Annotated in this window: 200 protein-coding genes, 1 tRNA gene and 2 riboswitches (2 of these 203 only partly in view); of the genes, 110 read left to right on the top strand and 91 right to left on the bottom strand. The window is 64.6% G+C overall.

The genetic code is table 11. The annotated features are described in order from the left end of the window. The 3 genes from U5A58_RS09700 to U5A58_RS09710 form a co-directional block, all read left to right on the top strand. A protein-coding gene (locus tag U5A58_RS09700) for a TetR/AcrR family transcriptional regulator (protein ID WP_321961280.1) crosses the window boundary here: on the top strand, nt 1-279 show its 3' portion. It extends 477 nt beyond the left edge of the window; the window shows 279 of its 756 coding nt (coding positions 478-756); its start codon lies off the left edge, out of view; the stop codon is at nt 277-279. An 89-nt stretch (nt 280-368) separates the two neighbouring features. Further along, on the top strand, nt 369-1,910 hold the full coding sequence (locus U5A58_RS09705; protein ID WP_321961516.1) for a deoxyribodipyrimidine photo-lyase: 1,542 nt from the start codon (nt 369-371) through the stop codon (nt 1,908-1,910). Between the two features lie 219 nt (nt 1,911-2,129). Beyond that, nucleotides 2,130-2,540: a response regulator gene (locus U5A58_RS09710; protein ID WP_321961281.1), complete on the top strand. Its 411-nt coding sequence runs from the start codon at nt 2,130-2,132 to the stop codon at nt 2,538-2,540. A 148-nt stretch (nt 2,541-2,688) separates the two neighbouring features. On the opposite strand, the gene U5A58_RS09715 is transcribed toward U5A58_RS09710, so the two are convergent. Both U5A58_RS09715 and U5A58_RS09720 read right to left on the bottom strand, forming a co-directional pair. Continuing rightward, nucleotides 2,689-3,315 (bottom strand): Fur family transcriptional regulator, encoded by a 627-nt coding sequence (locus tag U5A58_RS09715; RefSeq protein WP_321916884.1) that lies wholly within the window; start codon nt 3,313-3,315, stop codon nt 2,689-2,691. Nucleotides 3,316-3,372: 57 nt separating this feature from the next. Continuing rightward, on the bottom strand, nt 3,373-3,999 hold the full coding sequence (locus tag U5A58_RS09720) for a glutathione S-transferase (protein ID WP_321916886.1): 627 nt from the start codon (nt 3,997-3,999) through the stop codon (nt 3,373-3,375). Nucleotides 4,000-4,220: 221 nt separating this feature from the next. Here U5A58_RS09720 and U5A58_RS09725 point away from each other — a divergent pair, with 221 nt between their 5' ends. Then, entirely contained in the window at nt 4,221-5,897 is a 1,677-nt protein-coding gene (locus U5A58_RS09725) for an ATP-dependent helicase (RefSeq protein ID WP_321961282.1), read from the top strand. An 8-nt stretch (nt 5,898-5,905) separates the two neighbouring features. Here U5A58_RS09725 and U5A58_RS09730 read toward each other — a convergent pair whose 3' ends face one another. After that, nucleotides 5,906-6,853: a phosphoribosyltransferase gene (locus tag U5A58_RS09730; RefSeq protein ID WP_321916888.1), complete on the bottom strand. Its 948-nt coding sequence runs from the start codon at nt 6,851-6,853 to the stop codon at nt 5,906-5,908. 285 nt (nt 6,854-7,138) lie between these two features. Between U5A58_RS09730 and U5A58_RS09735 the strand changes: the two genes are divergently transcribed. After that, entirely contained in the window at nt 7,139-7,678 is a 540-nt protein-coding gene (locus tag U5A58_RS09735; RefSeq protein WP_321961283.1) for a molybdopterin-dependent oxidoreductase, read from the top strand. Nucleotides 7,679-7,688: 10 nt separating this feature from the next. Beyond that, nucleotides 7,689-9,584: a hybrid sensor histidine kinase/response regulator gene (locus U5A58_RS09740; protein ID WP_321961284.1), complete on the top strand. Its 1,896-nt coding sequence runs from the start codon at nt 7,689-7,691 to the stop codon at nt 9,582-9,584. A gap of 619 nt (nt 9,585-10,203) precedes the next feature. On the opposite strand, the gene U5A58_RS09745 is transcribed toward U5A58_RS09740, so the two are convergent. Beyond that, nucleotides 10,204-11,058 (bottom strand): helix-turn-helix domain-containing protein, encoded by an 855-nt coding sequence (locus U5A58_RS09745; RefSeq protein WP_321910432.1) that lies wholly within the window; start codon nt 11,056-11,058, stop codon nt 10,204-10,206. A gap of 307 nt (nt 11,059-11,365) precedes the next feature. Between U5A58_RS09745 and U5A58_RS09750 the strand changes: the two genes are divergently transcribed. Next, on the top strand, nt 11,366-12,007 hold the full coding sequence (locus U5A58_RS09750; RefSeq protein ID WP_321961285.1) for a C39 family peptidase: 642 nt from the start codon (nt 11,366-11,368) through the stop codon (nt 12,005-12,007). A gap of 13 nt (nt 12,008-12,020) precedes the next feature. Here the strand turns inward: U5A58_RS09750 and U5A58_RS09755 are convergent, their stop codons facing one another. After that, the gene (locus tag U5A58_RS09755; RefSeq protein ID WP_321961286.1) at nt 12,021-12,983 is read right to left on the bottom strand and encodes a LysR family transcriptional regulator; all 963 of its coding nucleotides are present in this window, start codon (nt 12,981-12,983) and stop codon (nt 12,021-12,023) included. A gap of 322 nt (nt 12,984-13,305) precedes the next feature. Continuing rightward, on the bottom strand, nt 13,306-14,358 hold the full coding sequence (locus tag U5A58_RS09760; protein WP_321910438.1) for an NAD(P)-dependent alcohol dehydrogenase: 1,053 nt from the start codon (nt 14,356-14,358) through the stop codon (nt 13,306-13,308). A 191-nt stretch (nt 14,359-14,549) separates the two neighbouring features. Between U5A58_RS09760 and U5A58_RS09765 the strand changes: the two genes are divergently transcribed. The 3 genes from U5A58_RS09765 to U5A58_RS09775 all read left to right on the top strand — a co-directional run bounded on the left by U5A58_RS09765 (nt 14,550) and on the right by U5A58_RS09775 (nt 18,792). Continuing rightward, nucleotides 14,550-15,530 carry an AraC family transcriptional regulator N-terminal domain-containing protein gene (locus U5A58_RS09765; RefSeq protein ID WP_415774198.1) on the top strand — a complete coding sequence of 327 codons (981 nt, stop codon included), beginning with the start codon at nt 14,550-14,552 and terminating at the stop codon, nt 15,528-15,530. A 67-nt stretch (nt 15,531-15,597) separates the two neighbouring features. After that, nucleotides 15,598-16,530 (top strand): 2-hydroxyacid dehydrogenase, encoded by a 933-nt coding sequence (locus U5A58_RS09770; protein WP_321961287.1) that lies wholly within the window; start codon nt 15,598-15,600, stop codon nt 16,528-16,530. 219 nt (nt 16,531-16,749) lie between these two features. After that, nucleotides 16,750-18,792 (top strand): EAL domain-containing protein, encoded by a 2,043-nt coding sequence (locus tag U5A58_RS09775; RefSeq protein WP_321961288.1) that lies wholly within the window; start codon nt 16,750-16,752, stop codon nt 18,790-18,792. Nucleotides 18,793-18,801: 9 nt separating this feature from the next. Here the strand turns inward: U5A58_RS09775 and U5A58_RS09780 are convergent, their stop codons facing one another. The 3 genes from U5A58_RS09780 to U5A58_RS09790 all read right to left on the bottom strand — a co-directional run bounded on the left by U5A58_RS09780 (nt 18,802) and on the right by U5A58_RS09790 (nt 23,190). Continuing rightward, nucleotides 18,802-20,118 (bottom strand): MFS transporter, encoded by a 1,317-nt coding sequence (locus U5A58_RS09780; RefSeq protein ID WP_321961289.1) that lies wholly within the window; start codon nt 20,116-20,118, stop codon nt 18,802-18,804. 67 nt (nt 20,119-20,185) lie between these two features. Then, nucleotides 20,186-21,418, bottom strand: a complete 1,233-nt coding sequence (locus tag U5A58_RS09785; RefSeq protein WP_321961290.1) for a CoA transferase — start codon at nt 21,416-21,418, stop codon at nt 20,186-20,188. A gap of 11 nt (nt 21,419-21,429) precedes the next feature. Beyond that, the gene (locus tag U5A58_RS09790) at nt 21,430-23,190 is read right to left on the bottom strand and encodes an acyl-CoA dehydrogenase family protein (protein WP_321961291.1); all 1,761 of its coding nucleotides are present in this window, start codon (nt 23,188-23,190) and stop codon (nt 21,430-21,432) included. 131 nt (nt 23,191-23,321) lie between these two features. Here U5A58_RS09790 and U5A58_RS09795 point away from each other — a divergent pair, with 131 nt between their 5' ends. Beyond that, nucleotides 23,322-24,233 carry a LysR family transcriptional regulator gene (locus tag U5A58_RS09795; RefSeq protein ID WP_321961292.1) on the top strand — a complete coding sequence of 304 codons (912 nt, stop codon included), beginning with the start codon at nt 23,322-23,324 and terminating at the stop codon, nt 24,231-24,233. A gap of 10 nt (nt 24,234-24,243) precedes the next feature. Here the strand turns inward: U5A58_RS09795 and U5A58_RS09800 are convergent, their stop codons facing one another. After that, nucleotides 24,244-26,796 carry an adenosylcobalamin-dependent ribonucleoside-diphosphate reductase gene (locus tag U5A58_RS09800; RefSeq protein ID WP_321961293.1) on the bottom strand — a complete coding sequence of 851 codons (2,553 nt, stop codon included), beginning with the start codon at nt 26,794-26,796 and terminating at the stop codon, nt 24,244-24,246. 245 nt (nt 26,797-27,041) lie between these two features. Between U5A58_RS09800 and U5A58_RS09805 the strand changes: the two genes are divergently transcribed. Next, nucleotides 27,042-27,542, top strand: a complete 501-nt coding sequence (locus U5A58_RS09805) for a thioesterase family protein (protein WP_321935776.1) — start codon at nt 27,042-27,044, stop codon at nt 27,540-27,542. A 25-nt stretch (nt 27,543-27,567) separates the two neighbouring features. Here U5A58_RS09805 and U5A58_RS09810 read toward each other — a convergent pair whose 3' ends face one another. After that, nucleotides 27,568-27,867, bottom strand: coding sequence for a DUF3331 domain-containing protein (locus tag U5A58_RS09810; RefSeq protein WP_158759490.1), 300 nt, complete (start codon nt 27,865-27,867; stop codon nt 27,568-27,570). A 383-nt stretch (nt 27,868-28,250) separates the two neighbouring features. On the opposite strand from U5A58_RS09810, the gene U5A58_RS09815 reads away from it, so the two are divergent. Further along, the gene (locus U5A58_RS09815; RefSeq protein WP_321961294.1) at nt 28,251-29,318 is read left to right on the top strand and encodes an AI-2E family transporter; all 1,068 of its coding nucleotides are present in this window, start codon (nt 28,251-28,253) and stop codon (nt 29,316-29,318) included. Between the two features lie 36 nt (nt 29,319-29,354). Here U5A58_RS09815 and U5A58_RS09820 read toward each other — a convergent pair whose 3' ends face one another. Beyond that, nucleotides 29,355-30,209 carry an alpha/beta hydrolase gene (locus U5A58_RS09820; RefSeq protein ID WP_321961295.1) on the bottom strand — a complete coding sequence of 285 codons (855 nt, stop codon included), beginning with the start codon at nt 30,207-30,209 and terminating at the stop codon, nt 29,355-29,357. 126 nt (nt 30,210-30,335) lie between these two features. Continuing rightward, nucleotides 30,336-31,433, bottom strand: a complete 1,098-nt coding sequence (locus tag U5A58_RS09825) for an OpgC domain-containing protein (protein ID WP_321961296.1) — start codon at nt 31,431-31,433, stop codon at nt 30,336-30,338. Between the two features lie 725 nt (nt 31,434-32,158). Here U5A58_RS09825 and U5A58_RS09830 point away from each other — a divergent pair. Beyond that, entirely contained in the window at nt 32,159-33,016 is an 858-nt protein-coding gene (locus tag U5A58_RS09830; RefSeq protein WP_415774199.1) for a peptidoglycan DD-metalloendopeptidase family protein, read from the top strand. Between the two features lie 184 nt (nt 33,017-33,200). On the opposite strand, the gene prpF is transcribed toward U5A58_RS09830, so the two are convergent. The 4 genes from prpF to prpB all read right to left on the bottom strand — a co-directional run bounded on the left by prpF (nt 33,201) and on the right by prpB (nt 39,296). Beyond that, on the bottom strand, nt 33,201-34,391 hold the full coding sequence (prpF, locus tag U5A58_RS09835; RefSeq protein WP_321961297.1) for a 2-methylaconitate cis-trans isomerase PrpF: 1,191 nt from the start codon (nt 34,389-34,391) through the stop codon (nt 33,201-33,203). Between the two features lie 69 nt (nt 34,392-34,460). Further along, a complete protein-coding gene (gene acnD / locus U5A58_RS09840; RefSeq protein ID WP_321961298.1) occupies nt 34,461-37,058 on the bottom strand; it encodes a Fe/S-dependent 2-methylisocitrate dehydratase AcnD in 2,598 nt (865 codons plus the stop codon). 138 nt (nt 37,059-37,196) lie between these two features. Beyond that, nucleotides 37,197-38,363 (bottom strand): 2-methylcitrate synthase, encoded by a 1,167-nt coding sequence (prpC, locus tag U5A58_RS09845; protein ID WP_321961299.1) that lies wholly within the window; start codon nt 38,361-38,363, stop codon nt 37,197-37,199. A gap of 42 nt (nt 38,364-38,405) precedes the next feature. Continuing rightward, entirely contained in the window at nt 38,406-39,296 is an 891-nt protein-coding gene (gene prpB / locus U5A58_RS09850; RefSeq protein ID WP_321961300.1) for a methylisocitrate lyase, read from the bottom strand. 246 nt (nt 39,297-39,542) lie between these two features. Between prpB and prpR the strand changes: the two genes are divergently transcribed. Then, on the top strand, nt 39,543-41,591 hold the full coding sequence (prpR, locus tag U5A58_RS09855; RefSeq protein WP_321961301.1) for a propionate catabolism operon regulatory protein PrpR: 2,049 nt from the start codon (nt 39,543-39,545) through the stop codon (nt 41,589-41,591). Between the two features lie 7 nt (nt 41,592-41,598). On the opposite strand, the gene U5A58_RS09860 is transcribed toward prpR, so the two are convergent. Next, nucleotides 41,599-41,991, bottom strand: coding sequence for a hypothetical protein (locus U5A58_RS09860; RefSeq protein ID WP_321910470.1), 393 nt, complete (start codon nt 41,989-41,991; stop codon nt 41,599-41,601). Between the two features lie 213 nt (nt 41,992-42,204). Between U5A58_RS09860 and U5A58_RS09865 the strand changes: the two genes are divergently transcribed. Continuing rightward, nucleotides 42,205-42,825, top strand: a complete 621-nt coding sequence (locus tag U5A58_RS09865; RefSeq protein WP_321961302.1) for a DNA-3-methyladenine glycosylase — start codon at nt 42,205-42,207, stop codon at nt 42,823-42,825. 204 nt (nt 42,826-43,029) lie between these two features. Then, a complete protein-coding gene (locus U5A58_RS09870) occupies nt 43,030-43,371 on the top strand; it encodes a DUF4148 domain-containing protein (RefSeq protein WP_321935771.1) in 342 nt (113 codons plus the stop codon). Between the two features lie 409 nt (nt 43,372-43,780). On the opposite strand, the gene U5A58_RS09875 is transcribed toward U5A58_RS09870, so the two are convergent. After that, entirely contained in the window at nt 43,781-44,224 is a 444-nt protein-coding gene (locus tag U5A58_RS09875) for a CBS domain-containing protein (protein WP_321961303.1), read from the bottom strand. A 308-nt stretch (nt 44,225-44,532) separates the two neighbouring features. Here U5A58_RS09875 and ribA point away from each other — a divergent pair, with 308 nt between their 5' ends. The 8 genes from ribA to U5A58_RS09915 all read left to right on the top strand — a co-directional run bounded on the left by ribA (nt 44,533) and on the right by U5A58_RS09915 (nt 53,195). Then, nucleotides 44,533-45,180: a GTP cyclohydrolase II gene (gene ribA, locus U5A58_RS09880; RefSeq protein WP_321910476.1), complete on the top strand. Its 648-nt coding sequence runs from the start codon at nt 44,533-44,535 to the stop codon at nt 45,178-45,180. 65 nt (nt 45,181-45,245) lie between these two features. Further along, nucleotides 45,246-46,076 (top strand): SH3 domain-containing protein, encoded by an 831-nt coding sequence (locus U5A58_RS09885; RefSeq protein ID WP_321961304.1) that lies wholly within the window; start codon nt 45,246-45,248, stop codon nt 46,074-46,076. A 754-nt stretch (nt 46,077-46,830) separates the two neighbouring features. Further along, nucleotides 46,831-47,238 (top strand): hypothetical protein, encoded by a 408-nt coding sequence (locus U5A58_RS09890; RefSeq protein WP_415774200.1) that lies wholly within the window; start codon nt 46,831-46,833, stop codon nt 47,236-47,238. A 253-nt stretch (nt 47,239-47,491) separates the two neighbouring features. Then, complete coding sequence (locus U5A58_RS09895) at nt 47,492-48,190, top strand: response regulator transcription factor (protein ID WP_201698742.1); 699 nt, start codon at nt 47,492-47,494, stop codon at nt 48,188-48,190. 14 nt (nt 48,191-48,204) lie between these two features. Then, nucleotides 48,205-49,623: a FecR domain-containing protein gene (locus tag U5A58_RS09900; RefSeq protein WP_321961306.1), complete on the top strand. Its 1,419-nt coding sequence runs from the start codon at nt 48,205-48,207 to the stop codon at nt 49,621-49,623. An 11-nt stretch (nt 49,624-49,634) separates the two neighbouring features. Further along, the gene (locus U5A58_RS09905; RefSeq protein WP_321961307.1) at nt 49,635-52,046 is read left to right on the top strand and encodes a CHASE2 domain-containing protein; all 2,412 of its coding nucleotides are present in this window, start codon (nt 49,635-49,637) and stop codon (nt 52,044-52,046) included. A 54-nt stretch (nt 52,047-52,100) separates the two neighbouring features. Further along, entirely contained in the window at nt 52,101-52,715 is a 615-nt protein-coding gene (locus U5A58_RS09910; RefSeq protein ID WP_321961308.1) for a DUF4136 domain-containing protein, read from the top strand. A gap of 99 nt (nt 52,716-52,814) precedes the next feature. After that, entirely contained in the window at nt 52,815-53,195 is a 381-nt protein-coding gene (locus U5A58_RS09915) for a VOC family protein (protein ID WP_321935766.1), read from the top strand. Between the two features lie 7 nt (nt 53,196-53,202). Here U5A58_RS09915 and bluB read toward each other — a convergent pair whose 3' ends face one another. Genes bluB through U5A58_RS09935 form a run of 4 tightly spaced genes read right to left on the bottom strand, consistent with a single transcriptional unit; the run spans nt 53,203 to nt 56,248 of the window. Further along, on the bottom strand, nt 53,203-53,907 hold the full coding sequence (gene bluB, locus U5A58_RS09920; RefSeq protein ID WP_321961309.1) for a 5,6-dimethylbenzimidazole synthase: 705 nt from the start codon (nt 53,905-53,907) through the stop codon (nt 53,203-53,205). After that, complete coding sequence (locus U5A58_RS09925; RefSeq protein WP_321961310.1) at nt 53,891-55,201, bottom strand: cobyrinate a,c-diamide synthase; 1,311 nt, start codon at nt 55,199-55,201, stop codon at nt 53,891-53,893. Before U5A58_RS09925 ends, bluB begins: the two co-directional genes overlap by 17 nt. 4 nt (nt 55,202-55,205) lie before the next feature. Then, nucleotides 55,206-55,808 carry a cob(I)yrinic acid a,c-diamide adenosyltransferase gene (gene cobO / locus U5A58_RS09930; RefSeq protein WP_028205563.1) on the bottom strand — a complete coding sequence of 201 codons (603 nt, stop codon included), beginning with the start codon at nt 55,806-55,808 and terminating at the stop codon, nt 55,206-55,208. Nucleotides 55,809-55,822: 14 nt separating this feature from the next. Beyond that, nucleotides 55,823-56,248 (bottom strand): cobalamin biosynthesis protein, encoded by a 426-nt coding sequence (locus tag U5A58_RS09935; protein WP_321961520.1) that lies wholly within the window; start codon nt 56,246-56,248, stop codon nt 55,823-55,825. Between the two features lie 166 nt (nt 56,249-56,414). Then, nucleotides 56,415-56,685: riboswitch (cobalamin riboswitch) on the top strand. 221 nt (nt 56,686-56,906) lie between these two features. Between U5A58_RS09935 and cobW the strand changes: the two genes are divergently transcribed. The 4 genes from cobW to U5A58_RS09955 all read left to right on the top strand — a co-directional run bounded on the left by cobW (nt 56,907) and on the right by U5A58_RS09955 (nt 63,525). After that, the gene (cobW, locus tag U5A58_RS09940; RefSeq protein ID WP_321961311.1) at nt 56,907-57,998 is read left to right on the top strand and encodes a cobalamin biosynthesis protein CobW; all 1,092 of its coding nucleotides are present in this window, start codon (nt 56,907-56,909) and stop codon (nt 57,996-57,998) included. A gap of 27 nt (nt 57,999-58,025) precedes the next feature. Next, nucleotides 58,026-61,820, top strand: a complete 3,795-nt coding sequence (cobN, locus tag U5A58_RS09945; protein ID WP_321961312.1) for a cobaltochelatase subunit CobN — start codon at nt 58,026-58,028, stop codon at nt 61,818-61,820. After that, nucleotides 61,817-62,860: an ATP-binding protein gene (locus tag U5A58_RS09950; protein WP_321961313.1), complete on the top strand. Its 1,044-nt coding sequence runs from the start codon at nt 61,817-61,819 to the stop codon at nt 62,858-62,860. Before cobN ends, U5A58_RS09950 begins: the two co-directional genes overlap by 4 nt. Before the next feature lie 140 nt (nt 62,861-63,000). Continuing rightward, nucleotides 63,001-63,525, top strand: a complete 525-nt coding sequence (locus tag U5A58_RS09955; protein WP_321961314.1) for a vWA domain-containing protein — start codon at nt 63,001-63,003, stop codon at nt 63,523-63,525. Between the two features lie 7 nt (nt 63,526-63,532). Here U5A58_RS09955 and U5A58_RS09960 read toward each other — a convergent pair whose 3' ends face one another. Further along, on the bottom strand, nt 63,533-64,489 hold the full coding sequence (locus U5A58_RS09960; RefSeq protein WP_321961315.1) for a flagellar brake protein: 957 nt from the start codon (nt 64,487-64,489) through the stop codon (nt 63,533-63,535). 258 nt (nt 64,490-64,747) lie between these two features. Between U5A58_RS09960 and U5A58_RS09965 the strand changes: the two genes are divergently transcribed. After that, complete coding sequence (locus U5A58_RS09965; protein WP_321961316.1) at nt 64,748-66,265, top strand: sensor domain-containing diguanylate cyclase; 1,518 nt, start codon at nt 64,748-64,750, stop codon at nt 66,263-66,265. A gap of 10 nt (nt 66,266-66,275) precedes the next feature. Here U5A58_RS09965 and cobJ read toward each other — a convergent pair whose 3' ends face one another. Genes cobJ through cobG form a run of 4 tightly spaced genes read right to left on the bottom strand, consistent with a single transcriptional unit; the run spans nt 66,276 to nt 70,724 of the window. Then, nucleotides 66,276-67,988 carry a precorrin-3B C(17)-methyltransferase gene (gene cobJ, locus U5A58_RS09970; RefSeq protein WP_321961317.1) on the bottom strand — a complete coding sequence of 571 codons (1,713 nt, stop codon included), beginning with the start codon at nt 67,986-67,988 and terminating at the stop codon, nt 66,276-66,278. Beyond that, entirely contained in the window at nt 67,976-68,707 is a 732-nt protein-coding gene (locus tag U5A58_RS09975) for a precorrin-2 C(20)-methyltransferase (protein WP_321961318.1), read from the bottom strand. Before U5A58_RS09975 ends, cobJ begins: the two co-directional genes overlap by 13 nt. Further along, nucleotides 68,708-69,334 carry a precorrin-8X methylmutase gene (locus U5A58_RS09980; protein WP_321961319.1) on the bottom strand — a complete coding sequence of 209 codons (627 nt, stop codon included), beginning with the start codon at nt 69,332-69,334 and terminating at the stop codon, nt 68,708-68,710. Beyond that, a complete protein-coding gene (gene cobG / locus U5A58_RS09985) occupies nt 69,327-70,724 on the bottom strand; it encodes a precorrin-3B synthase (RefSeq protein WP_321961320.1) in 1,398 nt (465 codons plus the stop codon). The genes U5A58_RS09980 and cobG overlap by 8 nt, the downstream gene beginning before the upstream one ends. A 95-nt stretch (nt 70,725-70,819) precedes the next feature. After that, nucleotides 70,820-71,008: riboswitch (cobalamin riboswitch) on the bottom strand. Between the two features lie 141 nt (nt 71,009-71,149). On the opposite strand from cobG, the gene cbiE reads away from it, so the two are divergent. Genes cbiE through cobM form a run of 3 tightly spaced genes read left to right on the top strand, consistent with a single transcriptional unit; the run spans nt 71,150 to nt 73,844 of the window. Further along, on the top strand, nt 71,150-72,376 hold the full coding sequence (gene cbiE, locus U5A58_RS09990) for a precorrin-6y C5,15-methyltransferase (decarboxylating) subunit CbiE (protein WP_321961321.1): 1,227 nt from the start codon (nt 71,150-71,152) through the stop codon (nt 72,374-72,376). Further along, nucleotides 72,373-73,116, top strand: coding sequence for a cobalt-precorrin-6A reductase (locus U5A58_RS09995; RefSeq protein ID WP_321961322.1), 744 nt, complete (start codon nt 72,373-72,375; stop codon nt 73,114-73,116). The genes cbiE and U5A58_RS09995 overlap by 4 nt, the downstream gene beginning before the upstream one ends. Then, the gene (gene cobM, locus U5A58_RS10000; RefSeq protein ID WP_321961323.1) at nt 73,113-73,844 is read left to right on the top strand and encodes a precorrin-4 C(11)-methyltransferase; all 732 of its coding nucleotides are present in this window, start codon (nt 73,113-73,115) and stop codon (nt 73,842-73,844) included. Before U5A58_RS09995 ends, cobM begins: the two co-directional genes overlap by 4 nt. A 2-nt stretch (nt 73,845-73,846) precedes the next feature. Here the strand turns inward: cobM and U5A58_RS10005 are convergent, their stop codons facing one another. Further along, nucleotides 73,847-74,293, bottom strand: a complete 447-nt coding sequence (locus tag U5A58_RS10005) for a MarR family transcriptional regulator (protein ID WP_321961324.1) — start codon at nt 74,291-74,293, stop codon at nt 73,847-73,849. A 115-nt stretch (nt 74,294-74,408) separates the two neighbouring features. Between U5A58_RS10005 and U5A58_RS10010 the strand changes: the two genes are divergently transcribed. Together U5A58_RS10010 and U5A58_RS10015 are read left to right on the top strand one after the other, a co-directional pair. After that, nucleotides 74,409-74,774 carry a hypothetical protein gene (locus U5A58_RS10010; RefSeq protein WP_321961325.1) on the top strand — a complete coding sequence of 122 codons (366 nt, stop codon included), beginning with the start codon at nt 74,409-74,411 and terminating at the stop codon, nt 74,772-74,774. Nucleotides 74,775-74,787: 13 nt separating this feature from the next. After that, a complete protein-coding gene (locus tag U5A58_RS10015; RefSeq protein ID WP_321910521.1) occupies nt 74,788-75,405 on the top strand; it encodes a glutathione S-transferase family protein in 618 nt (205 codons plus the stop codon). A 62-nt stretch (nt 75,406-75,467) separates the two neighbouring features. Here U5A58_RS10015 and U5A58_RS10020 read toward each other — a convergent pair whose 3' ends face one another. Beyond that, the gene (locus U5A58_RS10020; protein ID WP_321910523.1) at nt 75,468-76,943 is read right to left on the bottom strand and encodes a sodium:solute symporter; all 1,476 of its coding nucleotides are present in this window, start codon (nt 76,941-76,943) and stop codon (nt 75,468-75,470) included. After that, a complete protein-coding gene (locus U5A58_RS10025; protein WP_321961326.1) occupies nt 76,940-77,155 on the bottom strand; it encodes a DUF3311 domain-containing protein in 216 nt (71 codons plus the stop codon). The genes U5A58_RS10020 and U5A58_RS10025 overlap by 4 nt, the downstream gene beginning before the upstream one ends. Before the next feature lie 247 nt (nt 77,156-77,402). Here U5A58_RS10025 and U5A58_RS10030 point away from each other — a divergent pair, with 247 nt between their 5' ends. Next, complete coding sequence (locus tag U5A58_RS10030; protein ID WP_321910527.1) at nt 77,403-78,080, top strand: MarC family protein; 678 nt, start codon at nt 77,403-77,405, stop codon at nt 78,078-78,080. Between the two features lie 55 nt (nt 78,081-78,135). Further along, on the top strand, nt 78,136-78,969 hold the full coding sequence (locus U5A58_RS10035) for a class II glutamine amidotransferase (protein ID WP_321910529.1): 834 nt from the start codon (nt 78,136-78,138) through the stop codon (nt 78,967-78,969). A gap of 15 nt (nt 78,970-78,984) precedes the next feature. Here the strand turns inward: U5A58_RS10035 and U5A58_RS10040 are convergent, their stop codons facing one another. From U5A58_RS10040 to treF, 4 genes are all read right to left on the bottom strand, one after another. Beyond that, a complete protein-coding gene (locus tag U5A58_RS10040; protein ID WP_415774201.1) occupies nt 78,985-80,973 on the bottom strand; it encodes a PAS domain S-box protein in 1,989 nt (662 codons plus the stop codon). Nucleotides 80,974-81,044: 71 nt separating this feature from the next. Continuing rightward, nucleotides 81,045-81,959, bottom strand: coding sequence for a glycosyltransferase family 2 protein (locus tag U5A58_RS10045; protein ID WP_321961328.1), 915 nt, complete (start codon nt 81,957-81,959; stop codon nt 81,045-81,047). 242 nt (nt 81,960-82,201) lie between these two features. Next, nucleotides 82,202-82,876, bottom strand: coding sequence for an HAD family hydrolase (locus U5A58_RS10050; RefSeq protein WP_321935747.1), 675 nt, complete (start codon nt 82,874-82,876; stop codon nt 82,202-82,204). 107 nt (nt 82,877-82,983) lie between these two features. Continuing rightward, nucleotides 82,984-84,795, bottom strand: coding sequence for an alpha,alpha-trehalase TreF (gene treF, locus U5A58_RS10055; RefSeq protein ID WP_321961329.1), 1,812 nt, complete (start codon nt 84,793-84,795; stop codon nt 82,984-82,986). A 235-nt stretch (nt 84,796-85,030) separates the two neighbouring features. Between treF and U5A58_RS10060 the strand changes: the two genes are divergently transcribed. Then, nucleotides 85,031-86,203, top strand: a complete 1,173-nt coding sequence (locus U5A58_RS10060) for a 4-hydroxybenzoate 3-monooxygenase (RefSeq protein ID WP_321961330.1) — start codon at nt 85,031-85,033, stop codon at nt 86,201-86,203. Between the two features lie 86 nt (nt 86,204-86,289). Here the strand turns inward: U5A58_RS10060 and U5A58_RS10065 are convergent, their stop codons facing one another. The 4 genes from U5A58_RS10065 to U5A58_RS10080 form a co-directional block, all read right to left on the bottom strand. Then, nucleotides 86,290-87,342, bottom strand: coding sequence for an Ldh family oxidoreductase (locus U5A58_RS10065; protein ID WP_321935745.1), 1,053 nt, complete (start codon nt 87,340-87,342; stop codon nt 86,290-86,292). A gap of 40 nt (nt 87,343-87,382) precedes the next feature. Next, on the bottom strand, nt 87,383-88,879 hold the full coding sequence (locus U5A58_RS10070) for a DASS family sodium-coupled anion symporter (protein ID WP_158759538.1): 1,497 nt from the start codon (nt 88,877-88,879) through the stop codon (nt 87,383-87,385). A gap of 303 nt (nt 88,880-89,182) precedes the next feature. Next, a complete protein-coding gene (locus tag U5A58_RS10075; RefSeq protein WP_321910546.1) occupies nt 89,183-89,512 on the bottom strand; it encodes a DUF4148 domain-containing protein in 330 nt (109 codons plus the stop codon). A gap of 182 nt (nt 89,513-89,694) precedes the next feature. Continuing rightward, entirely contained in the window at nt 89,695-90,378 is a 684-nt protein-coding gene (locus U5A58_RS10080; RefSeq protein ID WP_321910547.1) for a DJ-1/PfpI family protein, read from the bottom strand. Nucleotides 90,379-90,557: 179 nt separating this feature from the next. Here U5A58_RS10080 and U5A58_RS10085 point away from each other — a divergent pair, with 179 nt between their 5' ends. After that, nucleotides 90,558-92,084 (top strand): oligopeptide:H+ symporter, encoded by a 1,527-nt coding sequence (locus tag U5A58_RS10085; RefSeq protein WP_321961331.1) that lies wholly within the window; start codon nt 90,558-90,560, stop codon nt 92,082-92,084. 69 nt (nt 92,085-92,153) lie between these two features. Here U5A58_RS10085 and U5A58_RS10090 read toward each other — a convergent pair whose 3' ends face one another. Beyond that, a complete protein-coding gene (locus U5A58_RS10090) occupies nt 92,154-92,591 on the bottom strand; it encodes a carboxymuconolactone decarboxylase family protein (protein WP_321961332.1) in 438 nt (145 codons plus the stop codon). A 166-nt stretch (nt 92,592-92,757) separates the two neighbouring features. Here U5A58_RS10090 and U5A58_RS10095 point away from each other — a divergent pair, with 166 nt between their 5' ends. From U5A58_RS10095 to U5A58_RS10130, 8 genes are all read left to right on the top strand, one after another. Continuing rightward, complete coding sequence (locus U5A58_RS10095) at nt 92,758-94,248, top strand: PLP-dependent aminotransferase family protein (RefSeq protein ID WP_321961333.1); 1,491 nt, start codon at nt 92,758-92,760, stop codon at nt 94,246-94,248. A gap of 323 nt (nt 94,249-94,571) precedes the next feature. Then, nucleotides 94,572-95,018 carry an HU family DNA-binding protein gene (locus U5A58_RS10100; RefSeq protein ID WP_321910554.1) on the top strand — a complete coding sequence of 149 codons (447 nt, stop codon included), beginning with the start codon at nt 94,572-94,574 and terminating at the stop codon, nt 95,016-95,018. Nucleotides 95,019-95,695: 677 nt separating this feature from the next. Then, nucleotides 95,696-96,145: a DoxX family protein gene (locus U5A58_RS10105; RefSeq protein ID WP_321910556.1), complete on the top strand. Its 450-nt coding sequence runs from the start codon at nt 95,696-95,698 to the stop codon at nt 96,143-96,145. 111 nt (nt 96,146-96,256) lie between these two features. Continuing rightward, entirely contained in the window at nt 96,257-96,805 is a 549-nt protein-coding gene (locus tag U5A58_RS10110) for a potassium channel family protein (RefSeq protein ID WP_321961334.1), read from the top strand. A gap of 133 nt (nt 96,806-96,938) precedes the next feature. Beyond that, the gene (locus U5A58_RS10115) at nt 96,939-97,136 is read left to right on the top strand and encodes a YtcA family lipoprotein (protein WP_321961335.1); all 198 of its coding nucleotides are present in this window, start codon (nt 96,939-96,941) and stop codon (nt 97,134-97,136) included. Nucleotides 97,137-97,158: 22 nt separating this feature from the next. Next, nucleotides 97,159-98,217, top strand: a complete 1,059-nt coding sequence (gene mdtN / locus U5A58_RS10120) for a multidrug transporter subunit MdtN (protein WP_321961336.1) — start codon at nt 97,159-97,161, stop codon at nt 98,215-98,217. Nucleotides 98,218-98,222: 5 nt separating this feature from the next. After that, entirely contained in the window at nt 98,223-100,298 is a 2,076-nt protein-coding gene (locus U5A58_RS10125; RefSeq protein WP_321961337.1) for an FUSC family protein, read from the top strand. Between the two features lie 12 nt (nt 100,299-100,310). Then, entirely contained in the window at nt 100,311-101,753 is a 1,443-nt protein-coding gene (locus tag U5A58_RS10130) for an MdtP family multidrug efflux transporter outer membrane subunit (RefSeq protein WP_321961338.1), read from the top strand. Between the two features lie 237 nt (nt 101,754-101,990). On the opposite strand, the gene U5A58_RS10135 is transcribed toward U5A58_RS10130, so the two are convergent. Both U5A58_RS10135 and U5A58_RS10140 read right to left on the bottom strand, forming a co-directional pair. Further along, the gene (locus U5A58_RS10135; protein ID WP_321961339.1) at nt 101,991-103,184 is read right to left on the bottom strand and encodes a porin; all 1,194 of its coding nucleotides are present in this window, start codon (nt 103,182-103,184) and stop codon (nt 101,991-101,993) included. Between the two features lie 220 nt (nt 103,185-103,404). Then, nucleotides 103,405-104,814, bottom strand: a complete 1,410-nt coding sequence (locus tag U5A58_RS10140; RefSeq protein WP_321961340.1) for a YihY/virulence factor BrkB family protein — start codon at nt 104,812-104,814, stop codon at nt 103,405-103,407. A 194-nt stretch (nt 104,815-105,008) separates the two neighbouring features. Between U5A58_RS10140 and fdnG the strand changes: the two genes are divergently transcribed. From fdnG to U5A58_RS10225, 17 genes are all read left to right on the top strand, one after another. Then, complete coding sequence (gene fdnG / locus U5A58_RS10145) at nt 105,009-108,080, top strand: formate dehydrogenase-N subunit alpha (protein ID WP_321961341.1); 3,072 nt, start codon at nt 105,009-105,011, stop codon at nt 108,078-108,080. Nucleotides 108,081-108,092: 12 nt separating this feature from the next. Beyond that, on the top strand, nt 108,093-109,031 hold the full coding sequence (gene fdxH, locus U5A58_RS10150; protein WP_321910571.1) for a formate dehydrogenase subunit beta: 939 nt from the start codon (nt 108,093-108,095) through the stop codon (nt 109,029-109,031). Then, nucleotides 109,018-109,644, top strand: coding sequence for a formate dehydrogenase subunit gamma (locus tag U5A58_RS10155; RefSeq protein ID WP_321910573.1), 627 nt, complete (start codon nt 109,018-109,020; stop codon nt 109,642-109,644). Before fdxH ends, U5A58_RS10155 begins: the two co-directional genes overlap by 14 nt. A gap of 117 nt (nt 109,645-109,761) precedes the next feature. After that, nucleotides 109,762-110,694 carry a formate dehydrogenase accessory protein FdhE gene (gene fdhE / locus U5A58_RS10160; RefSeq protein WP_321961342.1) on the top strand — a complete coding sequence of 311 codons (933 nt, stop codon included), beginning with the start codon at nt 109,762-109,764 and terminating at the stop codon, nt 110,692-110,694. 16 nt (nt 110,695-110,710) lie between these two features. Continuing rightward, nucleotides 110,711-112,177 carry an L-seryl-tRNA(Sec) selenium transferase gene (selA, locus tag U5A58_RS10165; protein WP_321961343.1) on the top strand — a complete coding sequence of 489 codons (1,467 nt, stop codon included), beginning with the start codon at nt 110,711-110,713 and terminating at the stop codon, nt 112,175-112,177. Further along, complete coding sequence (gene selB, locus U5A58_RS10170) at nt 112,174-114,102, top strand: selenocysteine-specific translation elongation factor (RefSeq protein WP_321961344.1); 1,929 nt, start codon at nt 112,174-112,176, stop codon at nt 114,100-114,102. Before selA ends, selB begins: the two co-directional genes overlap by 4 nt. A 54-nt stretch (nt 114,103-114,156) precedes the next feature. After that, nucleotides 114,157-114,252: transfer RNA gene (locus tag U5A58_RS10175), tRNA-Sec, on the top strand. 292 nt (nt 114,253-114,544) lie between these two features. Beyond that, on the top strand, nt 114,545-114,910 hold the full coding sequence (locus U5A58_RS10180; protein WP_321961345.1) for a hypothetical protein: 366 nt from the start codon (nt 114,545-114,547) through the stop codon (nt 114,908-114,910). Between the two features lie 128 nt (nt 114,911-115,038). Further along, nucleotides 115,039-115,173, top strand: coding sequence for an NAD(P)-binding protein (locus U5A58_RS40840; RefSeq protein ID WP_415774208.1), 135 nt, complete (start codon nt 115,039-115,041; stop codon nt 115,171-115,173). 334 nt (nt 115,174-115,507) lie between these two features. After that, nucleotides 115,508-116,035: a hypothetical protein gene (locus tag U5A58_RS10190; RefSeq protein WP_321961347.1), complete on the top strand. Its 528-nt coding sequence runs from the start codon at nt 115,508-115,510 to the stop codon at nt 116,033-116,035. 683 nt (nt 116,036-116,718) lie between these two features. Next, a complete protein-coding gene (locus U5A58_RS10195; RefSeq protein ID WP_321961348.1) occupies nt 116,719-118,092 on the top strand; it encodes an MFS transporter in 1,374 nt (457 codons plus the stop codon). A gap of 19 nt (nt 118,093-118,111) precedes the next feature. Then, the gene (locus tag U5A58_RS10200; protein ID WP_321961349.1) at nt 118,112-118,855 is read left to right on the top strand and encodes a dienelactone hydrolase family protein; all 744 of its coding nucleotides are present in this window, start codon (nt 118,112-118,114) and stop codon (nt 118,853-118,855) included. 43 nt (nt 118,856-118,898) lie between these two features. Beyond that, a complete protein-coding gene (locus U5A58_RS10205) occupies nt 118,899-120,182 on the top strand; it encodes a DUF3500 domain-containing protein (RefSeq protein ID WP_321961350.1) in 1,284 nt (427 codons plus the stop codon). Nucleotides 120,183-120,222: 40 nt separating this feature from the next. After that, complete coding sequence (locus U5A58_RS10210; protein ID WP_321961351.1) at nt 120,223-121,005, top strand: SDR family oxidoreductase; 783 nt, start codon at nt 120,223-120,225, stop codon at nt 121,003-121,005. Between the two features lie 3 nt (nt 121,006-121,008). Then, nucleotides 121,009-121,407: a nuclear transport factor 2 family protein gene (locus U5A58_RS10215; RefSeq protein WP_321961352.1), complete on the top strand. Its 399-nt coding sequence runs from the start codon at nt 121,009-121,011 to the stop codon at nt 121,405-121,407. Nucleotides 121,408-121,448: 41 nt separating this feature from the next. Then, on the top strand, nt 121,449-122,297 hold the full coding sequence (locus U5A58_RS10220; protein WP_321961353.1) for a fumarylacetoacetate hydrolase family protein: 849 nt from the start codon (nt 121,449-121,451) through the stop codon (nt 122,295-122,297). Nucleotides 122,298-122,387: 90 nt separating this feature from the next. Next, a complete protein-coding gene (locus U5A58_RS10225; RefSeq protein ID WP_321961354.1) occupies nt 122,388-123,524 on the top strand; it encodes a methyl-accepting chemotaxis protein in 1,137 nt (378 codons plus the stop codon). A 16-nt stretch (nt 123,525-123,540) separates the two neighbouring features. On the opposite strand, the gene U5A58_RS10230 is transcribed toward U5A58_RS10225, so the two are convergent. Continuing rightward, nucleotides 123,541-124,485 carry a LysR family transcriptional regulator gene (locus tag U5A58_RS10230; RefSeq protein WP_321961355.1) on the bottom strand — a complete coding sequence of 315 codons (945 nt, stop codon included), beginning with the start codon at nt 124,483-124,485 and terminating at the stop codon, nt 123,541-123,543. 463 nt (nt 124,486-124,948) lie between these two features. On the opposite strand from U5A58_RS10230, the gene U5A58_RS10235 reads away from it, so the two are divergent. The 3 genes from U5A58_RS10235 to U5A58_RS10245 all read left to right on the top strand — a co-directional run bounded on the left by U5A58_RS10235 (nt 124,949) and on the right by U5A58_RS10245 (nt 128,309). Further along, a complete protein-coding gene (locus U5A58_RS10235) occupies nt 124,949-125,872 on the top strand; it encodes a VOC family protein (RefSeq protein WP_321961356.1) in 924 nt (307 codons plus the stop codon). A 44-nt stretch (nt 125,873-125,916) separates the two neighbouring features. Then, nucleotides 125,917-127,359, top strand: coding sequence for an aldehyde dehydrogenase family protein (locus tag U5A58_RS10240; RefSeq protein WP_321961357.1), 1,443 nt, complete (start codon nt 125,917-125,919; stop codon nt 127,357-127,359). Nucleotides 127,360-127,442: 83 nt separating this feature from the next. Further along, nucleotides 127,443-128,309 carry an alpha/beta hydrolase gene (locus U5A58_RS10245; protein WP_321961358.1) on the top strand — a complete coding sequence of 289 codons (867 nt, stop codon included), beginning with the start codon at nt 127,443-127,445 and terminating at the stop codon, nt 128,307-128,309. Nucleotides 128,310-128,360: 51 nt separating this feature from the next. Here the strand turns inward: U5A58_RS10245 and U5A58_RS10250 are convergent, their stop codons facing one another. Beyond that, nucleotides 128,361-128,702: an NIPSNAP family protein gene (locus U5A58_RS10250; protein WP_321961359.1), complete on the bottom strand. Its 342-nt coding sequence runs from the start codon at nt 128,700-128,702 to the stop codon at nt 128,361-128,363. A 122-nt stretch (nt 128,703-128,824) separates the two neighbouring features. Then, complete coding sequence (locus U5A58_RS10255; protein WP_321961360.1) at nt 128,825-129,628, bottom strand: IclR family transcriptional regulator; 804 nt, start codon at nt 129,626-129,628, stop codon at nt 128,825-128,827. Between the two features lie 92 nt (nt 129,629-129,720). On the opposite strand from U5A58_RS10255, the gene U5A58_RS10260 reads away from it, so the two are divergent. The 9 genes from U5A58_RS10260 (at nt 129,721) to U5A58_RS10300 (ending at nt 140,682) form a co-directional block, all read left to right on the top strand. Continuing rightward, nucleotides 129,721-130,707: a fumarylacetoacetate hydrolase family protein gene (locus U5A58_RS10260; RefSeq protein ID WP_321961361.1), complete on the top strand. Its 987-nt coding sequence runs from the start codon at nt 129,721-129,723 to the stop codon at nt 130,705-130,707. 106 nt (nt 130,708-130,813) lie between these two features. After that, nucleotides 130,814-132,118 carry a homogentisate 1,2-dioxygenase gene (gene hmgA, locus U5A58_RS10265; protein ID WP_321961362.1) on the top strand — a complete coding sequence of 435 codons (1,305 nt, stop codon included), beginning with the start codon at nt 130,814-130,816 and terminating at the stop codon, nt 132,116-132,118. Between the two features lie 65 nt (nt 132,119-132,183). Continuing rightward, nucleotides 132,184-133,809 (top strand): bifunctional 3-(3-hydroxy-phenyl)propionate/3-hydroxycinnamic acid hydroxylase, encoded by a 1,626-nt coding sequence (locus U5A58_RS10270; RefSeq protein ID WP_321961363.1) that lies wholly within the window; start codon nt 132,184-132,186, stop codon nt 133,807-133,809. Between the two features lie 158 nt (nt 133,810-133,967). Further along, nucleotides 133,968-134,963 carry a transporter gene (locus U5A58_RS10275; protein WP_321961364.1) on the top strand — a complete coding sequence of 332 codons (996 nt, stop codon included), beginning with the start codon at nt 133,968-133,970 and terminating at the stop codon, nt 134,961-134,963. A 25-nt stretch (nt 134,964-134,988) separates the two neighbouring features. Next, a complete protein-coding gene (locus tag U5A58_RS10280) occupies nt 134,989-136,209 on the top strand; it encodes an MFS transporter (protein WP_321961365.1) in 1,221 nt (406 codons plus the stop codon). Nucleotides 136,210-136,337: 128 nt separating this feature from the next. After that, complete coding sequence (locus tag U5A58_RS10285) at nt 136,338-137,621, top strand: FAD-dependent monooxygenase (RefSeq protein ID WP_321961366.1); 1,284 nt, start codon at nt 136,338-136,340, stop codon at nt 137,619-137,621. A gap of 377 nt (nt 137,622-137,998) precedes the next feature. Further along, nucleotides 137,999-139,045 carry an aromatic ring-hydroxylating dioxygenase subunit alpha gene (locus tag U5A58_RS10290; RefSeq protein ID WP_321961367.1) on the top strand — a complete coding sequence of 349 codons (1,047 nt, stop codon included), beginning with the start codon at nt 137,999-138,001 and terminating at the stop codon, nt 139,043-139,045. Nucleotides 139,046-139,114: 69 nt separating this feature from the next. Then, nucleotides 139,115-139,432, top strand: a complete 318-nt coding sequence (locus U5A58_RS10295) for a 2Fe-2S iron-sulfur cluster-binding protein (protein ID WP_321961368.1) — start codon at nt 139,115-139,117, stop codon at nt 139,430-139,432. Nucleotides 139,433-139,461: 29 nt separating this feature from the next. After that, entirely contained in the window at nt 139,462-140,682 is a 1,221-nt protein-coding gene (locus tag U5A58_RS10300; protein ID WP_321961369.1) for an NAD(P)/FAD-dependent oxidoreductase, read from the top strand. A gap of 52 nt (nt 140,683-140,734) precedes the next feature. Here the strand turns inward: U5A58_RS10300 and U5A58_RS10305 are convergent, their stop codons facing one another. Beyond that, complete coding sequence (locus tag U5A58_RS10305) at nt 140,735-141,373, bottom strand: TetR/AcrR family transcriptional regulator (protein WP_321961370.1); 639 nt, start codon at nt 141,371-141,373, stop codon at nt 140,735-140,737. 232 nt (nt 141,374-141,605) lie between these two features. Here U5A58_RS10305 and U5A58_RS10310 point away from each other — a divergent pair, with 232 nt between their 5' ends. Next, complete coding sequence (locus U5A58_RS10310; protein ID WP_321961371.1) at nt 141,606-142,232, top strand: hypothetical protein; 627 nt, start codon at nt 141,606-141,608, stop codon at nt 142,230-142,232. A 25-nt stretch (nt 142,233-142,257) separates the two neighbouring features. Beyond that, nucleotides 142,258-144,033, top strand: coding sequence for an FAD-dependent monooxygenase (locus tag U5A58_RS10315; protein WP_321961372.1), 1,776 nt, complete (start codon nt 142,258-142,260; stop codon nt 144,031-144,033). Between the two features lie 66 nt (nt 144,034-144,099). Here the strand turns inward: U5A58_RS10315 and U5A58_RS10320 are convergent, their stop codons facing one another. The 7 genes from U5A58_RS10320 to U5A58_RS10350 all read right to left on the bottom strand — a co-directional run bounded on the left by U5A58_RS10320 (nt 144,100) and on the right by U5A58_RS10350 (nt 153,310). Next, nucleotides 144,100-144,930 carry an aldo/keto reductase gene (locus U5A58_RS10320; RefSeq protein ID WP_321961373.1) on the bottom strand — a complete coding sequence of 277 codons (831 nt, stop codon included), beginning with the start codon at nt 144,928-144,930 and terminating at the stop codon, nt 144,100-144,102. 17 nt (nt 144,931-144,947) lie between these two features. Further along, entirely contained in the window at nt 144,948-146,723 is a 1,776-nt protein-coding gene (locus U5A58_RS10325; protein WP_321961374.1) for an FAD-binding protein, read from the bottom strand. A gap of 217 nt (nt 146,724-146,940) precedes the next feature. Then, entirely contained in the window at nt 146,941-147,681 is a 741-nt protein-coding gene (locus tag U5A58_RS10330; protein ID WP_321961375.1) for an SDR family NAD(P)-dependent oxidoreductase, read from the bottom strand. Next, the gene (locus tag U5A58_RS10335) at nt 147,678-148,538 is read right to left on the bottom strand and encodes a shikimate dehydrogenase family protein (protein WP_321961376.1); all 861 of its coding nucleotides are present in this window, start codon (nt 148,536-148,538) and stop codon (nt 147,678-147,680) included. Before U5A58_RS10335 ends, U5A58_RS10330 begins: the two co-directional genes overlap by 4 nt. Beyond that, nucleotides 148,535-151,093 (bottom strand): branched-chain amino acid ABC transporter ATP-binding protein/permease, encoded by a 2,559-nt coding sequence (locus U5A58_RS10340; RefSeq protein ID WP_321961377.1) that lies wholly within the window; start codon nt 151,091-151,093, stop codon nt 148,535-148,537. Before U5A58_RS10340 ends, U5A58_RS10335 begins: the two co-directional genes overlap by 4 nt. Then, entirely contained in the window at nt 151,090-151,959 is an 870-nt protein-coding gene (locus U5A58_RS10345) for a branched-chain amino acid ABC transporter permease (protein ID WP_321961378.1), read from the bottom strand. The genes U5A58_RS10340 and U5A58_RS10345 overlap by 4 nt, the downstream gene beginning before the upstream one ends. A 43-nt stretch (nt 151,960-152,002) precedes the next feature. After that, nucleotides 152,003-153,310 carry an ABC transporter substrate-binding protein gene (locus U5A58_RS10350; RefSeq protein ID WP_321961379.1) on the bottom strand — a complete coding sequence of 436 codons (1,308 nt, stop codon included), beginning with the start codon at nt 153,308-153,310 and terminating at the stop codon, nt 152,003-152,005. 207 nt (nt 153,311-153,517) lie between these two features. Here U5A58_RS10350 and U5A58_RS10355 point away from each other — a divergent pair, with 207 nt between their 5' ends. Continuing rightward, the gene (locus U5A58_RS10355; protein ID WP_321961380.1) at nt 153,518-154,573 is read left to right on the top strand and encodes a Gfo/Idh/MocA family oxidoreductase; all 1,056 of its coding nucleotides are present in this window, start codon (nt 153,518-153,520) and stop codon (nt 154,571-154,573) included. 4 nt (nt 154,574-154,577) lie between these two features. Here U5A58_RS10355 and U5A58_RS10360 read toward each other — a convergent pair whose 3' ends face one another. Next, nucleotides 154,578-155,483 carry an NAD(P)-dependent oxidoreductase gene (locus tag U5A58_RS10360; protein WP_321961381.1) on the bottom strand — a complete coding sequence of 302 codons (906 nt, stop codon included), beginning with the start codon at nt 155,481-155,483 and terminating at the stop codon, nt 154,578-154,580. Between the two features lie 143 nt (nt 155,484-155,626). On the opposite strand from U5A58_RS10360, the gene U5A58_RS10365 reads away from it, so the two are divergent. The 6 genes from U5A58_RS10365 (at nt 155,627) to benC (ending at nt 164,667) form a co-directional block, all read left to right on the top strand. Next, nucleotides 155,627-157,399 (top strand): FAD-dependent oxidoreductase, encoded by a 1,773-nt coding sequence (locus U5A58_RS10365; RefSeq protein ID WP_321961382.1) that lies wholly within the window; start codon nt 155,627-155,629, stop codon nt 157,397-157,399. After that, nucleotides 157,386-157,997 carry an NIPSNAP family protein gene (locus U5A58_RS10370; protein WP_321961383.1) on the top strand — a complete coding sequence of 204 codons (612 nt, stop codon included), beginning with the start codon at nt 157,386-157,388 and terminating at the stop codon, nt 157,995-157,997. Before U5A58_RS10365 ends, U5A58_RS10370 begins: the two co-directional genes overlap by 14 nt. A gap of 13 nt (nt 157,998-158,010) precedes the next feature. Then, nucleotides 158,011-158,844 carry a sugar phosphate isomerase/epimerase gene (locus U5A58_RS10375; RefSeq protein ID WP_321961384.1) on the top strand — a complete coding sequence of 278 codons (834 nt, stop codon included), beginning with the start codon at nt 158,011-158,013 and terminating at the stop codon, nt 158,842-158,844. A gap of 111 nt (nt 158,845-158,955) precedes the next feature. After that, nucleotides 158,956-160,362, top strand: a complete 1,407-nt coding sequence (locus tag U5A58_RS10380; RefSeq protein WP_321961385.1) for an MFS transporter — start codon at nt 158,956-158,958, stop codon at nt 160,360-160,362. 80 nt (nt 160,363-160,442) lie between these two features. Continuing rightward, nucleotides 160,443-161,294, top strand: a complete 852-nt coding sequence (locus tag U5A58_RS10385; RefSeq protein WP_321961386.1) for an IclR family transcriptional regulator — start codon at nt 160,443-160,445, stop codon at nt 161,292-161,294. Between the two features lie 583 nt (nt 161,295-161,877). Then, entirely contained in the window at nt 161,878-164,667 is a 2,790-nt protein-coding gene (gene benC, locus U5A58_RS10390) for a benzoate 1,2-dioxygenase electron transfer component BenC (protein ID WP_321961387.1), read from the top strand. A gap of 20 nt (nt 164,668-164,687) precedes the next feature. Here the strand turns inward: benC and U5A58_RS10395 are convergent, their stop codons facing one another. Continuing rightward, a complete protein-coding gene (locus U5A58_RS10395; RefSeq protein ID WP_321961388.1) occupies nt 164,688-165,620 on the bottom strand; it encodes a helix-turn-helix domain-containing protein in 933 nt (310 codons plus the stop codon). A 123-nt stretch (nt 165,621-165,743) separates the two neighbouring features. On the opposite strand from U5A58_RS10395, the gene U5A58_RS10400 reads away from it, so the two are divergent. From U5A58_RS10400 to U5A58_RS10410, 3 genes are read left to right on the top strand one after another with little or no spacing between them, the layout of a single operon-like run. Beyond that, entirely contained in the window at nt 165,744-166,589 is an 846-nt protein-coding gene (locus U5A58_RS10400) for an SDR family oxidoreductase (protein ID WP_321961389.1), read from the top strand. 13 nt (nt 166,590-166,602) lie between these two features. Continuing rightward, entirely contained in the window at nt 166,603-168,345 is a 1,743-nt protein-coding gene (locus U5A58_RS10405) for an FAD-dependent oxidoreductase (RefSeq protein WP_321961521.1), read from the top strand. After that, nucleotides 168,342-168,689: an NIPSNAP family protein gene (locus U5A58_RS10410; RefSeq protein WP_321961390.1), complete on the top strand. Its 348-nt coding sequence runs from the start codon at nt 168,342-168,344 to the stop codon at nt 168,687-168,689. Before U5A58_RS10405 ends, U5A58_RS10410 begins: the two co-directional genes overlap by 4 nt. 40 nt (nt 168,690-168,729) lie before the next feature. On the opposite strand, the gene U5A58_RS10415 is transcribed toward U5A58_RS10410, so the two are convergent. Then, the gene (locus U5A58_RS10415) at nt 168,730-169,635 is read right to left on the bottom strand and encodes a helix-turn-helix domain-containing protein (RefSeq protein WP_321961391.1); all 906 of its coding nucleotides are present in this window, start codon (nt 169,633-169,635) and stop codon (nt 168,730-168,732) included. A gap of 465 nt (nt 169,636-170,100) precedes the next feature. Here U5A58_RS10415 and U5A58_RS10420 point away from each other — a divergent pair, with 465 nt between their 5' ends. Then, entirely contained in the window at nt 170,101-171,468 is a 1,368-nt protein-coding gene (locus tag U5A58_RS10420) for an aromatic acid/H+ symport family MFS transporter (protein WP_321961392.1), read from the top strand. Nucleotides 171,469-171,552: 84 nt separating this feature from the next. Further along, the gene (locus tag U5A58_RS10425; protein ID WP_321961393.1) at nt 171,553-172,728 is read left to right on the top strand and encodes a porin; all 1,176 of its coding nucleotides are present in this window, start codon (nt 171,553-171,555) and stop codon (nt 172,726-172,728) included. 118 nt (nt 172,729-172,846) lie between these two features. On the opposite strand, the gene U5A58_RS10430 is transcribed toward U5A58_RS10425, so the two are convergent. Further along, nucleotides 172,847-173,719, bottom strand: coding sequence for a helix-turn-helix domain-containing protein (locus tag U5A58_RS10430; protein ID WP_321961394.1), 873 nt, complete (start codon nt 173,717-173,719; stop codon nt 172,847-172,849). A 183-nt stretch (nt 173,720-173,902) separates the two neighbouring features. On the opposite strand from U5A58_RS10430, the gene pobA reads away from it, so the two are divergent. Further along, nucleotides 173,903-175,087, top strand: coding sequence for a 4-hydroxybenzoate 3-monooxygenase (pobA, locus tag U5A58_RS10435; protein WP_321961522.1), 1,185 nt, complete (start codon nt 173,903-173,905; stop codon nt 175,085-175,087). 133 nt (nt 175,088-175,220) lie between these two features. Here pobA and U5A58_RS10440 read toward each other — a convergent pair whose 3' ends face one another. From U5A58_RS10440 to U5A58_RS10480, 9 genes are all read right to left on the bottom strand, one after another. Continuing rightward, on the bottom strand, nt 175,221-175,496 hold the full coding sequence (locus U5A58_RS10440; protein ID WP_321961395.1) for a DUF3331 domain-containing protein: 276 nt from the start codon (nt 175,494-175,496) through the stop codon (nt 175,221-175,223). A 191-nt stretch (nt 175,497-175,687) separates the two neighbouring features. Beyond that, nucleotides 175,688-176,590, bottom strand: coding sequence for a catechol 1,2-dioxygenase (gene catA / locus U5A58_RS10445; protein ID WP_321961396.1), 903 nt, complete (start codon nt 176,588-176,590; stop codon nt 175,688-175,690). 45 nt (nt 176,591-176,635) lie between these two features. Continuing rightward, entirely contained in the window at nt 176,636-177,700 is a 1,065-nt protein-coding gene (locus U5A58_RS10450; RefSeq protein ID WP_321961397.1) for a phenol 2-monooxygenase domain-containing protein, read from the bottom strand. A 17-nt stretch (nt 177,701-177,717) separates the two neighbouring features. After that, nucleotides 177,718-178,080 (bottom strand): phenol hydroxylase subunit P4, encoded by a 363-nt coding sequence (locus tag U5A58_RS10455; protein ID WP_321961398.1) that lies wholly within the window; start codon nt 178,078-178,080, stop codon nt 177,718-177,720. 38 nt (nt 178,081-178,118) lie between these two features. Further along, on the bottom strand, nt 178,119-179,726 hold the full coding sequence (locus tag U5A58_RS10460; protein ID WP_321961399.1) for an aromatic/alkene/methane monooxygenase hydroxylase/oxygenase subunit alpha: 1,608 nt from the start codon (nt 179,724-179,726) through the stop codon (nt 178,119-178,121). A 24-nt stretch (nt 179,727-179,750) separates the two neighbouring features. Beyond that, complete coding sequence (locus tag U5A58_RS10465; protein ID WP_028208985.1) at nt 179,751-180,023, bottom strand: MmoB/DmpM family protein; 273 nt, start codon at nt 180,021-180,023, stop codon at nt 179,751-179,753. Continuing rightward, complete coding sequence (locus U5A58_RS10470; RefSeq protein ID WP_321961400.1) at nt 180,016-181,053, bottom strand: aromatic/alkene monooxygenase hydroxylase subunit beta; 1,038 nt, start codon at nt 181,051-181,053, stop codon at nt 180,016-180,018. Before U5A58_RS10470 ends, U5A58_RS10465 begins: the two co-directional genes overlap by 8 nt. Nucleotides 181,054-181,105: 52 nt before the next feature. Further along, nucleotides 181,106-181,390, bottom strand: coding sequence for a phenol hydroxylase subunit (locus U5A58_RS10475; RefSeq protein WP_321961401.1), 285 nt, complete (start codon nt 181,388-181,390; stop codon nt 181,106-181,108). A gap of 442 nt (nt 181,391-181,832) precedes the next feature. Then, a complete protein-coding gene (locus U5A58_RS10480; protein WP_321961402.1) occupies nt 181,833-183,656 on the bottom strand; it encodes a sigma-54-dependent Fis family transcriptional regulator in 1,824 nt (607 codons plus the stop codon). 364 nt (nt 183,657-184,020) lie between these two features. Here U5A58_RS10480 and U5A58_RS10485 point away from each other — a divergent pair, with 364 nt between their 5' ends. Further along, nucleotides 184,021-184,239 carry a hypothetical protein gene (locus U5A58_RS10485; RefSeq protein WP_321961403.1) on the top strand — a complete coding sequence of 73 codons (219 nt, stop codon included), beginning with the start codon at nt 184,021-184,023 and terminating at the stop codon, nt 184,237-184,239. 204 nt (nt 184,240-184,443) lie between these two features. Here U5A58_RS10485 and U5A58_RS10495 read toward each other — a convergent pair whose 3' ends face one another. Further along, entirely contained in the window at nt 184,444-185,088 is a 645-nt protein-coding gene (locus tag U5A58_RS10495) for a TetR/AcrR family transcriptional regulator (RefSeq protein ID WP_321961404.1), read from the bottom strand. A 276-nt stretch (nt 185,089-185,364) separates the two neighbouring features. Here U5A58_RS10495 and U5A58_RS10500 point away from each other — a divergent pair, with 276 nt between their 5' ends. Genes U5A58_RS10500 through U5A58_RS10510 form a run of 3 tightly spaced genes read left to right on the top strand, consistent with a single transcriptional unit; the run spans nt 185,365 to nt 188,944 of the window. Beyond that, nucleotides 185,365-186,975: a bifunctional 3-(3-hydroxy-phenyl)propionate/3-hydroxycinnamic acid hydroxylase gene (locus U5A58_RS10500; RefSeq protein ID WP_321961405.1), complete on the top strand. Its 1,611-nt coding sequence runs from the start codon at nt 185,365-185,367 to the stop codon at nt 186,973-186,975. Between the two features lie 13 nt (nt 186,976-186,988). After that, nucleotides 186,989-188,047: a maleylacetate reductase gene (locus U5A58_RS10505; protein ID WP_321961406.1), complete on the top strand. Its 1,059-nt coding sequence runs from the start codon at nt 186,989-186,991 to the stop codon at nt 188,045-188,047. Between the two features lie 33 nt (nt 188,048-188,080). Beyond that, a complete protein-coding gene (locus U5A58_RS10510; RefSeq protein ID WP_321961407.1) occupies nt 188,081-188,944 on the top strand; it encodes an intradiol ring-cleavage dioxygenase in 864 nt (287 codons plus the stop codon). A 308-nt stretch (nt 188,945-189,252) separates the two neighbouring features. On the opposite strand, the gene U5A58_RS10515 is transcribed toward U5A58_RS10510, so the two are convergent. The 6 genes from U5A58_RS10515 to U5A58_RS10540 all read right to left on the bottom strand — a co-directional run bounded on the left by U5A58_RS10515 (nt 189,253) and on the right by U5A58_RS10540 (nt 198,094). Then, the gene (locus tag U5A58_RS10515) at nt 189,253-189,990 is read right to left on the bottom strand and encodes an SDR family oxidoreductase (protein WP_321961408.1); all 738 of its coding nucleotides are present in this window, start codon (nt 189,988-189,990) and stop codon (nt 189,253-189,255) included. A gap of 35 nt (nt 189,991-190,025) precedes the next feature. Then, nucleotides 190,026-190,823, bottom strand: a complete 798-nt coding sequence (locus tag U5A58_RS10520; protein WP_321961409.1) for an isocitrate lyase/phosphoenolpyruvate mutase family protein — start codon at nt 190,821-190,823, stop codon at nt 190,026-190,028. Nucleotides 190,824-190,851: 28 nt separating this feature from the next. Continuing rightward, nucleotides 190,852-192,027: an MFS transporter gene (locus tag U5A58_RS10525; RefSeq protein ID WP_321910650.1), complete on the bottom strand. Its 1,176-nt coding sequence runs from the start codon at nt 192,025-192,027 to the stop codon at nt 190,852-190,854. A 126-nt stretch (nt 192,028-192,153) separates the two neighbouring features. Continuing rightward, the gene (locus U5A58_RS10530; RefSeq protein ID WP_321961410.1) at nt 192,154-193,632 is read right to left on the bottom strand and encodes an efflux transporter outer membrane subunit; all 1,479 of its coding nucleotides are present in this window, start codon (nt 193,630-193,632) and stop codon (nt 192,154-192,156) included. After that, on the bottom strand, nt 193,629-196,817 hold the full coding sequence (locus tag U5A58_RS10535; RefSeq protein WP_321961411.1) for an efflux RND transporter permease subunit: 3,189 nt from the start codon (nt 196,815-196,817) through the stop codon (nt 193,629-193,631). Before U5A58_RS10535 ends, U5A58_RS10530 begins: the two co-directional genes overlap by 4 nt. Next, complete coding sequence (locus U5A58_RS10540) at nt 196,814-198,094, bottom strand: efflux RND transporter periplasmic adaptor subunit (protein ID WP_321961412.1); 1,281 nt, start codon at nt 198,092-198,094, stop codon at nt 196,814-196,816. The genes U5A58_RS10535 and U5A58_RS10540 overlap by 4 nt, the downstream gene beginning before the upstream one ends. Before the next feature lie 246 nt (nt 198,095-198,340). Between U5A58_RS10540 and U5A58_RS10545 the strand changes: the two genes are divergently transcribed. After that, nucleotides 198,341-198,856 (top strand): helix-turn-helix domain-containing protein, encoded by a 516-nt coding sequence (locus tag U5A58_RS10545; protein WP_321910864.1) that lies wholly within the window; start codon nt 198,341-198,343, stop codon nt 198,854-198,856. A 32-nt stretch (nt 198,857-198,888) separates the two neighbouring features. Here U5A58_RS10545 and U5A58_RS10550 read toward each other — a convergent pair whose 3' ends face one another. Continuing rightward, a complete protein-coding gene (locus U5A58_RS10550) occupies nt 198,889-199,791 on the bottom strand; it encodes a LysR family transcriptional regulator (RefSeq protein ID WP_321910656.1) in 903 nt (300 codons plus the stop codon). A gap of 133 nt (nt 199,792-199,924) precedes the next feature. On the opposite strand from U5A58_RS10550, the gene U5A58_RS10555 reads away from it, so the two are divergent. After that, the gene (locus U5A58_RS10555) at nt 199,925-200,428 is read left to right on the top strand and encodes a DUF1993 domain-containing protein (RefSeq protein ID WP_321910658.1); all 504 of its coding nucleotides are present in this window, start codon (nt 199,925-199,927) and stop codon (nt 200,426-200,428) included. A gap of 104 nt (nt 200,429-200,532) precedes the next feature. On the opposite strand, the gene U5A58_RS10560 is transcribed toward U5A58_RS10555, so the two are convergent. The 5 genes from U5A58_RS10560 to U5A58_RS10580 form a co-directional block, all read right to left on the bottom strand. After that, nucleotides 200,533-201,354, bottom strand: coding sequence for an SDR family NAD(P)-dependent oxidoreductase (locus tag U5A58_RS10560; protein ID WP_321946652.1), 822 nt, complete (start codon nt 201,352-201,354; stop codon nt 200,533-200,535). Between the two features lie 28 nt (nt 201,355-201,382). Continuing rightward, on the bottom strand, nt 201,383-201,790 hold the full coding sequence (locus U5A58_RS10565) for a MaoC family dehydratase (RefSeq protein WP_321961523.1): 408 nt from the start codon (nt 201,788-201,790) through the stop codon (nt 201,383-201,385). Nucleotides 201,791-201,812: 22 nt separating this feature from the next. Continuing rightward, the gene (locus U5A58_RS10570; RefSeq protein WP_321961413.1) at nt 201,813-202,253 is read right to left on the bottom strand and encodes a MaoC family dehydratase N-terminal domain-containing protein; all 441 of its coding nucleotides are present in this window, start codon (nt 202,251-202,253) and stop codon (nt 201,813-201,815) included. Between the two features lie 28 nt (nt 202,254-202,281). Next, entirely contained in the window at nt 202,282-203,466 is a 1,185-nt protein-coding gene (locus tag U5A58_RS10575; RefSeq protein WP_321910664.1) for a lipid-transfer protein, read from the bottom strand. A 155-nt stretch (nt 203,467-203,621) separates the two neighbouring features. Beyond that, complete coding sequence (locus U5A58_RS10580; protein ID WP_321961414.1) at nt 203,622-205,535, bottom strand: feruloyl-CoA synthase; 1,914 nt, start codon at nt 205,533-205,535, stop codon at nt 203,622-203,624. A 585-nt stretch (nt 205,536-206,120) separates the two neighbouring features. On the opposite strand from U5A58_RS10580, the gene U5A58_RS10585 reads away from it, so the two are divergent. Then, complete coding sequence (locus U5A58_RS10585) at nt 206,121-207,641, top strand: DUF1254 domain-containing protein (protein WP_321961415.1); 1,521 nt, start codon at nt 206,121-206,123, stop codon at nt 207,639-207,641. Nucleotides 207,642-207,695: 54 nt separating this feature from the next. On the opposite strand, the gene U5A58_RS10590 is transcribed toward U5A58_RS10585, so the two are convergent. Then, nucleotides 207,696-208,448 (bottom strand): hypothetical protein, encoded by a 753-nt coding sequence (locus U5A58_RS10590; RefSeq protein ID WP_321961416.1) that lies wholly within the window; start codon nt 208,446-208,448, stop codon nt 207,696-207,698. Between the two features lie 18 nt (nt 208,449-208,466). Next, the gene (locus U5A58_RS10595) at nt 208,467-209,927 is read right to left on the bottom strand and encodes an amino acid permease (RefSeq protein WP_321935689.1); all 1,461 of its coding nucleotides are present in this window, start codon (nt 209,925-209,927) and stop codon (nt 208,467-208,469) included. Nucleotides 209,928-210,114: 187 nt separating this feature from the next. Between U5A58_RS10595 and U5A58_RS10600 the strand changes: the two genes are divergently transcribed. Then, nucleotides 210,115-210,471, top strand: coding sequence for a hypothetical protein (locus U5A58_RS10600; RefSeq protein WP_321910672.1), 357 nt, complete (start codon nt 210,115-210,117; stop codon nt 210,469-210,471). A 92-nt stretch (nt 210,472-210,563) separates the two neighbouring features. Here the strand turns inward: U5A58_RS10600 and U5A58_RS10605 are convergent, their stop codons facing one another. After that, on the bottom strand, nt 210,564-210,860 hold the full coding sequence (locus tag U5A58_RS10605) for a cupredoxin family copper-binding protein (RefSeq protein ID WP_321961524.1): 297 nt from the start codon (nt 210,858-210,860) through the stop codon (nt 210,564-210,566). Between the two features lie 86 nt (nt 210,861-210,946). Then, complete coding sequence (locus U5A58_RS10610) at nt 210,947-211,891, bottom strand: metallophosphoesterase family protein (RefSeq protein WP_321910867.1); 945 nt, start codon at nt 211,889-211,891, stop codon at nt 210,947-210,949. 187 nt (nt 211,892-212,078) lie between these two features. Here U5A58_RS10610 and U5A58_RS10615 point away from each other — a divergent pair, with 187 nt between their 5' ends. Together U5A58_RS10615 and U5A58_RS40845 are read left to right on the top strand one after the other, a co-directional pair. After that, a complete protein-coding gene (locus U5A58_RS10615; RefSeq protein WP_415774202.1) occupies nt 212,079-212,924 on the top strand; it encodes a hypothetical protein in 846 nt (281 codons plus the stop codon). 141 nt (nt 212,925-213,065) lie between these two features. Then, the gene (locus tag U5A58_RS40845; protein WP_415774203.1) at nt 213,066-213,305 is read left to right on the top strand and encodes a DUF2158 domain-containing protein; all 240 of its coding nucleotides are present in this window, start codon (nt 213,066-213,068) and stop codon (nt 213,303-213,305) included. A 633-nt stretch (nt 213,306-213,938) separates the two neighbouring features. On the opposite strand, the gene U5A58_RS10620 is transcribed toward U5A58_RS40845, so the two are convergent. The 3 genes from U5A58_RS10620 to U5A58_RS10630 all read right to left on the bottom strand — a co-directional run bounded on the left by U5A58_RS10620 (nt 213,939) and on the right by U5A58_RS10630 (nt 218,017). Further along, nucleotides 213,939-214,988: a dienelactone hydrolase family protein gene (locus tag U5A58_RS10620; protein WP_321961417.1), complete on the bottom strand. Its 1,050-nt coding sequence runs from the start codon at nt 214,986-214,988 to the stop codon at nt 213,939-213,941. A 4-nt stretch (nt 214,989-214,992) separates the two neighbouring features. Next, the gene (locus U5A58_RS10625) at nt 214,993-216,957 is read right to left on the bottom strand and encodes a putative bifunctional diguanylate cyclase/phosphodiesterase (protein ID WP_321961418.1); all 1,965 of its coding nucleotides are present in this window, start codon (nt 216,955-216,957) and stop codon (nt 214,993-214,995) included. Nucleotides 216,958-217,090: 133 nt separating this feature from the next. Further along, on the bottom strand, nt 217,091-218,017 hold the full coding sequence (locus U5A58_RS10630; RefSeq protein ID WP_321961419.1) for a LysR substrate-binding domain-containing protein: 927 nt from the start codon (nt 218,015-218,017) through the stop codon (nt 217,091-217,093). A 126-nt stretch (nt 218,018-218,143) separates the two neighbouring features. Here U5A58_RS10630 and U5A58_RS10635 point away from each other — a divergent pair, with 126 nt between their 5' ends. The 6 genes from U5A58_RS10635 to U5A58_RS10660 all read left to right on the top strand — a co-directional run bounded on the left by U5A58_RS10635 (nt 218,144) and on the right by U5A58_RS10660 (nt 223,242). Further along, entirely contained in the window at nt 218,144-218,803 is a 660-nt protein-coding gene (locus U5A58_RS10635) for an RraA family protein (RefSeq protein WP_321961420.1), read from the top strand. Further along, nucleotides 218,800-220,017 carry a pyridoxal phosphate-dependent aminotransferase gene (locus U5A58_RS10640; protein ID WP_321961421.1) on the top strand — a complete coding sequence of 406 codons (1,218 nt, stop codon included), beginning with the start codon at nt 218,800-218,802 and terminating at the stop codon, nt 220,015-220,017. The genes U5A58_RS10635 and U5A58_RS10640 overlap by 4 nt, the downstream gene beginning before the upstream one ends. A gap of 2 nt (nt 220,018-220,019) precedes the next feature. After that, nucleotides 220,020-220,823, top strand: a complete 804-nt coding sequence (locus U5A58_RS10645) for an alpha/beta hydrolase (RefSeq protein ID WP_321961422.1) — start codon at nt 220,020-220,022, stop codon at nt 220,821-220,823. 122 nt (nt 220,824-220,945) lie between these two features. Next, entirely contained in the window at nt 220,946-221,176 is a 231-nt protein-coding gene (locus U5A58_RS10650) for a hypothetical protein (RefSeq protein ID WP_321910686.1), read from the top strand. A gap of 108 nt (nt 221,177-221,284) precedes the next feature. After that, a complete protein-coding gene (locus U5A58_RS10655; RefSeq protein ID WP_321961423.1) occupies nt 221,285-221,692 on the top strand; it encodes a hypothetical protein in 408 nt (135 codons plus the stop codon). A 197-nt stretch (nt 221,693-221,889) separates the two neighbouring features. Next, nucleotides 221,890-223,242, top strand: coding sequence for an MFS transporter (locus U5A58_RS10660; RefSeq protein ID WP_321961424.1), 1,353 nt, complete (start codon nt 221,890-221,892; stop codon nt 223,240-223,242). A gap of 24 nt (nt 223,243-223,266) precedes the next feature. Here U5A58_RS10660 and U5A58_RS10665 read toward each other — a convergent pair whose 3' ends face one another. Together U5A58_RS10665 and U5A58_RS10670 are read right to left on the bottom strand one after the other, a co-directional pair. After that, entirely contained in the window at nt 223,267-224,436 is a 1,170-nt protein-coding gene (locus U5A58_RS10665) for a GNAT family N-acetyltransferase (protein WP_321961425.1), read from the bottom strand. A gap of 35 nt (nt 224,437-224,471) precedes the next feature. Continuing rightward, on the bottom strand, nt 224,472-225,359 hold the full coding sequence (locus tag U5A58_RS10670) for a class I SAM-dependent methyltransferase (RefSeq protein WP_321961426.1): 888 nt from the start codon (nt 225,357-225,359) through the stop codon (nt 224,472-224,474). A gap of 410 nt (nt 225,360-225,769) precedes the next feature. Here U5A58_RS10670 and U5A58_RS10675 point away from each other — a divergent pair, with 410 nt between their 5' ends. Together U5A58_RS10675 and U5A58_RS10680 are read left to right on the top strand one after the other, a co-directional pair. Beyond that, nucleotides 225,770-226,009: a hypothetical protein gene (locus U5A58_RS10675; protein ID WP_321935680.1), complete on the top strand. Its 240-nt coding sequence runs from the start codon at nt 225,770-225,772 to the stop codon at nt 226,007-226,009. A 51-nt stretch (nt 226,010-226,060) separates the two neighbouring features. Beyond that, on the top strand, nt 226,061-226,345 hold the full coding sequence (locus U5A58_RS10680) for a hypothetical protein (RefSeq protein ID WP_321961427.1): 285 nt from the start codon (nt 226,061-226,063) through the stop codon (nt 226,343-226,345). A 42-nt stretch (nt 226,346-226,387) separates the two neighbouring features. Here U5A58_RS10680 and U5A58_RS10685 read toward each other — a convergent pair whose 3' ends face one another. Further along, nucleotides 226,388-226,585: a DUF3562 domain-containing protein gene (locus U5A58_RS10685; RefSeq protein WP_321910696.1), complete on the bottom strand. Its 198-nt coding sequence runs from the start codon at nt 226,583-226,585 to the stop codon at nt 226,388-226,390. A 59-nt stretch (nt 226,586-226,644) separates the two neighbouring features. After that, entirely contained in the window at nt 226,645-227,682 is a 1,038-nt protein-coding gene (pstS, locus tag U5A58_RS10690; RefSeq protein ID WP_415774204.1) for a phosphate ABC transporter substrate-binding protein PstS, read from the bottom strand. A gap of 502 nt (nt 227,683-228,184) precedes the next feature. Here pstS and U5A58_RS10695 point away from each other — a divergent pair. Then, nucleotides 228,185-229,729: a hypothetical protein gene (locus U5A58_RS10695; RefSeq protein ID WP_321961428.1), complete on the top strand. Its 1,545-nt coding sequence runs from the start codon at nt 228,185-228,187 to the stop codon at nt 229,727-229,729. Between the two features lie 71 nt (nt 229,730-229,800). On the opposite strand, the gene U5A58_RS10700 is transcribed toward U5A58_RS10695, so the two are convergent. After that, nucleotides 229,801-230,686, bottom strand: partial view of an NAD(P)H-binding protein gene (locus U5A58_RS10700; RefSeq protein WP_321961429.1) — the 3' portion only. Its footprint extends 2 nt past the window's final position; only the last 886 of its 888 coding nucleotides appear in the window; the start codon is cut by the window's right edge — 1 of its three bases falls inside, at nt 230,686; the stop codon is at nt 229,801-229,803.

Here is a 230,686-nt window from a genome sequence, read left to right on the forward strand (position 1 = left end):
AAAGCCCACACGGCGATTGCGCGCTGGCAGCGCGAGGGCCGGCTCAACGCGGCGCTGGAGCCTTCGCTGCTGTTCCAGTCGCTGATGGGCCTCACGCTGCTGCCGCTCGCCACCAGCCAGATATGGCGCGGCGACGCGGCGCAGCCCCATGTTGGCGTCGAGACGATCGCGCGTCATGCGGTCGCGCTCATCACGCAAGGCGTGGGACCGGCCCGCGTAGACAGCCCCGCCGATACGCGCGTTGATACGGGCATTCATACGGGCATTGATACGGATTAATCGCCGCCGCGCGCCGTGGTACGCTCCGTGACCTTTGCGGCACGGCTCGTGCGCTGTGCCGCGCGAATGTTTCCCGGTCGAGGTCCGGTCTGCCTTCTTCTTCCGTTTCTTCCCGCGCTTCTTCCAGGCAAGCGCCCGCCATCGTCTGGTTTCGCGATGATCTCCGGCTTGCCGATCAGCCAGCGCTCGCGCAGGCTGCCGCGAGCGGACTTCCGCTGATCTGCGTCTGGATTCACGATCCGAATGCCTCGGGCGAACGCCCGGAGGGCGGCGCGGCGCGCTGGTGGCGTCATGAGTCGCTGCGCGCGCTCGATGCCGCGCTAACGGCGCGCGGCGGCCGCCTGCTTCTCCTGCAAGGCGACGAAGCGGCAACGCTGGACGCCCTCGTCACGGAAACCGGCGCGCAAGCCGTGTACTGGAATCGCCGTTACGGCGCGGCGCAACGCGAGGTCGACCGCGCGCTCAAAACGTCGCTGCGCGAGCGCAGCGTGCATGTCGAAAGCTTCAACGGGCAGCTCCTCAACGAGCCGTGGACGGTGCTCAATCAGTCCGGTGAGCCGTTTCGGGTGTTCAGCGCCTACTGGCGCGCTTGCCTGCGCGTGGGGGACCCGCCGCCGCCGCAAGGCGAGCCCGAACGGATGATTTTTCAATCGTTGCCAGCACGTCTTACCCAGCGCGCATCGAAACTCGACGCGCTCGGTCTCGCGCCACGCTCGCCCGACTGGTCGGGCGGCTTGCGCGCGGCCTGGCCAGCGGGTGAGGAAGCCGCACTGGAGCGCCTGCGAGCGTTCCTTGCCACCGACCTCGACGCTTACGCCGGCGAGCGCGACGAGCCCGGCGACGCCGCCACGAGCCGTCTTTCCCCGTATCTCGCCGTCGGCGCCGTTTCGCCGCGCCAGGTCTGGGCGGCGCTCAAGGCGGCGCAGCACGCGCACGGCCGCGGCTCGGCGCGGCGCGCCACGAGCGCGGAGAAGTTCGCAAGCGAATTGGGCTGGCGGGAGTTCTGCCACTACCAGCGCTTTCACTACGCCGATCTGGCGACGCGCAACCTGCGTCCCGCGTTCGACGCCATGCCGTGGCGTAAGGACGCCGCTGGCCTGAAAGCGTGGCAACGCGGGCTGACCGGCTATCCGCTCGTCGACGCCGGCATGCGCGAGCTTTGGCACACGGGGTGGATGCACAACCGAGTGCGCATGGTCGTGGCGTCGTTCCTGACCAAGCACCTGTTGATCGACTGGCGCGCGGGGGAGTCCTGGTTCTGGGACACGCTCGTGGACGCCGACCCGGCCAGCAACCCGGCCAACTGGCAGTGGGTGGCGGGCTCGGGCGTGGACGCCGCCCCGTATTTCCGCATTTTCAATCCGGTGCTCCAGGGCCAGAAGTTCGACCCGCGCGGCGCCTACGTGCGCCAGTGGGTGCCGGAGTTGGCGGCCCTGCCCGATGCGCTCGTGCACCAGCCGTGGAAGGCCGGCGCGCAGCAGCTGGAAGCGGCGGGCGTGCGCCTTGGCAAGGATTACCCGGAACCTGTTGTCGAGCACGAACTGGCGCGCCAGCGTGCACTCGAAGCCTATGCGCAAACCGGCAAAGCCAAGGGCTTCGCCGCTTCGCAAGAGGGCCGGGAGCAGGGTTAAAAGCAGGGCGGCAAAGCGTGAGCGCGGCCGTCATCGGGCTGTCTTGTGTTGCGGCTATTGTGCGCGGCGCGGATGGACGCACGCTCAGCACGCCGGAACCAGACGGCATTAAGATTGCTCTATCAGGACGGCCCGCGGTGCCGCGCGCCCAGCATCACGCCGGGCTCGCAGCCTCGCGGCAATCGGCCTGACAGACAGAAAGGCATGTAAGCAAACACAATGAACGCAGTACACAAGCTCGACCGGACGACCATTGTCCTCGTCGAAGACGACCCGCACAGCCGGGCGTCACTGACTTCGCTGCTGGAGGCGGAGGGCGCGCACGTCGTGGCGGTCGAAGACGCAGAAACGGGCGTCGAAGCGGCCCTGAGCCTGCACCCCGACGCCGTGGTCTGCGATCTCGACCTGCCGGCCATGGACGGCTTCTACCTGATCCAGCGTCTGCGCGACTACGAAATTCGCGGCGATCACGCACCGACCGTCGCGGTCGCGCTCACGGGCCATACCGACGAAAGCTGGCGTTTGCGCAGTATCGGCGAAGGATTCCAGCACTTCATGACCAAGCCGGCCCAGCCGGAGGAACTCGTGACGCTCTTGAGCGACGCAATCGACGCGCGCCAGTCGCTCTGAGGCGGCGCGCGTAGCGAAGCGGGAAACGTGCGGGTGCTGAGGGACTGAGGCGCCGCGACATGCGGCGCGGCTGGCGTATTGCTCGCGATTGTCCGCGATTGTGCGCGATCGTCCTCGATTGCCCGCGCGCAACGGCGGGCAATAACGATTAGCTAACGGACGAGGACTGCGCCGCTTCGGGCGCGGCAGCCGCGCCTGGCTGCGCGGGCTTGCCAGCCTGATTCGGCTGATTCGCCTGACTCTCCTGGCATTGCGCGCAGAGTCCCTTCAGCTCGATCCCGTCGCCGGCGAGCCGGTAACCCGCGGCCTCGATCTGCGCAACGAGCGCCTGGCGCAGCTTCGGCTCGTGCAGCTCGGTGACATTGCCGCACTGCTGGCACACCACGAGAATGCCGTGCTGGCACTGCGTGAGGTCGTGGCAAACGGCGAACGCGTTGATCGACTCGATGCGGTGAATCAGTCCAGCCGAAAGCAGGAAATCGAGCGCCCGGTAGACCGTGGGCGGCGCCGAACCCGGATGGATCTGGCGCATTTCGTCGAGCAGCGAATACGCCTTGGTGGCGCGTCCCGAGGCGAGCAGCAGTTCCAGCACCTTGCGGCGGATCGGCGTGAGCTTTTCGCCGCGCTCGCGGCAATAGGCCTCGGCCATCGCGAGCGCGGACTCAAGCGTTGCGCCTTGGGCGCCGTGCGAGTGGCCGTGATCGTGGTCGTGCGTCTCGCCGTGCGTGTGACTGTGCAAGGCGGAGGCGTCCGGGGACGGTTTTGCTGTCTTCATGCTTGCGATTATACGGGGCGCGCCGCCGGGCCGCCCGCGCCGTCCTGGATTGGCCGCTCAGGTGAGCGGCAGATCGATGTACTTGCGGAAGCCCTGGCGCTGCGCAATGCGCTGATACCAGCGTTCGAGGTTCGGCAGCGGCTCGCGCTCCACACCTTCGAGCCCGAACCAGCGCCGTGCGTACGCGCCGAGCACGATGTCCGCGAGCGAGAAGCGCTCGTTTTCGAGGAAGAAGCGGCCTTGCAGGTGGTGGTCGAGCAGCCTCCACAGCGGCGTCAGCTGATCGAGATCGGCGGCGATCTTCGCGGTGTCGCGCTTCTCCGGCGGCGTGCGCACGAGCGCGAGAAACACCGGGCGCTCGGCGGGCGCGAGCGTGCTCATCGACCAGTCGAGCCAGCGCTCGATCGAGGCGCGCACCTTCGGGTCGGTCGGGTAGAGCAGGCTCGAGGGACCGTACTCCATCGCCAGATAGCGCAGGATCGCGTTCGACTCCCACAGCACGAAATTGCCGTCCGAGATCGTCGGGATCTTGCCGTTCGGATTCATGGCGAGATAGGAAGGCTCGTTGAGATGCCCGAACGGGCCGCCCGCGTCGATGCGCTGGAACGGCAGGACGAGTTCATCGCAACACCACAGGACTTTCTGGACATTCACCGAATTGGCGCGTCCCCAGATCGTGATCATCTGGCGCGTACTCCTTGCAAGGGGAAAAAGGGTCAAGCCTGGCGCAGGCCGCCACGATACACGATTCTCGCGCGGTTTTTTGCGCCGCCATGCATTTCGTAGAATAGGCGCTGCGCAGCGCCTCGCGTTCCCCCGCCGCGCCCGATTCGTGCGGCACCGCTCCCTCGATTTCCCGCGCGGGCGTGCCGCCTCGCACCCAAACGTACGCCCGAGACCCGCTTATGGCCCGCATTGTCCCCGACGACTGGCAGCATCTCGAAGCCACCGGCGCTGCCGCGCGGGAGCGCGAAACGCTCGCCGCGCTCGCACGCGGATTGCCCAATGGCTACACCGTCTATCACGGCGTGCACTGGACGCGCCTTTCCGAAGGCTTTTCGGTCTTCGGCGAGGCCGATTTCGTGATCGTGAGCCCGGCCGGGCGCGTGATGATCGTCGAGCAGAAAACGGGCTTTCTGCGCGAAACGCCGGGCGGGCTCGTCAAGGCCTACATGCAGACCGAGCGCAACGTGGCGATCGCGCTGGCGCGCACCGTCGAAGGGCTGCACCGGCGCTTCACCGCAACGTTCGGCGCCGGCACCTACGTGCTCGAAGAGCTGTTCTACTGCCCTGACCACGTGGTGCGCGAGCCGGCGATCGCTGGGGTGAATCCCGCGCGCATCGTCGACGCCACGCGCAAGACGCAGCTCGCCGCCATCGTGCTCGAGGCCATGCCCGCCGACGAGCCGCGCCTGCCGTGCGCCGCGAAAATCCATCACTTTCTCGCCGACGAACTGTCGCTTACGCCCGACACCAGCGCACTGGTCGGCGCGGCGGGCACGCTCGTCACGCGGCTCGCGGGCGGCCTCGCCACGTGGGCGCGCCGGCTCGAATTCGCGCCGTTCCGGCTGCGTGTAATCGGCACAGCGGGCTCGGGCAAGACGCAACTGGCCGTGCAGGTCATGAAGGACGCCGTGGCGCGCGGTGCGCGCACGCTGTACGTGTGCTTCAACCGGCCGCTCGCGGATCACATCGCGCAGCTCGCGCCGCCCGAAGCGAGGGTGGCGACCTATCACCAGCTCTGCGACTGGGTCGCGCGCGACGGCGGCCACGTGCCCGATTTCGAAAGCCCCGGCGCATTCGACGAGCTCGTGCGGCGCTTCGGCGAGATGCCGGTTGCCGGGCGCTGGCAGTTCGACGTGCTGATCGTCGACGAGGGGCAGGATTTTCAGCAACCGTGGGTCGGCGCGCTCGAGCGTCTGTTGCGGCCAGACGCTGCGTGGTGGTGGCTCGAAGATCCGCTGCAGAACCTGTACGTGCGCGAGCCGCTCGCGCTGGCGGGCTGGACCGTGCTGCGCGAGAACACGAACTACCGCAGCCCGCGCGACATCCTCGCGTTCCTGCGCGACGTGGCCGGACCGACCGTGCCCGCCATCGCGCAGCTTGCGGCGGGCAGTCCGTTCGATGGCTCCGATGTGACAGTGGCGAGCTGGGACGAGCATGACACGGAACCTGGCGCCGAGCCCGGCGTGGTTCTGGCGACCAAACGTGCGATCACGCAGGCGCTCTCGCTCGGCTTTCGTAAGCAGGACATCGTTGTGCTGTCTTATCGCGGGCGTGAGCATTCGCTTTTCACGGCGCTCGACCAGCTCGGCCCGCACCGGCTGCGCAGCTTCACGGGCCAGTACGACCTGTTCGGCAATCCGCAGTACCGCGAAGGCGACGTGCTGCTCGATTCGATCTACCGCTTCAAGGGGCAGTCCGCACCGTGCGTGATCCTGACCGAGGTGGATTTCGAGGCATTCGACGAGCGCGCCGCGCGCAAGCTCTTCGTTGGCGCGACGCGCGCGGCCATGAAGCTCATCGTGGTGGCGTCGCCACGCGCCGCCCGCTTCATCGAGGGCCAGCGCGGCGGCGTGTGACGGTTTGCTCAGCTCCAGGCCGAGGCGCCGATCAGCGTGCCCGTGCGCGCGTGGGCGTTCCACCAGATCACGCGCAACAGCGGCGCGCTCTGGGCGATCAGGATGGCCTGGACCGGATCGCTCTCGATGAAGTGCGTGACGCCGCTGCGAATGGCCGCGGCGGCCTTGTGCGCGGCCACGGCTGCGGCCGTGTCGTCGTGCTCGTCCGGCCGGCGCATGATCAGTTCGAGGTGCCCAAAGCCGTGACGCTCGAGCCAGGCGAGTGTGCGCTCGCGGTCGATCTCGGGACGCCCCGTGATGATCGCGCGCGCGCGCTTCAGGTCGATGCCGGGCAGGCGCTCGAACGGCACCAGTTCATCGCGCTCGGCGAGCGCGGCGACGAGGTCTTCGTCGTAGCGCGCAACCGGAATGTCGGGGAGCAGGACGCCGTCGAGATCGATCGCGTAGACGGCGTACTCGTGGTCGTCGGCCATGCGCGTGCCCTCGCCGTCGCCGTCGCGAATCCAGTCGGCGCGGTAGCGGTCGGTGTAGGCCTGGCGCTCCCACGGGAAGAGCGCGAAATAGCCGCTTGCATCGATCGAATAATCGGGGCGCAAACGGCTGAGGTCGTCATAGGCGCCGGTGAGCGTGCGCACGACGAGCCCGTGCTCGCTCAGAAACGCGATGCAGTCCACGAGCGTATGGCCGCGCCCCGCGATGTCCTCGCACAGCAGCACTTTCGCGCCCGGCTCGGGCAGCGGCAATGTGGAGTCCCAGCGCACTTCGCGCGTGGCGCGGTCGTAGCGCAGGAACGCGACGCCCGCACCCGTTGCGTGCGAAACCATCAGCGCGAGCGGCGCGCCGCCGCGCAAAATGCCGACCACGAGGTCGAATTCCTCAGCGATCAGCGCCGGTTGCAGCGACTCGACCCAGTGATCGAGCTGTTCGTAGGTGAGCGGAACGACAGGTTTATCCATGGGTTGAAATGAGTGACGAAGCGCGTGCCAGGCAAATGTGCGGCAAATGCACAACGCGCGTTTCCGATAGCGGCGTGCGAGAAAAAGACGGCTATTGTCAGCGCAATGTTTGACGATATTATGCCTATGCTCACCAGCGCCTGCTGGCATGGCGGGTGGAGGAAGCGGGAAGCCGCGGGAAATGGCGGGACCAGCAGCAGAAAAACGCGGCGCAGCGCCGCGCAAAGACACACGACAACGACGCGAATCATCGCGCGAAAGGGCTCGGGCAAGATGTGGCATGGGATGGGATGGCCAGGCTGGCGGCGCTGGGCCGCCGTGGCGGGGTTCGCGCTCGCGGGCGCGCTGTTGCCGTTCGTGCAGTTTGCACATGCGGCGCAGGCGGCGGGTTCTGCGGGTTCGCTCTCGCTCGACGTGGACGGCGAGGTGCGCGTGACCAACAACGCGGCCCATACGGCGTATCACTTTACTGAGGCGCAGCTGCTTGCGCTGCCCGCGCATTCGATCACGACGGCCACGACCTGGACGCCGCGCTCGACCTTCACGGGCCCGCTGCTCTCGGACGTGCTCAAGACGGTGGGCGCCTACGGCAGCCAGATCGAGATCCACACGCTCGACGACTACACCTGCGTGGTGCCCGTAGCCGACGCCGCGCGCTATGGCGTGGTGGTGGCCTACGAGATGAACGGCGAGCGCCTGAAGGTGAGCAATTTCGGCCCGTTGTTCCTGATTTATCCACGCGACCAGCATCCGCTCGAGCTCGACGGCGCGGCCGGCGATGCGAAGTTCGCGTGGCAGATCAAGTCAATGACGATCAAGCGGTGACTGGCGGCTGATGCGACGACCCTTGCGACGCCTGCTGCAGGCGATCATCTGGATGGCGGCGCTTGCGCCGCCCGTGGTGGCGGTCGGCTATCTGCTTTATGCGAACCTGCTCAACCCGCAGGTCGTGCAGCGCATCACGGGCAATTACGACGGCCTGTACTGGGACGCCGCACAGCTCCAGATCGCCTACGCGCGCTTCGAGAGCCAGTTGCTGATGTTCGCGGACGGCATCGACCGCGATCTCGACAAGGTGCGGCTGCGCTATGAAGTGCTGCAGTCGAAGCTCAACGTGATGAAGGGCTCGACGCTGTCGCTCGACGCCACGCCGGGTTTGAAGCGGCGCCAGGACGCCGATCTCGCCATTCTGGCCGCGACCATTTCCCCGTTCGAGGCCGAAATCGCGACGCTCGCGGACAACCCCGAACGCGCGGTGCCGATGCTCAAGGCGCTCGACCTGCACTGGACCCAGGTGACCGACCTGGCGCTGAACCGCCGTTTCGCCGACGTGACCGAGCGCGAGGCGATCCGGCACGATTTTATCGCCAAGCGGCGCGAACTGTTTGCGTCGGGGCTCGTGCTGCTCGTGCTTTCGGCGGCGGCGGGCGTGCTGCTCGTGATGAACGGCTACCGGCGCACCCGGCTCCTCGACCAGCAGCGCGCGGCGCTCGAAGCCGAGCACCAGGCGAGCCGCGCCGCGCGCGAGGCGAGCATGGCGAAGGACGCCTTCCTTGGCATGATCAGCCACGAACTGCGCACGCCGCTGCACGCAATCGTCTCGTCGATCGAACTGCTCGGCTTCAACTCGCATTCGGAAGCCGACCGCAAGGTGATCCATCGCCTCGAAACCGCCGCACGCCAGCTCGAAGCGCAGATGAAGGATCTCACCGACTACGCGCGCCTTGGCGCGGGCAAGCTCGAATTGCGTCAGGAAGAGTTCGAGCCGCGCGAACTGCTGCAGTCGATCGTCGACGAAAACGAGCAGGCCGCGCGCTCGCGCGGGCTCGCGTTCGAGCACGCGTGGGTGGGGCCGCAGCGGCGCGTGGTGGCCGACCCGCACCGCATCCGCCAGATCGCCGGCAACCTCGTCACGAACGCGATCCGCTACACGGAGCGCGGCAAGGTGCGGCTCGAATTCTGGCTGCAGGCGCCCGCGCGGGCCGCGCGGCCCTTGAATGGCGAGGAAGGAGCCGTGCGGCTGGCAGGCGGCGACACGCTCGTGATCGTCGTTGGCGACACGGGGCCGGGTGTGGCGGCGGACCAGATACCGCTCATCTTCAAGGAGTTCACGCAGCTCGACACGTCGCGTTCGCGGCGCTACGAGGGCGCGGGCATGGGGCTCGCGATCGTGCGGGGCCTCGTCGAGCTGTTCGGCGGCACGATCGAGACGCAAAGCCGAGTGGGCAAAGGCACGACCTTCACCGTGCGCATTCCCGTCACGCCGGTCGAGCCGCCGGCGCCCGCGGCCGTGGCCGAAGCGGCGCTGCCTGTGCGGGCGCTGCCGCAGGTGCTCGTCGTGGACGACAACCCGCTCGTGCGCGATTCGCTGTGCGAGATGGTCGCGCATATGGGCTACCGCGCGCTCGCGGCCGGCGATGCAGATAGCGCGCTTGGGCTGCTTGCCCACGAGGCGTGCGATGTCGTGCTGCTCGATCTGCATATGCCGGGGCGCGACGGGTACGATTTCGTCGCGGGGCTTCTAACCGCGCAGGATGTGCTCGGGCAGCCGCGCGTGATCGCGGTGAGCGCCGATGTGGCGGGGCTTGCGGCGATTGCGGACCATGCGGGCAATGGTGCCTCGGGCGGCGAGGGCGCGCCGTTTTTCGACCGGCTCACGAAGCCGGTGCATTACGAGGTGCTGCGTGCGGCGTTGCAGCGGGCGCTGAGCGTGCCGCGGGCCGCGGCTTGAATGGTGCCTCTTGCCGCTTTGGGCTTTCCTTGTGTTCGCGTCGGTATGCCAGCGTTGCCCCTGTGCGGGGCGGCACCTACTTTTCTTTGCAGCGGCAAAGAAAAGTAGGCAAAAGAAAGCCGCTCAAACCGCTAATGCCTGCCACAGTTCATCTCGCGCCACGACAGGTGAATGGCTCCGGAGCGTCTGTCACCTCGCACCACCGAACTGAGTGACAAAGCGCTCATCCTTCCGGCGGCGCTACGCGCCCCGAAGGGCATAACCAAAAACCATTGGGGCGCGTGAGTTCTCGCAAGTGCGGACTCGTACCCTTGGTTTGCCTTGCAGACCCGGCCGCTGCGCGCGTAGCGAGCAGCGGGAACGGATGAGCCCCTTGTCACTAACGAGAATGGTGCGAGGTGGCAGACGCTCCGGAGCCATTCACCTGGGGTGGCGCGAGGTGAACTGTGGCAGGCGCTAGCGGTTTGAGCGGCTTTCTTTTGCCTACTTTTCTTTGCCGCTGCAAAGAAAAGTAGGTGCCGCCCCGCACAGGGGCAACGCTGGCATACCGCCGCGAAAACAAGGAAAGGCCAAAGCAGCGAGGAACCGCAACAAACAAAAACGCTGCGCCCAGCAGCCCTCACCCGCGATTGAGCCGCTTGGAAAGATCGGCAACGAGAATCGCCATGCGCGCTGGTTTTTCATAGCACGCCACGTTGTAGTGCCGCACGACCTGGCTGATCTCCGACTCGCTGGCCTTGCCGGTCAGCAGCTCGCCGGTCAGCACGAAAATAGGCGCATCAGGGTTCTCGGACCCGCGTATGCTGCGGATCGCCTCAGCGGCGGTCTGGCTGCCGAACAGCCAGTCGATCACCACGCCGTCGAACACATTGTTCTCGAGCGCTTCGTTGAATGCCGCGAGGCCGTAGAGCGCGAGCGCCGCGTAACCGCTGTGCTCGAGATAGTCGCGCAGGTTGTCGGCCGACGACTGGTCGTCGTCCACGACGGCAATGAGCGGCTTGTCTGACTCGGCGCGGCGCGGGTAGATCTCGATCTTGTGGACTTCGCGCGCGTTCTGGTAGAGCGCCCCGTCCGGGCGCACGACGCGCCACTGGCCCAGCTTTTCGTAGGCGACGAAGTCGGGGCGGCTGCCCGCCTCGACCGGGGCGCCAATCCACGCGGTGCACGGCAGCTCGGCCGCGCTCACGCAGAGCGTCGCCTCCTGAGCGCTCGCGCCGACCATGCCGGGGTCGAGCAACTGCGCGCCGAACAACTGGCCCGCAGGTTCGCCGAACGCTTCAGCCACTTTCTTGATCTGCGCGAGCGTCCACGGGCTGTTCCCGCGCAGCTTGCGGTGCCCTTGCGAAAAGCTCAGGTCAAGAATCCGGCACAGCTCGGTCGTTTGCTGACGCTTGCCAATGCCGTGACGGCTCATCAGCTCGCGTACGCGCTCCGCGACCGACGCCGAGTCGGTTGTGTAGGCAACGTTCGACATACTGCTCAAAAGGGGGGACTCGTAGATTCAGTTTCTGATAGATCATGCCGTGGCGCCGTGAGGCCAGTATGACTGGACCTCGCGCAAGCTGCACACGGGAGCACGCTATTCTAATCGCATCAAATACCAAAAGACGGCGCTATTTTAGCTAAATGTAAGTTGGCGCTGAATAACGGGAATGTAAGCGTATATTCGGCTCCGTTTACGCGGTGCTTACGATATTCGCGACATTGCGGGAAGATGCACGATTTTTAACGCCGCGCGTTCGCGCGCGGCCAATCAACCTTACTACATCGAGGGGTATCGTTTGAGCGAGGTGTGCAAAGGCAGGACATGGCGCCATGAAGGCGTGCCGTATTACAGCCAGTGGGGCAGCGCCGACTGGGTGGCGCCCATCGTCGAGCGCGGCGCCGACCCGTGCGAGGACCCGCACTGGCGCGCGAGCGGCTTCACGCAGGCCGATGCCTATCGCTTCTGGGCGAAGCGCCTGTGCGGCCTGACCTGCCTCGAATCGGCGCTCGACTATTGGGGCGTCGCGCATGCGCCGCGCGCGCAGCTGCTCGAAGAGGCGTTGCGGCACGGCGTCTATCGCGTGCGTGAAGATGGCGGCGTGGATGGGTTGATCTACCGTCCGTTCGCCGGATGGGTGGAAGCGGCGTTCGGCGTGCGCGTGGAAGTGATGACCGATGAGGGCATCGAGGCGAGCGCCGCGCGCATCGATGCGCAAACGCTCGCCATCGTCTCCGTGAGCCCCGAGATCCGCTACCCCGAGCGGGTCAATCCTGGCCGGGGCGGCCACCTGATCCTGCTGCACGGTCGTGGTGACGGCGGCGTCTGGTTCCACAATCCATCGGGCATCGCGCCGTATCAGGCGGATGCGTGGCTGCCCTACGAGACGGTCGCGCGCTTTCACGCGCGGCGGGGCATGGCGCTCACCCGGCCGCGCTGAACGCGCGCCTGCCTCAGGCCGGCGCCGGCTGCAGGCCGCCCAATAACTGCTGTACGCGCGAGAGATCGCGGTTGATCGCACCCGCGTCCGCGAACAGCTCCGCGAGCCAGTCGACGAACACGCGCACGCGCGGCGACAGCTGGCGCGACTTCACGAACGCCACCGAAACCGGTGTGGGCAGCGGCTTCCACTGCGGCAGCACCTCTTGCAGCGCGCCGCGATCCAGGTATGGCTGCGCCGCGAGCAGCGGCGGCTGGATCAGGCCATAGCCCTGCAGGCCGCAGGTGAGGTAGGCGAACTCGTCGGAAACATGCACGAAGCCGTCCACCTTCACCTTGGTCGGGCTGCCATCCACCTCGAAGTCGAACTCGAACGGGCGGCCCGTGAGCGGCGAAAGGAAGTTCACGACCGGATGCTGCGCGAGATCGTCGAGCGATTGTGGCGCGCCGTGCCGCTCGAGGTACGCGGGGCTCGCGCAGGTCACGTGCTCGAGCACGCCGAGGCGCCGCGCCGCGAGCCCCGAGTCGGGCAGCTCGCCCAACTGGATGCTGCAGTCCACGCCTTCGCCGACGAGGTCGACGTTACGCAGGCTCACGCCGATCACGAGGTCGATCTGCGGATGGCGCGCGTGGAAGTCGTCGAGCGCGGGCAGCACGATCGCGTTGGCGATGAGGCCCGGCATCTCCACGCGCAAGCGGCCGCCGATCGCGCCAGGCGTCTGGCGCACGCTCGCTTCGGCATCGTCGATGTCGGCGAGAATCTGCGCAGCGCGCTCGTAATACGCAGCGCCTTCGGGCGTGAGCGAAAGACGCCGCGTGGTGCGCACAAGCAACTGCGTGCCGAGCAGCGATTCGAGGTTTTGCATCAGCGTGGTGGCGCTGGCGCGCGGCATATCCAGCGACTGCGCGGCTTTGGTGAAACTATTGGTGTCGACGATGCGCACGAACGTGCGCATCGCCTGGATGCGGTCGATCACGGGCGAGCTCCTAACGATGGGCTTGAGGCTTGAACGAAATCCGCGCTGCTGCAGAAAATGGGTGAGCCGCGTAGCGATGAATACGCTTCGCGGTGCCGGCGTCTCGCGGAAAGCGACGCTCAGCGGTTAAACGGCGATGACGATTGGATGGCGGCGCACGCGGGCGCCGGCTCGACTACGGGAGGCCAAAAAGGAAGGCCTCGAAGGGGAAGGGCTGGCGGGCCATCCGGAATGGATGGCCCGGCGGGGCAGGGTGTTACGTCTGAATGCGCAGTGCGAGCGGTGCGTGTGGCCCACGCGATGCTTGCGCGCCAGTTGCGAGTTACTTGCGCAGCGAATCGAGGTCGATCACGAAGCGGTACTTCACATCGCTCTTGAGCATGCGCTCGTAGGCGTTGTTGATGTCCTGCATCTTGATCATTTCGATATCGGACGTAATGCCATGCTTGCCGCAGAAGTCCAGCATTTCCTGGGTTTCTGCAATACCGCCGATCAGCGAGCCAGCCAGACGGCGGCGCTTCATGATCAGGTTGAACACTTGCGGCGACGGGTGATCGTGCTCGGGCGCACCCACCAGCGTCATCGTGCCGTCACGGCGCAGCAGCTCGATGAACGGGTTGAGGTCGTGCTGCGCGGCCACCGTGTTCACGATCAGGTCGAAGCTGTTGGCGTGTTTAGCCATTTGCTCCGGGTCTTTCGAAATCACGACTTCGTCGGCGCCGAGACGCTTGCCGTCTTCGATCTTCGAGGGCGACGTGGTGAACAGCACCACATGCGCGCCCATGGCGTGCGCGAGCTTCACGCCCATGTGGCCAAGGCCGCCGAGACCCACGATGCCGACCTTCTTGCCGGGACCCGCGCCCCACGTGCGCAGCGGCGAGTACGTCGTAATGCCGGCGCACAGGAGCGGCGCGACGGCGGCCAGTTCGAGGTTTTCGGGCACGCGCAGCACGAAGGCTTCGTCCACCACGAGCTGCGTGGAGTAGCCGCCGTAGGTCACGTCGCCGCTCACGCGGTCGGTGCCGTTATAGGTGCCGACAAAGCCGTTCTCGCAATACTGTTCGAGGCCTTCGGCGCAGCTCGGGCAGGTGCGGCACGAGTCGACGAGACAGCCCACGCCAACGAGTTCGCCCACCTTGTACTTCGTGACGCCGTTGCCAACCTCGGCCACGCGGCCGACGATCTCGTGGCCCGGCACGACCGGGTAGATCGTGTTGCGCCATTCGTCGCGCGCCTGGTGCAGGTCGGAGTGGCACACGCCGCAGAACAGCACGTCGATACGAACGTCGAGTTCGCGCAGGTCGCGGCGCTGGAATTCGAACGGGGCGAGCGGCGACGCGGCGTCGCGGGCGGCATATCCGTAAGTTGGGTACATGGGTTTGCTCTCCTCTGGTGCGTGGGTGTTGCGGCAGGGTTCCCATCGTAAGGATCGGGGCCCACCCAGGGAATACCTGAAGCTATCGAAGACTTGCCTGATTCTCCTGGCGCGCAGCACATCCACCGGTTCGGTGATAGATTGGCAAGCCTGTTTCTCTGCCTGATTTCATCTTTTGGGGCACAACCGATATGGGCTACGTCAAAACCCTCGCGGCGGCGGCTATCGCGCCGGTGGCCGCCACGCAGGCGCGCACGGTCGACCTGCTCATGCAACTCACGCAGCGCGACGGCGTGCACGACACGCCGGTCGAAGGCGTGCGGCTTTACCGCGGCAGCGAAAGCCACCCGCGCCGGCCGGTCATGTACGAACCGAGCATCTTCATCGTCTGCCAGGGGCGCAAGCGCGGCTTTCTCGGCGACCAGGTCTTTGTCTACGACGCTCAGCAATATCTGGTCCTCTCGGTGCCGATGCCGTTCGAGTGCGAGACTGAGGCGAGCCCCGAGAAGCCGATTCTCGCGATCTCGATCCGCGTCGATCTGACGACCGTCGCCGAACTGCTCATGGCGCTCGACGACCCGCGCCGCGCCGTGTCCGAACCCTCGGGCATCTACGCCACGCCGCTCGACGCCACGCTCTCGAACGCCGTGCTGCGCTTGCTCGAAGCCCTTGCGCAGTCCCACGAGGCGCGCATTCTCGGGCCTTCGATCGTGCGCGAGATCTGCTACCGCGTGCTCATGGGCGAGCAGGGCGACGCGATTCGCGCGGCGCTCACGCACCAGCATCACTTCGGGCGCATTGCGAAGGCGCTGCGGCGCATTCACACGGACTACCGCGGCGACCTCGACGTCGAAACGCTGGCCTCCGAGGCGGGCATGAGCCTTGCCGTCTTTCATGCGCACTTCAAGGCCGTCACCTCGACTTCGCCCATGCAGTACGTGAAGACCACGCGCCTGCATCATGCGCGTCTTCTGATCACGCACGACGGCCTGACCGTGAGCGCGGCCGCCACGCGCGTGGGCTATGAAAGCGCGTCGCAGTTCAGCCGCGAATTCAAGCGCCTGTTCGGCATGAGCCCCGCCGACCAGATGCGCCGCGCGCGCGATGCCGCAGCCGCCGCGGCCGCGCCGCGCGTGGAGGTCTTGCCGCCGCGCTACGTGACGGCCGTGTGACGCCTGCGCGCGGGCGCTGCGGCACTCGATTCGCACATCGAAACAAAAACGAAAGGGTGACACAACGATGAAGCCACGCCTGTTGGTCCTGATTGTGCTGACCGATGAAGACCTCGCCGCGTTCGGCGAAACGTTCGATGTGATCTACGCGCCCGACGCCGATGCGCGCGCCAAAGCGGTTGCGGAGCACGGCAAGGACGTGCGCGTGGTGCTCACGAACGGCACGACGGGCCTCACCGCCGACGAAATCGACCGCATGCCCGCGCTCGAACTCGCGGGCGCGCTTGGCGCGGGCCACGAGAACATCGCGCTCGACCATGCGCGCGAGCGTGGCATCGCGCTGTGCAACGGCGCGGGCGTCAATGCCGACTGCGTGGCCGACCACGCGCTCGCACTGCTGCTCGCGGCCGTGCGCGCCGTGCCGCAGTTCGACGCTGCTTGCCGCGCCGGCGTCTGGCGCGACGCGCTGCCCATGCGCCCCACGGTCACGGGGCGGCGGCTTGGCATCGTCGGCTACGGGCATATCGGCGAGAAGGTCGCGCGGCGCGCGGCGGGCTTTGGCATGGCACTCGGCTATCACAACCGCAAGCCGCGTGAAGGTGCACAGGCGCATTACTTCGAGAGCGTGATGGCGCTTGCGCAATGGAGCGACTTTCTCGTGATTGCGACGCCGGGTGGCGCGCAAACGAAGCATCTGATCGACCGCGCCGTGATCGACGCGCTGGGGCCGCAAGGTTTTCTCGTCAACGTTTCGCGCGGCAGCGTGGTCGATACGGCCGCGCTCGCACTCGCGCTGAAGGCGGGCACGCTCGGCGGCGCGGGGCTCGACGTCTATGAGGGCGAGCCGCATCCACCCGCCGCGCTCATCGGGCTGGACAACATTGTGCTCACGCCGCACGTGGCCGGCACGTCGCCCGACGTGCGCAACGCCACCGTGCGCCACTTCGCCGAGAACGCGGCGCGGCACTTCGCGGGCGAGGCGCTGCTCACGCCGCTTTGACGTTTGGCGGGCGTTGGGCGCTGTTAGCGGCCCCCGTGCCTTCTGTATGCCGCCGCGCGCAGACGCTCGCGGCGCATGACGTATCATTCCTCTGTGCGAGCCAGAATCGCTGTTCGAGCGGCTGCTAGTGACCACATCGGCCATGAATCTGGCGTGACACCCTGCGCATTTTGCACATCTGGGCCGTGACGCCAGAGCGGTGATATCGAAGGCTCAAAGATGAAAACGCTGATCGGCGCGCTGCAAGAGCACGCGTCCCACGTGGTGAACCGCTTCTACGAGGAACTGGGCCGCCTGCCCAAATCCCGCCGCATCCTCGAAATGCTGTCGGGTGCGGAACTCGCACACCTGAAGGCGCGCCAGGTCCAGAATCTCCTTGCCCTTGCCAACCTCGGCCTCACCGCGCGCGAACACGAAGACATGGCGCAGCGCATTGGCCGTATTCACGCCATTGTCGGGCTCGACAAGGAAGAGCTCGTACGCAGCCGCGGCATTCTGCAGGAGTTGATCTACGCGGACGTTGGCCGCAACGTGAGCACGCAGCAGCTTTCGCTCTATGCGCGCCGGCTGACTTCCGATCTCGCGTGGCAACTGAAGGCGTATCAGGCCGTGCAGGATTCGCAGCAGGAGGCGCTGATGCGCATCACGCGTCTCGTGTGGGAAGCCGGCAGCTATACGAACTTCATCGATCAGGTGATCGCTGCACTGGCGGCGCACGACGAAGTGACAGCCTGCGCCATCGGCCGTCCCGATGAAGCGGGCATCTTTCACTTCGAGGCCGGCGCAGGCGGCAAGACTGAAGGCGGCATGCTCAATGTGCTCGCCGCGCACGACCAGGAAATCAGTGTGCGCGCCGATCATCCGCAAGGGCAGGGCGCCATTGGGCGCGCGTGGCGCAGCGGCAAGCCCGAGCGCGTGGTCAACTACCAGACCGATCCGCTCGTTGCGCCGTGGCGCGATCTCGCGGCGCGCGAAGGCGTGCGCTCTTCGGTGGCGATTCCGCTTGCCGCGCCCGGGCAGCCGCCGCTCGCCGTGCTGTGTCTGTATAGCGCGTTTCCGGGCGGTTTCGTCGGGCCCGATCAGGTGGCTTTCGTCGATTTGCTGCAAACGTTGCTCGGCGGCGCGGCAATGCGCATACCCGGCAGTGACGGCCTGAGCGCCGCGGTGCCGGTGAGCGTACGCCAGCAGTGGGCGGCGCTCGTGCGCACCGGCGCGCTGGAAATGCACTACCAGCCGCTGCTCAGCCTCGCAACGGGCAAGGCGACCAAGGTCGAAGCGCTGGCGCGCCTGCGCGACGGGGAACGCCTGCTCGTGCCGGACGTGTTTCTCTCGGCGCTCTCCTCCGACGATCTGCTCGCGCTCTTCGCGCGCGGCATCGATCAGGCGCTCGCCGACCGCGAACGCTGGTACGCCGAAGGCCGCGACCTCGATGTGTCGATCAACCTGCCGCCTGCGGCGCTCAACGACATCCGCTATTTCGAAGCGACCCGCACGGCGCTCGCCGCGCACCGTTGCCCGGCCGCACGCCTCACGCTGGAAGTTCTGGAAAACGAATCACTTTCGTTGAGCCAGGGGCAGCGCGCCATTCTCGCGAAGTTCCGTGAGCTAGGCGTGCTGCTCGCGCAGGACGATCTCGGCGCCGGGCATAGCGGTCTCACGCGTCTGCGCGAATTGCCGTTCGACTGGATCAAGCTCGACCGCGAAATGGTGCAGGTGAAGGGAGGCGACGCGCTCGATACGCTGCGCGTGATCTACCAGTTGACGCGTCTCGGGCACTCGCTGGGCAGGCTCGTGCTCGCCGAAGGCATCGACACGCTCGACCTGCTGCATGCGCTTGCCATTCTCGGCGTCGATGGCGCGCAAGGCTATGTCATCGGCAAGCCGATGGAGGGTGCGCGCCTGATCGAATGGCTCGATACGACGCCGGCCTTCACCTCGGCCTCCGAAGGCGGCGCGGGAACGGAAAGCCTGCTTGCGCGGCTGGCGCGCTTCGTGATCTGGGAAGAGCGCATGCTCATGATCGCGGCCGTGCCCGAAGCGGCGCAAAACCTGCTGCGCGCGTTGACGCGCGCAGCAGGCGAGGACGCCAACGTACCCCTCGCGCAGTCGCTCGCGGGCTTCGGCGCCATTCTGCCTGCGGGCGAGCAACGCGACGCGTTGCATCGTGAGGTGGTCGGCGCGCTGCTGACTGAAGGCCCGCACAGCGAAGCGTGGCGCGTTGCGCTGAACGGGCTGATCGAGGCCATCATCTCGGCCGCGTAGCAGAGATCGCTAATCCTGCAACGCGAGTCCCACGTCGCTTTGCGTGGCCGACGACTGCTTACGCTGCAGCACCGCGATACACACGAGCGAAATGGCAGCCAGCGCGCTGTAAAACAGCGCCAGCGGCCACCATTGCCCCGGATAGTCATGTGCGAGCAGCGTGCCGACGAGCGGCGTGAGACCGCCCGCGAGCGCCGCGCAACATTGGTAGGAGATCGAAATAGCCGAGTAGCGCACGCGCACCGGGAACGCGTTCGTCATGAAGCCCGCCATCACCGCGTACGAGCTGCTCATGCACATCACCGCAATCGCAATGCCGACCACGATCGCGACCGGCCGTCCGGTGGAGACGAGCACGAACATCGGGTAAGGCGAAATCATGGCCAGCGCCGCAGCGATGACGAGGAAGCGCCCGGCGCCCACGCGCTGCGCAAACCAGCCGGAAAAGAGCTGTGTAAAGAGCTGGATGAACGCGACGACGAACAGGCAGTCGAGAATCAGCGCGCGGTCGATCCCGAGCGTTTGCGTCGTGTAGTTCAGCATGAAGGTGTTGACGAACCACGCGCCCGCCACGCCGATCACGTTCGCGCCGAGGCACAGCAGCACCACGCGCCACGAGTCGCGCAGCACTTCGACGATCGGCATAGCCGCGGTGCGGCGCTGCGTCTTGATCGCCTCGAATTCCGGCGATTCGCCCACGCCCGATCGAATCAGCAGACCCACCACGAGCAGCACCGCGCTCGCGATGAACGGCAAACGCCAGCCCCAGGTAAAGAGCGCGTCACGGTCGAGATGCGCGACGAAGCGAAACGCCAGCAGCGCCAGAATCAGGCCTGCGGGGCTGCCGAGTTGCGCAAACGAGGCGAGAAACGTGCGCTTTTCCCTGGGTGCATGCTCGCCGGCCATGAGCACCGCGCCGCCCCATTCGCCGCCAATCGCAATGCCCTGCGCCACGCGCAGCAGCACGAGCAGCGCCGGGGCGAGCGCGCCGGCGCTCGCATAGGTCGGCAAAAAGCCGATGCCCACGGTGCCGACACCCATGATCGACAGCGTGGCGACGAGCGCCTTCTTGCGGCCGATGCGGTCGCCCAGATGCCCGAACACGAGCCCGCCGAAGGGACGCGCGAAAAAGCCCACGGCGAAGGTGCCGAACGAAGCGAGCGTGCTGTAGAACGGCTCGTGGGAAGGGAAGAACAGCTTGCCGAAGATCAGCGCCGAAGCGGTGGCGTAGATATAAAAGTCGTACCACTCGATCGTGGTGCCGACGAAGGCGGCGAGCGAGGCGCGGGCGGGCTGGCGCGCAGAATTTCCGTTGGGGCGGGTCATGCATGTCTCCTTGATCGGGGTGAGCCGGCTTGGACCGGTCTGTATTCCGTTGGGGGGCGCTGGAACGCTAGGCGCTTACGGTCGTTTCGGGTTCCTTGACAATGCCCGCTTCGAAGAGCCGTTGCTGCGTGTCGGCGTCGATGCCTAGCGCGTCCATCACGGCGCGCGTGTCGGCGCCGAGCGCGGGCGGGCGCGTGCGATAGGTCGGCGGCGTGCGCGAGAGCTTCACGGGCGCGCCCGTTCCGCGATAGCCGTCCATCTCGACGATCATGCGGCGGTGCTGCGTGTGCGGATGCGCGGCCACGGCATCGACCGTCTGCACGGGGCCGCACGGCACACCGGCCTGGATCAGGTCGCGCGCGAGCGGCTCGCAGTCGTGGGCGGCGAGGCGCGCTTCGAGCGCGGCCTTGAGTTCGGGCCGATGCGCGCAGCGGCTGCGGTTGTCGGCGAAACGCGGGTCGTTTGCGAGTTCGGGCACGCCCAGGTGCGCGCAGAGCTTCGCGAACTGGCGATCGTTGCCCACCGCGAGGAAGATGGGCGCGTTGCCCGTGGCATAGCTGTCGTAGGGCGCGATGTTCGGGTGCGCGTTGCCGCTGCGCTGCGGCGTGCGGCCATTGCCGAAATAGTTCGGCAGATGCGGATGCAGAAGCGACACGCCGCAGTCGTAAAGCGCGATATCCACCGACTGCCCGAGGCCGCTCTTTTCGCGCTCGGCCAGCGCGAGCAGAATGCCCGCGAGCGCGTTCAGGCCCGTGACCATGTCCACGATCGGCAGGCCAATGCGCAGTGCGGGGCCGTCGTGCTCGCCGTTCACGCTCATGAGGCCCGCCATTGCCTGAATCACGGCGTCGTAGCCGGGCAGGCCGCCGAGCGGGCCGTCCGGGCCGAAGCCGGAAATCGCGCAGTGAATCAGGCGGGGAAAGCGCGCGCGCAGATCGCGCTCGTAGTCCATGCCCCAGCGTGCGAGCGTGCCCGGCTTGAAGTTTTCGACCAGCACGTCTGCGCCTTCGAGCAGTTGCCAGAGAATCGCGCGACCTTCTTCGCGCGAAAGATCGACGGCGATGCCCTGCTTGTTGCGGTTCACGCCCACGTAGTACGACGCCGTATCGCCGACGAAGGGCGGGCCCCAGCCGCGCGTTTCGTCGCCGTCGGGCGGTTCGAGCTTGATGACTTCGGCGCCGTGGTCGGCGAGCGCCTGGGTGCAGTACGGACCGCCCAGCACGCGGCTCAGATCGATCACGCGCAGGCCATGCAGCGCACCGTTCACCGTAGTTGCTTCGGATTCCTTTGTGGTGTTCATCGTGCGTCGCCTCAGTGTGCCGGGAGCAGTTGCATGGCCTGATCGAGCGTCAGCGCCCGTTCGTCCACGAGTGCGCGCAGTGTGGCGGCGTTTGCGTCGCGTTCGTCGAGCGCGAGCGGGTCGCGCGGCAGCAGCTTGTGGCGCACGAGCAGATGGGCGAGCGCGAGGCGCCGGTAATCAAGGGCGTTTTGCGAAGTCTGCGCAGCTTCACAGGCCATGAGGGCCGCCGTCGTGGCGTGATAGAGCGCACTCGCGGCCTGGCGCACCGATTCGTCGCGGCCGCACTCGGCCACGCTCACGAGCGCCGCACCGGCACGGTCGAACACGTCGCGCAGGAGCGCTGCGCTGGCTTCAGGCACGCCGCTTTCGGCAAGCTCCGCATGCAAGTACTGCGTCAGCGTTTCGAGCGCGCCCTCGCGCTTCGCCGCGCGCGCTACGTCCAGCGCGACGATATTGCTCGTGCCTTCCCAGATCGAGCCGAGATGCGCATCGCGCACGAGACGCGGGTCGCTCCATTCCTCGATATAGCCCACGCCGCCGCGCACTTCCATGGCGTCGCCGGTCACGCGGCGCGCGTCGCGGCAGGCGCGGAACTTGATGAGCGGCGTGAGAATGCGCACGCATTTCGCCGCGAGTTCGTCGCCTTTGTCGGCACGCGTGAGCAGCGTGGCGATGCGCATGAACATCGAGCGCGCCTGTTCGGCAGGCAACATCATCTTGAGCAGTTGACGCTGCATCAACGGCATTTCGATGAGCTTGCGGCCGAACGCCTCGCGGTTGCGCGCCACGTGCAGCGCCTCGGTCACGGCACGGCGCATGAGGCCCGCGGCGCGCACGCCGTTCGACAGCCGCGACATGTTGATCATGTCCGCCATCTGATGAAAGCCGCGGCCCACCTCGCCGATCAGGTAGGCCTGCGCGCCTTCCAGCACGATCTCGCCGCTCGCCATCGAGCGGCTGCCGAGCTTGTCCTTCAGGCGCACGATGCGATAGGCGTTGCGCGTGCCGTCGGCGAGCGTTTTCGGCAAGAGGAACAAGGCGAGGCCCTTGATGCCGGGCGGCGCGTCGTCGGGGCGCGCGAGCACCATCGCGAGATCGGCGTCGGCGTTCGAGCAGAACCACTTGTCGCCGTAAAGACGCCATACGTCCTCGCCATTTGCGCTTCGCTCATGTGTGGCGCGCGTGGCGATGCGCGCCACGTCCGAGCCCGCTGCCTGCTCGGTCATGAACATCGCGCCCTGGTAGAGCGTGTCGAAGTCCTGCGAGGCGAGCATCGGCAAGTAGCGCGCAATGAGTTCCGGCGTGCCGAAACGGCGCAGCGTGCGCGTGAGCGAGTCGGTCATGCTCACGGGACAGCACAGGCCGAATTCGGCCTGCACGAACAAATAGGTGAGCGCATATTTCACGAGCGGCGCGGGCGCGTTCTCGCGATGGCTCATGGCCGCGAGGCCAAGCTCCGCGTAGGCGACGCGTTCGAGCGCCACGTAGTCGGGATGCTTGTCGATGCGCTGGATCGCTTCACCGCTGCGCGTGCGTTGTTCGAGCGTGGGCGGGTGCTTGTCGGCGACCAGCGCGAGCGCGTCGAGTTCGTCGGAGGCGCGTTGGCCGAGCGCGACGAGCCGCGCTTCGATCGCGCCGAATGCGGCGTCGCCGAGATAGCCACGCAAAAGGGGCGCGAAGCCGGGGTCGCTCGTGTAGAAGTTGATGCCACGGCTATCGGGAATGTTGGCCGAGCCGCTGGCCGGGGTGGCGAAAGCGGGGCGATCGCTCATCGTGTGCTGTCTCCGTGCTGTTTTGCTATGCGATTCGGCGTAGCTTAGGCGCGGCTTCGATAACGGTCCAATACAACCGATGTCATGTACGATAAGCGCCATCTATCGATGAATCGCCGGAGGAGCCCGCCATGGAACTCAAGCAACTGCGCTATTTCGTGGCTGTTGCGGAAGAGCTGCACTTCGGGCGCGCGGCGCGCCGGCTCTTTATCTCGCAGCCGGCGCTGAGCTTCGATATCCGCAAGTTCGAGGAGCAGCTAGGCGTGCAGTTGCTCGAACGCACCAACAAGGCCGTCGCGCTGACCAACGCGGGTAACGTGCTGCTCGAAGAGGCGCGCCGGCTGCTGGAGCAGGCCGAGGAAGTGCGGCGCATCGCGGCGCGCTCCGCGCACGGGCTGGCGGGGCGGCTGCGCGTCGGTTTCGTCAATTCGATGCTGTATCGCGGGTTGCCGGAGGCGGTGCGGCGTTTCGAGGCCGAACATCCCGCCGTGGAAGTGGTGCTGCGCGAGATGAACACGGCCGAGCAGGTGCAGGCGCTGCAGCGCTTGCAGATCGATCTCGGTTTCGCGCATTGGGGGCGCTTTCCGGCCGAGGTGCAGTCGGAGGTGCTGTTTTCCGAGCCGTTTCTTTGCTGCCTGCCGGAAGGGCACACGCTTGCGCGCAGGCGGCGCATCGAACTCGGCACGCTCGCGCGCGAACCGTTCATCCTGTTTCCGCGCTCGGTGTCGCCGCACTACCACGATCAGATCATCGCGACCTGTGTGGAGGCCGGTTTCAGCCCGCAGATCCGGCACGAAGCGCGGCTTTGGCAAACCGTCGTCACGATGGTGGAGTTCGGCATGGGCGTCGCGCTCGTACCCGCCGCGCTCGGGGCGACGGGCGGCGGGCGTGTGGTGTTCCGGCCGTTGGCTAGCAATCCTTACGAATCGCAGGTGCTAAGGCTCGTGCGTGGCGGAGAGGCCAATGCGCTCGCGCAGGGGTTTGCGGACTATCTTGGGGGACGAAAAGAACACAGGGCGGCCGCTGCGCCGCCCCGGGCTTGAGCGCGAAACTTCAGCCGCAAGTTCCAATCTCCCCGCACGCCGTGCAGAAGTCGCACCCATCTTTGCGGATCACCGCATTCGCTCCGCACGAACCGCACTTGCGGCCGAGCATCGCGTGGGCGAACGCGTGCTGCGCGTCGGCAGGCAACGCGTTGTCGCCATCGAGCACCTGGTCGCCGGGCTGCTCAGCACCAGCCCGCGCGTTGCCGGTGAATTGCGCGGCCAGCGCGCCGTCGCGCCGCTGCGCGAGCAGCCGTGACGGCACTTGCCGGCCTTCGGCATCGAGAAAGCCGCGCCGGTGCAGGATCTGCTGGATTGCGTAGGCAATGGCCGCGACCTCGGAGTCGTGCCACAGCGGAATACGCCGCCCGTCGAGGCGCTGCGTTTCGCCATAGCGCACCTGGCCGCGGTCCCACGAGACCTTGCGCAAATCCTGCAGGTTGCGCGCGACGAAGCCGCCGCGCGCCGCGAGCGAGAGCGAACGCATGGTGGCGGTAATCCATTGCTGCTGCTCGTCGCGCTGTCCCACGGGGATGAAGAATTCGATAGGCCGCTCGATCGTCACAGCTTCTCCGCCCACCTGTCCCGTCACTTCCAGGAAAGACACCGCGACGTAGAGCGACACCTTGCCCGTCTGCGTGATGTACTCGATTTTCTCGATCACGGCGGGCAGCTCGCCCTTGGGCCGATGGTCGATCGCAACGCGCAGCGGGTCGAGCAGGGCGTCGCCGAGCGCGTCGTCGGCGGTTGCCGCCGCTTCGGGCGGCAGCGTTTGCAGCACCGCGCCAAGCGTCTCGTTGGGCCGGTAGGTCGCGAGACCCTTGAGGCCGCGCCGCCATGCGTCGAGATAGAGGTTCTCGAAGTCCTCGAACGGATAATCCGCCGGCACGTTGACGGTCTTGGAGATCGACGTGTCGACGTACGGCTGCACGGCCGCCATCATCGCAATGTGTTCCTGCGCGCTCATTTCCAGCGCGCTCACGAAATACGCGGGCAGGGCGTTCACGTCGCCGCCCAGTTCGCGGTACACGCGCCACGCGTGGTCTTCGACGTTGAACGTTTCGCGGCTGCCGTCGGCCATGCGGCGTGTGCGCTGGTAGGTCCACGAGAACGCGGGCTCGATGCCGTTCGAGACATTGTCGGCGAACGCGAGGCTCACCGTGCCCGTGGGCGCGATGGAAAGCAGATGGCTGTTGCGGATGCCGTGCGCGCCGATCTCGGCCTTGAGGTCGTCGGGCAGGCGCGAGGCGAAAGTGCCTTCGTCGAGGTACGTCTTCGCGTCGAAAAGCGGGAAAGCGCCGCGCTCTTGCGCGAGTTCGACGGACGCGCGGTAGGCGGCGTCGCGCATCGTGCGTCCCACGCGCGCGCCGAATGCGCAGCCTTCGGGCGAGTTGTAGCGGATGCCGAGCATCACGAGCGTGTCGCCGAGCCCTGTGAAGCCCACGCCAATGCGCCGCTTGGCCGCCGCTTCGGCCTGCTGCTCTTGCAGCGGCCAGAGCGTGGCGTCGAGCACGTCGTCGAGAAAGCGCACCTGGATGCGCGTGCGTTCGGCGAGCTGATCCCAGTCGAAATCGGCCTTGCCGCCGCGCAGTTGCGCGAACGGTTCGGTCACGAAGCGCGTGAGGTCGAGCGGCCCGAGATTGCAGCAGCCATAGGCGGGCAGCGGCTGCTCGCCGCACGGGTTGGTCGCGCGGATGCTTTCGAGCGCGCGCAGATTGTTGTCCTCGTTCATGCGCGAAATGAACACCACGCCCGGCTCGGCCACGTCGTAGGTCGAGCGCATGATCTCGTCCCAGAGCGCGCGGGCGCGCGTTTCGGCGTAGACCCACAGGCCGTCGTCGCGGCGGCGCAGGTCGCCTGAAGCGCGCAGCGCGGGCGAGGGCTCGGCGCGATGCACGAGTTGCCAGGGCGCGTCGTTTTCCACGGCGCGCATGAATGCGTCGGTCACCGCGACCGAGACGTTGAAGTTGTTCCAGCGTCCCTTCGAGTGCTTGGCCTCGATGAATTCGGGCAGGTCGGGGTGATCGCAGTCGAGCACGGCCATCTGCGCGCCGCGCCGCGCGCCCGCGCTTTCCACGGTGCGGCACGAGGCGTCGAACACGTCGATGTAGCTGCACGGGCCCGATGCGCTCGATCCCGTCGACTTCACGTGTGCGCCGCGCGGCCGGATCGCCGAAAAGTTGTAGCCCACGCCGCCGCCACGCCGCATGGTTTCGGCGGCCTGCAGCAGCGCGACGTAGATGCCGGGGCGGCCTTCGTCGTCCACGCCCTGGATGCTGTCGCCCACCGGCTGCACGAAGCAGTTGATCAACGTGGCTTCAATGCCGGCGCCCGCCGCGCTCATGATGCGCCCCGCGCCGAGCGCGCCGTGGCGCAGGTTGTCGACGAAACGCGCCTCGACCTCGGCGCGCAGCGCGGGCGGCTCGACCGCCGCGACGCCGCGTGCGACGCGGCGGTAGATGTCGTCGGCGGTTTGCTCGTCGCCTTTGGCGTACTTCTCGAGCATCACGTCGAGCGAGAACTGCTGCGGGGGAAACGGAAGCGGGGGCGTGTTTTCTGCCATGGCCGGGCCTCGCAAAGCGCCGCGCGGGCGGCGCCGGTTGAAGGGCATTGGGTTTGCGTTCGGGTTGCGGCGGCTGTGCCGCGACCGTTCAACCTTACCGCAGCGGCGCGAGGCGTGCACGGCGACGCGAGCGCGCATGCGGCGGCGCCGGAGCATGCCGGCGTCGCGGCGGCGGGAGCGGTCTGCGGTTACACTGCTCCCGCCTGCACGCGGGCACCGCATGGGTAGATGGGAGAGGAGACTGGATGACGAACGAAACGGCGCTCGTGGTCTACCGCGACACGGTGCGCGCGGAGTGGGTCGATTACAACGGCCACCTGCGCGACGCGTTCTACATGCTGATCTACAGCTACGCGACCGACGCGCTGCTCGACGCCATCGGGCTCGATGCGGCTGTGCGCGATGCGCGCGGCCGGTCGATGTACACGCTGGAAGCGCACCTGAACTATTTCCGCGAGATCAAGGAGGGCACACCGGTGCGCGTCGACGTGCGGGTGATCGAGCACGACGCGAAACGCGTGCGGCTGTATCTGGAGATGTTCGCGGGGGAAATCGACGATGCGCAGGCCTCGCCCGTCTCGGCGAGCGAGCAGTTGCTCTTGCACGTGGACCGCTCGGGCCCGCGCGCGGCGGCTTTCGACGCCGATGTGCTCGCGCGGGTGGCGGCATTGTGCGCTGCATCGGCGGGCTTTGCGCCGCGCCACGCCGCTCGGGCGATTTCGCTCGCGCCTCGCGCACCACGCTGAAGGCGCTCAGGCGGCGTCGCCGCGCTTACTTCGGCAGTTCCGCGCCGATGAGGTCGCCGAACACTTCGGCAGCGATCATGACGGAGGCATTGAGCGGGGCGGGGCGTTCGGCCGGCTTGAACACGGCGTCGCCGCGGCGGATCTTGCGGCGCGACACGGCGCAGGTGCCCGAAGAATGCGCCGAGCGGCGGCGCCAGCGCTGTTCGCCATAATGGCAGCGCCCGGGTTCGACCCAGCGGATTACCAGCGCCGTATCCGTCTGCTCGAGTATCTCGATACGCTCACCGTTGGCTCCGTCAAGCGAGAGGCACGCTTTTTTCTTCATTGTCGGCTCCGTAAGTGTGGTGCCGCGAATGTATTCCTGCGCGCCGACAAGTGCCATTCTGTCGCCGTTGAAACACCATTCCATTATTAGCAACAATCGGCCTGCGACACGTTGCGATTAACGAAGGAATGGGGGTTTGCGGCAGATTAGGGTCGACATCTCGAATTTGTGCAACGCACTGTTGTACGTAACGCGACATCGAGTGGCCCGAAAACGGGCGCCTGGAGGGCGTTCCAGGTTGGGGACGGAACGGCTGGGGCGGAGATGAATCTGAGGGAAGACCGGCCCGGTTCGATTGACTTGCTGCACCGCGTTGACTTGCAATACCGCGGTTGCGCCGCCATAAAACCCGAGCACCTGTTCTTGAATTTTCACGAGGTTACATGATTCATCGTCCGCCTGCTCCGAACTCCGCAAACGAGCAGAAAATCCAGCGCGCCGCCTCGGCGGTGCTGTACGCCACGCTCGTGCTGCTGGCGCTGTGGATCGTGCGCGAGTTCGTGCCCGCCGTCGCCTGGGCGAGCGTCTTTGCCATCGTTCTGTGGCCCGCCTATCAGGCGATCGAGCGCCGCGCCTGGTTCAAGGGCCGCAAGACGCTGATCGCCACGCTGCTCACGGCCGCGATCGGCCTGCTCGTGCTCCTGCCAATCGCCGTCACGGCCATTCAGGCAGGCGGCGAGGCCCACGAACTGTACCTGTGGCTGCACGACGCCCAGGAGAACGGCGTGCCGGTGCCCGATTTCGTTGCGCATCTGCCGGTGGGCAGCCGCCAGGTGAGCGATTGGTGGCAAGCCAATCTCACCCAGCCGCTCAAGGCTTCTCCGGCCATGAAGAGCCTGCACGGCGAGACGATTGCCTCGTTCGGCCGTCACTTCGGCGCGCGCGCCGCCCACGCGACGATGACGTTCGGCTTCATGCTCGTCACGCTGTTCGTGATGTTCCGGGCGGGCCCGCGTCTTTCAGCCACGGTGATGCGCGGTGCGCGGCGCGCCTTCGGCAGCGACGGCGCGCAGCTTCTGCAGCGCATGGCCGCCGCCGTGCGCGCCACGGTCACGGGGCTCGTGGTCGTGGGGCTCGGCGAGGGCGTACTGCTGGCCGCCGCCTATATCGCGACCGGCGTGCCCCATGCGGCGCTGCTCGGCACCGTGACGGCCATCGCGGCCATGCTGCCGTTTTGCGCGCCCATCGTGTTCTGCGGCGCGGCGCTGTGGCTCGTCATTCAGGGTTCGTTGATCGCCGCAGCCGCGCTCGCGATCTGGGGATTCGTGGTGGTGTTCGTCGCCGAGCATTTCGTGCGGCCCGTGCTGATCGGCAACTCCACGCGCCTGCCGTTTCTGCTCGTGCTGTTCGGCATTCTGGGCGGCGCGACGACCTTTGGCCTGATCGGCATCTTCATCGGCCCGGCGCTTATGACCGTGCTAATGGTGCTTTGGGTGAACTGGGCGGAGTGAGGCTCGCTTCGCCACGAGGCGCCCCGCGCGCCTCGCTCAGCGGAAGCAGGCGAGCGTGTACTTGAGCGCGGCCGGCAGCAGTTCGCGCCACACCGGCCACACGTGGCCGCCGTCGACGATGCGCAGCGCCGCCGTATTGCCCGCCTCGCGCAGCCGCGTGTAGAGCAGCGACGACTCGGCCTGGATCACGAGGTCGTCGTCGCCGGCGGCGATGAAGAACGGCACGCGCCAGGGCCGCGCGAAATACGCCTTCCAGAGCGCCGGATAGTTGAGCGTGCGCCAGATCTGCACGTCGAACTGATGCTCGCCGAACACGCCCACATGACGCGCCGCCGAACTGGGCGGCGGGTCGCTCGCATAGACCGCCGGCGAAAGCAGCAGCGCGCCGCAGAACATGTCGGGGTGCTCGAGCGTGTAGCGCAGTGCGCCGAACCCGCCCATCGACACACCGCCGATCGCACGCCCCTCGCGCGTATCGTCCACGGCGAAGTGCGACTCGATCTCGGGCATCAGGTCCTGGAAGAACGCCGTCTCCATCTTTTCCTTGCGGTCGACGTACCAGTCGGTGCCGCCCTGCGGCATCACGATCACCACGGGCGGGATCTCGTGACGGGCGATCAGCGTGTCGGCGGTGGTCTGCAGCTGACCTTGCGTAACCCAGTCCATGGGCTCGCCGTTGTTGCCATGCAGGAGATAGAGGACCGGGTAGCGGCGCTGGTCGGCGCGATAGCCGTTCGGCAGATACACCACGTAGGGCCAGTCGCGCTCGAGTGCCGCCGAGTGGAACGTGCGGACCGCGATCGTGCTCGCTGCGGCGGGCGCCGCCGGTGTGACGAATGCCGCGCATGAGAGTGCGAGGGGGAGCAGCGCGGTGCGAAGGAGTCTGCGCATGGCAGGGACATCGAGGGCAGTGGCGCGCCGGCGGCGCGGGGTCATCATGCTAGCAGCCGCCCGCGCGCGCCGGAAGCCGTGATCGGCGCGCCGACGCGCAGTGCGCTGGCGGCGAGCCGTGTCGTTTCAGGCGGAGGCTTTGGCGCGCGAAGGCAGCAGACGCTTGAGCGGGTCGGACGCACGCGCAACGAGCAGCAGCGCGGTGATCGCGATTGCGTCGGCGCACAGGCCGAGCGGCACGTTCAGATAGCCATCGGTGTACCAGTAGAGCACCGAGTCGACCGTGAGCGAAATCACGGCGCCGGCCACGAACGAGAGCATCCCCTTTTGGCCGACGAGTCCCACCCACGGCAGCGCATGCGCCACGCGCTTCGCCCAGCCGAGCCGGATGACATGCGCCGTGAGCCACGCGATGCCGAGGAAGTTGAGCGCGCGGAACCACGCGAGGTTGCGCTTGAAGTCGGCGTCGAGCGCGACGTTGCCAAGCTGCAGGCGATAGATCGCGGCGCCCGCCACGACGGCAAGAGCGGCGAGCGTGACGAGCACGCCGAAACGGTGTGCGCTCACCCGCTGGAACACGGGTTGCGCCTGTGCGATCACGCCGAGCACGAACATCAGCTGCCACGCGAACGGGTTGAAGTCCCATTGCACGTCTTCGACGTGCGGCAACCACGGCGCGAGATGCGGTGCGACGCCCCAGAGCACGAGGCTCACGGCCAGCAGCAGCCACGGCCGTGTGCGCGCGAGCGGCAGCGCGAGCGGTGCGGCGAGGGCGAAGCACGCGTACATCGGCAGCACCCCGGCCAGATAGGGCTGGCGGCGCAGCAGCACGATGTCGCGCAACGCGGCGGCAGGCGCGAGCGTGAGATCGTCGAGGTCCGTGGTGGCGAGGTTGGGCGCATCCACGTTGCAGGCAACGAGAATCGCGGTGACGAGCAGCATCAAGAGCGCCGTCACGACGAACGCACGGTAGATCTCGAATGCGCGCTTGATGAAGCGCTGCCGTGCCGCGGCTTCGGTGCGGCGCGCGCAGAGTGTGGCCCACGCCGTGGCGGTGGCGAAGCCGCCGAGGAAGACGAACACCTCGGCCGCGTCGCATAGCGCGTAGGCGTGCAGCGTGACGCGCGAGACGATGCTGCCGCCGATGTGATCGACGACGATGATGAGCAGGACGAGGCCGCGGAAGAAATCGAGTTCGACTAGACGATTGGATGACTTTGACATGTTGGGGCAGCAGGCCGAACCGGCGTGGGGCGCACACGGCAGACGATGAGGCAGCCGGTGATGCAGACGGGCCGGGCGGGCAGATGCTGGAAGTACCTACCTGGAAAAATCAGGAATTCAGGAATTCGGGCGAGGTTCGCGGGGCGTCAGGCGCAGGGAACCGTGAAGCATCCACCAGGGTGGTTGCACGACAAGCGCAGGAAAAGACCAGAAGAATGCGCAAGGGTTCCCCTAAGACCAGGGTTTACGTTGACGCCGCCGATACTACCGTAATTTCAAATGCCTTTCAGCAGACGTGACCGATGCGCCGTTCAAGTTTCCAGGGCATGTGCCGATAAGGCAGGGGAAGGGGCACGACCGTGCTGATGCGGCAAACGCCGCACCGACGCCGGTGTGAGCGCTCCCTTTTGGCCCTTTGACAGTGGTTCGCGGGGCGAGAATTCGCGTATTTAAGAGTTGTTTCAAAGTGTTCTCCCTGGGCTGATTCAGGGGAGTTGCGCTTTACAATGCCGGATCGATTTTGAGATGGCACGCCCGTTCGTTAATGCGGCGATGGCGTGCGTTGAATGTTTATCGCTCGGGATGCAGTCGATTTAGACGCAGATCGCAGCGGACCGGCGCAGACGAGCCGGAACGCCAGGAATACGGGAGCGCGGCACACGCAGCAGACCGTCCCAGGCGCCACTCGCTGCATCGCACGGCGGCAGGTGCCGCAGGAGAAAACAATGTTCGAAGACGATCGTATCGGTCAACGCGGTCTCAAGGGGTTCTGGGCCGCGTTGGGACTGGCGGCCCTGCTGGGCGGCTGTGCCGACATGAACCAGCAGCAACCGCAACAGCCGCAGCCCGACACGGCGGCAGCGGCGAGCCCGGCTTCGGATGCAACGGCCGCCGGCGCTAGCGCGCAACAGGCGGCAAGTGCGCCCGTGACGCGCGTCGTCACGAAAACGACGTACGTGCGCGTGCGCCGCGGCGACACGCTTGCGCGCATCGCGCAAAAGCACAGTGTTTCAGTGAAGGATCTGACCGCCTGGAACCACCTGAAGCCGAACAGCCACTTGCGCGCGGGTCAGTCGATCAAGCTGGTGTCGAAGCAGACGATCACCGTTCAGGTGGCCGCGCCGCAGGCTGGCGGCGCAGCGGCGAATTCCACCTCGAACTCGGCCGGAAACCGCCAGGTTGCCGTGGAAGTGGCGCGCCACGCGAGCAGCGTCGCGCTCGTGTGGCCGGCGCATGGCCGCGTGGTCGAGCCGTTCGCGGCGGGCACGACGCGCGGCATCGAGATCGCGGGCAAGGCCGGCGACCCGGTGATCGCCGCCGCCGACGGCAAGGTCATGTACGCGGGCACGGGCCTCAACGAATACGGCAGCCTGATCATCGTCCAGCACAACAAGGACTTCCTCACGGCGTATTCGCATAACCGGCGTCTGCTCGTAAAGACCGGCGATACGGTCCACCAGGGCCAGCAGATTGCCGAGATGGGCAGCGAGAACAACGATCGCGTGGCGGTGCTGTTCGAAGTGCGCCGTGACGGGAAGCCCGTGGATCCGATGCCGTATTTGCCGTCGTCACCGCAGGGCTGAACGCGGCGTGGGACGCCCGGGTTTCTACTGCCCGACCATCAAACGACGCGGATTTTGATGTATCCAAGGCCGGTCCTGTCGTTAAGTTGGAAAACACTGCGCTAAAGCAAAACCGCCCTGACACCTCGCAGCGTCAGGGCGGTTTTTTCATCCCCGCAAACAGCGCGTTTCTTAATACCGCTGCTTAAAACGCGTCTCCCGGCACCCGCACCCAGCCTTCCATCAGCACGCGCGCGCTGCGGCTCATGATGGCCTTCGTGACCGTCCATTCGCCGCTCTCCTGGCGCGCTTGCGCGCCCACGCGCAGCGTGCCCGACGGGTGCCCGAAGCGCACCGCGCTGCGCTCGCCGCCGCCCGCCGCGAGATTCACCAGCGTGCCCGGAATGGCCGCAGCCGTGCCGATCGCCACGGCTGCCGTGCCCATCATGGCGTGGTGCAGCTTGCCCATCGACATGGCGCGCACCAGCAGATCGACGTCGCCGGCTTCCACGCGCTTGCCGCTCGACGCCGTGTAGCCCGTGGGCTTCGCCACGAAGGCGATTTTCGGCGTGTGCTGGCGCGTGGCGATTTCGTCGAGATGCTTGATGAGGCCCATGCGCAGCGCGCCGTGCGCGCGGATCGTTTCGAACTTCTTGAGCGCCTCTGCGTCGCTGTTGATCGCGTCCTGCAATTCCGTGCCCGTGTAGCCGATCGCTTCGGCGTTCACGAAGATCGTCGGAATGCCCGCGTTGATCATCGTGGCCTTGAGCGTGCCCACGCCCGGCACTTCGAGGTCGTCCACGAGGTTGCCGGTGGGGAACATCGAGCCGCCCGCGCCTTCTTCTTCGGCGGCCGGGTCGAGGAATTCGAGTTGCACTTCGGCGGCGGGGAAGGTCACGCCGTCCAGTTCGAAGTCGCCCGTTTCCTGCACGTGGCCGTTCGTCATCGGCACGTGCGCGATGATCGTCTTGCCGATGTTGGCCTGCCAGATGCGCACGGTCGCAACGCCGTTATCGGGCACGCGGGTCGGGTCTACGAGGCCGCCGCTGATCGCGAACGGGCCCACGGCGGCAGAGAGATTGCCGCAGTTGCCGCTCCAGTCCACAAAGGCCTTGTCGATGGCGACCTGGCCGAACAGGTAGTCCACGTCGTGGTCGGGCTTGCTGCTCTTCGCCACGATCACGGTCTTGCTCGTGCTGGAGGTGGCGCCGCCCATGCCGTCGATCTGCTTGCCGTACGGGTCGGGGCTGCCGATCACGCGCATGAGCAGCTTGTCGCGCGCAACGCCTGGCTGCTGCGCCGAAGCGGGCAGATCCTGCAGGCGGAAGAACACGCCTTTGCTGGTGCCGCCGCGGATATAGGTGGCGGGGATTTTGATCTGGGGTACGTGTGCCATGTGTTGTCCTGAAACGAAGGGCGGCACGGTGGTGCCACTGCGGTTACCACCGTGCCGCCCGTTTCCCGTTTATGCCGCTGCCTGCGACGACTCGAGGAAGTCCTGTGCGAAACGCTGCAGCACGCCGCCTGCGTCGTAGATCGACACTTCTTCGGCCGTATCGAGCCGGCAGGTGACCGGCACTTCCACGCGCTCGCCGCTCTTGCGGTGAATCACGAGTGTAAGGTCCGCGCGCGGCGTGCGCGCGCCGATCACGTCATAGGTTTCCGTGCCGTCGATACCGAGCGTCGTGCGGTTCGTGCCCGCCTTGAACTCGAGCGGCAGCACGCCCATGCCGATCAGGTTCGTGCGGTGAATGCGCTCGAAGCCTTCCGCGACGATCACTTCCACGCCCGCGAGACGTACGCCCTTGGCCGCCCAGTCGCGCGACGAACCTTGGCCGTAGTCGGCGCCTGCGATGATGATGAGCGGCTGCTTGCGCTCCATATAGGTTTCAATCGCTTCCCACATGCGCGTGACCTTGCCTTCCGGCTCGATGCGCGCGAGCGATCCCTTCTTGACCGCGCCGTCCACCACGGCCATCTCGTTGATGAGCGTGGGGTTCGCGAAGGTTGCGCGCTGCGCCGTGAGGTGGTCGCCGCGGTGCGTGGCGTACGAGTTGAAGTCCTCTTCCGGCAGGCCCATTTTCGCGAGGTATTCGCCTGCTGCGCTGTTCGCCATGATGGCGTTCGAAGGGGAGAGGTGGTCCGTCGTGATGTTGTCGCCAAGCACGGCGAGCGGGCGCAGGCCCTTCAGCTTGCGCTCGCCGGCCAGTGCGCCTTCCCAGTACGGCGGGCGGCGAATATACGTGCTTTGCGCGCGCCAGTCGTAGAGCGGGTCGGTCGTTTCACCGCTGGCCGCCGTCACCGCGAACATCGGTTCGTACACCTTGCGGAATTGCTCGGGCTTCACGCTCTTCGCGACGATGGCGTCGATCTCTTCGTCGGTCGGCCAGAGGTCCTTGAGGTACACCGGCTTGCCGTCCTTGTCGGTGCCGAGCGAATCGCGTTCGATGTCGAAGCGGATCGTGCCCGCAATCGCATACGCGACGACGAGCGGCGGCGAGGCGAGGAACGCCTGCTTCGCGTACGGGTGAATGCGCCCGTCGAAGTTGCGGTTGCCCGAGAGCACGGCGGTCGCATACAGGTCGCGGTCGATGATCTCCTGCTGGATCTTCGGGTCGAGCGCGCCCGACATGCCGTTACACGTGGTGCACGCAAACGCGACAATGCCAAAGCCCAGCTTTTCCAGATCCGGCAGCAGGTCGGCTTCTTCGAGGTAAAGCTCGACCGCCTTCGAGCCCGGCGCGAGCGAGCTCTTCACCCACGGCTTGCGCGTGAGGCCGCGCGCGTTCGCGTTGCGCGCGAGCAGGGCCGCTGCGATCACGTTGCGCGGATTGCTCGTGTTCGTGCAACTCGTAATGGCGGCGATGATGACTGCGCCGTCGGGCATCTGGCCCGGCGTTTCTTCCCACTTGCCCGCAATGCCGCGCTCCGCGAGAGCGGACGTGGGCAGGCGCTTGTGCGGATTCGACGGGCCGGCCATGTTGCGCTCCACGCTCGACAGATCGAACGTGAGCGTGCGCTCGTATTGCGAGTGAGCGAGCGTGTCGGCCCACAGGCCTGCCGTCTTCGCGTAGGTTTCGACGAGCTTGACCTGCTCTTCTTCGCGGCCCGTGAGGCGCAGATAGTCGAGCGTCTGGTTGTCGATGAAGAACATCGCCGCCGTGGCGCCGTATTCGGGCGCCATGTTGGAGATCGTGGCGCGGTCGCCGAGCGTGAGGCTCGACGCGCCTTCTCCACGGAACTCCAGGTACGCGCCCACGACCTTTTCCTTGCGCAGGAACTCGGTGAGGGCGAGCACGATGTCGGTTGCGGTGATGCCGGGCTGGCGCTTGCCCGTAAGCTCCACGCCGACGATATCGGGCAGGCGCATCCACGAGGCGCGGCCAAGCATGACGTTTTCGGCTTCGAGGCCGCCCACGCCGATGGCGATCACGCCGAGCGCGTCCACATGCGGCGTGTGGCTGTCGGTGCCCACGCAGGTGTCGGGGAACGCCACGCCGTCGCGCGCCTGGATCACGGGCGACATCTTCTCCAGATTGATCTGGTGCATGATGCCGTTGCCCGGCGGAATCACGTCGACGTTCTTGAAGGCCTTCTTCGTCCAGTTGATGAAGTCGAAGCGGTCTTCGTTGCGACGGTCTTCGATTGCGCGGTTCTTTGCGAACGCGTCCGGATCGAAGCCGCCGCATTCCACGGCGAGCGAGTGGTCGACGATCAGCTGCACCGGCACGACCGGATTCACCTTGGCAGGGTCGCCGCCCTGGTCGGCAATGGCGTCGCGCAGGCCCGCGAGATCGACGAGCGCGGTTTGCCCGAGGATGTCGTGGCAGACCACGCGCGCCGGGAACCACGGAAAGTCGAGGTCGCGCTTGCGCTCGATGAGTTGCTTGAGCGAAGCGGTGAGCGTGGCCGGGTCGCAGCGGCGCACGAGGTTTTCGGCGAGCACGCGCGAGGTGTACGGCAGCGTGTCGTAGGCGCCGGGCTGGATGGCCTCGACGGCTTCGCGCGCGTCGAAGTAATCGAGCCGGGTGCCGGGGAGGGACTTGCGGTAGGCGGTATTCACGGCTTGGGGACCAAAGATGTAGTGGGTTGGCGGCGGCTCTCGCGCGCCTCGAGCGAATCTCTTCACTCTATACGCGCGCGCCGCCGTCTCCCAGTCGTGCGGACGTCATAGTCCGTCCGGGCGACTGGTGTGCCTCATTCAGCGCTTGCTGATCGGCGTGAACTTCAGATTCTCCGGACCCGTGTAATTCGCGCTCGGGCGGATGATCTTGTTGTCGATGCGCTGCTCGATGATGTGCGCGCTCCAGCCAGCGGTGCGCGCGATCACGAAGATCGGCGTGAACATGGCCGTCGGCACGCCCATCATGTGATACGACACGGCGCTGAACCAGTCGAGGTTCGGGAACATCTTCTTGACTTCCCACATCGTCGATTCGAGGCGCTCGGCGATGTCGAACAGCTTCAGGTTCGACTGCTCCTTCGAGAGCTTCTTGGCGATTTCCTTGATGACCTTGTTGCGCGGGTCCGAGATCGTGTACACCGGGTGGCCGAAGCCGATCACGACTTCCTTCTTCTCCACGCGCGCGCGGATATCGGCTTCTGCTTCGTCGGCGTTCTCGTAGCGCGACTGGATCTCGAACGCGACTTCATTCGCGCCGCCGTGCTTCGGACCGCGCAGTGCGCCGATCGCGCCCGTGATGGCCGAATAGATGTCCGAACCCGTGCCCGCGATCACGCGGCCCGTGAACGTCGAAGCGTTGAACTCGTGCTCGGCGTACAGGTTGAGCGACACGTGCATCGCATCGACCCACGACTTCGACGGCGCGCGGCCATGCAGCAGGTGCAGGAAGTGGCCGCCGATCGAATCGTCGTCGGTTTCGACTTCGATGCGCTTGCCGTTGTGCGAAAAGTGATACCAGTACAGCAGCATCGAGCCGAGCGACGCCATCAGGCGGTCGGCGATATCGCGCGCGCCCGGCAGGTTGTGATCGTCCTTTTCGGGCAGCACGGTGCCAAGAATCGAGACGCCGGTGCGCATCACGTCCATCGGGTGAGCCGAGGCGGGCACGGCTTCCAGCGCCGTCTTCACGTTGGCCGGCAGGCCACGCATCGCCTTGAGCTTCGCCTTGTACGCGGTGAGTTCCGCGGTGTTCGGCAGCTTGCCGTGCACGAGCAGGTACGCGACTTCTTCGAATTCGCATGCGGTCGCGAGATCGAGAATGTCATAGCCGCGGTAGTGGAGGTCGTTGCCGGTGCGGCCCACGGTGCACAGCGCCGTGTTGCCCGCCGCCACGCCCGAAAGCGCAACGGACTTCTTCGGCTTGAATCCGCCGGCGGCTTGCGTGGTGTTTTCTGCTTCGCTCATGGTGTCTTCCTCTCTATGTGTCTATTGGCTGTATGGCCAGAGTTACTTCTTCGCGGCAAAGAGCGCGTCGAGCTTGTCTTCGTATGCGTGATAGCCGAGGTACTGGTAGAGGTCATCGCGCGACTGCATCGTCGAGACGGCGGCCTTTTGCGTGCCGTCGCGCTTGACGGTCTCGTAGAAGTTCAGCGCGGCGGCGTTCATCGCACGATACGCGCCGCAGCAGTAGAGCGCGATATCGACGTTCGCGCTCTTGAGTTCTTCGGTCGTGAAGAACGGCGTCGAGCCGAATTCCGTGAGGTTGGCGAGAATCGGCACCTTCACGGCGGCGCGGAAGCGGCGGTAGTCGTCGAGCGTCTTCATCGCTTCGGGGAAGATCATGTCCGCGCCCGCTTCCACGTAGGCCACCGCGCGCTCGATCGCGGCGTCGATGCCTTCCACGGCGGCGGCGTCGGTGCGGGCCATGATGACGAACTGGTCGTCGGTGCGCGCGTCCACGGCGGCCTTCACGCGGTCCACCATCTCACCGGTCGCCACGACTTCCTTGTTCGGGCGATGGCCGCAGCGCTTCTGGCCCACCTGGTCTTCCAGGTGCACGGCCGCCACGCCCGCCTTGATGAACGACTTGATCGTGCGCGCGATGTTGAAGGCGCCGCCCCAGCCGGTGTCGATGTCGACCATCAGCGGAATGTCCACGGCGTCGGTAATGCGGCGGGCGTCGATCAGCACGTCGTCCATGGTGCTGATGCCGAGGTCCGGCACGCCGAGCGAGTTGGCAGCCACGCCGCCACCCGAGAGATAGACGGCCTTGAAGCCGGTCGCCTGCGCGAGCTTGGCCGCATAAGCGGTGATGGCGCCGACGACCTGCAGCGGTTGTTCGGTGGCCACGGCTGCGCGGAATCGCGCGCCGGCGCTTGCGGGGGAAGTGTTGTTCATGCGTGATGTCTCCAATTGAATCGCCGACCTCTACTGCAGGTAGCGTGCCAGCTTTGCGAGAGAAGGCTAACGCATTGATTTTGCGTAGGATTCGCCAAGCCGTATTGCAGGCCCTGATTTCTTCGTTGAAATCGAGATTTCAAAAATGAAATCAGCGCGCGATAATGCGAAATCAGGCTGGCGGCCGGCTTTCGGCCACATCGGCCAGACGCCAGGACCGCGCCGCTGGACACATCGTTGGACATCATGAACCGCTTTCCTGCTCCCGCTTCTTCCGCGATCCGCCCGCGTGTGTGGGCCATGGGCATCAGCCGCCTGCGCGACCTCTTTCGCGACATCGCCCGCGAATACGACGAACTCGCAGACCTGCGCGTGGTGCCGCGCGGTTTCGAGGAAGCCGTGGCCGAAATCGCCGCAGCGGGGCCCAGCCAGCGGCCCGATGTGGTGGTGGCGGCGGGCTCGAACGGCACCTACCTGAAGGCGCGCATCGACGTGCCCGTGGTGCTCGTGCAGCCCACCGGCTTCGATGTGATGCAGGCGCTCGCCCGCGCGCGGCGCGAAGCCGATCTCGTCGCGCTCGTGACCTATGGCGAGACGCCCGTGGAGGTGCGCCGCTTTGCCAGCGCCTACGGCATCGACGTCGTGTTCGGCCAATACCGCACGGTCCAGGACGCCGAAGCCTGCGTACTCGACCTGCGCGACCGGGGCGTGGGCGCGGTCGTGGGGCCGGGCCTCGTCAACGATCTCGCGGCCCGGCTTGGGCTCGTGCCGTTTTTCGTCTACTCGCGGCCTTCGGTGCGCGCGGCCTTCGACACCGCGCTGGATCTCGTGCAGGCCACCTGGCGCGAGACGCAGCGTCGCCAGCGGCTCGACAGCGTGCTGCAGCATCTGCGCGATGGCGTGGTCGCGCTCGACGCGCGCGGCCGCGTGGAGGCGATCAACCAGCGCCTCGCCGCCGTGCTCGACATCGATCCGGCGGCGGCGGCGGGGCAGTCGCTCGCGGCGCTCGCGCCCGACATCGCCTTCTCACTGCCCGAAACCGATGGCGAATCGCTCGAGACCGTGCGCGGCGTGAGCTATGTCGTGCATCGCGGGCCGCTCGTCGACAACGGCGTGACGACGGGCGCCGTACTCACGTTCCAGGAGTCGCGCGCGGTGGAGCGGCTCGACCGCACGCTGCGCTCGCGTCAGCGCACGCAGCAGTTCGTCGCGCGCTATCGACTGGACGACCTGAGCGGCGCGACGCCTGGCATCGAGCGCGTGCGCCAGCTCGCGCGGCGCTATGCGAAGTCGGACGCCACCGTGCTCATACGCGGCGAGAGCGGCACCGGCAAGGAGATGATCGCGCAGGGCATTCATCGCGAGAGTCCGCGGCGCGATTTTCCATTCGTCGCGATGAATTGCGGCGCGTTTCCCGAGGCGCTGCTGGAAAGCGAGCTGTTCGGCTACGAGGAGGGCGCGTTCACGGGCGCGCGGCGCGGCGGCAAGGTGGGGCTCATCGAGGCGGCGCACCGCGGCACGCTCTTTCTCGATGAAATCGGCGAGATGCCGTTGCCGTTGCAAAGCCGCCTGCTGCGCGTGCTGCAGGAGCGCGAGGTGGTGCGCCTTGGAGCAACGGAACCCACGCGCGTAGACGTGCGCGTGGTCGCCGCCACGCATCGCGCGCTCACCGAGCAGATCGAGGCGGGCGAGTTTCGCGCGGACCTCTTCTATCGCCTGAACATTCTCAATCTCGCCATTCCGCCGCTGCGCGAGCGCAGCGCCGATATCGCGCTGCTGGCGAGCGAACTGCTGTTTCAGGCCTCGCGCCGCGAGCCGCGCGTGGCCGTGCGCATCCGCACGCCCGAAGACGCGGCGCGCACGCTCGCACGGGTGAGCGGCGCGCTCACCCAGCACACATGGCCCGGTAACGTGCGCGAGCTGCAGAACGTGGTGGAGCGGATGGTGGTGGAGCTGGCCGATTCGGAAGAAGACGTGCTGACGCCGGACGTGCTGCGCTCGATCGCGCCGGAGGTGTTCGAGTCGCGCCGCGCTGCGAATGGCGTCGCAGAGGTGGCGGCGATCGCGGCAGAGGGCGTGCTCACATTGCGCGAGCGCAGCCTCAACACCGAAGCCGACGAGATCCGCGCCGCGCTCGACGCCTGCAACGGCGACCGCGACCGCGCGTGCGAGATGCTCGGCATCAGCAAGACGACGCTCTGGCGGCGCCTTTCTGCCGCGAAGGGCAAGCGCGCGGTGACGCAGGCAACCGAGGCAGCTGCCGCAACGGCGCCTCGCAAGGCGCCGCGCGGTTGAATCGAACTCAGTTCTTCAGCGCGTTGAGCAGCGGCGCCACCGTCCCATGCAAATGCAGGATCTCGGGACTCGCCTGCAACAGCGCCTGATAGCGCTCGTAGAACTCCGCCGATTCCTCGCCGGAAAAGAGCGCGGCCACGCCTTCGGCCGCGCCGATGCGATCCTCGGGGCTCGCGTCCTTGGCGTCGAGCGTTTCGTCGACGTTGGCGATCACCGTCGAGAGCGGCATGAGCCAGCGAAAGCCCGAACCGTTGATGAGCACCTGCAGGAACGCCGCAGGCGTCACCGGGCCGAACTCGCGTTCGTACTCCTTGCGCTCGTGGTCGAGAATCGCCTTGTGCAGCGTGAGCAGCGGCTTGCGCACGGTCGAGAGAAATTGAATTGCGCTTTGTTCGTTCATCTTGCGGCTCCTTCTGTGGCGCCCGCCCGGTCGTGACGAATCGTCGAACGACGCGCGCCGGATCATGAGGTCGCGCGAACCGTTCGCGCAGAGATGCGGACGATGGTAGCGCAACGGCCGGTCGCGCGTGATCAAGCGGTAGGCGGCGCGGCGCTACACTCTGCCGGTCCGCGAAATCGCCATGCCCGTGCCGACCGACCTGAGAACGCTTCGATGACGACGACGATCCTGCCGCTGCGCCGCGGCGACCTGCCGCTCGATACCGCCGAACTGGCGCGCTTCATGGTCGGCAAATATCTCGTGCGCGACCTGGCGCGCGGGCGCATGGCCGGGCGGTTCGTCGAGGTCGAAGCGTATCCCGTGGGCGACTCCACGAGCTACGCCTATATCGGACGGCGGCCCTATAACGCCGCGATGTTTCTAGCGCGCGGTCATGCGCATGTCCGGCTCACCTACGGCAGCGCATGGATGTTCAACATGTCGAGCGAAGCCGTGGATGTGGGCGCGGGCGTCCTGTTTCGCGCGCTGGAGCCGCTCGAAGGCATCGGCGCGATGGAGGCGCTGCGACCCGGCGTCCCGCTGCGCGATCTCGCGCGCGGGCCGGGACGGCTCTCGCAGGCGTTCGGCATCGCGGCGGCCTTCGACGGCGTCGACCTGTGTCGCGGCCACGGACTCTGGATCGGCCGCGTGGAAGAACCCGAGCGGCCCGTGGGCGTGACGACGCGCATTGGGCTCTCGCGGGAGATGGACCGGCCGCTGCGCTTCTACGAACTGGGCAGCCGGTTCGTGAGCGGGCCGCGCAAGCTGCTGGATGGCAGTGCCGCCCCATTGTGAGTTGCGCAAGCGCCACTGAAAGCGCCGCGCCGCAAGCCGCTCACGGGACAACGCATGCGCGCGGCATTGTTGCTTTGGTTGAAAGTGTATTTTCTCAAATTAAGGGTTTCCCCTGGTCACTCGTCTCAATAAACTGAATTCACTGGTTTGGCGGTGCATCCAGACACCGCTGCCGGCATAAAACAAGTGATGGAGGTCATGACCATGAAGTCCCGTACCCTGATTCAAGCTGCATTCGTCGCCGCTCTCGTGGCTGCTCCGGCCCTTTCGTTTGCCCAGGTGCAAAACAACGGTCCGGTCACGCGCGCCGAAGTGAAGTCCGAATTGATCCAGCTCGAGAAGGCCGGCTATAACCCGGCTACCGCCAACGATGCGACGTATCCGGCCGACATCCAGGCCGCAGAAGCCCGCGTGAACCAGCAGGAAGGCGTGGCGCAGGCGCCGGTAGCCGAAACGAGCGGCTACGGCCCGTCGACCTCGGGTTCGGCGCAATCGGGCCAGCCGGCTACGATGCGCCCGTCGCAATCGGTGTATTTCGGCAACTAAGTGGGCAACCACGCGGGTAGTTGAGCGCATAACCGGGCAGGGCGCGCCGTCAGAGCGCGCCAAAGCCCAGGTAGAGCGCGAGCTGCAAACGGCCGTCGCTCAGACACCGGCGCGAGGCGACATCGAGCGGCCACAGGTTGGCCGCTCCCGCGCAAGCCGGCGCCCGGGCGCTTCGAGCAGGCTCAGACGCCCGCGCAAGATGACCCGGCAGCGCCCCCACCCAGCAAGGCTCCCAACCGATACCGGCGAAGCAGGACACCGTTGCGCCTGCGCCGCCCGCCGCCGCGCACACCATTCGCGCGATTTTTCATACGTGGAACCTCCGCCGCCGAAAGGTGGCTTCGCCCAACCCCGTCGGGATTGGGCGTTTTTTCACATCTGGCGGTTTGGAGACGGCCGGACCGTGGCGTCAGGCGCCCGACCCACCGGTGATGTAGTGCTCGAGCTGCTCGATCGTGAACTTCTGCTCGGCGATGATTTCCTTCACCAGGTCGCCGATCGACACCATTCCCACAAGCTTGCCGCCGTCCATGACGGGCAGGTGGCGCATGCGCCGCTCGGTCATGAGCGCCATGCAGTCGTAGGTGGTCTGGTTCGGCTCGACGAAGCGCACGTGCGCGCTCATGATGTCGCGCACGGCGGTCGTTTTCGACGATCGGTCCATCAGCACGATTTTGCGCGCGTAGTCACGCTCCGTGACGATGCCGGCGATCGTTGGACCGTCGGTCACGAGTAGCGCGCCGATCTGCTTGTCGGCCATCAGGCGGATGGCGTTATAGACGGAATCGGAGGCTTCGATCGTGTACACCACCTGTTCCGGCTTCGATTTGAGTACCTGTGCAACGCTTGTCATAGGGCGACCCCTCTTCGTCCTTCTGGTTGTCCAGTCATTGCGCGGCGCGGCAGGCCGGGCGTTTTGCCCGTCAAGCCATTGGAAAGCCATTCCAGTATAGGCTGCTGGCGTGCCGCGCGTCGTCGGGGTATGCGCGGGGTCGCACCATTTATGCCGGGGGCATGCGGCGCGGTCGAGCCGCTTTCCGGGTGGCCCCCGGAGCCGCCACCCAAGCACGGCGCGGCGGGGTGGAGCAAATGGCGGTAAACTCCGGTTCCGAACTTCAACCCGGCCCCGTGCCGGTTTTTGCCAGTTTCTTGCTCCAGATCATGCCTACGCTTCCTGAGTCGTCCTGTGCGGACGGCGACAACGCCAACGAATGCGTCGTGCTAGACGCGACTGCCACGCTGCCGACCCGCTACGGCACGTTCGAGTCCTATGTCTACCGGGTGAAGGACGGCGGGGCCGAGCATCTCGCGCTCGTCATGGGCGACGTGGGCAGCGGCGAGCCCACGCTCACGCGGCTCCACTCCGAATGCCTGACCGGCGACGTGTTCGGTTCCTACCGCTGCGACTGCGGCGAGCAGCTCGACCTCGCGCTGCGTTATATCGCGGCCGAAGGCCGCGGCGTGCTGCTCTACCTGCGTGGTCACGAAGGCCGGGGCATCGGTCTGTCGAACAAGATCCGCGCGTACCAGTTGCAGCAGCAGGGCCGCGACACCGTCGAGGCGAATCTCGATCTCGGCCTGCCCGACGACGCGCGCGAATACGATTCGGCGGCGGCGATCCTGCGCATGCTGAAAGTGTCGTCGGTGCGGCTCATGAGCAACAATCCGAAGAAGTTCGACACGCTCAGACAGCATGGCCTCCCCGTGATCGAGCGCGTGGCGCTCGCGATCCCGATGCGCGAGGAAAACGAACGGTATATCCGCACCAAGCAGGTCAAGTTCGGGCATTACTTCGAAGAGAATGAATAACCCGCTGCGAGCAGCGGGCACGAGAATTGCGCAGTGACAAATCAAATGAGCTGGAACAGGGAGAAATGATGTTCAAGCGCCTCAAGACGACGCGCGTGCGCGCGCTCGCGTCTGCGCTCGCCAGTGCGTGCCTCGTAACCGGTCTCGTGCTTGCGTCGTCCGACGCCAGCGCGCAAACCGCGGCCTACACGAGCGAACCCGTGGATCTGTATGCGGGGCCTTCCGGCGACTATCCGGTCGTTGCCGAACTGGCGCCTGGCCAGCCGGTCACCGTGATGGGCTGTGTGGGCGATTATTCGTGGTGTGACGTTACGGTGCCCGGTCTGCGCGGCTGGGTCTACGGTGGTTATCTCAGTTATCCGTACCAGGGCAGCTACGTGCCGCTCACCAATTACGGCGCGGCGATCGGCCTGCCGATCGTGACATTCTCGCTTGGCGCCTACTGGGGCAGCTTCTATCGCGACCGGCCGTGGTATGGCGAACAGCAGCGATGGGAGCACGTGCCGCCCCCCGAACGCGGCCGCCCGCCGGTAGCACAGGCGTGGCATGGCGCACCGGGCCGTCCGCCCGCCAATCAGGAAGCGCCGCGCGCACCGGGCAACATGCCGCCGCCGGGCGCGGGCCGCCCACCTGCCAACATGGAACAGCCCACGATGCGTCCGCACGAGGCGGGGCATCCGCCCGAGCAGCAGCAGTTCGGCGGCCGCCCGCCGGCTGGGGCGCCCGCGCAGCAGGGCTACGCTCGTCCGCAGCCGCCCCAGCAGCAAGGCGGCATGCGTGCGCCGGCACCCGCGCCTCAACAGGGACGGCCGCCTGCGCCGCCTCAGGGTGGCCAGGGCGGCCATGGTCCCAGCCAGGGCGGCGAACGGGGCAACGAACGGCAACCCGAGCACTAATCCATAGCGATTGTCTTCGCTGCAACGGCGGGATCTTCATGGCGGGATCTCGCCGCTGCTGTTTCCCGGCGATGACTTAGGAATGCCAGGCAGTCGACGTGTACGAACACCAGATGGCGCTGCTCAGAAACGGTGGGGCAATGCTCCCTAAGCCATGCCAACCGCCTTTCTTACACCGCCTTATCGTCGTCCTGAAGGATTTAACAATCCCTGACAGTAAATTCGTAGCACCCAGGCGAGAATACGTCGTCGCGGCAAACACAAGCACAGCCGCACAACACCAGCGTCACGCGCGCTTCGCGCACGCGCCGCTGGCAACGAATTTCTGCTACGGGGGCTGGCACGCTCGGGACTTGGCGACGCGGTCAGTAAGAGGAAGTCAGAGCGAACCCGAGTTCGCCGGATAACGCTGGGAAAACCAGTGCTTTGAGGTGGACGTGGCGATGGCGGCACGTGCCTCGTCGTGCAGGGAGGCGGCTGCGGTCCGCTGTAGAGCGTCGGGCGGTGACGCTCGCAGCGGGGCTCGCGCTGCGCATGACGATGACTGCGCTGGCGGTCCGACTCCGGGGGCGGATTCCGGAGACCACGCAGTGTTTAGCACGCGGCCGTCGCCACATTTTTTCCGCACTTCTGAACGACACGAGTTCTTTTGCCGCTTCGCGCATTGCGAGCGGCTCGACGTTGTTGCGTCCGCGAAAAAACGCCGGGCCGCTTCACTTCTGTTGCTCTGCCTGCTTCTCGTCACGGGGGCTCCATGTTTTTCCGATCCGGCCGTATGCGTTTTCCACCAGGCTCGCGCGTAGACAGCCCCGACGGTGGCCGCGAGTTCGACCGCGTCGAGCTCGACCTCGCGCGCGATCGCCACGCGCGCGCCGCGATGGAGGCCTACGCGGATTCCTGCGCGGCCGAACTCCCGTGGCTTAGCGAAGCGTTGCGTCTTTCGCGTTTCGTCGCGGCCGAGCGCCTGACACAGTGTTCGGCCACGGTGCTGCGCGTGTTTGTCATGGCGCAGTCACGCGCGGCCGTGCAACCCGACTATGCGCACGCGGCATGGGAGCACGTACGCTCCCATCTGACGGCGCTGCTTGCGGGATCGCCGTCAACCGCAGGCGGGGCGGGCAAACCCGGCTCGAACGATGGCAAATTCGACTACCATGAGTGATTAACATGAGAGCGATCTGTTCACCGAAGACGAGCGTGGCCTCGCGCTCCCATTTTTTTCGAGACGCGGCGAAAGTAGTGCGCTTTGGCGCACGGCGGGTTGCGCGTGCTGCCAGCGCCAGAGTGGGCGCGTTGCGACCTGGCGCCGGTGCGCGCAGCCGTCGTCGCGAGACGCGGGTCGCGGCTGCAGCGCGCTGCGGCAGACAGGCAGTCCATCCTGAGACGATGAAAAACAAACCTGGTTGCGGGGTGCTATGAGAATTGCAGTACTGGATGACGATGCAGCGCAGACAGAATTCGTCTGCCAGGCCTTGAGCGCGGCGGGCCACGCCTGCCACGCGTTTGCCAAGGGCAGCGAGCTCGTCAGGCAGCTTCGGCGGCAGACATTCGATCTGCTCGTGCTCGACTGGAACGTGCCCGACATGGCGGGCGACGAAGTACTGCACTGGGTGCGGCAGAGCCTCTCCACGCGCCTGCCGGTGCTCTTCATGACGAGCCGCAGCCGCGAGGTCGACATCGCGCAAATGCTCAACGCAGGCGCCGACGACTACGTCGTCAAGCCCGTCTCGGCGCCGGTGCTGATCGCCCGGGTCAATTCGCTGCTGCGCCGCGCCTATCAGCTGCACGCGCCCGCGCTCAAGGAAACCTTCGGCGAGTACGAGTTCGACCTCAAGTCGCGCCAGGCGTCGGTAAGCGGGCGCAACGTCGCGCTCACGCAGAAGGAGTTCGATCTCGCGCTGCTGCTGTTTCAGCATCTGAGCCGCCCGCTGTCGCGCGCGCATATTCTCGACGTGATCTGGAAGCAGTCCGACGACATTCCCTCGCGCACGATGGACACGCACGTTTCCATGCTGCGCTCGAAGCTCGGCCTGCGTCCCGAAAACGGCTATCGCCTTACGCCGATCTACGGCTACGGGTACCGGCTCGAGCGCATCGAGGGGGACGACGCGTGAGGGGCGCGCGTGCGGTGCGCGCCTCCGCAGCTCCGTTCTTTGCCTTCGCGCTTGCGCTGATTCCCATTCCCCGCGGCGCCGAGGCGCGCGAGAGCGCCCCGCGTGCCCCAGCGCAGTCGCCCGCGCAGTCACCCGAGACAACCACCTACGTCACGCGCCCCGGCGACTCGCTCTATGACATCGCCACGCGTTACCTGCGCAATCCCGCCGACTGGAAAAAGCTCGCGAGCCTCAATCATGTGAGCGCGCCGCGCCGCCTGCAGCCCGGCACGACGCTGCGCGTGCCGGTCGCGCTGCTGCGCCAGGACGGCCTCAGCGCAAAGGTGATCGCCGCGAACGGTCCCGTGCAGCATGCGTTCCGCGCCGGCCCGCTCCTGCCGCTCACGGTTGGCGCGAGCCTCGTTGAAGGCGATCGGGTGCAGACCGGCCACAACGGCTTCGCCACGCTCGAACTGGCCGACGGCTCGCATATCGCGCTGCCGCCCGATACCTCGCTCGACCTGGCCACGCTGCGTCAAACGGTGCTCACCGGCGCGACCGACCGCATCGTCGATCTTCATCGCGGCGAAGTGAGCAGCGAGGTCACGCATGCCACGAAGAAGGACGATCGCTTTCAGATCCGCTCGCCTTCCGTGGTGGCCGGCGTGCGCGGCACGCAGTTTCGCGTGAGCTATGACGGCGACAACGGCGCGACGGCGGTCGAAGTGCTGAACGGCGCAGTGGGCGTGGACGCCGGCTCGCCGGGCCACAACCGCCGCGGCGCCAACGTACAGCCGCCGGCACCGGGTACCCCGCTGGCCGCCTCCGAGCAGCTCGTCGCCGCGCACTACGGCAGCCTCACGCTGGCGGGCCAGCCAGCGGGCGCGCCCGTCACGCTGCTCGACGCGCCTGAACTGCTGCATCCTTCCAAAGTGCAGGACGACGACGAAGTCGCCTTCGATATCGCGCCCGCAGCGGGTGCGAGCGCCTACCGCGTGCAGATCGGCCGCGACGCGGGCCTGCTCGACATGATCCGCGACAAGCGCAGCGCCGACCCGCACGTGTCATTCGCCGACCTCGCAGACGGCACGTACTTCGTGCGCATCTCCGCAGTCGACGCGCGCGGTCTCGAAGGCATGCCGGCGTCGTATGCGTTCGAGCGCCGCCGCGTGGCGCTCGGCGCGAGCGCCGGCCCGATTGAAGGCTCGCGCGACTTTGCGTTCCGCTGGTTCATCGACCGCAACGCGCAGAACACGCGCTTTCGCTTCGTGCTCGGCACGACGTCCGATCTGCGTGTGCCGCTCATCGACCGCACCGACATCACGGCGGGCGAGGCCGTCGTGCGCGACCTGCCGAAGGGCGTCTACTACTGGACGGTGATCGCCGAGCAGTTCGACAACGGCCATTACTACCAGAAGGCGAGTCCGGTCCAGTCGTTCAGGCTCGACTGGTGACGCAGGCGCGCATGAGCGTGAGGCCGCCCGCGCGCCTTGGCCGCTCAGTCGGGCGCCGCTTCCTGTTCGAATGGGCCGGCGTGGGCTGCGCGGGTGTGGCCGTGGTCGTGTTCTGCGTGATCTGGCGGCTCACGAGCGGCGCCGACCACCTGGTTTATGACCGCTTGCTCTCCGCGCGCTCGCTGCCGGTGTCGCCCGACATCGTGCTCGTGGAGATCGACAATGCGAGCGTCACCGCGCTCGGGCGTTGGCCGTGGCCGCGCGAGGCGCATGCGCGGCTCGTCGATCAGCTCGCGAAGGCGGGCGCGGCGGCCGTCGTCTACGACGTGTTGTTCACCGAACCATCGCACGACGACGCGCAGTTTGCGCAGGCGCTGCGCGCGCGTCCGGCGTTCCTTCCCATTCTTCTTACGCCCGCCGACGACACCGGTCACCGCGACGCCGTGCTGCCGGTTAAGCCGCTCGCGCAGGCCGCCGCCGGCATGGGCCATATCAACCTCGAAGTCGATAGCGACGGCATCGTGCGCAGTGTCGCGCTCTTCGAAGGCGACGCGCAGCAGCGCTGGCCGCAACTGATGGTGCCGGTCTGGCGCGCGGTGCGCAGCGGCGCCGTGAAGCTTGCGCATGGCACGCCCGCCGCCGCGCAGCGCGATGACGTGCTGCACGCGGCGGCGCCCGGCACCGAGTCGCGTTTCCTGATTCCGTTCAGCGCGAATTCGCAGACCTACCACAAGGTCTCGTTCGCCGACGTGCTCGAAGGCCGCGTGCCCCCCGAGCAGTTGCGCGGGCACGTGGCGATCGTCGGCGTGACGGCCTCGGGGCTCTACGACCGCTTCGCCACGCCGCTCTCAGGTACGCTCGGCCCGCTGCCCGGCGTGTACGTCCACGCCATCGTGCTCGACACGCTGCTCAACGGCACTGCCATCCAGCCCGCGCCGCCCATCATGGTCGTGCTCGCCTCGCTCGCGCCGCTCGCGCTGCTGCTGGCGGGTTTCCTCGTGCTCTCGCCGCTGCGCGCGCTGCTGCTGCTTGCGCTCCTGATCGCCGTGTCGCTCGGCGCGAGCGCGGGTATGTTGCACGTCGCGCGCCTGTGGCTGCCGCCCGTGCCCGCGATCGTCGCGCTGCTTGTCGTCTATCCGGTGTGGAGCTGGCGCCGCCTCGAAATGACGATGGCCTACCTGCGCAAGGAACTGCGCCAGCTTGCGGACGAACCCTACCTGCTGCCCGAAGCGCCCACGCAGCGCCGCGAGTTCGCCGGCGACGCGCTCGCCCAGCAGATGGCGCTCATGGCGCAGGCCGCGCAGCGGCTGCAGGACATGCGCCGCTTCGTGTGGGACAGCCTCGATTCCGTGCCGGAGCCGATTCTCGTCGCCGATCTGCGCGGCGTCGTGCTGATTGCGAATCACGCTTCGCGCGCGTATCTCGCCCGCCTGAAGGTGAGCGCCGCGGAAGGGCGCTGGATGCAGGACGTGTTCGGCGACCTTTCGCTCGTCAAGCCGATCGACCCGGCGCCCGACGCGATGGCGTTCGCGCACGCGCACTGGCCCGCGCCGCTCGACCCGGCGCGCGACGAGTTCGCGGAGTTGATGGAGCGCGGCGTGGAAGTGCGCGCGCGCGACGGCAGCGACTACCTGCTGCGTTACGCGCGCTGCACGAACGCACAGGGCCAGGCGGTGGGCTGGATTGCGGGTCTTGTCGACGTGACAGCGCTGCACGACGCCGAACGCCAGCGCGAGGACGCGCTGCGCCTGCTGTCGCACGACATGCGCTCGCCGCAGGCCTCGATCGTCGCGCTCGTCGAGACGGAGCGCGAACGCGGCACGCTCGCCTCGGAGCCCGTGCGCGGCGTGATGGAGCGCATCGAGCGCTACGCACGCCGCTCGCTCAAGCTCGCCGACGACTTCGTGCAGCTCGCCCGCGCCGAGTCCCAGGTCTACGCGCTCGAGCCCACGAGCCTCGCGGAGCTGGTGATCGACGCGAGCGATGAAGTGTGGCCGCAGGCGCGCGCGAAACGCATCCAGATCGACACGGCGTTCGAAGGCGACCAGATGGGCTGGATCAACGCCGACCGCTCGCTCATGACGCGCGCGCTCGTGAACGTGCTGAACAACGCGGTGAAGTACAGTCCTGTGGATACGCGTATCGTCTGCACGGTCGGGCTGGACGACCACATTCCGCCGCGGGTGGTCTGCTCGATTCGCGATCAGGGCTACGGCATTGCGCACGAAGACCAGGCGAGGCTCTTTCAGCCGTTCCAGCGCTTTCACGCGGAGCAGCGGCCCGAGGTGAGCGGCGCGGGGCTCGGCATGGCGTTCGTGAAGACAGTCGTGACGCGCCACGGCGGCGATATCCAGCTGGAGAGCGAGCCGGGCGAGGGCACCGTTCTGACGATGTCACTGCCCGCGTTCGACGCGCCGGGTTGAGCCGGGCGGGAAGCGCCGGACCGGAAGCGCATGAATAACCCAATGGAGTGTTGTGTGAAGACCTTGCTGTCGATTTGTCTCTCGTCGATGCTCGTCGCCCTTGCCGGATGTGCGAGCGTGACGACCGACGTCGCGGCCACGGGCGCGTTGCCCGCCGCGGCGAACCAGGGCGCGAGCTACCGTTTCGCGCCCACGCCCGCCCAGGCCGACGCGGGCGAGATGCTTCCGTACCAGGCCTTGCTAAGCGATGGCCTCGCGCAGCGCGGTTTCAGCGCGGGGTCGCCCGATGCGGCGCGCTTTCTCGTCTCGGTGGCCTGGGCCACGCGTCCCGCCGACGTGAAAGTCGTCGACGGCGACTGCGGTGCCGGCTGCGTGCCAGCCGAGGGACCGTCGTTGCCGTGGTTCGGTCGGCCCTACGTGCATACGCTGACGCTGCGTTTCTTCGCGTTGCCCGATGGCGGCGAGGTCTACAAGGTCAGCGCCGTCAAGCACGATCGCAACGCCGACGCACGCGAAGCCGTGCCGTACCTCGTGGCGGGCGCGCTGGCTCGGCTGCCGTATGCGGGCGCGCCGCAATGGCGCGTCAAGCTGAAGAGTCCGCCCAACGTCGGCACGGATCAGACGCCGGGCATGCCGGAAGTGCTCTCCGTTTCGCCAGTCGACAAGTAGTTCAGGGCAACTTTCCCCAGGCCGCGCCGGCGACGAAGGCGCTATGCTGACTCCCGAATCTGGCGCAACGGTTGCGCGCAGACATCACGGGAGTCGCTCATGTTCGATCACATTGGATTGCGCGTGCAGGATCTCGCACGCAGCGTGCGTTTTTATGAGGCGCTGCTCGCGCCGTTAGGCGTCGTGGTGTGCATGCGCGATGACACCTATGCGGGACTCGGCCAGCCAGGCGAGCCGAAGCTCTGGTTGCACGCCGTCTCTGGCGACGCCGCGCTTGCGCCACGCGGCGTGCATGTGGCGTTCGCGGCGGCGAGCCGCGCGGCGGTCGTTGGCTTCTACGAAGCGGGCCTGCGCGCAGGCGCGAAAGATAATGGCGAACCCGGCGTTCGCGCAGACTACAGCCCCGACTATTACGCAGCATTCCTGATCGATCCAGACGGCAACAATGTCGAGGCCGTCTGCTACGCGCGCGAAGCGTGAGCAGGTGTCAGGCGCCGGGCGTGGCGTCCGGCGCTGCTTTGGGTAGCGCTTCGGGCGCGCCGGTGGCCTCGTCGTGCGGCCAGTGGTTTTCAAACACGCATTCGCCAAGCGGCTTGCGTTCGGCCCACTTTTCCATTTCGAGCATCGGCTGCGGGTAGAACGCGTCGACCTGACCCACGCAGAGTATGGCCACCGGCTTGGCGCCGGGCGGCATGGCGAGCAGGGCGCGCACCTCGTCGACATCGAAGATCGACACCCAGCCCATACCGAGCCCTTCGGCGCGCGCCGCGAGCCACATGTTCTGGATCGCGCAGGCCACGGAGGCGAGGTCCATCTCGGGCAGCGTGCGCCGGCCGAAGACGTGCGCTTCGCGGCGGTCCATCAGCGCGACCACGAGCACCTCGGCGCAGTCGCGCATGCCTTCGACCTTGAGCTTCATGAACTCGTCGCGGCGCTTGCCCAGCGCGTCGGCGGTCGCAATGCGTTCGCGCTCGACCGCCTCGTGAAGTTGCTCGCGCAACGTGTTGTCTGTAATGCGCACGATGCGCCACGGCTGCATGAAGCCCACGCTCGGCGCGTGATGCGCGGCGTCGAGCAGGCGTGCCAATGTCGCGGGATCGACGGGGCCCGGCGCGAAGTGCCGCATGTCGCGGCGCTCGTAAATCGCACGGTAGACCGCCGCGCGCTCGGCTTCGTCAAAGGGCTGTGCCATGGAAGAGTGCGGCCGCGAAAGCCGGGTTGGAGGGCCAGTAAGCGTGCATATAGGTGGCCGCGATCGAACCATGCCGATAAAGCGCCTCGCCGGGCCCGCCAGTTTGTGCGTGGCGTGCCGTGAGCGTGGGCGCAAGCGGCGTGGCGATGCGCGAATAGTGAAACGTGTGGCCGCGCAGCGCGCCATGTGCGCCATCGATCTGCTGCATACCGAGCGCCGCGAAGCGTTTTTGCATGACCGCCTCGCCGGGCAGCAGGCCGAGCATCGGCGTGCGCGTGCCTTCTACGTCGGTGAGTGCATCGAGCAGATAAAGCATGCCGCCACATTCGGCGACGAGCGGCTTGCCCGCAGATACATGCGCACGCAGCGAATTCGCGCTTAGCGTATTGCGCGCGAGCGCCGATGTATGCAGTTCGGGATAGCCGCCGGGTAGAAAAATCGCATCGGCGTTGACGGGCGCGGGCTCGTTCGCGAGCGGCGAAAAGTAGCTTACGCTTGCGCCGAGCGTTTCGAGCAACGCAATGTTCGCGGGATAGAGAAACGAGAATGCGGCGTCGCGCGCAACGGCGATATGGCGGCCTTCTAGCAGGCAAGGAATTGTTTCGTCGTGCGAAGAATCTGCGAATTCCACCGGAGGCGGCAATTCAGCGAGCGCGGTTTGCGCGAGCGCGTCGGCGGCGCGCTCGATGCGCGCGTCGAGGTCGTCGATCTCCGCGGCCTGATGCAGGCCGAGATGGCGATCGGGCAGCGTCATCATGGCTTCGCTCGTTACGTGCCCCAGCCAGCGCACGTCGGCGGGCAAGGCCTCCTGCAGCATCTGTGCGTGGCGCGGCGAGCCCACGCGGTTTGCCAGCACGCCATGAAACGGCACCTCGGGCCGAAAACGCGCGAGCCCGAACGCAATCGCGCCGAACGTCTGCGCCATCGACTTCGCGCTCACGACGGCGGCCACCGGCACGCCGAACGTGGTGGCGAGATCGGCGCTGCTCGGCGTGCCGTCGAACAGACCCATGACGCCTTCGATGAGGATCAGGTCGGCTTCGCGCGCGGCCTGCGCGAGCAGGGCGCGGCACGCCTGTTCGCCCACCATCCACAGGTCGAGCGAGAGCACGGGTGCGCCGCTCGCGCGCGCGAGAATCGAGGGGTCGAGAAAATCCGGCCCGGTCTTGAACACGCGTACGCGCCGGCCCGCACGGCGGTGCAGGCGCGCGAGGCCCGCCGTAAGCGTGGTTTTGCCCTGGCCCGAAGCGGGCGCGCTGATGAACAGCGCGGGGCAGGCAAGCGTTGCGCTCATGCGCTCAAAACTCCACGCCCTTTTGCGCCTTCACGCCTTGCTCGCGATACGGATGCTTCACGAGGCGCATTTCCGTGACGAGGTCGGCGGCTTCGATCAGCGCGTCGGGCGCATGGCGGCCCGTCACGACCACGTGCACGTGCGGCGCGCGCGACGCGATCACGCCGAGCACTTCGTCGAGCGGCAGGTACTCGTATTTGAGCACGGTGTTGAGCTCGTCGAGGATCACCATCGCGTACTCGCCGCTTTCGATCATGCGCTTTGCTTCGTCCCAGCCCTTGCGCGCGGTGGCGATGTCGCCGTCGCGATTCTGCGTGTTCCAGGTGTAGCCGTCGCCCATGGTCACGAAGTCGCAGTGCGCGACGCTGCCGAGAAAATCGCGTTCGGCCGTATGCAGCGCGCCCTTGATGAACTGCACGACGCCGAGCTTCATGCCGTGGCCGAGCATGCGCACGGCCATGCCGAACGCTGCCGTGCTCTTGCCCTTGCCGTTGCCAGTGTTGACGATCAGGAGGCCCTTTTCGTGCGTTGCGGCGGCCTGTTTTTTCTCGTGGCCCTCGCGGCGGCGTTGCGTCATGCGTTGGTGCGATTCGGGATCGGTTTTCATCGTCGTGAGTGGGTTTATTGCGGGGCTTTCGCTTGCGTGTTTGCCGGGTTTTGCAGCATGCCTGCGATCGCGACCGTTACGCCGTCGAGCGCCAGCTTGCCGCGCACGAGCGGACCGCCGCCCGCCGCGAGACGCGCGCAGGGCTCGCACACGCCGTCCACGCCGAATTGCGCTTGGGCAGCAGCGGAGGGCGGCGTGATCGTGGGCGTCGCGGCGATTTGCTCCCGCGTGAACGTGTACAGCGGTAGCGCATGCGCCGCACAAAACGCCTTTAGCGCGGGTTCACCGGCTTTGACGTCGAGCGTGGCCACGGAGGTTACGCTTTCGAGCGGCCACGCACCGAGCGCGGCGCGCACGGCGGCGTCGACCTGCGCAAGCGTCACGCCGCGCCGGCAGCCAATGCCGAGCGCGAGCGACGGCGCGCGCTGTGCGGGCTCCAGCGTGGTTTCGAATGTAGCTGCGCGCGTGGCGCGATTTTCGACAGGATTCACGGCGGAGGCGGAGCAAGCAAAACAGTCGTATTCCGGTCGCTGCCGGATGCGCGCTACGATAGCACACGCTTTTGCGGCTTCCCACGCCTTCCTTGACGCGCAAGCCCCCCGCGCCTACACTCGCACGCACTCTGGTGCTCGCGCGCGCGATTCATGATGCGCGCGCAGTTAAACGGGAATCAGGGAGCCATCCCGCCTCGGGCATGGCCAACCTGAACTGCACCCGCAACGGTACAACGAGCGCGGCGTTCGAACGAATGCCGCACACCGCTTCCATGCTTTACGCAGTCCAAGCCACTGTGCGAGGCGGCCGCAAGGCCACTCGCGCGGGAAGGCGAAGCGGTGTTTCGTCAGTCCGGATACCGGCCAGATACGTGGGATTCGCGCTGCGGGGATGCGGTGCCGGGTCCATGATATTCACGCGTCGGCCGGGCGAGGCCCGGGTGCGTTTCCGGTCGTTCGTCCCCTGCAGGTTTTCTGAATCGTTGCGCGTGAGTGCGTCTCCACGGATACGCGCGTGCTCGCTCGACGACACCCGACACCCGCACGAACGGCGAGCGCGACGCACCATGCCCCGCAATCCGGCCAGGCGCCGAAGGAGCACTTCATGCAAATGCGCAAGATTCCGGTCACGATCGTGACGGGTTTTCTCGGCAGCGGCAAAACCACGCTGCTGCGTCACATTCTCCAGCACGCGGGCGGTCTGCGCGTCGCGGTCATCGTCAACGAGTTCGGCGAACTCGGTATCGACGGCGAAATTCTGCGTGGCTGCGGCATTGGCTGCGACGAGAACGGCAACGAAACGGAAGGCCAGCTCTACGAACTCGCGAACGGGTGCCTGTGCTGCACCGTGCAGGAAGAGTTCTTCCCGGTGATGGAGAAACTGCTCGAACGCCGCGGCGACATCGATCATGTACTGATCGAGACCTCGGGCCTCGCGCTGCCCAAGCCGCTCGTGCAGGCGTTCAACTGGCCGTCGATTCGCAATGCGTTCACCGTCGATGCAGTCGTGACCGTGGTGGACGGCCCCGCCGCCGCGAGCGGCCAGTTCGCCGAGAACCCGCAGGCCGTGGACGCACAACGCCGCGCCGACCCGAATCTCGATCACGAATCGCCGCTGCACGAGCTGTTCGAAGACCAGCTTTCGGCCGCCGATCTCGTCATTCTCAACAAGACCGATCTGCTCGACGAAGCGGGCCAGGACGCGCTCATTGCCGAGCTGCGCGAAGAGCTGCCGCAGCAGGTGAAGATCGTGCGCGCGCAGCACGGCAAGCTCGATCTGCATACGCTGCTCGGGCTCGAAGCGGCTTCCGAAGAGAGCATTCATCTGCGGCACGACCATCACGGTTCCGCCGACGACGCCGATCATCATCATGACGAGTTCGATTCGGTCGTGGTGTCGGGCGCGGCCGCTTCGCGCGAGAGCGTGATCGAAGCGCTGCAGCAGCTCGTCGATGCACACACGATCTATCGCGTGAAGGGCTTCGCCGCGCTGCCGGGTGCACCGATGCGTCTCGTGATTCAAGGTGTAGGCCGCCGCTTCGACAGCTATTTCGACCGCCGCTGGAACGCGCAGGAAAGCGCGGCGCAGCCGCTTGCGAGCCGCTTCGTGCTGATTGGCGAAGACCTCGATGGCGCGACGCTGCAAGCGGCATTCGATACGGCGCTCGCGAACATGCAGACCGCGGGCGCGAAGTGACCGCGCTGCGCTAGACGAGGCCGCACCATGCACTTGCTGCGCACCACGCCAGGCGGTTTCGTCGACGACACGCAAGGCGTCATCCGTATCGATCAGCAGCCCGCAGAAATCGTCGTGCTCAGTTCGGCGGATACGACGCTCGCGCTGCTGGCGAGCGTCGTACCGCGCCTGCCCAAAGGTTTTCCGGGTGTGCGGCTCGCGAACGTCACGTACCTGCGCCAGAACGCATCGGTGGACTTCTACGTCGAAGACGTGTTGCAGCATGCGCGGGTGGTAGTGGTCGATCATCTGGGTGGCGAAACGTACTGGCCTTACGGCATCGAGCAGGTCGTCTCGCTCGCGCAGCGGCGCGGGCAACTGCTCGCGATGTTTTCGGGCGACTTGCAGGAAGACCCCAATCTCATCGCGAAGAGCCGCGCCGAGCCCGAGTTTTGCCGCCTGCTTTGGCGTTATCTGCGCGAAGGCGGCGCGGCGAACGCCGAATCGTTTCTGCGCGCGCTCGCGTGGCGCGCATTCGACTGGGGCAGGGAGCCTGCGCCGCCCGTCGCGCTGCCGGCCGCCGCGCTCTATTGTCCGCAGCGCGACGTCGCGACCATCGACGAATGGCGCGCGCGCTGGCAACCCGGCGCCCCGGTCGTCGCGCTGCTGTTTTACAAGGCGCATTTGCAGGCCGCGAACACGGCCGCTTTCGACGCGCTCATTACCGCGCTGCTGGCGCGCGGCATGAACCCGCTGCCGCTTGCGATCACCTCGCTCAAGGACACCTTGAGCCGCGACGTGCTCGATCAACTGGCGGCCGAGCACGATGTCTCGCTCGTGCTGAACACCACGGCGTTTGCGGCTTCGTCGCTGGACGACCCCGAACCGCTCGCGCTCGCCGGCGACGCACCCGTGCTCCAGGTGATCCTGAGCGGCGGCAACCGCGACGACTGGGTCAAGGACAATCACGGCCTGAACTCACGCGACATCGCCATGCATATCGCGCTGCCCGAGGTGGACGGCCGCGTGATCACGCGCGCGATCAGCTTCAAGGGCCTCGCGTACCACTGCAAAGAGACGCAAGTCGATGTGGTGCGCTATCAGCCCGACCTGGAACGCGTGGCTTTCGTGGCCGAACTCGCGCGCCGCTGGTGCCGTTTGCGCAGCCTGCCGAACGCGGAGAAAAAGCTCGCGCTCGTGCTCGCGAACTATCCGATGAGCGAAGGGCGCATTGGCAACGGCGTGGGGCTCGATACGCCGGCTTCGGTGGTCGGCATCCTGCGCATGCTGCGCGACGAAGGCTACCGCGTAGCCGATCTGCCCGAAGACGGCGACGCGCTCATGCGCATCCTCACACAGGGCGTAACGAACGATCCCGACACACGCGCGCTGCGCCCCGCATGGCAGAGCCTTTCGCTCGACGACTACCGCGCGCGCTTCTCGCAGTTGCCCGCCGAGGCGCAAAACGCGCTGATCGCGCGTTGGGGCGTACCGGAAGAGGACCCCACGGTGCGGCGCGGCCGCTTCATGATCGCGGGCTGGCGCTGCGGCCAGGTGTTCGTGGGCATTCAGCCTTCGCGCTCGCGCGGCGACGACACTTACGCGAACTACCACGACGCCGAACTCGTGCCGCCGCACGCGTACCTCGCGTTTTACTTCTGGCTGCGCGAGACGTTCGGCATCGACGCCATCGCGCACGTGGGCAAGCACGGTAATCTGGAGTGGCTGCCGGGCAAGAGCGTTGCGCTTGGCGACACCTGTTGGCCCGACATGGCGCTCGGGCCGCTGCCGCATCTGTATCCGTTCATCGTCAACGATCCGGGCGAGGGGAGCCAGGCGAAGCGCCGCGCCCAGGCGGTGATCGTCGATCATCTGATGCCGCCGCTCACGCGCGCTGAAAACTACGGGCCGCTGCAAGACCTCGAACGTCAGGTCGATGAGTATTACGAAGCATTGATGGTGGACCCGCGCCGCGCGAAGCTGCTGCGCAAGACCATACTTGCGACCATCATAGAGCATCGGCTGCACGAAGAATTGAGCGTCGCCGCGCCCGCGGATCAGGCTGGCGAAGACGAACTCCTCACGCGCGCCGACGCGTACCTGTGCGAGCTGAAGGAAGCGCAGATTCGCGACGGGCTGCACACGTTCGGCGAATCGCCGCAGGGCCAGCAGCGTTGCGACACGCTGCTCGCGCTAGGGCGTTACGCGTGCGGGGACGGTCAGGGTGCGAACGCGGGCTTCATCGAGGCGATCGCGCGCGACCTGCGCATCGATCACCTGGTCGATCCGGCCACGGTGGATTGGGCTGCGTCGTGGCAGGGCCCGCGTCCATCGCTGCTCGCCAGCGTAAGCGACACGCCATGGCGCCATGCGGGCGATACGCGCGAACGCCTGGAAATGCTCGCGGCCACGCTGATCGAAGGCATTTGCTCAGGCGAACGAAACGATGCGACAACACAATCGTTGCCGCACGCGGCGCAGGTGCTCGCACGCCTGCACGACGATGTGCTGCCGCGCCTCGATGCCTGCGGCCCAGAAGAAATGCGCCAGCTGCGCCGCGGTTTCGAAGGCCGTTTCGTGCCGCCGGGCCCGAGCGGTTCGCCTTCGCGCGGCCGTCCCGATGTGCTGCCCACGGGCCGCAACTTCTATTCCGTCGATACGCGCGCCATCCCCACGCAGGCCGCGTGGGTGCTCGGCATGAAATCGGCGCAGCAGCTCATCGAGCGCCATTTGCAGGAGCACGGCGATTATCCGCGCGCCGTGGGGCTTTCGGTATGGGGCACGGCCACGATGCGCACCGGCGGCGACGATATTGCCCAGGCGTTCGCGCTGATCGGCGTGCGCCCGAAGTGGGCTGCGGGCAGCCAGCGCGTGACCGACTTCGAGATCATGCCGGTCGAGGCGCTGGACCGGCCGCGTATCGACGTGACGCTGCGCGTATCGGGCTTTTTCCGCGACGCGTTTCCGAACGTGATGCATCTGTTCGACGCAGCGGTGCAGGCCGTGGCCGATCTCGACGAGCCGGAGCACCAGAACCCGTTGCGCGCACGTGTGCTGCGCGAACGCGACGCGCTGGTCGCAGGCGGCATGGCCGCCGACGAGGCGCGCCGCCGCGCGGGCTGGCGCGTGTTCAGCGCGCGTCCCGGTGCCTACGGCGCGGGCCTGCAGTCGATGATCGACCATCGCCAGTGGCAAACCGACGCCGATCTCGCGAACGCCTACCAGGCATGGGGCGGCTACGCCTACGCGCAAAAGAGCGCGGGCGACGAGGCGAGCGACGCGTTCCGCGCGCGTCTCGCAACGCTCGACGTCGTGCTGCAGAACCAGGACAACCGCGAACACGACCTGCTCGACTCGAACGACTACTACCAGTTCCAGGGCGGCATGGCCGCGGCGGCGCGGCATTTTTCGCAGGCGCAGCCCGCCCTCTATCACGCGGACCACAGCAACCCCGCGGCCCCGCGCATTCGTCCCCTGCACGAGGAGATCGCGCGCGTGATCCGCTCGCGCGTGGTGAATCCGAAGTGGATCGACGGCGTGAAGCGTCACGGCTACAAGGGCGCGGCGGAAATGGCGGCGACTGTCGACTATCTGTTCGGTTATGACGCGACCGCGCGCGTGGTGGGCGATCATCAGTACGCGCTCGTCGCGAACGCCTATGTCCACGACGACGACACGCGCGCCTTCATGCAACGCCACAATCCGCACGCGCTGCACGCCGTGTGCGAGCGGCTGCTCGAAGCGATCCAGCGCGGTCTCTGGCAGGAACCGGGCGAGCATCGCGCGCAACTCGAACACCGTCTGCTCGAAGCTGGGCAGCATCTGGAAGGATCTGGATCATGAGCGCTGCGGCCACGCGTCCCGCGTTTCCCTTTACCGCGCTGGTAGGCCAGGCGCCGTTGCAGCGCGCGTTGCTCATCGCGGCCATCGACCCCGCGATCGGCGGCGTGCTCGTGAGCGGGCCGCGCGGCACAGCGAAATCCACGGCAGCGCGTGCGCTTGCGGCGCTCCTGCCGCAAGGCGCGTTCGTCACGCTGCCGCTCGGCGCGAGTGAGGACAAGCTGATCGGCACGCTCGACCTCGAAGCGGCGTTGCGCGAGAGCGCGGTGCGCTTCGCGCCTGGCCTGCTCGCGCGCGCCCACGGCGGCGTGCTTTACGTGGACGAAGTGAACCTGCTGCCCGACGCGCTCGTCGACGTGCTGCTCGACGCGGCGGCGAGCGGCGTGAACACCGTGGAGCGCGACGGCGTCTCGCACTCGCACGACGCGCACTTCGTGCTGGTGGGCACGATGAATCCCGAAGAAGGGGAGTTGCGTCCGCAGCTGCTCGACCGCTTTGGCCTGATGGTCGAACTCGGCACGCCTTATGACGTGGAGGAGCGGCAACGCATCGTCAAGGCGCGTCTTGCGTTCGACGCCGATCCGCAGGCGTTTTGCGCGGCACGCGAGACCGAACAGCGCGCGCTTGGCGAACGCATCGCGGCGGCGCGCGAAGCGCTCGCCAGGCTCGACTGGAGCGACGCCGTGCACGAGCGCGCGGCGCAACGCTGCATCGAGGCGGCGGTGGATGGCTTGCGCGCCGACCTGGTGATGCTGCGAGCGGCGCGCGCGCTCGCCGCGTTCGAAGGCGCGGATGCCGTGACCCCGGCACATGTCGATGAAGTCGCGGATTGCGTGCTCGCGCATCGGCGGCATGCCATGCCGCAGCGCTCCGATGCGCCGTCTGCCGCTGGGCCGCAGCCGCCCCAGTCCGCATCCGCAGCCACGCGCGAACAAATGCGTACCGAAGCAACCCCGGATGCCGATTGGGGCGAATTGCCGCCCGAGCCCGTCGCCGCGAAGGCGGTGAAGGGCGTGATCCCGCTGCCCGCAAAAAAACGCTGACCCGTCGGGCACAGGCCGCCGCCTTCGCACAGGGCGGCGCTCGACGGCGAGAAGGCCCGGGGCGCGGTCCCGCGCAAGTCGCAAAGCATGGCGCGCGCATTGCCTGGCCGCCCACGCTCGCAGTCAAACGCGCAGGATCGTTGCAAGCGCAACATTTTCGCTTTGCCAAACGCAAGACGGGTTCCGGCGCGCTCCATTGTTTCGTGCTGGACTGCTCGGCCTCCATGCTCGCGCGCGGTCAACTCGCGCTTGCCAAGGGTTTGTTGATCGCACTGTTCGACCGCGCCCGCGCCGAACGGGTAGAAGTGGCGTTGATCGCTTTCGGCGGCGCGGCCGCCGAACTGCGTTTCGGGCCCGCAGTGCCGCGCTGGTGGAACGAGCGCTGGATCGAGCCGATTGGCGGGGGCGGCGGCACGCCGCTGGAAGCGGGCATTGGCCGCGCGGCGCGTGTGCTGGAGACGGCGGCACGGCGCGACCCGGCGCGCGCGCGCCATCTCTGGCTGTTCAGCGACGGTCGCACGACGCAGTGGCCCGCGCGGCCGCGTCACGCCGATCACGTCACGGTGATCGATTGCGAACGGGGCGCGCTGCGCGTGGGCCGCTGCGAGGCGCTCGCGCAGGCCTGGGCAGGCGAGTGCCTGGACGCTCAGGCGCTGCTCGTGTGAGCGAGCGTTAGCGCACGCTGCCGGTCCAGTACAGCACGTCGTCCTGACGATCGAATACGTAGACTTTCATCGCCATCTGCTCGGCGGGCGTGAGGCGGTCGAGTTCGAGACCGAGCGTCGTGTGCGCGGGGTCGCCCGTTTCCGCCTGCACGTTGCGGATGACCGCGGTGGTTTCGATCGCTGTATCGTTCTCGCCGGAGCGTAGCTGAAATGCGACGCGCAACCGCTCGCCAACCTTGCCGAGCGCCCACGCCGCGCTCACCGAAAGCCCGAGCGCGCTGATGCCGCGTGCGAGCGCCACCCCGTCATAACCCGCGCCTTCTTCGCCGATACCGTAACGCACGGGAAATTGCGCGCGCACGCGAATCGAGCGGCGCTCGCGCAGGCGGCGGATGTTGGCGGGCTTCGAAAGCACGAGATAGTCGAGCGGCGACTGGCTGAGGGCATGCACGGTGCATACGAAGCGAAAGACGGCCTGGCTCGCAATCGCGACGATCTCCACGTTTTCGCCCGGCGTGATGGCGATGGGTCGGCCATCGACATAGGGCGTCGTCACAAAGAGCGCCTCATTCGGCGCGAAGCCGATCAGGCGGCACGGGTGCATGGGCGCGCCGCTCGCGCCCATCTGCGGGCGCAAGCCCGTCAGCGCGCCGATGGTCAAATGCATGTCGCGCGTGGTGGCGGCCGGCTCGCCGGCATTGGCCGTGCCCGCCGCGCTTTGCGGTGCAACCTCGAGCCTTTCCATGTCGCCGCGATGCGGCGCGAAGTGCTGGAACAGAAAGGTGCGCTCCGCTTCGCCCACCAGCACCGCGCCGGCCTCGAGCAGCAGGGCGCCGTCGTGATCGACGACAGGCCAGGCGAGCGGCTCGCCTACCGGCATGGCGTCCGGCGTGAGCGCGGCAGCTTCGATTGCGGTGGCGGCGTCGCTGGCTTCGGCTTGAGCTTCAGGGGTCGGGTGGGTCATCGGCGCAGGGTGGTCGGTGAGCGGTTCGCGTCGCGAATTGACATCGCGGGTTCAACTGGTTTACGGCGCTGCGGTAGGGAAATTGAGTGCGTGCCGCGATTCGAAGGCAGTTTCGCGAGGCGCAGTATGATGAATCCCGAATGCAATCTGTAATCGGCCGGCAAACGTGGCAACTCTCACGAGCGGAGCAAGAGGAAGCGCCTCATGGAGTTCTGGAAACGATGTTTGCGAATCCCCAGTCGATGGAATCGGGCGCTCATGCAGTGGGTCGGGAGCCATCCGTTCATCGTCGGCACGATGGGCTCGCTCGTCGGCGCGGCCATCGTGGCGATCGTGCTGGTGGGGTTCATGCAGCAGCGCACGCAGGCCATCGTCAGCACGCAGCACAATTCGGCCGCGCTCGTTTCGCTGATGTCGAATGACCTCGAGGCGAATTCCAGCATTTACGACCTGTTGCTGCTCGACGCCGCAGATAGCGCGCGGGACCCGCGCACGCAAAGTCTCCCGCCCGACATTCGCCGCAAGCTGCTGTTCGGCCGCGTGGCGACCGGCGCTTATCTCGACGACGCGTTCTACGTCGACGAGTACGGCCATATCGTCGAATCGCAGGACGGCCGCGCGTATCCAGGCGTCAATCTCGCAGACCGGGACTATTTCACGGCGCAGCGCGAGCGCTCGGTCGGCATGTTTCTTTCGGACCCGATTCGCTCGCGGGTGCGCGACGGCCACTATTCGATTGCGCTCTCGCGCCGCGTGACTGAGCACGATGGTTCGTTTGGCGGCATCGTGATGCTCACGCTGCGGCTCGCGTACTTTCAGCAATTGTTCGACCGGATCGACGTCGACTCCAAAGGCAGTGCGTTCATCATGCTGAGCGACGGGACCATGCTTGCGCACCGCCCCTATTCGGACTACGAAGTGGGCGCGCAGGTCGGCGAGCTGGATTACATCCAGCCGATGCTGAAAACGAGCGACGGTTCGTTCATTGCCGCGGGCGAGGACGACAAGGTCCAGCGCATCTATACGTTCAAGCGCGTGCCGCACACGTCGCTCATCGCGGTCGTCGCGCCCTCCGTGGACGGCGCGCTCGCCGCATGGCATCAGCGCCTGCGCATCTATGTGCCGATGGCGTTGATCTTCGGCGCGCTCATCGCCGCTTCGTCGTGGCTGCTCGCATTGTCGATGCGCGCGCGACTCGCCACGCAAAAGGAGTTCGAGCGTCTCGCGGTCACCGACGCGCTGACGAGCCTCTACAACCGGCGCGCACTCGACCTGCGTATCGAAACCGAATGGCAGCACGCGAGACGCGCGGGCGAACCGCTCTCGGTGCTCTTCGTCGATATCGACAAGTTCAAGCTGTTCAACGACTTTTATGGGCACGCGGAGGGCGACAAGGTGCTCGCCGCCGTGGCCGGCGCGATACGCGAAGCCTGCCGCCGCGGGACGGACATGGTCGCGCGCTACGGCGGCGAGGAGTTCGCCGTGGTCCTGCCGGCCACGCCTTTCGATGGCGCCGTGAAGATTGCGGAAGGGGTGCGCCAGCAAGTGGCGGCGCTGGAAATCGTGCACGAGCACAGCGAATACGGCACGCTGACCGTGAGCATCGGCTGCGCCACCTGCGTGCCGCGCGAGCGCACGGGCGCGCAGGCGCTGCTGCGCGCCGCCGACGCCGAGCTGTACGCAGCGAAGCAGGCGGGGCGCAACCAGGTGAAGGCGCGCGAATTCGAGGGCGCGCCGCCCGACCCGCGCGACGCGCTACCCACCTTGAAGGCGTGAGCACGCCTTTTTATTCGGCATCCTCACGATACCAGCGCGGCGTATAAATCCACTCGCCGCCGTCGCCGCGCGTGAACCCGCGCGTGGCCGACGACCCGACGATCACCATCGTGCGCATATCGACGTCCGACGAACGCAGTTCGCCCAGCGTCGTCGCGCGCAGCGTTTCGCCGGGGCGGCCCACGTCGCGGCCCAGCACCACGCGCGTGTGCGGCGCGCGCACGCTGCGCACGATGTCCAGCGCGCGATCGAGTTGCCACGGCCGCGCGCGCGAGATGGGGTTGTAGAACGCCATCACGAGATCGGCCTGCGCCGCATGCAGCAGGCGCTTTTCGATCACCGCCCACGGCTTCAGGTTGTCGGAAAGCGACAGCATGCAGAAGTCGTGGCCGAGCGGCGCGCCAACCTGTGCCGCCGTGGCGAGCGCGGCGGAAACGCCTGGCACGATCGCCAGCTCGACGGCACGCCAGCGCGGGTCGTCGGCGCCTTCTAGCGCTTCGAGCACGGCGGCCGCCATGGCGAACACACCGGGGTCGCCCGACGAGACCACGGCTACGCGACGTCCCTCGCTCGCCATCTCGAACGCGTGGCGCGCGCGCTGCAGCTCTTCGCGGTTGTCGGTGGCGTGGCGCTGCTGGTCTGCACGCAACGGTCCCGCCATCTCCACATAGGTTGCGTAGCCGACGATATCGGTCGCGTCGTCCAGCGCGGCGCGCGCGGCGGGCGTAAGCAGATCGGCGCGGCCGGGCCCGAGGCCCAGCACCGTGAGCTTGCCGCGCGAGCGGCCCAGCGCGCGCGGGTCGAGCGGCGCGGCGGCGTAGGCCAGCGCGATGCTGTCTTGGTTCGGCGCGTAGCGCTCGACGTCTGCAGCAAGGTTGAGCGCGGCGAGCGTGGCTTGCGGCGTGGGCTCCGCGCTATCGACGAAGCGCAGCGGTACGCCGAGTTCCGTTGCCGCCTGCGCGAGCGATGCGTCGCACATGTGCGCAGAAGGTGCGGCAAGCGCCGCGAGCGCGAGCGGCGCGAGGCCGTGCGCATGGAGCGCGCGCCGCACGCCTTCTGCAAGCGCCTCTTGTGGCGCGCCCACGGCCGCCACGATGCTGCGCGGATGAATCACAAGGTCGTCGGGGCTGCCGTTCCAGGCGTGTGCGCTCACGCGTATGGCATGACTGGCCGCTGCGTCGCGCGGCAGATCGACGTTCTCCAGCCACGGCGCCACGCCGTCCACGCGTGTCGTTGCGCCCGCAAGCAAATCGGAGACGAAACGCTTGCCTTGCGCGAGGCTTGCGAGTGCATAGCCCGCGGGCGGATTGAGCAAACAGGTGCCGAAGCGCAGTTCGCCGCTCGTAGTGATGGCGGGCGCGACCGCGAGCGCCGCGCCAATTTCACGCGCCATGACGTTCACGCCGGTCAGTCCGCCGAGCAGCGGCACGACGGCGCTACCGTCCTCGGCGAGTGCGAGCACAGGCGGCTCCGCGCCCTTGTTGGCCAGCAGCGGCGCGAGGCACCGGATCACGATGCCCGCCGCGCACAGCGCGACGATGGGCATGCCGCGCGTATAGCATTCGCGCAAATGCGCGCCAAGCTCGCTAAACGCGACATCGCCTTCCACGCGGCCTTGCAGCGCATGGATTTGCGCGCCCGTGTAGAGCGCCTGCACGCGCCGCGCGGTGGCCAGCGCGCCGGGCCCGAGAATGACGATGGCAGGCGGTGTCACGACTGCCATTTCACCCCCGGCACGACGAGCAGCGAGAAGTAGGGCGAAGCCATCGGATCGACGTCGTCGAGCGGGACGATGCGCTGGTTCGCCATCGTTGCGCGCTCGACATACAGCGCGCGATGCGCGAGACCCAGTTCGCCCAGCACGCGGCGAACCTTGTCGAAGTTGCGGCCCAGTTTCATGATGACGGCGGCGTCCGCGCCGGCCAGCCGCCGGCGCAACTCGTCCTCGGGCAGCACGCCCGACAGCACGGCGAGGCTCTGGTTACGGTAGACGAGCGGCACGCCCAGCACAGCCGCGCCGCCCAGCATCGAGCACACGCCAGGCACGACTTCGGCCTCGTAGCGCGCGGCGAGCCGGTCGTGCAGATACATATACGAGCCGTAGAAGAACGGATCGCCTTCGCAGATCACGGCCACGTCACGGCCGGCGTCGAGATGGCGCGACAGCATTTGCGCGGCGCCGTCGTAGAAGTCGGCGATGATCGCCTCATACGAGAGCGGCGGTTCGAGCGCCTCGGTCGTCACGGGGTACACGAGCGGCAGGCGTTCCTGCTCCGCTTCGAGATGGGCTTCGACAATGCCGAACGCATTGCCTTTCTTCCCCTTCGCGACAAAATACGCGACGACGGGTGCGGCCTTGAGCAGGCGCACGGCCTTGAGCGTGAGCAGTTCGGGGTCGCCGGGGCCGACGCCGATGCCGTGCAGACGTCCTTTACGGGTCATTTATTCGGTCTCCGAAGCGAGTGCGTTGACGGCGGCGGCGGCCATCGCGCTGCCGCCACGGCGGCCGTGCACGACGACGAAGGGCACGCCGTGATTTTCGGCGGCGAGCTGCGCCTTGGACTCGGCCGCGCCGACGAAGCCCACGGGGAAGCCGAGGATGAGCGCGGGCAGCGGCGCGCCGGCCGCGATCATGTCGAGCAGGTGAAAGAGCGCGGTGGGCGCATTGCCGATCGCCACGACGCTGCCTGCAAGATGCGGCCGCCAAAGTTCGAGCGCGGCGGCCGACCGCGTATTGCCAAACTCGCGTGCGAGCGTGGGCACAGCGGGGTCGTCGAGCGTGCAGATGACGGTGTTGTTCGCGGGCAGGCGTGCGCGCGTCACGCCGTACGCGACCATTTTCGCGTCGCAGAGAATGGGCGCGCCACCTGCGAGCGCGTTGCGGCCCGCCGTGCCCGCGCCTGCGGAAAACGCGAGGTCGGCGGCGACGTCCACCATGCCGCAGGCGTGGATCACGCGTACGGCGAGTTTTTCCAGGTCGGCGGGAATGCGCGAGAGGTCGGCTTCGGCGCGGATCGTCGCGAACGATTCGCGATAGATCGCCTGGCCGTCGCGGATGTAATCAGACATCTTGGGTACTCCGGGGCCGCTGCGCGAGTGCGAGCGCAGCAGCTTCGATCGTCAGGTTGCGCGCGACGAGCTGGCCAAAGCGCTGGCCGAAGCCGCCTTGGGTGTCGTCGCGCTGGTACAGGTCGTAATGGTCCGGTTCGCTGGCGAGCAACGTGAACGGCGCACAATGCGCGGCCGCGCAGGAGCGTTCACAGCCGCTCAGGTGCGCTTGCGCGCCGGGCGGCAGCAGGGCGGCGAGACGCTGTGCGTCGGCTTTGGTGTCGGCGCGGCTTTTGGCGCATCCCGCCGAGCCCGTGCAGGCGATCAGGCGCGCGAGCGGATCGGCGCGCGAGACGATGAGGCCGAGCGCGTGCAGCCGTTCGAGCGCGCCGGTCATGGCGCGCGCGGGCACGTTAGGCAGCAGCAGGCCTTGCCATGGCGTCACCCGCAGCGTCGCATCGCCCGAGTCTTGCGCGAGCGCGGCGAGCGCGCGCAGCGTATGCGCGTCGATGCGGCCGAGCGCGGGCTGCGCGCCCACGTAGCCACTGCTGTCGACGCGCAGCGCGTGCGCGCCCAGTCGCAAGCTAGCAGGACTCGGCTCGCGACGCCACGCGTGCAGCGCGGCGTCGTCACGCATCAGCGCGAAGCCGCCATGATCGCGCGCGCGTTGCAGCAACGCATCGAGGGAGTGTGCGGCGAGCACATCGCGCATGCGCGTTGCGTCTGCGCCAGCGAGATCGAGGAACGCGTGGAGCAGCGCGCGTATCGATGCGCAAATATCTTCGGTTGCGAGCGTGCCGACTGGCTGCGCCGTGGGGCACCCTGCGAGGCCCAGCGCAAAGCGCACGGTCGCGCCGTGCGGCAGCGCGGCGAGCCAGATGTCGTGCGGATGCCCGAGCATCGCCATGCGCTCGCCGCCGTCCAGTTGCAGCGCGAACTTGGGCGAGAGCGCGGCGAAACGCGCCTCGCGCTGCATCATGTCGATGAGCGCGGCGGCGAGTACCGTTGTGTCGCACAAAGCCGCAGGATCAACGCCCGCGAGCGGGCTCAGCATCACGTTGCGCAATTCGTCGGCGGCGCACGCGTGCTCGACCGGGCTCGCGGCGTCGATGCCAGCGGGCCCGAGGCCCGCACCGATCAGCGCGGCGCTCAACGCGGCCTCCTCGCCGGCGCGTACGCCGCGAATCTGCACGTTCGCGCGATTGGTCAGTTCGAGCACGCCGCCGGCATGCGCCAACGCGGCGTCGGCGAGGGCGCGCGCCCGCGTGGCGCTCAGCACGCCGCCGGGCAGGCGGATGCGGCACAGGCCGCCGTCGCGCGCCGCGACCACGCGCACGAGCCCCGGGCACGCCGAGGGGCGGAGCACGGCCAATGCAGCAGCGGGCGAGACGGGCTTCGTTTCGTGTTTCAAGGGAATACCGGGTAAGCATCGCGCGGGAGCGGCGCGCTGCCCGCACGTGAGGCGGGAAACGGCAGCGGTATCGGTACACCCCGCCCGATATGGGTTCGCACGAACAGTCGGCCGGCAGGTCTCCTGGCTCGCAGGTCGTGGACCGCATCGGCCTTCCCGGTAAAACCAGTGGCTCGGGTGGATGCGGTCTCGCTGCTTACAGTCGCGGGGGCGGCCACAGCTTGCTGTGTTCCCTGTTTGCGATCCGGAGTTAGCGCTTCAGCGCTGACTCCGGCCTCATACAAAGTGCCTGAAAGGCGCCGGCGGACACGGTATTATGCCCGTTTTCGCGCGCGCTCCGCCCGGCAATCGGGGTGCGGGCCGCCGGTGGCGCAGGGAAACAGGCGACAAACCAGGCAACAAAGCAAGCAAAAGCGGGAGAACGAATGCAGGGCACGCAGGCATGGCTGACGGTGGTGGGCATAGGCGACGATGGCTATGCGGGGCTCGGGCGCGACGCGCGGCGCGCGCTGTTCGACGCGGCCGTCGTGACGGGCGGCGAGCGCCATCTTGCGATGCTGCCCTCGCGCGTGCGCGCGCGCCGCGAAGCGTGGCCGCAGCCGTTCAGCGTCGAGGCGCTGCTCGCGCATCGCGAGTCGAATGCGCCCGTATGTGTGCTCGCGAGCGGCGACCCCATGCTGTTCGGTGTGGGCGCGACGCTCGCGCGCCGTGTGGCGCCCGGTGAAATGCGCGTGCTGCCCGCGCCTTCGTCGCTCTCGTTGGCGGCGGCGCGCATGGGCTGGGCGTTGCAGGGTACGGCGATGGTCTCGCTCGTCGGCCGTCCGCTCGATGCGCTGCGCCGCCATCTCTACGCGCGCTCGCGCGTGCTCGCGTTGAGCGCCGATGGGCGCACGCCCGCGGCGCTTGCTGCGCTGCTCGCGCAAGCGGGCTTCGGCGCCAGCCGTCTTGCGGTGTTCGAGCATTTGGGCGGCCCGCTCGAGCGCCGCATCGAAGGCCGCGCCAATGCGTGGCACGTCGGCGAAACCGCGGCGCTCAACCTCGTCGCGTTCGAATGCGAAAGCGATGTTGCGAATGCGCCTGCGCACGGCTGGACGCTCACGCCCGGCCTTCCCGACGACGCTTACCGCCACGACGGCCAGCTCACGAAGCGCGACGTGCGCGCGCTCACGCTCGCGCGCCTCGCGCCGACGCCCGGCGCGTTGCTCTGGGACGTGGGGGCGGGCAGCGGCTCGATCGGCATCGAGTGGATGCGCTCGCATGCCGCTTGCCGCTCGATCGCGATCGAGGCGCATGCCGAGCGTCAACGCTTCATCGAACACAATCGCGCCGCGCTGGGCGTGCCGGGTCTGCAGCTCGTCGCGGGCCGCGCGCCCGAAGCGCTCGCGGGACTCGCCACGCCCGACGCCGTCTTCATCGGCGGCGGCGTGACCGTTCCCGGCGTGCTGGACGCGTGCTGGGCGGCGCTCGCGAGCGGCGGCCGGCTCGTCGCGAACGCGGTGACGCTGCAAAGCGAAGCGGCGCTCGTGACATGGCGCGCGCAGCATGGCGGCACGCTCACGCGTATCGGCATTGGCGAGGCGCAGCCGCTTGGCGGCTTCGATACCTGGCGTCAGGCGTTGCCCGTCACGCTCTACGAGGCCGTCAAGCCATGACCGCGCGCATCCTGCTGCTGGGTGGCACAGGCGATGCGCTGGCGATCGCGCGCACGCTTGGGCACCAGCACGTGTACTCGCTCGCGGGCCTTGGCCGCGTGCCTGCCGATCTCGGCTGTGCGGTGCGTGTGGGGGGCTTCGGCGGGGCAGAAGGGCTCGCGCGTTTTCTCGCCGACGAAGACATCGCGCTCGTTGTCGATGCCACGCATCCTTACGCCGCGCAGATCAGCGCCAACGCGGCGCGCGCCTGCCTTGCAACACAGGTGCCGTACTGGGCGCTGCGGCGCGCGCCTTGGCAGGCGCAGGCGGGCGACGACTGGCGCATGGTGAGCGGCTGGGCTGGCGTAGTCGAAGCGCTTGCGCCATTTGCGCGGCCGCTCTTCACGCTCGGGCGCGAACCGCTCGCGCATCTGCACGAAGTGCCGGAGCAGCAGCACTGGACGGTCCGTTGCCTCGAAGCGCATGCCGGCCACGCCCGCGCTCGCATCATCGACGCTCGTGGGCCGTTCACCGCAGAAGGCGAGCGCGCCCTGTTCACCGAAGCGCATATCGATGTGGTGGTCAGCAAGAACAGCGGCGGCGCGGCGACCGAAGCGAAGCTCGCCGTCGCGCGGGAATTGGGCCTGCCCGTGGTGTTGATGCAGCGGCCGCCGCTGCCGGATGCGCAGCGCGAATTCACGTCGGCGCAAGAGTCGATCGACGCGCTCGACGACTACATTAAGCGGAGTTTGAACGCATGACCGTTTTCTTCATTGGCGCGGGGCCGGGCGATCCTGAACTGATCACCGTGAAGGGCCAGCGCCTCGTGCGCAGTTGCCCCGTGATTCTCTATGCCGGCTCGCTCGTGCCGCCCGCCGTGCTGGAAGGCCACAGCGCGCACAAGGTGGTCGATACCGCACCGCTCACGCTGGACGAGATCATCGCGCTGCTCGAAAACGCGCACGCCCAGGGCTTCGACGTGGCACGCGTGCATTCGGGTGACCCGTCGCTCTATGGCGCAATCGGCGAGCAGATCCGGCGCTTGCGTGTGCTTGGCATTCCTTATGAAGTCGTACCCGGCGTGACCGCGACCGCCGCATGCGCGGCGGCGCTCGGCAGCGAACTCACGCTGCCCGGTATTTCGCAAACGCTCATCCTCACGCGCTACGCCACGAAAACGTCGATGCCCGAAGGCGAGCAGCTGGGCGACCTCGCGCGCCACAAGGCGACGCTCGCGATCCACCTTGGCGTGCGCCATATCGCGCGCATCGTCGAGGAATTGCTTCCGCACTATGGCGAGGACTGCCCCGTGGCGGTGATCTATCGCGCGAGCTGGCCCGACGAGGAACGCGTGACAGGCACGCTCGCGGATATCGCCGAAAAGGTGCATGCCACGGATATCGAGCGTACAGCGCTCATTCTCGTGGGGCGTGTGCTCGCGGCAGAGGGATTCGCGGATTCGACCTTGTATGGGGCGTCGAAGCGCTAGGGCTACGAAAGCGCTCGCAAATGCTCGCGCAGTTTGTCGACCTCGCCCAAGGCGAAGTCCTTTTCGATTGCCTCATGCGTTTGCTGCCATATCGGAAATGCAGCGTTGAGTAGTCGATGCCCCTCGTCAGTGAGACTCAGTAAACGGCTGCGCTTGTCTTCCGGGTCCTGCTCGATAACCACGAGGCCGCGCCGCTCCAGCGGCTTGAGCGCGGCCGTGAGCGTGGTGCGGTCCATGGCCAGCAGCGACGCCACGTCTTTCATGCCGGGCGGATGCGGCCGGTTCAGCGACATCAGCAGCGAAAACTGGCCGTTCGTGAGATCGAGCGGGCGCAGCACGTCGTCGAAAATGCGCGCGAGATTGCGCGCCGCCCGCTGCATATGCAGACACAGGCAGCAATCGCGCACCAATAGCGTGGTTTCGAAGGGAAGTTTCTTTGCGCGTGCCATGTTGAAATTATGTTGATATCAACCTATGCTGTCAAGGCCGGACGGGCGTCACGCCGTTGCACCCGATTTCAGACCCGTAGCCGGATCATTCACCAGACCAGCAGTTGGAGGACACATGAGCGATCAGAAACTGTTTCTCGCGGTTTTTCTCGGCACCAAAGACAACGCGCGCATGAAAGGGTGGGCGGCGCTTTCCGAAACGGAGCGGCACGCAAAGGAAAAAGAGGGCATCGCGGCCTGGCATGCGTGGGTCGAAAAGCACAAGGCGTCGATCGTCGATATGGGTGGCCCGCTCGGCAAGACCAAGTCGATTGGCGAGCATGGCATTGCGGACACGTCTAACGCGCTAACCGGCTATACCGTTCTGCGTGCCGCATCGCACGAAGAGGCGGCGAGGCTATTCGAAGGGCACCCGCATTTTTCGATTTTTCCTGGCGAGGCCGTCGAAGTGATGCCCGTTCTGCCAATTCCCGGTGCCTGAACGGAGGTTCGTCATGAAACTCTACGGTTTCGCCGGCACCCGTTCGCAGCGTGCGCTATGGGGCCTCAAGGAAGTCGACGCCGATTTCGAATTCATTTCGGTCAATCTGCTCGAAGGCGAGCACAGGCGGCCCGAATACCTGCGCATCAATCCCGCGGGCAAGGTTCCGGTGCTGATCGACGGCGACCGCGTGATACCCGAGTCGGCCGCAATCGTGCTGTATCTGGCGGACAAATATCCGGAGAAAGCGCTATTGCCCAAGGATCTCGACGAGCGGGCGCAGGCGTATCGCTGGACCCTGTTCGCCGTCACCGAACTGGAACAGCCGCTTTGGCGAATCACGCGGCACTCGTTCCTTTATCCGCCGGACAAGCGCAGTCCCGCCGATATCGAACTCGCGCGCGAGGACTTCAAGACCATGGCCGCCGTACTCGAGAAACACCTCGAAGGGCGCGAGTTCATTGTCGGCAACCAGCTCTCGGTTGCCGACTGCGTGACGGTTTATCTGATGGACTGGGCCAACGAAGTGCAACTGCTGGAGGGCTTCCCGCGCTTGCAGGCGTATCTCGAACGCCTCTATGCACGGCCCGAGGCGCCGCAGCGCATCGCCGAGGCGCGCAAGGCAGCATAAAAAGAAAAGCGGCCCAACCGGATCACGCCGGTTGGGCCGCCTTGTTTTCGCGTCAGGTCAGGTCAATGCGCCCGCGCATGCTCATGATCGATATGCGTGCGCGGCTGCGTCACCGTGCTCACCACGGCCAGCACGATCACGTTCACGAACAGCGCAAGGAAGCCGATGTTGACGTCCTTGAGCGCATCGGGCGCGAACGGAATCAGCTGCGCCACGCTCACATGCGTGAGCGTCGTGACGATCACCACGAGCACGCCCGCCACGATGCCGCAGAACGCGCCTTGCTTCGTCACGCGATTGCGCGTGGAGAGGCTGCACACCATTGCCGGGAAGAGCTGCGTGACGAAGTTGTAGCCCATCAGCAGCAGCGCGACGATGGTGTCGCCGCCGTTGAGCGTGAAGCCTACCGCCACCAGTGCGACCACCGGCACGAAAATGCGTGCGAGCTTCGCGACTTGGGCGTCGTCCGCGCTCTTCGCGACGCCGCCGCGATAGATGTCGTTGGCGAGCAGCGTCGAAGCCGTGGTGAGGATCATCGAGCCCGGCACGAGCGCGGTCAGCACGCCCGCCGCGCCGATCACGCCCACGAACCACGGATCGAACGTTTGCAGCGCGAGACGGAAGAGCGAGAGGTCGATGTCGCCGCCCTTCAGGCCCGGCACCTTGAGCACGGCCGCGAAGCCGCAAAAGAACACGAACAGCAGGATGAGCTGATAGAGCGGCAGGATCATCGCGTTGCGGCGGAAGATACGGTCGTTCTTCGCGGTGTAGACCGACATGAACGTGTGCGGCCACATGAAGAAGCCCAGCGCCGTGAGCAGCACGGTGGACTGGAACCACGTCACGCTCTGGCCGCGCGCCGGGAAGGTGAGGAAGCCGGGCTTGGCCGCGTCGATGGCGCGGAACATCTCGCTCAGGCTGCCGTAGTGATGAATCGGCAGGTAAATGCCAAGGAACACGGCGATCGCGAGAATCATCGTGTCTTTCACGACCGAATTCCACGCGCAGCCGCGCACGCCTGACACGATCACGTAAGTCGTGACCACGGCCGCGCCGATCCAGATCGCCGCCGTGGAGGAAATCGCGCCATAGGAGGCCGTCGTCACGATGATGCCGAGCCCCTTCAGTTGCAGCACGAGATACGGCACGAGCGCGAGCACGCCCACGCATGCCACCAGCACGCCGAGCGCCGGGCTCTGATACTTGCGCGCGAAGAAGTGCGGCTGCGAGACGAGCCGGTGCTGCTTGGCGAAGCGCCACACGGGCGGCAGCATCCAGTACGAGATGATGTATGCAAGCGTGCCGTAAGCCAGAATGTAGTAAACGGGCGCGCCCTTGCCATAGGCGAAGCCGCTGCCGCCGAGGAACGTGAAGGTCGTGTAGATCTCGCCCGCCATCAGCAGGAACACGAACGCGGTGCCGAAGCTGCGGCCGCCCACGGCCCACTGCTCGAGGTCCATGTCGTGCCCTCTGCGGGCGCGCATGCCGAGATAGAGTGCGATGAAGGCCATCGCCGCGATGATGACGAGGGCACTCATGCTTGTCCCTCCGCATCGGCTTCGAGAGGCAGGCGGTTGGCCGGATCAAGCCGGTAGACGATCCCCATGATCACTGCGGCCAGCACGACCCACATGACGATCCAGGCCAGCACGAGCGGCATGCCGAGCACGAGCGGCTCGGTGCGATTGACGAACGGCACCCCTAACAGGATGCCGATAAAGGGCAAGGCAGCGAGCAACCGCAGTGACATGGCAACTCCTCTTTGATATGAGAAGAAAAGAAACGTCGCGCCGGGGTGCGAGGCAAACCACTCTATGCTTGTGAACGCGCCCCGTAAAGCTGCCAAAAATACTGAAGCGCTTGCGGTAAATATTGGTGCGGCGCGCCATTTTTTCGGACGCACGGCGACATCGATCAGGCACGCCAAACGCCGATCCGGCTACACTTCTCGCAGCCCGGCGCGCTGCTTGCGTGCATGCCCTTACCGGATCGACTTCATGATCGAGAGCCTGATTTCAGACATCCTGTTCGGTTTTACCGGACTCATCAGCATCATCAATCCCTTGAGTGGGGCTTTTGTTTTTCTCGATCGCACCGTAACGCTTACCGACGAAGAGCGGCGCCTGCTAGCCAAACGCGTGGCGATCAACGCGTTCTTCGTGCTGGTCGGGGCGTTTTTCGTCGGCACGCCCATCCTGCATTTCTTTGGCATTTCCATGGAAGCGTTGCGTATTGGCGGCGGTCTCGCCGTGGCCGTGGCCGGCTGGCAAATGCTCAATGCGCCCGAGCCGGAGCCGCCCGCGGTCGATCATCCGGTCAAGCCCGTGAGCCCGAGTTCGGCTGCGGGCAAGGCCTTTTTCCCGCTGACCATTCCGCTCACCACCGGCCCCGGCTCCATCGCCACGGCCATTGCGCTGAACGCCAACCGCACGCACAAGCTTTCGGCGTGGCTGCTTTCGAGCTGCGCGTCGATCGTGATCTCCGCGCTCGTCATGCTCGTGATCTATTACGTGTATAGCCGCGCTGCGCGGCTTTCGCAGTACCTGGGTGTGGAGGGCACGCGCGTGGCCATGCGCGTGTCGTCGTTTCTGCTCCTGTGCATCGGGGTGCAGATCATACTGACTGGCCTGACCGGCTTTCTCACGCCGATCGCCGACCTGCGCGCCGTGAAGTAGCGGCGCTTTCGAGGCGGCCGGCGTACACGAGCGTCCTTACACGAAGGAGACCATCATGTGCCGCTGGCTCGCTTATAGCGGGAACCCCGTACAGCTCGAAACCGTACTGTTTCACGCACGCCACTCGCTGATCGACCAAAGCCTGCATTCGACCAAAGGCGCGACGACCACGAATGGCGACGGTTTCGGAATGGGCTGGTTCCAGGACCCGGACGACATTCCTTATCGCTACCGCAGCGTGCATCCGGCCTGGAACGACCGCAACCTGCGCGAACTCGCGCGTGCGGTGCGCGCGCCCATGTTCATTGCGCATATTCGCGCGGCCACCGACACGCCGGTGCAGGAAACGAACTGCCATCCGTTTCGCCACCGGCGCTGGATCTTTGCGCACAACGGGCTGATTCGCAGCTATCCGCTCATGCGGCGCGACCTGCTCGTCGCGATCGATCCCGACCGCTTCAACGCGCTCGAAGGCTCGACGGATTCCGAAACGATGTTCTATCTGGCCATGACGTTCGGCCTCGAAATCGACCCTGTCGCCGCGCTTGAACGCATGGCGGGGTTTGTGGAAGCCACGGCGAAGAAACATGGCGTCGAACCGGCGCTCAATATGACCGTGTGCGCTTGCGACGGCGAGCAGATCGTCGCCGCGCGTTATTCGAGCGAACGCAATTCGCGCTCGCTTTTTCACACCACCGCGTTCCGGCATCTGCGCGAACTGTATCCCGACGACCCGCGCATCGTGGCGGCAGGCGACGACGCGTATCTGCTCGTTTCGGAGCCGTTGGGCGACAGGCCCGAGGTGTGGGCCGAAGTGCCGGAATCGACGGCCATTGTCGTGCGCGGGCCCAAGGTCGAGTACCGGCCGTTCGTGCCGGTCGCGCCTTAAAACAGCATCAGGCGCTCAGGCGTTGCGGCGCCGTTGCCGTGTCGCCGCGAGCGCGAGCACCTCGTCGAACAGCGTGACGTCCACGGGCTTCACGAGGTGCATTTCGAAGCCCGCTTCGCGCGTGAGTTCGATGTCGGCGGCCTGGCCGAAACCGGTCATCGCCGCGAACAGGGTGTGCTCGAGCGGCGGCAGCGCGCGCAGGGCGCGCAGCGTCGCATAGCCGTCGATCTCGGGCATGGCGATGTCGATGAGCGCGGCATCGGGCGTGAAGCCGTCCACTTCCTCGCGCGCGTGGGCGGCGCTGTAGGCCACGCGCACCTCATGGCCTTTGAGTTCGAGCAGCATGGCGAGGCTGTCGGCCGAGTCGCGGTTGTCGTCGACCACGAGCACGCGCAGCGGCGGCACGCCGGCCTCGGCGAGCGCGGCAAGCTCAGCCGCGTCCGGGGTGAGCTGCGGCGGCTGCATAGCGTGCACGGTTTCGCGCGCGAACGGCAGGCGGATCGTGAACGTGCTGCCTTTGCCCGGCCCCTGGCTCGTGGCGGAGATCGTGCCGCCATGCAGTTCGACGAGCGAGCGGCACAGCATGAGGCCGATGCCCAGCCCGTTTTCCGCGGGCCCCGGAACCGAGCGGTCCTGGCTGAACAGGCCGAAGATCGACTCGTGGGTGCCGGGCCGCAGCCCACGGCCTTCGTCGCGCACCTGGATCTGCACCGCGCGCGCAGCGGCACGCACGTCCACGACGATGCGGCTGCCGTCGGGCGAGAACTTCGAGGCGTTGTGCAGCAGGTTTTGCAGCACCTGCACGAGGCGCGTGTGGTCGCCCGTCATGGTGAGCGTCGCGTCGGGCATCTGCACTTCCACGTGCTGGCCGCGCGCCGCGGTAAAGGGCTGCGCCGCGTCGATGGCGTGCGCGACCACTTCGCACAGGTCGAGCGGCGCTTCGCGCAACTCGATCTTGCCCGACGTGATGCGCCCGACGTCGAGCAGGTCGTCCACGAGCCGCGTGAGGTGCACGATCTGGCGGTCGATCATTTCGCGCGCGCGCTCGATTTCGGGGCTCGGCGCATCCATGAGGCGCATGGTGGCCACAGCGTTGCGCACCGGCGCGAGCGGGTTGCGCAGCTCGTGCGCGAGCATGGCGAGGAACTGCTTCATCTGCTCGCTCGAATGCTCGAGTTCGTCGGTGCGGCGGCTCTCGGTCATGTCGCGCGTGACCTTCGCGAATCCCGTGAGCCGGCCATGGCCGTCGTGCACCGCGGTGATCGTGACGTTGGCCCAGAACATCGAGCCGTCCTTGCGCACGCGCCAGCCTTCGGTCGCGACGCGCCCAAAGTCCTTCGCGCGGCGCAGCTCGCGCTCGGGCAGGCCGGCGGCGATCTCGTCGGGCGGATAAAACACGGAGAAGTGCTGGCCGACGATCTCGGCCGGGCGGTAGCCCTTCAGGTTGGTCGCGCCGGTGTTCCAGCTGATCACGTGGCCTTGCGGGTCCAGCATGAAGATCGCGTAGTCGCTCACGCTTTCCACGAGCAGGCGAAAGCGCTCTTCGGAAAGGCGCAGCGCCTCGACCTGGAGGCGTTCGGCGGTGAGGTCGCGCGTGACCTTGGCGAAACCCGAGAGCGAGCCGTCGCGCTCGCGCAGCGCGGTGATGACGACGTTGGCCCAGAACATCGTGCCGTCCTTGCGCACGCGCCAGCCTTCGTCGTTGAAGCGTCCGTGCAGCGCGGCTTGTTCCAGTTCGTGATCGGGCCAGCGGCGCGCGTTGGCTTCGTCGGTGTAAAAGCGCGAGAAGTGCTGGCCGATGATCTCGTGCGCTTCATAGCCCTTGATGCGGGCCGCGCCGCGATTCCAGCTCACGATGTAGCCGCGCGTGTCGAGCAGGAAGATCGCGTAATCCTCGATCGGCTCCACGAGCGCCTCGAAGCGGCGTTCGGTGTGGCTTTCGGCGGCGACGTTGTGCGGGGCGATGCCGGGGTCGGGCGTCGTCATGGTCCTCGGGTCTGTCATAGGGCCTGGTCAGAAGTTTGACAGGCTCTGGCCTCTTGAATGGACGGCCCGCGTGCAGCAGGCGCCGCAGCTTACCACGCGCGCTGCCCAGAGCGGTCGTACTTTTCGGCCATTGCCGGAATGCCTGCGCGCACGTGGCGTTCCGCGCGGCGCACCTGGCGGGTGAGCAGCACGACGTGGGGCGGCACCACGCGGCGCGCGCGCAACGTCCAGAACGCGCCGCGCAGCAGCGCGACGCCCGCGGGGCCGAGCGAGCGCTGGCGGGCGAACACCGCGAGCGCGCGGCCGGTTGCTGCGAGCGCGTCGCGTGCAGGCAGGCGCATCCACGCCACCCAGGCCGTGTTGCGCGCGAGCGCGCAATGCTGCGCGCGCGTGAACCAGCGATACAGCGGTTCGCGGTGCGCGAGCGCCTGTTCGCAATAGACGATCTGGTGTCCGGCAGAAAGCATGTCGAGCGCGGCAAGCTCCTCGGCCCCGCCGTGCGAAAGCCGCTCCTCGTAGCCGCCGAGCGAGCGGAACACGGCCGCGCGGAAAATGCACGCGCCGGCCATGAAGTTAGCAAGCACAGGGCCCGCCAGGCCTTCGGCGCCCGGCGACGTGGCGGCGAGCATCAGACAGGCGGGGTGAATTTCGCGCTCGTCGCCGCTCACTACGCGCGCGTTGAGCACGGCGACTTGCGCGTGCGCGTCGAACAGATGTGCCGCACGCGCGAGCGCGCCGGGTGCGAACCAGGTGCTGTCGTCGCAGCACGCAACGTAATCGGTGCGCGCGAGCAGCACGGCGCGATTGAAGCCGGCCATGCCGCGGTCGCCGAGCGTCTGGACGATGCGCACTTGTGGAAAGAGCGACGCCAGCAGGGAGACGGTGGAATCGGTGGAGCCGTTGTCGGCCACGATGACGTCGGGGTGCTCGGGAAGCGCGGTAAGGCGCGCGATGGTATCGATGGTTTGGCGCACGTGATTGCGCGTGAGGACGACCACCGTCACGCGTGGCGCGCTGGGAGTTCCGGGGGCGTGGGCAGAGTCGTTCATCGCAGCAGGCGGCGGAAGCCGGCCGGTGAGTTATCGAATTGACCTCTGTCAGCATACGCCGATGGCGCGCGACATGCAGTACACGCGATGTGCTAAAGGCATGGCGGCGCGGCCGCGGTGCTGCACTGCACAGCCGTCAAACGCGCAATTTTCGCGCCATGGCCGGCGGTGCCCGGTTTGCTCCGTAGTGAGCCAACTCAGTCGCGGGCGCAGACTTCGTCGAGGTGGCCAAGCAAATCGGCGGGATCTTCGTACACGCGCAGCGCCCCTGCGCATTGCAGTTCTTCGGTGCCGTAGCCGCCCGACTGCAGGCCGATGCCGAGCGCCCGGCAGCGCTGGGCCGCCAGCATGTCCCAGACGCTGTCGCCCACCACGAGGCAGCGTTCGATTGGCACATTCAGCCGCAACGCCGCGGCGACGAAAAGATCGGGGTCCGGCTTGGCGTGGCGCACTTCGTCACGCGTGACCACGGTCGTGACAGCCGGGTCCACGCCGAGCGCCTGCAAGTTCACGGAAGCCGTGGCGAGCCGCCCGCTCGTGGCGATCGCCCAGGGCACCTGGGCGGCGGTCAGTGCGTCGAGCAGCGCCCGCGCGCCGGGCAGCGGGCGCACCTGGTCGGCGTGGCGGCGGTAGGCGTCGGCGTGGAGTTTTTGCAGGCGCGCGATGCGCTCGGGCGAGATGGCCTCGTGCGTCTCGCGCAGCAGCTGGTTCATGAAGAGCCCGCCGCTCATGCCGATACGCCGGTGAATGCGCCACACCGAAAGCTCGATGCCGTCCGCATCGAGCGCCTCCTTCCACGCGAGCACGTGCTGATAGACGCTGTCGACGAGCGTGCCGTCGAGGTCGAACAAAAAGGCCGATTCGCTGCGCATGGGTAGCTCCTGAAGCAACACGACGATTTCGCTTTAGCGGCGCAAAAAGTGTACGCCGCGCGCCCACGGCCTGCGCCGCGGGCGTTGCGGATGTTGCGGATGTTGCCTTAGGGCGCGCTTGCCGCCGCGGCGCCTTGTGCGGCACCGGCTTGCGGATACATCTGCAGCAGCGCGCGCAGCACGCCGTTGGTCCACCCGAAGCCATCCTGCAGCGGATATTCGCCGCCGCCCGCCGCCGACGCCTGGGTGGCCGACGCGCTCACGTCGTACTTCTCGACGAGTTTGTGCGTGCGCGCGTAGTAAGCGAGATTCGTCGCGATCCAGCGCGAGGCGATTTCCTGCGCGAGGTCCGCCTCGCCGTAGCGGCGCAGCCCCACGACCGCGAGATATTGCAAAGGCGCCCAGCCGTTCGGCTCGTCCCATTGCTGGCCCGTCGCGACCTGGGTGGTGGCGAGGCCGCCCGGGCGCAGCAGGCCGGCGCGTACGGCGGCGGCCACGTCCTGCGCCTCGCCTTTCGTCGCGACGCCCGCATAGAGCGGGTAGACCGTCGCCGCCGTGAGCCGGTGCGTGAGCGTGCGGTGCGCGAAATCGTAGTCGCTGTACGCATGCAATTGCGGGTCCCAGAGCACGCGGTCGATGGCTTTGGCGCGTTGCTGTGCGCGCTTCGTCATCCATGCGGCCTCGCGCGCGTCGCCCTTCAGGCCGTAGGCCTTCGCGAGCGTGCGCTCGAGGATCGCCATCAGCGAATTGAGGTCCACCGGCGCGAGCGAGGTCACGTCGATGGTCGAGAGTGTGTGCCCGTCGGCGAGCCAGCGCGAACTGTAGTCCCAGCCCGTTTCCGCGCCCGCGCGCAGGTTGCGCCAGAGGTCCGAAGCGTCGCGTTGCGGCGTGGCCCGCGCGGTGAAGATGTCCTCGCGGTACGACTCGTCGCGCGGCCGGTTGCGTGCGTCCCAGTAGCGGTTGAGCAGCGTGCCGTCGGGCAGGCGCACGAGGTGCCGCGCGGCGTGGCCGGGCTTGAGCGTTTGTTCGCCGGCCATCCAGTAGTCGTATTCCTTGCGCAGTTGCGGCAGGTAATGGAGGTACACGGCGTCGCCGTCTTTCTCGGCGACGAGCCTCACCATCTGCGCGAAAAACGGCGGCTGCGAGCGGCTCAGGTAGTACGTGCGATTGCCGTTCGGGATGTGCCCGTAGCGGTCGATCAGCGCGGCGAAATTGTTCAGCTCGTCGAGCGCAAGGTCGTGGCGGCCGCTCGCTTCCAGACCGAGCATGATGAAGTACGAGTCCCAGTAGTAGATCTCGTTGAAGCGGCCCCCCGGCACGACGTACGCATAGGGCAGCGGCAGCAGCGACGAATACGGATTCGGTTTCGCGTCGGGGCGTCGGCTCAGCACGTTCCAGAGCGTGTCGATGTGGCCGACTACGTCCTGGTTCGGGTCGGAAACGTAGTGGTCCCCGGTTTGCGCCGGGGCCGTGAAGGACTGGTTCACGAACTGCGCGAGCGCGGCCTTGCGCGCGGCGTCGTCGTGCTCATCCGCGTGCTGCTGGCGCCACCGCTCGTAGGCCGCCGTGATCTGGGCGGGGCGCTCGTTCGGCAGCATGTCGGCAAACGTCTTGCTGTCGGGGAAGATCTGCGCGAGCTGCACGTCGTGATAGAGGCGGCCGTAGAGGTCGGCGGGCGTGGCGGGCGGGTTCTCTTTTGCCGTGTCGTGTTGCGCTGGCGAACGAACCGGATTTTGTAATTCCTGCGCGCTGGCGCGGGCGGCTGCGTCAGCCCGGGCGTCGGCGGCACAGGCGGGTTGGGCGAGCGGCCATGCGAGACATAGCGCGGCGGCTAGCGTGGCGGCAAGCGGTGTACGGCGGGGCGTGCGGCGGGGTTTCGTGGTGGATTCGGGCGTGCGGGAGCGGCGTGGCAAAGGCATGGGCTTGATGTTCTTGGTGGGCGAGGAGCGCGCCGGCGGGCAAACCTGAAGCGCAGGCGAAGCGTGCCAACGAGCAATTTCCGTTCCGCACAACGGTTAGCGAACCGGCAGGCGGTTGCGGCGCTATTCGAAATCTAGATAGTGCATATTCTCCATATCGCGTTGCGCGATAACGGGTGCAGCGGTGAAACTTGCGAAAAATCAATTCAAGCAACGCCGCATCAGGAGACATCTCATGCGCACTCAGGTTGGCATCATCGGCGCCGGGCCCGCGGGCCTGCTTCTTTCCCATCTTCTGCATTTGCGTGGCATCGACTCGGTCGTGCTGGAACTGCGTGGCCGCGAGCAGATCGAATCGACCATTCGCGCCGGCGTGCTCGAGCAAGGCACGATGGACCTGCTCACCGAAGCGGGCGTCGGCGCGCGCATGAAGGCTGAAGGTGCGCTGCATCATGGCTTCGAACTCGCGTTCGAAGGCAAGCGCCGCCGCATCGATCTCACTGGCCTCACAGGCAAAGCCATCACCGTCTATGCGCAGCATGAAGTGCTCAAGGACCTCGTGGCCGCGCGCGTGGCCGCCGACGGCAAGCTCTTCTTCAACGTGTCGAACACCTCGATTCACGGCGTGGAAACCAGCACGCCGTCGATCCGCTTCCACCACGAAGGCGAGGAGCACGAGCTGCATTGCGATTACGTGATCGGCTGCGACGGCTTTCACGGCGTGTCGCGCGCCACGATTCCGGCGGCGCTGCGCCAGGACTACGAGCGCGTGTTCCCGTTCGGCTGGTTCGGCATTCTCGTCGAAGCGCCGCCCACTTCCGACGAGCTGATCTACGCGCGCCACGATCGCGGCTTCGCGCTCATCAGCACGCGCTCGCCGAATGTGCAGCGCATGTACTTCCAGTGCGACCCGCACGACAAGGTCGAGAACTGGTCCGACGACCGCATCTGGGCCGAGTTGCACGCACGCGTCGATTCGCTTGAAGGCCACCAGGTGGTGGAAGGCAAGATCTTCCAGAAGAACATCGTGGGCATGCGCAGCTTCGTCACGACCACGATGCAGCATGGCCGCCTGTTTCTCGCGGGCGACGCGGCGCATATCGTGCCGCCTACCGGCGCGAAGGGCCTCAATCTCGCGGTGGCGGACGTGCGCGTGCTGAGCGCGGCGCTCGTGGCGTTCTACAAGGAAGGCCGCAACGATCTGCTCGACGCGTATAGCGAAACGGCGCTGCGCCGCATCTGGCGCGCGGAGCATTTCTCGTACTGGATGACGCGCATGATGCACCGTCTCGACGACGCCACGCCGTTCGAGCAGCGCCTGCAGGTAGCCGAGCTGGAGCACGTCACCACGTCGCGCGCCGCCGCGACGGCGATGGCCGAGAACTACGTCGGCGCGGTCGCGGTGTGACGTAAGCGCAGCGCATCGAAACGGCCGCGCGAGTCCCGAGGGGCTCGCGCGGCCGTTATGCGTTTACGGCCTCGTGCTGGGCGGGCTCAAATCGCCGTGAGCGGCGCAATGCCCAGTTCGTTCGCGATATCGGCGAAGGGCTTTTTCACGGAGTCGGGCAGCGTGATCGTCTGCATGTGGCGCGCGCGATTTTCCGCTTCGTACTGGCCAGGATACTGCACCGGTTGCGAGGGGTCCTGGGGCGGGCAACTGAGCAGATAGTCGAGGAACGATTCGACCTCCTGCGAGCGCCACGTCGTATTGAAATCGACTTGCGGATCGAGCACGAGCGCGAACAGATTATTGGTGGCGACGCCATTGCGCGGATTGTCCGGATGGATCGTGCCGCCACCCGAGAGCACGCCCGCGAGCAATTCCGCCACGAGCCCGAGCGCATAGCCCTTGTGCAGGCCGAACGGCAACAGCGCGCCTGGCGGGTCGGCGAACAGCACGTTCGGGTCGCTCGTCGGTTGGCCGTTCGCGTCGATCACGGAGCCATCGGGCGCCGGCAGCCCGTTTTCCGCGAGCACGCGCGCCTTGTTCACGGCAATGGCGCTCGTGGCGATATCCACGACGAAGGGCGGCCGCCCGCCCGGCAGCGGGCCCGCGAAGCACAGCGGGTTGGTCGTGAGCCGCGGCTCGCGGCCGCCGAACGGCGCAACGGTCGGCGAGCGGTTCACCACGTTGGTGAACGCGAGCAGCACATAGCCTTGCGCTGCGACCATTTCGCCGTAATGGCCCATGCGCCCCAGGTGATGGCTATGGCGCAGCGTCACGATGCATTGCCCATGTTCGCGCGTGCGAGCGATCGCGTCTTCCATCACGACCTTGCCCACGTGCTGGCCGAAGCCGCTGTGGCCGTCGTAGCCGATCAGGCTGCCGCGGTCGACCACGCGCTCGGCGCGGCCGTCGGCGGCGACGAAACCCGCGGCCAGCACGCGCTTGTAGTTCGGCAGGATCGACAGGCCGTGGCTCGCGTAGCCCACGCGGTCGGATTCGATCAGATGGTCGGCTACATCGGCGGCGATGTCTTCGGGCACCGCGACGTTCGTGAGCACGGCCGTGGCGAAGCGGCGTGCGTCGTCGATATTGACTTCCATGAGCGGCTCCTCGCAACAGTGCGGTGTTCGGGTGCAGCGTTCAGATCCAGCCCAGCCAGCGCCACCACGTCGCGGCGAACAGCAGCAACAGCAGGTAGCCGACAATCGTCAACACGATGCCCACGCGCGCGAACTGCTTCGCCGTGAACGTTTCCGTGGCGAGACACACCATGTTTTGCGGCGCGTTGATCGGCAGGACGAAGCCGAAGCTCACGACGAAGCCAAGCAGCATCGTGAGCCCGAGCCGATTGAAGTCGCCCTGCATCGACTGCAGCACCGACACGAGAATCGGCAGCATCGCGGAAGTGAGCGCCGTTGCGCTCGCAAAACCGAGGTGGATGAGGATGAGGAAGGCCGAGAGAATCGCGAAGGCAATGAATGGGCCTGCGGTGTCGAGCCCCGTGTGATGCGCGACGAGATCGCCGAGCCATTGGCCCGCCTTCGTCGTGAGCAGGGCGGTGCCGAGGCTGATGCCCACGCCGAATACGATCACCGTGCCCCACGGAATGCGGCTCTGCACGGTCTTCCAGTCCATCACGCCGAAACGCGGCAATAACAGCAGCACGAGGCCCACGTACGTGACCGAGGTGGTGTCGAACGGGTGCAGCTTGCCTTCGGTCGCCCAGAAGCACAGCAGGCCGATGGAGACGCCCAGCAGCCGTTTTTGCGGCCCGGTCATGGGGCCCAGTTCGCGCAGCGAGGCTTCGACGGCTTCCTTGCCGCCCGCAATGGCATCGGCTTCGGGCGGCAACATCTTGAGCACGATGAACAGCAGCACGGCCGACATCACGATCGCCCAGGGCGCGCCGGCCACGAGCCAGTCGAGCCACGTGACGCGTGCGCCGAGCATCTTGTCCATGAAGCCCACGGTCAGCAGGTTCTGCGCTGCGGCGGTCTGGATGCCGACGTTCCAGATGCTGGTGGCGTTGGCCACCACGATCATGATGCCCGCCGCGATGTTGGAGCGCTTGTCCACGCCGAACGCGGAGATCACGCCCACCATGATCGGCACGACGCAGGCGCTGCGCGCGGTGGCGCTCGGCACCACGAGCGAGAGCACGATGGTCACGGCGACCGCGCCGATCAGGATGCGCCGCGTGGTGGTGCCGATGAGCGAGAGCGTGACGAGCGCAATGCGCCGGTCGAGACCGGTGACGGTCATCGCGGCCGAGATGAAGAGGGCGCCGGCCACGAGCGCGAGCGCGGAATTGGAGAAGCCCGCGAGCGCCATGCTGATGGCTTTGTTGGTGCCGTAGTCGACCGCGGGGTTTTCGATGGTGGGCGCGGTGCCCACGAGAAACGCCATGAGCGAGGTGATGATGATGGCGCTCGCTTCGTACGACACGGCTTCGGTAAGCCACACGACCACGGCGAATGCGAGGATGGCGAGCATGCGCTGGCCGGCGGGCGGGAGGCTATCGGGCAAGGGCAGAAGCAGCACGACGACGAGCGCAATCACGCCCGCGATCAGGCCCACAGGGATGCCCTTTTTCTGCGGCGCGGCGCTTGCGTTGGCGGCTGGCTGGGGTGCGTTCATGGCGATGACTCCATGTTGGGCATGCACGCGGCATGGCTCGCGATGGCATCGGAGTGGCATCCGGGCGAGCGCGTGCTGCGTCGAAAAGCGACGGTGTTGCGGCTTGCGAACGAGTCAGCGCATTCGCTTCGCGGATGGTACTGCCATTCGACTGATGAAGCGTCTAGTGTGTACGGCGGGAGCGGGCGGGCGCGAAAACGGGGGACGTGCAGCGTTCAAACGTGCTGCGGGTGCGGCGGGCAAATGGACGGTGGAAGCGTTTTAACCGGCAACGCAGCCGGTTAAAACGGCTGATCACGCGAATTACTGGGCGGCGCCAGCGGCGTTAGCTTTCTTCTGGGCGTCCTGCAGGTTCTGCGGATAGTTCGGATCGTTCAGCGCCGGCTTGTAGCCCGCGTCTTCCAGCTTCTTCAACTCAGCATTGTTCTTCGCGCGGGCTTCCTTGCGTTCGGCCTTGCGCTGCGCCTTGGCCTGAGCCTTGGCTTGTGCTTTCTGTTCCTTGGTGAGCGGTTGCGTGGCCTGATTGGCGGCAGGAGCGCTGGCTTCCGTTTGCGCGAATGCCGGCGCGGCGACGCCGATCAGGAATGCGGCGGTAGCTGCGGCGAGAGTCAGCTTGCTGGTGGTGGAGCGCATTGATTCCCCTAATGATTGATTTGAACGGCTTACCCAGGGCTGGGACGACGGGCGCAAACGGCGGCGGTGCGCCCGTCACTCAATGTAATCGATCCACAACAAAGGCGGTAGCAGGCGCTGACCCTGGCTACCACGTCACCTCAAGGCAACGGCGAGGCAACCGCGCCGGCCTCACCGGGCGCTCAGGCGGCGAGTTTCGCGGCTGCCGCGGCGACCACGCGCGCGCGTTCGGCGAGCGACGCAGCTGTCTGCGCGCGCAACCTTTCCACGATCGCAGGCGGCGCGCTGGCGGGGTCGCCAGCAGCGAACGGCGGCGCGGGCGCGTACTCGAGTTCGAGCTGCAACGCCTGGGCGGCCTCGTCGCCAATCAGTTCGGCGGCGAGCGTCAATGCGAAATCGATACCCGCAGTGATGCCGCCGCCGGTCAGCACGTTGCCGTCGCGCACCACGCGCGCTTTCACGGGCAGCGCGCCGAGCGGCTCCAGCAGTTCGTGGAAGGCCCAGTGCGTGGTCGCGCGGCGTCCGCGCAGCAGCCCGGCTGCGCCGAGCACGAGCGCGCCCGTGCAAACCGAGGTCACGTAGCGCGCCGTGCCCGCCTGGCGGCGCAGGAACGCGAGTGTCTCGTCGTCGGGAATCAGCTGCGAAACGCCGCTGCCGCCCGGCACGCAGATCACATCGAGCGGCGGGCAGTCGTCGAAAGTCGTGTCGGGCGTGAGCATGAGTCCGGTGCTCGAGCGAACCGGATCGAGCGTCTTCCAGATGAGCCGCGCCTGGGTGTCCGGCATCGAGGCGAGCACGTCGTATGGGCCGGTCAAGTCGAGCTGTTGAACGCTGGGAAAGACGAGAAAGCCGATTTGCAGTGCCATGGTGTGTTTCCAGTCAAGGGTTGGGCTGCCGAAAAGGGCAGGCGGTGGGCCGATGAATCGGGAATCACTGTAATCTCGCCACGATACGTAGCCATGCCAAAAACCGCGCAAAAACTGCCAGCGCCGCCCGCGCGAGTACAATCGCGCGCCGTGCACTACCGCAACAGGAAATACGCAACATGAATACGCCAGCCACCGCCCCGACCACCGCAAGCAGGACCCGTTCGTTCACGACGGTCTTCCTGATAGAGATGTGGGAGCGCTTCGGCTACTACGGCATGGCGGCGCTTCTGGTGCTGTTCATGGTCGAGCAGGTCGGCTTCAGCGACCGCGAGGCGAACCTCACGTGGGGCGCTTTTGTCGCGCTCGTCTTCGCGGCCCCGGCCATCGGCGGATGGATCGGCGACCAGATTCTCGGCGCACGGCGCTCCATGGCGGCAGGCGCCGTGATTCTCGCCGCAGGCTACTTCATGCTCGCGCTGCCCAACGACAGTCTGAGCCACATGTACGCTTCGCTAGGCGTGATCGTGGTCGGCAACGGTCTCTTCAAGTCGAACGCAGCGAACCTCGTGAGGCGCATTTACGAGGGCGACGACGCGCAGCTCGACAGCGCGTTCACCATTTACTACATGGCGGTGAACATCGGCTCGACCGTTTCGATGCTCGCCACGCCGTGGATCAAGGAGCATTGGGGCTGGCATGCCGCGTTCGGCGTGTGCTGCGCGGGCATGGCGCTCGGCATCCTCAACTTCCTTTTGATGCGCCGCACGCTCGCGCGCATTGGCTCGGCCCCCGACGACCAGCCGCTGCACCTGGGCCGCGCCGCGCTCGTGGCAGTGGGCGCCGTGGCGCTCGGCGCGGCGACGATGTTCGTGCTTCAGCATGAAACGATCGCGCGCGACTGCGTGTACGCCGCGGCGGCCGCCATTCTCGCGATATTCGGCTGGATGCTCGTGCGTTGCGAGCATGCCGAACGCGCCGGGCTGATCGCTGCGCTCATCCTCACGTGCCAGGTGATCCTGTTCTTCGTGTTCTATCAGCAGATGTCGACGTCGCTCACGCTGTTCGCGCTGCGCAACGTCGATCCGCAGTTCTCGCTGTTCGGTATGGCGCTGTTCCGATGGAGCCCGGCGCAATTCCAGGCGCTCAATCCGATCTGGATCATGGTGCTTTCGCCGGTGCTCGCCGTGCTTTACACGTCGCTTGCGCGCCGGGGCCGCGACGTGCCGGTGGCGGTGAAGTACGCACTCGGCTTCGCCGTGGTCGCCGCCGGCTTTTTCGTGTTCGCGGCGAGCGGGCGTTATGCGGTAGAAGGGCGCGTGTCGTCGTGGTTCATGGTGGCCGGCTACGGGCTGTATTCGCTCGGCGAACTGCTCGTGAGCGGCCTCGGGCTCGCGATGATCGCGCGCTATGTGCCCGCGCGCATGAGCGGCTTCATGATGGGCGCGTACTTCGTCGCGACCGGCGTTTCGCAATATCTGGGCAGCGTGGTGGCGAATTTCGCGCAGATGCCCTCGGGCACGCTCGACCCGCTTACCTCGTTGCCGCTTTATACGCGGCTCTTCACCGGACTTGGCTGGCTCGCGTCGTTGGGCGTGCTGGTCGCCGTGCTGCTGTTGCCGATCATGAGCCGCCTCTCGCGCGAGCATCACGCAAAAAGCGGCGCGCAAGCCGCGCGCGAGCCGCAATCGGAAAGCATCGAGTGATCGATACACGCGCCGCGTTCAGCCGCCGCTTAATTTGCTGCGGCGGGAGCGGCGCGCTTTATTGCATGCTCAGGCCGGCAACTTGCGGAACGTCACCGCAATACGGTTCCAGCCATTGATCGCGATGATCAAGAGCGTGAGGTCGGCGATCTCCTGATCGCTGAAATGCGGCTTCACGCGCTCCCATACCTCGTCGGGCACATGTGTTTGTGCGAGCAGCGTGACCGATTCGGTCCACTCGAGCGCCGCGCGTTCGCGTTCAGTGAAGAAAGGCGTTTCACGCCACACCGAGACCGTGGCGAGCCGGCGATCGGTTTCGCCGCCCTTGCGCGCGTCCGTGGTGTGCATGTCCACGCAGAACGCGCAGCCGTTGATCTGCGAGGCACGCAGGCGCACCAGTTCCGCGAGCGGCTTTTCGATCGAACTTTTGCTCGCGCGCTCTTCGAGCGCGATCATGGCCTTCGTGCCTTCCGGGCTGGCCTTGTAGAAATCCATACGTGCCTGCATGAGCGTTCACCTTTCGAGTTGACTGGCTTGCGTTGATCGGTTGGACCTGCGAATTGCGTAACCACAGGTGCACTTTAGGCGCTGCGCTGGCGCGTTCACATAGCCATTCTGGCAATATTTCGGGTGACCACTTTCGCTCCCGCAGCACGCTATCTGCAGCGTCATCATGGAACTCCACGTCACCGTTTCGGGCCGTCGCGACCTCGCAGGCCAGATTTATCGTCAACTGCGCGACAGCATTGTCGACGGCCGCCTTGCAGGCGGCACGCGCCTGCCGTCCACACGCGATCTCGCATTGCAGCTCGGCGTTTCGCGCAAGACCACGCTCGACGTATTCGAGCGGCTGCTCGCCGAGGGCTACCTGAACTCGCGGCGCGGCTCAGGCACATTCGTCGCCGATACGCTCGAACGCCTGCCTGCGCGCGGGCGCGGTCATCCGAATCCGCAGATTCGTGCAGCCACCGCGGCTTCCAGCGCCGTAGCCGCTTCGGTGCGCAAAGCGCAGGCCACGCCGTGGTGGCAGGCGCAAGCCGAGGCGCTGCACGGCTCGCTGCCGCGCCTTGACGCGCGGCTCGCCTGCGACTTCGCGGGCGGCATTACCGACAAGTCGCGCTTTCCCTTCGACATCTGGCGGCGCTGCATCAACGACGCGTTGCGCGTGCAGGCGCGCGGGCACGGCATGTATCGCGATCCAGCGGGCGAAGAGAAGCTGCGCCTTGCGGTGTCGCGCTATCTCGCCTTCAATCGTGCGGTACAGAGCAACTGGCAGGACGTGATCGTCACGCAGGGCGCGCAGCAGGCGCTCGATCTGCTCGCACGCGTGACGCTCGCGCCGGGCGACGTGGTCGCCGTGGAAGACCCGGGCTATCCCCCCGCGCGCGATATTTTCGCGGCATTAGGCGCGAAGGTCGTGCCCGTGCCCGTGGATCGCGAGGGGCTCGTGGTCGCGCGTCTGCCGAAAGCGGCGCGGCTCGTGTACGTGACGCCCTCGCACCAGTTCCCGCTCGGCATGCCGATGAGTCTCGAGCGGCGCGTTGCGCTGCTCGAATGGGCGCAGGCGCGCGGCGCACTCGTGATCGAAGACGACTACGACTGTGAATACCGCTTCGAGGGCCGCTCGATGGAGCCGCTCAAGAGCCTCGACAACGCCGGTCTCGTCGCCTACGTCGGCACGTTTTCGAAGACCATGTTTCCGGAGCTGCGCGTGGGCTACGCGGTGCCGCCCGCCGCGCTGGCTGCGCCGCTCGCCCGCGCACGGCAGATTGGCGACGCGCACGGCTGCGTGCTCACGCAGACGGCGCTCGCCGATTTCATGCTCAACGGCCATTTCGCGCGTCATTTGCGGCGCATGCATCAGACGTATTCGCAGCGCCGCGACGTGCTGCTCACGCATCTGCGCGGACCGCTTGCGCCGTGGCTCGAACCCGTCACGCCGAACACGGCGGGGTTGCACCTGGCGGCGCGGCTCGCCGCGCCGCTCGACGCCGCGGCGGTGGCACAGGCTGCACGCGGTGCGTCGATCGGCCTGCATCCGCTCTTGCCGTTTCACATGGAAGCGCCTGCGCAGAGTGGTTTTCTGTTCGGTTACGGCGGGGTCGACACCGAGCGTATCGACGCCGCGCTGACGTCGCTCGCCACGCTGCTGCGCACACTGTGACTGCGCGTTGCCGTCGCGCGGGCACCGGCATGGCAGCCGAAATCACGCAAAAACGCCATACGTATAGCGCTTTCCTGACAAGCGCGCCAGGCGCCGCACCGGGCGAAGCGTGTCGTCCGGCATGGCTTCGGGCACGCAAGGTGCACGTTTACCCCTGTAAACAGGCGTCAAAATGTGTTCGAGAGTCAGCGCCACGCAACAAAATCGTAACGACAACGCAAAAGCTTCACGCAAAACGCTTGCGCGTATGTAGAATCCGCCGTTGAAGCACATGCATTCCGCAGTGCTTCTTCGATTCACTGACCAACACTGGTAGGAGAAACATGCCGACTTCCGCAAAGAAAGTGGCCAAAAAGGCAGCTGCCCCGGCCAAGAAGGTTGTTGCAAAGAAAGCGCCCGCCACCAAGACGGCCGCAGCTAAGAAGGTCGCCGTGAAGGCGTCCGGCGCACCGACGCCGATCAAGGACACCTTCACGAAGGCCTCGCTGGCTACCCATGTCGCTGAGCGCGCAGGCGTCGAGCCGAAGGCTGCCAAGGCTGTGCTCGCAGCGCTGGAAGACACGATCCTCGGTTCGGTCCACAAGAAGGGCGCCGGCGAATTCACGCTGTCGGGCCTTCTGAAGATCGTCGTGCAGGCCGTGCCGGCGAAGAAGAAGCGCTTCGGCAAGGATCCGTTCACGGGTGAAGAGCGCTGGTTCCCGGCCAAGCCCGCATCGGTCCGCATCAAGGCGCGCGCCCTGAAGAAGCTGAAGGACGCAGCAGCCGCCTGATCGCGCTGTAGCCGCGCCCTTCGGGTGTCGGCGATTCGTCAGTACCCAAAGATCCCCGTCGGCGTAGACGCCCGCGGGGATTTTTTATGTCTGGCCGACTTCTGCCTTGTGCGTTGCCGGCGGCACTACGGCCTGCCATCGCAGGTCCCTTGAAAGCAGGGAAGTGTCCACGCCGGCCGGGATGAATGCATGCCGCCGCCTGGGCGCTGTCACGTTCACCGCAAAGTCCGGGGGAGCGTGATTGAACGTCCACGTGCAGCCGGTGGCGACGCACAGAACGTAGTCCATTGCTTCCTTGCGCAACGGTGACTACGCCGGACCACTCGCCTGCGCGGCTTGATTCCCTGGCCCTGTGCCAGCTTCGGCTATCTCTGGCGTTCCGCGCTCGCGGCCCCAGCCAAACGCCTTCACTTTGCGCAAATGCGGCGTTCACGGGTCACAACCCCATGAGCGTTGATTGTCCGTGAGCCGCTACTCGGTAGCCGCGTTGTTCTCCCGGCGCGACTTGCCGACGGACGTCTCCGCGCGCCACACAATTTTAAGAATTCTCCTATTAGAAATGGCGTGGAATTTGGATAACTTGTCAGCCGCCGATTCAATCGTTTGCTGCAGCTAATCTCGGGCCTGGTTTTGGGCCTCGCGAAACCCATCTTTTTCTTCAGCGGATCAAATCGTTCATGGACCGAAATTGCGGAAAGTTGGAAAAGTGTGTTGCAAGTGCATCCGTGCGTACCCGGAGTGAGGAAATTGTCGCTTTGATAGGACGCGTCCTGATCGCCTTGTTTTTCCTCCCCGCCGGACTGGCGAAGCTCTTCGACTTTTCCGGTACGGTCAATGAGGTCGCCGCCGGTGGTCTGCCCTTGCCTGTCTTCTGCGCGGCGGCGACGATCGCCCTGGAAATCGGCGGCGGGTTGGCTCTGCTGTTGGGCTACAAGACGCGTGTTGCCGCGACTCTGCTCATGCTGTTCACTGTCGCGGCTTCGGTTCTCTATCATCCTTTCTGGGCGATATCGGGCGCGCGGAGAATGCAGGAAGTCATCATGTTTGCCCAGAACATTGCAGTCGCGGGCGGCCTGCTGGTTCTCGCAGGTCAAGGTGGCGGCCGTCTGAGTATTGATAAAGATTAAGAGTCTTAAGTGTTGTCAGGTCAGTTTATTTCAGTGTTTCCAGGTTGCATGGCGAGCGTTTCATTGCCAATGCGAAAGCCGGAGGCGAACATTCACACCGGAGAAGCGTGATTGAATGATTCGCCAGTTTCAGGCGGGCGGTGGTCATTCCGGGCGGTTCGCGAGATCGCGAAGGATCTCTTCGTCGCAGGCAGGCCCGTGGGAATCACCTACCTCTCGGCTTTGTTTGTGATTGCCATTGCGCCGGACAAGGATAGTCACCACGGGTGGTCCGTGGTGGCGATGTCGATTGCGCTGGCGTTGATGATATTGACCTATCCACTGGGACTTCGGCTTTTGCGCCGCTGGTTTGTCCATCTCGGCGCGAAGGGTGGATACGTCTCGTTATGGGTGTCCTATCTCGTCACTACGTTGTTGTTTCAGCAGCCGCTCTGGTTGATCTGCCAGAAGTTCGCGTTGATCGATAGTCCCAATGCGCTGGACAACGCGTATTTCACCCTGGTGACCTTCCTGACGATCGGGTACGGCGACATGGTGCCGCATAGCGGCCCCGGCCGCGCCTTTGCCATGGTAGTCGGCATCCTGGGCGCAGCACACAACATTTGCTTTATTTCCTATCTGCTCACCATGGGGCAGTCGGCAAAGGGAATAGAAACCTGATGGGCTTATGCAGGCCCGGAGATTGGAAAGTCGAGCCCTGACGAAATCTATGCGAAAAGAAACATCAATCGAATTGCTCATATTCCGATGTGGGGTTGCGTTGCTCCTCGCCGCATCGCTGGCAGGGTGCTCGTTGCCACCTTCCATTCCGGTTCTGGGTGCCTATTTCCCCGGTTGGCTCTTTTGCCTCGTGGGGGCGCTCGTGCTCACGGTCATGATGCGCGCGCTGCTGATGCGCCTGAATCTGGAGCGGCTCGTTGGGTCGCCAGTCGTCCTGTATTCCGCATTGTATGGCTTGTTTTCCCTGCTCCTGTGGGTGTCGTTTTTTTAGTATCTCTTAAAGGAATACGGTTATGGCCGGTTCATCCAATGAAAAGCAGAACAGGAAGTGGCCAGCCCTCGCTCTTGCTCTCCTGGCGCTGCTCCTTGGCATTTACGTGATATTTCGCCTGGATACGGCTCCGCGCACGGACGACGCCTATGTGTCGGCCGATACGATCGACGTAGCCCCCGAGGTGAGTGGCCGTATTGTCGAGCTCGCCGTCAAGGACAATCAACGGGTTAAAAAGGGCGATGTGCTGTTTCGCATCGATCCTCGTACCTTCGAGAATGATCTGGCGCGATCCAACGCTTCGCTGGTTGCGCTCGACAAGCAAATCGAAACGGCCCGCAGAACGGTGAAGTCTCAGGAATACGCAGCCGAATCCGCGCGCGCCAAGGTGGAAAGCGCGCGAGCAACCGCCGCCAAGGCCGCGCAGACGTTCAAGCGTACCGAGCCGTTGCTGGCGCCCGGCTATGTGTCCAGCGAAGACCTGGACCAGGCGCGCACCGCAACGCGTACGGCCCAGGCCGATCTGGCGTCGGCCGAACAGCAGGCGCGCGAGGCTGAGGCCGCGGTGACGAGCGTCGAGGCCCTCGTGGCCCAGCGTGACGTCGTTCAGACCGAAATTGCCCTCGCGCAACTGCATCTGGATCAGGCGACGGTGCGCGCACCGTTCGACGGCCGGGTCGTGTCGCTGAAGACCGCCGTTGGGGAGTTCGCCTCGGCGCAGAAGGCCATCTTCACGCTCATCGACACGGGACACTGGTACGTGATGGCGAATTTTCGCGAAACAGAGCTGAAAGGCATTCGTCCCGGCATGGCGGCGACCGTCTATTTGATGAACGATTCGACCAGGCGTTTTCACGGCAAGGTCGACTCGGTTGGCTACGGTGTACTCCCCGACGACGGCGGAAGTGTGGTGGATGGCTTGCCCAAGGTGCAGCGCACGATCAACTGGGTGCGGGTTGCGCAGCGTTTTCCCGTCAAGATCCGCGTCGACAATGCCGATCCGGAGGCGTTTCGCATAGGCGCGTCGGCGGTCGCTCTGCTCGAGCACGCGCAAAGCGCCGGGACGAAGAAGGGGAGTTAGTTGCCATGACGACAACCGGGCCTTTCTCCGGAGAGTTATCGACGATCACGCGCTTTTTCAAGCTGGAGCTGGCCGACTATCCCGGTCGCATGGCGTGGACATTGCGTCTGCTGCTTATCGGCTTGCTTCTCGTTCTGATCTCGATGACATTGGGTGTGCCCTATCTGGTCTTGTCGATTGGGGCTGTCGCTTTCAACGTGGTGCAGCCCAACGTCGTGCTGACGCGGCTTGTCGGCATGACGTTCGTGATATCGACGTTTGTTGTCGTCGCGACCATTCTTCTGGTGCTCAAATTTGCATACGGATATCCGATGGTGCGCATTGTCGTGTCGTCGCTCATCTTTCTGGCATGCATGTACCTGATGCGCGTTCACAAGCTGGGGATTGTGTTTTTTGCGGTCGCGGTGGCCGTGCTCATCGGCCAGACCACTCCAGACTCGCTCGATTATCCGGAGATCGCCGTTCGCAGCTCAATGTGGATGGGCATGTCGTTTCTCTATCCGGTGATCGTCATCTGGATTGTCTATGGCTGGTTTTTTCCCGCGGAGCCCCTGCGCCAATTGCAGGAGGAGGTTGGTCGGCAGGTATCGGATATCGCCGCACGCCTTGAGCGGGGCGCAACCCCGGAGGGCGGCACGACCGCGCTGACTCAAGGCAATCTGGACGCGGCAGCCGGGAGGTTGCAGAAACTGCATGGGTTTGCCGCCATGCGCAGTGCCCGCTATCGGTCGGCGCAAGCTTACTGGAAAGTCTGCATTGATGCGGTGTCCTACATGCATGGCGTGGTATGCAGTGCTTCCGGAGTGAATGAACTGGGTTCCAGCGATCACGCACGCCGTTTGCTGGCCGGTTTGCGAGATCAGGTCGAGGCCTTGAACCGATCCTTTATCGACCTGACGCCGTATCGGTCCGACTGGAAGCCGACGGCAGAGGAAGCCGACCAGTACGAGCAACTCGGTTTGGGCGGCGTCTGCAGAGCGCTGCAGGAGCTGGCGCGTCTCGACCCGGCGCAGTTGACCATGCCGCCAGCCAGGAAAGGCGGCATGTTCGTGCCCGATGCGTTCACCAATCCGGCTTACCTTCGCTTTGCCCTGAAGACGCTACTCGCAAGCCTGATTTGCTATGTGTTCTATCACAGCGTTGATTGGGACGGTATTCACACCAGCATGATCACCTGCGGTCTGGTCGCCAATCCTACTCAAGGCGCGACTTCCCGAAAGCTCATACTGCGCTTCGGTGGCGCGCTCATGGGCGGGGCTTTGGCGCTGCTGTGCAGCGTGACCGTCCTTCCCCGGATAGACGACATCGTGAGCCTCCTTTTGATGGCGGCGCCTGTGTTCTTTGTCGGTGCGTGGATCGCTGCGGGTTCCGAGCGCTCGTCATACATCGGCATACAGATGGTGGCGACGTTCTGCATCGCGGTCATGGCGGATCAAGGTCCCAATGTCGATCTCACCGAAATTCGGGACCGTGCCATGGGCATCTGGATTGGTACGGCAGTCTCGGCAGTGGTGTACACCATGCTCTGGCCGGAAAGCGAAGCCGGCACGCTCCGCCAGAAACTGGTCGATCTCGTCAGGCAGCTCGGCCGGCTCGTGGCCCAGCCCATTAAAGGCGCAGCCGACGAACAGTTGCACTATCTGCAGCAGAGGGAGGCTTGCCATATGGCGATCGTGGCCTGCGAGGAGACGCGTAATCGCGTGTTTCTCGAGGACACGCGGCCGCATGGCGAGCGACGAGCGTTGCTGGAGAACGGCGACCAGGTGCTCGAGCAAAGCCGCGCCATGCTCCAGTCGTGGGACGCGTTGCGAGACGGTCTTGCAGCGCAGCGGGAGGGGGATGCCACCCAGCGCAATTCGACAGCCTGGCAGGAGAGGGTACAGGCGCGGCTGCAGCGCTATGCCGAGGGGATGGCGGGCGAACCGGCAGAAGCCACGCATGTCCTGTTCGGCCGCGATGACGCCATCGAGGTTCCGCGTCTCGCCGCGAAAGCGGAGCGACTCATGGACGATATTCGCGATCTGCCGGAATGGGGTGGACCTCAAACCGGCGCGCCGCTCATTTATATGCCGGGTAAGTAAAGGTGTCGTGTAATGACGTTTAAAAGAAAAGCTCTGCGCATTTCCGGCGCCTTCCTCATCACGGGGCTGATGTCGAGTTGCGCGTTAATCCATCACGACACGGCGCCACACGCGCAAATCGCCGCAAAGGACATCAAGCTGGCCAGCGACATTCATCTCGCGAGTGACGGATGGCCCGACGCGCAATGGTGGACACGCTTCAACGATCCGCAGCTCGACGCTCTCATTGAACGAGCGTTGGCCGGCTCGCCAACCATGGCTACGGCCCGATTGCGTGTGACGCAAGCCCAGGCGCAGGTTGATGAAGTCAGGGCCGAAGGCGGCCCGCAGATCGGCGGTCTGGGCGTCGTGATGCGTGGACGCGGCCCGGCCAGTGGCTTTCTGGTACCGATGAGCCCTTGGTACACCGCAGGTTTGCTCGGCGTATTCGGTACGTGGACTATCGACCTGTGGGGCAAGAATCGGTCGTCTGTCCGGGCCGCGATTGGCGAGGAGAACGCAAGTGTTGCTGAGGCGGCCTCGGCGCAGCTCGGCCTGGCCACTGGCGTCGCCCAGGCCTACTACTCGATGCAGATGAGCTACCGGCAGCTCGATCTTTTCCAGCAATCGAAACAAGTCCTCGAGTTCATCGTGCAGGCGCACCAGGACAAGTATGCGCGCGGCGTCGAGGCGCGAACGTCGTTGCAGTCCGCGCGTGCCCAGTTGCTCGCGCTCGAGCAGCAGGTAACCGCCGCGCGTAGCCAGATTCTGGAAACGCGGGAGGGCATTCGGGCACTGATTGGCGCAGGCGCGGACGACATGCCCGAGATCAAGCCAGCGCCGTTGCCTGAAGCGGTGTTGTCCGGTGTCCCGAGCACGCTGTCTTATGCGTTGCTGGCAAGGCGCGCCGATCTGCAGGCCATGCGTTGGGAGGTGGAGTCGTCGCTCGATCAGGTCGAGGCAGCCAAGGCGGCCTTCTACCCGAGCCTGAATATCTCGGCGTTTTATGGATTGAATGCCATTCCCCTGTCCAAGCTGTTCAAGAGTGCGAGCCAGCAGGTCAATCTGATTCCCGGACTCTATCTGCCGATCTTCGACAGCGGCAGTCTGAATGCGCAATTGCATAGCGCTCGGGCGTCGAGCGACATCAAGATCGAACAGTACAACCAGGCCGTACTCGACGCGGTACGTGACGTCGCGGTGAACGGCAGTCAATTGCAGACGCTGGCCGACAAGCGCAAGTTGCAGGCGGACAAACTGGAAGCCACGCGCTATTCCCAAAGTGCCGCCGAAGCGCGGTACGAGCAGGGATTGGGGAGCCGGCTTGCCGCCATGGAGGCTCGCTTGCCCGTTATCGAGGAACAGGCCAGCTTGCTGTCTATCGACGGACAGTGGGTCAATCAGCAGATCGCCCTGATCAAGGCTTTGGGCGGTGGATATGACGCCGAGGCGCCCGCCAGCCAGGTTGCGCAATGAACTGGCGACATCGAACGGCGTTGGGCCTGCCGTGTCGTGCCTCGACGAGCGGCATGAATCACAGGCAGGTAGAGAGCCTGCTCTAAAAGCGCGCGGGCATAAAAAAACCAGCCAGGGCTTGCGCCCGAGGCTGGTTTGTGCAGCGTGTAGTTTTTAGCTGCGCGGTCTCGCTCGCTTCGCCGGAATGGCTCGTCAGCCAGTTCCGGCGCCGGGCCGAAGCCCGGACTAAAGCGTTGCTTAGAACTTGTGGCGGATGCCCAGGCTGACCAGGGTCTGCGAGCTCGAAGCCGAGTTGTAGCCGTACGAACCGATCGATGCAGTGGCTGCCGTGCCTGCCGGTGCGCCCGGTTGCTGGCCGTTGGCGTGTTGCCATGCTGCGACGCCGTAGAAGTCGGTGCGCTTCGACAGGTTGTAGTCCGCGCCGATCGAAATCTGGTTGTACGTGTTCGACGACTCGCCAGCGCCGTGCGTCCAGGTGTAGCCGAGGCCGAGCAGCAGGGCCGGGTTCAGCTGGTAGCCGAAGAAGCCAGCAGCGACGTTGTAACGCTGGGTCGAATCGAACGTCGAGAAGCCGTCAGGACGGACTTGAACGTTGCTGTAACGTGCGCCGAACGTGAACGGGCCTGCAACGTATTGCGCAGCGATCGCAGCGGTGCCAACCGACTTCGCCGATGCGTAGGCGCCGTTGATATCGCTGTCGAACATGGCGCCCGAGGTTGCGCCGCTTGCCCAGCCCACCGAGGGCACGCCGTTGCTCGTCGTCGTACGCGCAGCGAGCGACGAAGCGTTGTCCATGCGGAAGTAGCCAGCGGCGACGTTGAACGAGCCGACGCCGTACGTAGCAGCCGCGCCCCAGCTCTGACCCGAACCGGTCGAGCCAGCCACGCCGCCCAGTGCGTACATGCCTTCGAACTGGAAGCCTTGCAGGTTCGGCGAAACGTACTTGATGCCGCTGTTCGTGCGCGAGCTGTTGTCGTTGTTGTCGACGTCGCCCGGGGTTGCGAACGTGCTGCCGAAGTAGTTGTCAGCCGTCAGCGGCTGAACCATGTCGACCAGCGGGTCGTACTGGCGGCCAAGCGTGAACGTACCGTATTGCTCGTGCGTCAGGCCAACGAATGCCTGGCGGCCGAACATCAGGCCACCTTGACCGAGCTTGCCGGTGTTGATGTCAAAGCCGTTTTCCAATTGGAAAATTGCCTTCAGGCCGCCGCCCAGATCTTCCGTACCCTTCAGGCCGAAACGGTTACCCGAGATGTTGCCGCCGAAGAGGGAGACCAGATTGGAATTCTTGCCGTTGGCGTCCTGGACGTTGTTGGCCCACTGGATCGATTCGTCGATCACACCATAGAGGGTCACGCTGCTTTGAGCGTGCGCGGTGCCAGCAGCGGCCAAGAGGGCCAGCGAGAGGGTCGAGAGAGCGACTCGTTTCATTCTGTTTTCTCCACGCAGAAATTGTGTAGTTGTTGCGCGATGGAGAATAACGCAGCAGGTCAGGCGACCTGAACTGAAAAAATAAAGTTTGTCGCAAAAACCTGACACCGGCCAGAATCCCTTGTCAGACGGGGGCTGCGTCGATTATGCCGATTTCAGAAATATTGGATTGTTGACCGAGCATTATTGTCGTTTTTGATAAAAGTTCCGTAAACGACTGTTATTTTTTTGGCTTGCTGCGACCATTGGAAGCAGCCTCGATTGGCCCGGCTTCGTGAGGGTGACGGCGCCTGCCAACGGCCGTCATGGCGAGCGCCGCGCTCGCGGCGAACAGCACCGAACTCCACGGATGGCGCTTCACATAGCGGTCGGCGGCGGCCACCGTGCGGCCCGCCTGGACCAGCGTGAGCGCAGCCGCGTAGGTGGCGCTGTCCTCCATGCGCACGACCGAACGGCGAATCTGCAGCCCCGACTTCATCGTCCCGAACGCTCCGCCACGCGCACTCGCGAGCCCTACCGCGCCGAGCGGAGTTTCCGATAGTGTCGATTTGTCTGCCGCAACGGCCGCCGCCAGGGCCGCGGGCATTGCCGTGGCTGCTGGACTGCCGTTTCCGATCGGCACGGCCAACGGCTGCGGGGCCGCGGCAGAACGGTCCGCCTGCTTCGTGTCGTGGCGCGCGACGATGGTGGAGGCGGCGAGCACCGAGGCCAGCTTGGCGCGGCTGCCAGGCGGTGTTTCCTCAAGGAAACCCCACGCGCCGCGCGGGTCGTGCAGGCGACCGCGCGCCGCCGAGAATTCGGCGCCGAGCAGCAGCACTGCCGCCGAAAAATAGAGCCACATGAGCAGCACCGCTAGCGAGCCGGCGGCGCCGAACGCCGTTGCCATGCCCGCGTGCGCGAGATAGAGCGCAAACAGCTTCTTGCCCGCCGAGAACAGCACGGCAGCGACGATGCCGCCCACCATTGCGTCGCGCCAGCGCACGTCGGCGTCGGGCAGGAAGCGCAGCAGGGCGCCGAATGCGACGGCCAGCACCACGAGGCCCACCCCCAGTTGCATCAGGTTGCCGATGATCACATAAGGAGAATTGCCCCAGAGCCACTGGCCGACGAAGGTGATGGCCGTGTCGAGCACGAGCGAGACGATCAGCAGGAACGCGACGCCCAGCACGAGGCTGAATGAAATGAGGCGCACGCGCACGAGCGCCAGCACGCTGGAGGGGCGCTGCCCGTCCGGCGGCCAGACGATATTCAGCGCGGAATTGAGCGACGAGAAGGTTGCGGACGCGCCGATCACGAGCAAGCTGAGCGAGATGATCGCCGCGACACCGCCCTTGCCGCCCGCGCGGTGCGCGTTCTGCACGATGGTGGTGATGCCGGCGGCCGCGTCGTTACCGAGCACATTGTGGACCTGGCGGAAGAGTTCGCCGCGTGCGGCGTCGTCGCCGAAGAACCAGCCGGCTACGGCAATCACCATGACGAGCGTGGGCGCGAGCGAAAACGCCGAATAAAACGCGATACTCGCCGCGAGCGACGGGCACCGGTTGGCAATGAACTGGCGCAGCGCGCCCACCACCCACGACGCTTCCTTGCGTGCGGCATGCTGCAGTCGTTCGGAGGAAAGCGTTGACATGAGGGAGCGCCCCGAAGTGGTTCTTCCGTGGTTCGTTTCGTCACACACCTGGCTCATTCGCCATCCAATATTAGCAAGCGTGGTTCCCGGGCGGCCTCGCGCTGTACGCGTGCAAAGCTCGCGAACATCCAGCGCGATCCGTCGCCCAAAACGTCTTATACTGAAAAAACCCACAACCAGGCCGAGGACGAATCATGCTGCAGATGTCCCGGCGTCAGTTTCTCAAGGTCACGGCAACGTCGCTGGCGGGTTCCAGCCTCGCGCTGATGGGTTTCGCGCCCGACAACGCGCTTGCCGAGGTTCGACAATACAAACTGGCGCGCACCACTGAAACCCGCAATACCTGCCCGTACTGCTCGGTCGGTTGCGGGATCCTCATGTACGGTCTCGGCGATGGCGCGAAGAACGCGACGGCGAGCATCATCCACATCGAAGGCGATCCGGATCACCCCGTCAATCGCGGCACGCTGTGCCCGAAGGGCGCGAGCCTCATCGACTTCATCCACAGCGAGAGCCGCCTGAAGTACCCCGAGTATCGAGCGGCGGGTTCGAACGAGTGGAAACGTATCTCGTGGGACGAGGCGCTCGACCGCGTTGCGAAGCTGCTGAAGGAAGATCGCGACGCGAACTTCGTCGAGAAAACGGCGGACGGCAAGACCGTGAACCGCTGGCTGACCACCGGAATGCTGGCGGCATCGGCGGGCAGCAACGAAGTCGGCTATCTCACGCACAAAGTGGCCCGCAGCATGGGCCTGCTCGCATTCGACAACCAGGCGCGTGTCTGACACGGCCCGACGGTGGCAGGTCTTGCCCCGACGTTTGGCCGTGGAGCGATGACGAACCATTGGGTCGACATTCGCAATGCGGACGTGATTCTGGTGATGGGCGGCAATGCGGCCGAGGCGCACCCGTGCGGCTTCAAGTGGGTCACGGAGGCGAAGGCGCACCGCAAGGCGCGGCTCATCGTGGTGGACCCGCGTTTCAATCGCACGGCATCGGTCGCGGACTTCTACGCGCCGATCCGCACCGGCACGGACATCGCGTTCCTTGGCGCCGTGATCAACTATTTGCTCACGAACGACAAGATCCAGCACGAGTACGTGAAGAACTACACCGACTTCTCGTTCATCGTGCGCGAGGATTTCGCGTTCAACGACGGCATTTTCTCGGGCTACGATCCGCAGAAGCATGCGTACCCGGACAAGTCGTCGTGGAACTACGAGATCGGCGACGACGGTTTCGTGAAGACTGACGACACGCTGCAGAACCCGCGTTGCGTGTACCAGTTGCTCAAGCAGCATTACTCGCGCTACACCGCCGACATGGTCGAGAAGGTGTGCGGCACGCCGAAGGACAAATTCCTCAAGGTGTGCGAAATGCTTGCGAGCACGGCCGAGCCGGGCCGCGCGTGCACGATCCTGTATGCGCTCGGCTGGACCCATCACTCGATCGGCGCGCAGATGATCCGCACCGGCGCGATGGTGCAGCTGCTGCTCGGCAACATCGGCATTGCGGGCGGCGGCATGAATGCGCTGCGCGGCCACTCGAATATTCAGGGGCTCACGGATCTCGGGCTGATGTCGAACCTGCTGCCGGGCTACATGACGCTGCCGTTCGAAGCGGAGCAGGACTACGACGACTACATCAAGAAGCGCGCTTCGCAGCCGATGCGGCCGAACCAGCTCAGCTACTGGCAGCACTATGGCGCGTTCTTCGTGAGCTTCATGAAGTCGTGGTGGGGCGCCGCGGCCACGAAGGACAACAACTGGGGCTACGACTGGCTGCCGAAGCTCGACAAGCCCTACGACCTGCTGCAGACCATCGAGCTGATGAATCAGGGCAAGGTCAACGGTTATATCTGCCAGGGCTTCAACGTCATCGCATCGGCGCCGGACAAGGCCAAGACGCTTTCGGCGCTCGGCAAGCTCAAGTGGCTCGTGATCATGGACCCGCTCGCCACCGAGACTTCCGAGTTCTGGAAGAAGTTCGGCGACTATAACGATGTCGATTCCGCCTCGATCCAGACTGAGGTGTTCCGCCTGCCAACCACGTGCTTCGCCGAGGAGTATGGCTCACTCGTGAGTTCGAGTCGCGTGCTGCAGTGGCACTGGAAAGGCGCGGAGCCGCCGGGCGAGGCGCGCAGCGATCTCGAGATCATGTCGGGCCTGTTCCTGCGCATCCGCGCGGCGTACCAGAAGGACGGCGGCAAGCTGCCCGATCCGATCGTCAAGCTCGACTGGCCGTACTCGGATCCTGCCAGCCCCACGCCGGAAGAACTCGCGAAGGAGTACAACGGACGTGCGCTCGCCGACCAGACCGATGCGAAGGACCCCACCAAGGTGCTCGTGAAGAAGGGCGAGCAGCTTGCGGGCTTCGCCCAACTAAAAGACGATGGCACGACGTCGAGCGGCTGCTGGATCTTTTGCGGCGCGTGGACCCAGGCGGGCAACCAGATGGGCCGGCGCGACAATTCGGACCCAACGGGCATTGGCCAGACGCTGAACTGGGCCTGGGCGTGGCCGGTGAACCGGCGCGTGCTCTACAACCGCGCCTCGTGCGATACGGCGGGCAAGCCTTTCGATCCCACCCGCAAGCTGATCGGCTGGAACGGCAGCGCCTGGACGGGCGCGGACATCCCCGACTTCAAGGTCGACGAATCGCCGGATCAGGGCATGGGGCCGTTCATCATGAACCCGGAGGGCGTAGCGCGCTTTTTCGCTCGCGACGGCATGAACGAGGGCCCATTCCCCGAGCACTACGAACCATTCGAGAATCCGCTCGGCTATAACCCGTTCCATCCGAACAACCCGCTCGCCACGAACAACCCGGCGGCGCGCGTGTTCCCCGACGACCGCAAGACATTCGGGACCGTGCAGCAGTTCCCGCATGTGGCGACCACGTATCGGCTTACCGAGCACTTCCACTTCTGGACCAAGCATGCGCGGTTGAACGCGATCATCCAGCCGCAGCAGTTCGTCGAGATCGGCGAGGCGCTGGCGAAGGAGGTGGGCGTGGTGGCGGGCGACCGCGTGAAAGTGTCGAGCAATCGCGGCTATCTGATCGCCGTGGCCGTGGTGACCAAGCGCATCAAGCCGCTCACGATCGAGGGCAAGACCGTGCATACCGTTGGCGTGCCGCTGCACTGGGGCTTCAAGGGGCTCACGAAACCGGGCTATCTGACGAATACGCTTACGCCACCCGTGGGCGACGGCAATTCGCAGACGCCCGAGTTCAAGTCGTTCCTCGTGAAGGTCGAAAAGGCATAGGGGGCGCGAACCATGGCATTTCAATCACTCGACGTCAGACGCATTTCCGCCACGACTACGCCCCCACCCGGCGTGCGCGAGCCGGTCACGGGCACGGTCGCGAAGCTCATCGACGTGACCAAGTGCATCGGCTGCAAGGCGTGCCAGACCGCGTGCATGGAATGGAACGACCTGCGCGACGAGATCGGCGTCAATACCGGCGTCTACGACAATCCGCACGACCTTAGCGAGCATTCGTGGACCGTGATGCGCTTCGCGGAATACGAGAACCCGAATGGCAACCTCGAATGGCTGATCCGCAAGGACGGCTGCATGCATTGCGACGATCCGGGCTGTTTGAAGGCGTGCCCGTCGCCGGGCGCGATCGTGCAGTACACGAACGGCATCGTCGATTTCCACGAGGAAAACTGCATCGGCTGCGGCTATTGCATCACGGGCTGTCCATTCAATATTCCACGTCTCTCGAAGACCGAGCACCGCGTGTACAAATGCACGCTTTGCTCGGACCGCGTGGCCGTGGGGCAGGAGCCGGCCTGCGTGAAGACCTGCCCGACCGGCGCGATCGTGTTCGGCACCAAGGAAGACATGAAGCAGCACGCGGCCGAGCGCATCGTCGACCTCAAGGAGCGCGGCTTCGAAAACGCGGGGCTTTACGACCCGCAAGGCGTGGGCGGCACGCACGTGATGTACGTGCTGCATCACGCAGATCAGCCCTCGCTCTATCACGGCCTGCCCGACAACCCGCGCATCAGCCCGATGGTGCGGCTCTGGAAGGGCATCGCCAAACCGGTCGCACTCGGCATCATGGCGCTCACGGCGCTGGCCGGCTTCTTCCATTACACGCGCATCGGCCCGAACGAAGTGACGGCGGAAGACGAAGCCGCCGCGCGCGACGAGGCGCGGCGCATCCGTGGCGAACCACCCGAGGAGCGCAACGATGAAAGACGATGAACCGCAACTGATCGAGCGCTACACGCCCAACGAGCGCAGCAACCACTGGATCACCGCGATCTGCTTCATTTTGCTCGCGATCTCGGGGCTCGCGATGTTTCATCCGGCCATGTCGTGGCTTTATGCGGTGCTCGGCGGCGGCCAGTGGACGCGCATTTTGCATCCGTTCATCGGCGTCGTGATGTTCGTCTCGTTCCTGATCCTGGCGCTGCGTTTCTGGCACCACAACTATCTGGACAAAGACGACATCCAGTGGATGAAGCAGATGGGCGACGTGCTCAACAACCGCGAAGACCGGCTGCCCGAGATCGGCCGATACAATGCGGGACAGAAGCTGTTATTCTTTACGATGGTGGTTTGCCTCGTGCTGTTGCTCTTGAGCGGCATCGTGATCTGGCGGCGGTATTTCTCGTTCTATTTCCCGATCGAGATTATCCGGCTCTCTTCAGTGGTGCATGCGGTCGCGGCGTTCGTGCTGATATGCGGCATCATCGTCCATATTTATGCCGCGCTATGGGTGAAGGGATCGATCGGCGCCATGACGCGCGGTTACGTCACCTGGGGCTGGGCGAGAAAGCATCATCCGCGCTGGTTCCGCGAGAGCATCAAGTAACGCACAGGCTGCGCGCCGCCTGCCGTCAAGGCAGGCGCGGCGCGAGCGGCAAACCGCCGGCGCCCGCAAGGGCACGGCGGTTTTTTCTTGGTGAAGCCGTTCTGGAGCAGACCCGTCGTGACGCAACGCATTCTCGACCCGCAGCAAATCGAATCGCTCGACCCAACGGCCATTCCGCGCATCCGTCTGCCCGAGCGCTTCGCCTTTTTCAGCACGCGCGCCGTGCGCCTGCGGCATCTCGCGGACCACAATCCGATTGGCGGCTATGTGCGATTGATGGCGGCGCTCGTCGACGCGCAGCAGGAGGCGCTCGAACAGTGCAGCGCGGCCATGCCTTCGCGCGAAGCTATTGTGAACGCGCAGCATCACTGCATGCCGATCCTGCCGGCGCTTTCGGGCGAGCGTGATCCGCAATGGCGCGCGGTGCTATACCGTCTCGCCGATCGCGTTGAAGCCGCGGGCGCCGTCGCGCCTGCGCTCGCAAAAGTGCTCGCCGAACTGCGCGCCATGAATCAAACGCAACTCGACGCCCAGGCCGACGCGGTTCTCGCGCAGCGCTACACCGAAGTCGCGCCCGCCACCGCGCCGTTCATCATGGCCGCGCTGCAGGTGGTGTGGACCGACCTCGCGAGCCGCATCGACGTGCGGGACATTCCCTATGTCGACACACCGGGCGTATGCCCCGTGTGCGGCTCGCCGCCCGTTGCCAGCATCGTGCGCATTGGCGGCGCGTATCAGGGCTATCGGTATGTGCAATGCGGCCTGTGCGGCACCGAGGCGCACGTGGTGCGCGTGAAGTGCACCAACTGCGACTCGACCAAGGGCATTGCGTATCACGGTATCGAAGGCGGCAATGCCGCACTCAAGGCCGAATCGTGCGACGAGTGCCAGACGTACCGGAAGATCGGCTATCAGGAGAAGGATCTCGACTTCGAGCCGCTCGCCGACGACCTCGCTAGCCTCACGCTCGATTTGCTGATGAGCGACGCGGGCTACCGCCGCGCGAGCCCGAATCCGCTGCTATGGCCCGAAGTGCCTGCCGACCAGTAAAGGAGTCGCGCACACCATGAGTGAAACCGTGGGACAAGCAGCGGAGCACGATGCACGCACGCTCAATGCGCTGCTCGCAACCATGCCGGCGGTCGAGCGGGTGATCGCCTCGGAGCAGGCGCAGCCGCTGATCGCACAATACGGACGCACCCAGGTGCTGGACGCGATACGCGCCACGCAGGACGCCTGGCGTCTTGACGCGCGAGCCGGTGTATTGACGAATGAAGACAAGGATACCGAACCGTTTTCGCTAGAGCGCATCATTGCGGCCACCTCGCGGCGGTTGACCGAACGCACGCAAAGCCGCCTGCGTCCGGTCTTCAATCTCACGGGCACGGTGCTCCACACGAATCTCGGCCGCGCACTGCTCCCCGACGAGGCAGTAAAAGCCGTGGTGCAGGCGCTCACGCAACCCGCGAACCTCGAATTCGATCTTGCGAGCGGCAAGCGCGGCGACCGCGACGATCTGATTGACTCGCTCATCTGTGAACTGACGGGCGCCGAGGCCGCGACTGTCGTCAACAACAACGCGGCGGCGGTGCTGCTGTTGTTGAGCGCACTGGCCAATCGCAAGGAGGTCGTCGTTTCGCGTGGCGAACTGGTCGAGATTGGCGGCGCGTTTCGCATTCCCGACATCATGAGCCGGGCGGGCGCACGGCTGCGCGAGATTGGCACGACGAACCGGACGCATCTCAAGGACTATGAAGCCGCGATCAACGTGCGCACGGCGCTGCTGATGAAGGTGCATTGCAGTAACTATGCGATCAGTGGCTTTACGAAGAGCGTCGAACTCGATGAACTCGCGCCGCTGGCGCGGCAGCATGGCTTGCCGATAGCGGTCGACCTGGGCAGCGGGACGCTTGTCGATCTCGCACAGTGGGGCTTACCCGCCGAGCCCACCGTGCGCGCGACCGTGGAAGCGGGCGCGGACCTCGTGACCTTCAGCGGCGACAAACTGCTGGGCGGCCCTCAGGCGGGGCTGATCGTCGGACGCAAAGAGCTTATTGCGAAGATCAAGAAGCACCCGCTCAAGCGCGCGTTGCGGGTGGGTAAGCTCACGCTCGCCGCGCTCGAACCGGTTTTGAGGCTCTATCAGGCGCCTGAATTCTTGCACGAGCGGCTGACTACGCTGCGCCTGCTCACACGTCCCGCCGCGCAAATGCAGGAGGCCGCGCAGCGCGCGCTGCCCGCGCTGCAGCGTGCGGTTGGCGACGCGTATGCCGCGAGCGTCGAGCCGATGTTCAGCCAGATCGGCAGCGGCGCGTTGCCCGTGGACGTGCTGCCGAGCAGCGGGCTCGTCGTGCGCCATGCGGGCAAGGGCGGCAGTGGCCGCGCGCTGCTCAAGCTCGAACGCGCCTTGCGCGAACTGCCTCGGCCCGTGATCGGCCGCATTGCCGACGACGCCCTGCATCTGGACCTGCGCTGCCTCGAACCGGCGGACGAAGCGGCGTTCGTTGCGCACCTCGCGGAGCTGCGCCTGTGATTGTCGGCACGGCGGGGCACATCGACCACGGCAAGACCACGCTGGTCCGTGCGTTGACCGGCGTCGACACCGACCGCCTGAAGGAAGAGAAGGCGCGCGGCATTTCGATCGAGCTGGGTTACGCGTACCTGCCGCTCGCCAATGGCGACGTGCTTGGCTTCATCGACGTGCCTGGCCACGAAAAGCTCGTGCATACGATGGCGGCGGGTGCATGCGGTATCGACTTCGCCTTGCTCGTGATTGCCGCCGACGACGGCGTGATGCCGCAAACGCGCGAGCATCTCGCCATTCTGCAACTGCTGGGTGTGCAGCAAGGCGCCATTGCGTTGACCAAAACCGATCGCGTGGATGCGGCGCGGCTCGACGCGGTGCGCGCCGAAATCGCCGCGTGGCTCGCTAACACGATGTTTGCGGGCGCACCGGTCTTCGAGACGAACGCAGCGCAGCCGCACGACGAAGGCGTCGCGCGCCTCGACGCCTGGCTGCGCGAGCGCGCGAGTACGTGGCGCGCGCGACGAGACGATGGCCTTTTTCGCCTGGCGGTGGATCGCGTCTTTACGCTGGCGGGCCAAGGGACGGTGGTGACGGGCACGGTATTCGCCGGGTGCGTACGAGCCGGCGACACGCTCATGCTTGCACCCGCCGGCACGCCCGCGCGCGTACGCGGCCTGCACGCGCAGAATCGTGCGGTACAGGCCGGTGACGCGGGCCGCGCCGGCCAGCGTTGCGCGCTGAATCTCGCGGGCATCGACAAGGAGCAGATCACGCGCGGCGACTGGATCGTCGATGCGCGTCTCGCTGAGCCTGCCATGCGGCTCGACGTCGAACTGCGCTTGCTCGACGATGCAGACGTGACGTTGCAGCACTGGTCGCCGCTTCATGTGCACCTGGGCACGACGCATCGTGTTGCAAACGTCGCGCTGCTCGAAGGCGAAACGCTCGCACCGGGTGCAGTCGCCCGCGTGCAACTCGTTTTCGACGCACCGTTGCACGCGCTGCCGGGAGACCGGTTTATTGTTCGCAACGCGCAGGCAAACCACACCATAGGTGGCGGCCGCGTGCTCGATCCATTCGGCCCGTCGCGCCGGCGCAGAACGGCCGAACGACGCGCATGGCTCGACGCGTTGCGCACGTGGCTCGACGAAGCGAACCTCGCGCCGCTAATCGAAGAAGCGCCGCGCGGCATTGCGCGCGCGACGTTGGCCCAGTTGACCGGATACGACGATGCCGCGCTGGCATTGCCCGCCGATGCGATTTCAATCGCACCGCAAGGGCGCGACGACGAAGGCGCGGTGATCGCGCGTGCGCACTGGGTGAAGCTCGCCGAGCGCATTGTCGAAGCACTCGGAGAGTTTCATGCACGCTCGCCCGACGAGCAGGGGCCGGACGCGGCGCGTTTGCGGCGCATGGCGGCGCCGCTTGTGAGCGATGCGGTGTGGCGCGCCGCGATCGAAGCGCTCGAAAGCGAGGGGCGCGTGGCGCGCAGTGGCCCGTGGCTGCATTTGCCTTCGCATGCGGTAACGCTCGACGCCGACGACGAAGCGCTCGCGGCACGCCTCATGCCTTTGCTTGCGCAAGGGCGTTTCGATCCGCCGTGGGTGCGGGACCTCGCGCGCGAGACGGGTCAGCCGGAGGAGAAGGTGCGTGCGTTGCTGCGCAAGCTCGCACGCCTTGGTGTGGTGTATCAGGTCGTGCGCGATCTCTTTTACGATCGGGACGTGGTGCAGACGCTCGCTCGCGCCGTGGCGCAGATTGCGGCGGAGCAGGGCGGTGCCGTCAACGCTGCGGCGTTTCGCGACGCCACGGCGTTGGGCCGCAAACGGGCGATCCAGATTCTGGAGTACTTCGACCGCGTTGGATATACTCGCTTTCAGCGCGACACGCATCTGTTACGGCACGATAGCCGGATGCGAGAGTGGTTGTAGGCACATCGATGTGTGCTTTCGATTGCAGTTGCGGTTGAGGTTGGGTTCGACGAAGGAAGGCATTCGTATCCGGTGGTACGGCCGGGCTTCAAACCCGGTTGGGGGCGTCAGCCGCTCCCGGGTCGGTTCGACTCCGGCTGCCTTCCGCCAGTTCACGCTGTGGGGCCTAAAGCTGCTCCTGTAGAGTTCACCAATTAATGTCGTTTACGACACGAATTGGTTGTTTTGGAGCTAGCCCGATTTTTCGACAATGGGCTTCCTTGATTTTCGTCGAGTCTCCCGCGCGATAGGTTTGCAAGTGCCAATGCTTTCCTGTGGAACTTGCCAAGTTCAAAAGCGCTATCCGGGTACTCCCTGAACACGTCACGTTTGGCGCACAGATTTGCGGCGTGTGTCCAAGTCGTAAGTACCTGTCCTCGAAGGTGGGCCCGTTCCGATTGCGTTGTCGTGGCTGCTGTTCTTCGCAAGCGGCGTGCTGACAGGCATGTGGGCCTACGTGCCGGCCGTTGCCCCTTCGCCGGTCAGTATCGGCGCAACGAGCGGGCTCGTCACGCAGTTCACCCTGCTCGGCGTGCTGCTGAGCGGACCGATCTTCTTATCGGTGCTCTCCGCGCCTACGTCCACCCCGATCGTGATCGTGCTGCTCGTGGCAACCGTGCTATGCGCGTCGCGGTTGCCGATCGTGGCGCGCGTCCCGGTACCGCGCTGGCCGAGCGAAGCGCCCGAACAGGCTGCGGCGCTCGCCGTGAGGCACACAGGTAAGCGAATCGCGCCGACGCCGCTTGACGGTGAAATTGGTTTCCTTTAGCCGGACAAAGGCAGTCTGTCGACGAAGATTTCGCGCATGCTGCGTGACAGGCCGCCGCCATTCGGCGCGACAGCACTACAACAAAGCCTGGAGTCATCTTGAAGACGTTGAACGTCGATGTTTTTGTCGTGGGAGCGGGTCCGACCGGTCTTGCATGCGCTGCGCTGCTCGCGAAACAGGGTGTGAAGGTGCTCGCGATGACCCGCTATTCGGGGTTGGCCAGTTCCGCAAGCTCTTCATCCCGCCGGACGTCGTGCGGATAGGGCTGGGGCTCGAAGCGAACGACGTGTATGGAGAGTGGGCGCAGCTCAGCGGGATTGGCGATTCGGGGTGTCTGCTCGTGCGGCCGGACCGGCATATCGCTTTCCTCTCGGCAGGCAGGGTCGATGATCCTGAATCGACTCTTGAATCGGTGCTCAAGCAAATTCTCGCGCTGTGAGCCCCGATTTTGGCGCTGAGGGCCGGTGCCGGACGTCAGGCAGTGCACCGGACGAATCGTGAAGTTTCAAATAACAACGTCCGCACGGCGCGCTTTTCTGGCCTGCGTCGTGCGGCTCCCTTAGCGAACCCACGTTGAGGGCTAATCTGGAGATCGGAATGACCCGCATTCTTTCGCGTATGCTTGTTGCGGCCTCGCTTGCTGCATTTGCCGCAGGGTCTGCGCCCGCAGTATTCGCCGCCGGCGCGCCCGCCGTTAGCTGGGTCGTGCAAGACAAGGTCTCGGGGCAGGTTATCGAAATCGCGAAGCCCACGGGGACGGTGACGTTGGACGGCAATCATCCGTTCGAGGTCCGATTCATCGTGAAGGATCCTGGCCGGAATGGCGAACTGGCCATAGGGGGCAAGGTTGTGGCGCTCCAGTGTCACGGCGATAGTTCGACGGGCAAGGGGATTCACCGCGCTTTGCCACAACGCGTCGTGCCCGTCGTGCAAGGCCAACCGGGCGACATCTCTCTGGCGTTCAACGCGGGTGGCGTCACGCTGTGCCCCGGCGCCGACACGGGCGAGAGCCGCATCGAAGCGGGCAGAATAGTGATCCGCGGTTCAAGGATCGACAAGCGCGATACACGCTATCAAGCGACCGGCACGCTGACGATCAAGCTTGCGCCTGCCACGTCGAAATAAGGAAGGGAGGTGCAATCGCGGTTTCGACGAAGCTCGCCGCTACGATGCACGGCCGGAACCCGGTTGCACATGAGCGATACCCGCCGCGACAGGGGGTGTGCAGTGTGGCCGTCATTGTCCATCGTGTGAAGCCGGCATTTTCACTGGCGCTGGTTGCCTCCATTTGTATGCTCCTTCCAGCTGGGTCCTTGCGCCGCCGAAGGCTTACGTATGCGTTGGCTTGTCGCGTCCGCGTCCGTTGCTTCAGAAGATTTCCGCCTCGCCGCGATAGTCACTGCCTCTCCGTAAATTGAGCATGCTACTGACCTGTCACGCACGTCAGCCGAGTGCCTATTCGGACCCTCGTTTTACGAGGTGACTCTCCACGTCGGCAATGATTTAGTTATACCGAGTAAATGCTGGTTAGATAGTGCTCGATCAATTAGCTAACATACTAGCAAATTCGCGAGATCGCCAGATGCGCCGTAGATCGAGGGCGCTTCAAACAGTACACATCGCACTGATTTGGCGTCGCGCGCAGTGATTGTCCATCGCGCAGAAATCATGACCGCATGGAATCGGCGAGGGCTGGCTTTCATCCCGGAAGTCATGTTCGTATACCGGAAATCCAGCTGCAAGCGAAAAGCATGGCGCGATAATTTTCCAGTCGCGTGAATAGCGACGTCAAATAATCGGAGACATGTATGTCGCTGGAATATACGAGGGCCGCGACTTCGGCCCCAGCCGGAATTGACCCTGAGAAAATCTACGCGAAGGTGTCACGGCGCGTCATGCCGTTTCTCGTGCTTTCGTTCGTCGTGGCTTTTCTCGATCGCGTGAACATCGGCTTCGCGCAGTTGCAGATGAAGCACGACCTAGGCTTTTCCGATGCGGTTTATGGCTTGGCGGCGGGTATCTTCTTCATTGGCTATGTGCTGTTCGAGATACCGAGCAACTTGCTTCTGAACAGGATCGGCGCACGCAAGACCTTCAGCCGCATCATGATCTGCTGGGGACTGGTGTCGATGGGCATGGCGTTCGCGAGGACCCCGGCAACCCTTTACGTGCTGCGCTTCCTGCTCGGTGCTTTCGAAGCCGGATTCTTCCCCGGTATCGTCCTCTATCTCAGCTACTGGTATCCCGCGCGTTATCGGGCCTCCCGCACCTCGTGGATTTTTGCCGCGATGGCTGCGGCCGGCGTGGTTGGCGGACTCCTTGCCGGTATCATCATGACGCGCCTTGCGGGCGCCGCCGGGTTGCACGGCTGGCAGTGGCTGTTCGTGCTCGAAGGCATTCCGGCGGTTGTGCTCGGGGTAGTCGCACTGCTTTGGTTGACGGATTCTCCCGCGTGCGCCACCTGGCTGTCCGACGAAGAGCGTGCCTACCTGCTCGGCGTGCTCGAGTCGGAGCGTGTTGCACGTGAATTCGGCCGCGATACGCGCACTGCCACGCTTGCGGTGCTGTGCAATCCGGTGCTCTACACCATCAGCTTTGTCTATTTCACGGTGTGCAGCGTCACGATGGCGCTCAACTTCTGGTTGCCGACGCTCGTCAAGGAGGCGGGTTCAGGATCGTTGTCCAATACAGGAGTCCTGACTGCGGTGCCGTTCGTGACGGGTGTGTTGGCCATTATCGTGCTTGCGCGTCGGTCGGATCGTCTGCGGGAACGGCGCTGGCACTTCATTGCACCGACCGTGGCCGGCTGTCTGGCGCTCCTCGTGCTGATGTTTTTTAGACAAGATCTGTTGGGAACGATCGTACTGCTATGTATTGCGGTTGCCGGCACGTTTTCCGCACTGCCGGTGTTCTGGGCCATACCCCATGATTATCTGCCGAAGGGCGCGGCCGCTGGAGGCCTCGCGATGGTCAGCTCGCTGGGGTCGCTTGGCGCATTTTTCAGTCCGACGTTGATCGGATGGTCGAGAACATCGACTGGCTCGATGCTGCCGGCCCTGCTGCTCATTGTTTTCCTGTCGCTGGCGGCGTGTGTGCTGGTCTACCGCCTGCCTGGGTCGCGCGGCCGTGGTGAAAACACGGCTGGCACGTCGAATCTCGATGCCCATCAGGGCGTTCATTGAATAAAAACGGAGAAAGAAAGTGTCGCGATTAACGGGTAGCGCTGTCGAATATGCGTTCGATTCAGAGCGTCTGGTTGGTTATCTCAGCCGGAATGGCAATTCGGAGCGGCAGTCGGGCGTTGTGATTGTGCACGACGCATTTGGCGTGAGCGACGCCATGAAGGGTATTGCGGACCGCGTTGCGGCGCTTGGTTATGCGGTGCTGGTCGCCGATGTCTGGGGCAATGGCGCGCAGTTGCGCGACGAGAGCCAGATCGGCCCGATGATCGGCCGCTTCGCGAGTGACCGCAAGACATGGATGGGACGTTTGCAGGCCGCGCAGCAGACGCTGGCCGCCCAACCCGGCGTTGACGGCTCACGCATCGCATTCACCGGATATTGCTTTGGTGGTGCGTCGGTACTCGAGTTTCTGCGTAGCGGTGCGGACGTTGCTGGTGTCGTCAGCCTTCACGGCGGCCTGGATCTGGTCGGCGAGGACTGGCAGGCGGCCCGTGCCGGAAGCAAGGTGCTGGTGCTGACGGGATTCGACGATCCGATGGCCTCTGCATCGAAGCTGCTCGCGGTCCAGCAGGCCATGAATGCAGCGCAGATTGGCTGGGAGGTCAACAGTTATGGCCTGACGCGCCATGGCTTCACCAATCCGAACGCCGATAAGGCCAATCGGCCCGAAGTGATTGCCTATAGCGCCCAGGCCGACAGCCGCTCGTGGGCCGCCATGAGTCGCTTCCTGGCCGAAGTGCTGGCCGAAGTCCCCGCCGATTGAGCCCGCTCTCTTTCGCTAGACAAAACATACTGGAGGTCGCCGCATGCCGGCCAGCAATAACTACCACGACCTGCTGTTTCCGGTCGATTCGCCGCGGCTTGTTAGCTGCCGCCAGAAGGATCCGTATCGCTATGCCCAGGACATTCAGGGCTTTCACCCCCAGGTCGCTGAAATCATCGCGGGATGGCGCACAGCGTATGCGCAGCCGTTCAAGGGGCTGACGAGCGACGGCAAAGTGCTTCCCGGCCTGTACCGCCTCGACGACGAGGGTGCGCCTACGCAGGCCATGACTGAGGCCGCGAATCGCCTGCTCAGCGAACTGAACGATGAAGCGCGCGGCAAGCTGCGCTACGACGTCGATGCAAATGAATGGCGAATCTGGAGTAATCCTGAATTTTTGGTCAACCCGTGCGGCCTACGCCTGGAAGAGTTGCCGATGTCCACGCGCCGGCTCGTCATGGACGTGATTGCGAGAAGCTTGAGCCCAGAGGGATACCGCAAGGCGGAGGGCTGTATGTGGACCAACGGCTTCCTCGGCGAATTGTGCGATCTGCCGCAGATCATGAACGAGTGGAGCTATAACTTTCTGCTGTTCGGCACGCCGTCTGTGGATCACCCCTGGGGCTGGAGTCTCTATGGCCATCATCTTTGCCTGAACTGTTTCGTGCTGGGCGGGCAGATGGTGATTTCGCCGACGTTCATGGGTGCCGAGCCAAACATCATCGACCGCGGCCCTCACGCGGGACTGGCGCTGTTCACTGACGAGGAGTTGATCGGTCTCGAACTGATGCGCTCATTGCCAGGCGAGCAGCGCGAACGCGCCACGGTCTATCGCCAGATGCTCGATCCGGCGATGCCGTCGGGCCGTTGGAATATTGCCGATCAGCGTCATATGGGCGGTGCGTTTCAGGACAACCGCGTGGTGCCGTACGAGGGCGTGCGTGCCAGTGAGTTTTCGAAGCGGCAACGTGACCGGCTGCTGGAGCTGATCGAAAACTTCATCATCTATTTGCCGGACGGTCCGCGTCGCGCCCGCATGAACCAGATCGCCACGCGCCTCGATGAAACCTGGTGGAGCTGGATTGGCGGCCAGGGTGACAACGATCCGTTCTACTACCGCATTCAGAGTCCGGTGGCGATGATCGAGTTCGATCATCACAGTGGCGTGTGGCTGAGCAATGAAGAACCGGCTAAATGCCACATCCATACAGTAGTTCGCACACCGAATGGTAACGACTACGGGCGAGACCTGCTGAGGCAGCACTACGAAACCATGCATCCGGGCCAATGTCCGGGCGTGGAATGCACACATCAACACCATCGCTGATAGCAAGGCCGCGTGAATAGAGCGCGGCGAAAGGAGAGTTATGGATCTCGGAATCAAGGGGCGCCGGGCATTTGTCTCGGCTTCCTCGCAGGGGTTGGGTTTCGCTTGCGCACAGGCGCTGGCGAGCGAGGGCGTTGCCGTTGTGCTCAATGGCAGGAATGCGGAGAAGCTCGAAGCGGCGGCACAAACTCTGCGCCGCCTCGTGCCGCAAGCGGAAGTGTCGGTCATCGCGGCCGATCTCTGCACGAAGGAAGGGCGAGAAGCGATTCTCGCGGGGCATCCCGAAGTCGACATCCTCGTCAACAACAATGCCGGGCCGCCGCCGGGCAAACTGGAGGAGTGGGACGAGACCGCGCTGCTCGGGGCGCTCGGGGCCAACATGATTCCGGCCGTGCAACTGATGCGTGCCTATATCCCGGGCATGCGGCAGCGCAAGTTCGGCCGCATCATCAATATCACGTCGGCCATGGTGAAGTCGCCGCATTACATCATGGGGCTCTCGACTTCGGCACGCACTGCGCTCACGGCGATCAGCAAGGCGATCAGCGTGGACGTGGTGGTCGACAACGTAACGGTCAATAACTTGCTGCCGGAGCGTATCGATACACCGCGTCAGGAATTCATGGCGCAGCGGCTGATGGCTGAGCACGGTATTGACCATGAAGCGGCCCGCAGCCGGATTGCCGCCACCATCAATGCGAAGCGCCTGGGGCGTCCGGAGGAGTTTGGGGCGGCCTGCGCATTTCTTTGCAGCACGTATGCAAGCTATATCTCCGGCCAGAATCTGCAACTGGATGGCGGCTCGTATGAAGGTCTGATCTGAGCGATGGCAGTCGACTCGACGAGACAACACGACCGCGAGGCCATCCTCGATCTCGAACGGCGCAGGCAGGCAGCGCTTGTTGCAATCGATCTGGCCGCGCTCGATGCGATGTTTTGCGCCGACCTGGTCCACGTCCACAGCACGGGCCTCGTGCATGACAAGACTGCGCTGTTGCGTCATATCGATCGAAAACGCGGCTTCATCGCCATTGAGCGAGGACCGCTCACGATCCGGATTGAAGGCACGATTGCCGTGATGACCGGGCCGATGTCCAGCCGCATGCGCGCCCCGAACGGCGCGGACGAGACGGTAATGCACAGCTTCGTCACGCAGGTGTTGCGCCATACGGAGCAGGGCTGGCGCTTTATGAGTTTCCAGCTGACCGTGGACCGGGAAAACTGAGCCGCATGGCGGCTCTCTCTTTTTGATAACTGGAATGACAGATGAAATTGCTTCGTTTCACCGAAGGCGGGCGCACCCGCATCGGCAAGCTCGTGGGCGATAACGTGATCGACCTGTCCGGCGTGGCGGGCGTGGGTACATCGATGCGTCAACTGCTGGTTGACTTGCCGGCACTGCGCGGCGCGCTCGAGGCGGCCGTTGAACCTGCGTACCGGGCAGGCGAAGTCAAGCTCGAGGCGCCCATCGATGATCCCCAGAAGTATCTGGCGATTGGCCTCAACTACAAGGCGCACGCCGAGGAAGCGCGTGCGGCGGGTGTGCCGATTCCGAGCAGCCAGCTCTGGTTCAACAAGCAGGTGTCGTGCATCACGGGCCCTTATGATCCGATCGAGTATCCAGGCGTCATCGAAAAGCTCGACTACGAAATCGAACTTGGCGTGATCATCGGCAAGCGCTGCCGGCACGTGACGGCGGTCGATGCGCGTTCGGTGATCGCGGGTTACTTCGTCACCAACGACGTGTCGGCGCGCGACTGGCAAAGCCGGTCACCCACCTTTACGCTCGGTAAGTCGTTCGATACGCACGGCCCGATCGGTCCGTGGATCGTCACCGACGACGAGATCGCCGATCCGCATGCGCTCGACATGGTGCTCACGGTCAACGGCGAAGAGCGGCAGCGCAAGTCGACGGGCGACATGATCTACAACATCTACGCGCAGATCGAGTATTTGACCACGGTGATGACGCTGGAACCGGGCGACATCCTGGCAACGGGCACACCCGAAGGCATTGGCATGGCGATCGGCAAGCTGCTCAAGGTGGGCGATGTCGTGCGCGCCGAAATCGGCGGTCTAGGCCATATCGAGAACCGCGTGATTGCCGTGGATTGAGCCGGTGAGGCGATAAATCGGGCACCGTGGGACGCCAGTCGGTATCGCGGCGCAACAGGCTGTCTAAAAAAATAAGCAAGGGGAGACGCCATGACATTGACAGTCAAAGCGAAGCTGATCGTCGCTTTCGGTTCTTGCGCCATTCTGATGCTGCTGCTGGGAAGCGCGAGCGCATTCGGATTGATCACGGCGGGCGCGCATGCGCGACCCATCGATCGCTTGATGATGAACGTGCAGGTGATCATGGGGCTGGGAACGGGGTTGGCCGCGATCGTCTTCGGCTGGTGGATTTACCGGACGGTATGCGGCGAACTCGATCAAATGGTTGCCCGATTCGAGGAGATGGCGCATACGCTCGATTTGACGAAGCGTCTGGACGCAAAGCATGACGCGAGCGTGAAACGCGATGAGTTCAGCACCGTGGCGTTGGCCTTTGATCGGTTGATGACGCAGATCGAGAAGGCGGTGCTGGCGGTTCGCGCCTCCACGGAACACGTGGTGGAGGCGACTCGGGAAATTGCGACGGGCAATCGCAACCTGGCCGCGCGTACCGAGGCGCAGGCCGCCTCGCTGGAAGAAACGGCAGCCAGCATGGAGGAGTTGACAGCGACCGTGCAGCAGAACGCGGAGAATGCGCAGTCGGCCATGGGGCTAGCTTCTGGTGCGCGTGAAGTGGCTGTGCGCGGTAATGAGGTCGTCGCGAATGTGGTGGCGACCATGAGCGGGATAAGCGAGAGCTCGGCGAGAATCGCGGAGATCACGGGCATGATCGAGGGCATCGCGTTTCAGACCAATATTCTGGCGCTCAACGCGGCAGTGGAGTCTGCTCGCGCCGGCGAGCAGGGGCGAGGTTTCGCGGTGGTCGCGGGCGAAGTGCGCTCGCTTGCCCAGCGAGCGGCGAACGCCGCAAAGGACATTCGCGGGTTGATCGAAGCCTCTGCCGGGCAGGTGCGGGCGGGCAGCGCACTCGCGGGGCAGGCCGGCGAGACCATGCGGGAAGTCAACCGTTCCGTGTCCCGTGTGGCGGACATCATGGAGGACATTGCGGCGGCCTCCGGCGAGCAAGGCAGAGGCATTGAGCAGGTCTCGGCGGCGGTCACGCAGATGGACGAGGTGACCCAGCAAAACGCCACCCTCGTAGGCCATTCCGCTTCAGCAGCGCATATGCTGGACGAGCAGGCCGCGAATCTGCGCGCGGCGATCGGCGTGTTCCGCGTGAGGGCCTGATAGGCCCCCAATGCGCTCAGCGGCTTACGTTTTCGCCGCTGTCCGCCGTGAAATCCGGCTGTTCCTTTGCCCACGCGCGGAGGAATTCGATGAATCCCGTCGCGATTGGCGGGATATAAGCGTTGAGGCGATAAGCAACGCCGATGGGCCTCAGCCGGTAAACATTATCCGACTTGATCCGCACGAAGCGTTCCGTTTCCATGAGAGAGGTTGCCAGTGGCGACGGCACCATCGTCAGGAAGTCGGTTCGCGACAACGTCGCGACCACGAGGCTCAGCGAAGCCGTTTCGAGCGCAACGGCATCGCGCGTGAGACCGAACGAAGCCATTCCGGCTTCCACATCGCGCCGTAAGGGGTCGAGTTCGAGGCAGGTGATCCAGCGATATTGCCGCAAGTCGCTGGCTGAGATTTTCACTACGTTTTCGAGTGGATGGCCCTTGCGGCCGACAATGGCAAGCTCATTCCCAACCAGTGGCTCGAAACGCAGGCCGTGCTCCTCGGGCAGCATTTGCGTGCCGCCGACAACGAGGTCCAGTTGTCCGCTTTCGAGTTGTTCGAGCAGCCGCGGCGTAGGGCCCGGCGTGACGCGGATCGATGCCTTCCGGCGCTGGGCGAGGAAGCGGCTGATCGGCTCCGATATCACGCCATTCGCGAGAGAGAACGACACGCCAAGCCTCAGTTCACCGACTTCGCCGTCGTGCACCGCTGTGCCGACCGCGGCCGCCTGCTGGCTGAGTTCGTAGAGCGCGCGGCCGTAGGCGGCGAGCGACTTGCCTTCGTCGGTCGGCGTGGCGCCGTGCTTGCCCCGAATCAACAGGCGTACGCCGATGCGGGCTTCCAGCAATCGAATGTTTCGGCTGAGTCCCGGTTGTGTGAGACCGAGCCTTTCCGCAGCCGAAATAAATGAGCCGAGCTCGACGATCATATGGAGCTGAATCAGGTGTCTCGGGTCAATCAGCACGGCAAGTATCCCAGGGATTTTCCCGCATTCTAGCAGGTGGAAAACGATTTGCCGGACGAGCCTTCAGGGCTTACCCGGAGATTGGCATTGCGCCTTGACTATCTCTTCAAATGCTGAGGCGGCGAGCCGAATTGATTGGCTCAGTCGACTACCTCGCCATGCCGTACATCCCTTATTTACAAGGGTTTGCGCGATTTCTCCCGGTGTTCTTCGACTATGCGCCTGGTAGCTGTTCGCCAGGTAAAACCCCAATGTTTTAACGCTAAAAGCTATTTTTTATCGGTCGTTTTCCGATTCGCGCAGAGTGGAAATTGGGGCTGTTGAAGGAGGTCGATAGCGGATGTTATGGATGATGAGTTCGACCGCATTCTTTTGATTGGACGCTCATCGGGCGCGTTCGTAATCTTCCTCGCAACTGGGCGGTACTGCCCGGCCCAATTCAGCATGGAGAGGAAGACGTCAGATGACCATCCGCAATATTCAGCATTTCTCGATGAGCGTGCCCGATCTCGAAGTGGCTCGCGCGTTCTACGATGATTTCGGCCTTGAGACGTTCTATCGCGACGGCACGCTGGTGTGCCGCTGCTTCGGCCGCGACCAGGATCAGATCATCCTGACCCAGGGCCCGCGCAAGCGTTTGACCTACGTGAGCTTTGGCACCGACGCGGATTCGCTGGCGCAGATCAAGTCGCGTCTCGACAAGGCCGGCGTCGCACTGGTCGACGCACCGGAGAACGTACGGGCAGATGGTCTCTGGTTCCGCGATTTCGACGGCATGCTCACCAACATCAAGGCTGCCGACGAAGCGCCCTGGGATACGGCGCCGCGCGTGACCTTCAACACGCTCGACAACCGTCAGGCACGCAGGGGACGCACCGAGTTGTTGGACGAGAAGCCGATCAAGCCGCGCCGTATGGGGCATGTGGTGCTGTTCTCGACCGACCCGAACCGCAAGGTTGCGTTCTACAACGAGATTTTCGACATGCGCCTGTCGGATCGCGTCGCCGCATTCCTGAGTTTCCTTCATTCTCCGGCTGGCAGCGACCACCACATCGTCGCGTTCGGCAAGTCGACCACCTACGGTCTGCATCACGTCGGCTTCGACGTTGGCACCAGCGATGAAGTTGGCGCGGGCGCGCGCCAGATGGTCAACAAGGGCTACATCCCCGGCTGGGGACCGGGCCGCCACTTCGTCGGCTCGAATACCTTTGCGTATATCCGCGATCCGTGGAACAGCATGCACGAGTACTTCGCGGACATGGACTACATCAGCCCCGAGGCGAACTGGGATGCGCAGGACTGGGTGCATCTCGGCACGCGCAGTATCTGGGGCGAGTCCGAGCCACTCGACTTCGCGAAGAACTTCGAAACGCCTGAGCTGCGTTGAGCATTCGTCACCCATCCGAGGAAGTGGCCCAGGCCACGGAGATCATGGAATTTCAAACGCAACTCTATATCGACGGCCAGTTCGTCTCCGCTCTGGGCGGGGCGACGCTGCCCGTGATCAACCCGTCGAACGAGCAGGTGCTGACGCAGGTCGCGTCCGCGCAAGAAGATGACGTCGACGCTGCCGTGCGCGCCGCACATGCCGCGTTCACGGGTGTGTGGGGCAGGACGGATGGACCGGCGCGCGCACGTCTGCTGCACCGTCTTGCCGATCTGGTCGAGCGCGACGCTGATCTGATCGCGCAGCTCGAAAGCATTGACAACGGCAAGGTGTACGGCATGGCGCGCCATGCGGACGTGGCGAACCTGATTGCCACGCTGCGTTATTTCGCGGGCTACGCCGACAAGCTCGATGGCCGCAGCATTCCGGTACCTGACATGTTCGGCCGTCCGGTGCTCGCCTATACGGTGCGCGAGCCGCTCGGCGTGATCGGCGCGATCGGCGCCTACAACGCGCCGACCATGTACATCGGCTGGAAGGCCGCCGCAGCACTTGCCGCCGGCAATACTGTCGTGCTCAAACCGGCCGAGGAAGCACCGCTGTCGACGCTGCACGTCGCGAAGCTGTTCCATAAAGCGGGCTTCCCGGCCGGCGTGTTCAACGTGGTGGTTGGCGCGGGGCCGGTGGCCGGCATGGCACTCGCGCGCCATCCGCTCGTCGCCAAGCTCAGCTATACGGGCAGCGGCGCGGTCGGCCGGATTCTCGCTGCGGAAGCCGCAAAGATCCTCAAGCCTCTGACGCTCGAGCTGGGCGGCAAGGCTGCACAGATCGTGTTGCAGAGCGCCGATCTGCATGCAGCGATCGACACACTGGCAATGGGCTTTCTCGCCAACCAGGGCCAAATCTGCGCGGCCGGCACACGCATTCTCGTGCATCGGTCGCGTGTGGCCGAAGTGGCCGAGCGCCTCACTGCGATCGCGCGTGCACAGGTGGTTGGCGACGCGCTCGACCCGCAATCGACGATGGGCCCGGTGATCAGCCAGCGCGCGGTTGATCGCATTCTTGGCTACGCCCAGACCGGCAGCGACGAAGGCGCCGAGCGCCTCACGGGCGGCAAGCGCATCGACAGGCCGGGCTACTACCTGGAGCCGACCGTCTTTGTCGGCAACAACGTCATGCGCATCGCGCGCGAGGAAATTTTCGGCCCGGTCGCGACCGTGATTCCGTTCGACGACGCGGATGAAGCCGTGGCCATTGCCAACGACAGCGAGTACGGCCTGAGCGCCGGCATTTTCACGCGCGATCTCGGCGAGGCGCACGGGGTGGCGAGGCGCTTGCGGGCGGGTGCGGTTTGGATCAATGGCTTTGGCCTGATCGACCCGAGCATGCCGTGGGGCGGCATGAAGGGGAGCGGCTACGGCCGCGAAAACGGCACCAACGCACTCGACGACGTCACTCACGAGAAGGTCGTGGCGGCACTGCTCTAAAGACACCACGTCACGCCGTGCAAATGCACGTTGCAGGACGTCATGTCATTCACAAATCATTGATTGCTTGTCTGGATTCTGTCATGCAAACCAAAGTTTCTATTCCGTCGGATGGCCTGCAACTGTCCGCTATCCTGCACGTGCCTGAAGGCGCAAAGGGTCCGCTGCCCGCTGTTGTCGTCTCGCATGGTTTCGGTGGCAATAAGGATGGCGAGACGCATGTGATCGAGGCCGATCTGTACGAAAGCCTCGGCTACGTCGTGCTGCGATTCGACTTTCGCGGCTGCGGCGAGAGCGGAGGCCAGCCGGGCCGCGTAATCTGCCAGGAGGAAGTGGCGGACATGCGTAACGTAATCACGTGGCTGCAGGGCCGGCCCGAAGTTCGCGCCGATCGCATCCTGCTGAGCGGACAGAGCTTCGGCGCGGCGGTGAGCATTTTCACGGGCGGCGTCGATACGCGCGTGTCGGGCGTCGTCTCGATCGGCGGCTGGGGCGACGGCCTGAAGAAGTCGCAGGACCAGCATTCAACGCCCGAAGCCTGGGCTCGCTTCACGTCGCTGATGGCGGAGGGCCAGCGCCACCGCGAGAAGACCGGCGAGTCATTGATGGTCAAGCGCTGGGACATCGTGCCGGTGCCCGAGCATTTGCGCAACAACCTGCCGGCCGGCTCGGTGATGGATTTCACGGCCGACACCATGGACAGCATCTGCAAGTTCCGCCCGAAGGATGTGATTGCGCAACTGGCGCCGCGCCCGCTCCTGATGCTGCACTCGGCCAACGACAGCGTGACGCCGACTTCGCAGGCCATCGACGTGTTCCAGAACGCGGGCAAGGGCGCTGAGCTGATCCTGCTGACCGAAGTCGATCATTTCCCGTTCGCGGATGGCAACGGCCGTTTGCCGCAGATCCTCAAGGGTTGGCTGGAGCGCTATTTCCCAGTGTCGCAGTAAGGCCGTGCGCGCGGGAATAGCAGCCCCATTCCCGCGCGGCGTTCGGATTCCTTAGCGGCCCTTCAGAGCGTAGCGCGCGACTACCGGAGTGTGGAACGAAGTCGGCAACAAGATCTTGCTTTCCTGTTGCTGAATCAGCGGCAGGATCTTGCCGACGTAGGCTTGCCAGCGTTCATCCTGCTTGAGCCGGGTGCGGCGCTGGAGGCGCTCGTCCAGGCTCTCGTAACCCCACATATGAATGATCTGGTTGAGCGTGCCGAGTTCGGTCACGTAGTAGCCCATCGGATTGGGCAGGTACTCGAGCTGGATCGCGAGACCTTCGTTTGTCAGGTGGGAAAGATAGGTCGCGGTTTTACCCGGATACATGGTGTAAGTGCGGTGTTCGATGAGCATTGCTGTTCCTGGCAGAGAAGGATGATGCGCCGGAGCGCTGCGCGCAATGCTCTACGGCAAGTGGTGTCGTGCCTCGTGATTGTCTGCCAGATGGAAATTGTTTTGTGTGGAGGGTGCGGTGCTCAATAGAGGGTAGGGAAGTTGTGCAGCGCTTCCTTGATGCGATTCGTGGCGTTCTTGAGCTGTCTGGACAACGAAGTAATGCGGCCCTCAGACATGCGGCTATCCACCGCAGCAACGCTGACTGCCGCGATCGGATTGCCGAGTGTGTCGAGAATGGCGACGCCGACCGCAGTGGTGCCAAGGGTTACCTGGCTGTGAATCACGGAGAAGCCATGACGACGACAGCTCTCCACTGCCTTGCGCAGGGCCTTTTCCTGAAGCGATTTGTACGTGCCGTAGCGATGCGTCAGGTAGTCGATGGCTTGCTCACGCTCGTCTTCCTGCAAGGCGGAAAGAATGGCGAGGCCGCCGGCGCCGAGACCCAGCGGGCGGCGGCTGCCCACTTCAAGTGCGATGACGCGGATAGTCGACGGGCCCTCGTAGCGGTCTTCGCATACGCACTCGTTGCCGCTGCGTGCGGTGAGATAGACGGTATCGCCGATCTCCTCAGCGAGCTGCGTGAGGATAGGGCGGCACGGTAAGCGCAGGTCGTAAATCTGGGAGGCGGCAAGCCCTAGCTCGAAGGCAAGCGGGCCGAGCACATAGCGCTTGTTCGTCTCGCGTTGCACGACCATGCGCTCGCCGATGAGGCGGCGCAGCAGCCGGTGGACGGTGGAGTGAGGCAGTCTGGACGATTCGGATATCTGCGTCAGGGCAAGTCCGTAGCGTCCGGCAGTGGCAAGCAGGCGCAGCAGTTCGAGTGTGCGTTCGATGGAACCGGCATCCGCAATTTCTTTGGCCGCAGTGTTTGATCGCGTGTTCATTAGATGGAAATGAGTGGGTCTGCTTTTCCGCAAAAGCGTAGATTTGCACCTGCTTCAGTGTAATCAATATTTTCAACCAGCGGAATCGAGACATGAAACTTGCATCGCTTAAGAACGGTACCCGGGACGGTGCCTTGATCGTGGTGTCGCGCGACCTGACGCGCGCCGTGGCCGCCTCGGATATTGCGCCTACGCTGCAGGCCGCGATCGAAGACTGGGCGCTCGCCGAGCCGCGCCTCAAGGCTCGTTACGACGAACTGAACGCAGGTGCCGCGAGTGGCGCTTTTGCATTCGAGCAGAACAAGGTCGCTTCGCCGCTGCCGCGCGCATATCAGTGGCTCGACGGCAGCGCCTATCTGAGCCACGTCGAACTGGTGCGCAAGGCGCGCGGTGTGGACATGGCGCCCTCGTTCCTGGAAGACCCGCTGATGTACCAGGGCTCGTCGGACTACTTCACGGGTCCGCAGGATCCGGTGTTCGTCGCGACCGAGGACTGGGGCGCTGACCTCGAAGCCGAGATTGCCGTGATCACCGACGACGTGCCCATGCTGACCACGCCGGAAGCGGCGAAGTCGCACATCAAGCTGGTGATGCTGCTCAACGACATCTCGCTGCGCCACGTCATTCCGGCAGAACTCAACAAGGGCTTCGGCTTCGTGAATGGCAAGGGTGTGACGGCCTTCTCGCCGGTCGCCGTGACGCCGGACGAACTCGGCGCGGCCTGGGACGGTGTGAAGGTCAGCCTGCCGCTCACCGTGCACGTGCGCAACGAGAAGCTCGGCGCGCCGCTCGCGGGCGTCGATATGTACTTCAACTTCGCACAACTGATTGCTCACGCGGCCAAAACGCGCTCGCTTGGCGCCGGTACGGTGCTCGGCTCGGGCACGGTGTCCAACCACGACCGCAGCAACGGCTTTTGCTGCATCTCGGAGAAGCGCGCGCTCGAAACCGTGGAGCAGGGCAAGCCCGTCACGCCGTTCTTCCGTTTTGGCGACCACGTGCGCGTCGAGATGTTCGATGCGCAAGGTGAGTCGATCTTTGGTGCGATCGACAACGAGATCAAGAAATATCAGGGCTAAGCGGCCCTGCTGCAGGTGAAGGAGGCCGCGTGCCCGTGAGGGGCGCGCGCGTGGAGCGGGCGGCATATCGCCCGCCGAAGTGATAAGAATTTATGCGAGACAGAAGATGAGTACCGTGACAGAGCAGAACGGCCTGAGCTACATGAGCGGTTTCGGCAACCAGTTTGCCACCGAAGCCATTGCGGGTGCCTTGCCCGAAGGACGCAATTCGCCGCAACGTGCGCCGCATGGTCTGTATTCCGAACTGCTGTCCGGTGCTGCCTTTACCGCGCCGCGCGCGGAGAACCGTCGTACGTGGCTGTATCGCCAGTTGCCTTCGGCGATGCACGGCGAGTACACGAAGATCAATGTCGCGGGCTGGGAGTCGGGTCCGTTCGACAAGGTCGACACACCCGCCAACCGTTTCCGTTGGGATCCTTGGCCAGCGCCGTCCGCGCCGACGGATTTCATCGATGGCATCGTCACGATCGCTGGCAACGGCAACCCCGAATCGCAGTCGGGCATCGTCGCGCACGTGTATCGCGCGAATGCATCGATGGGCAATCGCTATCTGCTCAATGCCGATGCCGAACTGCTGATCGTGCCGCAAAGCGGTGCGCTGACGCTTCGCACCGAACTGGGCGTGATCGGACTCGGCCCCGGCGAAATCGCCGTCATTCCGCGCGGTCTGCATTTCAGCGTGGATCTGGATGAAGGAGAGGCGAGCGGCTATATCGCCGAAAACTACGGCGCGCCGTTCCGCTTGCCGGAACTCGGTCCGATCGGTTCGAACGGCCTGGCCAATCACCGTGACTTCCTGACGCCCGTGGCGGCGTATGAGGGCGGCGCACGCGACGTGAAGATCGTACGCAAGTTCCTCGGCAAGTTCTGGGAAGGTGCGCAGAACCATTCGCCGCTCAACGTGGTCGCCTGGCACGGCAATCTGGTGCCGTATAAGTACGACCTCGCGCGCTTCATGGCGATCGGCACGATCTCGTTCGATCACCCGGATCCATCCATCTATACGGTGCTGACTTCGCCTTCCACCGTGCACGGTACCGCGAACTGCGATTTCGTGATTTTTCCGCCGCGCTGGCTGGTTGCCGAGGACACGTTCCGTCCGCCGTGGTTCCACCGCAACGTGATGAGCGAACTCATGGGGCTCGTGCGCGGCGTGTACGACGCCAAGGCCGAGGGATTCGTGCCGGGTGGCGTGAGTCTGCATAACTGCATGCTGCCCCACGGACCGGATGCGGCGACCTTCGAGAAAGCAAGCAGTGCTGACCTAAAGCCGCACAAGGTCGACAACACGCTGGCCTTCATGTTCGAGAGCTGCCATGTGTTCAAGCTCACGCCTCGCTCGCTCGAGGCGGCCAACCGTCAACCGACCTACGACACCGTCTGGGACGGCTTCGGCGCGCAGTCGCTCTGAGAAGCATCGGCACGCACCTTTCACCAGGTATCGATACTGAATTCACGCTGTCACGGAATAGAGTCATGGAGACATACGACGCAATCATTTCGGGCTACGGCCCGACAGGCGCCACGCTTGCGAACCTGCTCGGCACGATGGGCCTGAAGGTCGCCATCGTCGAGCGCGAGAAGGATATCTACGACAAGCCGCGCGCGATCACGGCCGATCATGAAGCGCTGCGCGCCTTCCAGGCCGCGGGGCTAGCCGAGCGGATCGAAGACGGCACCTGCCCGCATCCGGGCACGGACTTCGTGGGTGTGGAAGGTCAGATCATCAAGCGCTTCTATCCGCTGCCCGCGCCGGGTCCGCTTGGCTGGGAACCGACGTTCATGTTCTATCAACCGAGGCTCGAACGCGTGCTGCGTGAGGGTGTCGGCCGCTTCGACGGGGTCGACGTGTTCCTCGAGCACGCGTTTGTGAGTCTGCGCCAGGACGCCGAGGGTGTGGAAGTCGAGGTCGCCGGCCCGAACGAGACGAACAGAACGCTGCGCGGCAAATACCTGCTGGCCTGCGACGGAGCGCGCAGCCCGGTGCGCAGCCAGATCGGTTCGACCATCCATGATCTGGAGTTCGACGAATGGTGGGTGGTGGTGGACGCCGACCTGCATAACGATGTCGAACTGCCGGAGCGCTGCGTGCAGTATTGCCGCCCTTCGCGTCCGGGGACGTACATCGTCGGCCCGGATCGTCTGCGCCGTTGGGAAATCAAGGTCCTGCCGGGCGAAGCGCCGGAATCGTTCAATGATCCCGCGCATCTGAAGGCCGTGCTCTCGACCTTCGTCGACACGAGCGGGCTCGAAGTCAAACGTGTCGCGATCTACCGCTTCCATGCCGTGGTCGCCAATCAATGGCGAGAAGGCCGTGTGTTCCTGCTGGGGGACGCAGCGCACCAGATGCCGCCATTCATGGGCCAGGGCCTGTGCGCCGGCGTGCGCGACGCATACAACCTCGCCTGGAAGCTCGAAGCGGTATTGCGCGGCAAGGCGGCCGACGCATTGCTCGATACCTATGGAGAAGAGCGCCGCCCACACGTGCAAACCGTGGTCGAAACGGCCAAGTCGTTTGGGTTGATCATCGGCGAGCTCAACGAACAGGCGGCGCGCGAGCGCGACGCTCGGCTGGGTGCAGAACTGGCCGCGGGCACCGCTCCGACCATTCGTCAGTCGTTTATTCCGGGGCTTGCTTCCGGCCTGCTGTATCGCGACGAGACGGGTACGTTGAATCCGGGTGCGGGCAAGCTGTTCCCGCAGCCGTGGGTGTGCGGCAGGGACATTGGCCGGGTGCGTCTGGATGACCTCGTGCGTCGTGAGTTTTATGTGATTTCGACGAACACGGCACTGGCGGCCGACGCTGCTGTCCATCTGGCGGGATTCGGGCATCTGGCCGACGCAAAATCGATTAGCCTCGTCGACGAGCAAGAAGGAGCCGGTCGAATCAACGCCGCGCTGTTTGCTGTCAGTGAGGAGGCTGGCTTCGTGAAGTGCTGGCTCGCTGAGTACGGCGCCGTGGCCGCCGTCGTGCGACCCGATGGCTTCGCGTATAGCGTGGCACGTACGGAAGCAGAGCTGAGGGAAATGATTGCGTCTCTCGGCAAGGCGCTCGCGCCCACACCCACGTGTCAGCCGGTGAGCGGCGCGCTCGCGGTTTGACGCGCATGGCTGGACCGGGCACTTGCCGTTGTAGTGGCGTTCCACGTAGTGGGGGGCGTGGAGCGCAGGGATGGTGCCGCAGATCGCGCTCGCGACCTGCAACGAAGTGAGCTTTACTGATTAGTAGTGCAAATATAGATAACGATACCGGAGACAAGATGCATTCGAATCACACCTTCAAGGGGCGCATACGCGCGATTTCCTGGGCGGCCGCACTGGTATGCGCGATCGTTCCATTCGCGGCCGGGGCGTCGACCTACCAGCCAGCCGGCATCGACCTCGGCGCCACGACGTTCAACGATGCGTTCGGCGGAATGGACCCGGGCTGGACCACGATCCAGTTGCTGCAATATGAGCACAACAACAAGTTCTACGACAACAACGGCAACAATCCAGGCACGTTCAAGAACGGCGATTTGAACGCCCTCGTTTGGCTGCCTCAGCTTATCTACACCTCGCCGTTTCATCTCATGGGTGGCGCGCTCGGGTTCACCGCGCTGCTGCCGGTCACCAATCTGAACGCGAGCTCGGATCCTGCCGGCCCCGGTGGCGCCGACCTGACTTCGCGCTCGGGTATTGGCGACATCACGTTTGGCCCATTTCTACAGTTTGCGCCGATCATCAGCGGTGGCCGCCCCGTCTTCGTGCACCGTTTCGAGTTCGACGTGATCGCGCCGACGGGTGCCTACGATCCGACCAGGCTAGTCAACCCGGGCTCGAACTTCTGGTCGTTGAATCCCTACTACGCCTTCACCTGGTTGCCGACGCCGAAAACCTCCATTTCGGTGCGTATGCACTATCTGTACAACTTCGCGAACAACAACCCCGGCGACAATTTTTCCGATGGCTTTTTTCCGGGCATGACGAAGTTCAAGGCGGGTCAGGCCGTGTGGGCGAACTTCGGCATCGCGTACAAGGTGCTGCCGAATCTCGACGTGGGTCTGAACGGTTTCTGGTTCCGCCAGATCACGGACGACACGGTAAATGGCGTGTCGCAAAGCGCGGACCGCACCACCAACGTGTCGCTCGGCCCGGGTGCCGAATGGACCATCGATCGCAGGAACTATGTCTTCGCGAACATCTATCTTCCGGTGGTCGAACGCAACACGTATTCCGGCTTCCACATGAACCTGCGCTGGATCCACTCGTTCTGACCGATCGACAAATAAGGAGTACGACATGGCAATGCAACAATCGTCGATCTTCCGGATCGCAATCATCTATAGCCTCGGTGTGCTGGCGGCCATGACGGTTGGCGGCGCGATTCCGGTGCTCAATGCGATCGGCGCCGATTTTCATCCGCGCGATCCGTCTATCATCGGCCTGGTGATGTCGCTGCCGTCGATGATGGTGGCCATCGGCGCGCTGATCGCGGGCTACTTCGTCGACAAGTGGGGCGACAAGCAGATGCTGTTCATCGGCAGCGTGGCGATGGTGATTGGCGATGCGATCGTGTGCAAGGCCCCCGAACTGCATATGTTGCTGATCGGTCGCGGCGTGTGCGGACTCGGCTACGTGCTGATGGCGGTTTCGGCAATCACGCTGCTGATTCGCGTGGTCGAGGAAAAGCGCCGCAATATGGCAATTGCGATCTGGTCGACTTTCGTGCCGGTCAGTATGATTATTCCGTTCATGCTCGCAGGGCTGGTCGAAAAGGCGGGTGACTGGCGCTTCATGTTCAGCGGTCACGGCATGGCGACGGTGGTGGTGGCGTTGGTGCTGATCGTCTGCATCCCAGGCCGCGACAAGAGCTCGAAGCAGGTCTCGCGTACGGCGGGTGTGCGCGCCGTGCTGCGCTCGCCGTGGCCGTACCTGCTCGGCATCTCGATTGGCGGCGACGCCTTCCTGCATGTCGGCATCATCGCTACGCTCGCCCCGTATCTGCATACCCGCTACGGCACCGATCTGATGACCGTGAACATGTGGAACATCGGCGCGATGGTGGTGAATGCGCTCGGGTCGCTGCTGTTCGGCAAACTGCTCGACTGGGGCGCGCCGCCGGTCAAGACCGGTCTGATCGCGATTGCCGTGACCGGGATTCCGGCGCTGATTATCTTCGCCTTCCCGATCGGTGCGGCTGCCTCGATCGTGCTCTCGTGGATCCTGCTGTTCGCAAGCGGCGTGCTAACCGGCATGTGGGCCTATACGCCGAGCGTGTCGCCGTCGGCCGAGAGCATTGGCGCGACCAGCGGCCTCGTCACGCAGATTACGCTGCTGGGCGTGCTGCTGAGCGGCCCGATCTTCTTCGCCGCACAGGCTGCGCCGACGGCGTTCCCGATGGTGATTACCATCATTGTTGGCGTGGTTGGTGCTGCGGCCCGTTTGCCGATCCTCGCGCGCGGCACGCGACCGAAGTGGGCAGACAATGTCGATGCGAATGTGGTGGCGGCACACGGTTGATATCAACTGTCGCTAAGTAGAAAAGTGTAATGAACAGTCTGGCCGGCGGGCGCTGCAAACCTGCCAGACAAAACAAGCAGTAAAACGAAGGCGGGTATGGGCCCGCAGCCAAACGGAGTGAAGAAGAGATGGAAATTGCAATCATTGGCGCGGGCATTGGTGGTTTGACGCTGGCTCTGCGTCTGCACCAGAAGGGGCTCAAGCCCCGTGTCTACGAAACGACTGCGGAGCTGCGGCCGCTTGGGGTGGGCATCGTGAGCCAGCCGTATGGCACGCGTGAAATGACCGAGCTTGGGTTGCTCGACGAGCTGAATGCGGCGTCGGTCGATTCGATCGAATCGCTCTACTACAATCAGTACGGCCAGGAAATCTACGGTGAGCGTTGCGGTTCGCATATGGGCTACCCGCATGCCCAGCGCTTCATTCACCGTGGCATCTGGCAAATGATGCTCTACAAGGCGGTGGTTGAGCGTCTGGGCAAGGATGCCGTGGTGCTCGGCGCGCGCTGCGCCGGCTTCGAGCAGGACGACACGGGCGTAACGATCCGCTTCACGGCGCATCCGGCCGCGACCAACCCCGTTCCCACGGAAGTACGGGCGGACGTGATGATCGCCTCCGACGGCATCAATTCCGCAGTGCGCGCGCAACTGCATCCCCAGAAGTCGAAGCCGCATTTCTCGGGCATTACGCTGTGGCGCGGCGTCACGCTGATGAAGCCGTTCAAGACGGGCGGCGCGATCCTGCACATCGGTGCACCGAGCCAGGGCAGCCTGATCGTCTATCCGATTGTCGACAACTATGAAGGCACGGGCCTCACGCTCGTGAACTGGATTGTCGAGCAGAACGATCGAGCCGAAAGTATCGAAGACTGGAACCAGAAGGGCGACGTTGCGGAAATCGCGCACATGTTCGACGAGTGCGAACTGGACTTCATCAACGTCGGCGAGATGCTGCGCAATTCGAAAGAGGTCTATCTGTTCCCGTTGATCGACCACGATCCGCTCGAGCAGTGGTCGTTCGGCCGCGTGACGCTGATGGGCGACGCGGCGCACGCCATGTATCCGCGCGGCGGCAATGGTGCCTGCCAGGCGCTGGTCGACGCGCGCGTGGTCGCCGAGAAGCTGATCACGATTGAGAGCCCGGCAGAGGCCTTCAAGGCCTACGAGGAAGAACGCCGCCCGATCGCAAACCGGCTCGTGCTCGCCAATCGCGGCGACGGCCCGGAAGTGGTGCGCCGCATTGTCGAGGAGCGCACGGGGGGCAAGCGCTTTGACGACATCGAGAAGGTGCTGCCGTTCGCCGAAGCCGATTCGATTTTCAAGGAGTATCACCGCCTTGCCGGAATGAAGCGCCCGAATGAGAATCCGAACGAAGCGAGCGGCTTCCGGTCGGTATTTTTCCACAACGCGTGACCGTCAAGTGACATCCGGTCGGGGCAATCGTTCGCGATGCGCCTTGGCCACTCCGTGACGGAAACGTTGCCATTGCCCCGTTCCGCCTGTATTTGAGGCGCGCTTCCTAAAGCGCGTCTTTTTTGGTGTTTTAGGGTACTCACTGGTACCAAATAATTGGACGCTGTTGATAATGGGGGGTATGCCGCACCGGCCGTGACGATCTGGATGCGGGAAATGTCCGACGAATGGACAGCCGAAGCGCCTGATGAAGCAGGTTGGCTGGACAACTCGTAAGCAGCGGCGCCACGTCGCCCATGCCGTCGATCGCACCAATATCAATTTAGTAGAACAAATCAAATGCTCCGTCGTGGAGCACGTTCGTTTTGGAGGAAAGCATGGAAGGATTTTTGCAGAATACCTGGTACATGGCTGCCTGGGAGTCGGAGCTGGCCGAGGGCAAGCTGTCGCGCCGGATCGCCGATATTCCCATGGTGCTGTTCCGTAACGCACAGGGCGAACTGGCTGCGCTCGTCGACCGTTGCCCGCACCGTTTCGCACCGCTCAGCATGGGCACGGTCGAGAACGGTAATCTGGTTTGCCCTTATCACGGCCTGGGTTTCGACCAGCATGGCAAGTGCGTGGTCAACCCCTTCTCCGACAAGATTCCGGCCGGCAGTTCAGTGCGCGCGTTCAAGGTGAAGGCGAAGGACGCTATCGTCTGGGTCTGGCTCGGCGACGAAAGCCGCGCCGACGAGTCACTGCTGCCGGACTATTCGTTCCTGAACGATACGTCGACCAACCGCGTGCTGCGCGACTATCTGAAACTTGCCTGCCACTACGAGTATCTCGTCGACAACCTGATGGATGTCACGCACATCGAATGGGCACATCGCAAGACCTTTGGCGGACGCGGTCTGGTGCAGCACGGCAAGCACGAGACGCTGCAAAACGCCAACGAGGTCTGGATCAACTGGTCCTTCCCGAACGTGCCGAAGCAACCCATTCCGATCTATCCGGACGAACAGATTCCGTGGGAGCGCACCGACATGTGGATTGACACGCGCTGGAACGCACCGGGCAACGTGATGCTCGATATCGGCCAGACGGCTGTCGGCGCGCCGCGCGAAGAGGGGCTCAAGCAACTGCTCGCGCATATCGTCACACCCGAAACGGCCACGACTTCGCACTACTTCTGGGGTGTGGCGCGCGGCGTCAACCTGGATTCCGAAGCGGAGGACAGGCGCATCTCGGGTCTGCTGCGTTTCGCGTTCGAAGCGGAGGACGTGCCGCTTGTTGAAGCGGCCGCCAAGGTGGTGGAAGGCGAGAACTTCTGGGATCTGAAGCCTGTTCACCTCGGTCCCGATATCGGCTCGACGCGCGTGCGCCGGACGCTGGAGACGATGGTGCGCAAGGAAGCCGACGCAGCAAAGCCGGCGCAGTAATCGAGGGTTTTCGATCAACGCACGTCGGGATTTCCCGGCGTGCTTAACTGTAGTCAGGTGGTGAAAGTCATGGCGCAGATCAAGTTGGTACTGAGAGACGGCAGCCAGTTGGATGTCGCGGGCAAGGAAGGCGAGCACCTCATGAAGATCATCCGCGATGGTGGCGGATACGAGCTGATGGCCTTGTGCGGTGGCGGATGTTCGTGCGCGACGTGTCACGTGTATATCGATGAGCGTTTTTCCGCCGAACTGCCACCGGTCGCATCCGAAGAAAACGACTTGCTCGACTGCTCCGGTCATCGGAAAGTGAATTCGCGCCTGTCGTGCCAGGTGCCGTTTCATGCGGGGCTGGACGGGATGCGCGTCGAGATTGCGCCGGAAGAATGAAGGCTTCGAGCGGAGCATACGAGGGCGGCATGAGGGAGTACGAGATTCTGATCGTGGGCGGCGGGCACGCCGGCGCCCAATGCGCGGGCGCATTGCGGCATTTCGGTTTTGACGGTTCGATTGGCCTGCTGACGGACGAAAGCGAATTGCCATATGAACGCCCGCCGCTGTCCAAAGACTATCTGAGCGGCGACAAGACACTCGAACAGCTGGCGTTTCATCCGGCCGAATTCTGGGCCGACAAGCGTATCGACCTGCTGCACGGCCGCTATGTCGAGTCGGTCGATGCGTCCGGGCGGCAGGTGGCTTGCGCGAACGGTGAGACCTGGCGCTATGGCCGCCTGATCTGGGCCGCGGGTGGTCAGGCACGCCGCCTGAACTGCGCTTGCCCGGATCTGACGGGCGTCCATGTCGTGCGAACGATCGCGGACGTCGACCGGATCCGGCTCGAACTCGCGGACGTGCGGCGCGTCGTCGTGATTGGCGGCGGCTTCATCGGCCTGGAATCGGCGGCTTCGCTGCGCAAGATTGGCAAGCTGGTCACGGTGGTCGAAGCTTTCGACCGGGTATTGGCACGCGTGACGGGCCCCGAGCTCTCGACGTTCTTCGAACGCGAGCATCGCGCGCATGGCGTGGAAATCTGTGTGAGCGCCAAAGTCGAAGCGCTGGAAGGCGAGCATGGCCACGTTCGCGGTGTGCGCCTCGCGGACGGGCGGCTGTTGCCGGCTGATCTGGTGATTGCTGGCATCGGGATCGTGCCGTCCGTGGCGCCGTTGCTGTCGGCCGGGGCGGCGGGGGAGAACGGTGTCGACGTGGATGCACGGTGCCGGACTACGCTCGAGCACGTTTACGCGATCGGGGATTGCGCTCGACACCACAACGCATTTGCCGGACAGGCAATCCGTGTCGAAAGCGTGCAGAACGCGGTCGATCAGGCCACGCTCGTGGCGAACGAAATCATGGGGCGTCCACAACCCAAGGCTTCAGTGCCGTGGTTCTGGTCAACCCAGTACGATCTCAGGCTCCAGATGGCGGGGCTCTCGACCGGGTACGACGATCTGGTCGTGCGCGGCGACCCCGAAACGAAATCGTTTTCCATTGCGTATCTGCGCGATGGCGTGCTGATCGGAGTCGATGCGGTCAACGCGGTCAAGGATTTCATGCAAGGGCGCACGGCGATCGGCAAGTTTGTGCGCCCCAACCGAGCGGCATTGGCTGATCCGGCTACGCCGCTTTCGAGCTTCCAGTAAGCTCACACAGTGCAGGTACCGGCGGCGCACTACGCGTCGCCGCTCATGCATTTCAGGCCGGGATGATGAAGCGCGCCACCGCTTCGCGGATCTTTCTGGTCACCTCGGCAAAATCGGGCGCCTGCCGGTAGTTGATGGCCGCGATCAGGTGCGTGGCGATCACCGCGCCGAACAGCATGTCCGCAGTGCGGTCCGCATCGACGGCCTCGATGCGCGCCTGTCTGAGCAACTCACCGATCTGCGAGACCAGAAAGCGCTTGCAGCGGTCGATGCCCTGCTCATAGTAGTGCTTGCGAATTGCCGGCGACAGTTCCGATTCGGCGATTACGAGCCGGCTCACCAGGATATGCCGCTCGCTGAGCACGTAATGCGCCATTTCGGTCAGCGCGGCTTCGATGATGGCCTGCGGTTGACTGGCCGGATCGATCACGCATTTGTGCTCCGGAAAGTATTCCACGTCGGTCACCAGCGCGCGGAACAGTTCCTCCTTGGTCGCGAAGGCCTCGTAGATGGTCCGCTTCGACATGCCGCCATGGCGCGCGATATCCGCCATGCTCGTGGCCACATAGCCCGACTGCCTGAACAGTTGCTCTGCGACTTTCAGTATCTGTTCGCGCCGCTCCTCGGGAGAGGTCGTGGCCGGTCGGCCACGGCCTCTCGATACGGTGCCTGGGTAAGGAGTAGCTGCCACGCTTGACCTTGCTGGATGATCTGATCGAAAGAACCTCGATTTTATACGGTGCCGCCGCGACGTAGGCGGCAATTCAATACCGCCGAACCCTGATGATATGCAAGGTTCTGTCCAGTTGCCGGAAATCCGTTGCGCTTGCCGTCTTGCAAAAATATATAGCGGCTTATAAATTTCTACGAGCCCGTGAACAGAATGCTTCTTTCAAGGTTATGTTGAAAATTAGGCATGCGAAATGATCGACTGGTCTGAAACCCAACGCGAAAGCGCCAAGCGCCAGAGGCGCGAGGCGATTCTCGCCGCGGCAGAGGCTCTGATCCGGGCCAGGGCCAGTACTGATTTTTCGATGCAGGCCCTGGCTGATGCCGCCGGATTGAGCCTGGCCACCACCTACAACCTGATCGGCCCGAAATCGACTGTGCTCTACGCACTGTTGAACGTGCGTGCTGACGCGATCAGCGACGTACGGGCACGCCTGAGTGGACAGAGGAACCCGCAGTCGCTGGTGAAGGCCGCAGCGCGCTTCGCGGTGCGCCAGTTCGCCGGGGACCCCGAGTTTTATCGCCCGTTGATGCGGCATCTGCTCGGCGTGCCCGATCCGCTGCATCACACGGCCTTCATGGCGCGTGGCCTCGAATACTGGCGAGGCGTTGCGGCCCTGCTCGGTGAGCAGGGCCAACTGAGGTCCGATGCGCATGTCGAAGAGCTGGCGAGGTTCGCCCACGTTTATTTTACTGGTGCACTCGACATGTGGCTCCACGAGGAATACGACGAGCCGCGCTTTTTCGGCGAACTCGAACGCTATCTGAGCCTGCTGCTGCTTCCGGAAGCATCCAGGCCAGTGCCGGCGATACGCCAATGATCTGGATATCTGAATGAAAAGAGGAATGGAGATGAAGCAGACTGATGTGCTGATTGTAGGCGGCGGAGCGACGGGTCTAACCGCATCGATGCTGCTCTCGACCTATGGCGTGAAAAGCCTGTTGGTCAGCAAGTACAAGCAGACTTCGCCGTTGCCGAAAGCGCATCTGCTGTCGATCAAGACCATGGAGATCTACCGTGAGCTTGGCGTCGAGGCAGCGATCCGCGAGCAGTCGTGCCCCGAGGAGAACATGCGCTACGTCGGCTGGTATGCGGGACTGTCCGGGGCGAGCCCCGATCATGGTCGCGAGCTCGCGCGGCTCGGCGCGTTCGGCCGCGGCCGCGAGGATCTGGCCTGGCGCGCCGTGAGTGACCAGGGCTATGCAAATCTGCCGCAGGCGCGGCTCGAACCGCTTCTACGCGCCCGCGCCGAGGCACTGGCGCCCGATGCCGTGCACTTCTACCATGAGTTCCGCTTCTTCAGGGAGGCGGATGATGGCGTCGTCGCGACCATCGTCGATCGTGAGTCCGGCGAGCCTTACGAGGTTCGTGCGCGCTATCTGCTGGCCTGCGACGGCGGGCAGAGCGTGGGCGCGCAGCTGGGCGTCGAGATGGAGGGGCAGGCTGCGGTGGCCACCACGATCTCAGTGCATTTCAGCGCCGATCTCTCGCAGACGGCTGGCGCCGTGCACAGCAACGACGTGCTGAATCGCACTATCCTTAACCCCGACACCGGCGAACCGGGCGTGCTGGTGCCGATGGGGCCGCAGGCCTGGGGCTCACAGTCACGCGAGTGGGTCTTCAACATGATCGCCGCGCCCGGCGATCACAAGCTGGATGACGATACCGCGGCGGTCGCAAAGCTGCGCAGCACGCTCGGCATCGAGAAGCTCGACGTTCAGGTCCACCAGATCACGCGCTGGCCGCTCAATGCCGTGGTCGCGGCGCGCTTTCGTGCCGGGCACGCCTTCATCCTCGGCGACGCCGCGCATCGTATGCCGCCGGCGGGCGCCCACGGCTTGAACACGGCGGTGCAGGACAGCTACAACCTGTGCTGGAAAATCGCCGCGGTGCTCCAGGGCCGTGCCGGCGATGCACTGCTCGATACCTACGAGGCGGAGCGTAAGCCGGTGGCCCGGGCAACCGTCGATTCGGCCTACGAAAACTGGCAGAACGCCTGGCGCATCGCGGCCTCGTTCGGTTTTTCGCCAAAGCAGTCGCCTGAGGAGAATTGGCGCAATCTGCGGCTGCAGTGGGCGGAGGGTCCCGAGGGCGACGCCGCCCGTCATCGCGCGACCGCTGGCATCTCGATTGCGCTGTCCACGTACAACCACTTGAATTTCAACTTCGGCTACACCTATGCACAGGGTGCGCTGGTGCCCGACGAGATTCCGGCGCCGGTGCCGCTCGATCGCGATGGCGACTTCCGCGCCAGCACGAAGCCCGGCCATTCGCTACCGCACGTGTGGCTCGAGGATATGCGTGGCCGCTACTCGATCAACGAAGTAGTCGGCCGGGGCCGGTTCCTGCTGATTGCTGGGGAAGCGGGCCAGGCCTGGTGCGAGGCAGCCTACCGGCTAGCCGCGAAATACGGTGTCGTGCTCGAAGCATTCACGGTCGGCGTGCACGAGGGCGACCGCTTCGATTTCCGGTGCGAATGGCTGCGGAATCGCGAGTTCGGGCCCGGCGGCGCGGTGCTCGTGCGTCCAGACCACTTCATCGCGTGGCGTGCGATGGACATGGCGCGCGACCCGGTGCAGATGCTCGACACCGCTTTCAGGAAGGTCATGGCGCTGGCCTGACGGGCCGGCACGGCTTCACGCCGAGGCCTGCGAGAGTCTGGGAGAGTCGCGCGGTCTAGCGCGACGCTACGCAGCATCGTCCCATTGGGGCGCGAATACTGGACTCACGAGACGCAGATTCTTCGCGATGCGACTGATGGCCGCGTAATCGTCGTCGTCCAGCGACACGTTCAGCGCGGCCTGGTTCGCGAACTGATTGGCCCTGCCGCTCGCCTTGGGCACCGCGGCGACATTCTCTTGATCGATCAGCCACTTTAGCGCGACCTGGGTGGGTTGCACGCCGTGCTTGTCGGCAATCCGCAGGATTTCCGGCATTTCCGAAACCTTGTTGCGGGCGAGCGGGCTATAGGCAATGAGCGCCATGTCGTGCTCGCCGGCAAAGTCGAGCAGCTTCGCCTGGCTCAGCGCGACGTGATACTCGACCTGCATGGCGGCCAGCGGTGCCTGCATGACTTCCACCACCTCGCGCACCAATGCGAGCGGAAAGTTTGCGACGCCGATCGCTCGCGCGCGGCCATCTTCCTTGAACGACACGAGTGTTTCGATCGTGCGCGCCAGATCCCAGTCCTGCGTGGGCCAATGAATCATGAACAGATCGATGTAATCGGAACGTAGTGCACGCAACGTGTTTTCAAACGAGGCCCGCATCTTCACCGGACTCAGCTGGTCCCACCACACCTTGCTCGTCACGTGAATCTGCTCACGCGGAACAGGCGATTGCGCGATCGCTGCGCCAACCGCGGCTTCATTGCTGTACGCGGCAGCGGTATCGATATGGCGATACCCAAGCTCGAGCGCCTGGGCCACCGCGCGCGTGCATTCGTCGCCGAGCATGGGCCAGGTGCCGAGCCCGAGCTTCGGCATGTTCAATTGATGTCGATTGACGATCCGTTGCATGAATGTTGTTCTCCGCTTCAGGCGCACGCCTTGACCGCTTGTGCGCCGCGTGTTTCGTGCGCCGCGCCGCCGCGCGCGACATGCTTCGCGATACGCCAGCCGAACACGATCGCCGGCCCGAGCGTCGTGCCAGGGCCGGGATACGTGCCGCGAAAGATCGACGCGAGATCGTTGCCGCAGGCGAAGAGGCCAGGAATCACGCGGCCCGCCTGATCGAGCACTTCGCCGTTCGCGTTGCCGCTCAAGCCCGCACTGCACGCGAGATCGGCCGGCCAGACGGTGACGGCGTAATACGGCCCGGCGCCGATGGGCCGGATGCACGGATTGGGCTGCTGGCGCGCGTCGCCATTGAAGCGGTTCATCGGACTGGCACCGCGCTCGAATGCGGGGTCCTTGCCTTCGGCGGCGGCGCGGTTGTAGCTTTCGACCGTGCGCGCGAGGCCGGCCGCATCGACCTGGAGTTTCGCAGCCAGTTCGGCAAGCGTATTGCCCTTCACCAGATAGCCTGAGCGCTCGAAGCCGGCAATACGCCCCGCGCTGCGGCCCGGCATCAGCAAGCCGAGGCCATATTCGTGGATGAACGCCGCATCGACGATCAGGTGCGCGGGCACGCGCGGTCCGGTGGCACCGTTCTTCTGCGCGTCGCGCAGCATACCCATCACGAAGTCGTGATACGAGTCCGATTCGTTCACGAAGCGCTCGCCCCGGCCGTTCACCGCAATGAGCCCCGGCTTTGCGCGGTCGAGGATGATGTGCGGCCACACGCTGTCGTCGTCCGCATGGCCGTTGCGTGCACGCTGGATCGAGCAGGGCATCCAGAGGCCGGGGCTGTCGCCGCCGTCCTCGATATTCGCGCCAATATGCCGGGCGCGGTCCACGCCGTCGCCGGTGTGCGTTAGCGGCGAGAGCGAAAGGCCGCGCGCGCCGGCGGGAAAGAGCTGATTGCGCAACGTTGAGTGGCGCGTGATGCCGCCCGTGGCGAGTACCACACCGCGCCGTGCACCTATGCGCCTGCTGCCGCCGGGCGTGGCGACGATCGCGCCTGTCACGCGGCCGTTCTCGCGTACGAGTTCGACGAGCGGCGTGTCGAAGCAGACCTCGATGTCGCGTTTGCGCAGGCTGTAGTAGAGCCGTGCGGCGAGTGCGTTGCCCATGACGAGTTGCGTGCCGCGCGGGTAACGCAGCCGGTCCATCGCATAGCGGCCCAGGACCGCGAGGGTGCGCCGGAAGTTGGCGAGCGATGCGAACGGCGCTAGCAGCGCGCTCAGATCGCTGCGCGCGACCATCATGCCGCCGAGTCCCATGAACTCCTTGCGCGGCGGCCGCACGCGCGCGAAGGCCTGGCCGAGCACGCGCGCGTCGAACGGCGCGGGCACGAGCGCGCGGCCGCCATAGGCCGCGCCGGGGCCGCTCACGTAGTCGGGGTGGGCGGCGGCGGCCACGAACTTGACGTCGCTGATGCGGGCCAGTTCGTCGATGGCTTGCGGGCCGCTTTGCAGAAAGGCCTCGCGCGCTTCGTCGCCGCCGCGTGCGCCGACCACCGACTCGAGGAAGCGCCGCGCGTCGTCGACGCTATCGGGCACGCCTGCTTCTACGCTCAGCTTCGTGCCCGGCACCCACGTGGTGCCGCCCGATGTGGACGTGATGCCGCCCACCATGCCGGTCTTTTCGCAAAGCAGGACCTTCAACTTCTCATGGTCCGCCACGAGCGCCGCCGTCATGCCCGCCGCGCCCGCGCCGAATATCAGCAGATCGACTTCCTCGTCCCAATCTTGTTGCCCTGCCGCATTCATGTCCGTGCCTCCTCCATGCTGTTTCGCCGCGCACCCCTCGAAGGGCGCGGAAGGCGAACGATGTCTTTGATGATAGTGGAATCATATTCCAGTTATTTAAAAAGTAGAACATGATTCAATAAAATGACGCCGACGCCGGATTGCGCCCTTTAAACCCGGTGCACAATGCCCACGCCAACGGTCACCGGGTTGCGCGTGGAGGAGGGCGAGAAGCGAGTCAGTAGGTGGCGCGGCCTCCAGAAAGGTCGAAGGTGGCGCCGCTCGAGAACGAGCATTGGTCGGAGGCGAGCCAGGCCACGAGGTTTGCCGCTTCGTCCGCAGTTCCCGCGCGCTGCATCGGGATTTTTGCGAGGCTTGCGCCGAGTGCATCCGGTGTCATCTGCGCGAGCAACGCCGTCTCGATCACGGCGGGCGCGATGCAGTTCACGCGAATCGGTGTGAGCGCCAGCTCTTTGCCCATGGATTTGGTGAAGGCGATCACGCCTGCCTTTGCCGCCGAATACGCCGACATCTGCGGATTGCCTTCCTTGCCCGCGATTGAAGCGAGGTTCACGATGCGCCCGAATCCGGCGTCGCGCATCGGCTGCACGGCCGCGCGCGAGCAGAGGAATACGCTGCGCAGATTCACGTCGATGCAGCGCTGCCAGGCCGCGAGGTCGCAGTCGGCCACGTTCGCGACCGGCCCCGTTGCGCCGGCGCTGTTCACGAGCACATGCAGCGCGCCGAAGCGCGCGAGCGTTGCATGCATCGCTGCCGCGACGGAGGTTTCGTCGGTGACATCCACGCGCACGCCCATGGATATGCCTTCGGGCAGGGTGGCGGCGACTTGCGCAGCCGCGTCGCCGTCGAGATCCCAGAGCGCCACGCGGTGGCCGTCGCGTTGCAGGCGCGCCGCAATGGCACGCCCGATGCCGCCCGCGCCGCCGGTCACGACCGCAGTCCGCGAGCCCGTGATCATGCCTGGGAATCCAGAAGGAATTCCACCATGCGGTCGCACACGCGCGCGAACATTTGCGTGCCCGTCACCGTCTTGCAGCCGCGAGCGCGAGACGCCTCGATGAAGGGCGTGAGCGGCGGCTTCGTGACGACATCGCCAACGAAGGTGCTGGCGGGCAGGCGCGAGACATCGATAGGCAACGGGTCTTCGGGGCGCATGCCCATGGGCGACGCGTTCACGACCACGTCGAACGCTTCTGCGGCGACGTCGGCGGCGGCCACGCGCACCGCGCCACGCCCGAGCGCCGCGAGCCGCTCGACGAGCGAGCCCGCGCGCACGCTGTCGTTGTCGCGCACGTCGAGCGAGGCGACGCCCGCGTTGACGAGTGCCTGGGCGATAGCCGAACCGGCGCCGCCCGCGCCCACGAGCAACGCGCGTTTGCCGCGCAGGTCGCAGCCTTCATCGGCGAGCGCGGCGACGAAGCCGGTGCCGTCGAACATGCCGCCGTGCCAGCCGCCGTCCGCCGTGCGGCGCAGCGTGTTCGCCGCGCCGAGAAACGCGGCTTCTTCGGAGAGGCTCGTGCAGAATCCCGCGGCGCTGAACTTGTGCGGCACGGTGATGATGACGCCGTCGACATTGCGCATGGGCGCCACGCCCGCAAAGAATGCCGCGAGATCGGCCGGCGCGACATGCGCGGGCACCACGAGCGCGTCGCGGCCCGCTTCGCGCAGCGCCGCCGTCACGCCTTTGGGCGAGCGTACCTGCGCGATCGGATCGCCCACGATGAAGTAGACGCGCGTGGCGCCGCTCAGGCCTTCGTCGAGCGAAATCGGTGTGGCCGCAACGTTCTGAACGGGCGTGGAAGAGTGGGAAGTCATGCTGATTTCATCTCCTGGGTTGTGCCGGCATCGTCGTGCATGATGCCCAGCAGTCTTGCTTGCGTGAGCGCGTCCTGCTCCAGTGCGCTCGCGCTGCTTTCGTAAGCGACGCGGCCGTTGACGAGCACGTAGGCGCGATCGGCGATGGGCAGCACGATGTCTGCCTGATGCTCGACGATCACGACGCTCGCGCGCTCGCGCAGCTTCACCACGGCGTCGAGCACTTCCTGCACGACGGCGGGCGCGAGTCCTTCGAACGGCTCATCGAGCAGGATCGCTTTCGCGGGCGCCATGAGCGCGCGCGCGATGGCCACCATCTGCCGTTCGCCGCCCGAAAGATGCTCGGCGCGTGCGTCGCGGCGCGTGGCGAGGCGCGGGAACAGCGCGAACATCTCCTCGACGCTCGCGCCGCCCCTGCGCGCGGCGAGCCGCAGGTTCTCGCTCACCGTGAGATTGGGAAAGAGGCGGCGGCCCTCCGGCACCATCGCGAGGCCGAGCCGGTTGATCTCATGCGCGGCGCGGCCGGTGATGTCGTGGCCGTCGAAGGTGATGCGGCCCGCCGTGACGTGGGCGACGCCAGTCGCGGCGCGCAGCGTCGTGGTCTTGCCCACGCCGTTGCGGCCGAGAATCGCCACGACTTCGCCTTCGTTGAGCGTGAGGTCGACGCCGTCGAGGATCGTGTTGCCCGCGTAGCCCGCTTTTACGCCTTCGAGACGCAGCAGCGCGCGCGGCGCGGCGCCCACCGCGCCTGGCCGCTGCTCGCCGCCGCGCGCGGCGAGGCGTGCATCGACGGGCCGCTGCCCTTTGGCATGGCCCATGTAGGCCTCGATCACTTCGGGGTGCCGAGCGACGTCGGCAGGCGAGCCGTCCGCGATCAGGCGGCCTCGGTGCAGCACGCTCACGCGATCCGAGATGGTGAGAACACGATCGATGTCGTGCTCGATCAGCAGCACGGCGTGATGGTTCGCGAGTTCACGGATGATGCTTGCCACGCGGGCCCGATCGGCTTCGGCAAGTCCGGCGAGCGGCTCGTCTAGCAGCAGCAGCCGGGCTTCGGTAGCGAGCGAGAGCGCGATTTCGAGCAGGCGCTGCTCGCCGTGCGAGAGGCTTTCGCAGGCGTGTGCCGCGCGATCGGCGAGGCCGACTGTGGCGAGCAGTGACCACGTGCGCGCGTTCTGCTGGTCGAGCGTATGAGCGTCGTGCCACAGGCCAACGCGCTCGCGCTGCGCGGCCTGCACCGCCACACGCACGTTCTCGAACACCGTGAGGTTGCGAAACACGCTGAGGATCTGGAACGAGCGGCTCATGCCCAGGCGCACGCGGCGGAACATGGCGAGCTTCGTCACGTCCTGGCCGTCGAAGGTGATCGTGCCCGCGCTCGGCCACAGCACGCCGGTGAGCATGTTGAAGAAGGTGGTCTTGCCCGCGCCGTTCGGGCCGATGAAGCTGTGCAGGCGGTACGGGTACACGTCGAGGTCGATCTTCTCGGCGGTCACGAGCGAGCCGAAGCGCTTCGAGAGCCCGCGCACGCTCAGCACGGGCTTTGCGGGATCGGCGTCCACGCGGTTTGCGCGATACGGCGCGATGATCTCGGGGCGCGAAGGAATCGTGTTGCGCACGAGCGTCCAGCGTGGCCGACGCAACAGGCGTTGCACGAGACCCTGAATGCCTTCGGGCGAGAAGAACGCAAACGCGATGATGATCGGCGCGAAGATCAGCCACCAGTGCTCGGTGAGGCTGCTGAGCTTGTCTTCGAGCAGGATGAACGCAATCGCGCCCCACAGCGGACCGAGGAACTGGTGCACGCCGCCCAGCACGGTCATCAGCAGGCTGTCGCCCGCGTGCTCCCAGCTCAGGTTGTTCGCGTAGGCGCCTTGCAGCATCAGGCACAACAGGCCGCCTGCATAGCCGATCACCGCCGACGAGATCACGAACGCCTGGAGCTTGAGCCGGTAGGTGTCGTAGCCGAGGCTCGCAGCGCGTTGCTCGTTGTCGCGCAGCGCCTGGAGCGCGCGCCCGAACGGCGCGTGCACGAGACGCCAGAGCGCCCAGGCCACGGCGATTACCGTCACGCAGGCAAACACATGGAAGCCCACCGTCGTCGAAAAGGTCGGGCGCGGCACGTTTTGCAGGCCGTTTTCGCCGCCGGTCACGTCGGTCCACTTGAATGCGATCTCGAAGGCGATTTGCGAGCACGCGAGCGTGAGCAGCGAGAAGTAGAGGCCGCGCCGGCGCAGCACCACCGCGCCGATCAGCGCGGCCATCGCGGCTGTCACGATCACGCTCGCGGCGAGCGCCACCATTTCGTTGCCGATGAAGCGCTGCAACGACACCGCCACGAGATACGTGGACGTGCCGAAGAACACCGAAGCGCCGAACGGCACGAGCCCCGTATAGGCGACCAGCAGGTTCACGCCCATGCCATAGAGCGTGTAGATGGCGATTTGCGTCGCGCGTTCGAGCGGCGTACCGCTTGCGGTGAGCGCGAGCGAGACGACGATCAGGCAGAAGGTCAGCACCGCAACGGGGTGCCGGGTCAGATCAGCGAGTTTCATTCGAAGCGCTCCCAGCGTTCACCGAAAAGCCCGCGAGGGCGCACGAGAAGGACGATGGCCATCAGCACGTACATCGCAACCGACGAGCCTTCGGGAAAGAACTGCACGGCCAGCGCCGTCACGACGCCCACCAGCAGCCCCGCGACCACGGCGCCCGCAAACGAGCCGAGCCCGCCGATGGTCACGATCACGAAGGCCGGCATGACCGCGGCGGTTGCCATGCCCGGCGTGACGGTAAGAAGCGGCGCGGCGAGCAAGCCGGCGGCGCCGGCCAGCAGCGCGCCGAGCGCGAATGCGCCGGTGAGCACGCACGGCAGATTGATGCCGAGGAGTCCTACCATTTCGGGGTCGCGGCTGCCTGCGCGCAGAACGCGGCCGTAGGGCGTGTACTTCATGAACGCCCAGAGCGCGACGAGAATCGCGACCGTCGCGGCCAGCACGAAAAGGCGGTACTTCGTGATGAGCAGCGGCCCGTAGACGAGAAAGCCGCTGAGCGCAGCGGGAGGGCTGAACGGCAGGCCGCCCGCGCCCCAGATAAGGCGCGTGAGCGCCGTGATGAGCAGCGAGAGCGCGAAGGTGACGATCAGGCTCAAAAGCGGCTCCTTGCCGTAGAGCCTGCGAATGAACACCACTTCGATCAGCACACCCACGGCCGCCACGAGCACGGGCGCGAGGACGACGGCGCCCCAGCCGAACTGCGTGGAAAGCGCGATGGCGAAATACGCGCCCAGCGCGAACAGCGCGCCGTGCGCGAAATTGACGATGCCAAGCAGCCCGCAGATGATCGACAGACCCATTGCGAGCAACACATAGAGGAATCCCAGCACCAGTCCGTTGACGACCTGGGACAACACCATTTCTGCCATGCCCATACTCCAGATTGCTGCGCGCGATGCATCGCGCGCGGGGTCAGCGGGCGGCCATCGTGCAGCCGATCTCCTGGCGCGTGCCGTAGAGCCGGTCGAGGTCGGCGGTGTTTTGCGGCACGACGGAGACCTGGTTGAGCCAGTCCCACTTGTCGGTGATGTGGTCCTTTACCTTGAACACGGTCCAGCGCCGCAGTAGCTGGTGATCCCACGGCCGGAAGTACGCGGGGCCGCTGCTGTCGCCTGCCTGCACCGTTTCGAGGCTCTGCACGATGTCCGCGCCCGAAGTGCTCTTCGCGTCGTTCACGGCCTTGAGCAACGCTCGCGTGGTGAACCAGCCAATCCATGCCTTGTCAGCGGGCGGCTTGCCGTACGTCGCCGTGTACTGCTTGATGAAGGCCAGTTCCTCGGGCGAATGGCCGGGCGAGCTGAAGTGCCAGGGTTTGCCGTAGTAGCCGGTCGCGGCGTCGACGTTGATCGACCAGAGGTCCGAGTCGCCGATGATCGGGCAGGCCACGGGAATCTGGCCTTTCATACCCATTTCCGCGTACTGCTTGAGGAAGGTGGAGAGGTCGCCGCCCGGCAGGCCAAGCAACACGACGTCGGGTTTGGACTGGCGGATTTTGAGGATGAACGAGCTGAAGTCGGTGGTGTTGAGCGGCGTGACGTCGGCGCCCACGATCGTGCCGCCCGACTGCTTGAGCAGATCCGACATCGAGCGCTGAATGTCCTGACCGTACGCGTAGTTCGCCACGAGGAAGTGCCACTTCTTGCCGATGGCGAGCAGCGATGGTGCGAGCGCGCGGCAGGTCACGGGCGTCGGGCTCAGCACGCGGAACGTGTACGGATTGCAACTGCTGCCGGTCAGTTCGCGCGCGGCGGCATTGGGCGCGATATAGGGCGTTTTCGTGCGCATCGCCACCGACGACATGGCGAGCGAGGTGCCGCTGTTGGTGCCGCCGATCACCGCAATCGCCTTGTCCTGCTCGACGAGTTTCTGCATGTTCTGCTGCGCCGACTGCGGGTTCGGCTCGTCGTACCAGACGAGATCGACGCGCCGCCCGCGTGCCTGGTTGCCCGCCTGGTCGAGGGCGAGCTTTACGCCGTTGGCGATCACTTCGCCCTGCTCGGTCCACACGCCTTGCTTGGCCATCAAGAGGCCGAGCTTGAGTGGCTGCTCGCCCTGCGCGCGCACGTAAGCGGGCGCCGCGAGCACCGCCGCGCCGCTCGCGAGCGCCTTGCCCGCCGTGGCGAGCCACGCGCGCCGCGAGAGTCCCGCGCTTTGTGGCGCGTCCGCCGCCGACGTTTCGAGGGCCGCAAGGGGGCTGTCCTGGTTGTGCTTTTCCGTCATGTGTCTCCGCTCCTGTCCCGTTTGGATGGGTCTGTTTCGTTGTGCCGCCACGCCGCGCAAAACCGCCGTGTCGAAAAGTTTTGTCGAACTCTAGTTTAAATTGGAATAGTATTCAACAATCAAAGGGCGTTTCAGGGTATCGGGGTATTCACCCGTAGGGGTGCCCTGGAGTCAATTTGTTCAACGGAAGCAAGGAGGAGAAAGACAATGGCAAGGAGACGTCTGGCGGTGATCGGCGCGGGCGCGATCGGCAGGATGCATGTGGAACGCGCGCGGCTTCATCCGCACGCCGAGGCGGTGGCGATTGCGGATCCATCGCCCGCCGCCGAGCAGTTCGCGCGCGCCGAAGGCCTGCGCTGGTTCGCCGACTACGCAGCGATGCTCGACGAAGTGCGCCCCGAAGGCGCGATCGTCGCGACACCGAATGCGACGCACGTGGAGGTCGGGCTCGCTTGCGTGGCGCGCGGCGTGCCGGCGCTGATCGAAAAGCCGGTTGCCGACCACGTGGAAGACGCGCTGCGGCTGGACCGCGCCGCGCGCGAGGCGAACGTGCCGCTGCTCGTGGGACATCATCGCCGCCACAATCCGATCCTGCGCCGCGCGCACGAGATCGTGCGCTCAGGGCGCCTCGGCAAGCCGGTTGCGGCCAATGCGCTCGCAACCTTCTACAAGCCCGATGCGTACTTCGACGTCCAGTGGCGGCGCGAGGCGGGCGGCGGCCCTGTGCTCATCAACCTGATCCACGACATCGACATCATGCGCTTCCTGCTCGGCGAGATCGTCGAGGTGCAGGCGCAGACTTCGAGTGCCGTGCGCGGCTTCGCGGTGGAGGACACGGCCGCCGTGCTGCTGCGCTTCGCGAGCGGCGCGCTCGGTACGATCGTCGTTTCCGACACGGCCGCCGCGCCCTGGAACTGGGACCTCGCGGCGGGCGAGGCCGCGCACTACCCGCGTCAGCAGGAGAACACGCACTTCCTGATCGGCACGGACGCGTCGCTCACGCTGCCGCAGCTCGACGTGTGGGAGTACCGCAGCGGCAAGGGCTGGCACGAGCCGTTGACGGTGGAGCGCAGCACGCCGCACACGGGCGATCCGTATTACGAGCAGTTGCGCCACTTCGCGGCCGTGATCGCGCGCGAGGAAGCACCGGTGTGCGCCGCCGACGACGGCGCGCGCACACTGGCGGCCACGCTCGCGGTGCACCGCGCGGCCGTTGCGCGCACGCCGGTGGCGCCCGCGCTGGCCGAGCTGGCGAACCGCTAGTCGATCAGGATGCCTGAAGACCGTGGCGATAGAACGCCACGGTTTCGCCTAGTCCGTGCTCGAGCGCAGTTTGCTGCAGGTCCGGCAGCAAGCGCGCGAGCGAGGGATCGTGAGGAAAGTCGGTTGCGATGGGCAGGGCAGGCCCGTTCGCGGCGATCCGCGCGCCCGGCACGATCGCTTCGATCTTGTCGATCAGCGTGGCGACCGGTGTCATCTCGCCGGCCAGCGTGAAAGCATGTGCGCCTTCGAACTCACTCAGCAGCGCAGCCTCATAGGCCGCTGCGACATCGTCGGCGAACACGAGCCCAGTCGATCCGCTGAACGGGATCGTATAGCGCTCGCCGCGCGCGGCCGCCCGGCAGGCGAGGCTCGGCCCCGCGCTCGATCCCGATTCGCGGCCCGCGCCGTAGACCACGAGCGGCCGGAAGCCAATGCTCGCGATGCCATGGTCGTGCCAGTACGCGCGCGCGGAACCTTCGCAGGCGAGCTTGAATGCGCCGTAGTGCGTTTGCGGCCATGGCGCGGCGCCGTCCTCGGGCCCAAACACGCCAGCGCTGCTGGCGTAGAGCACACGGCGCATGCCGGCGGCGCGTGCGGCTTCGAACACGTTGAGCGTGCCGATCAGGTTGATCTGCGCGCCGCGCACCGGGTTCTCCGTGCAGCCGGGCGTGAGGATGCCCGCGAGATGGATAACGGCGTCGCAGCCTTCGAGTGCGCGCGCGGTGTCGGCCGCGTTCGCGATATCGCCGGTGCGCCACTGCACCGAAGCCGCGCGCCCGGGCGCCAGCGCCTCGATGAGCCGCGGGTTCGTGCGCAGGTCGAACGCCACGCATTGCATGCCGCGCGCGAGCAGCCGCTTCATGATCCATGCCCCAAGAAAACCGCTGCCGCCGGTGATCAGTACCCTCATTGTCTTGCCTCCATGTCGTTCGTCAGGTCACAAAGTCTTTGCTAAACCTTCTTTTGTGGAATAGTATTCCAGAACGAAAAGTAATTCTACAAAGACGACGCAGCGTTGTCTCTGGAGACACAGGAAGAAAGGCGATACCGAACATGAAGCGTGAACCGATACTCGATTGCGACGTGCTGGTGCTGGGTTCCGGCGCGGGCGGGCTCTCGGCGGCGGTGACGGCGGCGGCACAGGGCTTGCGCGTGATCGTCGCGGAAAAGGAGGACGTGTTCGGCGGCACGACCGCCTGGTCGGGCGGGTGGCTGTGGATTCCGCGCAATCCGCTCGCCACGCGCGCCGGCATCCGCGAGGATATCGAGGCGCCGCGTACCTATCTGAGGAGCGAGCTGGGCGGGCAATACGACGCCGCCAAGGTCGATGCGCTGCTCGAACGTGGGCCGGAAATGATCGAATTCTTCGAGCGCCACACGGCGGTGCGTTTCATTGACGGCAACCGCATCCCCGATTTCCACACCACGCCGGGCGCGGGCAGGGGCGGCCGCTCCGTGTGCGCGAAGCCGTTCGACGGCCGCGAACTCGGTCCGCTGATCGACAGGCTGCGCCAGCCGCTTTCAGTCACGACGATCAAGGGCATGGCGCTAGGTTCAGGGCAGGATCTCGCGCACTTCTATCGCGCCACGCGCTCGCTGCGCTCAGCGCTTTATGCGAGCCGCCGCCTCGCGGCCTTCGGTTGGCACAAGCTGCGCTACGGGCGCTCGATGCATCTCGTAAACGGCAATGCGCTGGCCGCGCGGCTGTTGAAGTCGGCGGCCGACCGCGAGGTGGACCTGCGCACGCGCGCCAAGGCGATTGGACTGCTGCGCGAGGCGTCGCGCGTGACGGGTGCGCGTGTAGAGATCGACGGCGTGGTGCACGAGGTGCGAGCCGCGCGCGGCGTGGTGCTCGCGTGCGGCGGCTTTCCGCACGATGTCGCGCGCCGCGCGCGAACCTTTGCCTATACGCCTTCGGGCCGCGAGCACTGGTCGGCGGCGCCGCGCAGCAATAGCGGCGACGGCATCCGGCTTGGCGAATCGATCGGCGCGCATTTCGATGGCGCGCTGGAGGCCCCGGCCGCGTGGGCGCCCGTGTCGATCGTGCCCGCGCATGACGGCTTGAAGAATGTGGCCTTTCCCCATCTGATCGAGCGCGCCAAGCCCGGCGTGATCGCGGTCACGCGCACGGGTAAGCGCTTCGTGAACGAGGCCTCGTCGTACCACGATTTTATCGGGGCGCTGCTCGACACGACGCCGGCCGGTGAGGAAGTGTGCGCGTGGCTCGTCTGCGATCACCGCTTCCAGCGCCGCTACGGGCTGGGTTTCTCCAAGCCGTTCCCGTTTCCGGTTGGCCCGTATTGCCGCTCCGGCTACCTGAAACGCGCTGCGACGCTCGCGCAACTGGCGGCGCAATGCGGCATCGACGCGAACGCGCTCTCCGAGACGGTTGCGACCTATAACCAGTACGCGAAGCAGGGCTTCGACCCGCAGTTCCACAAGGGCTCGACGCCCTACAACCGCGTGCAGGGCGACGCCGCGCACGAGCCGAACCCGTGCCTCGCGCCGATCGAAAGCGGCCCGTATTACGCGGTGAAACTGCTGCCGGGGAGCCTGGGCACGTTTGCGGGCCTCGCCACGGATGCGCAGGCGCGCGTGCTCGACCGCGGCGGCCGCGCGATCGACGGCCTCTACGCCGTTGGCAATGACAGCGCCAGCATGATGGGCGGCTGTTATCCGAGCGGCGGCATCACGCTCGGCCCGGCGATGACCTTTGGCTATCTCGCCGGACTGTCGCTTGCCGGGACGCCGCAGATCGTTGCGCGCGCATCGGATTCTGGATCAAACACCACTCATCCTCAAGGACAATGCAATGACACTGTATGACGTAGTGACGCTCACCGTGAAGATCGGCGCGAACGCGCAGGTTTTCGAAGGCATCAAGGCCAGCGGCGATCCGCAGGGCGGCAAGCTGCTTGGCTGCTGGTACTCCGATATCGGCGCGCTCGGCAAGGTGCTGGTGCTGCGCGGTTACGAGTCGGAGACGGCGCTCGTGTCCGAGCGCAAGCGCATGCTGCTGGAAGGCAATCCGTTTGGCGTGGGCGAATTCGTCGACGACGTGAAGACAGAAAGCTATGCGCTCTTCCCGTTCCTGCCGCCCGTCGAACCGGCCGTGCATGGCGGCATCTACGAGATGCGCGTGTACGGCACGAAGCTCGGCAGCCTGCAGCACACGATCGACGTGTGGGAGCAGGCAGTGCCGGAACGCACGAAGCGCTCGCCGCTGGTGGGCGCGATGTACTCGCTCGACGGCGATGTGCCGCGCTTTCTCAACATCTGGCCGTATGCGAGCGTGGACGAGCGTTCGCGCATTCGCGCCGAAGCGGTGAAGGACGGCATCTGGCCGCCCAAGGGCGGCCCCGCGCATCTCACGACGATGGAATCGACCATCTGCGTGCCGGCGCCGTTCTCACCGCTGCGCTAACCAGGGAGACGTCATGATCAAGCCTCAACCGCGCGAGTTGTCGCTTTCGGCGTTGACCGTGCTCGAGCTGAGCCCGCCGCATATGGTGCAGTGCGCTGCCGACGCGGGCTACGACTACGTGGGCCTGCGCCTGCTGCCCGCAACCGACCACGAGGTGCGCCACGAGATCGTTGGCGACACGCCGCTCAAGCGCGAGACCCTGGCAGTGCTGAAGGATACGGGCATGCGCGTGCTCGACGTCGAGATCCTGCGCCTGAAGCCCGACACCGATGTGAACAGCTACAAGCCGATGCTTGAAACGGCCGCGGAGCTGGGAGCGCGCTACGTGCTCGTGGCGGGCAATGACCCGGACGAAGCACGCACCGTCGAAAGGCTGGGCCGGCTTTGCGACCTCGCGGCGCCGCTTGGCCTCTCGCCGTCGCTGGAGCCGATGCCGTGGACGGATGTGAAGGACATGACAGCCGGCGCGCGCATCGTGAAGGCGAGCGGGCGCCGCAACACCGGTCTCATCATCGACCCGATCCACTTCGACCGCGCGCGCTCGTCGCTTGAAGCACTGCGCGCACTGCCGCGCGAGTACTTCGGCTACGTGCAGTTCTGCGACGCCCCGGCCGAGCGTCCCACCGACCTCGACACGCTGCTGTTCCAGGCGCGCTGCGAGCGGATGATTCCGGGCGAGGGTGGCCTCGACCTCGTCGGGCTGCTGCGCGCGCTGCCGGACCACTTGCCTGTGAGCGTCGAAGTGCCGGCGGAACACTGGGCGAAGACGACACGCGCCGTGGATCGCGCGCGGCGATTGCGCCAGGCGACGCTCGCGGTGCTCGACGAGGCGCGCGCGACGACCTGAGCGCGCGTGGCGCGTTCGCATCGAGTAGCCCGGTCAGGCGGCCAATAGAAGCGCCGTCCGGGCCTGCTTATCGCAACGGAATAACAAGAAGAACATGACACGGAGACAGACATGGCTTTCTCGCAATCGGCCCAGCGGGCCACGCAGCAACACTTCTTAGGCAAGACCGCGCGCGCGCTGGACGTCCAGCAGTTTCTCGATGAACAGCCGGTCGGGCGCTTTCAATGGCTCGTGCTGCTGCTGTGCATGATGATCGTGATGCTCGATGGCCTCGATACGGTCATGATCGGCTTCATCGCGCCGTCGCTCTCCAGCGCATGGGCGATCCCGCGCGATGCACTCGGGCCCGTGATGAGCGCAGGCCTGCTCGGTCTCGCGTTCGGCGCGCTGGCCGCCGGGCCGATGTCGGACCGGTTTGGCCGCAAGACGGTGATGACGGTTGCCGTGCTCTTCTTCGGCGTCTGGAGTCTCGCTTCGGCGTTCGCGGTGAACGTGCCGTCACTGACCGTGCTGCGGTTTCTCACGGGCATCGGCCTTGGTGCGTCGATGCCGAACGCCGCGACGCTCATGGCTGAATACGCACCGCCGCGCCGCCGCGCGCTCATGGTGACGGCGGTATTTTGCGGCTTCACGTTCGGCGCTGCTGGCGGCGGTTTCGTGAGCGCATGGCTGATCGCGCAGTGGGGCTGGCCTTCGGTGTTGCTGCTCGGCGGCGTGCTGCCGGTCGTGTACGTGCCTGTGCTGATCAAATGGCTGCCCGAGTCTGCACGCTATCTGGCGCTCAAGGAAAGCCGCCGCGCGCGCCTCGTCAGCGTGCTCAACCGCTTGAAGCCGGGTTCGGCCGACGGGCACACGCGCTTTGTCTCGCACGAACCGGCACAGGCACAGCGCAGCCCGGTGCGGGCGATTCTCTCTCGCGAACATGCGTTTGGCACGGTCATGCTGTGGATCTGCTATTTCGCGGGGCTGCTCACGGTCTACCTGCTCGGCAACTGGCTGCCCACGCTGATTCGCGGTCTCGGCTTCTCGCTCGCCGAAGCCGCCGTCGTCGGCGCGCTGTTCCAGGCGGGTGGCACCGTGGGATCGGTCTCGATCGGCTGGCAGATGGACCGTTTCAATCCGCATCGCGCGCTCGGCGCAACCGTGCTCGCTGGCGGCGTGCTCGCCTGGTATATGGGCGCGTCGGCGCACCCGTTCAGCATCATCTGCGTGCTCGCATTCGGCATGGGCTACTGCATGAACGGCTCGAACACGGGCTTTTGCGCGCTCGCGGCCGGTTCGTACCCCACCGAAATGCGCGCGACCGGCACGAGCTGGATGCTCGGTGTGGGCCGCTTTGGCGGGATCGCGGGAGCAATGGTGGGCGCCGCCATGCTGCATGCGAACTGGAGCTTCGGCGCGGTCTTCACGGCGCTGGCGGTGCCGGCGGCGGTGGGCGGCCTCGCGGTGCTGCTCAAGGGGGCGCGCCATCGAGGCACGTTCGCGGCGGTGAGCGTGAGCGCGGGCATTGACCATTAGCACGCTCATGCGATTCAGCTTGAATTCCAGTGTGGAATTGTGTTCTCATTTGGCTACCACGATACGGATGAGAAAACGATATGGCAGGGAATCTTGAGCGTGCGCTCGCTGTGCTCGAACTGTTGGCGAAGAACGGGGGCCGCATGCAACTCGCCGCCATTGCGGACACGCTGGATATCCCCCGCAGCGGCACCCACCGTCTTCTGTCGATGCTGATCGACGAAGGCTTCGTGCGCCAGGATGAGGAGCATGGCGAGTACATGCTGGCCATGAAGCTCGTTTCGCTGGGGCTCATCTACCTCTCGACGAGCGGCGTGTTCGACCTCTCGCAGCCGGTCCTCGACCGGCTGGCCGAGGCCTCGGGCGAATTGGCGCGGCTTGGTGTGGTCGAGGACGATCACATCACGTTCGTCGGCAAGGCGCAGGGCGCGAAGTCGGGCTTGCGCTACGACCCCGACATGGGCAGCAACCCGCCGTTGCACTGTACCGCGAGCGGTCAGGCGTGGCTCGCCACACTGCCGGACGAGCGCGCGATCGAACTGGTGTCCAGGCAGGGCGGGCTTGGACCGAAGGCGCAGAGTATGCCGCGCGCGCCAAAGACGATCCAGCAATTCCTGAAAGATCTGAACGGTGCGCGGCAACGTGGCTACGGCATGGCCATTGAGACCTACGAGGCCGGCATGACGTCGATTGCGGCGGCGGTGCGCAATCCCGTGACTCAGGAGGTGGTCGGAATCGTAAGTCTCGCGGGACCGAGCAGCCGCTTGCCCGAAGCACGGCTCAAGGAACTCGCGCCGCATCTACTGGAGGCCGCTTCGGACATGGGGGCTGCCACGCTCAGCTCGCGACTTTTCAAACGGAGCGTGGCGTCGGCTCCTGAAGCCGCTCAGGCACCTGTCGCCAAGGGGCGCGGCAGGTCGGCGCAGAAATAAGCAGGTCTATGAGAGTGCGGCGCTGCCTCGATCGAGGCGGCGAGCGCGCTCCACGAACACGAACCCTGCGCCCGGTTCACGCTAGCCACCGCACGCTGATTGGCCCGCTCGACGCGGGGATTTTAATCAGGAATCCTGTAGAAGCACTCTCGACAGGGCGTCCGCTCGGGCAAATCCTGCATTTTTCCGCCGTCAACGCGAACGGCAAATAGCGGGATCACAAGGCCGCGTAGCTATCGATTGCATACGATCCCAATCGAATAGCCAACCCACGCTCTGGTTTCTGGTCGCTGAATCCGTACTGGTCGGTGATCGCACCTGCTGGCGCAAATACCTCGAATTCGAATCGCTACACAAAAACTGGCCGACCTCCGTTGACGGTCGTCCGGCATCCATCACGATGCACGTTTTGTCCGGGTGAACGTCGTCTCTGTCCATTGAGGGGAACGCGGCACAGGCTCTAAATTGGCGGCATTAAACCCACCGGGCGCTTGCGAGAAACATGGTCACCTCGCGCGCTGCCCCGCCCGAACATGCCGCCAGCGGAGCGCTATGTCCGGGTGGCTCTAGAGGAGACACCGCCATGGCCCATCAGATAACACTCCGTTTCGAGGACGGGGTGACCCGGTTCATCGAGTGCGAGGAGGGTGAGCGCGTCACCGATGCCGCCATTCGCGCCAGGATCAATATTCCACTCGATTGCCGTGATGGTGTGTGCGGCAGCTGCAAGGCGGTTTGCGAGTCCGGCGAGTATGTTCTGGGCGACTGCGTGGAAGATGCGCTTAGCCCCGAGGAGGCGAGCGAGCGCAAGGTTCTCACCTGCCAGATGAGCCCGCGTTCCGACTGCGTGATCCAGATCGCCACGAACTCCGATGTTTCCGGCACCGGCCCGGCCTCCCACAGGGGGCGGATCGTCGCCTGCCAACGAGCGTCGGACAGCACGATCGCCTTCTCGGTCGAACTCGAAAACCGCGCGGATCTCAGCTTCCTTCCTGGGCAGTACGTCAACATCCGCGTGCCCGGAACCGATCAGACGCGGTCCTACTCCTTCAGTTCGGGGCCGTCCGAGCCGCACTTGTCCTTCCTTGTGCGCAACGTGCGTGAAGGGGCGATGTCGACCTGGCTCTGTGAAAGCGCCAAAGCAGGGGATTCAATCGAGTTTCGCGGCCCGATGGGAAGCTTCTACCTGCGCCCCATCGAGCGCCCGGTGCTGTTTCTGGCGGGTGGCACGGGCCTCGCGCCGTTCCTCTCGATGCTGGACAAGATCGTCGAGGACGGCGGCAGCCCGTATCCGGTCCACATGATCCTGGGTGTGAACACCGATGAGGACCTGGTTGGCATCGACCGGCTCGAAACCTATGCACAGCGCCTGCCGAACTTCACCTATGCCTGCACCGTCGCCAACCCCGACAGTGCCCATCCCAACAAGGGCTATGTCACGCATCACATCATCCCCTCCCAGCTCAACGACGGCGATGCGGATGTCTACCTCTGTGGTCCGCCGCCGATGGTGGACGCGGTGCGCAACTATCTCTCGGTCGAAGGGCTGACGCCGCGAAACTTCTATTACGAGAAGTTCGCCGGCACCGGCCTGGTCGTACAGACTGGCGAGGAGCGCATCGCACCTGTCGATGTCGATGAAGCCTTCGACCTGCGCATGGCGCTCGAAATGGGGGCGGCTCAGCTGACCATGGGCCGGCTGTCGAGCGAGCAGTTGATCAACTTCCGCCAACTCGCCGAGGCGACGGCGCCGTTCGTGTCCGGACAGCGCTTTACCGATGTGGCGCGCTACATCGACGCAAACCACGCCTTCCACATGTTCACGATCGAGGCTTCCGGGAACGCCCAACTGATCGCGCTTTACCGGCAACTGGCCGTGCAGGACTATATTGCTCGCGCGCTGACCGACCAGATCGAGATCGTCGGCGACATCATCCAGCAGCACCGGGACATTGTCGGCGCCTTCGAACTTGGCGACCTGAACAAGGCGCGAGACGTGATCGCGCTGCATGCGCTCCATTCCAAGGCCACGATGAGCCGGGCGCTGGAGCGTATGGCGCTGGGCAAGACGGCGCCCAAGGTCGCAGCGCCCCCCTTGGCCCCGTTGGCTATGCCACAGAGCGCGCCGCAGGTTTGCCCGTTCACGGCGAAGACCCTTCCGGCCTATTCACACGAACTGGACTGGCCCGAGGCGCTGGAGCCATTCAAGGTGGTCGACGACGGCTCGCAAGGCGACCCTTACGAGCATTACCGCTGGATGCGCGAGCATGCGCCGGTGCTGCGTTGCCAGTCGGCGACTTCGGACGTGTGGTTCCTCTCGCGCTATGACGACGTCTATCAGGCAATCCGCAACCCGAAGCTGTTTTCCTCCGAGGTCGTCAGCCCGCCGCCGCTGACGTTCCTGACGCTGTTCGATGCGCCCGACCATTCGCGCTTGCGCAAGGTCGTTCAACCGTCGTTCCTGCCGCTGGCGCTCGATCCCTTTATCGAGCAGATCGCGCAAAGGGCGGAGGACCTGCTCGATGCGATGATCGCCAAAGGCGGCGGTGATGTCGTCAACGATTTCGCCATCCCGCTCAGCATCTCGACCATCTCCACGATGATCGACGTGCCGAACGAGGATGAGGAGAAGATGAAGTTCTGGTCGGACGAGACCTTTAGCTACTTCGGCCGCCTCGCCCGGAATGCGCCGGGTACCGGCACCGACGAGCAGAGCGCGCAGGCTTTCTTCGCATACCTGAAGGAAGTGATGGAGCGGCTCGCTCTCACCGACAGCCAGTCGATTGGCGGGCATATCGCGCGCATGTGGAAGGACGGTCTGCTTTCGGAAAAAGAAGCGAAGGAGCTGTGCGCCTTCGTCTTCATCGCCGGGCACGACACGACGACTATCCTTGTCGCCAACGCTTTTCGCATGCTCGCCGAACAGCCGCATCTGCTGGGACGTATCCGCGAAAACCCCGCCGACGCGGACCGCTTCGTCGAGGAGGTGGCCCGCTACCGCGGTACCGTCCAGCGCGTAAGCCGCATCACCACCGAGGCGACCACCGTCGCGGGGATTGATCTGCCCAAGGGCGCGGTGGTGCGACTGCTGCTGTCGGCTGCGAATCGCGACAGCCGCAAATTTCCCGAGGGCGAGACGTTCGACATCGACCGCGATTCCAGCGGCCACCTGGGTTTCGGCAACGGCATGCACAAATGCCTTGGCGCGCCACTCGCCAAGCTGGAGACGTTGATCGCGACGAAGGCTCTGGCCCGCAAGATTGGCGCTATTGCGCTCGATCCGGCAAGGCCGGTCCAGTATGTGCGGGGTAACAATCTGACCAATTCCGGGCCTGAGCACCTGTTCGTCAAGCTGGGCGGATTGTCGGCCTGAACCGGCCGGGGGCGGTCGAGTCAGTCCGCTTCCCCCTTTTCAGCCGGCGAGGATCGATCGTGGGCCGCAGAGCGGTATTCGGTTGGACGCAGTCCCGTCTGCTTGCGGAAGAAGCGACCGAAATAGGCTTCGTCCTGAAAGCCCAGTTCGCTGGCGATCTGCTTCACGCTGAGGTTCGAATAGCCGAGCAGGCGCTTGGCCTCATGGATCGAGCGTGCGTCGATTGCCTCGCTTGCCGAGACCCCGAAGGTGGCGCGGCAGATGCGGGAGAGCTGGCCCGTGGTCACGCCCATCTCCTCGGCGTAGCTCGCCACGGGTCGCCTCTCGCGGCAATGGCGGTCTAGCAGGGCGCGGAACCGTTCGATCCGCGCCGCCATTGTCCGCTGCTCGGAACTGGCTGAAAGGCGGGCGCTCTCGCTGAGGCGCCCAATCTTGACGAAGAGTGCGATTGCCAGTGCTGCGCCTGCGGTGAACTGCCAGCGCTCGTGGCTCTGCGCTTCGTGCCCGATCGACTGAAAAAGCGTTTCCAGGGGTATGCCGCGCTCGACGTCGGGATCGATCGACAGCACCGTCGGCGTGCGTATGAATTCCAGCAACTCGGGCGCGGCCGTCATCGCCAGCGATTCCAATGCAGGCTGTGCGGCGGAAATGACGTGACCGTTGATGTCGCTGCGGAAGTGAAAGCCGTGGACCGAGTGCGCTGGCACGACGATCAGGCATGGCGCAACGACCGCCCACGTCCGGCCGTCGATGAAGGTCTCGCCGCCCCCGCGGGTGACATAGAGCACCTGGATCAGCGCTTCGTGGACGTGCGGCTTGATCTCGAAGTCGAAACGGCCGGCACGCAGCGCAATAGGCTCGTAATGCACCATGTCGAGCCAGGATTGGCCGGCTTCCGCGCCATAGAGCGCGAAACGCGGAACGGTCCTGCTGCGCTGTTGGTCAGGGGACATGATGCACGTTATGTCCTGCTATATGTAGGCTCTGTCCATTGTTCCACAGGCGCATGAGGCGTTCAATGGCGATACGAATTTCACGCCACGGAATTGCACGGAATTTTTTAGGAAAGTAACAGCATGGAACAGGAACTTGAAAATCGCGCGGCTGCCACAAGCGCATACGGGCTGAATCTGGATGGCAAGATCTGCGTGATCACGGGTGCGGGTAGTGGTATTGGTGCCGGCATTGCGCGTGCCTTCGCCAGCGTTGGAGCGCATGTGGCGCTTGTGGACCGCAATCTTGCCGGCGCTGAGGCTGTCGCCGCCGAACTTCGAGAGGCTGGTGCCGTGGCGCAGGCGTTCGGCTGCGACGTGTCGGACGAAGCTTCGGTTGCCGCAGCCGCCGACGAGGTTCGCGCAGCGCTTGGTTCGGTCAGCGTGCTCGTCAACAATGCAGGACTCCTACGCGCAGGACCTCTCGAGACGGTCTCGATCGCAGACTGGAACCAGGCCATTGCCGTGAACCTCACCGGCTATCTTCTGTGTGCCCGAGCGTTCGGGCGCGACATGCTGGCGGCGGGCAAGGGCAGTATCGTGCACGTTGCCTCGATTGCAGCGCTCAATCCACAGACCAATAGTGGTTCCTATAGCCCGAGCAAGGCGGGCGTGCTGCTCCTCTCGCGGCAGTTGGCGGCGGAGTGGGGCCCGCGCGGCGTGCGCAGCAACTGCGTGCTTCCCGGCATGATCCGCACCGCGCTGTCGGCGAAATTCTACGAGGAGCCCGGCTTCGAGGCTCGCCGCGCCGCCGCCACCGCGAGCCGCCGCATTGGCGAGCCGGAGGACCTCGCCGGCCCGGCCATGTTCCTCGCCTCTGACCTGGCAGCCTACGTAAATGGCGCCGAGGTGCTCGTCGACGGCGGGCTCGATTGCATGCTGATGGACATGGTTCCGCGGCCAGGCTTTAACGCCACCCCGGCCGCGTGAGCGCCATCACACCATAACGAAAAGGAGACTGGATATGGCCAAGGAGATCACTTGCGATCTGGTCGTGGTCGGATCGGGTGCTGCGGGCCTCGCCACCGCGATCACGGCAAAGAAGCGCGGGCTCGATGTCATCGTGCTCGAAAAGGAGCCCGTGTTCGGTGGTACCACCGCGCTGTCGGGCGGGGTCTTGTGGATTCCGCTGAGCAAACATGGCAGACAGCAGAACCCGGCGGACTCCGTCGAGCGTGTGCGCGAATACATGATGAACGAGACGGGTAGCAACTACGATGCCGCCGCGGTCCAGTGCTTCATTGAGAACGGGCCGAAGATGGTCGAATTCTTCGAGCGAGAGACGGAGATGAAGTTCGTGCCCACGCTCTATCCGGACTATCACCCGGATGCGCCCGGCGGCGTCGACATCGGCCGCTCGATCCTCGCCGCGCCCTATGATATTCGCGGGCTGGGCAAGGACATGCAACGCCTCAAGCCGCCGCTCGAGACAATCACCTTCATGGGGATGATGTTCAATTCCTCGAACGCGGACCTCAAACACTTTTTCCGCGCGACCAAGTCGATTGTTTCGTTCTGCTACGTGGCTCGGCGTTTGGCGACGCACATCAAGGAGCTGGCGCTTTATCGCCGCGGGATCAACGTGACGAGCGGCAACGCGCTCGCTGCGAGGCTCGCGAAATCGGCGCTGGCGATCGACATTCCGATCCACACTTCTACGCCAGTGAAGGAACTGCTGAGCGAGAAGGGCAAGGTGGCCGGTGTGCTCGCGAGCGCAGCGGAGGGGGAACTTCGCGTCACCGCCCGGCACGGCGTCGTGCTGGCTTGCGGCGGCTTCCCTCATGATCTCAAGCGCATCGCGCAGGTCTATCCGCATGTGAAGCGCGGAGGCGAGCATCTCTCGCCCACGCCAGTCGGCAATACGGGCGATGGGCTGACCATGGCGGAGAAGGTGGGTGGTGCCGTGCAGCTTGGCTTCCCCGATGCATCGGCCTGGATGCCTGTCTCCAGGGTGCCCTTCGGTAAGGGCCGCACGGGCGTGTTCCCGCATCTGCTCGACCGCTACAAGCCCGGCGTGATCGGCGTGCTGCGCAGCGGTCAGCGCTTCACCAATGAATCGAACTCCTACCACGATGTTGGTTCGGCGCTGATCCGTGCCTGCGAGGGCGAGCGGGAGACGGCGATGTGGCTGATCTGCGATAAGGTGGCGCTCGGCAAGTATGGTCTGGGCTATGCCAAGCCCGCGCCGATGCCGGTGGGCCCGTTGCTGCGCAAAGGCTACCTCATCAAGGGGGAAACGATTGCCGAGCTGGCGCGCAATTGCGGGATTGCTCCCGATGCGCTCGAGAAGACGGTCCGTGCCTACAACGTCGATGCCGCGCGCGGAGAAGACCCGGCGTTCCACCGTGGCAGCACAACGTTCAACCGCTATCTGGCCGATCCTGACAACAAGCCCAATCCCTGCGTTGCGCCGATCTCGACAGGCCCCTTCTATGCAGTTAAGGTGCTGATGGGTGATCTGGGCACGTTCGATGGCATCAGGACCGGCGTCACCGGGGAGGTGCTGCGCGCGGACGGCAGTGAGATCGAGGGGCTTTACGCGGTCGGCAATGACCGGCGCAGTGTGATGGGCGGCAACTATCCGGGCGCCGGTATCACCCATGGGCCCAATATGACGTTCGGCTATGTCACGGGTAATGCCATCGCCAACAAAGCCACGACCAGCAAAGAGAAGGTGCACGCATGAGCCGCCAACCGATGTATCTGGCAAAGCCTCTCGTGGATTTCCGGGTCTACACCATCGCGCTGCGCAAGATGCCCGAGTTCATCGAGGTGTTTGACCGGCTCGCCATGCCGATCCTGCTCGAGACGCTTGGGCACCCACTCGGCTTTTGGACGAGTCTGGTGGGGCAGCAGAACCAGTTCACCCACTTGTGGGGGTATGACGATCTGGCGGACTACGAACGACGGTGCCTGGCACGCGATACGCATCCGGATTTCCCGGCCTATCTCAAGGCCTCGGGTCATTTGATTACGGCGCAGGAGACGCGCCTCATTCGTGCCGCTGCGCTGGATAGCGTCGCGCAGTAAGCCAATTGCGCCGTTATCACACTCCCGATTCCGGCTCGCGCTACGACGTACCCAACGCCAGATCGCGATGTGCCGAGCTCTGGAATTCGCGGGGCGTCGCGCCTGTCTGCTTACGGAAGTAGCGGCTGAAATAGGCGCTGTCCTCGAATCCAAGGCTGTGCGCGATCTGCTTGACGGTCATGCCCGAGTAGACCAGATCGCGCTGCGCTTCGCGAATCAGATGGTCGTTGATCAGCGCGCTGGGTGACGAACCGAGTTCTTCGCGGCAGATGCGTCCGAGTTGTGGCGTGGTGACATCGAGCGCGGCCGCATAGAACTCGACCGGGCGATGCTCCCGGAAATGCTCGGCGATCAGCTCGCGGAAGCGTCTGATTTGCTGGCTGCGCCGCGCGGCGAGCGCGGCCACCGGCACGTTGGCATGGTCGACAAGCCGAGCCGCCTGTACGAAAAGTGCCATTAACAGTGACATGCCCGCTGCCGTATAACCGGCCGCGCCGCGGCGAAACTCGTTCTCAAGCATATGAAAGAGCGGCATCAGCGTTTCGTCGCTGGCTGCTGGCCCGCACACCGGAATCACGGCAGGGCGCTGGAGAACCGCGACGAGCGTTGAAGAAACGGACTTCGCGATGGACTCCAGCGCGCGCTGCGCCGCCGTGACGACAAGGCCGTCGATCTCTGGCGAAAACGCGAAACCGTGCACCACCTGCGCAGGAAGGATCACGAGGCATGGCGGGTTGAACGGTGTTTTTTCGCTCTCGATGACGACGTGACCCTGGCCGCTGCGGATGTAGAGAAACTGCAACAGCGCGTCGTGACGATGCGCCGGAATGTTCCAGTCGTTCGGCCGGCTGCGCTCCGGAATCCACTCGAAATTGAATGCATCGTGCCACGGCGGGCGCGCGGCCGTTGCTTCTCCGTACAGCTCGTAACTAGGGATTTTCCTCATGTCGTCTTCCCTCGCATGTGCAGATTGTCCTGTTTATCCACAGTTTTGTCCATGATCGGCCGGCGCCGTCTGCCTATACTTCAGGCAGGCGGAATCGATGAAGATTCTTTTCGTTGGAGACGCAGGACACGCTTTGGCTCATGTCTTTCACGGAGTAAGTTCGGATGACTAACGAATCAGGTATGCGCAGCGCAAACTGGCTGAACCTGGCGGCCCACGTGAGCGCGGCGGCGAGCGGCATCGGCGGCGCGCGCGTCGCGCACACGCTGCGCGGGCGCTGAAACGAGCTCTCACGCAACGGCGCTGCGGCGCGCCGTGGCAGATACCGGCCGTGCCGCGCCCGCGGATACGGCGCCGCAATAGAACGACATTAATCTCTGGAGACATCGCAATGGAAACGCTCGATCGCGTCGGCCTCGCTGGCGCGTTGCCCCCGCTCTTCTATCACATTGCTGGAGGGCAGCAATGAAGACCTCTGAACGCGTCGTCGATACCCAGGCCTTCATTGACGGCCAACGCTTCTCGCCATTTCAGTGGGTCATTCTCGTGCTGTGCTTTCTCGTGGTCGCCGCCGACGGCTACGACACAGCAGCCATCGGCTTCATCGCGCCGTCGCTTGTCCAGCAGTGGGGCATTGCGCGCGTCGCGCTCGGTCCGGTGATGAGTGCGGCGCTGGTCGGGCTCGGCATCGGTGCGGTGTTGGCCGGCCCGCTCGCAGACCGGCTCGGACGCAAGACCGTGCTGGTGCTTTCCGTGGCGTTCTTCGGACTGTGGAGCCTTGCGGCGGCATTCGCCGGCACGGTCGAGTCGCTGACCGCGCTGCGCTTCTGCACGGGTCTCGGCCTCGGCGCTGCCATGCCGAACGCCGTCACGCTGATGTCCGAATATGCGCCGACGCGCGTGCGCGCCGTCGTCGTCAATACGATGTTCTGTGGCTTTTCCACCGGCCTCGCGCTCGGCGGATTCGCGTCTGCATGGCTAATTCCGCATTTTGGCTGGCAAAGCGTGCTGGTCGCCGGCGGAATCGGGCCGATCGTGCTGACGGTTCTGCTGATCCTGCTGTTGCCGGAGTCCGTTCAGTTCATGGCGGTACGCCAACGTGCCGACGCAAACATCGCACGCATCCTTGGCCGTATTGCACCCGGCACGACGTTCGGCGGCTGCCGCTTCGTCGCGCCTGAGGGCGGCGTGAGCGCGAAGCGTGAATCGGCGATTCGCGTTGTCCTGTCACGCCAGTACCGCTTCGGGACATTGATGTTGTGGCTCGCGTACTTCATGGGCCTGCTGATCTACTATCTGCTGACCAACTGGCTGCCCACGCTGTTTCGCGACACGGGCTTCTCCGGCGCGCGCGCAGCCTTGATGACGTCGCTTTTCCCGCTTGGTGGCGTGCTGGGCAACCTGTGCGTCGGCTGGTTCATGGACCGGCTCAACGCCAATCGCGTGATCGCGGCTACGTATGTGCTCGCCGCCGTAATGGTCCTGCTGGTCGGACGCGGTGTCGGCCACCAGGTGTTGCTCGGCACGCTCGTCTTCTTGACCGGGACATTGGTCACGAGTGCAGTCACGTCGATGTCCGCGCTGGCCGCCGCGTTTTATCCGACGCACGGGCGAGCGACGGGTGTTGCCTGGATGCTCGGCGTGGGGCGTATAGGTGGAGTAGCAGGGGCACTGGTCGGCGCGGCTCTGATGGGCTTCGGCTGGCAGATCGGGTCCGTGTTCAGCCTGCTTGCCGTGCCGGCGCTGGTGTCCGCGTGCGCGCTGTTCGTGATGATCGGGCGTGGCGTAGCCACTTCGCAAATGCGTGGACAGCGAAGCGTGCCAATGCACTAGGCACGGTCACGAGCCGTTCGTGTCGTGAATGCCTGTTAAATAATTAGACATGCAAATCAATAATTCAGGTTTGGAGAACCGCAAATGAAAAAGAAGCTTCTCGCATTGGCCCCGCTTTGCCTGTACGGTGCATCGGCGTGGGCGCAAAGCAGCCTGACGCTGTACGGTGTGCTGGACGAAGGCATCATGTTCAACAGCAACGTCGCCACGGGGGCGTCGAAAGGCGGGCGAAAGTGGTACCTCGACTCGCTCAACGGTATGTACGGCAGTCGCTGGGGCATGAAGGGTGCCGAGGACCTCGGTGGCGGCACGCGTGCGATCTTCACGCTCGAATCCGGCGTGAACCTGAATTCGGGCGCAGCAGGGCAAGGGGGGCTCCAGTTCGGACGCCAGGCAGCCGTCGGCTTGAGCAACCAGCGCTTTGGTGACCTCACGCTGGGGCGGCAGTACGATTCGGTCGTCAATTATGCGCAAGCGGTCACGATTCAGGGCTATCTCGCGAGCGAAGTTTTCCAGCATCCAGGCGACTTCGACAACACCGCGAACTCGCTGCGCACCAATAACGCGATTCGCTACGCGAGCCCCAACATCAATGGACTCACGTTTGGCGCCACGTGGAGCGTGGGCGGCCAACCCGGCAATATCAGCGGCAACGGCGGCTATTCGGCCGGTGCGGCGTACTCCAACGGCGTGGTGACGTTGGCGGCTGCATACCTCTACTTCAAGAATCCATCCGCCGCCACCGCAGGCCAGGGTTTCTTCACGAGCAACGGTAGCGGAACGCAGTTGACTGGCGTCCTGAACAAGGCGTATGCCAGTGCGAATTCGTATCAGGTGGCGATTGCGGGTGCGCTGTACACGATTGGCCCGGTGCAGGTCGGCGCGTCGTGGTCGAACATCGAGTACGGCAGTATCGCGGCGCTGGCCGGTGCGAGTGCGCGGTTCAATAACGTTGACGCGGGTGTCAAGTGGTCGGTTACGCCGGTATTCAGTCTCGGCGCGGCCTACGATTACGCGAAGGGCAACAATGTCCGGACGTCGGAAGGCGCAAACGTCGGCAATCAGCATTTCAACCAGGTCAGCGTGATGGCCGACTACTTTCTTTCGAAGCGAACCGATCTCTACGCTGAGGGCGCGTACCAGATCGCGGCGGGTACGTCGTCCACAGGTGCGCCTGCAGTGGCCAACATCGGCAATGCCGGTGACTCGTCGAACACGCGCCAGGCACTCGTGCGTGTCGCAATACGCCACAGGTTCTGACGCATCGCTGCAAGCGCAAGCGGCTCTCGCACCACGCGAAAGGCCACGCACTCACCGACATCGTATGGGCGCGTGGCCTTGCATGCCGTGCAACAGCCTGATGCTGACAACAGTGAAGTCATTTTTGCTTGCGAAAGGCGTTTGGCGTTACGCCAGTGAATCGCTTGAAGAACCGCGTGAAATACGCCGGCTCCGTGAAGCCCAAAAAATCGGAGACCTGATTGATATTGAGTGCGGTGTAGGTGAGACTGCGCTTAGCCTCCAGCAGCAATCGCTGGTGGACGAGGGCGAGGGCGCTTTTGCCCGCTATTCGCTGACAAACCATATTCAAATACACCGGCGTCACGCCCAGGCGTTCGGCGTAGCGGCTGATTGGAAAATGTTCGCGGTAATGTTTTTCGATCAGGCCGGAAAATGCCCTCAGGTAGGCTTGCCCACGATCCTGAGGCTCGCCCCTTTCCTCGCCTTGTTGATCCTGGCGACTGATCCATACAACGAGCGCGCTCACGAGCGACCGCAGCATCAGGTCCCGTGAAGGCGCAGGAAGGCCGTATTCCTGAGTCAACCGGCCGCACAGCGTGTTCAGGTAAGGCAGGTCATTGCCGACCGAATAACAGCCCGGGTGCTCGAGCACGCGGCGCGGCGCATCGATTTGCTGCTGAAGCCAGCTCATCAGCGGCGCGGCGATAGTCACCACGTATCCGTCGACTTCCGGAGAGAATTGGAAACCATGCACGCACATCGCCGGGACGACCTGGACCGATGGCGTGTCTATCCTTGTCTTCTCGCCCTCAATTTCCAGTTGTGCCACGCCTTTCTGAACGTACAGGATTTGCGCGAGGTCTGCGTGCCGGTGCTGCCGGATCTCCCAGTCGTGCAAGCTGCTCCGCTCGGGTATCGACTCGCAGTGCAGCAAATCGAGCGTGCTCCAGTCAGGTCCTTCGCCGTATAACTTGAAGACGGGGATGTCGTGCAGTGCCGGATGCTTCATGGATTCGTCGCCGGAATATCGGTCCGCACGGGGCTTTCTAAAAGTCCAATTTTAATCGAAAAAATTGCCTTATCAGCGCTGCATATTTCTAGAAAAATGCAATTGAACCGTGGCGTCAATTATTGGGGCTCCAAGAGCGGATCAGAAAGGTCACGGTGCAGAGAGATACAGGAGACATCGGTCATGAAGACCAGAATAGCGATCATTGGCGCCGGGCCGTCCGGCCTGCTTTTGGGACAGTTGCTGCACAAGGCAGGCATCGACAACGTCATTCTCGAACGTCAAAGCGGCGAATACGTGCTCGGCCGAATCCGTGCGGGCGTGCTTGAGCAAGGCATGGTCGACCTGATGCGCGAAGCGGGCGTGAGCGAGCGTATGGATGCGGAAGGGTTGGTCCACGACGGCATCGAACTCGTGTTCGGTGGGCGACGTGACCGGATCGACCTGAAGCAACTCACGGGCGGCTCGTCGGTGCTGGTGTACGGCCAGACCGAAGTGACGCGCGATTTGATGACGGCGCGCGAGGCGAGCGGCGCGACCACGATCTACGAAGCGGCCAATGTTCAGTTGCACGACGTGAAAGGCGAAGCGCCTTACGTCACATTCGAAAAGAACGGCGAGACATACCGTCTGGATTGCGATTACATCGCGGGCTGCGATGGCTTTCATGGCGTTTCGCGCAAGACGATCCCTGCGGAAGTGCTCACGCACTACGAGCGCGTCTATCCGTTTGGCTGGCTCGGCATGCTGTCCGATACCCCGCCGGTCAATCACGAACTGATTTACGCGCATCACGAGCGTGGTTTTGTGCTGTGCAGCCAGCGTTCGACGACTCGCAGCCGTTACTACCTGCAAGTGCCGTTGACCGAGAAAGTCGAAGATTGGTCCGACGAACGCTTCTGGGAAGAGTTGAAAACGCGTCTGCCGCAGGACGTGGCGAACAAGGTCGTGACCGGCCCGTCGCTCGAGAAGAGCATCGCGCCGCTGCGCAGCTATGTGGTTGAGCCGATGCAGTATGGCAAGCTGTTTCTCGTTGGCGACGCGGCGCATATCGTGCCGCCGACCGGCGCGAAGGGCTTGAATCTCGCCGCAAGTGACGTGAGCACGCTGTATCGGATCTTGAGTCGCGTCTACCGCGACGGCCGTACCGATCTGCTGGAAAAGTATTCGCAGATCGCGTTACGCCGCGTGTGGAAGGCAGAACGTTTCTCGTGGTTCATGACGAACCTCCTGCACGAGTTTTCGGACCGCGACGCCTTCGACAAGCGCATGCAGCGTACTGACTACGATTACTACACGACTTCCGATGCCGGCCTCAAAACGATCGCGGAAAACTACGTTGGTTTGCCATACGAACCGATTGAATGAAGCAGCCGTGATGTTCGCTTGATTGGCTCGACGCGGACGCAACTGTGCGGCGGCCGCAGTGGCCAACAGGAACGCGCGAAGCAAGGCGATTAGCCTTGGCAGTGCAAATCGCATTGCTTCGTGCCCGGCATCTTCATGTTGGCGTACTAAACAATGACCTGGCCATTTCGGATTCGATGCGCTCGATGGTCGTTGCGAGCACGATCCAGTCCGCATTGGCTGGGCGCCGGCCGCGCAGGCGGGGGCGATAGACGGCGCTGCCGCGCCGGATTGGCGCGCCGCACAGCATGCAGCTGGAGCGGGCGCGCGCGGTGGTGAGATGCCAGAGCTGTTCTCCGTAGCATCCCGAAGTGGCATCGCGCCAGTTGAGCGTGATGTGCGTGGGGGAGAGCCGTTCGACGAACTCCATGTGTCCGCCAGCATGCGTCGCCGTGCAAGGGGCAACCGGCGCTAACGTACACGTCGTAGCGAGTGCCTCATCGCTGGACGAGAGGCGCTCGATCAAGGCGAGCGTGCTGGTCCAGGCATCTTGTCGGCCGGTTTTCATCGTCGTTCCTCCCTGACATCGCTGACCATGCGGTGACCTCGCGAGTGAGAAAATCACGCGGCGGCGCGCGCCCGTTCGACCAGCGTGCCGGGCGCTTCGGCCCGCTCGCGGCTGAGGCCGAAATCGAAGTCGATCAGCGCGAATTCGCCTTCAATGCCGAACGGTGTGCCTTCGCCAGCGCTGTGGCGCTCGACTGCGGGCACGAGTCCGTCGCGTGTGGCGAAGGCGAAGTCGTCCCAGAGATGCGGGTCGCCGTCGATGTTGATCTGCGTGGTCAGCTTGCGATGCCCGGGCGCGGAAACGAAGAAGTGAATATGCGCTGGCCGATGGCCGTGCCGCCCGAGCTGATCGAGCAACTGCTGCGTCTTTCCCGCAGGCGGCACGCTATAGCCCACCGGCACGATGCTGCGAAAGCTGTAGCGGCCTTGCGCGTCCGTACGGATCGTCGCGCGCAGGTGGAACGGCGGTTGCGACTGGTCGAAGTAAGAGTAGTTGCCGAGATGATTCGCGTGCCACACCTCGACCAGCGCGCCTGCAACAGGCTGGCCGTTTTCGCCAAGCACGCGCCCGCGCATGAGCAACGTTTCACCCGGGCACGTGCCGTTGTCGAGCCGCGCGTAGGCCGTGGTTTCCGGCGCGCCCGCCACATAGAGCGGTCCTTCGATCGTGCGGGGCGTGCCGCCTTCGAAGCCGAGATTCGCCTCGGCCTCATCGAGCCGCACGTCGAGGAAATGCTCGAAGCCGAGGCCGGCCGCGATGAGGCCCAGTTCGGGCGCGGCCTCGCCCAGATAGTTGAGCGCGGTCCAGAATTCGCTGGCCGTGACGTCGAAGTCCTCGATGGTATAGAAGAGGTCGCGCACGATGCGCTCGACAATGGCTTTCGTCCGCGGGTTCGCCGCGCCGGCGGTGGGTTCGCTGATTCGCGCGAGCAGCGTGTCGATGGCCTGGTGGTTCATGATGACGTCTTCCTGAAGTTAGGTGGCGGGTAGGCGGAAAATGCTTCAGATGGATTTGAAAAGCGGGCTGCGCGCCGCGCCTTGTGCGCCGTCCGCATGCGTGAGGAACTTTTCCGTGTAGATGTCGCGCTCGAACAACTGGCCTTGCATGAGCGTGCGGATCGCCGCTTCGATCATCACCGGCGGCCCGCAGAGGTATGCCTTGTGGCCGCGAAAGTCGCCCGAGAAGTGGCTGCGCGCCGCGTCGTGAACGTAGCCGCGAAAGCCTTCCCAATCCGAGTCAGCAGGTTCGTCGGAAAGCGCCGGCACATAGGCGAAATTCGCATGCTGCTGTTCGAGTGCCAGGAACGCATCGTGGTAGTACAGCTCGGTGCGGCTGCGCGCGCCATAGAGGAGGGTGATAGGGCGTGTATCGCCTTGCGCGAGCAGGTCGAGCAGCATCGAGCGCGGACTCGAGAGACCCGAGCCGCCCGCGATCAGGATGATCGGTTGCGGGTTCGAAGCGCGCACGAAAAAGCGGCCGAACGGACCGGAGAAGCGCAGCGTGTCGCCTACTTTCAGTTGCTCGTGCAACCAGGTCGTGCCCTTGCCGCCCGGCACGAGGCGCACGTTGAGTTCGATGCGCGCCGCGCTTCCTGGCTCGCCCGCGAGCGAGAACGCGCGCGGCATGCTCTCGCCCGGTATCTGCACATTCACGTACTGGCCCGCCTGGAACGCAATGCCTTCGCCGTCCAGCTCGACGAAAATGCCCTTGATCGTCGGCGTGAGATCGACGACCTCGGCCACGCGCCCCGCATGGTCGCGCACCGCGAAATGGCGCGCATCGGGGTCTTCGTCGATATCGGCTTCGATCGTCACGTCCGACTGTACGCGTGCACAGCAGGCGAGACACTTGCCTTCGTCGCGCTCGAAGTCCATGAGCGCGAAGGGCGATGCCTCGCCGTGCTCGATCTCGCCGTCCACCACCTGCACCTTGCACGTCGCGCACAGGCCGTGGCAGCACGCATGCGGCAGCCATACCCCTGCGCGCAGGCACGCGTCGAGCAGTGTCTGATCCTCTTCGATTTCGATCGTCTGGCCGATCGGCTCGATGGTCAATTGATAGCTCATGATGCTTGCCTCCCGTCCTAGCTATGCGAGCCGCCGATGCCCGTGAGCCCCGGCGTGCGCAGACGCAGCAACGCCTTGTGGCCGAGACCGTTGTCGGCGAGGCTCGCGTCGAAGTCGGGCGTGAAGCGTTCGCGCGAGCGGAACCATTCGATGTTTTCGATCTGCACCGAAGGCCAGTCGGGATGCATGCCGTACATCGCCGGGATCACCTCCCGGGCGAGCGCGCCGAACGTCATGCCGGGCGCGACGGCGAGGCAATGCGGCGCGCAGAACATGAGGTGACCCTCCCAGCCCACGTACAGCAACTGGTTGCCGTGGAAGTTCTCTACGCGGTCGCGCATCGGCCCTGTGTAGCCTTCGTTCAATGCGACTACTGCCATGATGTGTCTCCTTGAGTGGATGTCCGGGACTTCACGCGTCAGGCGGCGCGGCGCTCGAGTTCGTCTTCCGGTGCGGCATCTCTCGCAGTTTCGCCGCCGTACGCGGCTTTGCCAGTCCAGTGCTGCCAGTTGGCGCAGTCGGCCGAGTCCTCGAATTCGTGGCCGTCCGCGCCCGCTTCGATGTGGTAGTAGCGCAGCACCTCGCGCATGGGATCGAAGTCTGGTGCGGTGGGATCGACATCGGCTTCGAAGCAGTTGCCCTGATAAATCTGGTGCACGGGCAGCCACGACTGCACATATTTTTCGGGTTCGTTATCGAAGATGTCCTTGCAGCCGTCCGAGCAGAAGTGGAACCTGTTGCCGAGATAGTCGCTCTCGCGATAGCAGGTTTTCGTGGGGTCGTCGGGTTCGGTGAATGCCATCGGGATCTGGCACACCTGGCACAGCATCGGCAGCGAGTTGTTGTAGAAGCGTTTGCCTTCCTGTTGCTGGCGCCGCCAGTATTCGAAGCGCGGGCGGTAGAGCTTGTCGAAGGTCGCGGGATACTTTTGCGCGAGCCAGTCCATCTCGCCGTCGGTGGGAACCCACGTGTGCATGGCGGCGGCGTGCGTGTAGTTGTAGAAGATGCCCCATGCTTCGTGCGAGAGACGGTCCTTTTCCTTCGTCGCCACGTCGTGATACTTCGGCAGGCGAATGCCGTAACGCTCCAGGTCGTGGAAGAGCGCGCCGCCGTTCTGCTCGAAGTAGGTTTCCCACGCTTCCTGCCATGACATGATGCGCTTGGGCAGCATGTAGTCCATCATCATCGCGACGAGCGTGAGGAGGCGATAGCCGCGCCAGAACCATTTGTCGATCCACTTCTGGATGATCGGCACGTTGCCCGGGTCCTGCTCGAGCAGGAACTTCACGACTTCGAGGCCCAGCGTCATGTGGCGCGATTCGTCCGATTGCGCCGAGAAGCCGAACGTGACCGTCGCCATGTCGCCATTGAACGCAGCCCCCGACATGAACGGCATGAAAAGCAGATTCGTGAGCACATATTCGAACGAAAATGAAATAGCGGTGACGAATTCGAATGGCCCGGCGCTCATGGCGTCTTCGAAATACGACTTCGGCACCGACAGATACCAGACCCGGTCATGCATGTGCCTGAAGTCGTGAAAGCCGTTGAAGAACTTGTTGTACTGGCTGATCGTGTGGACCTGGGTCTGGGCGTGGCGCAGTTCGTCGATGGCCTGCATCTGGCAGGCGATGCGCGCGCCCGCGCCGCGGAAGTTGCGGCCCGCGAGCGCGAAGCCGCGGTGCGCCGCATATTCGAGCGGGCTCACACCCGTGAGAAAGAGCTTGAGCGCGTTGATATAGCGCGGATCGGTCACGTTGAACTGGCCGTTGTTCTGCTGGAAGGCGTCGATGATCGCGTAGAGCTTGCGTTCCTTTTCGCCCTGGTATTTCCAGTACGCGTCCATGGTGAGGCGGAACGGATCTTCCCAGCGGTCCCAGTCGTGGACCTTGATGCCCTCGAAGCGGTCGTACGGAAAGATCGCGTCCATGGGCTGGTATGTGCTTTCCCACGCAAGACCTCGCGTGAGCATTGCGTAGTTATCCTTAATGCTGAGTTTTTTTGGCGTACTGGTCGGCGTGCTCATTGTCAGTCTCCTGGTCTTTGTTGCTCAGGCGTTCCACGCCAGAATGAATTCGTCGTCGGTTTCGTCGATGTTGCCGGACAGCGAGATCAAGTTGAGTTGCAGTTCGCGCAGATCGAACGGGCGGCCAATGCGCGCCTCGATCGATTCCCGCTTGATGACGAGGCGTCCCTGCGCGTCGATCTTCACCATCGCGGGCAGCGCGTTGACAACCGCATGCGGGTTGTCTTCGGCGATCGCTTCGACGATGGGGCGCGAGTCGTCGTTGGTCTGGAAGGCGATGAAGACGGTATCAGCCATGATGGACCTCCGTGCGCTCGCCTGCGGTTGCGATGGCGATGCCGAGCTTCGTGATGCGCGCCGTGAATGCCGTGTCGATCTCCGCGAGCGCGGCGGCAGCGTCCTCTTCGCCGAGCGCCTCGAGGGCAAGCGGCTTCAGGGCTTCGAGCGCGCGCCCGTGCCACATCTCGATCCAGCACGAGAGCAGGACCGCGTTTTCGGGCGATTCGGCCGCCGCGGTCTTCAGCGTGGCGTCCACCCAGCGGCTCGTTTCATCGAACCAGCCGATTGCGAATTCGTTGAGCATGCCGAGGCCTGCACCGCATTGCACGGACAGCCGCGCGTCGATGTGGCGATACACGAGCGGGTAGAGCAGGCCGTCGAGCACGGCGTTTTGCGCAGTGAACGTTTCGAACCAGTCGTGCACGACCATGAGGTCTTCCACGAAGCGTCGCAGCGGCTGCCACCGCGGCGCGTCGAGCCACGCGGTCTTACCGGCCACGAGCGAGGTGCCGAGATTGCCGTCGAGCAGCAGCCCGATGCGCGAGAGATACTGAGCGAGCCCGAGCCGGTCCATGCTGTGATACATCGTGGCCTGCGTGATGGCCGTGCCCCAGCCATAGGCGGTGACGAAGCAGTTGTTCGTGTTTGCCGCCCATTCCACGTGGCGCAGCGGCACCATGATCGAAGCGATGCGCGACTTCTGCCCATCGGGCAAACCAGCGAGCAGGGCGCGCCGCGTGACGAACTCGATGTTCTTCTCCATCGTCTCCTGCTGGCGCGATCGGGCGATCGTATAGGCGCCGTAGTAGTACTGGCGCGGGTCCTTGAAGGCGTACCAGTCGTTCATGCGAATGGCGGTGCGTGCCTTGTCGTAGAGCTCGTATTGCGGCTGCCACAGCGGGCGATAATGAAAGTTGACCTCGGGCTGCAGGTCGAAGGTGGCCTCCTGATAGCGCGACGCGGGCTTGTCCGCGCCGAGGCGTCGGGCGATGTGCGAGAAGGTCTGCCGTATCGGCTGGACCGCCGAAGTCTTGATGTCGATTTGCATCTCGTGTTCCTCCGTGTTGTCGATCGTATGGGTTGGGTAGGCCTCGTCTCGCCTATTCGGCGAGGCCGGGCTGGCCGTAGCGCCACTTGAGTTCTTCGGCATCGAGCGCGGCGCCGTCTTCGCCGCTCAGATGCTCGACTGCGTGCCGGCTGCAGAAAGCGCGATAGTCAGCTTCGCGCATCACGAGCTCCACGCAGATGCGCGGGTCACCAATCGAAAAATCGAATTCGACGAAGCCGTCCGCACGACGCTGCCTGAAGCGCACATAGCGCTGAGAGACGTCGAACGGCCGCTTCAATACGGCGGATGCTGACGGGCGCGGTTGGCATTCGCTCACTGCGTGTCTCCTTGAGTGGGTTCGCGGATGCGTTGCATGTTTTCGTCTGCGGGGCCGCGATGGCTCTCTATATGCAATGAGCGGGCCAGCGTGGCGCGCGCAGTCCGGAGTGCGCGGCCAGATTTCCAGAAAACGCTTTTGCATCAGGCATCTGGCGTGTGGAGGCACGCAAGCGCTCAGACAACGTGCGGGCCACGCGCGGTTTGCGTTTCGATGAAGTGATCGAAACCAGCGGCTGTTGGCCGCAATTTCATCGCTCAAACGAGCATCGGGAATAACCCGGGTACACGAGCGTGGCGCGCAGCGCGCGCTTGCAATGGCACGTGGCGAATCGATCCAGGCGTGGCGCAGCGTCCACGCGGAAACGGGTCTATTGAATGATTTGCGCGCGCGAGCGCGGCGCCCTGGCTCACGGCCCGCCTGACGCGAGCCGCCGCCTGCTTCAGACTCTCAGGCCGCGGCTCTTGAGCCGGTAGACGAGCTGGGCCCGCGTGATGCCCAGCGTGCGCGCCGCTGCGGAGAGATTGCCGTCGGCCTGGCGAACGGCGCTCTTGAGCAGTGCGGATTCGATGTCGTCGAGCGAAGTCGGCTCCACGTCGCCGCCCAGCCCCATCAGCAGGCTGTTCACTTTCCGGCTCACGCGATCCACCTCGGTGCCCGCCTGGCTTTCCATCTGCGCGAGCAGCGAACCGGACGGTGAGAGGGTGCCGCTGGTGTCGAGGCCGAACAGCGCGGTTTCGATGGTTTCACCGCTGATGAACAGATGCCCGATGTCGATCGCGCCGCCTTCGGGCGCGAGTATCACGCCGCGCTCGACGATGTTCTCCATTTCGCGGATGTTGCCCGGCCAGCCATAGCTCAGCAACGCATCGATTGCGCGGCTCGTGAACCCGGTGACGGGGCGTGCGTGACGCTCGCGGTATTTGTGCAGCATGTGGTTGAGGAGCACGGGCAGATCTTCGCGCCGCTCGCGCAGGGACGGCACACGGATCGGAAAGACGTTGAGCCGGAAATAGAGATCCTCGCGAAAGCGCCCCGCGCGTATCTCGTCCTTGAGATCGAGGTTGGTCGCGGCGACCACGCGCACGTCGACGCGTCGCGTTTGCGTGTCGCCCACGCGCTCGATCTCGCCTTCCTGCAGCGCGCGCAAAAGCTTGCCCTGGGCGGTCGGGCTGAGAATCCCAATCTCGTCGAGGAAGAGCGTGCCGCCGTTGGCACGTTCGAAGCGGCCGGGGCGGCTCTGCGTGGCATCCGTAAAACCGCCTTTCTCTACGCCGAAGAGTTCGGATTCGACCAGTGCCTCGGGAATCGCCGCGCAGTTAACGGCAACGAAGGGCCCGTCGCTACGGCGGCTGATCCGGTGCAGCGTGCGTGCGCACACCTCCTTGCCCACGCCGCTTTCACCGAGAAAGAGCACCGTGGCGTTGGTGTCGGCCACGCGGCGGATCATGTGGCAGACCGCGTTGAAGCCGGGCGATGCGCCCACCATATTGCTGTCGCCGAACGCCGTGGGCGTGGGGCGCTGGCCGAGGTCGGCCACACCGGCGCGCCGTGTGCTTCCGGCGGACAGTCCCTGGGTGAACGACTGCGCCTGCAGGAATCGCAGGTCATTGGCGGCTTCCTCGCCCCATTCCTCGATCGGTTTGCCGATGATGCGACAGTGCGGCTGCCCGAGCCCCCGGCATTCGACTTCGCGGTAAAGAATGGGCCGGCCCATGAAGACGCTCGTGTAGCCACACGCGTAGCCGATCTGCGTCCAGCAGACCGGTTCGACGCCAATGCCATAAATGCGGACGTGCTCCTCGTCCTCGGAGCAGTTCCGCCAGATGAACTCGCCGTGATACACGCCTTTTTCGACGTCGATTTCGACGCGTACGGGCTCGACCTCCGTGAGCCCTTCGAGCATGTGCAACTGCGGGCCCACGGAGAACATGTCCATGATGCTGTTGTCCGGGCGTACGCGGCGCGCCAGCTCGGCGTCGCGCGCGCCCGAGTTGTAGCCCATGCGCGTGAGCAGGCCGCGCGCCATGTCGATGCCGAGGCTTTCGATCAGCTCGCGTCGCAGCGTGCCGATGGACTGGGTATGCAGCAGCACCATGCGCTGATCGTCGAGCCAGATGCGCCCGTCACCGGGAGAAAAGCGCAGCCGTGACATCAAGTCGGCGATATCCGGGTAACGCACGCTATCCACGCGCGCGCCCTTGGGCGTGACCAGTTTCATCGGAGCGCCGTCCTGCGCGAGTGTTTTTTGCTCAGTGCCTGGCATCTCGTCTCCTGAAGGCGCGCGCGACTTTCTTATGATGCCCTGCCTCCGTGCCGCGCTGTCTTACGGATATTCCCCGATGCTGTTTTGATGCATGAGGAAACGCGCAACTCGCGTGGAATTCGCTTATTTCATCAAATCCTACGATCAGCTAACAGTTCTCCGCGCCTCTGCGGCCCATCTAGCGGATGCCGCGCAGGCCGAGCGGATCGACGTCAGCGCACGCCATTCGCGCAATCCCCCTGGCAGGGGCGACATGGCATGTGGATTGCATTAAATGGCGTGCTGCCGGCAGTTCGATCAAAACGGCGGTTGGGTAGCCAGACAGGAGACGATGATGGTCGGGAAACCAGGGTCATTACGAGCCATGGCCGAAAAATGGCTCGCATTGCATCCGGACATGCAGGTGCGCGTTACGCGGCGTGCGCAGGGCGCGAGAAGGAAACGGTCTTGTGTCTATGTCAGTACGGTTTGCGGTATGGGCGAAGTCGGCATGTTCTTTTTCCGTCACGACGATGGCGGCTGGTATATCTTCCCGCCGGGCGAATCGCGACTTTCGATGGGCGTGCTGGCCATTGCGGCTTGAGCGCGATGTGGGAAAGCAAAGACAAGTATGGAACTTCACCATGCCATGCGGGGCATCGGTGAAGCGCGGCGCCGCGCAGGGCGTGGCCGGTGCGATCAAAACGAATAATGCGTGCAGCCGGGTGCGCCACGCCTCGCGATCCGCAAGCGCTTGCATATAGTCGGCATCGGCGATTGCGAGACCGATGCGCCTTCTCGTCGGAAGCTACATGACAACGGACGCCGGCCGGGGACGCGCGGCGAGTTCCGTGGCCGCGTCGATTCCGATGCCGGTCATGCACAGCAATCGGGCCACGATTTCGTCCTTGAGGCCGCCTGAAAGCCGATCCGTCGTAATGGCGAGACTGGCGCCGACGATGGCGTGGGCCGTCAGGTGCCACACGAGTTCAGGGTCCGGCATGCTGAAAAGTCCTGCGCCGATAGCGTTGCGCAGGTCGCGAATCGCAAATGGGCCCATGCGCCGGAACAGCGCGTCTGCGATCACCTCCGAGCGATACAACAGTTCTTTCCAGCGGGTATCGGTCGTTGCGGCTTCGAGCACCGTGCGTATCCCGAACGCGTAGACCGCGGCTGGGTCAGCAAGGCCGGCTGTCGCCCTTTCGATCCGCAGCGCCAGTTCATGCATCATTTCTTCAAGCACCGCAATGGCGAGCTCGTCCTTGGACTTGAAGTAGTTGTAGACCGTCCCGGCGCCGACGTCGGCAAGTTCTGCGATTTCCAGCATCGTCGCGGCGTCGATCCCTTTGTCGCCCATGATCGTGCCGGCCGCCTTGATCAACGCCTCACGGTTGCGGCGCTGACGACGCGCAACGCGTCCTTCCTGTTCGCCCTCTTTGGTCGGTGAATTCATCGAAGTCTGCCCAGATTCAGTTCTGACGATCATTCTAATACGAATCGCACCCCTGGAAAGCGGGGCCTAGCCCCTTGTAAATGCGCTTTCTGGTGGTTCCCCATTTAAATCATGATTATCAGTCGAGGTTGAGTGTTTACCATATGTGACGATAATTCATTTTTGATCTACATTCTGTTTCAAGCGAGGCCCGCAGGCTAACCCGGGCCGAGGCGGCGGTCATCCGCCTTGCCACCCATGCGCTTCGCACTCGGTCACGAATCAAGGAGACAGTTCATGAATGCCCCCGCTTCGAGCGTAAACACCCCCTTTGACGCCGATGTCGCCATCATCGGTGGCGGCCCCGTCGGCACGCTGCTCGCGATCCTGCTCGGTCAGCGTGGCAAGCGGGTTACGCTGGTCGAGCGCTGGTCGCAGGCTTACGGCCGTCCGCGCGCGGTGACGTACGACCACGAGATCGCCCGCATCCTCGCGACGCTCGGGATCGACTCGGAGAACGATCCGGCCATCGCGTACCACGACGAGCTGTACTACTGGAAAGACGTGCACGGCGAAAACCTGCAGATCGTCGACTGGCAGAGCCAGTCCGCGTCGGGCTGGCGAGTGCGTTACTGGTTCAATCAGCCGGATCTCGAAGCGCGCCTGACCCGCATCGTGGACGACATGCGGGGCGTCACGCAGTTGCGCGGCTGGGAGGGCACGCAGCTGGTCCAGGATGGCGAGGGCGTGACGGTGTCGCTGCGGCGCAATCCGCAGGAAGCCGGCAGCAGCGGCGAAACCCGGACACTGCGCGCGAAGTATCTGGTGGGCGCGGATGGGGCGAACAGCTTCGTGCGCGAGGCCCTCGGCATTGAGAATGAGGACAGGGGCTACTTCTTCGACTGGCTGATTCTCGACCTCATCCCGCAGCAGGAATACGCTGCGCAGCCTATGCAGTGGCAACTGTGCGACCCGAAACGTCCGACGACGATCGTGCCGGGCGGCCCGGGCCGGCGCCGCTGGGAGTTCATGGTGCTGCCCGGCGAGTCGGCGGAGGAACTGCAGACGCCCACACGCGCATGGGAGCTGCTAAAACCGTGGGGCATGACGCCGGACAACGCGGAACTGGAACGCAGCGCCGTCTACCGCTTTCAGGCGCGCTGGGCGAAGAGCTGGAACCGTGGCCGCTGCGTCATCGCGGGCGACGCTGCGCATCTGATGCCGCCGTTTGCGGGCGAGGGCATGTGTGCGGGCCTGCGCGATGCGTTTGCGCTTGGCTGGCGTCTGAACGCGATTCTCGAAGGCACGCTGTCCGACGCTGTACTCGACAGCTACACGACCGAGCGCCTCGACCATGCGAAGCACTACATCGAGTTCAGCCAGGAGCTTGGGAAGATCATCTGCATTGCAGACGAAGAGGAAGCCTCCGCGCGCGACGTGAGAATGAAGGCCGACCTCGAGGCACGCAATCACCAGCCTGTGCCGACCGACGTCTGCCATCTGGGCCCCGGGGCCTGGTCCGCCGAAGCCGCGCATGCCGGCGAGTTGTCGGTGCAGGGCATGGTCGTCGCGAACGGCACGCGAGACCGCTTTGACCAGGCTGTCGGCCACGGCTGGTTCGTGATCGGTCTGGATGCCGATCCGGCGGCGGCGCTGGGCAGCGAGCGGTTGGCTCAACTGGCTCTGCTGGAAGGCCGGACCGCGAAGATCGGCACGCCGGGCACGCCTTGCGACGCGGTGGACGTCGAAGCAACCTACAAGCGATGGCTCGCGAGCATCGATGCAACGTATGTCGTGCTGCGCCCGGACTTTTACGTCGCGGCCACCGCGAACAGCGCCGAACTGTTGCGCGAGCGCTTCGACGAACTCGTCGCGAAGCTTCATCTTCGCGTCAGCGAAGTCGTCTGAGTACGGAGTCCTTATGACTGCGAGTTTCACCTACGAAATCAATCCGGGCCGCGTGCTGTTCGGCCCCGGCGCCATCGAAGCCGTCGCGGGCGAGATTGCGCGGCTCGGCGCAAAGCGCGCGCTGATTCTCTCGACACCGTCGCAACAGGCCGACGCGCAGAAACTGGCCGCGCAGATCGGTCCGCTGGCTGCAGGTGTTTTCAGCGAGGCCGCCATGCATACGCCGGTTGCGGTGACGCTCGAGGCGATGGCCGCGTACGAGGCGGCGCGCGCCGACTGCGTGGTCGCGCTCGGCGGCGGCTCGACGATAGGGCTTGGCAAGGCCATTGCGTGGCGCAACAACGCTGCGCAGATCGTGGTCGCGACGACCTACGCGGGATCGGAGGTGACGCCGATCCTCGGTCAGACCGAGGACGGCGTCAAGACGACGATCCGCGACGCGAAAATCCTGCCTGAAGTCGTGATCTACGATCCGGCGCTGACGCTCGGCCTGCCGGTCGAGATGAGCGTGACGAGCGGCCTGAACGCGATTGCGCATGCGGTGGAGGGCGTCTACGCGCGGGATCGAAATCCGGTGACGTCGCTGACGGCCGCCGAAGGCGTGCGGGCGCTGCGCGATGCGCTACGTGTGATCGTCACCCGCCCGGACGATCTCGCTGCGAGGTCCGACGCGCTTTACGGGTCGTGGCTGTGCGGTTCGGTGCTGGGCACGGTCGGCATGTCCTTGCATCACAAGCTCTGCCATACGCTCGGAGGCAGTTTCGATCTGCCTCACGCGCAAACGCACGCCATCGTGCTGCCGCATTCGGCGGCGTACAACGCCCAGGCCGCCGCCCAGGAACTGCGGCCGCTCGCGGATCTGTTCGGCGGCTCGATCGGCGGCGGCCTTTACGACTTCGCCCGCTCGCTCGGCGCGCCGCTCGCCTTGAAAGACCTCGGGTTGAAGGAGTCCCAGCTCGACGCTGCGGCGGACCTCGCCGTGAAGAATCCGTACTGGAATCCGCGCCCCGTCGAACGTGAAGCCGTTCGCGCGCTGCTGCAGCGCGCGTGGGAAGGCGCACGGCCGGAGTAGCGGTCCGTCAACTCATTCAAAGGAATCAGCAACATGTCCCAGTTCTTTACCGAAGAGGGCTCGGCCCAGGCCGTCAACGCGCGCATGGGCGCAGACATCGAGCCGCGCTTGAAGACCGTCATGGCTTCGCTCGTGAAGCACCTTCACGCGTTTATCAAGGACGTCCATCTCACGCACGATGAGTGGGAAGCCGCAATCGGCTTCCTGACCCGGACCGGGCAGATCTGCGGCAACGAGCGCCAGGAGTTCATTCTCCTGAGCGACACATTGGGGGCGTCGATGCTGGTCGATGCGATCAACCACCGTCGCCCCGCGGGCGCGACCGAGAATACCGTGCTCGGCCCGTTCCACGTCGTCGACGCACCGGAGCGGGAGATGGGTGCGTGCATTACGCTCGACGGCAAGGGTGAAAGCTGTGCGTTCGAAGGGCGCGTGGTCGATCTCCAGGGCAATCCGGTGAGCGGCGCGCGGCTCGACGTTTGGTCAGACAACCCGGACGGCTTCTACGACGTCCAGCAACCCGGCATCCAGCCGAAATGGAACAATCGCGGCATTTTTACGACTGGCGAGGATGGGCATTACCGCTTCATCGGTATCAAGCCGGTGTCGTACCCGATTCCGGACGATGGACCGGTGGGCAAGATGCTTGCCGCACTCGGCCGGCATCCGTACCGCCCCGCGCACATGCACTTCATCGTGAAGGCGCCTGGATTCGAAACGATTGTGACGCACACGTTCGCGGGCGCCGACGCGTACCTCAACTCCGATGCCGTATTCGGTGTCAAAGAGACACTGGTGGCGCCGTTCGAGCGCGTCACCGACGGCAGCACGGTCTGGCGCTCGCCATTCGATTTCGTGCTGACGCCGGTGGGCAGCGGCGGGACGACCGGGGCATGACGATGTGGCGTAGTGTTGCTCCGTTCGACTGGGCAGTTTGACTGGGAAGGTAGAACCCGGGCCGGCAGCCGTTGGTGACGGTGACGGCCCGCAGCAGCAACGGCAGGCCGCCCCGCGAAATAGCGAAACCGCCGAAAGGCCGAGCGTTTAACTAAGCATGGCTAACTAAAAGATAACGTATCGGTTCAGGTCAATGGCAGACATATTGAAGGAGACACTCCGGCATCTCGTGCGTCTGTGCGGCATGCGCTTTCGAGCTTGAAGACCCGTTGCACGCATGCCGCCCATACCGAAGCCTGTGTGGTCGCTCAAGCGTTAGCGCCGCCGTCAACGGTGAGCGTGGCGCCCGTCACGTAACTGGCGTTGGCGCTCGCGAGGAAGACCACGGCTTGCGCAATGTCTTCGCCTTTGCCGTAGTCGCCGGTAGCCGTCAGCGATTTCAGCGTCGGCCCGAACGGACCTTCCACCGGGTTCATGTCGGTATTGATGGAGCCGGGCTGGACGAGATTTGCGGTAATGCCTTGCGGGCCCAGTTCTCTCGCCAGCCCCTGGGTGAACGCCACAAGAGCGGACTTGGAACTTGCGTATACGCCGAGCAGCGAGGCCGGGACCCGGTCGGCGAAGTAACTGCCGATCGAAATAATTCGCCCTCCCGCCTCCAGGTGGGGGATTGCGGCCTTCGCGGCCACGATAGGCGCGCGCACATTGACGTTGAGCGTCGCGTCGATGTCTTCGAGGGAAATATCCTTGACATTGCCCATCCGAAGAATACCGGCGTTGTTCACCAGGATATCGAGCCCACCCAATGCTTCGACGGTCTTCTGCACGGACGCCTGGACTGCCGACGCATTGGCGCTATCCGCCTGGATGGCGACACCGCGCCGGCCTTCCGCCTCGATCGCCTTTACAACGCTCGCGGCCTGCTCTGTCGACTTTTCATAGGTGATCGCCACATCTGCGCCCGCGGCCGCTAGTGCCTTTGCGATTGCAGCACCGATGCCGCGGCTTGCTCCGGTGACCAGAGCGCGTTTGCCATTGAGTGTCATTTCAATCTCCATTGCGTGATGGTGGATACAGTCAGTTATGCGAAAAGACCTTGGATTTCGGAATACGGCAGGGGATGGCTATCGAGAGCTTCAAAACGGCCGCTCTCCAGAAAGTCTTGTGCGAGGGTCTTCGCCTTCGCGAGCACGGCTTGCGAAATGGCGCTACCTGCACTTAAGCGCCGCACGCCCAGTTTTCCGAGCGTCGTTGCGTCGGCGAGTCCTGGTACGGCCATGACGTTAAGCGGCAAGCGAATGGCGCCGACGATCGTTTCGATATCGGATGACCGCGCGAGCGCCGGAAGGAAAAGACCGTCCGCGCCGGCTGACGCATACAGATTGCCGCGAGCGATCGACTCTTCCGGCTGCTTCGATGGTTCAGCGAGCCGTGCAAGAAATACGTCGCTGCGCGCGTTGACGAAGAGATCCGAGCCCGATTTCGCAACGGCATGCCTGATCGCCTCGATCTTCAAGGCGAGAAGCGATGCCGGGTCTGTACCGTCTTCGATATTGATCCCGGCGACGCCAAGATCCACCAGCCGCATGACATGGCCTGCAACGGTTTTGGGATCGTCTGAATAGCCATGTTCGATATCGACCGACAAAGGCACGTTCAGCACGCGAATCATGCGTCGAACGCAAGCCGTGACTTCGTCGAACGGCAGCATGCGGCCGTCCGGGTATCCCAATGCCCATGCAAAGCCTGCGCTGGTCGTGGCGATTGCGGGGGACCCCAACGCCTCGATGAGGCGTGCACTGCCGGCATCCCAGGCATTCGGCAGCCGCAGCGGCGAGGTATTGTCGTGCAACTGACGGAATGTGTTTGCGTTAGACATGGCTCTTTCCTTGTATCGGGATGGAAGCTCAAGCCGCTACTGCGCGCTTTGCCGGGTTCGCAGACGCTGCAATGCGCCGCGTTGCGAGTTCGGAAACAAGAATCGCGATGACCACGGGAATGCTCGAGAGGTAGCCCAGGTTGTGACTGCCGATGACCGGGATCACGGCGGCGCCGAGCGCGCCCGCGATGGAGACACCCACATAAGTCGCCGAAGTATTCAGGCCTACCAGCACGGCGGTCATCGGCGGATTCAGGCTCGCGAGGCGGAACTGCTGCGGCACCAGCACGCCCCATGCGCAGGCGCCCCAGATCGTGACGGCGATCGCTGCGCTCCAGAGATGTGCGCCGGTGATCGGCATGGTGAGAATGACGATTGCAACGATGGCCAGCTTGATCATGACGACCTTGTGCGAACCGATCCTGTCGAGAATTCGCCCCGTCAGCAGATTCGAGCAGGTTCCGGCTAGGCCCCAAAGCACCAGCAGTCCACCGAGCACCGTGGCGCTGTGGCCGGTGGCACGGTCGAACACGACGGAGAAGTAGCTGAAGATGATGAAGGTGCCGATCTGGGCCAGCACCGTCGTCGTGAGCGTGAGTCCCACGCGGGAGTCGGTGAGCGGAGACAGGCGCTTGCTAAGCGAGATGGCCGGCGGCAGCGGCACTTCAGGCAAGAACGCCAGGATGCCGGCGAATGCGGCCGCGCCGAGTGCGGCGACGAGAACGAGCGTCCAGTGCCAGCTGGCGAGGCCGCCGATCACGGCGCCGATGGGCGAGCCCAGCGCGGTAGCGGTCGTCAAACCCGCCACGATGATGGACAACGCATAGCCACGACGCTCCGGCGGCACGAGCGATGCGCCCGTTCCGCTGGCAGTGGGCGAGAACATGGCTGCGCCCAGACCCGCGAGAGCGCGGGTGGCCAACGCGATGCCGAGATTCGGCGCCACGATGGTGCCGAGATTGGCGATCACGAACAAGCCGATGCCGCTGAGCAGCAGACGCTTTCGTGCGACGTTCGCAGCAAGCGCTGCAATGGTTGGGCCGAGCAGCGCATAGCTCAGTGCATAGACACTGATGAGCTGGCCCGCAGCGCCGATGCTGACGCCAAACGAGTGCGCGATTTCAGGCAGGATGCCCGCAAAGACGAAGCTATCAGTGCCGAGCGCGAACATGCCGAGTGAGAGTGTTAGAAGACGGCGATCCATGTCGACCTCTCCAGAAAAATGAGAACGTTAGTCTTGTGACGAAACTATAGGGAAGCTGCCTGGATCGCACTACGGGCCGCAAGCAGGAAGCTGTTCCCCATAAACCGGTTAAGTGGTGTCTGCGGCTTAGTTGGCCTGAGCCAGCTGCTGGTGCGGGGCGTCCCATCCGCCTCCCAGCGAGCGGAACGTTCGTACTGCCGCGCGGGCAGCGTCCGCCTTCGTTGCGTCGAGATCGTCGCGTGCGTCGAGGAGTTGCCGGTCGGCGTCGAGCACATCGGTCAGCGTGATCGAGCCCGCGCGATACGCTTTCTCCGAAAGGTCGCGCGCCTTCGTCAATGCGTCGACTTCCTGTTGAATTTCCTGCGCGCGTATCTCCGTTTGCGAGAGCGTCATCAAGGCGTCTTCGACGTCTTCGGTCGCTTTGAGCGCGGCCTCGCGATACTGCGCCAGGGCTTGCGCGTACGCTCCACGCGCATTTTTGACTTCTGCGTCCACCTTGCCGAAATCGAACAGACGCCATTGCAGCGCGCCGGTCCCCACGGGTTGGAACGACTTTGCGCTCAGGAAGTGGCTGGCCGAGATGCTGTCGAATCCCAATGCGCCAGAGAGCGAAATCTTCGGGTAGTAATCGGCGATTGCGACGCCGATGGCTTCGTTCGACGCCGCCAGATGGCGCTCCGCAGCGATGATGTCAGGTCGACGCCGCAGAACGTCCACGGGCTGATCCGCGCTGCCAATGGCAGGCACGTCGGGAATGGCACCAGGGTTCGTGGCGAGTTCCGCCGCATAGGTCCCAGGCTGCGCGCCCATCAGCACATCGAGCCGGTTCAATTGCGCTTCGAGCGCCACGCGCAAGGTCGGCACGGTGGCACGTGCGCCACGCAGCAACGCTTCAGCCTGAGCGACTTCGCGTTCGTCGGACGCACCGGCCTGTTTGCGCGCTTTCACGAGTTCCAGCAAACGCGCGTCGGTATCCACCTGATCCTGGGTAACGGCCAGCTCCGCCTGCAGCCCTCTGATTTGCAGGTAGGCGTCGGCCGCGTCGGCGGCAACCGTCACGCGCGTTCCCATTTGAGAGGCTTCGGCGGCCTGCTCTTCTTCGGTGGCTGCCGCGTGCGCGCGCCGCAGTCCACCGGCGAGGTCGATTTCCCAGCTGGCCGTTGCGCCCGCGATGTACTCCTTCTGATCGCGGCTGTAGTTGGGGAACGCGCTCGCAAGGGCGCCAAGCGGACTCTGCACGCTCTGGTGCAACGCGGTGTACGACGCGTTGGCATCCACCGTCGGCAGCAGCTGGGCACCCGCTGCCTGGGCCGCAGCGCGCGACTGGGCGACGCGCGCCATCGCGGCCTGAATATCGAGGTTTTGATCGAGCGCCCGTTGCACCACCTTGACTAGTTCGGGGTCATTGAACCCGGTCCACCAGCTATCGAGGCTCGGGGCCGGCAACGTCGTTTGCCGGTCGGCCACGATCTTCGCGTTGTGAAACGGCGCCATCTCCGTAGTGGGCGCAACATAGTTCGGCCCAACAGCACAGCCCGCAAGAAACGCGCTGACGATCAGACTACCCGCGAGCGCTTTCGAAGTCCTGGATACGAAGCCGTTCATTTCACTTCTCCACTGCGAAGTTGCCGCAAGGCAGCCGTGCCTTTCACGCCGAGCTTGCGAACGAAGGCGTAAAACCCCGGGGTGAAGGCGAGCCCGAAGATCGTCACGCCGAGCATGCCGAAGAACACCGTTGTGCCGAGCGATTGCCGCATTTCCGAGCCTGCGCCGCTCGCAATGGCGAGCGGCGCCACGCCCGCGATAAAGGCAAACGACGTCATCAGGATCGGGCGCAGCCGCACATGGGCCGCATGGGTGGCGGCGTCCTCGGCATCGACCCCGTCTTCCTCCTGGCGCTGTCTCGCGAACTCGACGATGAGGATGGCGTTCTTGGCGGCCAGTCCGACGAGCACCACGAAGCCAATTTGCGCAAGAATGTCGATGGGCATGCCTCGCATGTTCAGACCGATGGCCGCTGCGAGCAGACACATCGGCACGATCAGCACGATCGCAAGCGGCGTTTTCCAGCTTTCATATTGCGCGGCGAGCACGAGGAAGACGAACAGCGCCGACGCCGCGAAGATCACGAGCGGCGACATGGTCTGCTCTTTTTGCTGGTGGGCGAGATCGGTCCACTCATACGTGATGCCGTTGGGCAGGACCTGTCCGGCGAGTTGTTCCATGTGTTCGATGGCTTCGCCCGACGAGAATCCGGGCGCGGCCGCCCCCATGATTTCCGCTGCGGGGTACATGTTGTAGCGCGGCACGCGATACGGCTGGGTGGTATTCCTGAAGGTCGCCACACTGCTGATCGGCACCATGTCTCCCATCGCGTTGCGCACCTTGAGTCTGCCGATGTCGTCAGGTGTCCTCCGGAACGCTTCATCGCCCTGAACCCGCACTTGATACGTACGTCCCATGAAGTTGAAGTCGTTCACGTACTGCGAACCTAAGTAAAGGTCCATCGTGGAAAACACATCCGTGGGGGTAAGGCCGAGCTTTTCTGCCTTGAGGCGATCGATGTCGGCGTAGACAGACGGTGCGCCCGCGTTGTAAAGCGTGAACACGCCGCCGAACACCTTGTCCTTGTTGGCCGCGGCCACGAGTGCGTGCGCTGCGTCGGCGAGCGCCTGGGGCCCCAGTCCGCCACGGTCTTCCAGCATCAGCTTGAAGCCACCCGCCGCGCCCAGCCCTTGCACGGGCGGCGGATTGACCACGACGACCACGGCGTCCTTGACACCCGCGACGCGCTTGCGCAGTTCGACCAACGTCGACGCGGCATTCACGCCAGGAACATGCTTGCCGTACAGCGAAGGCAATCCGTAGAACAGCGTGCCCACGTTGGGCGCGATCGTGCCCGTCGTGACGTCGAAGCCCGACACGGGCGACGTGTGAGTGACGCCCTTGAGTCCCGGCGTTTCGAGCACGATGTCGTTGATCTCGCGGATCACCTTGTCGGTGCGTTCGAGACTCGCGCCCGGAGGCAGGAACGCGATCACAGCCTGATAGCCGATGTCCTGCTCGGGAATGAAGCCGGTGGGCATTCTCGACATCTGCAAGGCCGTTGCGCCAATCAGACCGGCATAGACGATCAGCATGACGGTGGTCGCGCGAACGAAGCGGCTCGTCATCTTTCCGTACCGCGACGACAGCCAGTCGAACGAGCGATTGAACCGGCCAAACACCGCATGATGGAGGCGGCCCAGCACCGTCGAGCCGCCGTGCGGCTTCTCCATCTCGTGCGGCTTGAGCAGCACCGCGCACAGGGCTGGGCTCAGCGTAAGCGAGACGAAGCATGAGATCACGGTGGAGGCGGCGATCGTGATCGCGAACTGCTTGAAGAACAACCCCGAGATGCCGGACATCAACGCAGTGGGCCCGAACACCGCACACAGCGTGAGCGCAATGGCGATGATCGCTGTCGAGACCTCGTCCATCGTTCGATGGGCGGCTTCTTTCGGCGACATGCCAAGCGCCATGTTGCGTTCGACGTTCTCGACCACCACGATGGCGTCGTCCACGACAATCCCAACCGCGAGCACCAGTCCGAACAGCGAAAGGTTGTTGATCGACGCGCCGAACAACGAAAGGACGGTGAACGTGCCGACCAGCGAAACCGGGATCGCGACAACCGGGATGATCGTGGCGCGCCAGTTCTGCAGGAACAGATACACCACGCCGACTACCAGCAAAATGGCGATGCCGATGGTTTTGGCAACCTCGTGAATCGACTGGGAAACAAAGGTAGTCGGGTCGTAAATCTTGATGTAGTCGACGCCGGGCGGAAAGCGTTTTTTCAGCTCGGCCATTTTGGCCCACACGTCATGCTCGACCTGCACGACGTTCGCATCGGGCGTGGCGATGACGAACCACGGCGTGGCGGCATACCGGTCGGCATACGCCTTGGAGCCGTAGTCCACGGAGCCGAGTTCGACGCGGCCGATATCGCGAATGCGTGTAACGCGTCCCTGTGCATCGGACTTGACGACGACGTCGCCGAACTGCTCGGGGGTCGAGAGACGGCCGAGCGCGTCGATGTTGATCTGATACGCGCCCGTCCCGTTGTTCGACACCGGAGGCTGATTGAGCACCCCGGCGGAAACGGCGGCGTTCTGCGCGCGAAGTACGGCGAGTATTTCGCTGGCGCTGATGTTGTACGAAGCGGCTTTGTCCGGATCGATCCAGATTCGCATCGCGTACTGCCGCTCGCCGAACAGCTGAAAGTCCGACACGCCCGGCAAGCGCGCGATCTGATCGCGTACCTTGAGCATGTAGTTCGACAGGTATTCGGGACTGCGGGAACCGTCGGGCGAATAGACGTGCACGCCAAGCAGCAGCGCCTGGATGGTCTTCTTCACCTGGACTCCCTGCAACTGCACTTCCACAGGCAGGCGCGACAGCGTGTCTTCCACACGGCTGCGTGTGAGCAAGAGGGCTGTGTTCGGGTCCGTGCCGACCTTGAAGATCACCGTGATCGTCAACTGACCGTTGCTGGTCGATTGGCTCGAAATGTAATCCATGTTCTCGACGCCATTGACGGACTGCTCGAGCGGCGTCGCAACGGTGCGCGCAATGGTATCGGCCGACGCACCCGGATACGAGGTCGTGATCTGAATGGTCGTGGGAACGATGTTCGGATACTGGGCCACGGGCAGCTTCATCATGGTCGCCAGTCCAATGAGTACAGCGAATATGTTGAGCACCGCGGCAAAGCGCGGGTGCTCAATAAAGAAGTGAGTCAGTTTCATGATTTTGCTCCTTCATCGCCGTGCTCTGCCGAGAACCGGATCGATCCTGCGTGCGGGGAAATCTTCGAGCCGGGGTGGACCGCGGGAATGCCGTCGATCACGATCCGGTCGGTCGGCGCAAGCCCGGACCGGATGACGCGCAGACCGCCTCGCAGGTCGCCGACCTCCACCTTTCTGGGCGTGGCCACGTTGTCCTCTCCCACGACGTACACCATGTGGTCCGTTTGATCTTCGAGCACGGCGGCATCGGGAACGAGCAACGCCGGATGCGGCGCAGTCGTCGCGAGGCGCAGGCGGGCGAAGCCGCCGGGCGTCAATGAGAGGTCGCCATTCGGGATCGTTGCGCGCGCATGGATCGTGCCGCTCGCGCGATCGAGCGTGTTGTCGATAAAGTTGAGCGTGCCCGTACGCGTGTACCCGCTGTCGCCTGTCGGCGAAAGCGTTACGGTGTCGGCCAGGGGGCCGCTCTGGTTTTCGCGTGAGCGCTGGAAGGCGGCGTAGTCGCTTTCGCTGATATCGAAATCGAGGTAGATCGGGTCCAGCGAAACGATGGTCGCAAGCAGCGTTGTCGGGCCCGTGCCGGCGCGGCTGCCGGATACCAGATTGCCCGTCGACACGAGATGCGTGCCGATTCGGCCGGTGAACGGCGCGGTAATCTTGCAGCGATCGAGGTCGAACCTTGCGTCGCGAACGAGGGCGTTCGCGTTGTCGACGGCCGCCTGTGCCGCGCGCTGCTCGGCGACTTTCTGGTCGACGTTCTCGACCGTTCCCGCCTCCGAACGCTGCAGTTCCTGTGCACGGGCCAGTTCCCGCGTGGCGAGCGCCAGCCGGGCGTTTGCGGATTCGAGTTCGGCCATCGCTTCGCTCAACTTGATCTGATAGGGCTCCGGGTCGATTTCGAAAAGCAGATCGCCTTGATGGACGATGTCGCCGTCCTTGAAGTTGATCCGCGTGAGCGTGCCCCCGACCTGGGCACGCAATTCAACGCGATTGACCGCTGAAAACTGGCCGAGAAACCCGAGCCGGCCTTCGATATTTCGCTGGAGTGGCGCGCTGATGCTCACTGATGGAGGAGGCGGAGCGGCAACGGACGCGGCACTTGACCCGTGCATATGAAACGCCGTGGCCGCGGCGGCGACGATCACGACGGTGGCAACACCTTTACCGACCCATCGAACGGAGCCGGACGTCGCCGAGCGCCGTGGAGTCGTAATCTCCACCTCGGTCTGATCAATTCGGTTATTCATGGCATTCCTAAGTGTTTGAACAGGTTGCACGGCGAACAGAGGTGTCGCGGTTTGCCCGTCGGATGATCAATGTTTGCTATCTGGTATGACGATAGCGGGGTGATCCGGAGTGAGGCAGCGATCCGGGGTGACTTTTCCCGGAACAACTGCCGGCTAAGTTTCGTGACGCAACTATAGGGAACGCCGTTGCGTCACGCTACGGGCCGAAACCGGGAAGCTATTCCCCAGAATCTGGTTAAGTTGCATGACGAAACTTCGGCTACGATGCGTTTCATCATGTACAGAAAACGCTTCGATGGAATGGACTGCTCGATCGCTCGCGCCCTCGACGAGGTTGGCGAGTGGTGGACGCTTTTGATCGTTCGGGAGTGCACGCAAGGCAGCAGGCGCTTCGACGAATTCCAGAGCGGGCTCGGCATCGCCCGTAATGTCCTCACGGCACGGCTCGAACGTCTGATCGAACTGGATATTCTTGAGCGGTTCCCGGTCGCGGAACGGGCAAACACGTTTGGCTACCGCTTGACCTCGAAAGGGGCGGACCTGTACCCGGTGCTGGTCGCGCTCATGCAATGGGGGGACAAGTGGCTTGCGCCGAATGGAAAGCCGCGGATCGCATTGGTAGAGCATGCGAGCGGGAACCCCGTCGAGGCGGTGGAGGTTCGCGCAACGACCGGGCAGGCGCTCACGTATCGAGACGTTCGGTTCGCTGCCGGTCCAGGCGCGACGCAAACAACGCGCGAGTTGATCGACGAGCGCAATGACCGGGTACTCGGCGATCAACCGGGCGAGTGATGAGTTTTGAGGGCGGTCGTCCCTGGCCCAGCTTAGCGCCGCTTTTGCTTGCCGAATCTGGACATCGATTCCCTGAGCCTGGGCGCCGCGAAGTCGATGAAATGGCGAAGTTTTACGGCCATGAGGTTTCTGGACACATGAACCAGATGCACAGGCACAGGCTCAACTTCGAACTGAGGCAGGAGTATTTCGAGCTGGCCGTTTCGAAGCGCTTCATCGGCATCGTGCTCGAATACGAAGGTGATGCCCACGTTGTCCACGGCGGCGCTCACTGCGGCGTCGGGTGAAGTCACCTCGAGCCGAGGCTTCACTTCGAGCAGATAGACCTTGTGGGTGGCGGGAAGGCGAAAGCGCCACGGCGAAAGATACGGGCTGTTGAAGACGATGCACGAATACTTCACGAGATCATCGGGCTCGCGCGGCAGCGTGTGTTGGCCGAGGAAGGCCGGACTTGCGCAGACGACCGGCCGCAGTGAACCTATGCGCGTCGCGATCATGCTGCTATCGGCGAGTTCGCCGATGCGCACTGCGAGGTCGGCGTGCGAATCGATGAGGTCGATGTTTCGATCGGAAAGCAGGAGCCGAACGGTGATGTCCGGATACTGAGCGAGGAACTGATTGATGACGGGCAAGACATGCAGGCGGCCCAACTGCACGGGTGCAGTCACGACCAGTTCCCCTTTTGCTGTCGCAAACTCGCCCGTGGCTTCGCGCTCCTGTTCGCGCACGAGGTCGAGGATGCGCCGCGCCGCTGCGACGTATGCGATACCCGCGTCGGTCAAGGTCAGCTTTCGCGTGGTTCGTATCAGCAAGCGGGTTCCCAGCATCTCCTCAAGATCGGCAACTTTACGAGTGAGTGTGCTGACTGGAATCTTCAGTTCGCGAGCTGCTGCCGACAGGCTGCCCCTGTCCACTGCACCCAGCAACATTTCCATGGCTTCTAGTCGGTCCAACGCGTTCGCCCACGTGGAATCAGGTCGCCCAATTGTATGGGAAGTTCAGGCCGGCGTGGCGGCTTGTTCAGTCCATAGCGTGACTTTACGAAAACATCTGTTCAAGGAGAGCCCGATGTATGCACAGGCCATTGCACAATGCGTGCAAGCAGTCAGAACCATGGAAACCTACCTCGACAAAGCGGAGCGCTTCGCGAATGCGAGAAAGTTCGATGTTGCCGTTCTGTTATCGACACGTCTCGCTCCCGACATGGGAGGATTGCTCTATCAGATACAAAGCGCCTGCGACTATTTGAAGGGTGGGGCCGCCTGGCTTTCAGGGCAGCAGCCACCGCGACATGAAGACAATGAGCAAACGCTTGACGAAGCGCGTGCGCGCATTCGCAAGACAATTGAGTTCGCTGAAAGCGTGCCGGCAGACCGGTACGACGACGCAGCCGCGCAAGTCGTAAAGGTATCATGGGTGCCGGGGAAGCTGACGGGAGAAAACTATCTGCTGCAGATCGTGATTCCGAATGTGTACTTCCATGTCGCCATGGCGTACGCGATCTTGCGCACGAATGGGGTCGAGGTTGGCAAATTGGACTTCATTGGTCCGGTGAATGCGTTCGACGCCTGATTGGCGGGGCGCTTTTGCGCGACAAGAGCAGAAAAAAAGCGCTCCGGTTGGCGTTTCACCAACCGGAGCGAGTGCGAGAAGCGACGTTGTTGTGGCCGGCAGCGTTACTGCAGATTGCCGGCTACGGCGATGGTCTGGCCGGTGATGTAGTTCGATTCGGGCGAGCAGAACAGGTACACGCCGCCCGCTGCCTCCTCGGGCTTGCCGCCACGGCCGAGCGGATTGCGCTGGGCATGCGCCTTGAAGAAGTCCGCATTCAGGCCCACGCGAATATCGCGGCCTTCGATCTGCACCGTTTCGGCTGCTTCGGTGCTGACCGTCATGCGCGTGTGGATGAGACCGAACGCCACGCAGTTCACGTTGACGTTGAAGCGGCCCCACTCGCGTGCGAGCGCGCGCGTCATGCCGATCACACCGGCCTTCGCGGACGAGTAGTTCATCTGGCCGGCGTTGCCGTTGAGCGCGGACGTGGACGAGATATTCACGATCTTGCGATAGACCTCGCGGCCTTGCGCGACGTCTGCCTGATGCAAGGCCTTGATATGCGGATAGGCGGCGCGCAGGATACGAAATGGCGCGGTCATGTGGCAATCGAGGATCGCGTACCACTGCTCGTCGCTCATCTTCTGGATCACGTCGTCCCAGGTGTAGCCCGCGTTGTTGACGATGATGTCGATGCCCTTGTACGTGCTCATCGCCGTGTTGACGATGCGCTCGCCGAAGTCCGGCGCGCTCACGTTGCCGACGCACGCCACTGCCTCGGCGCCCATTTTCCTGAGCGTTTCGACCGTCTCGTGCGCCGGATCGGCGTCGAGGTCGTTGATGACGAGGCGCGCGCCTTCGCTCGCCAGCTTCTCTGCAATCGCGCGGCCGATGCCACGCCCCGATCCGGTGACGAGCGCCACCTTGCCGTCAAGCTTTCCCATCTTGCTGTCTCCTTTGAGTCGATGCGAATTACAAGGCGACCACGGCGTCGCCGACGACGCGCGGTTCACCATACTGATTGGATGTCTGGATTTCGAGGCGCACGCGCTTCTCGCCATCCACCTCGAACTTCTCGACCACCCGCCCGGTGCAGGTGATTTGATGTCCGAGATGCGTGATGCCGACGAATCGCACACCGAAATGACGCAGCTGCCGCTGATCGACCCACTGCGTGAGCAACCGGCCGAGCCACGCCATCGACAGCATGCCGTGCGCGAACACATCGGGCATGCCGGCGCGGCGTGCGTAGTCGATATCGATATGCACGGCGTTGTGATCGCCCGACGCGCCCGCGAAGAGTGCGAGCGTCGTGCGGTTCACGGGCGGCAGCGTCAGCGGCGGGAGCGTGTCGCCGGCCTTGATGTCGTCGAAACGAATACTGTTCGTGGTGTTCTCCCGTTCAGCCGTTGCGTTGCACGAGCACGCTGCGCAGATCCGCCACGTGTTCGCCGTGCTGGTTGGTCACGCGCGTTTCGCGCACGACGAACTCCAGCGCGCCGCCTTTCTTGTCGTAGATGTCCGCGATGCGGCACTGAAAGCGCAGCACGTCGCCGGCGTACGCCTGGCGGTGATAGGTGAAGGACTCCTCGCCATGCAGGATGCGCGCCATTTCGATGCCGACTTCTTCGCGCCATCCGGTGTTCGGCTGCTCGAGTTCCAGCGAGAACAGGAAAGTGGGCGGAAGCGGCAGGGCGGGATGGCCCGCGTCGCGTGCCGCGGACTCGTCGAAGTGAACCGGATTGGTCTCGCCAGTCGCTTTCGCGAAAAAGCGCAGCTGTCCGGCTTCGGCCGTCACGCTGAACTCGGGCATCGTCTTGCCAATGAATTGCTTGTCGATCATGTCGATCGCTCCTCCAGTGCCTGGCAGATCAAGCCGACTTGTAGACCGTGACGACGCACGCGCCGCCAAGACCCACGTTGTGTGCAAGCGCAACCTTCGCGCCTTCCACCTGGCGCTGATCGGCGCGGCCGCGCAGTTGCTGCGTCAGTTCATAGCATTGCGCAAGGCCAGTTGCGCCGAGCGGGTGGCCCTTGGAGAGCAGGCCGCCCGACGGATTGACGACCCATTCGCCGCCATAGGTGTTGTCGCCGTCGTTGACGAGCTTTTCGGCTTCGCCTTCCGGGCACAGGCCGAGCGCTTCGTACGTGATCAGCTCGTTCTGCGCGAAGCAGTCGTGCAGCTCGATAACGTCCACGTCCTTGGGCCCGATGCCTGCCTGCTCGTAGACTTGTTGAGCCGCGAGGCGCGTCATGTCGAAGCCGACGACGCGGATCATGTCGCGAGCGTCGTAGGTGCTAGGCAGGTCGGTCGTGAGCGATTGCGCCGCGATCATGACGTCGGTGCGCAAGCCGCGCTTCTTTGCGAATTCCTCCGATACGACGATCGCCGCTGCGGCGCCGCAGGTCGGCGGGCAGGCCATCAAACGCGTGAGCACGCCTTCCCACAGCATGGGGGCGGCCATGACATCTTCGGTCGAGACGATGTTGCGGAACACGGCGAGCGGATTGCGCGCCGCGTGCTGGCTTGCCTTCGCGCGAATTTTCGCGAACGTTTCGAGCTTGGTGCCGTACTTCTTCATATGCGCGTGGCCCGCGCCGGCGAACTGGCGGATCGCGCTCGGCAGGTCGGGGCGGTCGACCAGTTCGTCGACGAGGTTCAGTGCACGCTCGAGCGCGCGCTCGCGATCGTCCCAATGCCCTTTGAGCGCCCCCGGCTGCATGAATTCGAAGCCAACCGCGAGCGCGCAGTCGACCGCGCCGCTCTGTACGGCTTGCCGGGCGAGAAAGAGCGCCGACGATCCGGTGGCGCAGTTGTTGTTCACATTGATAACCGGGATGCCGGACATGCCGACGTGATACAACGCCTTCTGTCCACAGGTCGAATCGCCGTACACGTAGCCGGCATACGCCTGCTGCACGTCGCGATATTCGAGGCCCGCGTCCGCGAGCGCCTGACGCGTGGCGATGGCGCCCATCGTGTCGTACGTTTCGCTCGTACCGGGCTTCTTGAACGGGATCATGCCGACACCGGCAACATAGACATTTCGGCTCATGGAGCGACTCCTTCGGAATAACAGGTTAGGGTTAAGACTAGCGCGCGACGAATTCGCGTATGACTGTTCAGTTCGCAATCCTTATCAAATATCATTCGACCGATTTGCAAGGCGGTGTCGCAAGACCATGAGCGACGCCGCTGCGAACGGCTAAATCAGCGAATGCGGGCGATATGCGCTTCAGGCTCGGCGCGGTACAGGGCTTCGACGAGATGCGCCCGGCGCGAGCGCGTGACGGCCTGATTGACGTATCCCTTGTCGGCGATCTCGTTGGCGTCCATCGAAGGCGGCTCGTCCATCAGCATCAAGCGCTCGACGCTCAGGCTGGCTGCTCCGGTGCGGGTCTTGCCAAGCCGTTTGCGAAGTTCGGAAACGAGCACGGGGTGCCGGACGAGCGCGGCGGCGTCGAGGCCGGCGAGTTCCGGAAATGCGCGCTGACACGCCCCGACGTTGGGCCACGCAAGCGCCGCGAGAAAGTCGTGATCGTGGCCGCAGATCACGGCGTCGCTGAGGAGCGGCGCGCATTGCTCCAGCAGCGCGAGGCGCACGGCGCCGGTGCGCACCCATGTGCCGTTGGTGAGCTTGAAGTCCTCGACCACACGGCCTGCGAACATCATGCCGGCGGCCGGATTGTCCGGATCGACGAGCCGCACCGCGTCGCCGAGGCGGAAAAAGCCTTCTTCGTCGAACGCCTGCGCACTCAGTTCAGGATTCCTCATATAGCCGCCGAAGATGTGCGCGCCGCGCATGCGGAATTCGAAGCGTCCGTCGCCGCCTTCCAGCGGGCAGAGCTTCACTTCGGCGCCGGGCACGGGGGTGCCGATGTTGCCGACTTGTTCGGTCGGCCAGCTGCAATAGGTGCCCATGCCGGTGGTTTCGGTCGCGGCGAGCCCCGAGCAAAACATGATGCGTGTACCGATCGTCTGCTCGGCAACGCGCTGGATGCGCTGCCAGACATCCACGGGCAGGCTCGCGCCGCCGTAGCCAAAGCATTGCGCGTTCGAGAACACGCTGCGCGCCAGCTCCGGATCGCGCTCCAGCTCGTTCGCGAGGACCGCCCATGCGGAAGGCACGCTCGTGAAGATCGTCGGCGAGACTTCACGCAGGTTGCGCACGGTGCGCTCGATGAGACCCGGCAGCGGGCGTCCGTCGTCGATGTAATGGGTTGCGCCGAATTCGACCGAGCGGCCGAGGTTCAGCACGCCGCCAAGGGCGTGATGCCAGGGGAGCCAGTCGAGGAACACCGGCTGCGCATCGTGCAGCCACGCGAGATTGTCCGCATAGTAGGAGGCGACTGCCCGGAAGTTGCGATAGGTGAGCGCCACGCCTTTGGGCACGCCCGTCGAGCCGGATGTGAACAACACTCGCACGGTGTCGTCGAGCCGGATCGCTGCGTGCGCTGCCGCCACCGCGGCACGGCGCGCGGGCGTAAGCGGCGTGGCCGCGAGGGCGCTCCACGCAAGCTGGTCGCCGCGCGGTTCTTCGACGGCAATGACGGGTGCTTCAATGTCCTTGAGCAGGTCCAGTGCACGCTCGAACACGCTCGCTGACTGTACGAAAATCGCGGCAGGCGGCACGAGCTCGACGACCCCCTTGAGCCTCGCAAAGTCCTTGCTGAGCATGGCGTAAGCAGGGCAGACCGGTGCAGTGGGTACGCGCACGTATTCGGCGGCGAGCAGCAACACGGCCTGCTCGAGGGAGTTGCCCGAAAGCAGCATGAGCGGCCGGTCCGGGCCCAGCCCCAGGTCGAGCAATGCGGCCGCAACGCACTGGACCTGCTCCCACAGTTGCCGCCATGTCATCGCGCGCCACGCGCCGTCTTCGCCGCGCTGGCAGAAGGCGGCCGTGTCGCCGCGCTGCTGCGCCCAGTGCGCAATGAAATCGGCAAAGCTCGTCTGGCTGATAGCGGGCGGCGGGTTCGCGGAGCGCAGAATCAGCGTGCCGTCAACGCGGCGCTCGACCAGCGTTCGCCGTTGAGGAAATCGGGCGGCGCGCCAGGGGGGCGCCGCGTGTTGTGGGTCGATGACGTGGGTCACTACGCCTGTCTCCTTGGCATCCAGACGCGGCATGTCGTGCTCCGCGCCTTGTTCTGTGGGCTCTACGGCTTCTAGGATAGACGGCGGTTCAAGGGGGCGAGCCCACCCTAAAGTGGTGGTGTTCGCCGGCGGGTTGCGCGGTGAAACACCGTCCGGCGTGGCGGCTTCGCGGCATCGGGACGATACGAGGGGAAGCCGATTCGCTCCGGCGCGCTCTATACCAAGGTTGGGAAGACCCGCGAAGACAGACCGTCTGAGCCATTCCCGGCTGCGCCGAAGCGCGTGCAGGCGGGAATCACACCAGGCGCCTGGTCATGAATACGCGCTTCACGCCATTTTCCTCGGTCCGGTAGACGGTCGGCGAGAACGGCGGGTCTTGAATGCGGATGCATCGAGGTGTTTTGCGGGGCGGTGATCGGATATCCGAAGGATTGCAAACGATCGGCCCTGATCCAGAGGATTCGCCCGGTACGCATACGGGCCCGGTGGTGACGGCGGCTGCCGGTCACGCTCGACTATGCCGGAATCCGCCTGTGCTAGCCTCCTTGGTGCCCGTTGGATACAGGGCCTGCACGGCACACGATTTTTCCGGTAACCATCGCTTGGAGGAAAGCCTTCATGAAACGTCAGGGCCAGTGTTTCGCCTTTCTCACGCTTGCGGGTCTCGCGCTCGTCGGTGCAAAGGTTGCCTTCGGGCAAGACTCGCATTACGACGCGCTCGCCAACGCGCCGTTCGACAAGGACTATCCGACCGCCGCCACGTCGAGCAGCATGCAGGAGGAACTGATCTTCCAGCGCGCCACACAGGCCTATCTGTGGGGGCTGCCCGCCATCAACATGTGGGCGATGAAGGAGGGCTCGGAGAAAATATTCGGTGCGGGCTATAACGTGCTGCCGGTGTGGAAGGAGCGCATCAAGGCCTCGACGCAGGTCACGACGCCGAACTCGGACGTCGTATACGCGATGGGCTATCTCGACCTGCACAAGGACGGACCGCTCGTGGTCGAGGTGCCGCCCGGCGTGCAAGGCATGTTCGACGACTTCTTCCAGCGTCCTCTCGTCGGCCCGACGATCGGCGGCCAGACCTGGACGGGCGACGTCGGCTTTGCCGGCCCCGACAAGGGCAAGGGCGGCACCTATGTGCTGCTGCCACCCGACTACAAAGGCGAGCCAAAGAACGTGCCGAAGGATGCGTTCATCTACCGCTCGCGGACGTATAACGTGTTCCTGTTCTGGCGCGCCTTCTTTAGCGATCCAAAGGATCTATCGAAACCGAACGCCGAGATCGCGGCCACGCATATCTATCCGCTCGGGCACAAGGAAACGGCAAAGCCGATGCAGTTTCCGAATGCCAACGAGAAGCCCGCCAACCTGCTGTTTGCGCACGATGCCAGCTACTTCGACATGATGTCGCGCTTCATCGACAGCGAATATGTCGACCCCGCCGATCTCGACATGCGTGGCTTCCTGCATACGATCGGCATCGACAAGGGTAAGCCCTTCGAGCCTTCGGCCGAGATGCGCGCGCTGCTCGACAAAGCCGCTGCAACCGGCTTCAAGATGAGCAAGGTGGTCATCACGGACATGATCGCGCGCGAGCCAGGCGGCAAATACTATCCGGATCGTCAGTGGATCAACGTCTTCGCCGGCGAGAACACGGCATTCCAGTCAAGCGAGACGTTCACCAATCTCGAACAGCGCTCCGGGTACTTTACGAGCGCCTATTCGGCGAGCCCGGGCATGGTGAAGAATCTCGTGGGAGCGGGCGCCAAGTACCCCGTCACGTTCCGCGACAAGGATGGCCATTTCCTCGACGGCGGCCAGTCGTACACGTTGCACTTGCCGCCGCATATTCCGGCGAAGAACTTCTGGTCCGCGACGGTTTACGACGCCGCGACGGCTTCGGGTCTCGACAACGGCCAGCCGTTCCCATCGCTGAACCAGATGGACAAGCCGGTGCAGAACGCCGATGGCTCGACCGATCTCTACTTCGGTCCCACGGCGCCCCCGGGCAAGGAGAAAAACTGGCTGCGCACGGTGCCAGGCAAGGGTTACTTCGTGATCTTCCGCCTGTATTCGCCGGAGCAGGCGTTCTTCGACCAAACGTGGAAGCCAGGCGACCTTGAAAAGAGCAGCTGAGGTTGTTGGGCGGGCGTCGAGGCACGACGCGGCTCGGACATCGGCAAGCTCACGTCACATGGTTCCGCTGCCGCTGCCCGTTCCGCCCGTGCCGGAAGAAGGGGCGGACGTTGCGGTAAGCGGATGGGCGAGGCCCGCCGCGGACAACAGCGATACGGCGGCCGGATCGGGCATGCCATTGGCATCGATCGCTCCCGCTGCCGCTAGCGCGACCAGATCGCTGTCGACGCCGGGCTGGCCAAGCGTGAAGGATGTCGTGAGAAACGCCGGTACCGCCAGCGTGAGCGCGTAGTGCTGCTGCAGATTCGTGACGACTGCGGATTGCGCCGCCTGCACGTCGGCCTGGCTAGCCAGCGCTTGCTGGTACTGCGAGTTGGTCGGGAAGCCCGCTATCAAGCCATTCTCGTTCGTGCCGAGTTGCGAAGCCATGTAGACAACCATCAGCTCGGTCTCCGGCGTCGTATTGAAGGTCCCACCAGCAAATGCCAGCGAGTGCAGGCTCACGCCGCCGGAGGTCACGGTGAGGATGCAGGGCGGCGTGGCATTGAACGCGATCGTGTAGTGCCCGCCACCGTCGGATAGGGCGGACGCCGAACCCTGCACACAACTGACGTTCAGCGTCGCGCTGGCGAGCGCCGAACCGGTGGCGGCCGTGCCGGAGAGGGTGAGGTTGGGTGTCACGGTTGTGCCGCCGCAGCTGCCGAGACCGATGCAGGAGTTCCCGCCGCAAGCGGCAAGCGTTGCGAGGGAAGTCACGCAAATCGCAGCGAACGCCGGACGAACGAAACACGCGTGGTGAACGTTCATGATGGTTCGAGGCCCGCGTCAACCGCGCTCCGGATGGCGCAGTCGCGAATGATGGCGGCCATAAGACATGTAGATCAGCATGCCGATCAGCAGCCAGACGATCAGCCGTACCCAGGTGACGAGCGGAAGTCCCACCATCAGCAACAGGCAAAACGCGATCCCGAGAATGGGGACAATGGGCACGCCGGGCGCGCGGAAGGGGCGGTTCGCGTCGGAGTCGCTGCGCCGCAGATAGATGACGGCGCCACACACGAGCACGAACGCAAACAGCGTCCCGATGCTGACCATTTCGCCGAGTACGCCGATGGGCGTGAGGGCCGCCACGATGGCGACGACTATGCCGATCATGATCTGGCTTCGATGCGGCGTGTGCAAGCGCGGATGGACGGTGGAGAACAGATGGGGCAGCAGCTTGTCCTCCGACATCGTGAAGAAGATACGGCTCTGCCCATAGAGCAGCACGAGTATCACGGTGGTCAGCCCCGTTAGCGCGCCGATCTTGATGAGCACCGAGAACCAGGTGAAACCAATGGCGTCCACCCCTTTGGCAATCGGATCGGGGACGTTCAGTTGTGCGTAGGGAACGAGTCCGGTAAGCACGGCGGCCACGAGGATATAGAGCAGGGTGCAGATAACGAGCGACCCGAGAATACCGATCGGCATGTCGCGCTGCGGCCGTTTCGCTTCCTGCGCAGCGGTCGATACCGCGTCGAAGCCGATGAACGCGAAGAACACCACCGCAGAGCCGCGCAGAATGCCGCTCGCCCCGAAGCTGCCGAATGTGCCGGTGTTGGGCGGCACGAAGGGATGCCAGTTGGCGGAATGCACGAAGAACGCGCCGATGGCGATGAAGGCCACGACGACTGTCAGCTTGACTGCCACCATGATGTTGTTGATACGTGCAGACTCCCGCGTGCCGAGCACCAGCATCGTGGTGAGGATCGCGATGATCAACACTGCGGGGAGATTGATCGTGCCGGTGGCAGTGGTGCCGTCAGCAAGCTGGACGGCGGTGCCTGGAGCGGCAGCGAGCGTTGGCGGGATAGTGATGCCGACGTTATGCAACAGACTGACGATATACCCGGACCACCCGACCGCGACCGTTGCGGCACCCATGGCGTACTCGAGAATCAGGTCCCAGCCGATGATCCACGCAAACACTTCGCCAAGCGTCGCATAGGTATACGTGTACGTGCTGCCGCATACGGGGAGCATGGCGGCCAGTTCGGAGTAGCAAAGGCCCACGAACGCACACGCAATTCCGCCCAGCACAAACGACAGAATGATGCCCGGTCCAGCAAATTGCGCCGCCGCGGTGCCCGTGAGGACAAAAATACCGGCGCCGATAATGGCGCCGATGCCCATCGCCGTGATGCTGGGCGCCCCAAGGGTTTTCGAGAGTGCGCGGCCGCCTTCGGCATCGGCGCTTCCCACTATGTCGGCGACGGACTTGCGCGCCATGTAGCTCGTGTCAGCCATGATAGGTTGTCCCATTCAAATGCGACTGGAAACGACTCGATTCGGCTTGCGTTACTTCTTTAGAATAGACACAGGCGCGTGCTCGCGAGGGCTAAGTTTTCAATTTGCCGAACGACGAATGGCGTGCGTGGACAGAGATGTTTCGGAACACTTCAAGTTCAGCCGGATGGCGGCTGGGAGAAGAGGGATGCAAGACGACAAACCGTCGCCACAGGGCGCGACGTACGAGAAAGGGCTCCGGATCGGCGGGACCGGATGGTTCGGGCGAATGGTGGCCGTCGTCGTGAGCGCAATCGTGCTCGTGGTGGCCGCAATGTTGTCGCTGGTGCTGCTTGCCGTGCTGTTCGCGGTGGGCGTGGTCGTGGCCGGCTATCTGTGGTGGAGAATACGCGCGCTGCGCCGGCAGGCGCGCGAGTTCGGCGACGATGGCCGCACCATCGACGTGGAGGTCGTACACAAGGACTCGCGCGGCGACGATGGCCGGACCATCGACGTGGAGGTCGTTCACAAGGACTCGCACGGCGACGATATCGCGAAACGCTGACCTTCGATGCCCGCGCATGCACGTTCAGCGCAGGCGCGAGCGTATATCAGCAGTCCGAATAATAGTTGCGTAGAAAAATCTTCGGCCAGGTGCTACTGCACCGTGATGGTGGCCTTCATATACGGGTGAATGCCGCAGAACACCTTGTATACCCCCGGCTTGTCGAACTTGAACTGATATGTATCGTTCTGGTCGAGCGCCGCCGAGTGAAATACGCCCGCGTCGTTGACGACCGTATGCGGTTCGCCATCCATGTTTTTCCAGGTGACGGTCGTGCCCGCCTTGACCGTGATGGCCATGGGCGAAAACATGAAATTCTTGATGACGATCTCATTGGGCTCCTGCGCGTGAGCGGCAGGCATGCCAAGGAACGTCCCCGCCATGAGCATGCCGAGTCCGCAGAAGAGGGCGAACGCGCGACGATAGTGAAGGGAGAACATGGCTCGGATCCTTGTTGAATGAGCGATAAGCAAAGTCACGCGAGGGACATGTCGGACAGCGTCGCCGCGAGGGGATGGCGCGAAATCCGGATGCTGGTGACGCCAAGCATCTTCGGCAACTGGTCGCTTGCCACCTTGAGCGGCCCGGGTCCGGGGCCATCGCCGGCAGTCGGTTGCGGATACGCGGTCGAGCGTGCCGTGTGGAACGTGATATTGCCCTCCACCTTCGAAACGATCTGATGAATATGACCGTTGAGCACGGTCACCGAGCCAAAGCGCTTCAGATAATCCATTGCCTGGCCCGCATCGCCGGTACCCCAGCCCCACGGTTCATAGATCGTCCACATAGGCATGTGAGTAAAGACGACGATCGGCGTGCTGGACGTGCGGCCCTTCAGGTCGTTTTCCAGCCATGCGAGCTGGTCCTCGCCCAGATTTCCGAGCCCGTTCGGCTTGAAATGCATCACGTTGACGAGCGCGATGAAGTGCACGCCGCTGTGGTCGAAGCTGTAATAGCCCCGGTTGTCCGATGCCTTGCCGAAACGCTTGAAGTATTCGCCTTGCGGTCCGTCTGTCACATCGTGCTCGCCAGGCGTGGTGTGCAATTCCGTGATGGTGAGACCCGACAGCAATTGCGCCGCCAGATCGAATTCCGCGGGCTTCGAGAGATGGGTGATGTCGCCCGTGTGAATGGCCAGCGCCGGTTTGACCGGCATGGCGTTGACGTAGTCGATCGTCTGCTTCAGCGTAGCCGCGACATCGGGATTCGCCTCCTTGTTAAAACCAATATGCGAGTCGCTGATCTGCAGAAAGAGCGGCACGCCGGAATCCGCGGCGTTTTCTTTGGTGCTGGCTGCCAGCGATAGCTCCACGGGTGTGAGGACGCCTCCGGCCAGAACAAACACGGTGCCCATGCCACCGAAGGCGAGGCACTTCAGGGCGTTGCGGCGTGACGGTTGGGAAGGAAGATCTGACGACATGATGTCCTCTCGACTGGGTTCAGGAAGTCGACCGCCAGTGCGATCTGGTGCGATCGGGAGCGCCTCCCGGGCGGGCTTCACGTGCAATACCGCAAACGCTGCTGTTTTATTCCCGGTTGTCGCACGGGAATAACCGGCGTGGGTGTGCGGTAGTGCAGGCGTGCGAAACGAGATGGCGGAAACGAAAATGGACATCATCGAGATGAGCCGTCGCCGCGCCGGCGAAATGAGAATCAAGCTGCAAGTCGTTCTACGCCGACTGCAACTCGCGTCGGGTCTCGTGATGCTGACTTACCTTTTTCTGCATCTGGTCAATCACGCGCTCGGCATCTGGTCGCTCGAACTGGCTGGACGCGGTCTCGTGCTCGCGCTGCGGCTTTGGCGCAGCTCGCCCGGAACACTCGCGCTATATGGCGCCGCGTCGGTGCATTTCGTGTTGGCGTTGCGCACGATCTACGGGCGGCGTCACTGGGCGCTGCCGCCCGCGGAATGGATTCGTCTGTGGGCAGGGCTCAGCTTGCCGCTCCTTCTGATCCGCCATGCCGTGACGACACGGCTTGCGTCTTCGCTCTATGGTTTCGAGCCCAACTACGAGCGTGTCATCGTCGTGCTGCTCACGAGCGGCACCCAGGGGCTGCAACTCGCGCTGCTGGCGCCTGGCTGGATACACGGGTGCCTTGGGCTATGGTTCCGGCTGCGCCACCATGCGTGGGCGCGTCGCATGCGGCTGGCGCTGCTGACACTCTTTGTTCTGCTGCCGCTGCTTTCTGCTGCGGGCTTCATCCACATGATGCGGGTCGTCGAGGGCAAACGCCACCTGCTTCCGCCCGTCGATGCCGCGCTCGTCGTTCATCAAGCCGCCCTCAACGGCGTGCGTCACGATCTCGTCACGCTGTATCTCGCGCTGATTGCCAGTACGCTGCTCCTGGGCCAGGTGCGCAACGCGCTCGAGCGACGAAGGCTGCGGAGATTCACGGCCAACGCCTGTTTGCTGGCACGCGGTCCGTCGCGCGAACAGGACGTTCAGGAATGACTTTCGATGGCGATTTTGTTCCGCCAGGAAGGCGGAATATTTATATTCAGCGGATGCGCGCAGGGGAGAAGATACGCGTTCCAGACGTTGTCGAGAGCGGGTGGCGCTTCGCCAACGAGTCGCGAGAATCCGGGAGGAGACATGTCCGCAGTGTGTGCGATCCACAGTGACTCGCGTTCCGGGACGCTGAGTTCGGTCGCTGAGCGATATAAAGGCAGGACGGTGCGCCTGTGTTCAGGCGGCCCGTTGATGACGGTGAACCAGGTCGTGCCTACGGCCTATGGGCCCCAGCTTTCTTGTGCATGGTTCGATCCGCCCGGGTCGACGAAGCTGGCCAGGGCCGTGTTCAGCACCGAAGCGGTTCTGTTCGCCTCGGCGTAGTTGGGAACTCATCCGCTGTAGATGATTGCGTCACGCATCGACTGGCGCGACACCGCGCCGCCCAGGCCTCGCGAATTGGTGCCAAAATAGGCGCACAACCCGAAACGAGGCGGCGCCGCACCGAATGTGCGGGACGATCCGCCCCTCTTTGCTGAGCCAGGCCCGCGCATCGAAGGCGGCCGGCTACGCTTGAGAACAGGACGCCGAATCCCATTTAGCTTTTGTGAACCAGCGCATTCGCCCCCCCTTGCCGCCTGAATGGCCTTTCCCGCCGTATCGCGACGTCTCCGGCCGCGCGTTCGGCGATCTCGTCGCGCTTCAATATCGCGGCGCTGGCGTGTGGCTGTGGCGGTGCCGATGCGGCGCGCACGTTACGGCCGCGCTTGATGCGGTGGAAAGCGGCCAGACGCGGGACTGCGGCTGCCGTGAGCAGCGCCGCGTGTGGCGCTCCCGGCCGGGCTCGCCTGCGCTGAAGGGCGGCGAGGTGTTCGGCCAGCTGACGACTGACCGGTACGCAGGCGACGGTATGTGGGTGTGCCGCTGCGACTGCGGCAACGAGGTGACAGTGAGCGCGGGGCGCCTGCGCCTCGGCCAGGCGCGGTCGTGCGGCCGCTGTTTTGGCGGAATGTCTGCTTAATGTAAGGAAAGACGAGGCGTGGGGTCGAACGCCGCCTTGAGAAACGCCGCGACTTCGGCAGGAGATTGCTGCTGGGCTTGCGGGTCGCCGCCCAACATGACGCCCCGCGTCAGGCAACGTTTCGATTCGGACAGCGCCGAGGAGCCGGAGAGCGTCTGGCCGTCGCGGATCATGGTGAGCGTTCGGCTGTCGAGATCATAGGAGCCGTGGCAATCGCGTGCGCTGGTTGCAAGCGGCAATGCATGCAGGCGCGTCGGCCGGTCGAAACCATGATACGCATCCGGAAACGTCTCAACCGTGACCTGTGCGCCTTCCGCTCGCAACGTCTGGGCGTAGGCCATGCAGGCGGGCGCCGGCGTGTAGTTGTCCTTGCCGCCGAGCAGCAACATGACGGGGGCGCCGTCCAGATGCGCCGAGCTGTAAGCGATGCCGCACGACGGATAGAAAGCGACATGGGCGGCAAAGCGCAGATTGCCGTCTATTGCGGCCTGGCGGAAAGGCTCCAGCGACGAATAGAGTGCTGCCACGCCTCCACGCGAAAATCCCATGACGGCGATCTTCTCTTTGTCGATGCGAGGATCCGTGGCTAACAGGCGCAAGGCGGCATAGGCGTCCGCAATGTCGGCGCTCATGGAAAGCTGCGACTGGTCTTTTTCAGTATTCCTGATACCGCGGCCTGTGAAACTGTCCACGACGAAGCTGGCGTAACCCAGTGCGTTCATGCGTTGTGCCCAGACCCGCTCACCGGGATTTACGCCGCTGCTTCCATGGAGAATGATCACAGCGGGTACGGCGCGCGGCGCGTTGTCCGGCATGCTCAGATCCCCCGTAATGGCGACCTTGCGCGCGCTGGCGTAATGCAGCAGAAAGTCGAGGGTATTCGTGGGCGTGATCGATTCGAACGTAATGTGTCCACTGCTGCCGTCGCCGAGCGATGTCGTGACAGGGGCGCTCACCTTGGCGGCCGACGTGCACGCTACCATCACGCTCGCGGCAATAGCAGGCGAAACGATTCGAGTAGCGCGCCAAAGTGTGCCTTTCTTCATGGCTTTACCGGAACCCCGTAGGCGCTGACAATGCGCGCGTCCTGCCTGTCGTTTCGCGCTCGCTCTCGCGCTCCAGAAATGCGGACACCGCAGACGCGTCCATTGGGCGGGAACAATAATATCCCTGAATCAGCGTTGCTCCGAGCGCCGTGACCGTTTGCAGTTCGGCGGCCGTTTCCACACCTTCGACCACGCAGTCGAGCGACATCTGCCGGCTGAGATTGAGCAGCGTGCGCACGACGGTGAATGCCGTCGTGCGTTCCTTCAGACCGCTCACGAACATCCTGTCGATCTTCAGGCGCGTGAGTGGAAGCTTGCACAGGTATGAGAGGCTCGAATAGCCGGTGCCGAAATCGTCGACCGACAAACCGCAGCCCAGCGCGCGCAGCACCTTGGCGGCTTTCTGGACCTGCTCGAAGTCCTTGGCCATTGCGGTTTCCGTGATCTCGAAGTCAAGCCGCGCCGGGTCGATGCCGCTGCTGACAATGCACTGCGCCAGTTCTTTCACCGCCGATTCGCTGGCGAAATCATGCGCGGAGAGGTTAAAGGACAAGCCGATACGCGCCGGCCATTGTTTCGCGCAGGCGAGGGCCTTCGCGAACAGTGCGAGGGTCAAGCCGTTGATGACCCCGTTGCGTTCCGCGGCAGGAATGAATTCGCCGGGCGGGACCGTGCCGAGCAAGGCGCTTTGCCAGCGCGCAAGCGCTTCGAAGCCGACGGTGCGCTGGCGCTCGAGCGAGAAGATCGGCTGGAAGGCGAGGTGAAGTTCGCCGGCGAGATCGGGAGAGCGCAGCGCCTGGGCGATCTGCGACTCGCGGATGATCGCGTTGCGATGGGTCTCCGAAAAGATCGTCACCGAGCCGCGCGAGCGGCGTTTGCCTTCGTAAAGCGCGTAGTCCGCTGTTTCGAATAGATCGGCCTTGTTGCGCGAAATGTGCGGATAGGTCGAGAAACCGATCGTCGCCCCGAGCCGCACGGAGATCTCGCCAACACGCACGGGATCATGAAAGACATCGCAAATGGATCGGCCCAGTTGCGAGAGGCCGGCGTCCGAGCAGTCGCTGGTGACAATGACGCCGAACTCGTCGCCCCCCAGCCTTGCAAGCGTGATCGTGCCGCGCGCCGCTTGTGCGAGGCGCGCCGCGACTTCGGCCAGCACGTGGTCTCCCAGCGAGTGGCCGTGAATGTCGTTGACGGACTTGAAACCGTCGAGATCGACAAGTCCCACCGCGAGCCGGCCACCCGACGCCATGGCGGCATCGAAATGCTTGTCCAGCGAGGCGAAAAAGGCCCGCCGGTTGGGCAGGTTCGTGAGACTGTCGATATTCGCGAGGCGCTTGTTTTCGCCTTGCGTGGCAACGAGGTCGGAGAAGTTCTTGAATTGCGTGAATGCCACGATCAGCATCGCCAGCGATACCAGTGACGTGTCGATGGCAATTGCCTGGAATACGCTATTGCCGGAACTCAGAAACGTGACGACGAGCGCGCCGTTGACAATGGCGGTAACGGTGAAAGCGGCCTTGACGACATTCATCAGACAGAAGATGACGCCGATGACCGTGATGGCCATGTAAAAGGCAACATGAAGCTTGAAGGCCGCGCCGCCATGAGGCAGGAGGGACAGCGACCACGCCGTAAACGAGATGGAGAAGACCCACGCGAGCCTGCCGGAATTGCGCAGGATCGTCACCGCATCGTCCGCGCTGACACGCATACTCGCGAGGCGCAACCAGGAGAGGACGCGTACGAAACAAAATACGGTGAGCACGAGCGGACAGAACACGCCTTGCCATGCGGGAATCTCGTTCTCGTGAGGCAGCACCATGCCCCACGTGTTGATGACCAGCAGCCCATACATCATGGGAAGCTGATAGATCATCACGCGCAACTGCGCGAGCTTCAATGCTGCGCTGTTTCCGGCGACAGTGCGCCGAATCGTTCCCCAATACTGGGCCACAACGTTGAACATGGTCTTGCGAGTCGATGTCGTCCCGTTGCAGCCGCCGGGAACGAAATGTAATACCTCCGTTTACGACCGCCCGCATGATTTCTGGAGGAAACGCGCGTGCTTTTCATTGCCGTGTGCGCGGCCCCATTTTTTGTCAGGCTTTCGACGCGCCTGTTCGTGTCTTTCGTTTCTGCAGCGACGCGACGACCTCGTCGACCATCGGGTGATGACGGTGCGTGTTCCACAGCAGCGCGGCCGTGACCACTGCGATTTTTTCCTTCAATGGCCGCACGACCACATTGCCGGGCGCGAGCTTGCGCATTGACGCTGGCACGAGCGCCACGCCCTGACCACAGCCGACATAAGCGATTTGCGAAGTGACGGTGCGCACCTCGTGCGTGACGTGCGGCGTCAGGCCATGCGAGCGGCAAACCGAAGTCAGGAAGTCGAAGTACACCGGGCTGACCTGCCGCGACGACATCACCAGTTGTTCGCCGGCCAGCGACTGCAGTCGCACGCGGGGCAGGGCGGCCAGAGGATGGTCCTTCGGCAGCGCCACGGCCAGGCGGTCCTCGGCCAGCGGCATGGTGGCGATGCCGCTGCCTACCTCGCCGTCGATGCGCACGAAGGCGAGATCGAGTTCGCCGGCTTCGAGCATGGGTATGGCGTCGACGCTATCGATTTCCTTCACGAGCACGGTCAGTTGCGGGTGAGCGCGTTTGAGCGCGTCCAGCACGGGCGGCACCGTTTCGAGCATGGCGGACGTGATCGCCCCGACATGCAGCACGCCCGACTGACCGGCGGCGACTTCGCGCACGACCCGCGCGAGCCGCTCGACCTGGCCGGCGAATTGCCGAACGGCAGGCAGTATCGCGGCGCCCGCCGGGCTCAGTTGCGTGCCCTGCCGGGACCGGTAGAACAGTTCCAGCTTGAGCGATTGCTCGAGCACCTTGATCTGTTCGGTAAGCGGCGGCTGCGACATGTTCAGCCGCTGGGCGGCGCGCCCAAAATGCTGTTCCTCTGCAACCGCGAGAAACATCCATAGCTGCCGTATCAGCCTGAAGTCGATCGTAGTGTTCATGGTGCACGCATTTTCCGGTGGTCAATTGCTGTTCCGGAAATCGTATCACCGAGATACGAACTGCGAAATTTACATATCAGCCGCGCGGCGCGAGGATGGGCGGACTTTTCAACGGAGCCGAGTGTGATGACTACGCCTTCCTTCCTCGATCGACTCGCGTCGCTGGACACCAACACGGTGTCCGACGCGCTCGACTTTCTCGGCCTGCCCGGCGCGACTTACGGCCTGCGCCCCCTTTGGGACTGCCCGAAGATCGTTGGCCGCGCGAGCACCGTCTTGCTCGGGCCCAAGCAAGACGCTGAACCCGGGGTGCACCTCATCTCTCCCGTTGTCGATGCGGTCACGACGAGCGATCGCGTGCTGGTGATCGCGGGCGGCGTGGAGGGCATTTCATGCTGGGGCGACATTCTCGCCAATGCCGCCACGGCGAAGCAGATACGCGGCTCGGTCATCGACGGCGTGAGCCGCGATATCGACGGCAGCGAGGCGATTGGCTACCCCGTATACGGCCGGGGCGTCACGATGATCAGCGCGCGCAATCGCGTGGTGCAGGTCGAGTCGGGCAAGCCGGTGCAAATGGCGGGCATCACCGTGCATGAAAACGACTACGTGATCGCCGATCGATGCGGCACGGTGTTCGTTCCCGAAGGCCAGATCGAAGCGGTGCTGGCGCTTGGTGAGCGAATCGCGCGCCGCCAGGACGGCATGGTGGCGGCGGTGCGCGCCGGGCGTCCGGTTGCGGACGTCATGCACGACAAGGCGTTCGAGGCGATTGCTGCCCGATGAGCGAGAAAATCCCGGTATTGAACCGCTTCCTCGCGGCCGCGAAGCCTTCGGCCACATACAAGGTCATGGACCGTGTGGCCGCACGGCGCGCGAGTGGCGCAACGGTTATTTCGCTTAGCGCGGGCGAGCCCGATTTCGACACGCCCCCGCACGTTTGCGAAGCCGGCATCGCGGCGATTCGGGCGGGCCATACGCGCTATACGCAAGTCGCAGGGTTGCGGGCCTTGCGTGAAGCGATCGCGGGCAAATTTCAGCATGAAAACCAGCTCGACGTGAACTGGCGCGACACGCTCGTAGGCAGCGGCGGCAAGCAGGTGATCTTCAACGCACTCGCCGCGACGCTCAATGAGGATGACGAAGTCATCGTGCCCGCACCGTATTGGGTGAGTTACCCCGAGATCGTGCAGTTGTGCGGCGCGAGATCCGTGATCGTGCCATGTGGCGCGCAAAGCGGCTTCAAGCTGACCGCCGACGCGCTGCACGCCGCGATTACGCCGCGTACGCGCTGGCTGATTCTGAATTCGCCCTCCAATCCGACCGGTGCGGTTTATCGTCGTGCCGAACTTCAGCAGCTTGCGCAAGTGCTGCAGGCCCACCCGCAGGTGCTGGTTCTTTCCGACGACATTTACGAGCATTTGATTTTCGATGGCCTCGAATTTTCCACGCTTGCGCAGGTCGAGCCCCGCATGCGCGAGCGCGTGCTGACGATGAACGGCGTCTCGAAGGCCTATGCGATGACGGGCTGGCGCATTGGCTTTTGTACCGGACCGCGATGGCTGATCGACGCAATGGAAAAGCTGCAGGGCCAGCAAACGTCCGGGGCGTCGAGCATTTCGCAGCATGCCGCGCTGGCCGCGCTGAGCGGGCCGCAGGACTTCATCCAGCATGCGCGCAGGGTATTTCAGCGCCGCCGCGATCTCGTGGTCGATCAACTGAATCAGGCGCCGGGGCTGCGCTGCGCGGCGCCGCAAGGCGCGTTCTACGCATTCGCCTCATGCGAAGGCCTGATCGGTAAAACGACGCGAGGAGGGGCATATCTCAAGGATGACGAAGCAGTGGCCAACGCGCTGCTCGACGAAACCGGCGTAGCAACGGTGCATGGCAGCGCGTTCGGACTTGGGCCCTATATCCGCATTGCCTATGCACTGGACGACGTGTCACTGCGGCATGCATGCACCGCAATCCAGAATTTCTGCCACACGCTTGGGGAGTGACGATGCTTCAAGAATTTATCCGCTCGGCGTTTTCGTTCGATGTAGACGGCACGGCGATCGCGCTTTCCGCCATTCACCGTGAAGGCGACAAAGCGCCGATCGTGTTCCTTCACGGGTTCGGGTCCACGAAAGAGGATTATGCCGATATTGTGCGTTACGCCGAATTCACGGGGCATCCGTTCATCGCGTATGACGCGCCGGGCTGCGGCGAAACGCAGTGTGCCGATCTTTCGAAAATCGGCATACCGTTTCTCGTCGATACCGCACTCGCCGCGCTCGAACGCGTTGGCTTTGGCCGCTTCCATCTGGTCGGCCACTCCATGGGCGGACTAACCGCGCTCATGCTCGCGCACCGGCACCCGGAGCGCGTGCTCAGCTTCGTGGATATCGAAGGCAATATCGCGCCCGAGGACTGCTTTCTCAGCAGGCAGAGCGTGGACTATCCACACACGGACGCCGAGCGCTTCTTCAGCGATTTCATCGAGCGCACGCGCCACGCACCGGCTTATGCCAGTGCGCTCTATGCCGCGAGTTTGCGCTGCAAGGTCAGGGCCGAGGCGGTGGGGCCGATATTCCGCTCGATGGTCGAACTCTCCGATCACGGCGACTTGATGCGCAAATTCCTCGCTCTGCCGTTCCCGCGTATGTTTATGTATGGGCAGCAGAACGCGTCGCTTTCGTACCTCGATCACATTCGCGAGCAGGGCGTGGCCTTGGCCGAAATGGCGAATTGCGGGCACTTCCCCATGTATTCGAATCCGGTCGCGATGTGGCGGGCCATTGCGGGGTTTCAGCAGCGCGCATAGTGCGGGCGCAAACGTTTGGCGTCCTCATCTAAGTGGGCGAAGGGTTGCGGACGTTTTTTAATTCGAAGGGGAGTCCACTGCGCCAGCCTAAAGTTCGTCTGGCCATTGCCGAAATACCAGTCATGGCGCGCAAACATCCAGACTATCCCGACAAACTGCCCATCTGGGCCGAGGCGCGCGCGCTCGAGGCGAGCATTCGCGCCATTCGCCGCGCGCAAGGCAAGAAGAACCCCGAGGATTTCCCGGCAGGGAGCCCGGAGTGCACGGCTGCCATGGAAGAATTCGTGCGCGATGTCTGCCGCGTTCTCGAGATCGATATCGACACGCTTGGCAAGGCCTCCGGCGGCGTTTAACGCTCGCCACCCCGTTAGCCAGATCTGGGCGGCCGTTCCTGGCCCGCACGCGCAGGAATGCGGTTTGCGCGCGCCGTAACGACTGGTGACGAGTTGACGAGGTGGCGCGTGAATACGACTCTTACGCTCGCGTTGTCGTCATGTCTTGGCCTGGCGTTGCTCGCAACCCAGCCGGCATATGGCGCGGATCCCACTCCCAATCCTGATGCCGCGCCGCCGTGCGGCAGGCTCGTGGGGACGAACGCGGCGGGGGGCTTCGCCTTGCGCAGCGGCGAGCCAGTTGATTTCGTTTCCGCAGGACAGGCCACGCACGGCACGCTGCTCGTGTTCAGCGACGGCCCTGTATTTCGTGCCTATTGGCAGCCACAAGGCAGCGAAGAAAAATACGCACTCGCGAACGCGGGTCCAGACAGTGTGCGCCTCGTTTCAACGCCGCCACAGGGCACGCCGACCCCTGGCGCTCAGCCCGGTGTTGCCGCGCAGCCATTGCAAGTGCTCTCCTGTCCGAAGCTTTAATTCCGCTTTAATCGCGCTTTCGGCTTCGCGTTTGGCTCCGCGTTTGTCTCCGCGTTTGGCTCCGCATTTGGCTCATTTCCCACCATGTGAACCGTCCTTTCGTATCGCGCCGTGAGCGACTAGTCTGTATCGATACCAAACCGACCGGCCCGTGACTGGCGCACCGCGCCGCCCTGCGGGCCTCGAAGGAGACACCTATGGAGCTTGAAGCCCGGACCATGGCGCGCGTGACCGCGAGGCTCGTGCCGTTCCTGATCGTTTGCTATTTCGTGGCGTATCTCGATCGGGTCAACGTCGGCTTTGCTGCACTGCAGATGAACAAGGCGCTCGATCTTTCGGCGAGTGCGTTCGGCTTTGGGGCAGGGATCTTCTTCATTGCCTATTTCTTTTTCGAGGTGCCTTCGAACCTGCTGCTCGAGCGCTTTGGCGCAAGGCGCTGGATCGCGCGCATCATGTTCACGTGGGGCATCATCGCGGGGGCGATGGCGTTTATCCCTGATATCGCCCGCATGACCGGCATGTCGAACGCGCATGTTTTCTATGGACTGCGTATCTTGCTGGGCATCGCCGAGGCGGGCTTCTTCCCCGGCATCATCTTTTTGCTCACGCTCTGGTTTCCCGCCAAATATCGCGCGCGTGTGGTGAGCTATTTCATGGCGGCGATTCCCTTGTCGACGGTCATTGGCGGTCCCGTGTCCGGCACGCTGCTTTCGCTGGACGGAAAAGGAGGGCTCGCAGGCTGGCAGTGGGTCTATCTGATCGAGGCGATACCCGCGCTCGTGCTCGCCGTGGCCGTGCTGTACTACCTGACCGACAAGCCCGCCGACGCCGGCTGGCTCGCCGACGACGAGCGCCGCTGGCTCGTCGAGCGCCAGGCGCAGGAGCGCCGTCATCGCGAGAAGGTGCGCACGTTCGGCGTGCCGGAGGCGCTGATCAATCCGCGCGTGCTGGCCGTGGCGCTGATCTATTTCGGTGCGAACGCAACCAATTATGGGCTGAGCTTCTTCCTGCCGCAGATCGTCAAGGCGTTCGGGCTCACGAATGTGCAAACCGGCTTCGTCACTGCGCTGCCGTACGCGGTAGGCGTCGTTTCGATGGTGCTATGGGGCCGGCATTCCGACCGCCGCATGGAACGCAAGCGTCATGTGGCATTTGCGCTGGCTGTTGCAGCGGCGGGTATTGCCGCTGCGGCGGGGCTCGACAATCCGGTGCTCAAAATGCTGGCGCTCTCCATTGCGGGCTTTGGCATTTTCGGTTGCCTGCCGGTGATCTGGACGCTGCCGGCCGCGTTCCTTTCTGGCGCGGCAGCGGCTGGCGGTATTGCCGCCGTCAACTCGCTCGGTAACCTCGCGGGCTTTTTCGGCCCCTATGCAATGGGCTGGATCAAGGACAGCACAGGCGGCTTCGGCGCGGGCCTGCTATGTCTTGCGGGAGCCGGACTCGTGGGCGCGGGCGCCGCGCTCGTCCTTCATCACAACCCGGCGCTCGAAACGCTAGACGAATCGGCGCTCAGCGAAACGCCCGGCGAGGGCGGCGTGGTGAGGCCGTGAACGGTGCGTATGCACGCTGTTGGCTCACTTCAAGCGCGCCATGACAAGCGTCGCGACTTTGCGATAAACGCGCTTGACCTGCGCCCATGACAGCGCCAACTCGACGAGCCGTCCGCGCGCATTGAGCACGACAATGCGCGACTCGTGGCGGGTTTCGCGATCCGCCCAACGCACCTTGTAGTCGCCGTGCAGCGGCCGAAAGTCGAAATCGCGGCCATGCGCGTGGGCCCATTGCGCGATGTATTCGATCAGCAGGTTCCCCACTGAAAACACGCTGAACGCCTCGTCGTAGGTGGTGATCAAATACTCGACGCTGCGCGCGCCGACGAGATTGACCGAGGCCGCCACCGGTTGCCCGTTGACCTGAACATAAGCGACGAGCGGCAGGCGGGTCAGGTCGGTTCGCTTGGCAAGGCCGATGAAGAAATCGCGCACGCGGTCGTCCATCAAATAGGGCGACTCGACGCCGCGCTTGAGCGCCCATTGACGTTTGTTCGCGAATAGCCATCGCAATACGCGCTCGGTGTCCTCGGCGCTGTCACACCACCCAAAACCGACTTCGCCTTCGCGCCGCAACCGTTTTGCGCTCGAGCGCAGCGCGGCGCGCAGCGTTGAGTGCCGCGTGGCGAGGAAGTCGGTCCATGTGGGTGCGGCCCGAAGATGGATCGAATAGCCGGGCATCACGCGCCAGCGCGGCGGCAGCGCGCGCTGCACCCAAGACTGTGGCGCGGCGTCGAGAGCGCGTTGCAGTGTGCTGCCGTTTTCCAGCATCGGAATGTAGAGCACGTCGGCGTGTATTCGCGAGACTGCCTGGACTGCCGCGTCGTAAAGTTCCGCGCGCCGGGTGTCGGCGATCAGCGGGCCGCCGTATTCCTCGCCGCATCCGCAGCCCAGCGTGTGGGCCGCTCGCCACGCACCTTGGCGCGTGATGGCAACGGGCCATAGCACCAGCAGGTCGCGCGCGTCGTGCACCGTCGCAACTTCGACCTTTGCGCCGCTCTTCAGCGCTGCCGCAACCGCAGCCTCGCAATAGGCAAAGCTGATGAAAGGCGACCAGGCCTCGGCGCCGGATAGAAGCGCCTGCCATTGCGGCTCGAAGGCTCGAAACGCATCGACGGTCTCGCACGTGCGTAACGCGTACCGCAGGGATGCGGCCGGCGACGACTCGTATATCGCCACGGCGGAGGTCGGCACTTGTGTCTCCTGAATCGATTCGTCGTGCTGATGACTCAGCTTTCAAAGGACGTGCTGAGCCGGTCTTTCGTTGTAATGCGGCGGTTGCGGTCCGCGAAAATAGCAGCGCGCGCGCCGCTCACGCTCTGCCAGACGACGACGTTCTCGTGGTCTTCGGGGCCGAAGCCGACTTCGCCGTGATCGTACGGAAATACGCCAGCGAACCAGCGTTGCAACAGCTGCGATCCGTCGAAGACTTCACTACATACAGGGTTGTCGTAGACGATGAATAGATGCTGGATGGCGCCGCCCGAGAGGCCCGCTTCGAGTTTCTCCAGCAATGATGCCATTAACTCCGGACCGAACGGATTGAACAGAAAGACGACGACTTTTCCTGACGGCACGTTCAAATCGGCGACATTGGCGTGCAATGCGCGAATGGGCGGCCGTTGCGGAAAGCGCCGCGCCATGACGACCGCGTTCGCGTTCGCTGTTCTCACCAGGTCCGCACTGATGTCGTAGCCCAGCGCCAAAGCGAACGGATACTCGGAGGCGACGATCATTGGCCGGCCTTTGCCGCAACCGATGTCCACGAACGTATAGCCGCCAATCTCGCCCAGGGTGTCGAGCGCGCGGCGGATGATGCTCGGTTGCGAGCCCATATAGGGCCTTAGCTGCCCGGCAAGGCGGGCGTCGCGCTGCAGCGCGTTGGAATCGACCAGACCGCTCGTGTCGGTGCCGTACTGCAGATCGATGGGATGGCGCCGCAGGCAGCCGGAATACACGGCGCGCAATACTGGCACGCGAATGAAGATGCGGCGTATCGGCGATATGAACATCGCGCGCTGCACGCCGTCGGGCAGCCGGGCCACCGCGTTGAGCAGCGGTTGCTTCAGTGCGCGTCCGAGCGCGAATCGGGGGCCGCCGTGTGTCGTGGTTCGCATGGATTTGTGCGCTGTGAACCTTCTGGAACGAGGTTGCCGATTCATCATGATCGCGCGGCGCGACGTTAAGCCGCCGCCATTCATCGGTTGAATTTCGACAAAAGAAGGCATGATTTCATGGCTCACTGACGAGTCGACTGGCATATGTGTCATATGGTCGGCGTAACGTCGTCGGTGAATGGAGAGTCAGATCGCCTTGGGTGATGCGCCCTAATTCGCGCTGCTGGGCGAAAGCGCTTTCAGAAAGACCGCCCTCAATACTCTCCCTGATGTTTCCGCCTTTTTTTCCGTGCCTTAATGTGCGTTTACGCGAGGTTCAGCGCGAGTGAAGCAGCAGCTTCGCAAGGTATCGGTGCAGGTGGGTCTCCAGGTTTTTGTCTGCGCAATACTCAGTCGGAAAAGGCGAAACGATGAACGCGCGAATCGACACCGAAGCACGCCGCAAGCGGTACGCAATGCACCGCCTTGGTCTGGCAATGAAGCGGCTGATGAATGCCGAAGCGGCAACCGAAAAAATGATGGCGACGCGCTGGGTGAATGCCTGGAGCGCTTCCGTGGGCGAGCGATGGTTCGCAGCAAGCCCCTATGGCAGGCTTAATCATGCGGCTTTGATGCGAGCCCCAATAAGGGGTCGCGAAAGCCATATGTAATGCGCTAAATCGGGACCGCAGCCGTTAATATGAAACAAAACGCATATTTAATTGACCAATGAGGGCGCGAAACGCTATTGTCATAATTTAGACATTTCCGCGTTTACCTTGGCTCTTGCAGAATACGAAACCGCGCATCCGTTGAATATCGAACTGGATGGCGTGAACTACGCGGGCACATACCGCGTGATGGCTGGAAGCGTCATCGTCTACTTCGAAAACGAAATCAAGTCGGCGCAGCACGGAACGAATCGTCCCGAGATCATTGCCCGCTGGGTGTTGACCGACCTTTGCCGTAAAGCCGATCTCCGCAGGCGCAAAGCCGGCAAGCGCTGATTCGAGCATGCGCGTGGCATCGGTATGCTGCCGCGCAAGCGTTCAGTGCGCATTCTTGCGCATGTTCCGAAGATCCTCCCGTACGCGCCGCGAGACGAGCACGGTCAGATAATCCATCACGCGTGCGCCGTCACTGAACTCCGCCCACGTTTGCTCATACATCTGCGCGACGATTTCCAGCGGCGTTTGCGTTTCGGTCGCGATCGCCTTCACGATCTCTTCTGCAGCTTCCTGTTTCATCAACGCCTCCCTGGCGCAAAGGCGCCTGGCGTGAGAACACTCGTGCACTGACGTGGAAGTTATTGCACGGCAACCGCTTTATTTGCGACGTCGTCGCTTTTGTCTCCGTGCCATTGCGCGCGGATTTTTGCCACGACTACCGCGGGCAGCGGAATATAGTCCAGCGCCTGGATCGTCGGCACGCCGTGCGTGAACGCCCAATCGAAGAACTTCAACGTTTCGGCGCTACGCGCCGCATGGTCCGGCGTTGCCTGCAGCAGCACATAGGTCGCGCCCATTACGGGCCATGCGTCTTTACCCGGCTGGTTGGTCAGCACCTGAAAGAGCGAGCTCGACCAGTCCGCATTCGCGGCAGCCGCGCTGAATGTCTGGACGCCCGGCTCCACGACCGTGCCCGCCGCGTTGGTCATGGCCGTGTAGGTCAGATGATTCTGCTTCGTAAAGTCCCAGGCGATATAACCTATCGCCCCGGGCAGATAGCCGACGAACGTGGCAACGCCCTCATTGCCCTTGCCGCCTATTCCCAGGGGCCAGTGAACGCTGGTGCCTTCGCCAACCTTGTGTTTCCATTCGGGGCTCACCTGCGAGAGATAGTGCGTCCAGATCAGGGTCGTGCCCGAACCATCCAGGCGCCGTACGACAGCGATTGGCGTGTCGGGCATCTTCAGATTCGGATTGAGCCGCGCAATCGCCGGGTCGTCCCAATACAGGATCTTGCCGAGAAAGATCTGGCCCAGCACCTCGCCGGTCAGCATCAACTGCCCGGCCTTGATGCCTGGAAGATTCACGACGGGAACCACGCCGCCGATCGCGGTGGGAAACTGCCGCAATCCTTCCTTGCTCAATTCCTCGCTCGTGAGCGGGGCGTCGGAACCGGCGAAGTCGACCGTGTGCGCGACGATCTGCTTGAGGCCGTCTGTCGAGCCAGTGCTGTGATAGACCACCTTGCCGCCACCGGACTTCTGGTAGTCGGTAGCCCAGTGGGTGTAGAGGGGGGCGGCGAGCGTGCTGCCGCAGCCAGTCACATCTTGCGCGCGGCACGTCAGCGCACAAACACCGCAAATGAGCGCGGCAATCAGGGGGCGCAATGGTCTCACGAGCCTCTCCCGTTATTCATGTTCTGCGGGGCTTCGCGGATGTCTGATCGCGTCCGCGTAGAGTCAATTACAGGATGATGACAGGCAGGATTCAAATTGAATCCTGCTATCGTGCTGCGTTTTTTGACGAAGCGTTGCACGCGCGATTCGATCGATGATGAGGATAACAAACTATGTGATCACGCCGAAGCCTGGCTGAAGAGACCGGTTTCCGCAGAGGAAATCGCGTGGGCGAAGCGGAAAAACTGCAACGAATCTTTCACAATATTTCGCTACGGTAAGCGGGATTGACCCCGAGTTCGTCTTGACAAAATGCTTGTAATTCCTTTCGGAGACGCTACAGATGGCCATCCATACCCTTCGCTCAGCATTGTGCGGTGCCTGCTTTGCCGCACGTCCTTCACGTCTTGCCATAGCCGCTGCCTTGGTCTGTGCCAGTGCGGGAGCCGCCGCAGCCACGCAAAATACGGACGCGTTATTCGGTGGTTCGGGCTTGCTCGTCGTGAGCCGCAGTGTGTACGACAACGTGTCGAGCAACGTCACCGCTGGTATGGCGCTGCCGCCCAGTTGCAATAGCGCGCAGGCGAGCTGCCCCACGGGCGGCGCGCCGAGTGACGGCACCTACCCGGCAGTCTGGAACAACGTGCTTTACGATCCGAGCTTTGGTATCACGTCGCGCATTTTCCTCGACACCATCACGCCGGGTGGCCAGGTCGTCCACACGCTGGAAGTGCCCAACAGCCTGCATCCGGGCCATGATCACGACCAGCTCGTGACGAGCTTCAGCTCCAAGTCCGAACTCGCGCTCAACCTCTCGAGCGACGGCCGTTACCTGACTTTCATGGGCTACGTTGCGCCGGTCAACGCGATCGACGTATCGAACTCGAATACGCCTGGCGCGATCGACCCGACGAATCCGGACGGTCAGGTGTTCTATCGCGCCGTGGCGCGGCTCGATGCGCAAGGGCACTTTTCCTTCACGGAGACCAATGCCTATAGCGGCAACAATGGCCGCAGCGCGCTGCTCAACAACGGCAACGACAATGGAGAGGGCAACGGCTTTTACTACACGGTGGGCAATGCAGGCAACGGCGCGAATCCGCAGCCGGCAGGCGTGATTCTTGGCGCGGGTTCGCAATTCATCGAAGCGACGCATCAGCACGAAGCGCAGCAAACGCCTGGCACGCCCACGCCGCTCGCGAGTTTTTCGGTCACGCAGCTCGGCGCGAAGGCCGACAAGGTCGGCAAGGACGACAACTACCGCGGCCTTACCGTCTTCAACAACGTGGTGTACTTCACGAAGGGCAGCGGCAGCAACGGCGTGAACACGGTGTACTTCGTCGACACCACGGGCAAGGCGTGTCCCACGAGCGGGGTAGGCGTGCCGGTGGCGGGCGCGAAACTGCCCACCAACCCGCTCGCGTACGACGCGTCCACGTTGACGACCAGCGGCTTGCCGAGCAATGTATGCGTGCTCGCGGGCTTCCCGGCCACGCCGAACAAGTCGGCAACGACGCTTTCGTATCCCTTCGGGCTGTGGTTCGCCGACGCGAATACGCTTTATGTCGCCGACGAGGGCGACGGCTATGCGGGTGGCACGGACCTGTACACGCACGCGGCGCAGCAGACCACTGCGGGCCTGCAAAAATGGGTGTACAACGCGGGCACGAAATCGTGGAAGCTCGCATACACGCTCCAGAACGGCCTGAACCTGGGTACGTCGTACACCGTGGCAGGCTATCCGGTCGGCACGAACAGCGCGACCAACCTGCCGTGGTCGCCCGCCACCGACGGCCTGCGTAACATCACGGGCCACGTCGAGCAGGACGGCACGGTCACGATTTGGGCCATCACCTCGACGGTGAGCGGCAACGGCGACCAGGGCGCGGACCCGAATCGCCTTGTCGCCGTGCGCGACGTGCTGCGCAACAGCACGGCGACAAGTGCTGCGAACGAGCGCTTCGTGACGCTGCGCAATGCGGGCTTCGGCGAAGTGCTGCGCGGCGTGTCGCTGGCGCCGGGCGGCCCGTTCGGCAAGTGGTTCTGATCGCCGCGTAGTCACGCGGGAACGGCCAGGCGTGTACGGCGCCTGGCCGTTTTTTCATCGCGGCGTGCGTATTATTGGCGGTTGAATTTCGCAACGAGCGGGCCGAACACGTCTGGTAATGCGGTCGTGCCGAAACGCCGCTCGCTGCGGCTCGCTTCCACATCGATGCGGCCGGTGTTGTAGACGTCGTAAAGGTCGGTGATGAGCCGCGCGTGATTCTCGCTGAGTCCGGCCTTGAGCAGCATAGGCGTCCACGATTCGCGCGGCAGCGCATGAGGCGTGATCGTGCGACCGCCCGCTTCGCTGAGTGCCGCCGCGATGTCGTTCACACTGACTCTCTGCGGTCCCTCGATGCTCACAATTCGCGCCGTGTCTGACTGCTGCGAATCGAGCAGCAACTCGGCGCTCGCTGCGCCGACGTCCTGTGCGGCCACCGAGGGAAAGCGGTGCTCCAAAGGCAGATGGAGGCTTGGCAGCGTACCGCTGGCAAGCGCGCCGGGAATGAACGCCGCCCAGTTCTGCATATGTTCCGCTGAGCGCAGCAGCGTGAGTTGCGTTGCAACGGGCTTCAGCCGCTTTTCCAGGTAGTGATACAGCCGCGTAATGCCCGTATTCAACGGCAGTTCCGCACCATAGTCGGAAATGGCGAGCAGCGCGGCGGGCGGATTTTCGCGCAAGGCGTCGGCGGCGACGTCGATCATCGCGCGCATCGTTGTTTCGGGATCCGTATCACCGGATGGAACGGGGCATAACAACTGAACGGCATGTGCGCCCTTGATCGCGGCCGCGACCGAGTGCGGGTCGGTGAGATCGGCGAGCGCGATTTCGCAGCCCAGCGCCGCGAGGCTCTCGCCCTGGCGTGCTTGACGCACCACGGCGCGTACCGGCTTGCCCGCACGGCGCAACGCGGCAGCGGTGACGCGCCCGGCCTTTCCCGATGCTCCAAAAATCACGAAC

It is taken from the genome of Paraburkholderia sp. J7 (assembly GCF_905220155.1).
Taxonomy (GTDB): domain Bacteria; phylum Pseudomonadota; class Gammaproteobacteria; order Burkholderiales; family Burkholderiaceae; genus Paraburkholderia.

Coding starts and splice junctions, on each gene's coding strand:
- U5A58_RS10085 (WP_321961331.1), top strand. CDS start 90,558: ATGAATACGCCAGCCACCGCCCCGACCACCGCAAGCAGGACCCGTTCG.
- U5A58_RS10675 (WP_321935680.1), top strand. CDS start 225,770: ATGAACGCGCGAATCGACACCGAAGCACGCCGCAAGCGGTACGCAATG.
- U5A58_RS09765 (WP_415774198.1), top strand. CDS start 14,550: ATGGGCTACGTCAAAACCCTCGCGGCGGCGGCTATCGCGCCGGTGGCC.
- U5A58_RS10440 (WP_321961395.1), bottom strand. CDS start 175,496: ATGGAGTTCGTCGAACGGCTCTCCCCCACGCACATCACGCTCAACTGG.
- U5A58_RS09885 (WP_321961304.1), top strand. CDS start 45,246: ATGATGTTCAAGCGCCTCAAGACGACGCGCGTGCGCGCGCTCGCGTCT.
- U5A58_RS10465 (WP_028208985.1), bottom strand. CDS start 180,023: ATGGCTGATACCGTCTTCATCGCCTTCCAGACCAACGACGACTCGCGC.
- U5A58_RS09720 (WP_321916886.1), bottom strand. CDS start 3,999: ATGATCACGATCTGGGGACGCGCCAATTCGGTGAATGTCCAGAAAGTC.
- U5A58_RS09975 (WP_321961318.1), bottom strand. CDS start 68,707: ATGACCCGTAAAGGACGTCTGCACGGCATCGGCGTCGGCCCCGGCGAC.
- U5A58_RS09730 (WP_321916888.1), bottom strand. CDS start 6,853: ATGGATAAACCTGTCGTTCCGCTCACCTACGAACAGCTCGATCACTGG.
- U5A58_RS09725 (WP_321961282.1), top strand. CDS start 4,221: ATGGCCCGCATTGTCCCCGACGACTGGCAGCATCTCGAAGCCACCGGC.
- U5A58_RS10630 (WP_321961419.1), bottom strand. CDS start 218,017: ATGAACACTACGATCGACTTCAGGCTGATACGGCAGCTATGGATGTTT.
- U5A58_RS40845 (WP_415774203.1), top strand. CDS start 213,066: ATGTCCGCAGTGTGTGCGATCCACAGTGACTCGCGTTCCGGGACGCTG.
- U5A58_RS10060 (WP_321961330.1), top strand. CDS start 85,031: ATGCGCACTCAGGTTGGCATCATCGGCGCCGGGCCCGCGGGCCTGCTT.
- fdxH (WP_321910571.1), top strand. CDS start 108,093: ATGGCATTTCAATCACTCGACGTCAGACGCATTTCCGCCACGACTACG.
- mdtN (WP_321961336.1), top strand. CDS start 97,159: ATGGCCGGTTCATCCAATGAAAAGCAGAACAGGAAGTGGCCAGCCCTC.
- cobM (WP_321961323.1), top strand. CDS start 73,113: ATGACCGTTTTCTTCATTGGCGCGGGGCCGGGCGATCCTGAACTGATC.
- U5A58_RS10315 (WP_321961372.1), top strand. CDS start 142,258: ATGGAGATGAAGCAGACTGATGTGCTGATTGTAGGCGGCGGAGCGACG.
- U5A58_RS10420 (WP_321961392.1), top strand. CDS start 170,101: ATGAAGACCTCTGAACGCGTCGTCGATACCCAGGCCTTCATTGACGGC.
- U5A58_RS10605 (WP_321961524.1), bottom strand. CDS start 210,860: ATGCTCATGGCGGGGACGTTCCTTGGCATGCCTGCCGCTCACGCGCAG.
- U5A58_RS10610 (WP_321910867.1), bottom strand. CDS start 211,891: ATGTCGTCAGATCTTCCTTCCCAACCGTCACGCCGCAACGCCCTGAAG.
- U5A58_RS10570 (WP_321961413.1), bottom strand. CDS start 202,253: ATGATCGACAAGCAATTCATTGGCAAGACGATGCCCGAGTTCAGCGTG.
- U5A58_RS09895 (WP_201698742.1), top strand. CDS start 47,492: ATGAGAATTGCAGTACTGGATGACGATGCAGCGCAGACAGAATTCGTC.
- U5A58_RS09770 (WP_321961287.1), top strand. CDS start 15,598: ATGAAGCCACGCCTGTTGGTCCTGATTGTGCTGACCGATGAAGACCTC.
- prpB (WP_321961300.1), bottom strand. CDS start 39,296: ATGAACAACACTTCCCCCGCAAGCGCCGGCGCGCGATTCCGCGCAGCC.
- benC (WP_321961387.1), top strand. CDS start 161,878: ATGGCCCATCAGATAACACTCCGTTTCGAGGACGGGGTGACCCGGTTC.
- U5A58_RS10560 (WP_321946652.1), bottom strand. CDS start 201,354: ATGGGAAAGCTTGACGGCAAGGTGGCGCTCGTCACCGGATCGGGGCGT.
- U5A58_RS10320 (WP_321961373.1), bottom strand. CDS start 144,930: ATGCAACGGATCGTCAATCGACATCAATTGAACATGCCGAAGCTCGGG.
- U5A58_RS10650 (WP_321910686.1), top strand. CDS start 220,946: ATGGCGCGCAAACATCCAGACTATCCCGACAAACTGCCCATCTGGGCC.
- catA (WP_321961396.1), bottom strand. CDS start 176,590: ATGAACCACCAGGCCATCGACACGCTGCTCGCGCGAATCAGCGAACCC.
- U5A58_RS10100 (WP_321910554.1), top strand. CDS start 94,572: ATGCCGACTTCCGCAAAGAAAGTGGCCAAAAAGGCAGCTGCCCCGGCC.
- U5A58_RS10240 (WP_321961357.1), top strand. CDS start 125,917: ATGGAATTTCAAACGCAACTCTATATCGACGGCCAGTTCGTCTCCGCT.
- U5A58_RS09965 (WP_321961316.1), top strand. CDS start 64,748: ATGCAGTGGGTCGGGAGCCATCCGTTCATCGTCGGCACGATGGGCTCG.
- U5A58_RS10345 (WP_321961378.1), bottom strand. CDS start 151,959: ATGGCAGAAATGGTGTTGTCCCAGGTCGTCAACGGACTGGTGCTGGGA.
- U5A58_RS10010 (WP_321961325.1), top strand. CDS start 74,409: ATGAGCGATCAGAAACTGTTTCTCGCGGTTTTTCTCGGCACCAAAGAC.
- U5A58_RS09810 (WP_158759490.1), bottom strand. CDS start 27,867: ATGAAGAAAAAAGCGTGCCTCTCGCTTGACGGAGCCAACGGTGAGCGT.
- U5A58_RS10530 (WP_321961410.1), bottom strand. CDS start 193,632: ATGAACGGCTTCGTATCCAGGACTTCGAAAGCGCTCGCGGGTAGTCTG.
- U5A58_RS09925 (WP_321961310.1), bottom strand. CDS start 55,201: ATGAGCGCAACGCTTGCCTGCCCCGCGCTGTTCATCAGCGCGCCCGCT.
- U5A58_RS10415 (WP_321961391.1), bottom strand. CDS start 169,635: ATGAGGAAAATCCCTAGTTACGAGCTGTACGGAGAAGCAACGGCCGCG.
- U5A58_RS10575 (WP_321910664.1), bottom strand. CDS start 203,466: ATGAGCCGAAATGTCTATGTTGCCGGTGTCGGCATGATCCCGTTCAAG.
- U5A58_RS10235 (WP_321961356.1), top strand. CDS start 124,949: ATGACCATCCGCAATATTCAGCATTTCTCGATGAGCGTGCCCGATCTC.
- bluB (WP_321961309.1), bottom strand. CDS start 53,907: ATGGCACAGCCCTTTGACGAAGCCGAGCGCGCGGCGGTCTACCGTGCG.
- U5A58_RS10375 (WP_321961384.1), top strand. CDS start 158,011: ATGATCAAGCCTCAACCGCGCGAGTTGTCGCTTTCGGCGTTGACCGTG.
- U5A58_RS10070 (WP_158759538.1), bottom strand. CDS start 88,879: ATGAACGCACCCCAGCCAGCCGCCAACGCAAGCGCCGCGCCGCAGAAA.
- U5A58_RS09805 (WP_321935776.1), top strand. CDS start 27,042: ATGACGAACGAAACGGCGCTCGTGGTCTACCGCGACACGGTGCGCGCG.
- U5A58_RS09745 (WP_321910432.1), bottom strand. CDS start 11,058: ATGTCGAACGTTGCCTACACAACCGACTCGGCGTCGGTCGCGGAGCGC.
- U5A58_RS10270 (WP_321961363.1), top strand. CDS start 132,184: ATGGAGACATACGACGCAATCATTTCGGGCTACGGCCCGACAGGCGCC.
- pobA (WP_321961522.1), top strand. CDS start 173,903: ATGAAGACCAGAATAGCGATCATTGGCGCCGGGCCGTCCGGCCTGCTT.
- U5A58_RS10260 (WP_321961361.1), top strand. CDS start 129,721: ATGAAACTTGCATCGCTTAAGAACGGTACCCGGGACGGTGCCTTGATC.
- U5A58_RS10065 (WP_321935745.1), bottom strand. CDS start 87,342: ATGGAAGTCAATATCGACGACGCACGCCGCTTCGCCACGGCCGTGCTC.
- U5A58_RS10685 (WP_321910696.1), bottom strand. CDS start 226,585: ATGAAACAGGAAGCTGCAGAAGAGATCGTGAAGGCGATCGCGACCGAA.
- U5A58_RS09715 (WP_321916884.1), bottom strand. CDS start 3,315: ATGAAGACAGCAAAACCGTCCCCGGACGCCTCCGCCTTGCACAGTCAC.
- U5A58_RS10190 (WP_321961347.1), top strand. CDS start 115,508: ATGACCCGCATTCTTTCGCGTATGCTTGTTGCGGCCTCGCTTGCTGCA.
- U5A58_RS10550 (WP_321910656.1), bottom strand. CDS start 199,791: ATGGAAATGTTGCTGGGTGCAGTGGACAGGGGCAGCCTGTCGGCAGCA.
- cobJ (WP_321961317.1), bottom strand. CDS start 67,988: ATGGCAGTCGTGACACCGCCTGCCATCGTCATTCTCGGGCCCGGCGCG.
- U5A58_RS10015 (WP_321910521.1), top strand. CDS start 74,788: ATGAAACTCTACGGTTTCGCCGGCACCCGTTCGCAGCGTGCGCTATGG.
- U5A58_RS10640 (WP_321961421.1), top strand. CDS start 218,800: ATGAGCGAGAAAATCCCGGTATTGAACCGCTTCCTCGCGGCCGCGAAG.
- U5A58_RS10105 (WP_321910556.1), top strand. CDS start 95,696: ATGGACCGAAATTGCGGAAAGTTGGAAAAGTGTGTTGCAAGTGCATCC.
- U5A58_RS10360 (WP_321961381.1), bottom strand. CDS start 155,483: ATGAGGGTACTGATCACCGGCGGCAGCGGTTTTCTTGGGGCATGGATC.
- U5A58_RS09995 (WP_321961322.1), top strand. CDS start 72,373: ATGACCGCGCGCATCCTGCTGCTGGGTGGCACAGGCGATGCGCTGGCG.
- U5A58_RS10425 (WP_321961393.1), top strand. CDS start 171,553: ATGAAAAAGAAGCTTCTCGCATTGGCCCCGCTTTGCCTGTACGGTGCA.
- U5A58_RS10400 (WP_321961389.1), top strand. CDS start 165,744: ATGGAACAGGAACTTGAAAATCGCGCGGCTGCCACAAGCGCATACGGG.
- U5A58_RS10330 (WP_321961375.1), bottom strand. CDS start 147,681: ATGATCACGGGCTCGCGGACTGCGGTCGTGACCGGCGGCGCGGGCGGC.
- prpR (WP_321961301.1), top strand. CDS start 39,543: ATGAACCGCTTTCCTGCTCCCGCTTCTTCCGCGATCCGCCCGCGTGTG.
- U5A58_RS10485 (WP_321961403.1), top strand. CDS start 184,021: ATGGCCGAAAAATGGCTCGCATTGCATCCGGACATGCAGGTGCGCGTT.
- U5A58_RS09865 (WP_321961302.1), top strand. CDS start 42,205: ATGACGACGACGATCCTGCCGCTGCGCCGCGGCGACCTGCCGCTCGAT.
- U5A58_RS10625 (WP_321961418.1), bottom strand. CDS start 216,957: ATGTTCAACGTTGTGGCCCAGTATTGGGGAACGATTCGGCGCACTGTC.
- U5A58_RS10370 (WP_321961383.1), top strand. CDS start 157,386: ATGACACTGTATGACGTAGTGACGCTCACCGTGAAGATCGGCGCGAAC.
- U5A58_RS09915 (WP_321935766.1), top strand. CDS start 52,815: ATGTTCGATCACATTGGATTGCGCGTGCAGGATCTCGCACGCAGCGTG.
- U5A58_RS10080 (WP_321910547.1), bottom strand. CDS start 90,378: ATGGCACTGCAAATCGGCTTTCTCGTCTTTCCCAGCGTTCAACAGCTC.
- U5A58_RS10460 (WP_321961399.1), bottom strand. CDS start 179,726: ATGAGCACGCCGACCAGTACGCCAAAAAAACTCAGCATTAAGGATAAC.
- hmgA (WP_321961362.1), top strand. CDS start 130,814: ATGAGTACCGTGACAGAGCAGAACGGCCTGAGCTACATGAGCGGTTTC.
- U5A58_RS10285 (WP_321961366.1), top strand. CDS start 136,338: ATGGAAATTGCAATCATTGGCGCGGGCATTGGTGGTTTGACGCTGGCT.
- U5A58_RS10090 (WP_321961332.1), bottom strand. CDS start 92,591: ATGCAGGCACGTATGGATTTCTACAAGGCCAGCCCGGAAGGCACGAAG.
- U5A58_RS10035 (WP_321910529.1), top strand. CDS start 78,136: ATGTGCCGCTGGCTCGCTTATAGCGGGAACCCCGTACAGCTCGAAACC.
- U5A58_RS10670 (WP_321961426.1), bottom strand. CDS start 225,359: ATGCGAACCACGACACACGGCGGCCCCCGATTCGCGCTCGGACGCGCA.
- U5A58_RS10580 (WP_321961414.1), bottom strand. CDS start 205,535: ATGCCGCGTCTGGATGCCAAGGAGACAGGCGTAGTGACCCACGTCATC.
- U5A58_RS10635 (WP_321961420.1), top strand. CDS start 218,144: ATGACTACGCCTTCCTTCCTCGATCGACTCGCGTCGCTGGACACCAAC.
- U5A58_RS10515 (WP_321961408.1), bottom strand. CDS start 189,990: ATGACACTCAATGGCAAACGCGCTCTGGTCACCGGAGCAAGCCGCGGC.
- U5A58_RS10480 (WP_321961402.1), bottom strand. CDS start 183,656: ATGCCAGGCACTGAGCAAAAAACACTCGCGCAGGACGGCGCTCCGATG.
- U5A58_RS10505 (WP_321961406.1), top strand. CDS start 186,989: ATGACTGCGAGTTTCACCTACGAAATCAATCCGGGCCGCGTGCTGTTC.
- U5A58_RS09860 (WP_321910470.1), bottom strand. CDS start 41,991: ATGAACGAACAAAGCGCAATTCAATTTCTCTCGACCGTGCGCAAGCCG.
- U5A58_RS10300 (WP_321961369.1), top strand. CDS start 139,462: ATGAGGGAGTACGAGATTCTGATCGTGGGCGGCGGGCACGCCGGCGCC.
- U5A58_RS10450 (WP_321961397.1), bottom strand. CDS start 177,700: ATGAGCTATCAATTGACCATCGAGCCGATCGGCCAGACGATCGAAATC.
- U5A58_RS10340 (WP_321961377.1), bottom strand. CDS start 151,093: ATGAAACTCGCTGATCTGACCCGGCACCCCGTTGCGGTGCTGACCTTC.
- U5A58_RS09710 (WP_321961281.1), top strand. CDS start 2,130: ATGAACGCAGTACACAAGCTCGACCGGACGACCATTGTCCTCGTCGAA.
- U5A58_RS09800 (WP_321961293.1), bottom strand. CDS start 26,796: ATGGCAGAAAACACGCCCCCGCTTCCGTTTCCCCCGCAGCAGTTCTCG.
- U5A58_RS10470 (WP_321961400.1), bottom strand. CDS start 181,053: ATGCAAATCGACATCAAGACTTCGGCGGTCCAGCCGATACGGCAGACC.
- U5A58_RS10040 (WP_415774201.1), bottom strand. CDS start 80,973: ATGACAGACCCGAGGACCATGACGACGCCCGACCCCGGCATCGCCCCG.
- U5A58_RS09890 (WP_415774200.1), top strand. CDS start 46,831: ATGTTTTTCCGATCCGGCCGTATGCGTTTTCCACCAGGCTCGCGCGTA.
- U5A58_RS10385 (WP_321961386.1), top strand. CDS start 160,443: ATGGCAGGGAATCTTGAGCGTGCGCTCGCTGTGCTCGAACTGTTGGCG.
- U5A58_RS10025 (WP_321961326.1), bottom strand. CDS start 77,155: ATGTCACTGCGGTTGCTCGCTGCCTTGCCCTTTATCGGCATCCTGTTA.
- U5A58_RS10510 (WP_321961407.1), top strand. CDS start 188,081: ATGTCCCAGTTCTTTACCGAAGAGGGCTCGGCCCAGGCCGTCAACGCG.
- U5A58_RS09785 (WP_321961290.1), bottom strand. CDS start 21,418: ATGAACACCACAAAGGAATCCGAAGCAACTACGGTGAACGGTGCGCTG.
- U5A58_RS09795 (WP_321961292.1), top strand. CDS start 23,322: ATGGAACTCAAGCAACTGCGCTATTTCGTGGCTGTTGCGGAAGAGCTG.
- U5A58_RS10125 (WP_321961337.1), top strand. CDS start 98,223: ATGACGACAACCGGGCCTTTCTCCGGAGAGTTATCGACGATCACGCGC.
- U5A58_RS10585 (WP_321961415.1), top strand. CDS start 206,121: ATGAAACGTCAGGGCCAGTGTTTCGCCTTTCTCACGCTTGCGGGTCTC.
- U5A58_RS09905 (WP_321961307.1), top strand. CDS start 49,635: ATGAGCGTGAGGCCGCCCGCGCGCCTTGGCCGCTCAGTCGGGCGCCGC.
- U5A58_RS10095 (WP_321961333.1), top strand. CDS start 92,758: ATGGAACTCCACGTCACCGTTTCGGGCCGTCGCGACCTCGCAGGCCAG.
- U5A58_RS10590 (WP_321961416.1), bottom strand. CDS start 208,448: ATGAACGTTCACCACGCGTGTTTCGTTCGTCCGGCGTTCGCTGCGATT.
- cobO (WP_028205563.1), bottom strand. CDS start 55,808: ATGAAAACCGATCCCGAATCGCACCAACGCATGACGCAACGCCGCCGC.
- U5A58_RS09780 (WP_321961289.1), bottom strand. CDS start 20,118: ATGACCCGCCCCAACGGAAATTCTGCGCGCCAGCCCGCCCGCGCCTCG.
- U5A58_RS10280 (WP_321961365.1), top strand. CDS start 134,989: ATGGCAATGCAACAATCGTCGATCTTCCGGATCGCAATCATCTATAGC.
- U5A58_RS09980 (WP_321961319.1), bottom strand. CDS start 69,334: ATGTCTGATTACATCCGCGACGGCCAGGCGATCTATCGCGAATCGTTC.
- U5A58_RS10130 (WP_321961338.1), top strand. CDS start 100,311: ATGACGTTTAAAAGAAAAGCTCTGCGCATTTCCGGCGCCTTCCTCATC.
- U5A58_RS10195 (WP_321961348.1), top strand. CDS start 116,719: ATGTCGCTGGAATATACGAGGGCCGCGACTTCGGCCCCAGCCGGAATT.
- U5A58_RS09820 (WP_321961295.1), bottom strand. CDS start 30,209: ATGCGCAGACTCCTTCGCACCGCGCTGCTCCCCCTCGCACTCTCATGC.
- U5A58_RS09825 (WP_321961296.1), bottom strand. CDS start 31,433: ATGTCAAAGTCATCCAATCGTCTAGTCGAACTCGATTTCTTCCGCGGC.
- U5A58_RS10600 (WP_321910672.1), top strand. CDS start 210,115: ATGCAAGACGACAAACCGTCGCCACAGGGCGCGACGTACGAGAAAGGG.
- U5A58_RS09870 (WP_321935771.1), top strand. CDS start 43,030: ATGAAGTCCCGTACCCTGATTCAAGCTGCATTCGTCGCCGCTCTCGTG.
- U5A58_RS09950 (WP_321961313.1), top strand. CDS start 61,817: ATGAGCGCTGCGGCCACGCGTCCCGCGTTTCCCTTTACCGCGCTGGTA.
- U5A58_RS09735 (WP_321961283.1), top strand. CDS start 7,139: ATGGGATGGCCAGGCTGGCGGCGCTGGGCCGCCGTGGCGGGGTTCGCG.
- U5A58_RS10225 (WP_321961354.1), top strand. CDS start 122,388: ATGACATTGACAGTCAAAGCGAAGCTGATCGTCGCTTTCGGTTCTTGC.
- U5A58_RS10220 (WP_321961353.1), top strand. CDS start 121,449: ATGAAATTGCTTCGTTTCACCGAAGGCGGGCGCACCCGCATCGGCAAG.
- U5A58_RS10645 (WP_321961422.1), top strand. CDS start 220,020: ATGCTTCAAGAATTTATCCGCTCGGCGTTTTCGTTCGATGTAGACGGC.
- U5A58_RS09740 (WP_321961284.1), top strand. CDS start 7,689: ATGCGACGACCCTTGCGACGCCTGCTGCAGGCGATCATCTGGATGGCG.
- U5A58_RS10140 (WP_321961340.1), bottom strand. CDS start 104,814: ATGTCAACGCTTTCCTCCGAACGACTGCAGCATGCCGCACGCAAGGAA.
- U5A58_RS10030 (WP_321910527.1), top strand. CDS start 77,403: ATGATCGAGAGCCTGATTTCAGACATCCTGTTCGGTTTTACCGGACTC.
- U5A58_RS10215 (WP_321961352.1), top strand. CDS start 121,009: ATGGCAGTCGACTCGACGAGACAACACGACCGCGAGGCCATCCTCGAT.
- cobN (WP_321961312.1), top strand. CDS start 58,026: ATGCACTTGCTGCGCACCACGCCAGGCGGTTTCGTCGACGACACGCAA.
- U5A58_RS09760 (WP_321910438.1), bottom strand. CDS start 14,358: ATGTACCCAACTTACGGATATGCCGCCCGCGACGCCGCGTCGCCGCTC.
- U5A58_RS09830 (WP_415774199.1), top strand. CDS start 32,159: ATGTTCGAAGACGATCGTATCGGTCAACGCGGTCTCAAGGGGTTCTGG.
- prpC (WP_321961299.1), bottom strand. CDS start 38,363: ATGAGCGAAGCAGAAAACACCACGCAAGCCGCCGGCGGATTCAAGCCG.
- U5A58_RS09960 (WP_321961315.1), bottom strand. CDS start 64,489: ATGACCCACCCGACCCCTGAAGCTCAAGCCGAAGCCAGCGACGCCGCC.
- U5A58_RS10250 (WP_321961359.1), bottom strand. CDS start 128,702: ATGCTCATCGAACACCGCACTTACACCATGTATCCGGGTAAAACCGCG.
- U5A58_RS10020 (WP_321910523.1), bottom strand. CDS start 76,943: ATGAGTGCCCTCGTCATCATCGCGGCGATGGCCTTCATCGCACTCTAT.
- U5A58_RS10495 (WP_321961404.1), bottom strand. CDS start 185,088: ATGAATTCACCGACCAAAGAGGGCGAACAGGAAGGACGCGTTGCGCGT.
- U5A58_RS10545 (WP_321910864.1), top strand. CDS start 198,341: ATGTACAGAAAACGCTTCGATGGAATGGACTGCTCGATCGCTCGCGCC.
- U5A58_RS09775 (WP_321961288.1), top strand. CDS start 16,750: ATGAAAACGCTGATCGGCGCGCTGCAAGAGCACGCGTCCCACGTGGTG.
- U5A58_RS10255 (WP_321961360.1), bottom strand. CDS start 129,628: ATGAACACGCGATCAAACACTGCGGCCAAAGAAATTGCGGATGCCGGT.
- U5A58_RS10380 (WP_321961385.1), top strand. CDS start 158,956: ATGGCTTTCTCGCAATCGGCCCAGCGGGCCACGCAGCAACACTTCTTA.
- U5A58_RS10430 (WP_321961394.1), bottom strand. CDS start 173,719: ATGAAGCATCCGGCACTGCACGACATCCCCGTCTTCAAGTTATACGGC.
- treF (WP_321961329.1), bottom strand. CDS start 84,795: ATGCCTTTGCCACGCCGCTCCCGCACGCCCGAATCCACCACGAAACCC.
- U5A58_RS10595 (WP_321935689.1), bottom strand. CDS start 209,927: ATGGCTGACACGAGCTACATGGCGCGCAAGTCCGTCGCCGACATAGTG.
- U5A58_RS10500 (WP_321961405.1), top strand. CDS start 185,365: ATGAATGCCCCCGCTTCGAGCGTAAACACCCCCTTTGACGCCGATGTC.
- U5A58_RS10395 (WP_321961388.1), bottom strand. CDS start 165,620: ATGTCCCCTGACCAACAGCGCAGCAGGACCGTTCCGCGTTTCGCGCTC.
- U5A58_RS10290 (WP_321961367.1), top strand. CDS start 137,999: ATGGAAGGATTTTTGCAGAATACCTGGTACATGGCTGCCTGGGAGTCG.
- U5A58_RS10615 (WP_415774202.1), top strand. CDS start 212,079: ATGGACATCATCGAGATGAGCCGTCGCCGCGCCGGCGAAATGAGAATC.
- U5A58_RS10620 (WP_321961417.1), bottom strand. CDS start 214,988: ATGAAGAAAGGCACACTTTGGCGCGCTACTCGAATCGTTTCGCCTGCT.
- U5A58_RS10245 (WP_321961358.1), top strand. CDS start 127,443: ATGCAAACCAAAGTTTCTATTCCGTCGGATGGCCTGCAACTGTCCGCT.
- U5A58_RS10210 (WP_321961351.1), top strand. CDS start 120,223: ATGGATCTCGGAATCAAGGGGCGCCGGGCATTTGTCTCGGCTTCCTCG.
- U5A58_RS10295 (WP_321961368.1), top strand. CDS start 139,115: ATGGCGCAGATCAAGTTGGTACTGAGAGACGGCAGCCAGTTGGATGTC.
- U5A58_RS10275 (WP_321961364.1), top strand. CDS start 133,968: ATGCATTCGAATCACACCTTCAAGGGGCGCATACGCGCGATTTCCTGG.
- cbiE (WP_321961321.1), top strand. CDS start 71,150: ATGCAGGGCACGCAGGCATGGCTGACGGTGGTGGGCATAGGCGACGAT.
- U5A58_RS10410 (WP_321961390.1), top strand. CDS start 168,342: ATGAGCCGCCAACCGATGTATCTGGCAAAGCCTCTCGTGGATTTCCGG.
- U5A58_RS10075 (WP_321910546.1), bottom strand. CDS start 89,512: ATGCGCTCCACCACCAGCAAGCTGACTCTCGCCGCAGCTACCGCCGCA.
- U5A58_RS10155 (WP_321910573.1), top strand. CDS start 109,018: ATGAAAGACGATGAACCGCAACTGATCGAGCGCTACACGCCCAACGAG.
- U5A58_RS10310 (WP_321961371.1), top strand. CDS start 141,606: ATGATCGACTGGTCTGAAACCCAACGCGAAAGCGCCAAGCGCCAGAGG.
- U5A58_RS10660 (WP_321961424.1), top strand. CDS start 221,890: ATGGAGCTTGAAGCCCGGACCATGGCGCGCGTGACCGCGAGGCTCGTG.
- U5A58_RS10325 (WP_321961374.1), bottom strand. CDS start 146,723: ATGAATGCGGCAGGGCAACAAGATTGGGACGAGGAAGTCGATCTGCTG.
- U5A58_RS10525 (WP_321910650.1), bottom strand. CDS start 192,027: ATGGATCGCCGTCTTCTAACACTCTCACTCGGCATGTTCGCGCTCGGC.
- ribA (WP_321910476.1), top strand. CDS start 44,533: ATGCCTACGCTTCCTGAGTCGTCCTGTGCGGACGGCGACAACGCCAAC.
- cobW (WP_321961311.1), top strand. CDS start 56,907: ATGCAAATGCGCAAGATTCCGGTCACGATCGTGACGGGTTTTCTCGGC.
- U5A58_RS10555 (WP_321910658.1), top strand. CDS start 199,925: ATGTATGCACAGGCCATTGCACAATGCGTGCAAGCAGTCAGAACCATG.
- U5A58_RS10520 (WP_321961409.1), bottom strand. CDS start 190,823: ATGTCTAACGCAAACACATTCCGTCAGTTGCACGACAATACCTCGCCG.
- U5A58_RS10005 (WP_321961324.1), bottom strand. CDS start 74,293: ATGGCACGCGCAAAGAAACTTCCCTTCGAAACCACGCTATTGGTGCGC.
- U5A58_RS10455 (WP_321961398.1), bottom strand. CDS start 178,080: ATGGCAGTAGTCGCATTGAACGAAGGCTACACAGGGCCGATGCGCGAC.
- U5A58_RS10050 (WP_321935747.1), bottom strand. CDS start 82,876: ATGCGCAGCGAATCGGCCTTTTTGTTCGACCTCGACGGCACGCTCGTC.
- U5A58_RS09790 (WP_321961291.1), bottom strand. CDS start 23,190: ATGAGCGATCGCCCCGCTTTCGCCACCCCGGCCAGCGGCTCGGCCAAC.
- U5A58_RS10205 (WP_321961350.1), top strand. CDS start 118,899: ATGCCGGCCAGCAATAACTACCACGACCTGCTGTTTCCGGTCGATTCG.
- U5A58_RS10135 (WP_321961339.1), bottom strand. CDS start 103,184: ATGAAACGAGTCGCTCTCTCGACCCTCTCGCTGGCCCTCTTGGCCGCT.
- U5A58_RS10335 (WP_321961376.1), bottom strand. CDS start 148,538: ATGACTTCCCACTCTTCCACGCCCGTTCAGAACGTTGCGGCCACACCG.
- U5A58_RS10355 (WP_321961380.1), top strand. CDS start 153,518: ATGGCAAGGAGACGTCTGGCGGTGATCGGCGCGGGCGCGATCGGCAGG.
- selA (WP_321961343.1), top strand. CDS start 110,711: ATGAGTGAAACCGTGGGACAAGCAGCGGAGCACGATGCACGCACGCTC.
- U5A58_RS10350 (WP_321961379.1), bottom strand. CDS start 153,310: ATGACGGAAAAGCACAACCAGGACAGCCCCCTTGCGGCCCTCGAAACG.
- U5A58_RS10535 (WP_321961411.1), bottom strand. CDS start 196,817: ATGAAACTGACTCACTTCTTTATTGAGCACCCGCGCTTTGCCGCGGTG.
- prpF (WP_321961297.1), bottom strand. CDS start 34,391: ATGGCACACGTACCCCAGATCAAAATCCCCGCCACCTATATCCGCGGC.
- U5A58_RS09815 (WP_321961294.1), top strand. CDS start 28,251: ATGATTCATCGTCCGCCTGCTCCGAACTCCGCAAACGAGCAGAAAATC.
- U5A58_RS10365 (WP_321961382.1), top strand. CDS start 155,627: ATGAAGCGTGAACCGATACTCGATTGCGACGTGCTGGTGCTGGGTTCC.
- U5A58_RS09875 (WP_321961303.1), bottom strand. CDS start 44,224: ATGACAAGCGTTGCACAGGTACTCAAATCGAAGCCGGAACAGGTGGTG.